191 protein-coding genes, 2 tRNA genes and 3 pseudogenes (1 of these 196 cut by a window edge) are annotated in these 230686 nt (G+C 48.1%); 86 read left to right on the top strand and 110 right to left on the bottom strand.

Going from position 1 to position 230686, the window contains the following annotated elements; all coding sequences use genetic code 11:
- Positions 1 to 67: 67 nt before the first annotated feature.
- Complete coding sequence (locus HER31_RS07540) at positions 68 to 529, top strand: YcgN family cysteine cluster protein (protein ID WP_168659998.1); 462 nt, start codon at positions 68 to 70, stop codon at positions 527 to 529.
- A gap of 39 nt (positions 530 to 568) precedes the next feature.
- Here the strand turns inward: HER31_RS07540 and dsbB are convergent, their stop codons facing one another.
- Positions 569 to 1093, bottom strand: a complete 525-nt coding sequence (gene dsbB, locus HER31_RS07535; protein ID WP_168659997.1) for a disulfide bond formation protein DsbB — start codon at positions 1091 to 1093, stop codon at positions 569 to 571.
- 279 nt (positions 1094 to 1372) lie between these two features.
- Entirely contained in the window at positions 1373 to 2959 is a 1587-nt protein-coding gene (gene nhaB / locus HER31_RS07530; RefSeq protein ID WP_168659996.1) for a sodium/proton antiporter NhaB, read from the bottom strand.
- Between the two features lie 286 nt (positions 2960 to 3245).
- Here nhaB and fadR point away from each other — a divergent pair, with 286 nt between their 5' ends.
- Positions 3246 to 3965, top strand: a complete 720-nt coding sequence (gene fadR, locus HER31_RS07525; protein WP_168659995.1) for a fatty acid metabolism transcriptional regulator FadR — start codon at positions 3246 to 3248, stop codon at positions 3963 to 3965.
- Here the strand turns inward: fadR and HER31_RS07520 are convergent.
- From HER31_RS07520 to sodB, 4 genes are all read right to left on the bottom strand, one after another.
- A complete protein-coding gene (locus HER31_RS07520) occupies positions 3946 to 5469 on the bottom strand; it encodes a SpoVR family protein (RefSeq protein WP_168659994.1) in 1524 nt (507 codons plus the stop codon). The two genes, fadR and HER31_RS07520, sit on opposite strands and share 20 nt — an antisense overlap.
- A 16-nt stretch (positions 5470 to 5485) precedes the next feature.
- Complete coding sequence (locus HER31_RS07515; protein ID WP_168659993.1) at positions 5486 to 6757, bottom strand: YeaH/YhbH family protein; 1272 nt, start codon at positions 6755 to 6757, stop codon at positions 5486 to 5488.
- A 14-nt stretch (positions 6758 to 6771) separates the two neighbouring features.
- The gene (locus HER31_RS07510; protein WP_168659992.1) at positions 6772 to 8706 is read right to left on the bottom strand and encodes a PrkA family serine protein kinase; all 1935 of its coding nucleotides are present in this window, start codon (positions 8704 to 8706) and stop codon (positions 6772 to 6774) included.
- A gap of 260 nt (positions 8707 to 8966) precedes the next feature.
- The gene (gene sodB / locus HER31_RS07505; RefSeq protein ID WP_168659991.1) at positions 8967 to 9548 is read right to left on the bottom strand and encodes a superoxide dismutase [Fe]; all 582 of its coding nucleotides are present in this window, start codon (positions 9546 to 9548) and stop codon (positions 8967 to 8969) included.
- Between the two features lie 197 nt (positions 9549 to 9745).
- Here sodB and grxD point away from each other — a divergent pair, with 197 nt between their 5' ends.
- The gene (gene grxD, locus HER31_RS07500; protein ID WP_168659990.1) at positions 9746 to 10081 is read left to right on the top strand and encodes a Grx4 family monothiol glutaredoxin; all 336 of its coding nucleotides are present in this window, start codon (positions 9746 to 9748) and stop codon (positions 10079 to 10081) included.
- A 194-nt stretch (positions 10082 to 10275) separates the two neighbouring features.
- Complete coding sequence (locus HER31_RS07495; protein WP_168659989.1) at positions 10276 to 11403, top strand: hypothetical protein; 1128 nt, start codon at positions 10276 to 10278, stop codon at positions 11401 to 11403.
- Here the strand turns inward: HER31_RS07495 and HER31_RS07490 are convergent.
- Positions 11400 to 11807: a nitrous oxide-stimulated promoter family protein gene (locus HER31_RS07490; RefSeq protein ID WP_168659988.1), complete on the bottom strand. Its 408-nt coding sequence runs from the start codon at positions 11805 to 11807 to the stop codon at positions 11400 to 11402. The two genes, HER31_RS07495 and HER31_RS07490, sit on opposite strands and share 4 nt — an antisense overlap.
- A gap of 242 nt (positions 11808 to 12049) precedes the next feature.
- Between HER31_RS07490 and HER31_RS07485 the strand changes: the two genes are divergently transcribed.
- Complete coding sequence (locus HER31_RS07485) at positions 12050 to 12484, top strand: VanZ family protein (protein WP_476702622.1); 435 nt, start codon at positions 12050 to 12052, stop codon at positions 12482 to 12484.
- 382 nt (positions 12485 to 12866) lie between these two features.
- On the opposite strand, the gene asnS is transcribed toward HER31_RS07485, so the two are convergent.
- From asnS to pabB, 8 genes are all read right to left on the bottom strand, one after another.
- Entirely contained in the window at positions 12867 to 14267 is a 1401-nt protein-coding gene (asnS, locus tag HER31_RS07480) for an asparagine--tRNA ligase (protein WP_168659987.1), read from the bottom strand.
- Between the two features lie 173 nt (positions 14268 to 14440).
- Positions 14441 to 15364 (bottom strand): FAD:protein FMN transferase, encoded by a 924-nt coding sequence (locus tag HER31_RS07475; RefSeq protein ID WP_238786905.1) that lies wholly within the window; start codon positions 15362 to 15364, stop codon positions 14441 to 14443.
- Between the two features lie 108 nt (positions 15365 to 15472).
- Entirely contained in the window at positions 15473 to 16264 is a 792-nt protein-coding gene (locus HER31_RS07470) for a Rossmann-like domain-containing protein (RefSeq protein WP_168659986.1), read from the bottom strand.
- A gap of 128 nt (positions 16265 to 16392) precedes the next feature.
- Positions 16393 to 17688 carry a DUF3570 domain-containing protein gene (locus tag HER31_RS07465; protein ID WP_168659985.1) on the bottom strand — a complete coding sequence of 432 codons (1296 nt, stop codon included), beginning with the start codon at positions 17686 to 17688 and terminating at the stop codon, positions 16393 to 16395.
- A complete protein-coding gene (locus tag HER31_RS07460) occupies positions 17679 to 17897 on the bottom strand; it encodes a DUF4266 domain-containing protein (RefSeq protein ID WP_168659984.1) in 219 nt (72 codons plus the stop codon). The genes HER31_RS07465 and HER31_RS07460 overlap by 10 nt, the downstream gene beginning before the upstream one ends.
- A 27-nt stretch (positions 17898 to 17924) precedes the next feature.
- The gene (locus HER31_RS07455; RefSeq protein WP_202983615.1) at positions 17925 to 18533 is read right to left on the bottom strand and encodes an NUDIX hydrolase; all 609 of its coding nucleotides are present in this window, start codon (positions 18531 to 18533) and stop codon (positions 17925 to 17927) included.
- Between the two features lie 25 nt (positions 18534 to 18558).
- The gene (locus HER31_RS07450) at positions 18559 to 19029 is read right to left on the bottom strand and encodes a TlpA family protein disulfide reductase (protein ID WP_168659983.1); all 471 of its coding nucleotides are present in this window, start codon (positions 19027 to 19029) and stop codon (positions 18559 to 18561) included.
- 83 nt (positions 19030 to 19112) lie between these two features.
- Complete coding sequence (gene pabB, locus HER31_RS07445) at positions 19113 to 20498, bottom strand: aminodeoxychorismate synthase component I (protein WP_168659982.1); 1386 nt, start codon at positions 20496 to 20498, stop codon at positions 19113 to 19115.
- A 278-nt stretch (positions 20499 to 20776) separates the two neighbouring features.
- Here pabB and HER31_RS07440 point away from each other — a divergent pair, with 278 nt between their 5' ends.
- Positions 20777 to 20986 carry a TOBE domain-containing protein gene (locus HER31_RS07440; RefSeq protein WP_168659981.1) on the top strand — a complete coding sequence of 70 codons (210 nt, stop codon included), beginning with the start codon at positions 20777 to 20779 and terminating at the stop codon, positions 20984 to 20986.
- Positions 20987 to 21220: 234 nt separating this feature from the next.
- Here HER31_RS07440 and HER31_RS07435 read toward each other — a convergent pair whose 3' ends face one another.
- Together HER31_RS07435 and HER31_RS07430 are read right to left on the bottom strand one after the other, a co-directional pair.
- Positions 21221 to 23002 carry an ABC transporter ATP-binding protein gene (locus tag HER31_RS07435; RefSeq protein ID WP_168659980.1) on the bottom strand — a complete coding sequence of 594 codons (1782 nt, stop codon included), beginning with the start codon at positions 23000 to 23002 and terminating at the stop codon, positions 21221 to 21223.
- Positions 22989 to 24722, bottom strand: coding sequence for an ABC transporter transmembrane domain-containing protein (locus HER31_RS07430; RefSeq protein ID WP_168659979.1), 1734 nt, complete (start codon positions 24720 to 24722; stop codon positions 22989 to 22991). Before HER31_RS07430 ends, HER31_RS07435 begins: the two co-directional genes overlap by 14 nt.
- A gap of 255 nt (positions 24723 to 24977) precedes the next feature.
- On the opposite strand from HER31_RS07430, the gene HER31_RS07425 reads away from it, so the two are divergent.
- Positions 24978 to 30113, top strand: coding sequence for a response regulator (locus HER31_RS07425; protein WP_168659978.1), 5136 nt, complete (start codon positions 24978 to 24980; stop codon positions 30111 to 30113).
- Between the two features lie 331 nt (positions 30114 to 30444).
- Here the strand turns inward: HER31_RS07425 and HER31_RS07420 are convergent, their stop codons facing one another.
- Positions 30445 to 31041, bottom strand: a complete 597-nt coding sequence (locus HER31_RS07420) for a DUF2238 domain-containing protein (RefSeq protein ID WP_168659977.1) — start codon at positions 31039 to 31041, stop codon at positions 30445 to 30447.
- Positions 31042 to 31243: 202 nt separating this feature from the next.
- On the opposite strand from HER31_RS07420, the gene HER31_RS07415 reads away from it, so the two are divergent.
- From HER31_RS07415 to HER31_RS07405, 3 genes are all read left to right on the top strand, one after another.
- Positions 31244 to 32239, top strand: a complete 996-nt coding sequence (locus HER31_RS07415; RefSeq protein ID WP_168659976.1) for a hypothetical protein — start codon at positions 31244 to 31246, stop codon at positions 32237 to 32239.
- 9 nt (positions 32240 to 32248) lie between these two features.
- On the top strand, positions 32249 to 33286 hold the full coding sequence (locus HER31_RS07410; RefSeq protein WP_168659975.1) for a Kelch repeat-containing protein: 1038 nt from the start codon (positions 32249 to 32251) through the stop codon (positions 33284 to 33286).
- A gap of 133 nt (positions 33287 to 33419) precedes the next feature.
- Positions 33420 to 34667 (top strand): methyl-accepting chemotaxis protein, encoded by a 1248-nt coding sequence (locus HER31_RS07405; protein WP_168659974.1) that lies wholly within the window; start codon positions 33420 to 33422, stop codon positions 34665 to 34667.
- A gap of 79 nt (positions 34668 to 34746) precedes the next feature.
- Here HER31_RS07405 and HER31_RS07400 read toward each other — a convergent pair whose 3' ends face one another.
- A complete protein-coding gene (locus tag HER31_RS07400) occupies positions 34747 to 35376 on the bottom strand; it encodes a deoxynucleoside kinase (protein WP_168659973.1) in 630 nt (209 codons plus the stop codon).
- A 277-nt stretch (positions 35377 to 35653) separates the two neighbouring features.
- Between HER31_RS07400 and HER31_RS07395 the strand changes: the two genes are divergently transcribed.
- From HER31_RS07395 to HER31_RS07380, 4 genes are all read left to right on the top strand, one after another.
- Entirely contained in the window at positions 35654 to 35956 is a 303-nt protein-coding gene (locus tag HER31_RS07395; protein WP_168659972.1) for a hypothetical protein, read from the top strand.
- 130 nt (positions 35957 to 36086) lie between these two features.
- Positions 36087 to 37139, top strand: coding sequence for a hypothetical protein (locus tag HER31_RS07390; protein ID WP_168659971.1), 1053 nt, complete (start codon positions 36087 to 36089; stop codon positions 37137 to 37139).
- A gap of 185 nt (positions 37140 to 37324) precedes the next feature.
- On the top strand, positions 37325 to 37906 hold the full coding sequence (locus tag HER31_RS07385; RefSeq protein ID WP_168659970.1) for a c-type cytochrome: 582 nt from the start codon (positions 37325 to 37327) through the stop codon (positions 37904 to 37906).
- 101 nt (positions 37907 to 38007) lie between these two features.
- Entirely contained in the window at positions 38008 to 38583 is a 576-nt protein-coding gene (locus HER31_RS07380; RefSeq protein ID WP_168659969.1) for a hypothetical protein, read from the top strand.
- Between the two features lie 64 nt (positions 38584 to 38647).
- Here the strand turns inward: HER31_RS07380 and HER31_RS07375 are convergent, their stop codons facing one another.
- Positions 38648 to 39319 (bottom strand): pyrimidine 5'-nucleotidase, encoded by a 672-nt coding sequence (locus tag HER31_RS07375; protein ID WP_168659968.1) that lies wholly within the window; start codon positions 39317 to 39319, stop codon positions 38648 to 38650.
- Positions 39320 to 39520: 201 nt separating this feature from the next.
- On the opposite strand from HER31_RS07375, the gene HER31_RS07370 reads away from it, so the two are divergent.
- Positions 39521 to 39679 carry a YoaH family protein gene (locus tag HER31_RS07370; RefSeq protein ID WP_168659967.1) on the top strand — a complete coding sequence of 53 codons (159 nt, stop codon included), beginning with the start codon at positions 39521 to 39523 and terminating at the stop codon, positions 39677 to 39679.
- 11 nt (positions 39680 to 39690) lie between these two features.
- Here HER31_RS07370 and idi read toward each other — a convergent pair whose 3' ends face one another.
- The 3 genes from idi to HER31_RS07355 all read right to left on the bottom strand — a co-directional run bounded on the left by idi (position 39691) and on the right by HER31_RS07355 (position 41807).
- Positions 39691 to 40227: an isopentenyl-diphosphate Delta-isomerase gene (idi, locus tag HER31_RS07365; RefSeq protein WP_168659966.1), complete on the bottom strand. Its 537-nt coding sequence runs from the start codon at positions 40225 to 40227 to the stop codon at positions 39691 to 39693.
- Positions 40228 to 40329: 102 nt separating this feature from the next.
- Positions 40330 to 40893: a GNAT family N-acetyltransferase gene (locus HER31_RS07360; RefSeq protein ID WP_168659965.1), complete on the bottom strand. Its 564-nt coding sequence runs from the start codon at positions 40891 to 40893 to the stop codon at positions 40330 to 40332.
- Between the two features lie 116 nt (positions 40894 to 41009).
- Entirely contained in the window at positions 41010 to 41807 is a 798-nt protein-coding gene (locus HER31_RS07355) for an SDR family NAD(P)-dependent oxidoreductase (RefSeq protein ID WP_168659964.1), read from the bottom strand.
- Between the two features lie 442 nt (positions 41808 to 42249).
- Between HER31_RS07355 and adhE the strand changes: the two genes are divergently transcribed.
- Positions 42250 to 44865: a bifunctional acetaldehyde-CoA/alcohol dehydrogenase gene (gene adhE, locus HER31_RS07350; RefSeq protein ID WP_275060710.1), complete on the top strand. Its 2616-nt coding sequence runs from the start codon at positions 42250 to 42252 to the stop codon at positions 44863 to 44865.
- A gap of 440 nt (positions 44866 to 45305) precedes the next feature.
- Complete coding sequence (locus HER31_RS07345) at positions 45306 to 46067, top strand: ribonuclease H family protein (protein ID WP_168659962.1); 762 nt, start codon at positions 45306 to 45308, stop codon at positions 46065 to 46067.
- 293 nt (positions 46068 to 46360) lie between these two features.
- Here the strand turns inward: HER31_RS07345 and HER31_RS07340 are convergent, their stop codons facing one another.
- The 3 genes from HER31_RS07340 to HER31_RS07330 form a co-directional block, all read right to left on the bottom strand.
- A complete protein-coding gene (locus tag HER31_RS07340; protein ID WP_168659961.1) occupies positions 46361 to 47107 on the bottom strand; it encodes a hypothetical protein in 747 nt (248 codons plus the stop codon).
- Positions 47108 to 47316: 209 nt separating this feature from the next.
- A complete protein-coding gene (gene hmgA / locus HER31_RS07335; RefSeq protein ID WP_168659960.1) occupies positions 47317 to 48618 on the bottom strand; it encodes a homogentisate 1,2-dioxygenase in 1302 nt (433 codons plus the stop codon).
- A gap of 193 nt (positions 48619 to 48811) precedes the next feature.
- Entirely contained in the window at positions 48812 to 51622 is a 2811-nt protein-coding gene (locus HER31_RS07330; RefSeq protein ID WP_168659959.1) for an FAD-binding and (Fe-S)-binding domain-containing protein, read from the bottom strand.
- Between the two features lie 254 nt (positions 51623 to 51876).
- Here HER31_RS07330 and folE point away from each other — a divergent pair, with 254 nt between their 5' ends.
- The 10 genes from folE (at position 51877) to HER31_RS07280 (ending at position 66096) form a co-directional block, all read left to right on the top strand.
- Positions 51877 to 52518 carry a GTP cyclohydrolase I FolE gene (gene folE, locus HER31_RS07325; RefSeq protein WP_168659958.1) on the top strand — a complete coding sequence of 214 codons (642 nt, stop codon included), beginning with the start codon at positions 51877 to 51879 and terminating at the stop codon, positions 52516 to 52518.
- A gap of 213 nt (positions 52519 to 52731) precedes the next feature.
- Positions 52732 to 56616, top strand: a complete 3885-nt coding sequence (gene hrpA, locus HER31_RS07320; protein ID WP_168659957.1) for an ATP-dependent RNA helicase HrpA — start codon at positions 52732 to 52734, stop codon at positions 56614 to 56616.
- A gap of 215 nt (positions 56617 to 56831) precedes the next feature.
- Positions 56832 to 58763, top strand: a complete 1932-nt coding sequence (locus HER31_RS07315) for a methyl-accepting chemotaxis protein (RefSeq protein ID WP_168659956.1) — start codon at positions 56832 to 56834, stop codon at positions 58761 to 58763.
- A 394-nt stretch (positions 58764 to 59157) separates the two neighbouring features.
- A complete protein-coding gene (locus HER31_RS07310) occupies positions 59158 to 61065 on the top strand; it encodes a methyl-accepting chemotaxis protein (RefSeq protein ID WP_168659955.1) in 1908 nt (635 codons plus the stop codon).
- A 429-nt stretch (positions 61066 to 61494) separates the two neighbouring features.
- A tRNA-Ser gene (locus tag HER31_RS07305) sits at positions 61495 to 61585 on the top strand.
- Between the two features lie 218 nt (positions 61586 to 61803).
- Positions 61804 to 62229 (top strand): tetratricopeptide repeat protein, encoded by a 426-nt coding sequence (locus tag HER31_RS07300; protein WP_168659954.1) that lies wholly within the window; start codon positions 61804 to 61806, stop codon positions 62227 to 62229.
- Between the two features lie 120 nt (positions 62230 to 62349).
- Positions 62350 to 62440, top strand: a tRNA-Ser gene (locus HER31_RS07295).
- 499 nt (positions 62441 to 62939) lie between these two features.
- Positions 62940 to 63866, top strand: a complete 927-nt coding sequence (locus HER31_RS07290; RefSeq protein ID WP_168659953.1) for a sigma-70 family RNA polymerase sigma factor — start codon at positions 62940 to 62942, stop codon at positions 63864 to 63866.
- Between the two features lie 192 nt (positions 63867 to 64058).
- A complete protein-coding gene (locus HER31_RS07285; RefSeq protein WP_168659952.1) occupies positions 64059 to 64535 on the top strand; it encodes a hypothetical protein in 477 nt (158 codons plus the stop codon).
- A 124-nt stretch (positions 64536 to 64659) separates the two neighbouring features.
- A complete protein-coding gene (locus HER31_RS07280) occupies positions 64660 to 66096 on the top strand; it encodes an FAD-dependent oxidoreductase (protein ID WP_168659951.1) in 1437 nt (478 codons plus the stop codon).
- A 51-nt stretch (positions 66097 to 66147) separates the two neighbouring features.
- On the opposite strand, the gene HER31_RS07275 is transcribed toward HER31_RS07280, so the two are convergent.
- Complete coding sequence (locus tag HER31_RS07275; RefSeq protein WP_168659950.1) at positions 66148 to 67434, bottom strand: metal-dependent hydrolase family protein; 1287 nt, start codon at positions 67432 to 67434, stop codon at positions 66148 to 66150.
- A gap of 257 nt (positions 67435 to 67691) precedes the next feature.
- On the opposite strand from HER31_RS07275, the gene HER31_RS07270 reads away from it, so the two are divergent.
- The 6 genes from HER31_RS07270 to HER31_RS07245 are packed head-to-tail and all read left to right on the top strand — an operon-like array spanning position 67692 to position 72464.
- On the top strand, positions 67692 to 68441 hold the full coding sequence (locus tag HER31_RS07270) for a DUF3450 domain-containing protein (protein WP_168659949.1): 750 nt from the start codon (positions 67692 to 67694) through the stop codon (positions 68439 to 68441).
- Positions 68441 to 69769: a MotA/TolQ/ExbB proton channel family protein gene (locus HER31_RS07265; RefSeq protein ID WP_168659948.1), complete on the top strand. Its 1329-nt coding sequence runs from the start codon at positions 68441 to 68443 to the stop codon at positions 69767 to 69769. The genes HER31_RS07270 and HER31_RS07265 overlap by 1 nt, the downstream gene beginning before the upstream one ends.
- On the top strand, positions 69766 to 70284 hold the full coding sequence (locus HER31_RS07260) for a MotA/TolQ/ExbB proton channel family protein (protein ID WP_168659947.1): 519 nt from the start codon (positions 69766 to 69768) through the stop codon (positions 70282 to 70284). Before HER31_RS07265 ends, HER31_RS07260 begins: the two co-directional genes overlap by 4 nt.
- A gap of 1 nt (position 70285) precedes the next feature.
- A complete protein-coding gene (locus tag HER31_RS07255; RefSeq protein ID WP_168659946.1) occupies positions 70286 to 70696 on the top strand; it encodes an ExbD/TolR family protein in 411 nt (136 codons plus the stop codon).
- Entirely contained in the window at positions 70693 to 71310 is a 618-nt protein-coding gene (locus HER31_RS07250) for an energy transducer TonB (protein ID WP_168659945.1), read from the top strand. Before HER31_RS07255 ends, HER31_RS07250 begins: the two co-directional genes overlap by 4 nt.
- Positions 71307 to 72464 carry a tetratricopeptide repeat protein gene (locus HER31_RS07245; protein ID WP_168659944.1) on the top strand — a complete coding sequence of 386 codons (1158 nt, stop codon included), beginning with the start codon at positions 71307 to 71309 and terminating at the stop codon, positions 72462 to 72464. The genes HER31_RS07250 and HER31_RS07245 overlap by 4 nt, the downstream gene beginning before the upstream one ends.
- 81 nt (positions 72465 to 72545) lie before the next feature.
- Here the strand turns inward: HER31_RS07245 and HER31_RS07240 are convergent, their stop codons facing one another.
- Complete coding sequence (locus HER31_RS07240) at positions 72546 to 73259, bottom strand: pseudouridine synthase (protein ID WP_168659943.1); 714 nt, start codon at positions 73257 to 73259, stop codon at positions 72546 to 72548.
- A gap of 135 nt (positions 73260 to 73394) precedes the next feature.
- Here HER31_RS07240 and HER31_RS07235 point away from each other — a divergent pair, with 135 nt between their 5' ends.
- Positions 73395 to 74105 carry a hypothetical protein gene (locus tag HER31_RS07235; RefSeq protein WP_168659942.1) on the top strand — a complete coding sequence of 237 codons (711 nt, stop codon included), beginning with the start codon at positions 73395 to 73397 and terminating at the stop codon, positions 74103 to 74105.
- A gap of 24 nt (positions 74106 to 74129) precedes the next feature.
- Here the strand turns inward: HER31_RS07235 and HER31_RS07230 are convergent, their stop codons facing one another.
- The 4 genes from HER31_RS07230 to gloA all read right to left on the bottom strand — a co-directional run bounded on the left by HER31_RS07230 (position 74130) and on the right by gloA (position 75931).
- The gene (locus HER31_RS07230) at positions 74130 to 74552 is read right to left on the bottom strand and encodes a hypothetical protein (protein ID WP_168659941.1); all 423 of its coding nucleotides are present in this window, start codon (positions 74550 to 74552) and stop codon (positions 74130 to 74132) included.
- A gap of 40 nt (positions 74553 to 74592) precedes the next feature.
- The gene (locus HER31_RS07225) at positions 74593 to 75084 is read right to left on the bottom strand and encodes a YgjV family protein (protein ID WP_238786903.1); all 492 of its coding nucleotides are present in this window, start codon (positions 75082 to 75084) and stop codon (positions 74593 to 74595) included.
- An 88-nt stretch (positions 75085 to 75172) separates the two neighbouring features.
- Entirely contained in the window at positions 75173 to 75481 is a 309-nt protein-coding gene (locus HER31_RS07220; protein ID WP_238786902.1) for a DUF1294 domain-containing protein, read from the bottom strand.
- 36 nt (positions 75482 to 75517) lie between these two features.
- A complete protein-coding gene (gene gloA, locus HER31_RS07215) occupies positions 75518 to 75931 on the bottom strand; it encodes a lactoylglutathione lyase (RefSeq protein ID WP_168659939.1) in 414 nt (137 codons plus the stop codon).
- Between the two features lie 64 nt (positions 75932 to 75995).
- Between gloA and HER31_RS07210 the strand changes: the two genes are divergently transcribed.
- Entirely contained in the window at positions 75996 to 76142 is a 147-nt protein-coding gene (locus tag HER31_RS07210) for a hypothetical protein (protein ID WP_168659938.1), read from the top strand.
- Positions 76143 to 76309: 167 nt separating this feature from the next.
- On the opposite strand, the gene HER31_RS07205 is transcribed toward HER31_RS07210, so the two are convergent.
- Together HER31_RS07205 and HER31_RS07200 are read right to left on the bottom strand one after the other, a co-directional pair.
- Positions 76310 to 76795: a type III secretion system chaperone family protein gene (locus HER31_RS07205; protein WP_168659937.1), complete on the bottom strand. Its 486-nt coding sequence runs from the start codon at positions 76793 to 76795 to the stop codon at positions 76310 to 76312.
- Between the two features lie 673 nt (positions 76796 to 77468).
- Positions 77469 to 78503 (bottom strand): Glu/Leu/Phe/Val dehydrogenase, encoded by a 1035-nt coding sequence (locus HER31_RS07200; protein WP_168659936.1) that lies wholly within the window; start codon positions 78501 to 78503, stop codon positions 77469 to 77471.
- Positions 78504 to 78700: 197 nt separating this feature from the next.
- Here HER31_RS07200 and HER31_RS07195 point away from each other — a divergent pair, with 197 nt between their 5' ends.
- Positions 78701 to 79129 carry a DUF4826 family protein gene (locus HER31_RS07195; RefSeq protein WP_168659935.1) on the top strand — a complete coding sequence of 143 codons (429 nt, stop codon included), beginning with the start codon at positions 78701 to 78703 and terminating at the stop codon, positions 79127 to 79129.
- Between the two features lie 70 nt (positions 79130 to 79199).
- Here the strand turns inward: HER31_RS07195 and HER31_RS07190 are convergent, their stop codons facing one another.
- From HER31_RS07190 to rluE, 5 genes are all read right to left on the bottom strand, one after another.
- Positions 79200 to 80330, bottom strand: coding sequence for a cupin domain-containing protein (locus HER31_RS07190; protein ID WP_168659934.1), 1131 nt, complete (start codon positions 80328 to 80330; stop codon positions 79200 to 79202).
- A 294-nt stretch (positions 80331 to 80624) separates the two neighbouring features.
- The gene (gene purB, locus HER31_RS07185) at positions 80625 to 81992 is read right to left on the bottom strand and encodes an adenylosuccinate lyase (protein ID WP_168659933.1); all 1368 of its coding nucleotides are present in this window, start codon (positions 81990 to 81992) and stop codon (positions 80625 to 80627) included.
- Between the two features lie 30 nt (positions 81993 to 82022).
- Positions 82023 to 82634, bottom strand: a complete 612-nt coding sequence (gene hflD / locus HER31_RS07180; protein ID WP_168659932.1) for a high frequency lysogenization protein HflD — start codon at positions 82632 to 82634, stop codon at positions 82023 to 82025.
- A 7-nt stretch (positions 82635 to 82641) separates the two neighbouring features.
- Positions 82642 to 83745, bottom strand: a complete 1104-nt coding sequence (gene mnmA / locus HER31_RS07175; protein WP_168659931.1) for a tRNA 2-thiouridine(34) synthase MnmA — start codon at positions 83743 to 83745, stop codon at positions 82642 to 82644.
- Between the two features lie 188 nt (positions 83746 to 83933).
- A complete protein-coding gene (gene rluE / locus HER31_RS07170) occupies positions 83934 to 84569 on the bottom strand; it encodes a 23S rRNA pseudouridine(2457) synthase RluE (RefSeq protein ID WP_168659930.1) in 636 nt (211 codons plus the stop codon).
- Between the two features lie 138 nt (positions 84570 to 84707).
- On the opposite strand from rluE, the gene icd reads away from it, so the two are divergent.
- Positions 84708 to 85961 (top strand): NADP-dependent isocitrate dehydrogenase, encoded by a 1254-nt coding sequence (icd, locus tag HER31_RS07165; RefSeq protein WP_168659929.1) that lies wholly within the window; start codon positions 84708 to 84710, stop codon positions 85959 to 85961.
- 293 nt (positions 85962 to 86254) lie between these two features.
- Here the strand turns inward: icd and cspD are convergent, their stop codons facing one another.
- A complete protein-coding gene (gene cspD / locus HER31_RS07160) occupies positions 86255 to 86464 on the bottom strand; it encodes a cold shock domain-containing protein CspD (RefSeq protein WP_168659928.1) in 210 nt (69 codons plus the stop codon).
- A 198-nt stretch (positions 86465 to 86662) separates the two neighbouring features.
- Between cspD and clpS the strand changes: the two genes are divergently transcribed.
- On the top strand, positions 86663 to 86977 hold the full coding sequence (gene clpS, locus HER31_RS07155; protein WP_168659927.1) for an ATP-dependent Clp protease adapter ClpS: 315 nt from the start codon (positions 86663 to 86665) through the stop codon (positions 86975 to 86977).
- Positions 86978 to 87004: 27 nt separating this feature from the next.
- Entirely contained in the window at positions 87005 to 89290 is a 2286-nt protein-coding gene (gene clpA, locus HER31_RS07150) for an ATP-dependent Clp protease ATP-binding subunit ClpA (protein ID WP_168659926.1), read from the top strand.
- A 391-nt stretch (positions 89291 to 89681) separates the two neighbouring features.
- On the opposite strand, the gene HER31_RS07145 is transcribed toward clpA, so the two are convergent.
- Genes HER31_RS07145 through HER31_RS07130 form a run of 4 tightly spaced genes read right to left on the bottom strand, consistent with a single transcriptional unit; the run spans position 89682 to position 94380 of the window.
- Complete coding sequence (locus HER31_RS07145) at positions 89682 to 91073, bottom strand: ABC transporter ATP-binding protein (protein WP_168659925.1); 1392 nt, start codon at positions 91071 to 91073, stop codon at positions 89682 to 89684.
- Positions 91057 to 91857, bottom strand: coding sequence for an ABC transporter permease (locus HER31_RS07140; RefSeq protein ID WP_168659924.1), 801 nt, complete (start codon positions 91855 to 91857; stop codon positions 91057 to 91059). The genes HER31_RS07145 and HER31_RS07140 overlap by 17 nt, the downstream gene beginning before the upstream one ends.
- The gene (locus tag HER31_RS07135; RefSeq protein ID WP_168659923.1) at positions 91850 to 92794 is read right to left on the bottom strand and encodes an ABC transporter permease; all 945 of its coding nucleotides are present in this window, start codon (positions 92792 to 92794) and stop codon (positions 91850 to 91852) included. The genes HER31_RS07140 and HER31_RS07135 overlap by 8 nt, the downstream gene beginning before the upstream one ends.
- Positions 92791 to 94380 (bottom strand): ABC transporter substrate-binding protein, encoded by a 1590-nt coding sequence (locus HER31_RS07130; protein WP_168659922.1) that lies wholly within the window; start codon positions 94378 to 94380, stop codon positions 92791 to 92793. The genes HER31_RS07135 and HER31_RS07130 overlap by 4 nt, the downstream gene beginning before the upstream one ends.
- 171 nt (positions 94381 to 94551) lie before the next feature.
- Between HER31_RS07130 and nikR the strand changes: the two genes are divergently transcribed.
- Positions 94552 to 94974, top strand: a complete 423-nt coding sequence (gene nikR, locus HER31_RS07125; protein ID WP_168659921.1) for a nickel-responsive transcriptional regulator NikR — start codon at positions 94552 to 94554, stop codon at positions 94972 to 94974.
- Between the two features lie 77 nt (positions 94975 to 95051).
- Here nikR and infA read toward each other — a convergent pair whose 3' ends face one another.
- The 3 genes from infA to aat all read right to left on the bottom strand — a co-directional run bounded on the left by infA (position 95052) and on the right by aat (position 96752).
- Positions 95052 to 95270 (bottom strand): translation initiation factor IF-1, encoded by a 219-nt coding sequence (infA, locus tag HER31_RS07120; RefSeq protein WP_028115266.1) that lies wholly within the window; start codon positions 95268 to 95270, stop codon positions 95052 to 95054.
- 74 nt (positions 95271 to 95344) lie between these two features.
- Positions 95345 to 96046, bottom strand: coding sequence for an arginyltransferase (locus HER31_RS07115; protein WP_168659920.1), 702 nt, complete (start codon positions 96044 to 96046; stop codon positions 95345 to 95347).
- A complete protein-coding gene (aat, locus tag HER31_RS07110) occupies positions 96039 to 96752 on the bottom strand; it encodes a leucyl/phenylalanyl-tRNA--protein transferase (RefSeq protein WP_168659919.1) in 714 nt (237 codons plus the stop codon). The genes HER31_RS07115 and aat overlap by 8 nt, the downstream gene beginning before the upstream one ends.
- Before the next feature lie 45 nt (positions 96753 to 96797).
- Here aat and HER31_RS07105 point away from each other — a divergent pair, with 45 nt between their 5' ends.
- Complete coding sequence (locus HER31_RS07105; RefSeq protein WP_168659918.1) at positions 96798 to 97271, top strand: outer membrane lipoprotein; 474 nt, start codon at positions 96798 to 96800, stop codon at positions 97269 to 97271.
- Between the two features lie 2 nt (positions 97272 to 97273).
- Here HER31_RS07105 and cydC read toward each other — a convergent pair whose 3' ends face one another.
- The 4 genes from cydC to ald form a co-directional block, all read right to left on the bottom strand.
- Positions 97274 to 98935 carry a heme ABC transporter ATP-binding protein/permease CydC gene (cydC, locus tag HER31_RS07100; protein ID WP_168659917.1) on the bottom strand — a complete coding sequence of 554 codons (1662 nt, stop codon included), beginning with the start codon at positions 98933 to 98935 and terminating at the stop codon, positions 97274 to 97276.
- 1 nt (position 98936) lies between these two features.
- On the bottom strand, positions 98937 to 100622 hold the full coding sequence (gene cydD, locus HER31_RS07095; RefSeq protein ID WP_168659916.1) for a heme ABC transporter permease/ATP-binding protein CydD: 1686 nt from the start codon (positions 100620 to 100622) through the stop codon (positions 98937 to 98939).
- 55 nt (positions 100623 to 100677) lie between these two features.
- Positions 100678 to 101637: a thioredoxin-disulfide reductase gene (trxB, locus tag HER31_RS07090; RefSeq protein WP_168659915.1), complete on the bottom strand. Its 960-nt coding sequence runs from the start codon at positions 101635 to 101637 to the stop codon at positions 100678 to 100680.
- Positions 101638 to 101746: 109 nt separating this feature from the next.
- Positions 101747 to 102865 (bottom strand): alanine dehydrogenase, encoded by a 1119-nt coding sequence (gene ald, locus HER31_RS07085; protein ID WP_168659914.1) that lies wholly within the window; start codon positions 102863 to 102865, stop codon positions 101747 to 101749.
- A 180-nt stretch (positions 102866 to 103045) separates the two neighbouring features.
- Between ald and lrp the strand changes: the two genes are divergently transcribed.
- The 6 genes from lrp (at position 103046) to serS (ending at position 110528) form a co-directional block, all read left to right on the top strand.
- The gene (lrp, locus tag HER31_RS07080) at positions 103046 to 103546 is read left to right on the top strand and encodes a leucine-responsive transcriptional regulator Lrp (RefSeq protein WP_168659913.1); all 501 of its coding nucleotides are present in this window, start codon (positions 103046 to 103048) and stop codon (positions 103544 to 103546) included.
- 186 nt (positions 103547 to 103732) lie between these two features.
- Positions 103733 to 106294: a DNA translocase FtsK gene (locus tag HER31_RS07075; RefSeq protein WP_168659912.1), complete on the top strand. Its 2562-nt coding sequence runs from the start codon at positions 103733 to 103735 to the stop codon at positions 106292 to 106294.
- On the top strand, positions 106287 to 106880 hold the full coding sequence (gene lolA, locus HER31_RS07070; RefSeq protein WP_168659911.1) for an outer membrane lipoprotein periplasmic chaperone LolA: 594 nt from the start codon (positions 106287 to 106289) through the stop codon (positions 106878 to 106880). Before HER31_RS07075 ends, lolA begins: the two co-directional genes overlap by 8 nt.
- Entirely contained in the window at positions 106880 to 108208 is a 1329-nt protein-coding gene (locus HER31_RS07065; protein ID WP_168659910.1) for a replication-associated recombination protein A, read from the top strand. The genes lolA and HER31_RS07065 overlap by 1 nt, the downstream gene beginning before the upstream one ends.
- Entirely contained in the window at positions 108201 to 108575 is a 375-nt protein-coding gene (gene crcB, locus HER31_RS07060) for a fluoride efflux transporter CrcB (RefSeq protein WP_168659909.1), read from the top strand. Before HER31_RS07065 ends, crcB begins: the two co-directional genes overlap by 8 nt.
- Before the next feature lie 663 nt (positions 108576 to 109238).
- Positions 109239 to 110528, top strand: a complete 1290-nt coding sequence (gene serS / locus HER31_RS07055; RefSeq protein WP_168659908.1) for a serine--tRNA ligase — start codon at positions 109239 to 109241, stop codon at positions 110526 to 110528.
- Positions 110529 to 110993: 465 nt separating this feature from the next.
- On the opposite strand, the gene pyk is transcribed toward serS, so the two are convergent.
- Together pyk and HER31_RS07045 are read right to left on the bottom strand one after the other, a co-directional pair.
- Positions 110994 to 112430: a pyruvate kinase gene (gene pyk, locus HER31_RS07050; RefSeq protein WP_168659907.1), complete on the bottom strand. Its 1437-nt coding sequence runs from the start codon at positions 112428 to 112430 to the stop codon at positions 110994 to 110996.
- 184 nt (positions 112431 to 112614) lie between these two features.
- Positions 112615 to 113469: a MurR/RpiR family transcriptional regulator gene (locus HER31_RS07045; RefSeq protein ID WP_168659906.1), complete on the bottom strand. Its 855-nt coding sequence runs from the start codon at positions 113467 to 113469 to the stop codon at positions 112615 to 112617.
- Positions 113470 to 113724: 255 nt separating this feature from the next.
- On the opposite strand from HER31_RS07045, the gene zwf reads away from it, so the two are divergent.
- From zwf to HER31_RS07025, 4 genes are read left to right on the top strand one after another with little or no spacing between them, the layout of a single operon-like run.
- Positions 113725 to 115188: a glucose-6-phosphate dehydrogenase gene (gene zwf / locus HER31_RS07040; protein ID WP_168663204.1), complete on the top strand. Its 1464-nt coding sequence runs from the start codon at positions 113725 to 113727 to the stop codon at positions 115186 to 115188.
- A gap of 17 nt (positions 115189 to 115205) precedes the next feature.
- On the top strand, positions 115206 to 115898 hold the full coding sequence (gene pgl / locus HER31_RS07035; protein WP_168663201.1) for a 6-phosphogluconolactonase: 693 nt from the start codon (positions 115206 to 115208) through the stop codon (positions 115896 to 115898).
- On the top strand, positions 115898 to 117706 hold the full coding sequence (edd, locus tag HER31_RS07030) for a phosphogluconate dehydratase (protein ID WP_168659905.1): 1809 nt from the start codon (positions 115898 to 115900) through the stop codon (positions 117704 to 117706). Before pgl ends, edd begins: the two co-directional genes overlap by 1 nt.
- 9 nt (positions 117707 to 117715) lie before the next feature.
- Positions 117716 to 118348, top strand: coding sequence for a bifunctional 4-hydroxy-2-oxoglutarate aldolase/2-dehydro-3-deoxy-phosphogluconate aldolase (locus tag HER31_RS07025; protein ID WP_168659904.1), 633 nt, complete (start codon positions 117716 to 117718; stop codon positions 118346 to 118348).
- A gap of 318 nt (positions 118349 to 118666) precedes the next feature.
- Here HER31_RS07025 and HER31_RS07020 read toward each other — a convergent pair whose 3' ends face one another.
- Both HER31_RS07020 and HER31_RS07015 read right to left on the bottom strand, forming a co-directional pair.
- A complete protein-coding gene (locus HER31_RS07020) occupies positions 118667 to 119197 on the bottom strand; it encodes a helix-turn-helix transcriptional regulator (protein WP_168659903.1) in 531 nt (176 codons plus the stop codon).
- 124 nt (positions 119198 to 119321) lie between these two features.
- The gene (locus tag HER31_RS07015) at positions 119322 to 121334 is read right to left on the bottom strand and encodes a hypothetical protein (protein ID WP_168659902.1); all 2013 of its coding nucleotides are present in this window, start codon (positions 121332 to 121334) and stop codon (positions 119322 to 119324) included.
- A 467-nt stretch (positions 121335 to 121801) separates the two neighbouring features.
- Between HER31_RS07015 and HER31_RS07010 the strand changes: the two genes are divergently transcribed.
- Positions 121802 to 122698: a LysR family transcriptional regulator gene (locus tag HER31_RS07010; protein ID WP_168659901.1), complete on the top strand. Its 897-nt coding sequence runs from the start codon at positions 121802 to 121804 to the stop codon at positions 122696 to 122698.
- A 298-nt stretch (positions 122699 to 122996) separates the two neighbouring features.
- Here HER31_RS07010 and HER31_RS07005 read toward each other — a convergent pair whose 3' ends face one another.
- Positions 122997 to 123908, bottom strand: coding sequence for a LysR family transcriptional regulator (locus HER31_RS07005; protein WP_168659900.1), 912 nt, complete (start codon positions 123906 to 123908; stop codon positions 122997 to 122999).
- A gap of 149 nt (positions 123909 to 124057) precedes the next feature.
- Here HER31_RS07005 and HER31_RS07000 point away from each other — a divergent pair, with 149 nt between their 5' ends.
- Complete coding sequence (locus HER31_RS07000) at positions 124058 to 125140, top strand: efflux RND transporter periplasmic adaptor subunit (protein WP_168659899.1); 1083 nt, start codon at positions 124058 to 124060, stop codon at positions 125138 to 125140.
- Between the two features lie 3 nt (positions 125141 to 125143).
- Positions 125144 to 128212 (top strand): efflux RND transporter permease subunit, encoded by a 3069-nt coding sequence (locus tag HER31_RS06995; protein ID WP_168659898.1) that lies wholly within the window; start codon positions 125144 to 125146, stop codon positions 128210 to 128212.
- A 102-nt stretch (positions 128213 to 128314) separates the two neighbouring features.
- Here HER31_RS06995 and HER31_RS06990 read toward each other — a convergent pair whose 3' ends face one another.
- On the bottom strand, positions 128315 to 128488 hold the full coding sequence (locus tag HER31_RS06990) for a hypothetical protein (RefSeq protein WP_168659897.1): 174 nt from the start codon (positions 128486 to 128488) through the stop codon (positions 128315 to 128317).
- 223 nt (positions 128489 to 128711) lie between these two features.
- Between HER31_RS06990 and HER31_RS06985 the strand changes: the two are divergent.
- Positions 128712 to 128990 (top strand): annotated as a pseudogene (locus HER31_RS06985) (transposase domain-containing protein); the annotation flags it as partial.
- A gap of 242 nt (positions 128991 to 129232) precedes the next feature.
- Here HER31_RS06985 and HER31_RS06980 read toward each other — a convergent pair.
- The 3 genes from HER31_RS06980 to HER31_RS06970 all read right to left on the bottom strand — a co-directional run bounded on the left by HER31_RS06980 (position 129233) and on the right by HER31_RS06970 (position 130538).
- The gene (locus HER31_RS06980; RefSeq protein WP_168659896.1) at positions 129233 to 129571 is read right to left on the bottom strand and encodes a cytosolic protein; all 339 of its coding nucleotides are present in this window, start codon (positions 129569 to 129571) and stop codon (positions 129233 to 129235) included.
- A 215-nt stretch (positions 129572 to 129786) separates the two neighbouring features.
- Entirely contained in the window at positions 129787 to 130284 is a 498-nt protein-coding gene (locus HER31_RS06975) for a tyrosine/phenylalanine carboxypeptidase domain-containing protein (RefSeq protein WP_168659895.1), read from the bottom strand.
- A 32-nt stretch (positions 130285 to 130316) separates the two neighbouring features.
- On the bottom strand, positions 130317 to 130538 hold the full coding sequence (locus HER31_RS06970; RefSeq protein ID WP_168659894.1) for a DUF1704 domain-containing protein: 222 nt from the start codon (positions 130536 to 130538) through the stop codon (positions 130317 to 130319).
- Between the two features lie 168 nt (positions 130539 to 130706).
- Here HER31_RS06970 and HER31_RS06965 point away from each other — a divergent pair, with 168 nt between their 5' ends.
- On the top strand, positions 130707 to 131582 hold the full coding sequence (locus HER31_RS06965; RefSeq protein ID WP_238786901.1) for a LysR family transcriptional regulator: 876 nt from the start codon (positions 130707 to 130709) through the stop codon (positions 131580 to 131582).
- On the opposite strand, the gene HER31_RS06960 is transcribed toward HER31_RS06965, so the two are convergent.
- The 3 genes from HER31_RS06960 to HER31_RS06950 form a co-directional block, all read right to left on the bottom strand.
- Entirely contained in the window at positions 131548 to 131847 is a 300-nt protein-coding gene (locus tag HER31_RS06960) for a CBU_0592 family membrane protein (RefSeq protein WP_168659892.1), read from the bottom strand. The two genes, HER31_RS06965 and HER31_RS06960, sit on opposite strands and share 35 nt — an antisense overlap.
- A 444-nt stretch (positions 131848 to 132291) precedes the next feature.
- Positions 132292 to 133299 carry a type I glyceraldehyde-3-phosphate dehydrogenase gene (gene gap, locus HER31_RS06955; RefSeq protein ID WP_168659891.1) on the bottom strand — a complete coding sequence of 336 codons (1008 nt, stop codon included), beginning with the start codon at positions 133297 to 133299 and terminating at the stop codon, positions 132292 to 132294.
- A gap of 208 nt (positions 133300 to 133507) precedes the next feature.
- Positions 133508 to 134299 carry a DUF2989 domain-containing protein gene (locus tag HER31_RS06950; RefSeq protein ID WP_168659890.1) on the bottom strand — a complete coding sequence of 264 codons (792 nt, stop codon included), beginning with the start codon at positions 134297 to 134299 and terminating at the stop codon, positions 133508 to 133510.
- A 222-nt stretch (positions 134300 to 134521) separates the two neighbouring features.
- Here HER31_RS06950 and HER31_RS06945 point away from each other — a divergent pair, with 222 nt between their 5' ends.
- The 3 genes from HER31_RS06945 to HER31_RS06935 all read left to right on the top strand — a co-directional run bounded on the left by HER31_RS06945 (position 134522) and on the right by HER31_RS06935 (position 136659).
- Positions 134522 to 135946: a glyceraldehyde-3-phosphate dehydrogenase gene (locus tag HER31_RS06945; protein WP_168659889.1), complete on the top strand. Its 1425-nt coding sequence runs from the start codon at positions 134522 to 134524 to the stop codon at positions 135944 to 135946.
- Between the two features lie 117 nt (positions 135947 to 136063).
- Positions 136064 to 136387 (top strand): SoxR reducing system RseC family protein, encoded by a 324-nt coding sequence (locus tag HER31_RS06940; protein ID WP_168659888.1) that lies wholly within the window; start codon positions 136064 to 136066, stop codon positions 136385 to 136387.
- A complete protein-coding gene (locus tag HER31_RS06935) occupies positions 136387 to 136659 on the top strand; it encodes a YeaC family protein (RefSeq protein ID WP_168659887.1) in 273 nt (90 codons plus the stop codon). The genes HER31_RS06940 and HER31_RS06935 overlap by 1 nt, the downstream gene beginning before the upstream one ends.
- 67 nt (positions 136660 to 136726) lie before the next feature.
- On the opposite strand, the gene ansA is transcribed toward HER31_RS06935, so the two are convergent.
- Positions 136727 to 137737 (bottom strand): asparaginase, encoded by a 1011-nt coding sequence (gene ansA, locus HER31_RS06930; RefSeq protein ID WP_168659886.1) that lies wholly within the window; start codon positions 137735 to 137737, stop codon positions 136727 to 136729.
- Between the two features lie 107 nt (positions 137738 to 137844).
- A complete protein-coding gene (gene sppA, locus HER31_RS06925) occupies positions 137845 to 139686 on the bottom strand; it encodes a signal peptide peptidase SppA (protein ID WP_168659885.1) in 1842 nt (613 codons plus the stop codon).
- A 152-nt stretch (positions 139687 to 139838) separates the two neighbouring features.
- On the opposite strand from sppA, the gene HER31_RS06920 reads away from it, so the two are divergent.
- Positions 139839 to 141863 (top strand): NADPH-dependent 2,4-dienoyl-CoA reductase, encoded by a 2025-nt coding sequence (locus HER31_RS06920; protein ID WP_168659884.1) that lies wholly within the window; start codon positions 139839 to 139841, stop codon positions 141861 to 141863.
- Positions 141864 to 142416: 553 nt separating this feature from the next.
- Positions 142417 to 142671: an acyl-CoA-binding protein gene (locus HER31_RS06915; RefSeq protein WP_168659883.1), complete on the top strand. Its 255-nt coding sequence runs from the start codon at positions 142417 to 142419 to the stop codon at positions 142669 to 142671.
- A gap of 102 nt (positions 142672 to 142773) precedes the next feature.
- Here HER31_RS06915 and HER31_RS06910 read toward each other — a convergent pair whose 3' ends face one another.
- The 6 genes from HER31_RS06910 to ubiG all read right to left on the bottom strand — a co-directional run bounded on the left by HER31_RS06910 (position 142774) and on the right by ubiG (position 149023).
- Positions 142774 to 143349: a C-GCAxxG-C-C family protein gene (locus tag HER31_RS06910; RefSeq protein ID WP_168659882.1), complete on the bottom strand. Its 576-nt coding sequence runs from the start codon at positions 143347 to 143349 to the stop codon at positions 142774 to 142776.
- A gap of 287 nt (positions 143350 to 143636) precedes the next feature.
- Positions 143637 to 143882: a 2Fe-2S iron-sulfur cluster-binding protein gene (locus HER31_RS06905; protein ID WP_168659881.1), complete on the bottom strand. Its 246-nt coding sequence runs from the start codon at positions 143880 to 143882 to the stop codon at positions 143637 to 143639.
- Positions 143879 to 145027 (bottom strand): class Ia ribonucleoside-diphosphate reductase subunit beta, encoded by a 1149-nt coding sequence (nrdB, locus tag HER31_RS06900; protein WP_420811009.1) that lies wholly within the window; start codon positions 145025 to 145027, stop codon positions 143879 to 143881. The genes HER31_RS06905 and nrdB overlap by 4 nt, the downstream gene beginning before the upstream one ends.
- Positions 145028 to 145039: 12 nt before the next feature.
- The gene (nrdA, locus tag HER31_RS06895) at positions 145040 to 147316 is read right to left on the bottom strand and encodes a class 1a ribonucleoside-diphosphate reductase subunit alpha (protein ID WP_168659880.1); all 2277 of its coding nucleotides are present in this window, start codon (positions 147314 to 147316) and stop codon (positions 145040 to 145042) included.
- A 328-nt stretch (positions 147317 to 147644) separates the two neighbouring features.
- Positions 147645 to 148313 (bottom strand): HAD family hydrolase, encoded by a 669-nt coding sequence (locus HER31_RS06890; RefSeq protein WP_168659879.1) that lies wholly within the window; start codon positions 148311 to 148313, stop codon positions 147645 to 147647.
- On the bottom strand, positions 148310 to 149023 hold the full coding sequence (gene ubiG / locus HER31_RS06885; protein WP_168659878.1) for a bifunctional 2-polyprenyl-6-hydroxyphenol methylase/3-demethylubiquinol 3-O-methyltransferase UbiG: 714 nt from the start codon (positions 149021 to 149023) through the stop codon (positions 148310 to 148312). The genes HER31_RS06890 and ubiG overlap by 4 nt, the downstream gene beginning before the upstream one ends.
- A 187-nt stretch (positions 149024 to 149210) precedes the next feature.
- On the opposite strand from ubiG, the gene gyrA reads away from it, so the two are divergent.
- From gyrA to HER31_RS06830, 11 genes are all read left to right on the top strand, one after another.
- Positions 149211 to 151907 carry a DNA topoisomerase (ATP-hydrolyzing) subunit A gene (gene gyrA / locus HER31_RS06880; protein ID WP_168659877.1) on the top strand — a complete coding sequence of 899 codons (2697 nt, stop codon included), beginning with the start codon at positions 149211 to 149213 and terminating at the stop codon, positions 151905 to 151907.
- A 56-nt stretch (positions 151908 to 151963) separates the two neighbouring features.
- Positions 151964 to 153031, top strand: a complete 1068-nt coding sequence (gene serC / locus HER31_RS06875; protein ID WP_168659876.1) for a 3-phosphoserine/phosphohydroxythreonine transaminase — start codon at positions 151964 to 151966, stop codon at positions 153029 to 153031.
- Positions 153032 to 153092: 61 nt separating this feature from the next.
- Positions 153093 to 154199 (top strand): histidinol-phosphate transaminase, encoded by a 1107-nt coding sequence (gene hisC / locus HER31_RS06870; RefSeq protein ID WP_238786900.1) that lies wholly within the window; start codon positions 153093 to 153095, stop codon positions 154197 to 154199.
- A 10-nt stretch (positions 154200 to 154209) separates the two neighbouring features.
- On the top strand, positions 154210 to 155493 hold the full coding sequence (aroA, locus tag HER31_RS06865; protein ID WP_168659874.1) for a 3-phosphoshikimate 1-carboxyvinyltransferase: 1284 nt from the start codon (positions 154210 to 154212) through the stop codon (positions 155491 to 155493).
- A gap of 128 nt (positions 155494 to 155621) precedes the next feature.
- Complete coding sequence (gene cmk / locus HER31_RS06860; RefSeq protein ID WP_168659873.1) at positions 155622 to 156314, top strand: (d)CMP kinase; 693 nt, start codon at positions 155622 to 155624, stop codon at positions 156312 to 156314.
- A gap of 94 nt (positions 156315 to 156408) precedes the next feature.
- A complete protein-coding gene (rpsA, locus tag HER31_RS06855) occupies positions 156409 to 158079 on the top strand; it encodes a 30S ribosomal protein S1 (protein ID WP_168659872.1) in 1671 nt (556 codons plus the stop codon).
- Between the two features lie 67 nt (positions 158080 to 158146).
- The gene (gene ihfB / locus HER31_RS06850; protein ID WP_168659871.1) at positions 158147 to 158428 is read left to right on the top strand and encodes an integration host factor subunit beta; all 282 of its coding nucleotides are present in this window, start codon (positions 158147 to 158149) and stop codon (positions 158426 to 158428) included.
- A gap of 367 nt (positions 158429 to 158795) precedes the next feature.
- Positions 158796 to 159059: a LapA family protein gene (locus tag HER31_RS06845; protein ID WP_168659870.1), complete on the top strand. Its 264-nt coding sequence runs from the start codon at positions 158796 to 158798 to the stop codon at positions 159057 to 159059.
- Positions 159059 to 160207, top strand: coding sequence for a lipopolysaccharide assembly protein LapB (gene lapB / locus HER31_RS06840; protein WP_168659869.1), 1149 nt, complete (start codon positions 159059 to 159061; stop codon positions 160205 to 160207). Before HER31_RS06845 ends, lapB begins: the two co-directional genes overlap by 1 nt.
- A gap of 18 nt (positions 160208 to 160225) precedes the next feature.
- Positions 160226 to 160921, top strand: a complete 696-nt coding sequence (gene pyrF, locus HER31_RS06835) for an orotidine-5'-phosphate decarboxylase (protein ID WP_168659868.1) — start codon at positions 160226 to 160228, stop codon at positions 160919 to 160921.
- A 487-nt stretch (positions 160922 to 161408) separates the two neighbouring features.
- Positions 161409 to 163169: an acyl-CoA dehydrogenase C-terminal domain-containing protein gene (locus HER31_RS06830; RefSeq protein WP_168659867.1), complete on the top strand. Its 1761-nt coding sequence runs from the start codon at positions 161409 to 161411 to the stop codon at positions 163167 to 163169.
- Here HER31_RS06830 and HER31_RS06825 read toward each other — a convergent pair.
- Together HER31_RS06825 and dacB are read right to left on the bottom strand one after the other, a co-directional pair.
- Positions 163166 to 163486: a hypothetical protein gene (locus HER31_RS06825; protein ID WP_168659866.1), complete on the bottom strand. Its 321-nt coding sequence runs from the start codon at positions 163484 to 163486 to the stop codon at positions 163166 to 163168. The genes HER31_RS06830 and HER31_RS06825 overlap by 4 nt on opposite strands.
- 147 nt (positions 163487 to 163633) lie before the next feature.
- Entirely contained in the window at positions 163634 to 165037 is a 1404-nt protein-coding gene (gene dacB / locus HER31_RS06820; protein WP_168659865.1) for a D-alanyl-D-alanine carboxypeptidase/D-alanyl-D-alanine endopeptidase, read from the bottom strand.
- Between the two features lie 409 nt (positions 165038 to 165446).
- Here dacB and pssA point away from each other — a divergent pair, with 409 nt between their 5' ends.
- The 6 genes from pssA to HER31_RS06790 all read left to right on the top strand — a co-directional run bounded on the left by pssA (position 165447) and on the right by HER31_RS06790 (position 173420).
- On the top strand, positions 165447 to 166802 hold the full coding sequence (pssA, locus tag HER31_RS06815; RefSeq protein ID WP_168659864.1) for a CDP-diacylglycerol--serine O-phosphatidyltransferase: 1356 nt from the start codon (positions 165447 to 165449) through the stop codon (positions 166800 to 166802).
- A 67-nt stretch (positions 166803 to 166869) separates the two neighbouring features.
- Positions 166870 to 168066, top strand: a complete 1197-nt coding sequence (locus tag HER31_RS06810) for a methyltransferase (RefSeq protein ID WP_168659863.1) — start codon at positions 166870 to 166872, stop codon at positions 168064 to 168066.
- A gap of 34 nt (positions 168067 to 168100) precedes the next feature.
- A complete protein-coding gene (locus HER31_RS06805) occupies positions 168101 to 168775 on the top strand; it encodes an ABC transporter ATP-binding protein (RefSeq protein ID WP_168659862.1) in 675 nt (224 codons plus the stop codon).
- The gene (locus HER31_RS06800; RefSeq protein WP_168659861.1) at positions 168768 to 171110 is read left to right on the top strand and encodes an FtsX-like permease family protein; all 2343 of its coding nucleotides are present in this window, start codon (positions 168768 to 168770) and stop codon (positions 171108 to 171110) included. Before HER31_RS06805 ends, HER31_RS06800 begins: the two co-directional genes overlap by 8 nt.
- Positions 171107 to 172171, top strand: a complete 1065-nt coding sequence (locus HER31_RS06795; RefSeq protein WP_168659860.1) for a lipocalin-like domain-containing protein — start codon at positions 171107 to 171109, stop codon at positions 172169 to 172171. Before HER31_RS06800 ends, HER31_RS06795 begins: the two co-directional genes overlap by 4 nt.
- Positions 172172 to 172229: 58 nt before the next feature.
- Positions 172230 to 173420, top strand: coding sequence for an amino acid aminotransferase (locus HER31_RS06790; protein ID WP_168659859.1), 1191 nt, complete (start codon positions 172230 to 172232; stop codon positions 173418 to 173420).
- 82 nt (positions 173421 to 173502) lie between these two features.
- On the opposite strand, the gene HER31_RS06785 is transcribed toward HER31_RS06790, so the two are convergent.
- From HER31_RS06785 to potA, 4 genes are read right to left on the bottom strand one after another with little or no spacing between them, the layout of a single operon-like run.
- Entirely contained in the window at positions 173503 to 174543 is a 1041-nt protein-coding gene (locus HER31_RS06785) for an extracellular solute-binding protein (RefSeq protein ID WP_168659858.1), read from the bottom strand.
- A 41-nt stretch (positions 174544 to 174584) separates the two neighbouring features.
- Positions 174585 to 175361, bottom strand: coding sequence for a spermidine/putrescine ABC transporter permease PotC (gene potC / locus HER31_RS06780; RefSeq protein WP_168659857.1), 777 nt, complete (start codon positions 175359 to 175361; stop codon positions 174585 to 174587).
- A complete protein-coding gene (gene potB / locus HER31_RS06775) occupies positions 175358 to 176209 on the bottom strand; it encodes a spermidine/putrescine ABC transporter permease PotB (protein ID WP_168659856.1) in 852 nt (283 codons plus the stop codon). Before potB ends, potC begins: the two co-directional genes overlap by 4 nt.
- The gene (gene potA / locus HER31_RS06770) at positions 176199 to 177305 is read right to left on the bottom strand and encodes a spermidine/putrescine ABC transporter ATP-binding protein PotA (RefSeq protein WP_168659855.1); all 1107 of its coding nucleotides are present in this window, start codon (positions 177303 to 177305) and stop codon (positions 176199 to 176201) included. The genes potB and potA overlap by 11 nt, the downstream gene beginning before the upstream one ends.
- A 335-nt stretch (positions 177306 to 177640) precedes the next feature.
- On the opposite strand from potA, the gene HER31_RS06765 reads away from it, so the two are divergent.
- Both HER31_RS06765 and HER31_RS06760 read left to right on the top strand, forming a co-directional pair.
- Entirely contained in the window at positions 177641 to 178363 is a 723-nt protein-coding gene (locus tag HER31_RS06765; RefSeq protein WP_168659854.1) for a hypothetical protein, read from the top strand.
- 6 nt (positions 178364 to 178369) lie between these two features.
- Positions 178370 to 179158, top strand: coding sequence for a glucosaminidase domain-containing protein (locus tag HER31_RS06760; protein ID WP_168659853.1), 789 nt, complete (start codon positions 178370 to 178372; stop codon positions 179156 to 179158).
- A gap of 300 nt (positions 179159 to 179458) precedes the next feature.
- On the opposite strand, the gene ttcA is transcribed toward HER31_RS06760, so the two are convergent.
- From ttcA to ccoN, 12 genes and pseudogenes are all read right to left on the bottom strand, one after another.
- Complete coding sequence (ttcA, locus tag HER31_RS06755) at positions 179459 to 180397, bottom strand: tRNA 2-thiocytidine(32) synthetase TtcA (RefSeq protein ID WP_168663197.1); 939 nt, start codon at positions 180395 to 180397, stop codon at positions 179459 to 179461.
- A gap of 112 nt (positions 180398 to 180509) precedes the next feature.
- Entirely contained in the window at positions 180510 to 181442 is a 933-nt protein-coding gene (gene uspE, locus HER31_RS06750) for a universal stress protein UspE (RefSeq protein WP_168659852.1), read from the bottom strand.
- Positions 181443 to 181551: 109 nt separating this feature from the next.
- A complete protein-coding gene (locus HER31_RS06745; RefSeq protein WP_168659851.1) occupies positions 181552 to 182337 on the bottom strand; it encodes an FNR family transcription factor in 786 nt (261 codons plus the stop codon).
- Positions 182338 to 182353: 16 nt separating this feature from the next.
- A complete protein-coding gene (locus HER31_RS06740) occupies positions 182354 to 183043 on the bottom strand; it encodes a sulfite exporter TauE/SafE family protein (protein WP_168659850.1) in 690 nt (229 codons plus the stop codon).
- Positions 183043 to 183198: a cbb3-type cytochrome oxidase assembly protein CcoS gene (gene ccoS / locus HER31_RS06735; RefSeq protein ID WP_168659849.1), complete on the bottom strand. Its 156-nt coding sequence runs from the start codon at positions 183196 to 183198 to the stop codon at positions 183043 to 183045. The genes HER31_RS06740 and ccoS overlap by 1 nt, the downstream gene beginning before the upstream one ends.
- A 2-nt stretch (positions 183199 to 183200) precedes the next feature.
- Entirely contained in the window at positions 183201 to 185564 is a 2364-nt protein-coding gene (locus tag HER31_RS06730; RefSeq protein WP_168659848.1) for a heavy metal translocating P-type ATPase, read from the bottom strand.
- Between the two features lie 9 nt (positions 185565 to 185573).
- Entirely contained in the window at positions 185574 to 186050 is a 477-nt protein-coding gene (locus HER31_RS06725; protein ID WP_168659847.1) for a FixH family protein, read from the bottom strand.
- 75 nt (positions 186051 to 186125) lie between these two features.
- A pseudogene (locus HER31_RS18970) lies at positions 186126 to 186365 on the bottom strand (c-type cytochrome); the annotation flags it as partial.
- A gap of 159 nt (positions 186366 to 186524) precedes the next feature.
- Positions 186525 to 187478, bottom strand: a pseudogene (ccoP, locus tag HER31_RS06720) (cytochrome-c oxidase, cbb3-type subunit III); the annotation flags it as partial.
- A gap of 6 nt (positions 187479 to 187484) precedes the next feature.
- Positions 187485 to 187646 carry a cbb3-type cytochrome oxidase subunit 3 gene (locus tag HER31_RS06715; RefSeq protein WP_338030618.1) on the bottom strand — a complete coding sequence of 54 codons (162 nt, stop codon included), beginning with the start codon at positions 187644 to 187646 and terminating at the stop codon, positions 187485 to 187487.
- A gap of 7 nt (positions 187647 to 187653) precedes the next feature.
- A complete protein-coding gene (gene ccoO / locus HER31_RS06710; protein WP_168659846.1) occupies positions 187654 to 188265 on the bottom strand; it encodes a cytochrome-c oxidase, cbb3-type subunit II in 612 nt (203 codons plus the stop codon).
- Positions 188266 to 188277: 12 nt separating this feature from the next.
- Complete coding sequence (gene ccoN / locus HER31_RS06705; RefSeq protein WP_168659845.1) at positions 188278 to 189702, bottom strand: cytochrome-c oxidase, cbb3-type subunit I; 1425 nt, start codon at positions 189700 to 189702, stop codon at positions 188278 to 188280.
- Between the two features lie 342 nt (positions 189703 to 190044).
- On the opposite strand from ccoN, the gene HER31_RS06700 reads away from it, so the two are divergent.
- Positions 190045 to 190470 carry a hypothetical protein gene (locus HER31_RS06700; RefSeq protein WP_168659844.1) on the top strand — a complete coding sequence of 142 codons (426 nt, stop codon included), beginning with the start codon at positions 190045 to 190047 and terminating at the stop codon, positions 190468 to 190470.
- A 9-nt stretch (positions 190471 to 190479) separates the two neighbouring features.
- On the opposite strand, the gene HER31_RS06695 is transcribed toward HER31_RS06700, so the two are convergent.
- The gene (locus tag HER31_RS06695; protein WP_168659843.1) at positions 190480 to 193761 is read right to left on the bottom strand and encodes a mechanosensitive ion channel domain-containing protein; all 3282 of its coding nucleotides are present in this window, start codon (positions 193759 to 193761) and stop codon (positions 190480 to 190482) included.
- Positions 193762 to 194568: 807 nt separating this feature from the next.
- Here HER31_RS06695 and HER31_RS06690 point away from each other — a divergent pair.
- Positions 194569 to 195603 (top strand): sensor domain-containing diguanylate cyclase, encoded by a 1035-nt coding sequence (locus tag HER31_RS06690; protein ID WP_168659842.1) that lies wholly within the window; start codon positions 194569 to 194571, stop codon positions 195601 to 195603.
- A gap of 809 nt (positions 195604 to 196412) precedes the next feature.
- On the opposite strand, the gene HER31_RS06685 is transcribed toward HER31_RS06690, so the two are convergent.
- Complete coding sequence (locus HER31_RS06685) at positions 196413 to 196601, bottom strand: hypothetical protein (RefSeq protein ID WP_168659841.1); 189 nt, start codon at positions 196599 to 196601, stop codon at positions 196413 to 196415.
- Between the two features lie 225 nt (positions 196602 to 196826).
- Between HER31_RS06685 and HER31_RS06680 the strand changes: the two genes are divergently transcribed.
- Together HER31_RS06680 and HER31_RS06675 are read left to right on the top strand one after the other, a co-directional pair.
- Entirely contained in the window at positions 196827 to 197222 is a 396-nt protein-coding gene (locus tag HER31_RS06680; RefSeq protein WP_168659840.1) for a hypothetical protein, read from the top strand.
- A gap of 122 nt (positions 197223 to 197344) precedes the next feature.
- Positions 197345 to 198394 (top strand): tyrosine-type recombinase/integrase, encoded by a 1050-nt coding sequence (locus tag HER31_RS06675; RefSeq protein WP_168659839.1) that lies wholly within the window; start codon positions 197345 to 197347, stop codon positions 198392 to 198394.
- On the opposite strand, the gene HER31_RS06670 is transcribed toward HER31_RS06675, so the two are convergent.
- Positions 198391 to 199671 (bottom strand): tyrosine-type recombinase/integrase, encoded by a 1281-nt coding sequence (locus tag HER31_RS06670; protein ID WP_168659838.1) that lies wholly within the window; start codon positions 199669 to 199671, stop codon positions 198391 to 198393. The two genes, HER31_RS06675 and HER31_RS06670, sit on opposite strands and share 4 nt — an antisense overlap.
- A gap of 131 nt (positions 199672 to 199802) precedes the next feature.
- Here HER31_RS06670 and HER31_RS06665 point away from each other — a divergent pair, with 131 nt between their 5' ends.
- Complete coding sequence (locus HER31_RS06665) at positions 199803 to 201533, top strand: S16 family serine protease (protein ID WP_168659837.1); 1731 nt, start codon at positions 199803 to 199805, stop codon at positions 201531 to 201533.
- 67 nt (positions 201534 to 201600) lie between these two features.
- Positions 201601 to 202140 carry a bifunctional 3-hydroxydecanoyl-ACP dehydratase/trans-2-decenoyl-ACP isomerase gene (fabA, locus tag HER31_RS06660; RefSeq protein ID WP_168659836.1) on the top strand — a complete coding sequence of 180 codons (540 nt, stop codon included), beginning with the start codon at positions 201601 to 201603 and terminating at the stop codon, positions 202138 to 202140.
- Here the strand turns inward: fabA and HER31_RS06655 are convergent.
- The 18 genes from HER31_RS06655 to proQ form a co-directional block, all read right to left on the bottom strand.
- Complete coding sequence (locus HER31_RS06655) at positions 202137 to 202619, bottom strand: glutathione peroxidase (protein WP_168659835.1); 483 nt, start codon at positions 202617 to 202619, stop codon at positions 202137 to 202139. The two genes, fabA and HER31_RS06655, sit on opposite strands and share 4 nt — an antisense overlap.
- Positions 202620 to 202695: 76 nt before the next feature.
- Positions 202696 to 202872 carry a ribosome modulation factor gene (rmf, locus tag HER31_RS06650; RefSeq protein WP_168659834.1) on the bottom strand — a complete coding sequence of 59 codons (177 nt, stop codon included), beginning with the start codon at positions 202870 to 202872 and terminating at the stop codon, positions 202696 to 202698.
- A gap of 200 nt (positions 202873 to 203072) precedes the next feature.
- Complete coding sequence (locus HER31_RS06645) at positions 203073 to 205103, bottom strand: DUF3466 family protein (RefSeq protein ID WP_168659833.1); 2031 nt, start codon at positions 205101 to 205103, stop codon at positions 203073 to 203075.
- Between the two features lie 16 nt (positions 205104 to 205119).
- On the bottom strand, positions 205120 to 207033 hold the full coding sequence (gene uup / locus HER31_RS06640) for an ATP-binding cassette ATPase Uup (RefSeq protein WP_168659832.1): 1914 nt from the start codon (positions 207031 to 207033) through the stop codon (positions 205120 to 205122).
- Positions 207034 to 207039: 6 nt separating this feature from the next.
- Entirely contained in the window at positions 207040 to 207264 is a 225-nt protein-coding gene (locus HER31_RS06635) for a glutaredoxin family protein (protein WP_168659831.1), read from the bottom strand.
- A complete protein-coding gene (gene rlmKL / locus HER31_RS06630) occupies positions 207257 to 209359 on the bottom strand; it encodes a bifunctional 23S rRNA (guanine(2069)-N(7))-methyltransferase RlmK/23S rRNA (guanine(2445)-N(2))-methyltransferase RlmL (protein ID WP_168659830.1) in 2103 nt (700 codons plus the stop codon). Before rlmKL ends, HER31_RS06635 begins: the two co-directional genes overlap by 8 nt.
- 136 nt (positions 209360 to 209495) lie before the next feature.
- Positions 209496 to 210035, bottom strand: coding sequence for a cell division protein ZapC domain-containing protein (locus tag HER31_RS06625; RefSeq protein ID WP_168659829.1), 540 nt, complete (start codon positions 210033 to 210035; stop codon positions 209496 to 209498).
- 153 nt (positions 210036 to 210188) lie between these two features.
- Positions 210189 to 211223: a quinone-dependent dihydroorotate dehydrogenase gene (gene pyrD, locus HER31_RS06620; protein ID WP_168659828.1), complete on the bottom strand. Its 1035-nt coding sequence runs from the start codon at positions 211221 to 211223 to the stop codon at positions 210189 to 210191.
- A 65-nt stretch (positions 211224 to 211288) separates the two neighbouring features.
- Complete coding sequence (locus HER31_RS06615; RefSeq protein ID WP_168659827.1) at positions 211289 to 216127, bottom strand: NAD-glutamate dehydrogenase; 4839 nt, start codon at positions 216125 to 216127, stop codon at positions 211289 to 211291.
- Between the two features lie 225 nt (positions 216128 to 216352).
- A complete protein-coding gene (locus tag HER31_RS06610) occupies positions 216353 to 218707 on the bottom strand; it encodes an efflux RND transporter permease subunit (protein WP_168659826.1) in 2355 nt (784 codons plus the stop codon).
- Positions 218708 to 218722: 15 nt separating this feature from the next.
- Positions 218723 to 219724: a WD40/YVTN/BNR-like repeat-containing protein gene (locus tag HER31_RS06605; protein ID WP_168659825.1), complete on the bottom strand. Its 1002-nt coding sequence runs from the start codon at positions 219722 to 219724 to the stop codon at positions 218723 to 218725.
- 47 nt (positions 219725 to 219771) lie between these two features.
- Positions 219772 to 221133 carry a DUF1329 domain-containing protein gene (locus HER31_RS06600; protein WP_168659824.1) on the bottom strand — a complete coding sequence of 454 codons (1362 nt, stop codon included), beginning with the start codon at positions 221131 to 221133 and terminating at the stop codon, positions 219772 to 219774.
- 12 nt (positions 221134 to 221145) lie between these two features.
- Entirely contained in the window at positions 221146 to 223224 is a 2079-nt protein-coding gene (locus tag HER31_RS06595) for a DUF1302 domain-containing protein (protein ID WP_168659823.1), read from the bottom strand.
- A gap of 314 nt (positions 223225 to 223538) precedes the next feature.
- Positions 223539 to 223760, bottom strand: a complete 222-nt coding sequence (locus tag HER31_RS06590; RefSeq protein WP_168659822.1) for a DUF2835 family protein — start codon at positions 223758 to 223760, stop codon at positions 223539 to 223541.
- A 14-nt stretch (positions 223761 to 223774) separates the two neighbouring features.
- Entirely contained in the window at positions 223775 to 226378 is a 2604-nt protein-coding gene (gene pepN, locus HER31_RS06585) for an aminopeptidase N (RefSeq protein WP_168659821.1), read from the bottom strand.
- Between the two features lie 166 nt (positions 226379 to 226544).
- Positions 226545 to 227918 carry a sodium-dependent transporter gene (locus HER31_RS06580; protein WP_168659820.1) on the bottom strand — a complete coding sequence of 458 codons (1374 nt, stop codon included), beginning with the start codon at positions 227916 to 227918 and terminating at the stop codon, positions 226545 to 226547.
- Positions 227919 to 228052: 134 nt separating this feature from the next.
- A complete protein-coding gene (gene prc, locus HER31_RS06575) occupies positions 228053 to 230095 on the bottom strand; it encodes a carboxy terminal-processing peptidase (protein WP_168659819.1) in 2043 nt (680 codons plus the stop codon).
- 32 nt (positions 230096 to 230127) lie between these two features.
- Positions 230128 to 230686, bottom strand: the 3' portion of a protein-coding gene (gene proQ, locus HER31_RS06570) for an RNA chaperone ProQ (protein WP_168659818.1). It continues 107 nt past the right edge of the window; 559 of the gene's 666 nt are visible here — the last part of the coding sequence; the start codon falls outside the window, past its right edge; the stop codon is at positions 230128 to 230130.

The following is a 230686-nucleotide window of genomic DNA, read 5'->3' as shown; positions in this document are numbered from 1 at the left end:
TAACGCTGAAGCGGCTTCCTATTTTGGCTATAATCGCCGCCCTTATGTACAACCACCAGAGATACCAATGACCGATACAAAGCCATTCTGGCGCAAACCACTGCAGGATATGTCCGAGCAGGAGTGGGAGTCACTCTGTGACGGTTGTGGTAAGTGTTGTCTTAACAAGTTGATCGATGACGATACCGAAGAGGTGTATTTCACCAACGTCGCCTGCAAATTGTTAAATCATAAGAGCTGTCAGTGTAAAAAGTATCCGCAGCGGTTTAAGTATGTGCCGGACTGCCACAAAGTTTCGATTGAGAACCTAGACGAATTGTACTGGTTTCCACCAAGCTGTGCTTATCGTCGTCTTCATGAAGGACGCGATTTGCCAAGCTGGCACCCGCTGATTACTGGCAATCAGTCAGCAATGCACGCGGCGGGAATGTCTATCCGTAACAAGGTGCTAAATGAAGATGATGTTGGCACTGAAAGTGACATCTTGATCGGTTGCATTGCTCATTGGCCAGCAGCCGATCTAGACTAATAGCAACAACAAAACGCCGACGAAATGTCGGCGTTTTTATTATCGGTTCCGAGCCAGCTGGGATATTGAAATCACAAGAGCGGCAATCAGGTAGACGCTAAATGCGATAACCATCCATTGCGCCATGGTAACTCCTAGCCATTGCCATGCTTCATCGCCGCATTGACCCCTTGGTTGAAACAACTCCGGCAGCCACTCATGTAACGGCATCCAATTTGGAAAGTTAGGTATGTAGTCGCAGGTGTTACCAAACAGAGTTGTTGGCGCTTGTCCGGATTGTTTCTCTACCAAAACAAATGACTGTTGTAATCCCCACAGCGCACTGACTATCCATATCGCGAGGCCAGTTAGTCTCAATGCACTTTGTTGTGGTGACACTACTCCCACGAGTGCGGCTAACAATATCCCTACCACTGCAACTCGGATATAGACACATAATAAGCATGGTTCGAGATGTTGGTAGTGTTGAAACCACAGGGCTGTGACAAACAGCGCAATAGCAGTAGCGGCGAGAAGTAACCAACTTATGCGTTGGTGGCTAAATCGAAACAACTTGTTGAGCATGGCAAATAAAATATGTAATCGAAACGTACATTTAGTGTAACAGCGTCAATCGGCCAACAGGCAAAAAAAGGCTGTGTAATAATTAAGTGTAGTTTCTTCTAATACGGTTAAAGCTCAGGTAAGGCGAGTTTTGATACAAGGGTAAAGCACAACCGCCGTTTATCTTTTGCCGCTTTGGACTGCGACCTAAGGCTTAAGACAAGCTTCAACAGCTAGCTACAATACAGCTAAAAAAAAGGCACCAATAGGTGCCTTTAAAGATACTTAACGTAACCGTTATTAATGGCCGCTGCTCATTCCTGGTGTTGCAGGAAGATGATCGGGTGTAATGATCAAACCAGCGTGATGCATCATGTGGGTAGCGTATTCTAGGAATCCAGATTGGATCATTACCAGACCAACCAGAGTCAGTACGATGGTGTAAGGCAGTGCCAGAATCACCATGCGGCCGTAAGACAGACGGATTAGCGGTGCCAATGCTGAAGTTAGCAAGAACAGGAACGCCGCTTGACCGTTTGGAGTAGCCACGGACGGTAGGTTAGTACCAGTATTAATCGCAACGGCTAAGGTTTCAAACTGCTCAACGGTGATCTTACCGGAAATCAACGCAGCCTTAACTTCGTTGATGTAAACAGTACCAACGAATACGTTATCCGATACCATCGACAGGACACCATTGGCGAGATAGAACATCACCGCCTGCATGTTACCTTCGAAGGTCAGTACCCAGTTAATTACTGGAGTAAACAAACCTTGATCGATGATCACACCGACAACAGCGAAGAACACTGCCAGTAACGCAGTGAATGGCAGTGCCTCTTCAAATGCCTTACCCAATGAGTGTTCATCAATGATGCCGTTGAATGCAGTACAAAGGATGATTACAGACAAGCCGATCAAACCAACGGATGCCAAGTGAAATGCCAAGCCGATAATCAACCAGATACCAACAAGTACCTGAATGATAAGCTGCATGTTCTCTCTGTTAGTGCGCTTGGCGTCTTCGTACTCAGAGTATTCAACTAAGATACGATGTACTGCGTCTGGCAGTTTAGCGCCATAACCGAAGATGCTGAACTTCTCAACGATGACACAGGTAGCTAAGCCAGCAACTAATACCGGGATAGTAACTGGTGCCATGCGCAGGAAGAATTCGCCAAAGCCCCAGTTTGCTTGTGCAGCAATGATAAGGTTTTGTGGCTCACCTACCATGGTACAAACACCACCAAGCGCGGTACCAACACCAGCGTGCATCATCAGATTACGTAAGAATGCACGGAAGTTTTCTAGGTCATCTGCACACAACTCGATAGCTTTATCGTTGCTGTGGTCGTGGCTTTGACTGAAGTCTTTGCCAGAGGCTACCTTGTGGTAAATAGAGTAGAAGCCGACTGCAACACTGATAACTACCGCAATTACGGTTAAGGCATCGAGGAACGCAGACAAGAATGCCGCTGCTGCACAGAAGGCCAGTGACAAGACTATCTTCGATTCAATCTTGGTGACTAGTTTAGTAAATACAAATAGAAGCAGTTGCTTCATAAAGTAGATACCGGCAACCATGAACACCAACAATAGGATAACCTCGAGATTATTCTGGATCTCGTGCAGCACCATGTCTGGTGAAGTCATTCCTATCGCTACGGCTTCAATGGCGAGCAATCCGCCCGGTTGCAAAGGGTAACACTTAAGCGCCATGGCTAGGGTAAAGATAAACTGAACAACCAACGCCCAACCTGCAATGAACGGGTCGATGTAGAATAGAAACGGGTTGATCAATAGAAAGCTTAAAATGGCTGCTTTATACCACTTTGGTGCATTGCCCAAAAAGTTGTGGATAAATGCCTGCGGTAAAGTTAATCCCATAACTCCCTCGGATATTATTTTTCTTACGTACAAATTAAGCCAGTAAGATTACCGTAACCACCACATAAATTTAACCGCCTCAGTCACAGTAGCGTGTGAATTGATGAGGATAACTGTTCTGTGTGGTGACAAAGTAGTCATAAATATTGATCTTTAGATTCATTTGCGTGTTGTTATCACGAAGGGGGGGTGTCGCTGGCGGGGGAAGATTACTATTTTGTTGTGCTCTGGTATGATCATCACACAACTATACAATTAACTATAACAATACACAGGCTGCTTAAAGATGATAATAAAAGCTCAAAGCCCAGCCGGTTTTGCTGAAGAGTACATTGTTAAGTCCATCTGGAATAACAAGTTTCCACCGGGAACCATTCTTCCTGCAGAGCGTGAACTGTCTGAACTTATTGGGGTAACTCGGACAACGTTGCGTGAAGTATTGCAACGATTAGCTCGCGATGGCTGGCTGACCATTCAACATGGTAAGCCGACTCGGGTAAATAATTTTTGGGAAACTTCTGGGCTCAATATCCTCGAAACCATTGCTAAATTAGATCAAGACGGTGTCCCAGATCTGATGGACCAGCTGCTGTCGGCTCGTACGAATATAAGCTCTATCTATATTCGTTCGGCAGTACGCAATAACCCTGATAAGGTCATTGAACTACTTAAAGAGATCAATGAATTGGACCCAACCGGTGAAGCCTTTGCTGATTTCGATTATCGCTTGAATCACTCATTAGCGTTTATCTCTGGTAATCCAATCTACACACTAATTCTTAATGGTTTCCGTAAGCTTTATAGCAGTGCAGGGGGCTATTATTTCAGCAGCGCCGAAGCGCGTGAGTTGGCATTGAAATACTATGCGATGCTTGCGACTGTTGCTGAACAGAAAAACCACGACGAGGTGCTGCCACTGGTGCGTCGTTACGGGATTGAGTCAGGGAAGGTATGGATGGGCATGCGCGATGACATGCCCACCGACATCATCGAGATGAGCGTTTAAGTTCATCCGGTTCAGGACAACGTGCTAAAACATCGATTTTGCCGTTGTCCTGTTCTTGCTCTAACACCACATCAAAACCCCACAACCGATGCAGGTGGAGTACTACTTCATTCATGCTTTTGGCTAATGGTATCCGATCCTGCGCTGTGTAACGTAACACCATGCTACGGTCGCCTCTTACCTTAACGTTATATACCTGAATGTTTGGCTCTAGGTTGCTTAGGTTGTATTGCTTAGCTAAGGCTGCTCGAACCTCACGATAGCCGGATTCATTGTGGATAGCGCCGACTTCGAGATAGTTGTGATGATCGTTGTCGCGGATCTGGAATAGATGAAATTCGCGGATCAGCTTTGGTGACAGATACTGAGCGATAAAGCTTTCATCTTTAAAATTTTCCATCGCGAAATGGACCGCATCCAGCCAGTTGGTGTCGACGAGGTTAGGAAACCACTCTCGGTCTTCGTCATCTGGCTGTTCACAGATCCGGCGGATATCCTGAAACATCGCAAAGCCCAGCGCATAAGGGTTAATACCATTGTAGTAGGGACTATTGTACGGGGGCTGAGTAACCACATTGGTGTGGTTATGGAGAAACTCCATCATAAATCTATCGGTGACTACACCGTCGTCATAGAGATGATTCAAAATGGTGTAGTGCCAAAAGGTTGCCCAACCTTCGTTCATCACCTGAGTTTGTTTTTGCGGATAGAAATACTGTGAAATCTTGCGCACGATGCGCACCAACTCTCGCTGCCACGGCTCTAACAGCGGCGCGTTTTTCTCGACGAAGTAAAGGATGTTTTCCTGCGGTTCACTGGGGAATCGTTGTTGCTGTTCTTGCTCTATCGGATCCTTAGATTGCGGCAGGGTGCGCCATAGATCGTTAACTTGGGTCTGCAGGTAGGCTTCGCGTTCCTGTTGACGCAATTTCTCCTCTCTAAGTGAGATCTCGCTTGGGCGTTTATATCTGTCGACGCCGAGGTTCATCAAGGCGTGGCAAGAGTCCAACACATCTTCCACCGCGTCTATGCCGTGTTGCAGTTCACATTCAGCAATGAAGTTTTTAGCAAACACAAGGTAATCGATGATGGAGTCTGCATCGGTCCAGGTGCGAAACAGGTAGTTACCCTTAAAAAAGCTGTTGTGGCCATAGCAGGCGTGCGCCATTACCAAGGCTTGCATGGTAATGGTGTTCTCCTCCATCAGATAGGAGATACAAGGGTTTGAGTTGATCACAATCTCGTAGGCCAAGCCCATTTGCCCGCGTTTATAATGTTGCTGGGTTTCGATAAACTTCTTACCGAAAGACCAGTGGGAATAACCAATTGGCATGCCTACGCTGGCGTAGGCATCCATCATCTGTTCAGCAGCGATCACTTCGATCTGATTGGGGTATGAGTCCAAACGGTAATGGGCGGCAACGGCGGCTATCTCCGTTTGGTATTGCTCCAACAAGGTGAAAGTCCAGTCAGGACCATCGGATAAAGGTTCACGTTTATGCATCGCCGACTCCTGTCATTTATGCCGCTTGTTGCTTACGAAACAGCTCTCTAAATACTGGGTAGATATCCTCAATGCTGCGGATGTGTTGCAGTGCAAAGTGGGGCGATGATTTGGCTAGTGATTCATATTCTCGCCACAGTGTTTGGTGCGCTCGGTTGGTGATTTCGATGTAGCTGTAGTAACGACACACCGGCAGAATCTTATTGGCCATCAACTCTTTACACTGGGGCGAATCGTCAGCCCAGTTATCACCATCTGATGCTTGTGCAGCGTAGATGTTCCATTCGTTGGCCGGGTAACGTTTCTGCTGAATTTCATGCATCAACTTGAGAGCACTGGATACAATGGTTCCGCCGGTTTCCTGGCTGTAGAAGAACTCGTGTTCGTCTACCTCTTTCGCTTGGGTATGGTGGCGAATAAACACCACATCCAGCGATTTGTAGGTCCGAGTCAGGAACAGATAAAGCAAAATATAGAAGCGTTTGGCCATATCTTTGGTGGCCTGATCCATTGAACCAGACACGTCCATCAAACAAAACATAACCGCCTTCGAGGTAGGTACTGGTCGCTTCACGAAAGCGTTGTAGCGTAGATCGAAGGTATCGATAAACGGCACTGCGGCGATACGCCGTTTCAGTGAGGTTATCTCTTCCTTAAGCTGTCTTATCTGTTCACTGCTTGAGCCTGGGGTGTCGATCAGTTCCCGTAATTGCAGTTCAATCTCAGCCAAACGCCGTTTCTTGCCGCCGGCCATGGCGATACGCCGTGCCAATGACTGTCGCAGTGATCGCACAATATGAATATTTGCAGGTACTCCGTCGGTGGTAACACCGGCACGGCAGGTTTTGAACTCCACCAATTTATCCAAAGTGGTTCGTTGCAGGTTTGGTAACTCGAGATCGTCAAACAGCATATCTAGATATTCGTCTTTAGAGATATCGAACTCAAAACTGTCCTGGCCTTCGCCGGAGTTAGAAGCACTGCCATCGCCGCTGCCACTGCCGCCACCTCCTGGTGGACGTTCAATCCGGTCACCGGTAGTGAACTGGTCATTACCAGGGTGTACACGTTCTCGATTGCCGCCGCTGCCGTGGTGAAAAATCGGCTCAGAAATATTCCGAGTTGGAATACTTATCTTCTCACCACTGTCGACGTCGGTGACACTGCGTTTGGTAATCGAGTCCGACACCGCCTTTTTAATCTGCTGTTTGTAGCGACGTAAAAAGCGCTGTCGGTTTACGGTGCTCTTACCTTTGGCATTTAATCGTCTATCGATAAAGTGCGCCATGAGCTACCCCTTAATCAGCTGGATTTACGTACACGCAGATACCATTCAGACAACAACCGAACTTGTTTGCGGGTGTAACCTTTTTCCATCATCCGTTCAACGAAGTCATCGTGTTTCTGCTGATCGTCAGTGGAGGTCTTGGTATTGAATGAGATAACTGGCAGCAGATCCTCGGTGTTGGAGAACATCTTCTTCTCGATAACAGCCCGCAGTTTCTCGTAGCTGGTCCACGTTGGATTTTTTCCACTGTGGTTGGCACGAGCCCGTAAGACAAAATTAACGATCTCGTTGCGGAAATCCTTAGGGTTGCTGATCCCGGCCGGTTTTTCGATCTTCTCCAACTCCGCATTAAGTGCTGCTCGGTCAAACAGTTGGCCGGTTTCTGGGTCACGATATTCTTGGTCTTGAATCCAGAAATCAGCATAAGTGACGTAACGGTCGAAGATGTTCTGGCCGTACTCAGAGTAGGACTCGAGATAGGCGGTTTGGATCTCTTTGCCGATAAACTCGACATATTTGGGAATGATGTAGCCTTTGAGGTGCTCTAAGTACTTCTCGGCCAATTCTGCTGGGAATTGCTCCCGCTCAATCTGCTTCTCAAGCACATAGAACAGGTGAACTGGGTTGGCAGCGACCTCGGTTTGATCGAAGTTAAATACGCGAGATAAGATCTTAAAGGCGAAACGGGTAGATAGCCCAGCCATGCCTTCATCAACACCAGCAAAGTCGCGGTACTCTTGATGGGATTTCGCTTTGGGGTCGGTGTCTTTGAGTGTTTCACCGTTGTAGACCCGCATCTTCGAGTAGATTGACGAGTTTTCTGGCTCGTTTAAACGGGAGAGCACACTAAACTGTGCCAGCAACTCCAACGTTCCCGGTGCGCATTGAGCATTGACCAAGGCGGAGTGAGCCAGCAGTTTTTCGTAGATCCGTTGCTCTTCAGACAAGCGTAAGCAGTAGGGCACCTTAACGATATAAACCCGGTCAAGGAATGCTTCGTTATTCTTGTTGTTGCGGAAGGTTTGCCACTCTGACTCATTTGAGTGTGCCAAAATCATGCCGGAGAACGGTAATGCTGATAACCCTTCGGTACCGTTGTAGTTACCCTCTTGGGTTGCGGTTAATAGTGGGTGCAGCACCTTAATTGGTGCTTTAAACATCTCCACAAACTCCATTATCCCTTGGTTTGCTTTACACAATGCGCCGGAATAGGAGTAGGCGTCAGCGTCGTCTTGGGAAAAGTGTTCTAACTGGCGAATATCGACCTTACCAACCAGCGAGGATATATCTTGGTTGTTTTCATCGCCGGGCTCTGTTTTGGCAACGGCGATTTGGTCTAACACCGATGGGAATACCTTGGCGACTCGGAAACGGGTAATGTCACCGCCAAACTCATGTAGACGCTTTGCTGCCCAAGGAGACATAACCGAACGGATATAACGTTTAGGAATGCCAAATTCGTTTTCAAGAATGTCTCCGTCCTCTTCAACGTCAAACAAACATAATGGTGAGTCGTTGACCGGGCTACGCACGCCATCGGCGGTTAACACGTAGATAGGCACCTTGGTAATCAGCTTCTTAAGTTTCTCAGCTAACGAGGATTTACCACCACCAACTGGACCGAGTAGATAAAGTATCTGTTTTGACTCTTCCAGACCTTGGGCAGCATGCTTAAGGTAAGCGACAATCTGTTCAATCGCTTCTTCCATCCCGTAGAACTCGGCGAATGCCGGATAACGGCTGATAATGCGGTTACTAAAGATTCGTGACAGTCTCGGATCTGTCGCGGTATCGACCTGTTCAGGATCACCGAAAGCGCTTAATAGGCGTTCAGCACTGGTTGCGTATGCACTTCTGTCGTCTTTACAGAAAGCGAGAAAATCTTGAAGACTGTAGTCTTCATCTCTGGTGTGTTCGTAACGGCGTTGATAATGATCGAAGATACTCATGTGCCACCCCCAAGGTTGTTACTGAGAGCCGCTTACTGGACCAATTGCAAACGGCTTTAACTGTAAGCGTAGACCCAAAAGCGCTTTTATATTGGCGCGTTAGCAAATTTGGCTGAGGAATTTAAAGCGGTTTTGGTCTATCTAAGATGCTATCTATATAGACCTCGTTTTACGGCAAAAAGTTACACGGGGTTCATTATTTCAGCAGAATAAGATCAAAAAAGGAGCCATTAGGCTCCTTTGTAGTGTTTGTAGTGGCCTTAGCTCTGGAAGTTATCGTTAACGAAATCCCAGTTAACCAGATTCCAAAACGCTGCCATGTAGTTAGGGCGAGCGTTACGGTAATCAATGTAGTAAGCGTGTTCCCACAAATCAACGGTAAGTAGGGCCGTATCGTCACCGGATACCGGAGTTGCCGCGTTGCTTGTATTCACAATCGCTAATGAACCGTCCGCTTTCTTCACTAGCCAAGTCCAGCTAGAACCGAAGTTGTTAACAGCGGAATCAGTAAATTTGGCTTTGAACTCTTCAAAAGAACCAAAGGTAGCGTTGATGGCTTCGGCAATTGCGCCGGTAGCTGCACCGCCGCCGTTTGGCGCCAAACAGTGCCAGTAAAAAGTGTGGTTCCAAATCTGAGCTGCATTGTTAAATACGCCACCTTCAGAGGTCTTGATGATCTCTTCTAAGGTTTTGCTTCCCAGATCGGTGCCTTCAATCAAACCGTTAAGTTTTACCACATAGGTGTTGTGGTGCTTGCCATGGTGATAATCTAAAGTCTCAGCGGAAATGTGTGGTTCCAGTGCATCTTTAGCGTAAGGCAGAGCCGGTAATTGAAAAGCCATTGCTAATCTCCTGATCAGATTGTGGTTATATCCTTTAATTGGACGTAATACTACCGGACAACAGTGTGATGCGCATCAACAAATGCACCCAAAATCTCGATTAGACAAATCGCCATTATTCTCTTGAGATATCTAGGTTATGGGAGGATTTTCCCTTAGAATGGGATGTAACTTACATCTTTAGAGTGACTGAAGTAATGGAAACCGTAGAAAAAATCAAAAGCCAGATTGAGCAAAATACCATCATTTTATACATGAAGGGCTCACCTAAATTGCCAAGCTGTGGTTTTTCGTCACAGGCTTCTCAAGCTTTGATGCAGTGCGGTCAGCAGTTTGCTTATGTTGATATTCTGCAAAATCCAGATATCCGTGCCGAGTTGCCAGCATTCGCCAACTGGCCGACTTTCCCGCAACTTTGGGTTGAAGGTGAACTGATTGGCGGTTGTGACATCATTATGGAGATGTTCCAAAAGGGGGAACTGCAGCAGTTGGTTTCTGAAGCCGCTGAGCGTAACCCTAGCGCCGAAGCATAATACTGCTAGTCTGGGTTGGCTGTTGATTTTATTAACATAGTGGCACTTCACAGCTGATTTACGGTTTGTAGATAGCAGCAAAAGAGACGGAGCTTAGGCTCCGTTTTTTGTTGCTAAAAGTTGCGTCGGTGGTTGGACAAGCTTGAATTTCCGTCATAAATTTAGATATGAGCGGCAATGAAGGCATCAGGTCTATGTTCAGATACCTCGGTTTATTGGTGTTAGCTGGCTGCGCCAGCTCTGGTAATGAGGTAACTCCACTCGTTGCAGCACCAACAGATGCATCTCCTCCGGCGCAAATCAGCCGCATTACCAGTGCGCTAAATCACAGTGATCTACCTTTACTGCAAGCTGCCTTTAACCCAGACCATCCATTGGAGTCGTTTGACCCAAGCCTTAACCATGACCGAAGCTGGAATTCGTTGTCGAAAGAGTGGATAGCGGATTTGGTTCGACACGGCAACGCTGGCGAATGGCAGCTGCGTTCGGTTGTCACGGCTGAAGGTCAAAGTCGCTATGAATATCGTTTGGTTCACGGTGACTACAGCGCCGAGTTTTTCTATTTGGTTGGTGCAGAGGGTGAAAACGGCATACGTATCTACGATATTGGTAATCGTCTCTATCACTACAGCCAAGTGACATTAATGTCGGAGCTGTACTATCGAGTAGCCGTTAATCCGAGCCAGATAAACCCTGCCTTTGAACGTTTCTTCGAACACTTAGCGCGATTTAACCAAGGCCAGATTGGCTCGTCTCACATATTGGCTGCCTACATGGAAGAAACGGCGGAGTTTCAACAAGACCGGTTGATCAAAGAGCTCATTCTTCGTGCTCTAATGGCTCGAGATGATGGCTGGATGTTGGCTATGCCAACTGCAGCACGGGCGACCCTTATTGGTGATGATTATCCGTTGGTTAATGCGGTGCTTTGTCTGCAAAATCAAGGCGACGATTGTCGTGCTGAGTACCAACAGCTACCAATGGATCTTCGCGGTGACGTTAGCCTAATCTCTGAGATAGGTATTAGGCTGCTTAATAGCGATTTACCGCTAACGGCTCAACCGTACGTTGAGTTATTGACAGAGCAGAAAAGTGAGTTTTTCCCAGCCTATTGGTTGCAGTTACAGATGGCTATTCTGCTCCAAGATCATCAGGCTACTGTGGATAGCTTAGATAAGTTATTACAGCGCTTTAATGATCTACCGATTGACCAAGAGCTGTTAACCCAGCTGTATCCTGAACTGGGCCAGCAATTTTTACAGTCTGCGTCGTTTAAAAACTGGGCTGAAAGCCACGCTGCGAGGGAGAGTAATGGAGGCTAGTTACTGCTGCTGTTGTTATTAGCGGCTTTACGCAGGGCATATTGACTCTTTCCCTGAGGAGGACGCGCTGGAATCGCTCGTTTTTTATCAATTAGGTGCTGTAGCGCCTCGATAGGGTGATGCCACAACATTTTTGGGCCGGCAAAACGCATTGCGACGCGGGCCTGTTGGCGCTGTTCCGGTTTGTAGCAGTGGATAGGGCAGCGGGCGCAATCTGGTTTAGTGTCGCCGTAGGGGCAACGGTCTAATTTTTGGGCGGCGTAGTCCGCGAGTTCAAGGCACTGGTCACATAAGCCGTTCAACGGCAGTTGATGCTGATGGTGGTGACGGCAGTAGATCTGAAGCATGTGGGTGATGGTTTTATGCTCTTTGGCTAATCGACCCGTTAATAGTTCAGAGCTCATAGTTATTCCTAGTTAGAGAACACGGCCTTAAAGCTACATATTATATGCGCCTTATCTAAATCTTAGTCACTTCCATCGGTATTCTCAATGCCATAGCCGTAGTCTTAGTGGCAACTGTGATCCGCCTCAATGATCGCTTGAACTGGATTTAGCTGGTTTACAGCAACGGCGCTAATAGCCCAGTTAACTTCTCCTAGCAGCAATGGTTACTTTTTAAATAAAACTGAAGTATTTTGCTGTTAGTGCAATTGTTTAGCGAACAAGGAGTGATTATCGAAAATCAGTGTAGGTGGCTCGGTAGTGTTATCGCGTTACTATTTTTTGGTTTTATTTTGTGGGTCATTTATTTAGCTAATACCGGTCAATCCAGTGTGTTTTTTGGCTTGGTTCGACAGGTTCCCTATGGCGATAAGGTTGGCCACTTTATGCTGTTTGGCCTGTTGACGCTGCTTGCTAACTGGGGCTTGCGGTTTAGAAAGGTTAATCTGGGTTCGATACCTATGTTGTTAGGTACGTTTCTGGTAGTGCTGTTTGTGCTTGTAGAAGAGATCAGTCAGGCATGGTTGCCTTCTCGTACCCTAGATTGGCGTGATCTGTTGGCTGATGCCGCTGGTATCGGTTTGTTTCATGGCCTATCGTGGTGGCTTGCTGCGAAGAAACAGAAAAATAGCCAATAAGGTTAGCTGTTAGAGATAGGAACTAGTTTTAGTTATTAATAAGGCTGTGTACCAACTAAGTGTTGTTTTTTCAATGCCGTTAAAGCACCGCCTAGGCATGTTCTGGTACAAGGGGAAAGCATTGCCGTCGCTGAAATCTTCTGCCGCATTTAAGCAGTCCAGCGAAGCTTTTTGGACGGCGACCTAAGGCAAAGGGGATTCCAAAGCGGCGGAACTCCCCCTAATGCATACAATAATGTGCCGTCGCCACCGTGACATCGTCCCCTAAAAGCGCCGAAATCGGTAGAGCCGAAGGCTTAAGATAAACTTCAACAGTTAACTACTACACGGCGTTAAAAAAACCCGCCAATGTTGGCGGGTTTTTGGTAACAGCTAAATTGATTTAGAAGTTACAGGTGCGTGGTGCACGTGGGAACGGGATCACATCACGGATATTGGATACGCCAGTCACGTAAGAGACCAAACGCTCGAAGCCCAAACCAAAACCTGCGTGCGGTACGGTACCGTAACGACGTAGGTCGCGGTACCAGTACATTTCATCCTTAGGCAGGCCCATCTCATCCATACGTTGGTCAAGAATGTCTAAACGCTCTTCGCGCTGAGAACCGCCAATCAATTCACCGATGCCTGGTGCCAATACGTCCATTGCGGCAACAGTTTTACCGTCGTCGTTCATGCGCATGTAGAAGGCTTTGATGTCTTTAGGGTAGTTCTTAACAACCACAGGGGCGTTGAAGTGCTCTTCAGCTAGGTAGCGCTCGTGCTCAGATGACATATCGATGCCCCATTCAACTGGGAATTCGAATTCGCGACCACACTCTTCAAGGATCTTAATGGCGTCGGTGTAATCAACCTGAGCAAAATCTGCTTCTACAAACGCTTGTAGACGAGAGATAACCTCTTTGTTTACGCGCTGTTCGAAGAACTTAAGGTCGTCCATACGTTCAGCCAGAACTGCCTTAAAGCAGTATTTCAGCATGCCTTCAGCAAGAGCGGCTGCGTCATCTAGATCGGCAAATGCTACTTCTGGTTCAACCATCCAAAACTCAGCCAAGTGGCGAGAGGTGTTTGAGTTCTCAGCACGGAAGGTCGGACCGAAGGTGTAAACCTTGCTCATAGAACAAGCGTAGGTTTCAGCGTTCAACTGACCTGATACGGTGAGGAAGGTTTCCTTGCCAAAGAAATCTTGGTCGTAATCAATCTCGCCAAGATCGGTTTTTGGGATGTTGTTCATGTCTAAAGTAGACACGCGGAACATCTCACCAGCGCCTTCACAGTCGGAAGCGGTCAGCAGCGGGGTAGATACCCAGATGAAGCCTTGCTCATGATAGAAGCGGTGGATCGCTTGGGACAGGCTGTTGCGAACGCGCATTACCGCACCGGTAATGTTGGTGCGTGGGCGCAAGTGGGCAACTTCGCGTAAGTACTCGATAGAGTGACGCTTTGCAGCCATTGGGTAGGTATCTGGATCTTCAACCATGCCAACAACGGTTACACCAGTAGCCTTCAACTCAAACTGCTGGCCTTTGCCAGGTGATTCTACAACTTCACCGGTTAGCTCTACTGAACAGCCTGCGGTGAGGCGCAGGATCTCATTCTCGTAATTTGGCAGCTCGTTAGGTACCACGCCCTGAATTGGATCAAAACAGGAGCCGTCGTACACGGCCAGGAAGGAAATGCCGGCTTTTGAATCACGGCGTGTGCGGACCCAACCGCGTACCGTAACTTCTGTGCCGACCGCGTGGTCGCCTTTTAGGACTTCAGCAATGGTTGCCACTGTCATACTCGAAATGCTCTCCAACGAGTCGAAATCTATTAAATGCCGGAATCACCGGCCTGTCTCAGGGAAATCTGAGAATCGCCCATCTTACCGTCATGGCGCAGTTTCTCAATAGCGAAGAGGGACAAACTGCTCAGATCGTTGCGACGAACAGCACAAGCATAGCGTTGATGGTGTTATTTGCTTTTTTTGTCGCCAGTTACGGTTGTTGATGTTAGCCAATAAGGTACATCTTGACTGGCGATATATGCTTCGGCTTGGTTGCCATGAAGAAGCGCCAGCGTACTTAACAATCCTGCTTGTAAACAAGTAGATGCCGCCACTGTCAGTTGTGCTGGCGCACCAACGGTGGCATAGCCTGTGAGTGGATTGATGATATGGCTGTAACGGACACCGTGCTTGAGTAAAAACCGCTCAGTATCGCCGCTGGTGGCAAGCCCACCGTGGTTAATTTTAACTCGTTGTCCTGCCGTGGTTGGATCCTCTACGGTGCTGATACCGACCCGCCATGGTGAACCGTCCGCCTTCGGCTGGGATACAGCAATGTCGCCACCAAAATTAACCAATATTGATAAGGTTGGTGCCACCGCTTTAAGCGTTTGCGCCACTTTATCGACGGCATACTCCTTACCAATACCGCCAAAATCGATCTCCATACCCGCTGGCATAATGAGTTGAGTAGGGCTGAACTCGACCTTAGGCCAACCGATTAACGGCATAAGTGAGTCAATCTGCTGCGCTGTTGGGATGTTGTCGCTGCCGTCAAATTGCCACACTTGACGTAGGATCCCTGAAGTGAGGTCGAACAGGCCGCCGCTTAGTTGATAACAGGTGTCGCCAAACTGTAATAAGCGGTGGGTTTCGGCATCAATGTTCACTGCGCTACCAGCGGCGTTATTGATGGCAAAGCATAGGTTGTCATGACGATAACGACTGTATTTACTTTCAATTTGCTGAGTTATCGAAGCGGCCAAAGCAAGCAACTTAGCGGCGACAGCGCGTGGGCATGGTTCAATCAATAGTTGGCACTGGCAGGCCATAGCATCAAAGTTACCTTGCCAATGAGTAGGGTGTTGGGTTAAGGAAGCTGTGGCAGGCATAGATTATGGTGTTTAATGATTACTCTTAGCGCCAACATAGCAGTGGAATTTGTGATTAGGGTATTAAGCACCAACATCAATCGCTTGCTGATGTTGGTACTATGTAGATTAAGCGTGATAATCGCTGTTACGCAGTGAGTAACGCGTGACCGAGTCTTGCCATTTTTCACCGCTTTGCCAGCGTTGTAGGAATCGTTCACTATCAACTACGGCACGTCCGCCGATGCGAGTAATACCGTGGGCAAACAGCACCTCCGGTAACAAGCCGACGCTCGGTCCAACCAATGCGATCTCTTTCGCATTGCGGCAGTGTTGCAATAAACCCTCTAAGGTGTGATTAATCACGCTGGTACCGGTGATCAACACTTTGTCGCACTGAGTCAGTTTGGATGGGTCGGTTGTTACCTCAAAATTATCACTGCTCATAACCAGATCCTGACGCAACTCAATAACCGTTAACGGTGTCATTTGCTCCCGCAGCTGGGCGATCAGCGGTGCAAAGTAGCCCACCATACCAACACGTTCGCCAGGTTGGATATCAAGCAACTCTAAACTATCTTCGGCATTATGGTAGTTGAAACCTCGCTGTTTCAGCACGTATTGGCTGATGGCATTAAGCGCCCCGGCACCAAGCACCTGTTGCCAATCCAAGTCGCTGAGACTGAGTTGGGCAAGCTCGATTACAGGCTTGCCAATAAATGGCTGATATAGCGAGCTATCTTGTAACTCAATGAAGGCGTTACCAAGTTTTACGTAGGTCAAACCGATGGTGCCGTCGCTCAGTTCAATAGCGCCAAATTTGGCACTGGGATTGTTCTGATCGGAGCACAGGTGAATGGCACCAATGGTCGGCAGATCGGCCGGTGCGCTGGCGAGTAGTTGCTGGTAGATTGAGTTCATTTAGGGTTCCGAGTGCAACAGGATAGTTTTTCCATATTATCTTTTTGTTTCAGTCGATTGTGTTAACTGGCTGGGGTTTTACCAACGTCGGTAAGGGGTAGGTGAAGCCTTACGTTTACAGCAGCGGGTCAATGATAGTGGTAGCTAAACTGCAGCGTTACCGCATTTACCTCCGGGGTGAGGTCAACATTAGCAAGTTGGCCTGGTTGGTTCTTGTTACCGCCATCCGGCGACTGTTGGTAGTACTCAATGCGCAGTGCCATCTCGTCGCCACCGGCTAACGGAATACCGTATTTAAAGCCGATGGTGTAGGTATCCATCTGCGCCAAGCGATAATCCGCCGAGACATAGGTTGGCAAAGACTCAGCGTCAGTAAGGTATGGCCGAAAGAATTCAGCGTCAGTCTGGGTGTAAAAACGCAGGTGGGGCTCGACGTAGTGGCCGTTGCTAAACAAATAGTTAACTCGCAGATCTGCGGTATGTGAATCAACTTGCCAGTCATCGCTCATAAAGCGGTAGCTGATATCAATGATCGGTGCGCCGAGATGGACCTTAGTTTGCCAGAAAAGTGCGTGTTTATTCCGGCTATTCGGTCGTGACTCATAGCGATTTTGTCGCACTGTACCGCTGCTGTCGACAATACTTACCAGTTTGAAAGGGTCGGTTAGATAGCCGTCACTGTTGGCATAACTGTAGTTAAACTGCATCAGCATGAAGCGATTGATAACTTGGGTTAATCCTACTGTCATCTCAGTAATGATTTTATGTTCATCATCAGCGGCACGGGTTGCGTCAAAGGCCAGATCGAATGCTTGGCCACTATCGTAGTCAGCAGCGAGCACCATGGCGGCGAGTGGCACTGGCATACCGCCTTCTGGTTCCAGCCGATCGTAAAACACACTAGCGCCGAAACGCACCGTGGTGTTCTTTTTATTGAAGTGGCGAGCAATGCCGCCGTTTAGGCCAATCGACAGGTAGTCATACTCTTTGCTCAAATGAGCACCAATGTCATATTGCCACTGTGAGTTTAGGGCTTCGGCCCAGCCGGCGTTAAGCTGTAACCGGGTGTCTTTAAAGGTGTCATCAAGGGGCGTTTCACCAGCGCCGACACGATAGCTTCCGTTACCAGAAGGACGGGTAAAACTTTGTGGCTGATTTTGTTCTACTGCACCGTTGGCAGAGGCTCCGGTAAGTGAATCAATGGTAACTCCAAGGGTAAGGGTTCGTTCGTCACCGTCAGTTCGGGTAGCGATAACGGCGCCTTCTAGTGCTTCGACTCGGTCGCCATCTTCGGCGTAGCTCATGATGGCGCTGTCGACCTGCCATTGATCATCCTCAAACCAACTGGCTTGGGCAGGAATAACCGCAGTGAGGCTGGCTGTCGCGAGAGCCTGACTCACTGATTTGAAGGGTGTTAATTGCATCCGCAACCACCTCCAGCACTACCACGGCCACCACTGCTGGCTTCTTTGGAGAAATAGATGTGATCGTCAAAACTCTTATCAATTACATTGGCTTCTAACGCCATCCGCGGATCGGCGAGCCGATCCCGTTGCCACGGCTCGACGCCGATAGAGCTGCAACCGCTTAGGAAAGTAAGCATTGTGGTGATAGCAAAGGCTGTGCGGAACATGCTAGGTCCTTTATGGTGGCTTGAGTACTAGCCAAACAGATTGAGTTGAGTTGCTGCTTTGCCGTAGCCCAAGTGGCGCACTAGCTGTTCCAGCATTGCTGCCGTTGCCCCCCAGACGTGATGGGGCATGAAGTAAACCGGCTGCATACCGTGTCGACGTGGCACCCGAATATAGCTGCGTTTATCTGCGTCCAAAAAATCGGTTAGTGGTGCTCGAAATAATCTAGCCACTTCGCGATTAGACAAATTTTCAACAAAAGGTCGAGCAACAATCGCGACTTGCGGTGACACTCGAAAGCGACTGATGGTATGAAACGGTGCTAATTCGCCTACGTGCTGCAGATGCGAAGCAGGCAAACCGATCTCCTCCCACGACTCGCGGGTGGCGGTATGCCAAGCATTGCTGTCACCATCGTCAACCTTGCCGCCGGGGAATGCGATTTCACCGGCATGGGTAGGCATGTCATTGGTGCGCTCCGTCAGCAATAGCTGTAACCCTTGTGAGCTAGGCTCTAGCGCAATCAGCACAGCGGCGTGACGTAATTTAGGGTTGTTAGCCATCACCGATTGCAGTGGATCTTCCAAAGCTGGCAATGGATTAAGGTTGAACCGAGTGAGGAACTCTTCCGTGGTCAAAGTATTACGTCCTGTAAACGATGAGCTAATCGGCAAGGTGTGCGGCAATCTCGTCAAACATCTGTTGTTGTTTGCTAGTGCGAAAGCCGACGTGTGTCATAACAATTTCACCGTTATGGATTAGGTAGCTTGATGGCATACCGCGCACTGCGAAAGCGGTGGCGATGTCGCCGTCGGGATCGTAGTGGATGGTAAAGTCAGCAGGGTGCTCTACTAAAAACGGTTTAGCGTCAGCAGGGTCAACATCAACATTAACCGCGATTACGGTAAGGCCCTTATCTCCCAACTCAGCCTTAAGTCGATTCATAAATGGGAAGCTATAGCGGCAGGGGCCACACCAACTGGCCCAAAAGTCAACGTAAACATAGCCCTGCTTAGACAGTGCATGAAGGGTGGTCGGTTGTTCTAATGTGAGCGGAAAGTCTGGTGCAGGTTTGGCATTAATTGCCCCAGCAAACAGCATAAATGACAACGCTACTAAGGTTCTTTTCAACACGTTACGCTCCATTGTATTCGTGAAAATGCGCTGTAATAACAGCCTATGATTCGATAGTAACCCAGACCGGCCAATAATGTGATCTACTTCAATAGCGGTAAGACCTTGCTGAGCTTATCAAACACTTCTTGATACTCAGCGTCACAGTCTGAATCGGCAACGATACCGCCACCAGCCCAGCAGTAGATGGTGTTGTTTTTTGCCACCAAAGAGCGAATGGTGATTGAGGTGTCGATTTTGCCATTTAGCGATAGGTAGCCAATGGAGCCGCAGTAGAGGCTGCGTCGATGCGGTTCCAGTTGCTCAATGATCTCCATCGCGCGGATCTTAGGCGCACCAGTAATTGATCCACCTGGGAAGGCTGACCGCAGTAGGTCGGTGCCTCGATATTGCGGGTCCAGTGAGGCGGTAATGGTACTGACCAAATGGTGTACCGCCGGAAAGCTCTCTATCTGGAATAGCTTGGGTACCCTTACTGAGCCAGGTGTTGCAACACGACCAATGTCGTTACGAAGCAGATCAACGATCATTAGGTTCTCTGCTCGGTCTTTACTGGCAGATTGCAACGCCTGCGCGCTGAGTTGGTCTTGCTCGGCGTTGCTGTCACGAGGGCGAGTGCCTTTGATGGGCTTTGTTTGAATAAGGTCACCATCGAGTTGTAAGAAGCGCTCTGGCGAAACCGATAACAGTGCACAATCTGGCAGTCGAATGAAGGCCGAAAAGGGGGCTTGATTGCCGGCACGAAGTTTTACATAGGCTTGCCACTCGTCGCCTTGATACTGCGCTTGGAAGCGTTGGGTTAGGTTGATTTGATAGCAATCACCGCTAAGCAGATATTGCTGAACCTGATCAAATTGCTGCTGATAGCGTTCACGAGTGATCTGATGTTGCCATTCGCCATGCAATAGAAACGGATTAAATACAGCCGCGTGTTGATTCTGTAGCCACTGCCAGCGCCGGTGCCAATCATCATTACTACCAAAAACAATCAACTCGACCGCCTGTTGCTCGTTGTCGATAATCAGTGCCCAATCGTAGATGCCAACGGCCATCTCCGGCAGCCCAATGTCATCAATAGCATCGCATGGCAGGCGCTCGAAACGGCGGCCGAGATCATAACTAAAGTAACCTAGGCACCCGCCAGTAAATGGCAGGTCGTTGCATTGGATTGGATCGCCAAGCAACTGCTGTTGCCACTGTTCGAGCAAATCGAATGGATCCTCGTTGCTAAAGGAGGAGAGCTTGTTTGCGGTGATTTCACTCACATTACCGTTGGTAACAATGGTCGCGACCGGCTCGGCTACAATCACATCGAAGCGTGCATCCGGGTGAGCATCTACTTGTTTCGTTGTAGCTGAATCGAGGAGCATTGCCCAAGGAAGGTGGGCGAGCGGTGCAAACAGGGCGACTGCGTTCACTTCAAGTGAGACTGGCGAGCGCTGAAGTGATTTCTGATTCGATTTGACCATGGTTTGAGACCAACAATTGTGGAGGCGAGAGATTACCAGTTGCGATTACGTTGTTGAAGCCTTGCTAGCCATTTGAATGTTATGGCGTTGGTGGAAGTGTGTTTAGGTTATGTGGTTGTCTAAGCGTCAATGTGTATTGTTACATTCACTGGTAAGTATTAAGTTCATTAGTATTGTGATGCGTGTCGGAATTTAATCTTTGTCATTAAAATTTAATTCTACTGATAACTTATGATGAAGTATGCTCGATATTCCCCGAACTTGTTGTAGGAAATATAATGAAAATTAGTGCACGTAATTCACTTATCGGCAAAGTTAAATCAATTAACGAAGGCGCAGTAAATAACGAAGTTGTTATTGAAATCGCAGCTGGAGTTGAGATCACCTCTGTAGTAACCAAAGCCTCGTGTGAAGCGCTAGGCCTGACTGTTGGCGCGGACGCTTACGCTGTTATTAAAGCAAGCGATGTTATGGTTGCAGTAGACTAAATATCTATATTTAATAAAAAGCCGCGACGGTTATCCGTTGCGGCTTTTTATTGCTAATGACAAATTATTTATATTAATAACTGTTTAGTAAATACGATTAATAGTATATTTTTTGGTAATTGCTTGCTTGAGTGAATTTAATAACTCACCATTTAATGCCAATAAATAACAATGGTTAGTAATTTGTCCATCGAGCGATGGACAAAATTACCCATTTTGACCGATTAGTACGACCTAGGCTGTCAACTCCGCTTGCTCAACTCGAGCAGCCTGCTGCTGTAACAGGTACATGGCGCGGTAGGTGCCTCCCTCACGCTGCATTAGCTGACTGTGGTCGCCCTGTTCGGTGATCATCCCCTGTTCCAACAAGACGATATTATCCGCATGGCTGATGGTACTTAAACGGTGTGCAACCGCGATAATGGTAATCTCACCACGCAGTTGATTTAGTGCTTGCTGTACCACCTGCTCAGTTTCGCTGTCGACGTTGGCTGTGGCTTCGTCAAGTAGCAATATCTTCGGTTTCGATGCTAAAGCACGGGCGATGACCAACTGTTGTCGTTGTCCGGTCGACAGGCGCATACCACCTTCACCAAGCTCAGTTTGATAGCCGTTGGTTAACGCTATAATGGTGTGGTGCAGATCGGCGGCAATCGCTGCTTGCTCAACCTGAGCCTGTGTTAAACCTCGTCCCATATCGATGTTAGCAAACACCGTTGATGCCAAAATAAATGGTTCTTGCGGGATCAAACCGATGCCATTGCGCAGCGCTTGTTGGCTCAGGTCATTGATATCGACATTACCTAACTTAAGCTGGTCTTTGGCGACGGGATAGAAGTCAAGAAGCAGGCTTAGTAGCGTACTTTTACCGGAGCCAGTGTGACCAACAATCGCATAGAAGCTACCGTCAGCAATATCTAGATTGATCTTTTTCAGTACCATATCGCCATTGTTGTAACCAAAGTTGAGCTCTTTTATTGAGATAGAGCCTGAACTGATTGACGATTGTTGTTCGCCATAATGTTGTTGTTGTTCATTCAACAGCGTCGATACTCGGTCGCCAGCAGTCATCGCCTGTTGATACAGGTTAAAACGTTGAGTGATCTCAGCCAGCGGTTCAGTGAATCGACCCATGTAGTTTAGAAAGGCGTAAAGCACTCCAATCTCCGCTACGCCAGTGACCACCTGTTCGCCAAAGACGTATAACAGAAAGACAGTGGTAAGTACGCTCAAAAACGAGATGGCAGGGCGCAATAGCGCGCCACTGGCTTTAATGGTTTTCAGTCTGGCAATGTAATAGCGTTGATTGAGTTGACTGAATTTATCAGCAAAGCGTTGCTGTTGATTCGTCGCTTGTAATACCGTCATACCGCCAATCGATTCCGCTAAGTTGGCGTTAATGTCTGAGCGTAAGGCGCGGCTTTCAGCAACCACCTTACCGCTGATCTTTTGATACAGATAGATGATCAGCAGTACCGCAGGAATCAACCCTAAAGCGATCAGCATCAGCTTAACGTTAAGGATGGCCATCGCTACTAGTATGCCAATTAGCAACATTACGTTACCCAGTACGTTGGATAAAAACTGTACGTACAGATCCTTAATGGCTTCGGTGTCGTTGGTAATGCGGCTAACTAACTGGCCTGTGCGGGCATGATCGAAGTAACTCATTGGCAAACGGACGACACGATCAAACACTCGTTTACGGATGTCCTGCACTGCAGCCAGTGCCATCTTGGTAAAACTGATGGCTTGCATATAGCGCAGTGCTGCAGAGCTCAGTTGCAGTACGATATAGAGCAACAACAAACTGATAAGTGGTGTAGCTTCAAGATTGCCGGCCAACAAGTAATCATCGATGTAAACTTTGGCAATGAGTGGCCCTGCGACATCACCCATGGTAGCAAGCACTAATAGAAAGAGTGACTTATACAGTAGTGGTTTATCGGCAAAGACATATCTGAACAACAGGTTAAAGGTGCTGCGCTGGCGGCCTTGGGGGTTAGTGGCTGACATGCAGTTGCTCCTCCATCTGTTGATATTTCCACATGCGGCTGTACCAGCCATCTTGTTTGATAAGTTGTTGATGACTGCCGCGTTCAGCAATATGACCCTGATTAAGTACAAGGATCTCATCGGCGTCCATCAGTGACGACAAGCGATGGCCAATAATAATGCGGCTTTGGCTACGGTTTTGCTGTTTGAGGTGATTCAATATCTCCTGCTCGGTGCTGGTATCAACCGCGGACAGGGCATCGTCTAACACCAGTATTGGTGCATCAATCAACAGCGCTCTAGCTATGGCAATCCGCTGTCGTTGACCGCCGGATAAAGTTACTCCTCGTTCACCTACCTCGGTTTGGTATCCCAGCGGAAAGCGCATTATGTCGTTATCAACGGCTGCTAATTTTGCTGCTTGTTTTACTTCTGCTGCGGTTGCATCCGGTTTACCCAAAGCGATGTTGTCGTGGATGCTGGCGGAAAACAGGAACGGATCTTGTGGTACTACTGAGTACAAGCTACGTAACTCCGCCAGTCGGTATGCAGTTAATGGCTGCTGGTCGAGGCTAATACCGTCGGTGTCAAATTGGCGCATTAGCAAACGCAACAGGGTGGTCTTGCCTGAACCGGTTGGCCCAGCGATAGCGAGGTTTTTTCCTAATGGCAGCTCAAAATTGATCTGCTCAATACTGGGCTTATCGTCATCTGGGTAGGTGAAGGAGAGTCGCGCTACGCTGATGTCGGCACCAGTGCGAGTGCTGCAACCATGATCTGAAACCGAGTCTGGCACACTCAATAGCTTAGTGAGACGTTGGTTAGCGGCGCTACCACGCTCGATGATGTTCAGTAGCCAGCCGAACGCAAACATCGGCCAGATAAGCTGGCCGAGGTACATTGAGAAGCTGGTCAGTTCACCGATAGTGAGCTGATCGTTAATGATTAACCAAGTACCGAACCCTAAGGTCAAGGCTGTTGCGCAACTCAAGCTAATGAATACGGCGGGATCATACATCGCTTCACTGCGGGCAACGAGGAAGTTGCTCTTGGCGGTATCGTCAGCGATTTTTTCAAACTGCTGGCTCTCAACTTGCTCGCGCCCCATTGCTTTCACCAAACGGACTCCTGCAATCGCTTGTTGACTGCGTTCATTGAGCCGGGAGAACTTGTCTAAAGAGTCTTTAAAATGCTTATGCAGGGTATTGGAGATACGGTAGAAGCTATAGCCCATAAACGGAAATGGGATAAGTGCGACAAGGGTTAAGCGCCAGTCAATCACACTGAGCATCATGATTAGGATCAACACAAAGGTCAGTAAACCGTCGAAGCCAGCAAGGATCCCTTCACCCGCAGCCATCTCAACTGCATCAACATCATTGGTAGCTTGAGCCATCAAATCGCCGGTGCTATGGCGGCTAAAGAACGCCTGTCCCTGTTTGGTTAAGCGGCCGAAAAAGTCGTTACGGATATGACTTCCTAGTCGGTAGGAAGCACTAAACAAAATAACCCGCCAACCGAACCGCAATGCATACAGCGCTAAGCCAATCGCGGCCAAAATATAGAGGTTGGTCATGTCCCAGTGTGACTGATCAGTTGCTAGTAGTAGATCGAGTGTTTGCCCAACGAGGTAGGGAACACTGAGCTCAAGTAGTGCCACCGTAATTAACATGGTTAAAGCTAATAGGTAGGTACGATAGTGTTTCCGAAAAAACCAGCCTAAGTGAAGAAACAGGGACATAAGACTCCAGTACGACGAACCAAGGGAGAGTGACTACAGTAAAACAGGTCAGCACAAAGATAACTTCAGCAGCTAGGCTCAGCTGAGAGCACTAAACGAGGCCAGCACAACGCTGCTGGTGGCTGGGGTTAGCGCTTAGTTAACGGTAGATCACTCAGAGCCAATGGTGTAGCTGAGCGGTCGCGCTGCTGCAACGGTAACGAACTATAGTAACGTATCGTTAGCTTTTATTTAATCTTAATTTTCAGGATGTTAATGCCTTACTACCGAGTTAATAGCGGCACTGAGCAAAGTAGCGAAACGGCGTTACTAGATCAGAAGAACGAGCTTTTGATTATTGTGCTGCAGTTTATTGCGATTGCTGGCGGTGGTTTGGCGTTGTTGCTTGGGTTGACGGTTATCTACGGTTGGCACAGCAACAATTCGACCTTAATTCAGATTAATGATGCCTTTGTGGCGATGCAGTACAACACGGCACTAGGGTTCATTTGTTGTGGTATTGGCTTGCTGGCGTGCAGTGTTAGCGAGTTAAAGCGTAGACCACAAACATCACCACGCCGACTCGAGCAAGGACTCAACCGACCGGCGAAGCTGCTACCTAAGCCAACTGTGGTGATGGTTGTTGCCGCTGCGACCGTACTGATTGGCGCGATGACGCTGAGCCAATACCTGTTTAATATCGACTTGCACATTGATCAGCTGTTTATGCAGCATTATATCGAGATCAACACCTCACATCCTGGTCGAATGGCCCCCAATACGGCTCTGTGTTTTAGCTTGATGGGCGTAGCGCTGTTGTTGGTTAGCGTTGGCAAAGCCCAAGCACCGTTACTAGCGTGGATCGCGCGCTTAGGGACGCTGGTATTTTCCATCGGTTTGGTGGCATTTAGTGGTTATGTAGTTGATCTTGAGAATGCCTATAGTCTGGGTTTGCCCACCCATATGGCGGTACACACCTCGGCCGGTTTTATGTTGTTGGGGGTGGGCATTTTCAGTTATGTGTTTTGTTGTCACTTCCATCGCGTTAGTGCCTTATTGCCCGACTGGTTGCATTGGCCGGTACTTATTGCTGGGATCACCATTACCACCAGTTTATGGCAAGCAGTGCGAGCCCACGAACGTTCCCTCGAAACCCTACTGGGGGAACGGGCCCACGGTTTTGCTGGGGTTAATCTGATAGTGTTTGGTGCGGTGGCGACCTTATCGTTACTGCTTTACGTTAAAAAACAAACCAACAGCGATGCAAAGGCGTGGGCGCCGGCTCGGCGCTTTGCTTCATGGTTAGTGATCATAATGGGGCTTGTTCTCTCGGTTGCATTGTTAGAGGTGCTGCATGGCAACTTGCGGGCGAATGTAAAGCAACGTTTTGAGCATGCAGCGGAATCCCACGGCAAGTCATTGCAACAGGGTTTTTTACCATACGTTGAAGCGCTGTATCACATCCGTACCGCTTATCACTCTTCCAGTTTTGTTACTCAGAATGAATTTAAGCTATTTACCGAACGGGATCTTGAGCGACTTCCCGGGGTGTTGTCATTGCAATGGGCGCCTTTGGTTGAACACCGAAGACGGAAGCAGTTTGAACAAATGGTAAATACTGAATTTGAACTTCGTTACGGTGAAGGAGTGATACCAAGCTTCGTCATAAACGAGCTTAATCCTAGCAGCGATGGCGCAAGAGTGATTCCGTCGCCTACGCGAACGCGTTATTTCCCAATTCGCTACTCAGAACCCTTTGACCTTAATATCGGCGCGCTAGGTTTTGATATCGCCACCAACCCTCCCGGTGAAACGGCTCTGCTTGATTCTGTTGGCCACGATCAATTAGTTGCCTCGGAGCGGCTTGAATTGGTGCAGACCAGTCAGCATAATGCCGGGGTGGTATTAACGCTGCCGGTGTATCAACCGGGCAGTGGAATCGATACCCCAGCGCAGCGGCTTGACGCTCTAGCTGGCTTCGCAGTAGCGGTATTTAACCTAGGTTCGATGGTGGAGGTGATCCTAAATCGCACCACAGAACCATCGGCGCTGCATCTACACTTTGAAGATGTTGATGCTCCTGCGGTTAACCGTTTACTTTATCGGCACACATCCCGCCTTGCTGATGGCCGCACACAGCCACTGGATCTTGATTACAACCAACGTCAGCCTGCCTATCAAGTAACCATTCCGCTCACCTTTGCTAATCGTCAATGGCAGATGATTGTGACCCCGGCATCCTCCAAAGCCTATCCAACGTGGTCGCTATCAGTGGTGTTTGTGCCTACGCTGATCTTGCTGATGTCATTGGGTTTGGCATTTTATCTGCGCCAATCCGATAGCCGTGATAAAGAGCGCAACAACCTGCTGAAAGAACTTGCCTCGCGTGAAAGCCATTTCAGTGCGCTGGTAAATACTATCCCGGGAACGGTTTACAGTTGCCTGCACGATCAGTACTGGACGATGCTGTTTATCAATCAAGAGGTTGAGAAGTTAACCGGCTATCAACCTGCGGACTTTACCGAGCGCGGGATCATCAACATGGCTGATCTTATTCACCCAGATGACGTTGATATGGTTGGAGCGACCGTAGACGATGCGATGCATGATGGATCCGATTACACCATTGAATATCGAATCTACGATCGTGATGGGGTCATCCACTGGGTACTTGAACGCGGTCAAGCGGTGTTAAATCGGTTCGGCCGTGCTGAGGTGTTGCACGGCACTATTCTCGACATCACCTACCGCAAACACAGTGAAGACCAGTTTCGAGGGCTGCTGGAGTCGGCGCCGGATGGCATGGTGATTATCAATGAAGATGGTTTGATTGTGCTGGTAAATGAGCAAACCGAGCGGTTGTTCCAATACAAGCGTGCTGAACTGCTTAATCAACCAGTGGAAAAGTTGCTACCGCAACGGTTTCAACATGCTCATCCAGTGCTGCGACAGGGGTATTTCGACTTACCTCGGGTAAGGCAAATGAGCGCGGGAGCTGCCCTTACCGCACGGCGTAAAGATGGCGTTGAAATTCCAGTTGAGATCAGTTTAAGTCCGATGCAGTCAGATCAAGGCACATTAGTATCGGCGGCGATCCGTGATATTAGTGCACGCAAGAAGATGGAAGAGGAGTTGTTGGCAGCCAAAGATAAGGCAGAGGAGGCAACCCGTGCCAAAAGCGACTTTCTCGCTAACATGTCCCATGAGATCCGTACTCCCATGAACGCCATTATTGGGATGTCACGGCTGGTGCTGGAAACCGAGCTAGAGGACCAACAACGAAACTACATTGATAAGGTCAACCGTTCTGCCGAACTGTTGTTGGGGATCATTAATGACATCCTGGATTTTTCCAAGATCGAAGCGGGTAAGTTGGAGCTCGAGCATGCTCCATTTCGCTTGGATTGGGTATTTGAAAACCTAGCCAATGTGATTGCGCTAAAGGCGCAAGATAAAGGGTTGGAGCTGCTGTTTGATATCAGCCCGGACGTGCCTAACTATTTAATTGGTGATGCTCTACGGCTGGGACAAATCTTGGTTAACTTAGGGAATAACGCCATTAAGTTTACCGGCAATGGTGAAGTGTTGTTGAAGGTACGTCAGCTGAACGTCGATTCGGACCATACCGAGTTAGCGTTCTCAGTGATCGATGATGGCATCGGCATGAGCGTTGAACAGCAACAGCAACTGTTTGAGTCGTTTACTCAGGCCGATAGCTCAATTACCCGAGAGTATGGCGGCACTGGGTTAGGGTTAGCTATTTCCAAAGAGTTAACGGAATTGATGCAGGGTAAAATCTCGGTTGAATCGGAGCTAGATAAAGGCTCCTGTTTCACCTTTACCGCGCGTTTTGGTATCGATGCGCAGCACCCTGTGGTCAACCTAGGCATTGAACAAAGCTTAGGCCCCATTCGCGTGTTAGTGGTTGACGATAACAAGACCTCAACCAAGATCATCTGCTCTATGCTTGGCGGTTTTGGTTTTGAGGTACACAGCTGTGCCGATGGCCTCGCAGCGATTGAACAGATCAGCAAAGTAGCAGATAGCGATCCTTATCAATTGCTGATTATGGATTGGAAGCTGGCAGGGATCGATGGCATAGAGACCATGCGGCGGTTACAAACCGGCAAAGCACAGTCGGTATTGCCAAGCTGCATTATGGTTACGGCTTCGTCGCGGGAGGAGGTCGTTAGCGCTGCCAGAGGAGTCGAAATCAAGCAGTTTTTGACCAAGCCACTTAATCCTTCCAGTTTGTTTGATGCAATCATGCATGCCTTGGGCAAAGAGGAGTGGATCCGAACTCGCAGCAAAGCCAAGCAACAAGATAGCGCCAATTTGGTAGGTAAGTTACGCGGTGCGAAGATATTACTGGTAGAGGACAACGAATTTAATCAGGAACTGGCGGTTGCTATCTTAAAGAATAATGGCATGGATGTGGTGGTCGCCAATCACGGTAAGGAAGCGCTGCAACTGATGTCAGGGCTAGAGTTCGATGGGGTGCTGATGGATTGTCAGATGCCTGTGATGGACGGCTATAGCGCGACTAAAAAGATCCGAGAGCAGCCTAAATTTGCGCGATTACCGATTTTAGCGCTTACTGCCAATGCTATGGCCGGCGATAAAGAAAAGGTGCTGGCGGCGGGTATGAACGATCATATCGCTAAACCGATTGAGCCCCATCAGATGCTTAAAACCATGGCGCACTGGATCCGTCCGAAACTGGTTACACCGCAGCCGGTTTTATCGTCCCCCGGATCAACATACTCGCCTCGAGAAGAGGCGTTGTTGAATGCCCTTGACGCATTGGCGCCAGAGGCGATGGTGGAGCAGGGATTGGCCCGGTGTGCGCAAAATGTTGAGCTATATAGCAGATTGCTAGGAGAGTTTTGGTCCCAAAACCGAGATTACCGTAGTGTGTTTGAGCGAGAGTTGGCTAGTGACGACAGTGAGGCCGCCAAACGCAGTGTCCATACCCTTAAAGGGGTGGCGGCCAACATGGGATTAGCCGCGTTAGCGGATGTAGTTAGCAGGTTGGAGTTGAGTTTCGATAGTGAGGGTTCGATTGGAGCAAATACCACCGAGTGCTTGGCTGAGTTGCAACAGCAGCTGCACCAACTCGCCCCCAAATTTGAACGTTTTGTAACGACAATTAATTCGATTCCCGCGTCAGAAAATATCCTTGAAAACATTAATGTGGTAGCAGTCGCTGAGGTGATCGAGTTACTCGCAAGCCAACTGCAACAATATGACATCGCAGCGGTTGAGCAACTGACGAAATTGCAGCAACAGCCGTCCTTGGCACCCTTTGATGACAAGTTACGACGAATAGAAAAGTCGCTAGCGCAATTTGATTTTGATGCAGCACTGGTAGTGCTGCATCAATTGCAAAGTGAATTGCCCACACAATATTGAGGCTAGATTAAAAAACAGTGTCACAGTTAACTGTTGAGGTTTATATCAAGCCTTCGGCTCTACCGGTTGCAGTACGCTTAAGGGGGTTGTGTCGCGGTGGCTACGGCACCCAAGCCCCTTTTGAAATCCCCGTTGCCTTAGCAGTCCTAAACGCTTCGCTGGACTGACCCAATGCAGCAGAAGATCTACGGCAATAGTGCTTTCCCCTGGTATCAAAACTCGCCTAGTCGGTGCTTTAACAGCATTGGAAAGAACAACACTTAGTTGGAAAACAACCATTAAAAAGGGCGACCCATGTAGAGGTCGCCCTGTTAGCAACAACTTAGCGTGGTTAGATCAACCGCTTTAATTGCTTGTCGTGGATGCGGTTTAATAACAGTAGCGCCAGAATTGAACCGATTAGAGCCAGCATCATGTCGGATTGGGTATCCCATACATAACCTTGAGTACCAAGGAATGCTTCTGCGTCTTCACCAGTAGCAGCGGCAACCCACCATTCAATCAGCTCATAAAAGGCACTGAAGCCTAAACAGAAACAGACGATAAGAAAGTTTCGCCATGCGGCGGTATTGACCACGTTATTGCGGATGAAGATTTCGCGGGCGATCATTGCTGGTATAAACCCTTGCGCTAGGTGGCCCACCTTATCGTAATTGTTGCGCTCAAACCCAAACCATTCTTTAAAGTAATCAAATAGTGGTACTTCAGCGTAAGTGTAGTGGCCGCCGATCATTAGAATGACGCAGTGGATCAAGATCAATAAATAGACCAGTGGCGTTAGCGGGTAATGCTTGATGGTAACCAACAGAATGATGGCACCAAGCATGGCTGGAAGAACCTCTAAAAACCAGGTGAATTGGTCCTTTGGTTGATAACCTGACCACACCATTACTACAGTGAAGATCGTAGCCCAGATAAATTTATTCATAGTTTGATTACTTAGTTTGACTCTGAATCGAATAGGGGAATAGTAACAAAGTCAGTTCGTTAAGGCTGACCAGCAATGACTAATAATACCAATCTGTAATGATTTCGCTCAATTAACTTGGATGCAGTGAGCTTGGACCACACCCGCAGCCCAAATCGTGATAGTTTTGCCACAGTTAATAAGTTTTGGATACCAATAAGCTATGTACAACGATGACGACCTTGATGCTGCAGTGAAGGCCGGTGCGATTTCACCGCAGTCAGTTACTGCATTTCGACAATTTATGAGCAAGCGGCAGGGCAGTGATGTCGACCAGGAGCACTTTCGTTTAGTTACCGGGTTTAATGACATCTTTGTCGTTATTGCTTGTTTATTACTGCTAGCGGGTATTGGTGACCTCGTTGACAGTTGGGTTGCTGGCATTGGCGGCTTTGTAGCCGCTGGTGCTTCGTGGTTACTAGCATTGTATTTTGTTTTGAAAAAACGGATGTCGCTCCCAGCAATTGTGTTGTTGGTTGTGTTCGTTTATGGGATTTTTAGTGGTGTTGAAACGTTGGCGACGATGTTCAGCCCAAGTAACCGCACCATACCAGCAGGCATCGCAGCAGCGCTGGCAGCGTACTTCCATTGGCGAACCTTTAAAGTGCCGATCACGATTGCGGCGGCGGCGGTATCATTGGTTGTCGGTTTTGCCACCAGTTTGATTGCCGCATTCCCCGAAGCATTGTTATGGCTTAACGTTATCTGCTTGGTCGCTGGTTTAGGATTGTTTGCATTGGCACTGAGATGGGATTTCTCTGATCGACAACGTACCAGTGGCCGCTCTGATGTGGCGTTTTGGCTGCACTTGGTTGCTTCACCACTAATCGTACACCCAATATTCTTTGCCACCGGAGCATTAGAAAATGACATCGGTATGGCTCAGTCGATTGCGATTTTGCTGTTGTATCTCGTGCTGGCGCTGGTTTCGGTAATTATCGATCGTCGCGCTATGATGGTCTCTGCATTGATTTATGTTATTTCCGCTTTCGCAAGCCTATTGGCGGATAATGGCTTTGTTACTCAAGGGGCAACCATTACCGGGGCGGTAGTTGGCTTGGGCCTCATCGCATTGTCTGTTGGTTGGCACCGAATTCGCGCGATGATTGTTAGCCAGTTGCCACAGCCGTTTCAAGCTCGTCTACCGGCGATAAAATAGGATAAGTTAATGAAAAGGATTTCGTTGGCAGCGTTGCTGCCTTTAGCTGCAACGGCGACAACGTTACCGCCCCTACCACAAGCGGTATCGAATAACGCCGTGGCCTCGGTGATAGTTGACGGCCAGCAGCACTTGTTGAGCTTCAATGGTATCGGCGCCGGTAAAACCGATAAAGACGTTCATGCTAATGGCTTTGGGCTTATCGTAGGGCAAAACGAGTGGCAAGCACTGCCGCCGTTGCCGGGATCACAGCAAGGTCGGTTAGCTTCGGTAGCCGTTGGCATTGGTGAGTTCGCCTATCTGTTCGGCGGTTATACGGTTGAGCCGGATCACAGTGAAGTCTCTCTGCCGGATGTATTTCGTTACCACCCCGGTATTGGTAAGTTTCAACGGTTGGCGTCGATGCCAGTACCGGTGGATGATGCCGTCGCTATCCCCTTTAGTAACCGCTATATCTACCTTATTTCCGGCTGGCACAACGACGGTAATGTCAATTTAGTGCAGCTATACGACACCGAAAACGACTCATGGCAACAAGCCAGTCCGTTTCCTGGGTTGCCTATATTTGGCGGTTCCGGGGCCATTATTGGTCAGAGCATGGTCGTTTGCGATGGCGTCAAAGTAGATTATCACCCGGAACGTCGTCGCAGCTTTAGTGATGAAGCAGCTTGTTATAAAGGGGTGATCAACGGCGATGACCCACGCCGAATTGATTGGCGTACCATTGCCCACCCCGATGGGGACTCTCATTATCGTATGGCGGCAATAGCCAGCCCCGACAACACCGAGCTGTGGTTTATTGGCGGTAGCGATAACCCATATAACTACAATGGCATAGGTTACAACAAGGTGCCGGCCCAACCATCGGCTCGAGTTGCCCGTTATCAACTCGACAACAACCAGTGGTTATTATCATCGTCCGCTGAGGCGGTGATGGATCTTCGCGGAGCCGTTGTTGTTAATCAGCAGGTTTATTTTTTAGGGGGCATGCTTGCTGACCAAATTGTCACTAATAGGGTGTCTAAGCTGTCGATTTTGGCAGAGTAATGGCTGTCACTGGATTGGGTCGAAAAGGTGCAATGGCTCATTAAATCGACCGTTAACGGGTAAACGACTTGTTAGTTCACGCCGTTCATACTCATAATCAGGTCAACGTAGTAGTTCGATAGGAATAAAATCGATGCGTGCAATTCCCTTTCGATGGATAGATAAGCTATTCATCAAGTTAACGGTAACCGAGAAGTTTGGACTGTTACTGGTACTCTTTTTAACTTCGTTGTTGCTCTGCGTAGGTGTGGTGTTATATGAAGCTCATACAATCGCGTTAGTCGGCGACCCTTCCGCTTCATTTTGGGCACCTGTATCGGATGTTGTTATGGCTACCGCAGCAGCAGTAATGGTGCTGTTGGTTATGAGTACTTATTATTTAATGAGTTTTGTTGGTGGCGCCATGTTCGTTATGAATCGCGCTCTAAATCATCTTGCCAACGGTGATCTGACTCAGCGTCTAAATTTTGTTGCAACTCGGGATGAGTTTAGTCAGATTGCCATGACTATCGATAAAGTCGCAGAACGGGAACAAATACTGGTTAAAGAGATGAAGTCCGGTGGGATGTTATTGAATGACATTAGTGACTTGTTGCGGGATATGAGCTCAGAGTCAGCAACCATGGCAAGTCATCAGGCCAACCGATTAACCAGCCTTGCCAGCGCGTCAGAAGAGATGGAGCACTCAATTCGCGACGTTGCTAACAACGCGACACAGAGTTCAGCGAGTACCGATGCTGCAGTGGCTGCTGGCCAAGAAGGTCAACGTAAACTTGAACAAACCCAACAGAGTTTGGCTGCGTTAGAGGTTGAGGTGACTGACGCTTCCGCTGCAGCATATCAATTAGAACAAAATATTATTCAGATTAATCAGGTGCTTGGTGGTATCAATGACATTTCAGAACAGACCAACCTATTGGCTCTGAATGCGGCGATCGAAGCAGCGCGGGCAGGGGAGCAGGGGCGTGGTTTTGCCGTGGTTGCTGATGAAGTAAGGACCTTGGCCGGACGTACACAACAAGCCACAGTGTCGATACAAGGAATGATGGATTCACTCCAAAAGGATCGTACTCAGCTTATTGATGTGATGGAGCGGACTGTCGAGCGAGCTAAAAACAGCGCCAACCTAATGGAGATGGTGCGAAATGAGATTGAGCAAGCGGGCAACCGTACCCAAACCATCGCCCAGAATAGTGGCGAAATAGCCGCAGCGACGGTACAACAAAGCAGCGTCGCGACTTCATTAGTTGAAAACATTGAAGTGCTGCGCCAAGAGGCGGCGCGGGTAACCGTGCTGATGGAGCAAAGCCAAGAGCACGTAGTTAAGTTGCAGCAGCAATCTGGCCAATTCCATTACTTGGTTAAGGATCTTCACTCATAATTGATATGAGCTGAATATCTCAAATTGCAGATAGCAAAAAACCGGCCTTAGCCGGTTTTTTTGATCGCACTGCAGCGGCTTACAAGCGATGCAGGATACGGCGAGCCAAACGCTCAGAGTCGCCGAAGTGATCCCACTGTTCAGTCAACAGCATGGTGCCTTTGCGTTCACATATGTGCGGTAGAAACGCATCGTGACAATCGGAAATCAGCTGAATGTAGCTCAGTGGGGTGCCATTCTCAGCATCACGGGCGCGGTTAAGCATGCGCTGGAATGCGATCTGTGGGTTTGAACGCAGGTACATGACCGAAGTTACCCGTGGGTAATCGTCCAGCTTGTCCCAGATGTCGTAGTAGTAGGTTAAATCGTCACCATCTGGGCGGCAGGCTTCTTGTAGGTTGGCTTGACAGAAAACCAAGTCAGAGTATAGCGAACGCTCTAGTACGTAGTTGTAGGCCGGATCAAGATCAGCACACAGTTCTGCACGGTGATTAGTAATAAAACGTTGGAAGTTGATACGTTTAGTCGGATCCTGAGTGAATTCAGCCAGCAGACGGCGGAACTCAGGGTTGGTATCAACGTCTTCTAAGATCATCTTCCAAGGACGTTCGTCCAGATTGTTGAGGTGAGCGACGAGCTTAGGCACAAGGGTAGACTTACCTACACCAATATTGCCTTCCACTGCGACTAATTCAAATTTTGGTTTCATTCTACTGCCTCAACAACTGCATGATGGATTTATGGACACGCTTCTTTCGAAGGCGGCAAATTCTAAAGAAATGTCTGGCCGGTTTCCATGAAAAAAAGCCACCGACGGGCACTTTTTTTTGAGAGTGGATAGTAAACAAACAGCTGCGTTGATAAATAATTTTTGCAAGCGAAATTGACCAGTTTGCGACAAAGAATTTTGCCGCTATCTAAGTTGTTGATAGCTTTTGTAGATAGGTTAAACTGCTTGAAACGCAACATATAGTGGTTGAAACAGGATGAACTCGAGATTTAAAGGGAAACAACCGGCGCCGTTTTCATTGATGCGTATCGATATCAGTTTTGAGCTCGAACAAGCTCTAGTAGAGCAAATTGAAATGGCATTGGGCGCTTATGTCGACCACCCAGATGTGGCAACGGAAATCGTTACCTGTGGCTACAATGATGGTCAGTTTGAGCTTGAGCTTTGTTATTTCTCTGCCGATGGTAGCTATAAAAACGAGCTCGTTTGGTTGCACAAAGCGGTGCAGTCCGTGGTTGTGCCAGTGCCGGTGTTTACCGTACAAATTAGGCAAGACTAAGTTAACAGGAATCGTTTACTACAAGCGCCACTTTTTCGATAACAACGGCATCCGCTACAACACCGGTAGTTACCATAGTTAGCACCGTTGTTAGATGCCTTAAAACATAGCTTTATTTTGGGGATTTACCTTGTCTTTGATGCGAACCTTGGTGTGTAGCCGTGGCCATGACAGCGCCTTGCGCACCGTGTCGATTCAAATCGCACTATTAATAGTCTTGCTGCTTGTCAGTGGTCTGTTTTATAACACCGGCATTGCGCAGGTCGCAGTTGCCATCGTGACGATACTGTTGCTCCCAATCGCATACCTTGCTGGGGTGCGACGGCTAAATCAAGCCAAGCGTCCGCTTATGCACGCATGGCTACTCGTAGCTGCTTGGACCATTGTTGCCGTAGCGCAGTTGCTGAGTAGTGTATATGGCTGGTGGAGCCTGATTGCCCCTATCGCAGCCACGGCGTACTTTGCTTGGCTGCCGGTGGTTAAAAAGTCCGGCCGTTCGTCGCTCGGCTATAGTGGCCCCGCCAATCAACAGCCGCATAATCGCCCAGGTCGAGTTGAGCCTTCGATGCACAATCAGCAGGCTAATGCTGCAGTCAGTGTCGACTGGGATCAACTACCTGCATCATCGTTCGAATTCTCTAAATTGGTTAGTTCAGCGGTACCTATATTGCAACGGCATTGGAAGTGGTTAGCTGGGGGAGCAGTCGTTACCATCATGATTGCGATGGTTAGTATTTGGGTTAAGCAGGTTTCAACTGAGTCACTGGAAAACCCTGAACCGGTTGCTGCTGTTGCTGAGCCCACCACTTCGGCGCCAGAGTTTGAGGCAAAGGTGGTACTGCCAGACAGTTTCCAGTTACTACTGCAAAACGACATGCTGATGATCAGCTGGCCTGGCGATGCAGCCCCCAAAGGAGAACTTTGGTCTTTGTTAAGCGCCGAGGGCGATCGCAGTTGTGCTGCAGCGACTTTTAATAACGGTGATAGTTTTAGACCGGTCAAAGTCGATGTATGGGTAGATGATATTTATTTCGCCTACTTTTCGCCGTTGGATACCGCTGATATTGTTTTTGATGTAGCGATGCGCGGTAGCTTCACGCTCTGCGGTTATGATTTCTCCTTGCAGGGCAGTATGAAGCCACTGAAGGCCAACCCTGCTTTTGCTTTGTATACGAAAAAATAACTGCCACTGTGTAGACATAGACAAATACATGTTAAGCAATCAATGCCGTCGAAAGACGGCATTTTTGTATCTAATCGGCGCTAATGTGTTGTTGTTATTAATCTAAGCTTTAATAACAGGTCGATGGCTGACGAGTTATGTTACTGCCACCGAAGTATCCCGGTTAGTAAGGAAGAGGTAAGTGAATGAAGACTGACAAAACCTGTTGGGAATTGATCGCCCCGGTGTTATTACTGGCGTGTGTAAGTGGCTGTTCTGAGCAGCCTAAAGCAGACCGCGATCAACCGACTATTACTGCGACAGCACAACAACAGTTAGACAAGGTGCAAAGTGTTGCCACAGAGGTCGAACAAGCCGCTAAAACCACGATGAAAACCGTTGAGGCTGAATTGGCTAATGGCGCTGCAAAGGTTGATGAGTTAGCACAACATGTCGAGGCTAACGTAACCGAAACGGTGGCTAGAGTTGAAGATGCCGCTGCATCCCCCAAATTAGATGGTAAAGCACTAGCACTTAGCAAAGGTTGCATTGCTTGTCATAAAGCGACTAGTGATGGCTTGATTGGCCCAGGTTGGGGGGGGCTAGCTGGCTCCGAACGTAGTTTTGTTGATGGCACCACTGCAATTGCTGACGACGCCTACCTTCGTGCCGCAATTACTAATCCAAACGCGCAGATTGTCGAGGGTTTTGTACCAAGTATGCCTGCAATGCCGCTGACAGACGCTGAAGTTGAAGCCTTGGTTGAGTATATTAATACCCTTAAATGATGTGGCCTCTGCCTTTCACCTTGCTGTGCTAATGGCTGTTTTATTAGCGGTTTTAACAAATTGAACCATACTTTGTTGACCCAATCTGCAGAGGTAGGACTATGAGTAATCCATTAACTCCTTGGCAAGTGCTGGAACTGCAGGTTCAAGCAAAGCGACGTTTTAATAGCCAGATGGTTTGGCTGACGAATGCGTTGGTAGCTACCACTTTACTGCTGGTGTTTAGCCTATTTTGGCATCTACGAGACAGTGCCGGTTATCAACCGTCGACACAGGTACTGTTACCAACGTCAGTTCACGGTTATAGCGGGGTCTACCTGCTAGTCGCAACGTTGTTGTTTATTGTTGGGCAGTGGTTATTCTATCGCAAGCCACTAATGTCACAGCTGGTGCTGATTGGAGCTGGGCTTAATGTCGTGCTGTTCATCAAAAGCCAAGGCAGTAATTTAAGTGACGTCGCCGGCGTTGATTTTATTCTTTGGCATTACGGCGTGATGGAGTTATTGCTAATGGTTGGCTTGCTGGCGTGGACGGCAGTATTACAGTCTTTCTGGCAGCAACGTCTAAGTGATGGGTATCACCGCATGGCGCTGTTACAGCGTTATTTTCTGGCTATGCTGATGCTTTGGCTATTGGTTGGCTTGATGGTGAATCTGCCGTTAGGTTACTACCAGTAGGGTAAAGTAACTTGGCTGGATAATTAAGCAGAAGCGATGCTGAAATCGTTTCTGCTTAATATTATTACGTTTTTTTGCTACTCGGCGTTGCTGTGCTGTTCAATGCATCAATAAAATTCGGTAGTTGTTCGGTGCGGTAACAGGCTGAGTGTTCATCCAGATCATTGCGATTCACTAATACCGTCCGCATTCCCATCTCTTTAGCCGTAGCTAGATTCGAAGGCTGATCGTCGAACATCACCGCTTGCTGCGGCTGAAAACTAAAATGGTTACAGATCCGTTCAAACGCAAATGGGTCTGGCTTCATTTGATAATCCGTCTGCTCGACGCTGAAGATACCATTAAAATAATTGCTCAGCCCCAAATGTTGCAGCACGCGTTCGGCATAGGGACGGGGTGAGTTGGTGAACACATAACGGGTCTTGCTGTTGTCACGCAACGCCTGTTGCAGTGCTGGTTGCTGCTGCACATTTTGCAGATCTACGTGGTGCGCTTCAAATGATATCGAGTTGAGGTCGAGCTCTGGGTGATGAAGCTGAATACCCCTGAGGGTGCCCCCATATAAGCGGTAGTACTCTTCACATAGGTCGTAAGCATGCTGTTTAGATACTTGCATCTGTTTGGCGACGGAATCACGCATACGTACAATGATCTGTTCAATCAGTTGTTCTTTTGGTTGGTACAGGGTGTTGTCTAAGTCAAACAAGTAGATGTCACGTTCTAACAGCGGGGTCACAAGCATACTCCTAAATTGCGGCCAGCAAGATTAGCAATCAATTGTCACTTGGGCAATGGGCCGGCTCAGAATGGTTGCAGTGGCCTTGGTTGCGCTAAAACATCGGTATTTGCTGCTGCGTAGATGAATAACTCTATTATCTGTTGTTGCTATTGGCATTAATTCTGTCGAGAATGCAGCAAAAATTGCAGGAGTAGAATAATGTCGAATCTATTAGGGCTAACCCATGAGCAGCAACAGCAAGCGGTTGAGCGTATTCAAGCGTTGATGGCTAAAGGCGTAAAGCCAGACGATGCGATTAAGCAAGTGGCGCAAGCGCTGCGTGATGAAGCAGCACAGAACGGCGACCGTTCATCTTGACGATTAACCGTTTAAGCTACCTGCTTGATTAACTTAAGCCAGTGTTGACGAACTTGTTGATACGAAAGTTTAAACCAAGCGGTGTAACGTTCAGGATATTGCTTCAGTTCAGCTTCAAGGCTGGTTAAATCAATATATCGATACTCACACACTTCCGCTGGGTTGGGCTTAGGAAGGGTGTCACTATAGCCAAATAACACCTGATCGAGCTCATGCTCGGTCATTCCGAGATCGAGTTTAGCGTGATAGATGAATTCAAATTTGTACTGAAGCGGGCAATCAAAGCCCATCTCTTCGACTAGGCGACGGTGAGCTGCGCTATCAGTGGTTTCATTGGGGCGAGGGTGGCTGCAACAGGTGTTGGTCCATAAGCCTCCAGAATGGTACTTATGCTGAGCTCGGCGCTGGAGCAGCATTTCATGGTTGCTATTAAAAACAAAAACCGAAAAGGCTGCATGGAGCAGACCTTTTTGATGAGCTGCCATCTTCTCTTCAGTGCCGATGCAGTTGCCGTGTTCATCAACAAGCACTACTAATTCGTTTGTCATTCCATCACCCAATACTGATAACCGCGGCAAAATAGCAAATTTGTTCAAATGGCGCTCAGCTTGTCAGCCAAAATGCGACATCGCTATGGTTTGTTGTTTGCTTTAACGCAGCTGAAACTGATTAGGATTGCTTTTAGTGGTGATCTGATGGTCTTCCAGCTTGCCATTTATCTCTAGGTAGTCGCGCTCTAGTCCTAACGACTGAAACCCTAATCGAGCCAGTAATTGGCCGCTGCGCAGGTTGCTTGGCATATAAGCTGCTGTGACGGTATGGATGTGCCGCTCGGAATAGATATAGTCGAGAGCACTGGTCACTATTTGCGTCATTAGGCCACTACCTTGGTAATATTGATCGATGGAATAGCCGAGAAAACAGCCATGGGGCAGGGTGGAATCTATCTGGGTAAAGTTGCAACTGGCTATCATCATCTGACTGTGATTATCGATAGCACCTAGATGAACTGCTTCGCCTAAATTGAACTGTTGCAGTCGCATTTGCAGTAGATTTTGCCAGTACGAGCCTGAGAAAAAACCATGCGGCCTGCTTGGTTCCCACGGGTTGAGGTGAACACTGTTGCTCAAATAGTAGTTGAGGGCAATGTCCGCTTCAGTAGGCTGTAACAAGCGGAGGGTGAATCGCTCTGCGCTGATAAGAGGCTGACGCATAGTATTTATTCTAAGGGCTCAGTACTGGCCATGATAACGCATTAGTGCCACGCCATGTTGTCATCCGAAATAGAAAAACCACCTAAATAGGTGGTTTTTGTGAAGCGATTGTCAGCTTAGATTGAGCGGACAATTCCGCCCTCGACCCGCAACGATTGACCATTCATAGCACGGTTGCTGGTTAGATAAACCGTCGATTCTGCTACTTCTTCCACCGACACGAATCGCTGCAATAACGAAGTTGGCTCATGCTCTGCAAAATAGTTAGCCATCAACTCTTGTGCAGGTTTACCTTCTTTTGCTGCAAGGGTGTCAAAATAGTTTGCAACGCCTTCGGTCCAGGTTGGCCCCGGCAGTACCGAGTTAACGGTAACGTTTTTGCCTTTGGTTAACTCAGCTAGGGCACGAGACAAGCTCAATAGTGCGGTTTTGGTAACGCTGTAATGCACCATTTGCCCCAACGGCTTAATAGCGCACTCGGACGAGATATTAACAATACGACCGTAGTCATTATCAAGCATGGTTGGCAACAGCGCACGTGACAGGCGAACTGCTGACATGATGTTGACATTGAAGTAGTGCATCCACTCTGCGTCATCGATATCTTCAAATGCCTTTACTTCGAAAATACCGGTGTTGTTGATAAGAATGTCGATGCCACCCTCAGCCTTCAGCTGCGCAACCAACGTATCTGTTTCGCTGCCGTTGGATAGATCAGCAACGGCAACCTTAACACGACCTTCCGCATTCAGTTCACTGGCCAATTCAGCCGCAGCGGCATCGCATCGAGTAGCATCACGGCCATTGATAAATACAGTGGCACCTTCTTTTAGATAGGCAGTAGCGATCGCACGGCCAATACCAGAGGTTGAGCCTGTAACGAGTACGTTTTTGTCACTGAGTTTAAGATCCATGATGGTTACCTGAAGCAAAAATATAATGGCCACAGTGTAGGCCGGTATTGAAATTAGCCATAATGATAATTGGTGATAATTTTAATAAGTTGACGTTATGAAGGTCGCTAACTCATTAACGCTCAATTGCATTAGGTGTTGCGCACGTAATGTTGCCTACATACTTAATTGTTGATAAATCTTCAAAATCATTTCCCAACCTAAACAAATAACTGCAACAGAGACTATTACTAACAGCAGCACTGAATATTTGTCTGCACGCATAGGGCACAATTTTGACACTTAGTCACACCGCAGTGAGTTACTTTTTTGTGTTGTGACACAACACCTTAGTTATGTTCTTTGGCTGTGTGATTTGTCACAACATGGTTTCGAGTTATCTACTAATTTCTATGTATAGAGAGTTTAGCCAAAGGCCATTTGGCTAAACTTTTTAAATTATATGGAGCATCATCAGATGGCTGTTACCAACGAAAAACAACTCGATCAACTAATGGAGCGGGTAGCCAAGGCTCAAGCGGAGTTTGCCAATTTCTCACAACAACAAGTTGATGAGATATTTCGAGCTGCGGCATTTGCGGCGGCGGATGCACGCATCAGTTTGGCTAAGCTGGCAGCGACTGAATCTCGAATGGGAGTGCTGGAAGACAAGGTGATCAAAAACCACTTTGCTTCTGAGTATATTTACAACAAATATAAAGATGAAAAAACCTGTGGAATATTGGAAGAGGATCCAACCTTCGGAACCATTACCATTGCCGAACCAGTCGGCATTATCTGCGGCATTGTTCCAACCACTAACCCAACCTCTACAGCGATTTTTAAAGCGCTTATCAGCCTAAAGACCCGTAATGGTATTGTGTTTTCACCACACCCGCGAGCGAAGGTCGCTACTACAACCGCCGCGAAACTGGTGCTTGATGCTGCGGTAGCCGCTGGTGCTCCTAAGGACATTATTGGCTGGATTGATGAACCCAGCGTCGCACTCTCAAATCAGTTAATGACCCACCAACACATCAATTTGATTCTCGCTACTGGGGGACCTGGTATGGTTAAGGCCGCATACTCCTCAGGTAAGCCTGCCATCGGTGTTGGAGCTGGTAACACCCCAATTGTTATTGATGAAAGCGCCGATCTAAAACGAGCGGTTAGTTCCATTTTGATGTCGAAAACCTTCGATAACGGGGTTGTCTGTGCATCAGAACAAGCAGTAATTGTGGTTGATGAGATTTACGCTGATGTGAAACAGCGATTTGCTAGTCATGGTGGTTACCTCCTTAACGCCAAGCAGAACAAGGCGCTGCAAAAGGTCATTCTCAAAGACGGTGGTTTGAACGCTGATATTGTGGGCCAATCTGCTGTTGATATCGCTGCAATGGCCAATATTGAGGTGCCTAAATCGACCAAGGTATTGATTGGCGAAGTCAGTGATTTGACTGAGCAAGAAGCGTTTGCCCATGAAAAATTGTCACCACTATTGGGCATGTATCGCGCTAAAGATTTTGAGGAGGCGATGGACAAAGCTGAAGCGCTGATCGCTTTAGGCGGTATTGGCCATACCTCAGGGCTCTACACCGATCAAGATACCCAAGAGGAACGGGTAAAGCAGTTTGGTTTTCGCATGAAAACGGCCCGAATTTTGATAAATACGCCAGCATCTCAAGGTGGTATTGGTGATCTCTATAACTTCAAATTAGCCCCTTCATTAACCCTAGGGTGCGGCTCTTGGGGTGGAAACTCCATCTCTGAAAACGTTGGCCCAAGCCACCTTATCAACAAGAAAACTGTGGCAAAGCGAGCCGAAAATATGTTGTGGCATAAACTTCCGTCATCCATCTACTTCCGTCGTGGCAGTCTACCGATCGCATTAGAGGAGTTGAGCAGCAATAAGCGTGCTCTGATTGTCACCGACAAATACCTGTTTAATAACGGTTACTGTGACGAGACCATTAAAATTCTTAAAGCGCAGGGGGTTGAGACCCAAGTGTTTTACGAAGTAGAGGCCGATCCAACCTTAGCGGTTGTAGAGGCGGGTACTAAGGTAGCGCACAGCTTTGCCCCTGATGTCATAATCGCTCTGGGTGGCGGTTCACCTATGGACGCCGCTAAGATCATGTGGGTTATGTATGAACACCCTGAGGTTCATTTTGCTGATCTTGCATTGCGATTTATGGATATTCGTAAGCGTATCTATAAATTTCCAAAACTTGGCGTTAAAGCAAAATTGGTGGCGATCCCAACGACCTCGGGCACCGGCTCAGAAGTAACTCCGTTTGCTGTGGTGACTGATGAAAAAACTGGCCAAAAATACCCATTGGCTGATTATGAACTTACCCCCAATATGGCGATTGTCGACGCCAACTTGGTGATGGATATGCCGAAGTCACTGACCGCATTTGGTGGGATTGACGCGGTGACTCATGCCCTTGAAGCGTATGTGAGTGTGATGGCCAACGAATACAGTGACGGCCAAGCACTGCAAGCGTTGCAGCTGTTGTTCCGCTATCTGCCAGAGTCTTATCAGCAAGGTGCTGCGGCACCGGTTGCAAGAGAAAAGGTCCATAACGGTGCCACCATAGCGGGCATTGCCTTTGCTAATGCCTTCCTAGGAATTTGTCACTCAATGGCACACAAGCTTGGCGCTGAATTCCATATTCCCCATGGCTTGGCAAATGCGCTGTTAATTACCAATGTGATTCGCTTTAACGCAACCGACCTACCAACCAAGCAAGCGGCGTTCAGCCAGTACGACCGTCCGCAAGCGTTGTGCCGCTATGCGGCTATTGCAAACCACCTAGGGTTGAAGGGTAAAACGGATCAACAGAAGGTCGACAGTCTGATTGTCGCAATCGACTCGCTCAAGCAAGCGATTGGAATCCCAATGTCGATTCAAGATGCAGGTGTTAATGAAGCCGATTTTTTAGCGAAGCTCGACGAGTTGGCGGAGGATGCCTTTGATGATCAATGCACTGGTGCGAACCCACGCTATCCGTTAATCGCCGAGCTGAAGCAAGTCTTGTTAGCTAGCTACTATGGCCGTCCGTATAGCGATGATTGAATTGGTTGACTGCGAACCTAATAAAAGGCTGTGTCGTAGTAAGCTGTTGAAGTTTATCTTAATCCTTCGGCTTCACCACTTTCGGTGCTTTTAAGGGCGGATGTCGCGGTGGCGACGGCACATTCTTGTATGCATTAGGGGGCGCTTCGCCCCCTTTGGAATCCCCCTTGCCTTAGGTCGCAGTCCAAAACGCTTCGCTGAACTGGTCCATTACGGCAGAAGATCAATAGCGGTAGTGCTTTATCCTTTGTATCGCGACTCGCCAGTACTTTAATAGCCTTAGAAAGAACAACACTTAATTGGTACACAGCTTAATATAAGGCCAATAAATGTTGGCCTTTTTGCTGTGGTAACAAGCGATAGAGGTGATACGGCTTGCTAATCACAAGTAAAACATTCACAGTCGCTCCGTTGACTAAATTGAGTAGCTAGGAGTGTGTGTGGCTAAGTTTTATGTGGTTTGGAAGGGACGAAAGTCTGGGATTTATACTGATTGGAATAGCTGCAAAGCGCAGGTAGATGGCTTTGCTGGAGCTAGGTATAAATCGTTCAAAACCGAAGCAGAAGCCAAAGCCGCTTTTGGAAGTGCCCCAACTTCTGCTGGAAAGGGAGCTACGGTTTCTTCAAAAGTAGTGAAAAAGCCCGCAAAGCTAAATGAAGCACAAATTAAGTGCCAGATGGTCGATGCACCGTTGGCGATATTCTGTGATGGAGCTTGCGACCCTAACCCCGGTAAAGCAGGAACGGGTATTGCTGTGTATCAGTTCGGTAAATTAACCGAGTGTTGGTACGGCCTATATAATCCTAATGGAACCAACAATACTGCGGAGTTGCTCGGGTTACATTATGCCTTAAAGATGGTTCAACTTGCCCAAGGTGACGAGCCAGCACTAATCTATTCAGATTCGAGCTATAGTATTAATGCAGTAACACAATGGGCTAAGGGCTGGAAAGCTAAAGGCTGGAAACGCGGTGGTAACGAACCGGTTAAAAACCTTGAGATTATTCAACCGCTCTATGAGCTCTACCTTGAAGTAGCAGATCGGGTGGTTATTCGCCATGTTGCAGGTCACGCCGGTATTGAGGGGAATGAATTGGCAGACCGAATGAGTGTTGTCGCTGTGACAGAGCGAGAGCCACAGTTAAAACAATACCAACATCCATTGGATATCGATGCGATCCTCGCGCTAGCCCGTGGTTAAGCGGTCAATCATTGCTAAGTATTAGCCGCGATTATGTTCGATATTCTCTCGATAACGTTTAATATCACGGCGAATTTTATAGCGGCGATAGAGCGGAAACAGCGCCGCTAAAACGAGGCATAATCCTGGGGACCAAATTATCAGGGTAAGTATATCGTCTAACATCGCCTCATAACCGCGTTAATTTACCATAACTAAACTGTAAGTTATTTTGCGGCGAAGCAACGCTGTTCTGCTCAGTAAATTTGATATTTGGGACAGTACTCATGAGTGCTGTTACCAACCACCTTGCATTATTCTCTATAGTCCAAAATGCGAACAGAGTGTTCTGTTTGTCTAAAGGCCTGTTGTGCTGTTTTATTCTTTGCGATCTTGTCGATCGACGGAATCTTAAGCACCATCGTTATTGGCTGATTGGAAAGTTTAAACTTGCGCCATGTGTTGTCTTTTTTTTCATAAATAGTGACGAAGGTTGTTAGTACAAGATCGTCTGGGTTGGCGTTTTTGTAATCGTGGCCAAGCCGTTGCACCGGGTAGTGACGCTTTGATTGTGCGTAGGCATTACCGGCAGGTATCCAAAATTGGTAGCGCAGATCCTCATTGCCACTTAGTTTGGTTGGCGACTCGATTATCAGTGGCTTGGCAAAAAACTGATTGTCTTTATCAATGAATGGGGCGGCCTCGATTTTTTTTGATGTGGTCGAACTGTTGCAGGTTGTTCGTTCGTAATAACGCTTGCTATAGCGGAATATCAAACAGGCTACTTCGCTACCGACCCGCCTGATCCCCTCGTAAAAATTTGGGTCGTAAACCATCTGCTGTACCTTCCATTGATACTCCGGACGGACTAAGTCTGTACTAAGCAGTCCAGCAACCAATGCACGCTGCTGAGCGGTAGGTAGATACCAATCCTCTTTAACTAGTGCTTGTTGATACGCTGGCATATGGTCAACGTTGTTATAGTATTTCGGGTAGCTGTTTTGTGCGTACGTTGTAGCAGTGACTGCTATCAACACGACACCTAATGCCCAAGATCTCATTGCGGTTCCCTCCGGTTGTTACAATTATGTAACTGATATGAAAGGGTATTGCAATTTACGGTGTGCCTAAATTACTCGCACTAAGGCAACTAAGTTACGCATATGTGCTGGCTTGGGCTGCTAACTGTTGTTTCTCGACTGGCTTGTTTAGTAAAGTCGTTATAGTCCACTACTTAACACCAAGGCTGAGGCCGATTCATGCCAAATCGTTATTGACTATCTTTGAATAGCTTTTCGATATTTTGCCAACAATTGGCGTAATTCAATTGACGCTCGGTGGCATGCAACGCTGTGGTGGTGGGTTTAATCACGTAGCGTGACTCGAACATAAATGCCATGGTGTCTTGATAACGTTGTGGCGCTAGATCCATCGTACTGGCCTTAGCAAAAACTTCTGCTTCGGGCCCGTGCGGGGTCATGCAATTATGAAGGCTCATTCCTCCAGGACTGAAGCCATGCTGCTTTGCATCGTAACTGCCCTCAATTAATCCCATAAACTCGCTCATTACATTACGATGGTACCAAGGAGGGCGAAAGCTGTTTTCAGCTACCATCCATCGAGGTGGAAATATAACAAAGTCGAGGTTGGCCCAACCGTTGGTTTCGCTCGGTGAGGTTAACACGGTAAAGATGGATGGATCTGGATGATCGAAGCTAACCGTATTGATGACGTTAAATCGCGCAAGATCGTATTTGTATGGTGCACTGTTACCGGTCCAAGCGACCACGTCAAAGGGTGAATAACTCAGCTTACTGTGGTAACAAAGGCCACAGAACTTGGTTATCAACTGGTGTTCGGATTCGACGTCTTCAAACCATGCAGTTGGGTATAGGAAATCACGATCATTGGCATAGCCGTTGGCACCAACTGGGCCTCGCTCTGGCAGCTCAAGCGCCGCGCCATAGTTTTCGCACAGGTAGCCACGTGCTTCGGCCCCAAGCAATTGCACACGGAACTTTATACCTCGTGGTATGACCGCAATCTCTCCCGCTGCTAACGACAACTGTCCTAATTCGGTATCGAGCTGCAATTCACCAAGTTGCGGTACCAACAATAGCTCACCATCAGCGCAGTTAAACAGCTGCGAGTTCATACTCCGGTTGGCACGATAATAATGTATCGCTAATCCATGTTGCGATTCGGCGCTGCCATTAACCGCAATTGTAACCAATCCCTCAATAAAGCTTGTTGCCTTAGTCGGCATGGGCAGTGGATCCCAACGCATTGGGTCCGGTGGCGTCGAAGTTGCGATAGGTGCCGTCTCGAGCAGCGGTAATGAAAGCGGCCGGTAGTTGGCCGCCTGAGCAACAGAGGGGCGAATGCGATAGGTCCAAGTACGCCGATTAGCCGAACGAGGGGCCGTAAATGCAGTGCTCGATAGCTGTTCTGCGTAGAGATCGTAAGGACAGCGTTGCGGGCTAAATTGACCTTGTGGCAAGGCACCGGGCAACGCTTCAGTTTGGTGTTCATTACCAAAACCGGTGAGGTAGTTAAATTGGTGGTGGCTCATCCAAGGATCTCTTGCGTAACTGCATTAGTTTACTGAACCTAATCCAGCCAAGCGGGCAGAGGCAAGAAGTCTTAGGGTAACGACCATCAAGCCACTGTAAATATTGTGTGACTGGTGAAGCTGAGCAGATCCTTGGCGTATTGCCACAGCAATGTTAACCAACGCTGTGGCAATACACGATTAAGCCGTACTCCTAACGGGTGCACTCCTCAACCAGATAGGCCAGGTGGCGATATGAAATGCCGCTATGACGGGTTAACCCCATCTCACACATGCGGTTGGCGTAGTAACCTTCATCAATTTCACTCGGCAACTTAGTCTTTAAGTGACGTAATGCCGACTCATTGATTTCTGGCTTGTATAGGCCTTTCTCGCCAGCGAAGCCACAGCAGATTATCCCTTCTGGTTTTACTATCTCATCACAGTAAGCTCGGACAATCGCCTCCATCATGCCGCCAGCATTCATGTGAGTTGCGGTACAACCAATGTGCAGAGCAACACTCGACTTCCGTTTCTTCGCTGGCAGTTTTGGCATCACTTGGTCGTGAATAAACTCAACTGCATCGAGCATTGTGAAGTCGATATCACTGTCCTGAAGGGTACGCTTAGTGCAAGACAAAGCGTCAATAATGACCGGATATTCACCGTTGTTGGTCATTTGAGCGAGTGCGTCAATCAGTTCATCGCGTTTCATGTCAGCATTTTTATAGTCACCCTTTGACTCCCACATCTGACCACAGCAAAGTTGTCGAGTTTTGTTAGGGATAACGACGTTAAAGCCGGCCCGCTCGAGTAGGGTGGTCATTACATCGGGGAGGGTTGTGCTATCTGGATCTTCAGGTGTAGGACCGAAGGTGCGGCCACCACAGGCCGCGAAATAAACCACGGTAGGCTGACCAGTTGTTGGCGTTGACGGCTTAGGTAGATTACCTCCGCGAGGGAAGCTTGGATCCCAGTAGGGCACTTCGCTACTAATTTTACGGCCTATATCCATCAACTTTTTGGTAACGGTGCTGCCGGTGATCTTGTGTACTCCATGCAAAACATCGAAACCGGTACTAAGCACTTGGTTAACAGCACCGAAATTATTGGCCTGAAAATCCAACACTTTTTGTGCAGTGCTGTCGATTTGTGGGCCACGAAGTTTACGTACCAACATGCCCATGTTGTTATCAACCGGACATGAAATAACACATAACTGGCAGGCAACACAGGTGTCGATCACGTCATATTGGGCCGCTTGGCGCAGTTCGGCTGCCTCGGCTGCTGCACCGCTGTCCTCTAAGCGTGCGATCTCGCGTAAGGTTGTGATCCGCTGCCGCGGCGACATGTTCAACGCAGAGGTGGGGCAAGTCTTTTCACAAAAGCCACACTCAATACAACGGTCGACCCAACCATCAACAACCGCCGCCTGTTTGATGTCTTTAATATGGATATCTTTATCATCGTTGATAACCACACCAGGGTTTAACAGGTTGGTTGGATCGAATGCTGCTTTGAGCTCCTTCATTAACTCGTAGGCTTGAACTCCCCATTCCATTTCAACAAAGGGAGCAACTGCTCGACCGGTACCGTGTTCCGCCTTCATTGAGCCGTCGTATTTGTCGATAACTAAGGTAGCTACGTCCGCCATAAAGCGTTCGAATTGGTCGATATCCGCTTGGCTGCGGAAGTGTGGGGTGATGATGAAATGAAAGTTACCGTCCTTTGCGTGACCGTAGATAACCCCTTCCGGGTAACCGTGCTTATGGAACAACTCAGTAAGATCGGCCGCGCCTGCGGCGAGGTCCTCAACCCTAAAGGCTACATCCTCAATGATCACAGAACTGCCGGCAGGGCGCTCGCCACCGATGATTGGGAATAAACCAGAACGCATCGCCCAGTATTTGCCATAGACGGAAGGATCGGTTGAAAACTCAATTGGGCGCTCAGTTTTGATATGAGCGATGGCTTGAGAGGCTTGCTTGGTGTACTTGGCTAAGGTGTCATCGTCGTTGGCACGACATTCAATAAGGAGAATCGCTGCCCCTTCCGGTAGTTGGTCGAGCCAGTTAGGCATGCCTTTTTTACCAGTAATGGCCTTAATTGAGGCCCAATCCAACAACTCTGCCGCGGCAACAGCTGGGATCTTTAGCGGTGGAATCGCGTTGGCGGCATCAACCATGTTGTAAAATACGGCCATTGCCGATGCCTTGTATCTGGCTTCTTCAACGGTGCGGTAGGTTACTTCTTCAACAAAGGCAAAGGTACCCTCGGAACCAACAACTAGATGATTGAGGACATCGAAGGGATCGTTGTAGTCGATCAGCGCATTAAGGCTGTAGCCGGTGGTGTTCTTTATCTCAAATTTCTGCTTGATGCGTTTGCTAAGCTCAACGTTTGCCTGCGTTTTAGCCGTTAACTCAGCAATGGTTTGCAATAGCTCAGGCCGTGCTTGTTTAAATGCCTGTTTCGACTCTTCACAACCGGTATTGAGGAAGGTTCCGTCGGCAAACAATAACTTAGCACTGTCGATGGTCTTATAGCTGTTCTCGGTCGTACCGCAACACATGCCGGATGCGTTGTTGTTGACGATTCCACCTACCATACAGGATGCCAACGTGGCTGGGTCGGGGCCAATCTTCTTATCCAACGGTTTTAACTTAGCGTTAGCGTCGGCACCGATAACGGCAGAACCTAAGGTGACATGTTGATGGTCGTCACTGATGTCGATATTACGAAAGCCGTCGTAACCGAGGCGTAAGAGAATCCCTTCACCGACCGCTTGCCCAGAGAGGCTAGTACCAGCGGCGCGAAAGGTAATAGGTACTTGATGATTACGCGCCACAGCTAAGGTCTGCTTTACTTGTTCGAGGCTGTTCGCGGTAACCACTAGTTCTGGAACAATGCGAAAATAACTGCCATCGGTAGACCAGGCGAAGCGGCGAACTGGATCGTCGGTCACAGCGTCCTCACCAATGACCTGCTTAAGCTGCTGATGAACCAGTTGGTAATCGATGGACATAGTTGGTTACTCCCTCAGAACTGAAATACGGGTTTCTAACTGTACAGCGTAGCTAGATTAGACTGGATTTGCCGAGTGCTGTATTGATTGATAAGCGATAATTGAGCCACAGTAGAGCTAAAATCGCTACAGTGGTTACACTATTGTGATGGATTTGTGATTTTGCTGCGAGGAATTGTTTTGGCGGTTTAGTTGAGTTAAATCAATTTTCGCTTCAAACTCTTTATTAACACTACATATCAAAGGTGAACGAGATGATCTCCGCAGAAGCGCAGTTGGTCAGAAGCGCGTTAGAGGCGCAGGGACTCGAAACGCCAATAATCGACAATGGCTTAAGCCGTGACGAAAAGTATCATCGCATCCAGATACTCGTTGGTGAGATGATGGATACCTTGGGCTTAGATCGTGACGACGATAGCCTCGAAAAGACACCACATCGGGTCGCGAAGATGTATGTCGACGAAGTATTTGGTGGCTTGGATTACGCTAACTTTCCCAAAATGTCAGTTATTGATAATAAGATGGGAGTTGATGAGATGATTACCGTCGCTGACATCAGCCTAACCAGCACCTGTGAGCATCATTTTGTCACCATTGATGGCTCAGCAAAGGTGTCGTATATCCCGAAGGAAAAGGTGATTGGTTTGTCCAAGATAAACCGTATTGTAAGGTTCTTTGCACAGCGCCCTCAGGTGCAGGAGCGACTCACTCGGCAGGTGTTGGTGTCGTTACAAACGCTGTTGGGCACCGACAACGTAGCGGTATCGATTAATGCCACCCATTATTGTGTTAAAGCGCGTGGCATTATGGACGCCAGCTCCCATACCACCACCACTGCGCTCGGTGGTAATTTCCGTAGTGATGGCCGCACTAGATCAGAGTTTCTGCGGCTATAGAGCGTTGGCCAATGGCGATTGTTGCAATAATTGTTGGAAACGAGCTCTCAGTAAGAGCTCGTTTTTTTAGTCCCAACTGCTTATCCGAATTAGAATTGATTAAAACTAGCTCAACAGGCATCGGCTTTTCTGGTTTAACTGCACTCTAGTAATGTTCTGGCGCTTCGCTTCTGCCATCGCCCCTGCTAGGATCAATCGGTTAACTGCGTCGTAATGGAAAAAGCCTTGAGTCAATCAAACCCGTTTGCCCCTGAACAACTTGCCCTGTGTCTTGCTAAGGACGCCGCTTCAGTGCGTCGTCGCTTAAGTGGGATGAAAAAGATAAAGGACACTGATAAGCGTCAGAAATTGCACAGTGACTTACAAACCTTGGTTGAACGTAGCCAAGAGCAGGTTGCAATCCGCACTTTGAATCTACCTAAGGTAAGTTATCCAGAACTGCCTGTCTCCGAGCGCCGTGATGAGATCGCGGCAGCAATTGCCAGTCACCAAGTGGTGATTGTGGCGGGTGAAACAGGATCTGGTAAAACCACTCAGCTGCCTAAGATCTGTATGGAGCTAGGACGTGGCACACGTGGCTTGATTGGTCATACCCAGCCGCGTCGTTTGGCGGCTCGAGCTGTCGCCACTCGGATAGCGCAAGAACTAGAATCGGAGCTCGGCCAGCACGTTGGTTTTAAGGTTCGTTTCGCTGATCAAACCAGTGATGAAAGTTACGTTAAGTTGATGACCGATGGTATTTTGCTGGCGGAGATCCAGCACGATCGTTGGCTCGACCAGTACGACACCATCATTATCGATGAAGCACACGAACGAAGCCTTAACATCGATTTTATCCTTGGTTATCTAAAACAACTGTTGCCAAAGCGTCCTGATCTGAAGGTGGTTATAACCTCGGCAACCATCGACGTTGATCGTTTTTCTGCCCACTTCAATGAAGCACCGGTGATAGAGGTATCTGGTCGAACCTTCCCAGTAGAACAGCGCTATATGCCGTTGGTGCGGGATGAAGGTCAAGATCTAGAGATGATGGAAGGCATTTTTGCTGCGGTTGATGAACTGTGCAGTGAAGGTCCCGGTGACATCCTTATCTTTATGAATGGTGAGCGTGAAATCCGTGACGCCGCCGATGCACTGAATCGACGGAATTTGCGTGACACGGAGATCCTTCCGTTGTATGCGCGCCTGTCTCACGTTGAGCAAGCACGGATTTTCGCCAACCATCGCGGTCGTCGTATCGTTCTTTCTACCAACGTAGCAGAAACCTCACTGACGGTACCAGGCATCAAGTATGTCATTGATCCTGGTACAGCGCGGATAAGTCGTTATAGCTACCGCACTAAGGTACAACGATTACCAATCGAGCCAATATCGCAAGCATCGGCTAACCAGCGAGCTGGTCGGTGTGGTCGTGTTTCGGAAGGGATCTGTATTCGTCTTTACAGCGAAGACGATTATCTATCGCGGCCGGAGTTTACCGATCCTGAAATCCTCCGCACTAACTTAGGTTCGGTTATCTTACAAATGCTTGCTCTTGGCCTGGGCGACGTCGCTGCATTCCCATTTATTCAGCCGCCTGATAGCCGCCACATCAACGATGGTATGACGCTGCTCCAAGAACTTAGCGCCATTACCGTTAAGCGTGGACTCCCAAGCATGACCAAACTTGGGCGCCAACTAGCGCGTTTGCCTATTGACCCTCGTTTGGCGCGCATGGTTTTGGAAGCAAAGCCTAATGGTTGTGTCCACGAAGTGATGGTGATCGCCTCAGCGTTATCGATTCAAGATCCCCGTGAACGACCAATCGATAGACAGCAAGCCAGCGATGAAAAGCACGCACGCTTTGCTGATAAAGAGTCGGACTTTATCTCATTCCTCAATATGTGGGAGTATTTGCGCGAACAACAAAAATCACTCTCCAGTGGTCAATTCAGACGTCAGTGTAAAAGTGACTATCTCAACTATTTACGTGTTCGAGAGTGGCAAGATCTCTATTCGCAACTGCGCCACAGTCTTACCGACCTCGATATCCGAATGACCATTGGTGAACGAGCGGATTACGAGCAGATCCACCGTTCATTGCTGGCGGGATTGCTGTCCCATATCGGGCATAAAGAGCCAGAAGGGCACTTCAAAGGTGCCCGTAATAGCAAGTTTTTTGTTTTTCCCGGCTCAAAACTCGCCAAGAAGCCGCCAAAGTGGATTATGGCAGCGGAATTGACCGAAACCAGCCGCCTGTTTGCTCGAACTGTAGCAAAGATCGATCCTGCTTGGATTGAGCCCTTAGCTGCGCACCTAATTAAGAAAAGTCACTCCGAACCACACTGGGAGAAAAAGCCCGGTTCGGTACTCGCCTTTGAACAGGTTGCTTTGTTTGGCTTAATTATCGTCTCAAAACGTAAAGTTCAGTTTGGCCCAATTCAACCGGTTGAGGCGCGCGAGATCTTCCTGCGCGAGGCCCTAGTTAATGGTGAACTCGGCCTTAACGAGAAGTTTATGCAACGCAATATGGCGTTATTGGACGAGGTTGAGTCGCTCGAGCACAAATCCCGTCGCCGCGACATTTTGGTTGATGAACAAACCTTGTTTGCATTTTATGACGACAAAGTCGGTGAGGGGATATTCACCCGTCAGTTGTTTCAAGGTTGGTGGGGTAAGGCTAAGCGCAAAGATGCAGATCTACTCGATTTCTCCAAAGCCGAGTTGATGAAGCACGATGCCGCTCATATTAGCGAGCAGCAATTTCCCGACTTTTGGACTCAAGCGGATCTAACCCTACCTATTAGCTATCAGTTTGAACCCACCGAAGTAGACGATGGTGTGTCATTGCATCTGCCGCTGGCGTTATTGAATCAGATTGAGCCAGAGGGTTTTGATTACTTAGTGCCAGGGCTGAGACTAGAGCTGTTAATTGCGTTGATTAAGACGTTACCTAAGCCCTTACGTCGTAATTTCGTACCTGCCCCTAATTATGCAGATGCTGCACTTGGGTCAATTACCCCGTTTGAAATGCCGTTGCTGGATGCGCTATGCAAACAATTGCTGCGCATGACTGGAACCGGTGTTACCCCTGACGATTTTGATTTAAGCCAGTTAGCCAACCACTTGCGATTCAACTTTAAGGTGGAAGACGATAATGGCAAGGTGCTTGACCAAGGTCGTGATCTCTATGCCCTTAAAGAGAAGTTGCAGGGGAAGGTTAAGCAAGTGATTGCTAAGGTGGCCGATAACGGCATTGAGAAAACCGGTTTAACCGAATGGACCTTAGGGGATCTGCCAACGAGTTTCCAACAAAAGCGCGGCAACTACGAGATCAAGGCGTTTCCTGCGTTGGTGGATGAAGGAGAAACCGTCGCGGTTAAGCTGTTTGACTCAAAAGAGAAGGCCGACAATGCCAACCGTGCAGGCCTTCGACGAATGCTGCTTATTAATGTGCCTAATCCAGTTAAATATCTACAAAAGAACCTGCCTAACAAATCGAAGTTGGCGATGTACTTCAATCCGTTTGGGCGGGTTGATCTACTTATTGCTGACTGTATCGATGCCGGCATTGATCAACTGTTGGTTACTGAAAAGCTCGTAGTTAATGACGAAGCCAGCTTTAACAATGCGCGTGAGGTTGTCCGTGCCGAACTTGGTGACACCGTTGTCGAGATCAGTAAGAAGGTTGAGCAGGTATTAACCACTTGGGGTAAAGTGAAAAAACGTCTTAAAGGGCGTATTAGTTTCGATATCGCCTTTGCTATGTCGGACATCCAAGCTCATTTGGATCGTTTGGTTTACAAGGGCTTTGTGGTTGATACCGGGTGGTCGCGTTTGGACGATATTGTTCGTTACCTTAAAGCGATTGAACGCCGCCTAGAAAAGTTACCAGCTGACCCTAACCGAGATCGTTTGCAGCTCCTCAAGATCCAGAAGGTTGAGCAAGCTTATAGCCAAGCGCTAACGAAGTTGCCGAAAGGTCAGGCCATTCCTGATGGTTTGGTTGAGGTGCGTTGGATGTTGGAGGAATATCGCGTCAGTTGTTTTGCCCAGAACTTGGGGACTAAATATCCAATTTCCGATAAACGAATTAGCAATGCATTAGAGGCGCTTTAGCAACTAGTATCGCCCTGGCGCCAGTAATTTATTTGGCGCTCGGGCGATTCTCGATGTTACATAGATCACGCCAATCAACCTTAGAACGTATATATCTTTTATTCATAAATTATTCCCTAGAATTATCAGTGAAATCCGATAGTGTATGTCGACATGTACAGTTGTAAGCGCATGCGTTCTAGTCGTAATGCATTAGTTAGAATATAAGGATAAGTATGCCGTCTATTGGTTTTAAAGGTTCGATTATCGCATCGGTTTTGGCGCTAATGATTGTCAGTTTGTCGATAAGCAATACCCTGTCTTACCAACAGTTAGAGCAAACAACGGTCGAGAGAATCGATGCCAGCTTGCTGTCCAATGCCAATTACGAAGCGACGGCACTGGAGGAATGGTTTGAACATCGTACCAACGGTATCGATGGTTTTGCCGCCAACTATATTGCCGACCAAGACGCTGAACAATATGTATTGCTGGCTAACCTTACTCAAATAAGTGCAGGCATTGATGAGGTAGTGGTATCCAACGATCAAGGCTACTCATTTTCAACCTACGAAGGTGATCTGTGGGATCAAGGCGTAGCGACCCCCGAGGTATTCGACGCGAGAACTCGTGATTGGTATGGCATGGCCAAGGCGTCGGGTCAGCTGGATGTCACCGATGTTTATATGGATGTAAATACCAATCTGCCGGTTATCTCAATGGTTAAGGCCGTTGCTGATGGCGTTATTCTTGGCGATATCTTTCTGGATGTATTAAATGACGCGGTGAAGTCAATCGACTTACCTGGTGGTGCTGCGGTTATTTTTGATGACAACGGTACCGTCCTTGCCTCGAGTGACAGTAATATTACTGTTGCTAAAACTCTAGTGCAGTCAGGTATGGCTGAGCAGTGGCAACTAATTAACAATACCAATACCAATGCCAATGCCAATGCCAATACCAAACGCTTTGAGTACAGTCGTAACGACAGCGAAATGTTGGCGTTGATCCAACCGATAGAGTTGGTTAATAACAAGCGCTGGTATCTGATGGTTGAGGTGGATAAAGCCGTCGCCTATGCGGATCTTGACGACGCAATTCAAAATGCGTTGGTGAGCTCAATCGTAATGGTGATCATCGGTAGCTTACTGTCTGTAGTCGTACTGAACCTAATGTTTAAGCCAATTGTACGGTTAAAAGATATGGTGCATGAACTCGCGCAAGGAGACTGTGATTTGACCCAGCGTTTGCCTATTACTAGCAGAGACGAAATCGGCGCAATCGGTAACTCTATTAATCAAGTCGTGGCTAATATTCAGCAGCTAATGCAAGGAGTGGTGGCCGCGTCTAACAACATCACTGCGAGTGTTGAACTTGTTCATCGCAATGCAATTGATACCAATGACAACTTGCAAGCTCACAGTAGCGAGACTCATCAGGTGGTTGCCGCTATCGAAGAGATGAACGCAACGGCACACGATGTTGCTCGCAACGCCGCTGAAGCCTCATCTTTCACCGACAAAACTAATAATCAAACGCATGCATCACAACAGATGGTCATCGACACGTCGTCGATGGTCAATCGGTTGGTCGATGAAGTTGAAAACACCTCCACTAGCATTACCACCATCAATGCCGATACCGTTGAGATTACTCATGTGTTGAAGGTTATTGGTGATATTGCCGAGCAAACCAACCTGTTGGCGCTCAATGCCGCGATTGAAGCTGCCCGCGCCGGTGAACAGGGCCGAGGTTTTGCGGTGGTAGCTGATGAAGTTCGTGCTCTGGCTGGCCGTACCCAACAAAGCACCGCTGAAGTTGAAGCAACATTAGCGAAATTACAGCAAGGGTCTGACAACAGCATTCAGGCTATGAATAAGGCAAAAACGACTTGTGAAACCACCTCGGTACAGACTGAGACGGTGGCAAGAGAGCTAAGTAGTATTGTCGAGTCGGTGGTGCAACTGAATGATCTGAACAGTCAAATTGCGACCGCAGCAGAACAACAAAGCTCAACTTCACTTGAACTGAGCAAGAATATGAATAGTATCCACGCGATTGTTGAACAACTGGCGAATAGCGGCAAACAAACTGCCGCAGAAGCAGTTAACTTAGCCAGCAGCAATGACCAACTAAAAGAGATGATTGGCCGTTTTAAGATCAATTAACCTCGATGTTCTAACTGGATCGCTATTGCTGAAACTAAAAGCCCACCATTATGGTGGGCTTTGTCGTATCGGTGTCGCAAATTTATCGCTGCTATTAGGTATTGGTGTAGCTAATAAACAAGTCAGTAATTCAATCGCGCTTTATATTCCATATTCAGTTTTGAGTATAAACCTCTGTATTAAATAAGTTTTTACTCAAGTGGTAGGCGGGAAGTTGTCATCAGAATAGCTTGCAAAGGAGATCTGGGTCACAACTAATGCAAGGGTGGCGTAAAAGTTGTGTAGAAATCGTAATTGGTGCCGATAAATGTAGCTACATATTATGAAAGCTGTTGCTGCGGCTGGTTGCACCGATCCGGTATAAGCGCACACTGTGAAATCGACAAGGTTAACCATGAAGTCTATTGGGTTTAAAGGGTCACTGATTGCCTCTGTATTGATGTTGCTGGCGTTAAGTTTAATCGTCAGCAACGCGTTATCTTATAAGCAGCTACGTGATACAACGATCGAAACCATCGATACGCGTTCGCTCACTAATGTAAATTATGAGGCTGAGATCCTGAGTCAATGGTTTGCCCGTCGCAGTAAAGCAATCGAGTCACTGGCAGTGAACTATCTAGCTGGCCACTCGGCCGAGCATTACGTCCTGTTGGCAGAGATCACTCAAGCTGGCGCTGGCATTGATGAGGTGATGTTCTCTAACGAAGACAACCAATCATTCTCTACCTATGAAGGTGACAACTGGGATAATGGCGTTGCCTATCCAGACCTTTTTGACGGAACTACAAGACCTTGGTACCAGCTGGGGAAAGCTTCCGGTGTGTTAGACGTAACTGAAGTCTATCTCGATGCCAATACCAACTTACCAGTTATCTCAGTGGTTAAGTCCGTTGAAGATGGGGTGATTCTAGGGGATATCTATTTAGGCGTGTTAGACGACGCGGTTAAGTCCATTGACTTCCCTGGCGCTATGGCGGTTATCTTTGATGACAGCGGTACCGTTCTGGCGACAGATGATCCTAACCTGACCGTGGGCGAAAAATTGTCCGAATTGGGGATGTCTACCCAGTGGAACCAGATACATAACGAAGGACAACAACGCCTCGAATACGTACAGCACGGTGTCGAGCGTCTGGCTTATGTAAAACCGGTCGAACTGGTAAATGACAAACGTTGGCACTTGATGGTCGAGGTAGATAAGCGCATCGCTTATGCCGAGCTAGATACTGCTTTAACCAGTGCAATTATTAGCTCACTGATTATGCTCGCGATTGGTTGTCTGTTGGTGTTGGTAGTGTTAAATCGTATGTTCCAACCAATCTTACGTTTGAAAGCGATGGTACAGGAGTTAGCGCAAGGGGAAGGGGACCTAACTAAACGTCTACCTATTAGCAGCAACGACGATATTGGTCAGATTAGCGAGTCGATTAACCAGGTGGTTGCTAACATGCAGCAACTAATGGCAGAAGTTGTGCAAGCCTCAGATCATATCACCGCCAGCATTGATCAGGTTAAGCGCCAAGCACTTGATACCAATGATGGTCTTCAGGCACATAGTGCCGAAACCCATCAGATTGTTGCCGCTATCGAAGAGATGAACGCAACAGCGCAAGACGTCGCTCGTAATGCTGCTGAAGCGTCTCAATTTACTGAGCGCACTAACCAGAAGACTCAAAATTCGCAGGCGATGATTATCGACACGGCTAAGACAGTTACTCGATTAGTCGGCGAAGTAGACAGCACGGCAAGTAGTATTGCTACCATTAATTCGGATACGGTAGAGATTACCCATGTGCTAAAAGTCATTGGTGATATAGCCGATCAAACCAACTTACTGGCGTTAAACGCTGCAATTGAAGCAGCCCGAGCAGGAGATCAAGGCCGCGGTTTCGCAGTGGTTGCTGATGAAGTACGAGCGTTGGCAGGGCGGACTCAAAAGAGTACGGCTGAAGTAGAGGCGACGTTAGCGAAGCTGCAACACGGCTCCGAGACTAGCATCAGCGCGATGGCGGTAGCCAAAGGAACCTGTGAAAATACTTCTGTTAGTACTGCAGCTGTCGTTGAAGAACTCGATAGTATAGTTGAGTCGGTGGTACAGCTAAATGATCTCAACAGTCAGATAGCAACCGCTGCGGAAGAGCAAAGCTCAGTAGCATTAGAGCTAAGTCGCAATATGAATAGCATCCAAGATATTGTTGCTAACCTTTCTCAAAATGGTCAGCAAGCTGCGACGGAAGCGACTAATCTGGCCGCCATTAACGACAAGTTAAAAGAGGTTATTGGCCGCTTTAAGTTGAGTTAAGTCGATTACTGTTAATGAGCCCTAGCTGGTGTTGGGGCATTATTTGGGCTGTGTGCCAACTAATGTTGTTCTTCTGCTGCGTTGGAGCAGTCCATCAAAGCGTTTTGGACTGCGACCTAAGGCAAAGGGCGATTCCAAAGGGGGAAAAGGTCTCCCCTAATGCATACAAGACTGTGCTTTCGCCACCGCGACATAACCCCTTAAGTGTGCTGCAATCGGTAGAGCCGAAGGTTTAAGACAAACCTCAACAGCTAACTACGACACCGCCAAGTGATGTGGTTAGGTTATTCAAAACAACCAATCAGGGTGTAGTTGATAACGAAGATGTGGCTGCGATTTATTCAACTTGCGCATTAGTGCGGCAGTTAACCCGTTTTTAGCAAGTTTTTCTTTATTACTTATCGGTCTCCAAGTAATATTCAAATCGCTGGAGGGATGGCAGAGTGGTCGAATGCACCGGTCTTGAAAACCGGCAGGGGTTTATAGCTCCTCTAGGGTTCAAATCCCTATCCCTCCGCCATACATAGACGAACCCGCGAACTTAGCAATAAGTTCGCGGGTTTTGTCGTTTTAGGGCGGCACGATTTAACGCTGTCTAAATAGTGCTCACTTTGGCTCTCGCTAGCACGGCAATGAGCTCGACCTTCGCAAACTTACGTAATGCCAACTCGGATTTGCATGGGCAGACGTAATACAATGGCTAAAGATTATTGTTAAGCACCTTAGGTAGAACGATTAATGAATACCAAAATTTATAAACATGTACTCGCTTTGGCAGGAGATTTAATGCTCTGTGTCCAACACAAAGACCAAAAAGGCTTTGATAGCTGCTACCTAGAGTTAAAGGGTGTCTGTGAACAGAACGAAGGAACCGACAAGGATCACCCAGTGCAATGGGAAACTCTGGCGGACTTTACTGATGATTACTCGTTAGCTATCGCGATCTACGACAAAGCCTTGCAGAAAGCGGCTGCAATCAACAACAAAGACTACCTTTCTTCGATCGGTTTCTCTCTTGCTTCTATGAAGGTTGAGACTGGCGATACTGAAGGGGCAATAGCGATTCTTAGCAAGGCCAAAACCGACAGCAACAAGATTGTTGATAAGGAATTGAAAGCTGAAATCCACGATTTGTTGGTGCAGCTTGAAGGCTGCCAAGCGTAACGTAGTTTCACGTAATTCATGCCGTTTGCAGGCAAACTAAACAGTTGCAGGATGGATGTTGCGCAGTCGGCTTTTTGGCTATTTACATCCATTATCTACAACGGTATAAATGCAGGCCTCGGAGGGATGGCAGAGTGGTCGAATGCACCGGTCTTGAAAACCGGCAGGGGTTTATAGCTCCTCTAGGGTTCAAATCCCTATCCCTCCGCCATATGCAGACGAACCCGCGAACTTAGCAATAAGTTCGCGGGTTTTGTCGTTTTAGCGACAAAAATTATGATTTGGCAGGCATAAGCATGAACTTATAAAGGTAATGCTCGCTAAAAAACAGAGCCCTTACCGCGTCCATAATGCACGTTGGTTGTTTATCACACGCGTTGTCAAATGAGATTGAATTGCTTCTGCCAGTCATCGCCCAAAAAATCCAAGCACTCAAATTAACAACGTATTGACGTTCCCCTTGTGACGGCATCAATCTCACGTGCCTGTTATCCACGCTGTACGTCTGAATTCAATTTTTGACATGGAAAGCGTAATTATTTACACCTAAATGGTAAAGTTGCTGTCACATTGCATTGTCATTGCTGTAACATCGTAATGAGTAAGTTGCTCCGCGTAACTAACTAATTGTTAACGTTGTTCTAGGGTGCTGACGTTAGGTGCTTAGTCTTCGAATTAACACGTCGCGTGAAGAGGCAGGGGTGAATATTATGAAAGACGCAGCAGGTGCTTCAACACCAAACCAAGATGACAGTGAAACCAAGTGTCAGCGAGATGTTAAAGATACAGCACTCGCTAGTACGACCAGTCAGCCAGCCAACGCGGATTCACTACAACTTTATTTAGCACAGCTAAATCGTTTTCCGTTACTTAAGCACGAACACGTTGTTGAATTATCTCGTAACGAGAAAACTGGTTGCAAATTGTCACGGCAACGATTGATTGAAAGTAATCTACGTTTGGTAGTGAAAATCGCCCGCTCATATCAAAACCGTGGTCTCGATATGTCCGATTTGATTGAAGAGGGCAATGTTGGCCTGATTCGAGCGGTCGAAAAATTCGATGCTGAACTTGGTTATCGTTTTTCTACATACGCGACCTGGTGGATCCGTGAAAGCATCGAACGGGGCATCATGAATACCGGACGAACCATTCGGCTGCCGGTCCATGTCATCAAAGAGATGAATGTATATATCCGTGAGGCCCGAAAACTGGCCCAAACCGAAGAGCATGAAGCGTCATCCGAAGAGATTGCGGTTAAGGTTGGCAAAACAGCCGCACACGTTGAGAGTATTCTTAACCTACGGGATAAAACCTTGTCGCTTGATAGCGCGCTATCGGCAGAGGGTGAAGGCTCGTTTGTTGATACCTTAGTCGACCAGATTGACTTCAATGAAACCCAAGAGGAAGAAAATGTTCACCGCTCCTTAAACGGTTTGGTTGCCGATCTTAACTCGCAAGAAAAAGAGGTTATTGTCCGTCGATTCGGGCTATTTCAATATGAACCGATGACACTGACTGAGGTGGGGAGGGACGTCGGTATTACCCGAGAGCGAGTGCGTAAGCTGCAGAACGAAGCGCTGAGAAAATTAAAGGACAGATTAACAATAGATCAACTAGCGCAATTTTATAGTTAGCAGACTAACATGCCTCATTCTCTCATGTTCTACCTAGTCGAGTGTTGACGTCGGTAGTAACCAAATTAATAGCGATATATGCTATTTATTGCGGTGGTTGGTAGCGATATATCTGTTAGCGCCAGCCGAGCCTACTAACGACTACTAACACCTGCTAAATTATTATTACTCGGTTACCACAAGGGATGTTGAATGCGAGTTTGGGCTTTACCGTTGTTAATGGTTACACTAACTGGTTGCGAACAGATCGATATTGCATTGGAGCGCTACAGTAATCCAGCGGGCTTATCCGGCTGCGCGCAACCAAACGATATTGTGTCGGTTGAAGCTATCGCTAACAACGCTAATTACGTCATCTATGAATTGGACTATTGTTACGACGGTTCATTTGGTGAGAACGTCCGAATAAATTTAGCCCCTGCTAACAAAGAGAACTTTCTGCCCCATGCGCCTATTCAAGCGATCGTTGGTCGCAATCAGGTAGCGATAACCCTAGTTTCTCAAAACTTCAAGGTCGATACTGCTTCTATTCCCCTAACTCACCTTGAGATCTCGCTCGATCTTATCGGTATTGATCAAGACCAAACACCATCGCGTAAGTTACTTTCTCAAGTTCTGCCGCTAACGGCGGAACTTCGCCATGCAACGGCTTCGACTAAGAGCTCTTAACCCTCTTGTCGCGTTGTTGCTGTAACCTTAATTGCTCAATATTCATTGTATTGGGGTCATCGTTTCGTGGCGGTGGTCTGGTAGAAGGATATTGTTTGAAAATTCATCGAGTTGAAATTAGTTGATGTGTAGCGAACCGCAAAAAAAATCAAAAAAACCGCGGGTTGGGATCATCGGTGGTGGCGTGGCCGGATCAACCATTGCAATGCAGTTGAGTCAAAATAACGATATTGACGTATTGCTGCTTGAACAAGGCCAAAGCTTAGTAAATGGCCCTCCGTTTTGTCACCTTCACGCCGGTGGCAACCTTTATCGAGAAATCGATGAACAGCAGTGCGTTCAGCTGTTGCAGGAGTCAATTGACACCTTAAAAATGTACCCGCATTGTGCCAATATTCGCCCTACCGTTATTGCTGTGCCGCAACGAGATCCCGGTGAGGTTGATGCGTTATTGCCCCGTTTACAGGTACTCACTGAATATTATCGCGGCTTAACTGAAACCGACGGCAGCAACAAACTGCTGGGTGAGCCTGATGATTATTTTCGATTGTACAGTCGTGCTCAAATGGAGCAGTTGAAACATCAAGTAGCAAGTGGCCGGCCGCGAAGTTGCGACCAGTGGATGATTCCGCTGGCTAAAGAACTCGACTTTGACAAGGTCAAGTGGCCGTTGGTGTTGGTCCAAGAATATGGCCTTAGCTTATTTCGCTTAGCGGCCAGTGCCGAACTTACGCTTCAGCAACGACCAGGTTGTCAGCTACTGGTTGATACCAAGGTGGTCAACGTTACAGCAGAGGCTAAAGGCTGGACGATCCAGCTTGATTGCGCTGATTCTAAAGATATTCACGTTGATTATTTGGTTAACGCCTGTGGTTATCGTAGCGGTGAGTTAGATGATCTACTTGAGATCGATAGCCCCCGCTTGGTTGAGTTTAAGGCGGCCTATGTCGCTAAGTGGTCCCAAGCGAGTCATTGGCCAGAAGTGATATTTCACGGCGAGCGTGGCACGCCAAATGGCATGGCTCAGCTCACTCCCTATGCTGATGGTTTATTTCAACTACACGGCATGACCGATAAAATCACCTTGTTTGAGCAGGGTTTGGTGGCGTCTTCAGCGCAAAGTGCACAACCGCAATTGCCATTGGTACTACGTCAAAAGTTACATGAGGGTTGGCCTCAAGCGATTGTTGAAGATCGCACCAATAAAGCCATCGCCCACCTAGCTTATTTTTTGCCGAAGTTTGCTGCTGCCGCGACCAGTGCGAAACCACTGTATGGCGCGCAACAGATCCCCGGTGATGACGCCAACTTACGTGCCGCCGATGTGGCTTTTTCTACCTGTCGTTATGCTCGAGCTGAGATTGTTAAAGCAACCTCGGCAATACCGGCAGCTCGGTTGATCCAGCAACAGTTGGTAGAAATTGGTCTGCTGTCGGCAAATCCAGCGCCTAACGTAGAAATCAGCGACGGATTAGATTACGCCGAAGTTGAACGTTACGCCCAGCAGATTGCATTACAACGCGATTACCCGCCCGCATTAGCTCGCCAGTTTGGTGAATAGCGAAGCAAGTGCCGAGGCCAACTAAGGTGGCCTCGACCAATGCTGGTACGATTAAAGCTGTTTGTAAATAGTGCCATCTTTCATTACAAAGCTGACACTTTCCATTAAGGTTATGTCCTCAAGCGGGTTGCCTTTAACCGCAACTAGATCAGCCAACTTACCGCTTTCAACTGAACCTAACTTATCGTCGATACGCAGCAACTTTGCGCCATTTATCGTGGCCGATTGAATCGCTTCCATCGGCGCCATTCCCGCTTCCACCATATAGCCAAATTCACGCCCATTTAAGCCGTGGGGAAACACACCAGCATCGGTACCAAACGCAATGTTTACCCCGGCCTCATACGCTTTAGTAAAGGTTTTTTGAATCTGTGGGCCGACAGCGCGGGCTTTGGGTTGGACAATAGTAGGGTATTGATCTACATGTGCTGCGACCCACTTACCAGCGCTGATTGTTGGTACATAGTAGGTACCATTTTTCTTCATCAGCTTGATGGTTTCTTTATCCATATAGGTGCCGTGTTCAACCGAATCGACACCAGCTCGGATGGCACGCTTCATCCCCTCAGCCCCGTGAGCGTGCACAGCCACTACGAAACCGTAATCCTTGGCGGTATCCATAATTCCTTTGAGCTCATCATCCATAAACTGCGGGTTATCGCCGCTTTTCGCCAAACTGAGAACACCGCCCGTTACCGTCAGTTTGATTACGTCAGAACCCTCTTTATAGCGTTGCCGAACGGCTTGACGTGCATCATCGTATCCATTAATTACGCCAGCTGTTGGTCCCGGTGCGCCTTCTAGCAAGCTCAAGTGGCGATTGATGCCGTTGGTTGGATCGGCGTGACCGCCAGTGGTCGCTATCGACTTACCTGCCGCATAGATCCTCGGACCGGCAATATGGCCTTGATTGATGGCATCGCGTAGATCTGTCGATACTGAGCCACCGAGGTTTCGTACCGTGGTAAAGCCAGCTTGAAGCGTATCGTTAACGTAGTTGGTGGCACGAAGCGCAAAGTAAGGTGGGTTCTTAAAAAAACCTTCGGTGTAGCCGTCTTTATTGAGCAGCATATCGACATGGGTATGCATATCCATCAGCCCGGGCATGACCGTCGAATCAGTAAGATCAACAACACGGCCGTTATCGTCGTTGATAAAGCCATCCTTGATTGCCGTAATGGTGTTGTCACTGACCACAATAGTGACGTTGCTACGAACATCATCGCTAACGCCATCAATCAAATTACCTGCATGAATGTAAAGCGCGTTGGCGTTCGCTACTGGAGTTGAAAAAGCAGTCGCAATTGCTAAAACCAGCGTAGACCTGTTGATATGCATAATCTTTCCTTGATTATTTGTTAACGTGATTAACTTATGCTGCCAGTATTTATGTGCATTACCTAGAAGGGAGTTGTAAGCGGTTGCGTTTGCAACCTGACATTTAGATTAACTAGCCAATTTACCAGAGTATGCGTTAGCTAAATAAACAAAGTATTAGCAATCATTCTCATTTATGTGATCTGAAAGGTGGAGCTATTCAACAGGGTTTGCGAAAATTCGCTACAGATTACGATTAACTGAATTGGATTTTTGCGTTGAGAAAATTGGCTTCCACGGCGCTGTTGCTTGCATGTACTCAAGTACAAGCAGCACAACCGTTAGATATGGCGCAGCAACAGCAGGCGCAATTGCAACAGGCGGGTCGTGATACCCAGCAACAAGTAAATCAGTTGGCGGAGCAGAAACTGCTCGAGCAAGCAGATCTAGAGCGTCTGCAAGAAGACTTCGACAACCTTACGGTGTATCACCAACACTTAAGTCAATTGGTTGCAGACCAAGAGCGCGAATTGACCGACTTAAATACCCAGCTTAACGGCATCGAGGCCACTCGAGCGGGACTAGTTCCGCTGATCTATCAGATGCTGGATCAATTAGAGCAACTGTTAGACAACGACATTCCAGTTAAAGAAGAACAGCGTCGTAATCGCTTGGCTGATTTGAAGCTGATGATGGGCCGTGCAGATGTTGCCGACGCGGAGAAATTTCGGCGTGTATTAGAAGCGTTCCAGATCGAGGTTGATACCGGACGCCGCTTAGGTTTGTATCGCGGTGCGGTAGTTGTGAATGACGGCAGTGAACGCGAAGTTGAGTTACTGCATGTTGGCCGTTTGAGCTTGCTGGCTCGTAGCCTTAACGGAACCCTTTACTGGCAGTGGCAAACGGATCACTGGCAGCCGGTTGAGTCGAATGACATCAGCGAGCTAGTTAAAGCCTATGAAATCGCAGCTGGTCAGCGTGCACCAGATCTTCTTACCATTCCAGTTACTGCAAAGGGTGCTAACTAATGGCTCGTCTAACCTTTTTGATGTTGAGCCTAGTGGCCACCATGTCGGTAGCTCAACCTTTGAACTCGCTGGCTGAAAAAAGCAGTGAAGCCCGTCAACAAGAACAAAAACACAACCACAATCGTTTAGCTACCGTTGGCGCGGAAGCTGACGATGTCAACGCTAAGCTCAAAGCACAACAACAAGCGTTGGCTGATCTGCAGCGTCAGGTTGACCAACTGTCAGATCAGTTTGCTGACAACGAACAGCTTTTGGCTGAGCGTTCAAAGCAGCTTACTCTGTCTACCGGTGCGTTGGGTGAAGTCTACGGAGTGGTACGTCAGGTTGGGGGTGAATTGGCTGGCGAACTTGAGCGTGGACCGTTGGCGTTGATTGCACCAGAGCGTCAACAGCAAGCGGCTGAACTCGCTAAGGCGAAGCGTCTGCCTGATATTGAGCAGCTACGTCAGTTACCAATGATCATGCTTGCTGACATCAACCAAGCCGCACAGGTTGGCCAAGTTTCATTGCCAGTTGCTGATACTGTTGGTCAGGTTAGCCCGCAAACACTATGGCACTTAGGCCCATTTAGCCTTGTCGGCGCCAGCGGCTTTGCTCAGATTGATAGCCAACGGGATTTAGCGCTGCTGTACCCACGTCAACCACAGTTTATGGTACCGACTGGAGCGGCCGTTGAAACCTTAGCGATTGATGCTGGCATGGGCGATTTGCTTGACATGTATCAGCTTACTCCAACGTTAAAGCAGCGCTTTGAAGCCGGTGGCGTGGTGGGCAAGGTGATTGTGGCGTTATTAGCTATTGGCTTGATTATCTCACTGATCCGTGGCGCGGTATTGATTAAAACCCAACTGGGTATTCAATCTCAGCTTAAGCTAGCCGACAGCGACAGCAATCATGGTAACAATCCAATGGGTCGTATCTTGGCGAGCTACCACAGCAACAAGGATCACCCACTAGACACCATCGAGCTAAAACTTACCGAAGCCATCGTAAATGAACAACAGGGCCTTGAGCGTGGGTTATCGATGCTGAAACTGCTGGCGGCGCTAGCGCCGATGCTTGGCTTGCTCGGTACGGTTACCGGCATGATCGAAACCTTCCAAGTAATTACGCAATACGGTAATGGCGACCCGAAAGTTATGGCCGGCGGTATATCCATGGCGTTGATCACCACCGTACTGGGTATGGTGGCGGCGATGCCACTGCTGTTAACTCATAACCTATTGAACAGCCGTGTTGTTGCTATTCGTAGCATCTTGGAAAAAGAGAGCCTTGCACTGATTGCCTTGCATGCTGAACAACACGAACAAGGTAAGCAAGCCGCATGATTCAATGGTGGAGCTGGATAAATCAGTTTATGGAGCGGGGAGGGCCGCTGCTGTGGGTATTAGCTGCAGTGGTTCTTCTTACCTGGATTCTGATGTTAGAACGCGTCCTGTTCCAGTGGCGCCGGTTCCCGTTGCAGTCTCAACAGTGGCAACAACAATGGCAGCAACGTGCTGAACGGACTAGCTGGTTTGCACTGATGCAGCGCGAAGGAATCCTTGGTCGCGCCGAGCGTTCGCTACAACGCTCAATGGCGCTGTCCAAATTGCTGATTACCGTATGTCCGATGATTGGTCTGGTGGGTACGGTAACCGGCATGATCACCGTGTTTGATGTGATGGCAGCACAGGGTACTGGTAACCCGAAATTGATGTCAGCAGGCATTGCCATGGCGACCTTACCAACTATGGCAGGCATGGTAGCGGCGTTAGCGGGACTGTTTGTTCATTCCCGCTTAGCGAAACGCAGCGATCGGTTACTGCACCACCTCGCCAACAATTTACCTCGAGAAGATTAACATGCGCTTTTTACGACCACAGACTCAGCAGCAGGATGAAGCTCAGGTTGATATGACACCGATGCTAGACATCGTTTTCATCATGCTGATTTTCTTTATTGTTACCACTTCGTTTGTACGAGAGTCTGGTATCGATGTCGACCGCCCTCAAGCCGCTCAGGCAAGCTCTAAAAGTGGTGCAGGTCTGTTTGTTGCAATCAACAACCGTAACCAGATTTTCATTGATCAGCGCCAAGTTGACGTTGAACGTGTTCAAGCAAACCTTGAGCGCTTAAAGGTCGACCAACCGGATGCATCGTTGGTGATCCAAGCGGACGAGCGTGCCTTTAATGGTACCGTTGTTAAGGTGCTAGATGCGGCCAAAGCGGCTGGTATTGCTGATATCGCGTTAGCCGCGGAGCCAGTGAAATGAAGGATTTGATTATCGCTGCTGTAGCAGCGATAGCGATCACCGCAGCGTTGTTTAGCGGTATGGCTTTAATGGTTAACGGCGGCATGGGAGCAGGACCTCAAGGACCGAGCAAAGCGCCGGTGTCGATTGTTATGGCTCAGCGTGATGAGCAAACTGAGCGCCGCAGTCGTGATATTCCGGAACCACCTCCGCCATTACCACAGATGCCAACGGCGGCCGTTGCCAATACGGATACCACCACGATGGTACCAACGACCATGCCGTTGCCTCAACTGAGCTTGGATGGTCCCGGTGACATCGGTGTACCACTGCCAGCTAAGGGAGATTTTGCCGCTCAAGATCGGCAAGCGATGCCAATCTATCGGGTTGAACCACAGTATCCTGCGCGGGCGTTGCGTAAAAAAACCGAAGGCTATGTGGTGATGAGCTTCACTATTAACGAACAAGGCCGACCTGAAGACATCAAGATTGAAAAGTCTGAGCCGGTTCGTATTTTCGATCGAGCGGCGATGAAAGCCTTGTCTCGGTGGAAGTATCAGCCGAAAGAGGTTGATGGCAATAAAGTGAGCCAATTTAACCAAACCGTCAAACTAGAGTTCCGAGTAAATCGATGAAAAAACTGATTCTAGCGCTGTTATTGCTAAGCTCTCCCGCCATGGCGTTGACCCCAAGGGTTGCAGCCAAGGTACAACAAGCTTATGAGCTCTATGAAGCGGAAATGGTTAGCGAAGCGATTGAATTGCTGGAGCCAATTAATCCGCGCAACAACGACGACAAAGCCTATGTTTCTCGTTTCCGAGGCTCGCTCTATTGGACTAATGGTCAGGTAGAAAAGGCAATTGAACAACTGCAGTTTGCGGTTGAAACAGAAGCGCTAGACGCCAGTACTAATGCCCAGACTCATCGAATGTTGGCGGATATTTTGCTTTCTCAACTGCGTTATGAGGATGCGCTAGAGCATTATCACTGGGTTGAAAACAGCAGCGCTGACAATCTTAAAACCGGCGACTTATACCTGCGTATCGCCCAAAGCTATTATCGATTGGAGAACTGGCAAGCGGTTATCGCGCCAGCCAAACGCTCTGCTGAGCTCGAGTTAACGGTAACACCGGTGCAGATGCAGTTGCAGGCCTATCAACAGCTTGAACAGTGGCCCAACGCGGTAACCATTACGCGGCAGTTGATTGCGATGGAGCCCAGCCAATTAGAGTGGTGGCGTCATTTAACCAGTTTACAGTTGCGTTTAAAGCAGCATGAACAGGCGCTGACTACGCTGGCGTTGGCTGAGCGTAATGGTGTGCTTGCTACCGAAAAAGATTACCTGTCGCTGGTGCAGTTGTTTGCTAATCGTCAGTTGCCAGAATTGGCGGCACGTCAACTACAGCAACAACTCGGTAAGACAATTGAAGATAATTTTGAGCACCGTCTGAAGTTAGCTCAGTACTGGCAGATAACTCAAAACTGGCAGCAAGCGGTATCAGCGTGGGATGCGGTGGCACAACTTGATGCGGATTATCGGCTTGAGCAGTTTGAACTATTGGTTATGCACGGCCAATTTGAACAGGCGGTTGCGTTAATGCCTCAGCTCAAACGAGCGATAAAAACACAGGACCGTAAATCACGTTTACACTTGCAAGCGACCCGTGCTTATTACCGTTTAGGGCAATACCCAAAGGCGCTTAAGCACGCTGAAAAGGCCGCTCGATTACCGAATAGCGAAGGTGCCGGTTCGAAATGGCGTGATTTTATTCAAGCTAAGATGGTGTAACTGTAGGCGAGAGTGATGCAGATTCAAAAGGGCGTGCCAATGGCACGCCCTTTTCGGTTGTAGTAAAGGCGGTTAACAAATTTAAATTTGCTCTAACCAGTTAAAGCGTTGGCATAAATTGCTAAAGGTGTCATCTAGTGGCGCGGTGACGGTTATCGGTGCGTTAGCCCCGGCTGGCGTAAAGCTGATTTTGTGGGCATGCAGTAACATGCGGTCGATGCCGAGTTCATCACGGAAGTAATGATAATGACGATTCTTGCCATAGCGGGTATCGCAAAGGATAGGGTGGCCGAGGTGTCGCAGGTGGCGGCGTAACTGGTGTTTTCGACCGGTCTTTGGAAAACACTCAACCATCGAGTAACGGGAAGTAGGGTACTTATCAATTTCTACTTGTAACTCGATTTGAGCCAGTGATCGTACCAAGGTTAATGCTGGTGATTCTGGTCCCGGCTGCCAGTTCGGGTTACTCCTATCCCGTGGTGCAGCCAATGGTAAGTCGACCTCGGCCTGAGCTGGCGCGTAGCCGCGGACCACCGCCAAATAGCGTTTTTCGACGCGGTGCCAGGCTTTGATGGTGTCACTTGCTGCTTGCGAGGACTTGGCGAGCAGTATCACCCCAGAAGTAGCTTTGTCGAGGCGATGCACTGGGTAAATATGTTGGCCAAGCTGGTCGCGCATGGTTTGCAGCACAAAGGTACGACCATGACTCAGCTTTTCGCCGCGGTGAACCAACATATTAGCAGGTTTGTTAACGGCGACTAGGTGTTCGTCTTGATAAAGGATCGGTAGCGTCATTACGAGAATTGATCTGAAATAAGGCTGCTAATGCTATCAAAGTGACAACACCACTGACCAGCGTGATCGACTTCCTGTTAATCGCCGTGCAGGTTAGCGATACTTGGGGTATCTACTAAATAATAAGAGAGCTCTATGGCTGGTTGGCTGAAACGGATCCTCGACAATGGCTTGATACAGGAAGCCAAACCGCTAATGGAACAGCATCAAGAAGTGGTGGATAACATCACCTCTGGTGGGCAAAACTTATTAAGGGACTACGGGGTGTTACCCGAGCCTGATGGCCACAATGATCCACTTGGTGCACTTGAGTACCGGTTACATCAATTGGTTCGTCACCTGTTTCAGCTTCCTAAAAGCGAAGCGTTCTTTCTTGTCAGCGAGCTTGTCGGTTTGCTACCAACGGTGTTGGCGATGCACCCCAAACTTCGTGGGTTAGCTGGGTTATCACAAGTGTTGGGCTGGCAAGGAAACACCACCAAAACCGGTAAGATCACCTCGATTGCCGGTGCATTAGGTGGCTCGCCATGGTTGGCTCGAGTTGCACAAGGGGGCCAAGGGGTTGTCAACGGCCAGCAGGCTTACCAGCAAGCTAAAGCCCGTGAACGTCGTTACGAGCAGTTGAATCGGTTACAACAACAGGTGGCGGATCTCAGCACAATGTTATTAGCGTTGTCGCGTCAATCACCAGTCGATAGCGTTAGCATCAATCAGGGTATTACTGAGCTTGAACGTCTACTGCAAACCGAATTTGTGCAGCTGGTTGATGGGTTAGACAGCGAACACGGCGCCGCTCTCAACAGCATTGCTTACGGGCCGTGGCAACGACTGCGTGCTGAGGGCTAGTGTTAGCGCCGTCTAAATTTGGAACTAGTCGAGGGAATTTGCAGCTTGGCACGCCTCTAACCACCCATTGGTTCGTTGCGCTCGTTTTTGCACCAAACGTTGTGCTTTAGTCGGATGGTGTTTAACCCAGTCTCTTAGGCCTTCAAAAGCAGGGCTTGTAAAGAATCCACCGCCACTAACCGACTCAGTAGGCGCGGTGCGCAGGGGTAAACCAAAGTGGGCTGCAAGCTCAAGCAGTTGTTGTTCGTTAAGTTCGGCAAGGGCAAGCGCTTGGTGTCGGCCAACCAACCGCCAGTTGGGGTCAATCGGATCGCCATAATGCAGTTCGGCCTCACCAATTGGCATACCGCCACCACCGCAGCGCTTGATGTGCGGCCCATCTTGGCTGATCATCCCTTCGAATCGAATACCGTCTAGATCAAGGTAGTAAAATCGCATGGACATCATTACCTCCCATGCTGTGTCCGCTATTCAGTGTAGAGCACTATCAAGGTATTGCCGGCTGTGGCGGAGGTGTTACTAGGCTTCGAATTAACATCCCACCGCTAACTAACTGATAGATAATGCCCGACCAAGAAAGCAAGTGAATAGATAATGTAATATTTAGACCAGCGCACAGCAAAAGGCCAAGTCTAAGTCTAAATCCGTGAGTAAAGAACAGCAAAAATGAGCTTACAACGGCTGCCGTGACTACCATCCACTCGCTCCAGTGGTTGGCTAGTAATAAGCCTTGGATGACAGCGAGGGCGGCAAATAATAGCGCGATAGATGCGTGGCGGTAGCGTTGGCACAGTGAGAAACGCGCTACGTTAACCAGTTGATTGCTCATGGCCAGCGGGCTGCCCATTAAACCAAAATGAACCGCTGTAAGCGCGGCGGCAATAGTATTTCCCTGAACCAGCCTTTTATCGCAGTGTTGGCTATTTGCCCACCATCCCATCGCCATGGCGATGAATCCAATAATTTGTGCAACAACCACGACAACAACACCTCTAAAATTCGAAGGCGTATTGTCTACAAATTGAACTCGATGTCTGTGATCTCAGTAGCAGTGATCGATTATGCTGCTAACTAAATTGCAGATAGCCCTGTTGTAGGAACTGGTAAGCAGTGAACAGCAGTAGGTGAAGCACGATAATCAGGTAGAGGATGGCAGTGAAGGGTTGTTTTACGGTTTTATGGCGAAACATCTGCCGCCCAGCCAGAGCACCTGGCCAACCAAACAGCAATGCAAACAAGTGCAGAGTTGACTCAGGGACTCGACGATGCTGTTTAATCGCCTTTTGTTTATCTAAGCCATACAACAGGAGTGTCAGTAGGCTGATTGCAATATATAGGAGCAGTAATTGCAGTGGCCCGAAAAGAACGAGCAACAAACACCATCCGAAAATCAGCAACCAGCCAAACACCGCTTATTTACCTAAACCGGCAGACGCCTGATCTCGTTGGATCAGTTCGATCTTATAACCGTCTGGATCGGTAACGAAGGCAATATGGGTTGAACCACCCAATACTGGCCCTGGCTCACGAGTTATATTGCCACCGGCAGCGCGGATCTTGTCGCAGGTTGCGTAGATATCATCAAAGCCTAAGGCAACATGGCCAAACGCCGTTCCGTGTTCATAGCTATCGACACCCCAGTTGTAGGTGAGTTCGATAACCGCATTGCCTTCAGTCTCGTCACCGTAGCCAACAAACACCAGTGAATACTCGTACTCTTCGTTGTTGTGTTTGCGTAACAGGTTCATTCCTAATACGTCAGTGTAAAATTCGATAGACGCATCCAAATCGGTTACACGTAGCATGGTGTGAAGTACTTGAGCCATGTTAAATCCTAATCCTTTCAGTAGATTGATAATTTTAGCAAAGATAGCTTGCAGGAGTCATGAAATGAATCAATTTTCGTTTGAGCTCGAAAACCTGCGTGATGATGATCACAGCTTGCCTCTGGTGATGTGTAAAATGGAAGAAATAGCCATATTCTTGCTGGTGGGGGGAGATACTAACGACTCTAAAGGATGGCTATATGTCGACTGATGTAAAGTACGCTTTGGGGATGACAGCGTTTGCCTTAGGCATCATTGTGATCTTCAGTACCTTTATCTTTTACTGATAGAGAGCGATAGTAACTTCCGAAAACGCCGGCGTAAGCCGGCGTTTTTTTATCTGTAATTTGGGCAGTTTATTGTCACCGGTGTTCGGTGTTAGTGCATCATTAGTCCGGTTGGTACCGTTTCGATCTGGATCTCTTCGACTGGCTCTTCATTAAAGTTAATATTGAGCTTACCTACCTCAGCGGCAACTTGATGCATCTGATCTATCCCATCTCTAACGAAGAACTCAAACTGCGCTTTGCTTATGCCAGGGATCAGCGCCAGGTTATGGCACATCAATAGTCGTGGTAAAGATTCATCGATCATCTCAACGAAGATCTTCAGCGTGGGGAACTCGCAATTAAGACGGCTTAGCTCGGCGTACGCTTGCATCAACCCAGTTGGACGTAGCTCAATTGAAGCGGTGAGGTATAGGAAGTCGCCTTCAATCTCTACCTTAGCGTCGTAAATTACAGGGTTGTCTTGCAAGATAGGCAGGTGCATCCCCTCACAATTGCCACAGTGGTAAAAGTCGATTTCAAATTGTTTCAACCAGCTTTGTAGTTCGCTGTGGTCTGGAATCGGCAAGGTGGCCATAGAGGGATCTCTTCATCTTCGAAAATATAACGGCGCTTACCTTAGCGTTTTTGTCGAAAAATTTCATCTTTAATGAATATTTATCGGTGCTAAAACCCTTGTCATTGGGCATTGGCAAGCAACGTTGCAAATCAGTGGAGGTTGATTTATCCCGTTTTACCAAGGCGATAAAAGAGTCTGTGTAGCAACGAAGTGTTGTTCTTTCCAAGGCCGTTAAAGCACTGGCTAGGCGAGTCGCGATACAAAGGATAAAGCAATACCGCTATTGATCTTCTGCCGCATTGGAGCAGTTCAGCGACGAGCTTTGGACTGCGACCTACGGCAAAGGGGGCGAAGCTCCCCTTTGGGTGCCGTCGCCACCGCGACATCCCCCCTTTCAAACGCCACAATCGGTAGAGCCGAAGACTTGATATAAACCTCAACACTTAACTGTGACCCAGCCCAATCGATGCGATAACTTGCTGAGACTTGTCTTAAGTCTTCGCTGCTAACAACGATTGTGATTTGCAGCAGTCATGTCGCCGACCCATTAACTGAAAGGAGTCAGCACTTGGTTGTTTGTGTTGCAATTCGCCGAGCTGGTGGCTCAGCAGTATTCGCTGCAATAACACCGACTTCACAACTGAAAAAAGAGCCCCAAAGGGCTCTTTCGTTATTAGTGATGCAATCGGCTTTAGCTACGATTAGCGGCAATGATCGCTCGGGCCATTTCGTCTGCAACTACACCGGTGGTTTGCCCGCTTTCATCGGCCTTGGCAAAGATATCAAGTAGTGTTTGATAGATCTTACGCACCTTGGCCTCGGCCGCGTCGGCATTGTAGTCACGCTCAAATGAAACATTGATGATGCCGCCGGCATTAATGACGTAATCCGGCGCGTACAAAATTCCTCGGTCGCGTAACTGCTCTCCATGGCGCAACTCCGCCAACTGATTATTAGCGCAACCGGCAACGATGGTTGCTTTAAGTTGCGGTAGGGTTATGTCGTTAATGGTGGCGCCTAATGCACAAGGGGCGTAAACATCGACCTCTTGACTATAGATCTCATCTAGGCCAACAACGGTAGCGTTGAGTTCGCGTTTAGCTCGTTCTAACTGGGTGTCGTTGAGATCGCAGACAATCAGTTCGGCGCCAGCTTGGTACAGGTGTTCACACAGGTAATAACCTACATGCCCTAGTCCCTGTACCGCCACCTTGATGCCAGTTAGGTCATCGACGCCACGTTGGTATTTTACTGCCGCCTTAATGCCGAGGAATGTGCCCAGCGCGGTGTAAGGGGATGGATCGCCACTCTTACCTTCAAGTCCCATCATGTAAGGGGTCTCTTGGTGGGCGGTCATGATGTCTGCGGTGGTGATCCCCACATCTTCAGCAGAGTAGTACACCCCCCCTAAGGCGTCGATAGCGCGACCAAAGGCACGAAACAGTTCGTCCGACTTATCGGTGCGATGATCACCAATGATCACTGACTTACCGCCACCGAATTGCAAACCCGCTAAGGCGTTTTTGTAGGTCATACCTCGAGATAGGCGCAACACATCAGTAATGGCCTCTTCATCACTGGCATATGGCCACATGCGACAGCCCCCAACCGCTGGCCCCATGGTGGTATCGTGAACGGCTACAATCGCCTTTAAGCCAGATGCTTCGTCCGATACAAACAACACTTTTTCGTGTTGGTCAAATGATGGATTTGAAAATATCGCCACCGTGCTTACTCCATGCCATTTATTAGTGGGCGTATTGCCCTTATGTTTTGATTACGGACGCACCTTACCAGTGAGCGATGTTGCAGCCAAAGCTGTAATGTCGCCCTATCGTTAACAACTGGAACGTAAGCTTGACATTAAGGTTAGCGTCATAGACATTGGGCGCTGGAAATGGGCAACAATATCAGGAAGGAAGCATGTCTGAACAGGCCAAAAAACAACAGCAAGAATCAGCCTGGGTTCGAGCTCAATTTCAGAAAGCCAACAAACATATGGCAGAGAAAGGAGTGTTACCGGGTAAAGTGATCCTGAAAGAATCACGAAATTTGCCGCCATTTGTAGCCATCTGGAAAATTGAAGATAGCACTCCACATAAGCGTCGTTTTTGGGTGTTAACCGGTGATTTACCAACCGACATGGTCTCGGAAAGCGCGGCACCAAACGCTCGCGAAGCGATTCATCACTTTTCACTGCTATGGCAGATGAAAGCAGAAAACTTACTTCGTAGCCGAGATAAGACGCAGGTTGAGTTAGCCAAAATGATGGTGTCCCGCTCGGAAAGTTTAAATAAAATGCACGCAGATCAACGTCTGTGGGGCGAGATGAAATCCAAGCTTGCTTCGTAACTCCGGCTGAGTAACAACAAAAACCGCCATACGGCGGTTTTTTTAATGCACAAGTGAATGATCTAACTACTTATTCATCATTAAATAGCCAATAACCCTGATTAATCAACTCATTTAACTGCATACTCAGCTGCGGGTCTTGGAACAGGGGGGCTAATTGAGCCCAATGTAGCTGTTTACTGGCACTAATGGCCACAGTTACATCTTTAAGTTCCGGTGGTAACAACCAAGATTGACCATCGAAGAACAAGCGATTGTGGTGATCCCCCTCAACCTGCAAGCATTTCAGTCCGAGTAGTCGATACAATGGCTCGCCTTGTTGTAAGCGCGCAGCAGTTTGAGCAACGGAGATTGGTTCAGATGGTGGCTCCAGCGCTAATTCAAATCGGTTCTGACTTAACAGCGTACCGAGCGCTTGGTGCCAGCCATCGTGTTGCAATGATGAACTCAGCATTGCCGCAAACCCTTGCTGTTGCGCTGTACCAATAAGGTTGGTGCGCTGGTTATCATCAGCTTGTTGGTAGCGCTCATTGCCTAAGTCGTTATCCACATAGGCATCAGCCAGTGCCGATAGCAACTCTTGCTGACTAGGAGCACGAAAGCCGACAGAGTAGGATAACGATGGCACGATTGAACGTCCGCAATGGGGAAAGCCGACGGGAATATAGAGCAGGTCGCCGGGCTCCATCACTTCATTAATGATGGGCTCGAAGTCTTCAACCAAGCTCATATTGCTGCCATCGTTACGGCTGGCATAGTTACCGCGAGGGCCGACTTGCCATTGCCGTTTTCCTTGGCCCTGAATGATGAACACATCGTAGTTATCAATATGTGGGCCTACGCCGCCACCTTCGACCGCAAACGAGGCCATTAGGTCATCAAATCGCCATTGCGGTAGGAAAGAAAATTGCTCAGCAAGCTGGTCGGCGTATTCGACGTAGTGGTTAATCGCCTGCACCAGCAGCTGCCAATTGTGTTCGCCCAGCGGTGAATAATCCTCGGGAATGTCACTGCTGCTGTGCCAATGGTCTTTTTGGGTATAAACCATACGGGCGGCAGTGGCGTCCTCTAGCGCTAAGCCTGCCAGTTCGTCGGGAGCGATGGGATCGGCAAACTGAGTAAAGGCGGCTTTTATTACAACTGGTTGTTGTTGCCAGTAGTTGGCTAAGAAGTCGGCGATGTTGAGATTGAGTTGATTCATTGTGGCTCCGAACCGTTGGTTGATTCGCTACGTCATTTAGACCGAGTAAAAAAACGCTGTGTACTAACTAAGTTTTGTCCTTTCCAATGCTTGTAAAGCACCGGCTAGGGGGAGTTTTGATACAAGGGTAAAGCACTACCGCCGTTGCTCTTCTACCCCTTTGGCGGCCGTTGCCACCGCGACATAACCCCTTAAAAGTACTGCAATTGGTAGAGCCGAAGTGTTGATATAAACCTCAACACTTAACTGTAACACCGCCAAAAAAAACGCCACCTTGCGGTGGCGTTAGGGAAGTTAGAACTGCTCGAGGAACTTACCGGCATAACCGGTGTAGTTCGCTGGGGTAAGCAGCTTAAGCTCCGCTTTTACTGAGTCAGGTAGCTCGAGACCATCAATAAACTCAGCCATAATCTGCTGGTTGACCCGTTTACCGCGAGTCAGCTCCTTTAGCTTCTCATAAGGCTTTTCGATTCCGTAGCGACGCATTACGGTTTGAATTGGTTCAGCCAAAAGCTCCCAGTTTGCATCAAGCTCAGCCGCTAGGCTGGCCTGGTTAACCTCAAGCTTGCTGATCCCTTTGAGGGTCGACTGGTAAGCGATAATGCTGTAACCCATACCAACACCAAGATTACGTAATACCGTCGAGTCGGTTAAGTCTCGCTGCCAGCGAGAAACTGGCAGTTTAGCCGCCAAATGTTGAAACAGGGCGTTAGCTAAACCCAAGTTGCCTTCGGAGTTTTCGAAATCAATTGGGTTCACTTTGTGCGGCATCGTTGAGGAACCGATCTCACCGGCGATGGTTCGCTGCTTGAAGTGACCCATAGCGATGTAGCCCCAGATGTCACGATCGAAGTCCAATAAGATGGTGTTGAAACGCGCCAACGCATCAAACAGTTCGGCGATGTAATCATGCGGTTCGATCTGAGTAGTCCACGGATTCCAAGTCAAGCCGAGGCTGGTGACAAAGCGATCCGCCAGCTGGTGCCAATCAACATCGGGGTAAGCAGACAGGTGTGCGTTGTAGTTACCAACGGCACCGTTGATTTTACCAAGTAGTTCAACACGCTCGATCTGTTCAACTTGGCGAGCCAAACGCATGGCAACGTTAGCCATCTCTTTGCCTAAGGTGGTCGGCGAGGCTGGTTGGCCGTGGGTGCGGGCCATCATTGGTACATTGGCGTTATCACGGGCCAAGGTTTTGATGGCATCAACGATACTGTGAAGGTTAGGTAAGATGACTTGCTCGCGGGCTTCAGTAAGCATCAAACCGTGGGACAGGTTGTTGATGTCTTCTGAAGTACAGGCGAAGTGAACAAATTCATTAATGGCGTGCAGCTCGGCATTGTTGGCAATCTGCTCTTTAATGAAGTATTCAACCGCTTTTACATCGTGGTTGGTGGTTCGTTCGATCTCTTTAACTCGTGCTGCATCAGCTTCACTGAATTGCTCGGTGATACTGTCTAGGTGCTTCAACGCGACTTCGCTGAAGCAGGGAACCTCTTCAATTTCTGGGCAAGCGGCTAACAGTTTTAGCCAAGAGATCTCCACTTGTACGCGATATTTAATTAAGCCAAATTCGCTAAAGATCCCACGAAGGTCCTTTGTCTTGCTTCCATATCGGCCATCAACCGGGGACACCGCGGTTAAAGCTGAAAGTTCCATGAGCACTCCTTGAGGTAAGATGTTTTTTTATTATTTTGCTTGCTGTGCAGTGGCGACGATCGCTTTGCGAGACAGTACCAGTTGACGACGTTTGCCGCCTAATTGACGCCACAAAACGGCCGAGCGGACTGCAGCTAACAGTAGGGTTCGGATTTTATATTGGTTTGTTTTTTGTTGCAGTTGCGCTGGCGTGCCAACGACTTGGATACGGTTGCCCAGAGGGCTGATTACATCGGAGTAGACCGAGGCCAGATTGGATAAAATCTGCTCCTCCATCACATCGTAATGATGTTGTTGGCGTTTCACCTGAGAGAGGCGCTCGGCCAACATTGACAGCGCCGCCGGCTTAGCACTGAGCTTGCGCTCCAGAGCTAACACACCAACTAGATAGCGAGTCAGATCGACATCTTTCTTGGCGCCATCACCAAGCTGTTCAACGATAACGTCATAGCCATTGCTTAAATCGGTGTCGCCAAATACATCTTGAGGACGGTCAGGATCGGTAACGATAATCGAGTTGATGCTGCCTCGAACGGCGTCATCATCGGCTTCAGCGCTGCCGTAACGGGCAATATTGCGAACCTGATCGATTGCTTGGCAGATGCCAGCAAACGCCATAGTGCGTAGTTCTAATGTTGTCATTAATGCCTCAGCGGATTAGACGCTCAATGATGCCGCCGCCTAAGCACACTTCACCATGGTAAAAAACTGCAGATTGACCTGGGGTTACTGAGCTAACTGGCTGATCGAAGATCACTTCCAATTCACCGCTGTCTAACGGGGCTACAGTACAAGGTACATCGTGCTGACGGTAACGGGTTTTAACCGTTAGGGTGGTGCGTTGCTGTGGACCCTTACGGTCAACCCAATCAAGCTGATTGGCAATCAAGCCTTTGGAGAACAAACGAGGGTGATCCGCACCTTGACCAACGATAAGTACATTGCGCAGCAGATCCTTCTCAACCACGTACCATGGCTCGCTGCCGGAATCTTTCATGCCACCGATACGCAGACCCTTGCGTTGACCTAAGGTGTGGTACATCAAACCTTCGTGTTGACCAACCACTTCACCTTCGGCCGTTTCTATATTGCCAGGTTGAGCCGGTAGGTATTTGCCCAAGAAGTCTTTGAACTTACGTTCGCCGATGAAACAGATACCTGTGGAGTCTTTCTTATTATGAGTGATTAGGCCTTGCTCTTCGGCAATGCGACGAACTTCAGGTTTCTCAATCTCGCCAACAGGGAACAAGGTTTGCCCTACGTGCTCTTCACCAAGGGTGTAGAGGAAGTAGCTCTGATCTTTGTTGTCATCAAGACCACGTAGCATCTCTACTGAACCGTCTGTATTAACACGACGGCGAACATAGTGACCGGTAGCGATGTAATCGGCACCTAATGCTTCAGCTGCAAACTCAAGGAAAGCCTTAAACTTGATCTCTTTATTGCACAGGATATCCGGATTTGGGGTACGGCCAGCTTTGTATTCCGCTAAGAAATACTCAAATACATTGTCCCAGTACTCGGCAGCAAAGTTAACGCTGTGCAGTTCGATCCCTAACTTGTCACATACTGCCTGGGCATCCGCTAGATCATCAGCGGCCGCGCAATATTCTTCTGAGTCATCCTCTTCCCAGTTTTTCATGAAAAGGCCTTCTACTTGATAGCCCTGCTGAAGTAACAGGTAAGCAGAAACGGAAGAATCGACGCCGCCGGACATACCGACGATCACCTTTTTATTGCGGTTTTCAGACATAAAAGTAATGGATGACAAATTAAGTTGGAAATTATGGGAAGGCATTCTACCACGGCTGTAACAGTGGGAGCCAACCTTGCGAAGAAGCAAAGGTTGGGGCGCTCTGGTTGGTTTTCAATACAACAAGCAAAACTTATCTCTAAGCCGCTATTTTTGTTGCTTAACATTTTTTGCACTCAGTTGTTTTTTTAGGCATCTGCTGGTCGGTATTTGCCCAGCTTTAGACCATCAAGGGTCCAGTTACCAATACGGTATCGAATCAGACGTAGGGTTGGATGGCCGATGTGGGCGGTCATACGCCGCACTTGCCGATTTCGGCCTTCGACAATGGTGATCTTTAACCAACTGGTGGGAATGTTGGCTCGCTCGCGGATTGGAGGGTTACGTGGCCACAGCCAATCAGGTGCACTCACCAATTCGATCTTAGCTGGCAGGGTAGGGCCGTCTTTGAGCTGCACGCCGTTAGCTAAGTCCCGTATTGATTCGTCTGTAGGAACGCCTTCAACCTGAGCGTAATAGGTTTTGCTGGTCTTTTTACCCGGTTGAGTCAATTTAGCTTGCAGCTTACCGTCGTTGGTTAACAGCACCAGCCCTTCGGAATCACGGTCGAGCCGCCCGGCCGGATAGATATCTTTAATGGGCACGAAGTCCGCGAGCGTTTGTCGCCCTTGGCCATCGGTAAATTGGGTTAGGACATCAAATGGTTTGTTAACCAATACCACCTGAGTCGGTCCGCTTGGACGGACAACCTTGGGTTTGCGATGTGGACGGGTTGCCCCGCGCGCGCTGTTGTTGGCGCGATTTGAATAAGATTTTTTGATCATAGCGCTATTGTATTCCCATCGAGTCAAACACAACTAGAAAAAAGTACGATTCCCCTAATAAGGTGATTGATCTATCATATGCGCGGAAAAAGGAGAGTTAGATCGGTTTAGCCGACTTACCATTACAAGGAGAATAAAATGGAATCTCATATCCAGCGCCCTGCTCAGGGAGAAGTCATCTCTGTTGATGCAAATGGGGCACTGAATGTTCCGAATCAACCAATCATTCCTTTCATTGAAGGCGATGGCATTGGTGTCGACGTTACTCCGCCGATGCGTAAAGTGCTTGACGCTGCCATTGCTAAAGCCTACGCAGGTGAACGTCAAATCCACTGGATGGAAATCTACTGTGGTGAAAAATCAACTCAAATCTACGGTGCCGACACCTGGTTGCCGCAGGAAACGTTAGACGCGGTACGTGAGTACAAGGTGTCTATTAAAGGGCCACTAACTACGCCCGTTGGTGGTGGGATTCGTTCACTTAACGTTGCTTTGCGCCAAGAGCTTGATCTGTACGTGTGCTTGCGTCCAGTGCGCTACTACGCAGGTACACCAAGCCCACTTAAACAACCTGAACTAACCGACATGGTTATCTTCCGTGAGAACTCTGAAGATATCTACGCTGGGGTTGAGTGGCAGGCGGGTACGCCGGAAGCGGATAAGGTTATCAACTTCCTAACCAAAGAGATGGGCGCAACCAAGATCCGTTTTGAAGATAATTGCGGCATAGGCATCAAGCCGATCTCGAAGCAAGGCACCGAGCGCCTCGTTCGTGCAGCAATTCAGTACACCATCGACAATGATCGTGATTCATTAACCTTGGTGCATAAAGGCAATATCATGAAGTTCACTGAAGGTGCCTTTAAGGACTTCGGTTATGAGTTGGCGCAGAACGAGTTTGGCGCCGAACTGCTCGATGGTGGCCCATGGTGTAAGTTTAACAACCCGAACACCGGCAAAGAGATCATCGTTAAAGACGTTATTGCTGATGCGTTCTTACAACAGATTTTATTACGCCCAGCGGAATACGATGTGATCGCCACCATGAATCTAAACGGTGATTACATCTCTGATGCATTGGCTGCACAAGTAGGTGGTATCGGGATCGCTCCAGGAGCCAACATCGGTGACGGTGTTGCGCTGTTTGAAGCTACTCACGGTACTGCACCGAAGTACGCAGGCCTAGACAAGGTTAATCCTGGTTCGTTGATCCTATCTGGTGAGATGATGTTGCGTCACATGGGCTGGACTGAAGCTGCGGATCTGATTGTTCAAGGAATGGAAGGCGCTATTGCAGCGAAAACCGTAACCTACGATTTTGACCGGTTGATGGATAACGCTACCTTGCTGAGTTGCTCTCAGTTTGGTGATGCAATTATTGACCACATGTAATTGTGACCATAGTTAAATAAAAAAGCTGTGTACCAATTAGGTGTTGTTCATTCCAATGCAGCGAAGTGTTTTGGACTGTGACATAGCCCCTTTCAAACGCCACAATCGGTAGAGCCGAAGGCTTGATTATAAACCTTCAACACTTAACGGTGACACAGCCAATAAAAACGCCGACAGCGATGTCGGCGTTTTTTTGGGTTTTGTCGTTTAGAAAATGTTCGTTTTTGCTAAACGACAAAAATAAAAAAGCAGACCAAAGCGATCTGCTTTTCTATTTTTGGGGTGCCACTTGGTTACATGTCTGAAGATTTGATATTAGAAGCGTGCATGCCCTTAGGGCCACGTTCCATCTCAAATTTTACCTCTTGACCTGCTTTGAGTGTGCGGTAGCCGTCCATATCAATGGTTGAATAGTGTGCAAACACATCTTCACCACCGTCCTCAGGGCAGATGAATCCAAACCCTTTGGCATTGTTGAACCACTTTACTGTTCCTTGAGCCATACCCTACATCCTTCTACTGAGTCGTTCCCGTGTATCTTGTAATCATCGCCTCGAGCCCATATAACAGAAAACGTGCCGATGGAGATGTCAGCGTTCAAGCGCTGTACACTATGAATTAACAAATGGATAACATCTGAGTCAAGAACTATTTGATTCCGTGTTCAATCCAGAAGCGTAAAGAGTGGCTAAGCTTTCAGTATGAGCAAGCAATTTGAGTTGGATGACGTTGTAGAAAAAGAAAAGTTAGAGCAAGAGCTCGAACCGCCTCGACTTTTCAAAGTAGTTTTGAACAACGATGACTACACTCCGATGGAGTTTGTTGTCGAAGTCCTAACCCGATTTTTCAATCTAGATGAAGAAAAAGCTACCGAAGTGATGCTTACCGTCCATTATAAAGGTAAGGGTGTTTGTGGCGTGTTCACTTTAGATATCGCTGAAACAAAGGTGGTTCAGGTGAATGACTACGCTCGAGAGAATCAACATCCTTTGCTGTGTTCGTCAGAGCCAGCTTGATTTAGCAACTATGGGGAGTTGGCGAACATGCTGAATAAAGATTTAGAAGTGACGTTGAACAATGCGTTCCAACAGGCTCGCCGTAATCGCCATGAGTTTATGACGGTTGAACACCTGCTGTTGGCACTGCTTGATAACCCATCCGCGCAGGAAGCGTTAACGGCATGCGGCGCTCAATTAGATTCGCTGAGAAAAGAAGTTGATGTCTTCATCGAACAAACTACGCCATTGATCCCTCAAGATGACGGTGACCGTGAAACTCAACCTACGCTTGGATTTCAGCGCGTGTTGCAGCGAGCCGTTTTTCATGTACAGAGCAGTGGTCGTAATGAAGTATCCGGTGCTAACGTGTTGGTCGCGATATTCTCAGAGCAGGAATCGCAAGCGGTCTACCTGTTAAGAAAGTCCGATGTAACCCGCCTCGATGTGGTTAATTACATTGCCCACGGCGTTTCCAAAAAGGAAGGCGATGATGACAGCGGTGCCGCTGATGAAATCGACAATGAATCACAAAACGTCGGCATGGAAAAAGAGGAGACTGGCGGCGACAAGTTAGAGAATTTCGCCACTAACCTCAATAAACAGGCGGAATCTGGCCAGATCGATCCACTGATTGGCCGCGAAGAGGAAGTTGAGCGCACTATTCAGGTGTTATGCCGCCGTCGTAAGAACAACCCGTTGTTGGTTGGTGAAGCCGGTGTCGGTAAAACCGCCATCGCTGAAGGCTTAGCGTATCGTATTGTTAATACAGATGTGCCAGAGGTTATTGCCGACTGCACCATCTACAGTTTGGATATGGGGGCCTTGCTTGCCGGTACCAAGTATCGTGGTGACTTCGAAAAGCGATTTAAATCGGTCTTAAAGCAGCTACAACGCAATCCAAAGGCGATCCTGTTCATTGATGAGATCCACACCATCGTTGGCGCAGGCGCAGCCTCAGGCGGTATGATGGATGCTTCTAACTTACTTAAGCCATTACTTTCGAGCGGAAAGTTACGTTGTGTCGGCTCAACCACCTATCAAGAATACCAAGGTATCTTTGAGAAGGATCGTGCTTTGGCCCGTCGATTCCAAAAAATCGATGTGCCAGAGCCTAGCATCGCCGAAACAACTCAGATCTTGATGGGCCTTAAGAGCCGCTATGAAGAGCACCATCAGGTTCGCTATACCCAATCAGCATTGAGCGCAGCGTCGATTCTGTCGGCGAAACACATCAACGAACGTCAATTGCCAGACAAAGCTATTGATGTAATCGACGAAGCGGGCGCCCGCATGGCGATGCTACCAGCCGCGAAGCGCAAGAAGACCATCTCGGTTGCCGATATTGAAAATATTGTCGCCAAGATCGCGCGGATCCCAGCCAAGTCGGTCTCTGCTACCGATAAAGAGGTGTTAGCTAACCTCGACCGCAACTTGAAGATGGTGGTATTTGGTCAAGACCCGGCCATCGATGCACTTACCTCTGCGATCCGTTTGTCACGCAGTGGCTTAGGCTCAGAAGGCAAACCGGTCGGTAATTTCCTTTTTGCTGGCCCAACCGGTGTCGGTAAAACTGAGGTTACCCAACAGCTGGCACGGCAGATGGGGGTTGAGCTGATCCGTTTTGATATGTCTGAGTACATGGAGCGCCATAGCGTCAGCCGCTTGGTTGGTGCACCTCCAGGTTACGTAGGTTACGATCAAGGTGGTCAGTTAACCGACGCGGTCTTAAAGCATCCACATTCAGTAGTATTGCTGGACGAGATTGAGAAAGCACACAGTGATGTTTATAACTTGCTGTTGCAGGTGATGGATCACGGTACGCTAACGGACAACAACGGTCGTAAGGCTGACTTCCGGAACGTAATCTTAGTGATGACCACCAACGCTGGTGTGCAGGAAACCATTCGTCAGTCGATCGGCTTTAAACAGCAAGATCATAGCTTCGATGCGCTTGGTGAAATCAACAAAGTGTTCTCGCCCGAGTTTCGTAACCGTCTTGACGGCATCATTTGGTTTAACCATTTAGATATTCAAGTGATTGCCAAGGTGGTTGATAAGTTCTTGGTAGAGCTTCAAGCCCAGCTTGATGGCCGCGGAGTGCAGATGGAAGTCTCTGCAGAAGCGCGGGTATGGCTGTCTGAAAAGGGCTACGACCGCAACATGGGCGCTCGCCCTATGTCGCGAGTAGTGCAAGAAGAGGTTAAGAAACCAATGGCTAACGAGATCTTGTTCGGTAAGTTACAAAAAGGTGGCGTGGTTAACATCGATCTTGCTGATGGTAAGTTGGTGTTTTCCTACGGTAAAGCCAAGGCGCCCGCAGTCACTTCTTAAAAGACTCGGTTCTATGTGTTAAGCGCATCAACAAAGCCAGTTACCATAAGTAACTGGCTTTTTTAGGGCTGTGTCGTAGTTAGTTGTTGAAGTTTATCTTAAGCCTTCGGCTTCACCGATTTCGGTGCTTTTAGGCGATTATGTCGCGGTGGCGACGGCACATTCTTTGATGCATTAGGGTGGAGCTTGGCCCTTTTGGAATTCCCCTTTGCCTTAGGTCGCCGTCCAAAACGCTTCGCTAAACTGCTCCAATGCGGCAGCAGATCAATAGCGGTAGTGCTTTAACCTTGTATAGCGATTCGCCTAGCCAGTGCTTTAACAGCCTTTGAAAGAGCAACACTTAATTAGTACACAGCCTTTTTAATGGCGCAAAGCACTGCCAGTTAATTAGCTAGCGGCTCTTGAGGCGTAGAGTCCGATCACAAACTTTTTCGATTAACATCGGATCGTGACTTACTAATACAACCGCACAGGCTTGCTCTCTGGCAACTTCGACCAATAGCCCAATAACCTCTTGCGCAGTAATGGGATCAAGGCGTGAGGTGGGCTCATCAGCAAACAGAAACACCGGTTTGAGCAACAGTGCCCGCAAAATGGCAAAGCGCTGAAGCTCACCGCCTGATACGTGGTTGCTTGGCCGTTTCAGGAGTTCAGGGCTAAGGTTCAAGCGGCTCATTAACGGCGCAACCTCGGCCTCGCTAATATCATGTAACTTGAGGATATCGTCGACTAGCGTGCCCAAATTTACACTGGTGGTAAAAGCAGCCGGTGGGTCTTGGTAGAGCTTCAGCCATTGGTGGGACTCGGTTGTATTACCAATCTTAGTAACTGAGCCAGCTAGAGGGGCGAGCAAGCCCAGTAAGGTATCACCTAGGGTACTTTTGCCACAGCCGCTGTCACCGACAACCCCCAGTATTTCTCCCTGATGCAAGGTGAAGTCGATGTCGCTGGCCAATAGATTGCCATTACGTCCAATCGCCAGTTTATTGATATCAAGCAGTGGCTTGCGCCGTGGAAGCGGGGGAGCGGTTACAGGCCAACACTTCGGTTGGGCCGCAATCAATGCTTTGGTGTAAGGGTGGGTTGGACTAGTGCATAGCTGTTCAATCGGGCCGCGTTCAACTACCTTACCCTGATTCATAACAATTGCATCACCGCCAAGCTTTAGTGCCACTTCAACGTCGTGGGTGATGGTTAGCAGCCCACCGTTAACTGCGGATTGCTGTAACAGGGCGATTACGTCGTCGCGGCGGCTTACATCCAACCCTTTGGTTGGTTCATCAGCGAGCAGCAGTTGGGCTCCACCGGCGGTTGCAACGGCCACGGCTAAACGCTGTGCCATCCCGCCAGACAATTGTTGTGGCAGCTTGTCGCCATGCTGATAGAGGTCGAAGCGGTGTAGGTCGTCGACTGCGCTATCGTAGGACGATTTGAATGACTTACCACCCACTAGTTGATGCACCTCGATTAGTTGTTGATAACAGGGCATCAATGGATCCAACGCGTTCCATGGTTCTTGCGGCAACATCACCATGTCACTGCCCCATAAGCCCTCTAACTGCTTTTGGCTACGCTGGCGCCCTTGGATTTCAACCGTTCCCGAAGAGCTAAGGCTAGCGGGTAGCAGCCCCATAATTGCTTGAGCCAAAAGACTCTTACCCGAGCCAGTTTGACCTAGAATGGTCAACGGCCGACCGTGGTATAGCGCTAATGACAATGGCGCCAATAGCGTAGCTTCCGACGAACGAATGGTGAGGTTATTAAGGTTAATCAGTGGTGTCATTACGCTGTCCTGCTAGTAAGTGGAAGCCTAGAACCAACAGGGCAATTCCGAGCAGCGGTTGGATTAATATCCAAGGCGCACTTTGGTAATGGGGAAACAGTTCGACCGCCATCAAACCAAGCTCTGCCATTGGTGGTTGTATACCAACGTAAACAAAGCCAAGGGCAGCCATGGTTAATATTGCGTTAGCGCCGCCAAACGCCGCTAAGGTGAATACTGGCTGTGCCAGTGATGGCCAGATATGGCGTTTGAATTGGTACCACTTGCCGAATCCCATCATGACTGAGCTTTGTCGTTCGGGGCTATTGATAACGGTACGGGTGATGGCAGCTACTACGCGGTAATATTCGACCCATTGGACTAATGAGATAGCTAAATAGATTGCCCAGAACGATCCTGGTGCGATAGCAGCAAACAGCAGCACCACAACCAATCCTGGCATCGCCAAAACGATGTTACTGACCGTATCGAATACACGTGTGAGCTTGCTACCTTGCCAGGCACTACTTACACCCAGCATCACGCCAATGCTGGCAGAGGTAAGCATGCACACGATGCCAAGGCTAAATGAAAGCAAGATAGCATCGGCCATACGTGCCATCATGCTACGACCATAATGATCGGTACCAAACCAATGAACGGCATTAGGCATCTGTAACGTTGCAGCTAAGTGCTGTTCCGCTGACGACCAAGGCAATAACCAGCTGACGAGCATTGAAGCGATAAGTAAGGTGCTTAACAGCAAGGCGCCACATTTTTGCGTTGGTTGAAGACGGTTAATCATTGCTGTTGCCTCCGCGAGGATCAATCCAGTAACACAACAGATCATTAGCGGTATTGAGCAATACAAACAGCAAGCCCATCATTAGCGCACTGCCTTGGATAACTGGTATGTCACGGGCAAAAATAGCGTGCGCAAGGCCGTGGCCGATCCCAGGCCACGAGAATAGCGACTCGATCATCACGATCCCTTCGATTACGGTAATCAGTTGAATCCCCATAAACGCCACCACAGGAACCGCGATGTTGCGCAGCCCGTGACGGCAGAAGGTACTGATTTGAGAGAGTCCCTTAACCCGTGAAAACTGATAAAACGGGGAGTTGATCACTCGCACGGTAGCATCGCGTACAACTCGATTTGAGACAGCCGCTAGACTAATACCTAATGTTAGCGCTGGCAGTACGAGGTAGTGCCATGATCCAAATCCAGCCACGGGAAAGCCACCTTCGCGCATCGCTAAGGCAAGGATCAGTACTAACCCTAAAACGAACACTGGTGTCGCGCGCAGTGCGGTCGAAATCCACAGCAGTAGTCGGTCACACCGGCCCCCTTCGAATGCTGCGAGGAACCCTAGTGGCAGGGCTACAGCAATCGATACCACGATTCCAGCGCCTGCGAGAAGCAATGAATGTCCTAATTGGTGTTCAATCATGTGGATTACCGGCTCGCCACTGACCAACGAGGTGCCAAAGTTGAACTGAAGAGTATCCAGTAGCCACTGGCCGTAGGCGGCCAATGGGTGTTGGTCTAAATTCAGTTCTTGCCGCACCAATTCAGCAGCGTGGCTATCGACGTTATCTTGGCCATAACGACCTGCTGCAACGCGGTAGGCCATGTCACCCGGCAACGAGCGCATAAGCACAAAAGTGAGGGTGCCGACGCCCCAAATGACAGTCAGCAGTTGGCACATTCGTTGATAAAGCAACGTTTGAACACTCATTGCTTAAGTAACTCCATCTCATTGATAAAATAGCTGCGTTCGAATGGATCGAATCGGAACCCTTTGACTCGTTGGTTAACCGCGGTGTGTTGGCTATAGGTGATGACTGGGATCACTGGACGCTGTTGGTATATCTGTGTGGCAATCTGTTGGCTCAAGGCAAAGTCTTCGTCGCTATTGGTTACCGATTCCAACTGCTGTAGTGCCTGCTGAACCAGCGGTGACGACCAATTCATCGCTCCCCAATCACCACCATCAGCGGCAAAGTCGCCACTGATGGCGGCGAGCGGATCGGCAATAAAGCTGTAATTACGAGCCATCAGAGCGACCTCCAACGAACCGTCTTGGTGACCAGCCGGGATCATGCTTGAATTGGTAACATCAACGGCCAACTCAATGCCAATTTCAGCCCACTGGGCTTGAATGGCTGTGGCAACCGCGGTCAGTTCTGGCCGATCAGCGTAGGTAATTAACCGAAGCGTGAAACGTTGTCCCTGCCGTGTGAGTACGCCGTCATGACCCAACCGCCAGCCGAGCTGAGTAAGAAGTTGTTTAGCCCGATGTTGGTTCTGCCCTTGAACCTTCGCGTCAGCAACATGCCATTGCGGTAAAATCGGCGGCAATAGTTGTTCTGTTTCGGTCCCCGGCGAATGCAATATATTTGCAGCAATACCTTGGCGGTCGAGCGCTAAGCTCAGCGCTTGTCTTGCGTTAACATCGTTAAGCAGCGGATGGCCGCTGTTAAGCTTTAGCGTCATGGTGCGTGGCAGCAATAGGGAGTGCACCGAAACGTTATCGCTGTCCTCAAGTTGCGGCAGGGTGGCCGGATCAACGGTAAATACGATATCAGCGTTACCAGACTTGGCTTGCAGTACTCGGCTTTCGGCGCGATGACCGGTCAGATAACTGGCGAAGGGAATGGTTGGTTTGTGGCCCCAGTAGTTATCGTACTTAGCAACGATAATCTTGTGCGGTGGTTCAAAGGAGAGTAACGAATAGGGACCAGTGCCAATAAGCTCAGTCACTTTACCTTGTTGATCGAACGCGGCTGGGGAGAGCACCACATTAGCGTAGTTGGCTAACAAGGCCCCCAGTAATCGATAAGGGCGTTTGAGTGTAATTGTGAGTTGTAGTTCCGATTGGGCTTCAATAGAGGCAATTGGCGCCCGTTTTAACGCACCGTGGTGGCTTAACGCCTTAGTTAAACTATTAATGACAGTTGCGGCAGTCAACGGTTGGCCGTCATGAAACAACACATCATTGCGCAACCAGAAGTGCCAACGAAGGCCATCATCGCTAACTTGCCACCGTTGCGCTAACCCAGAGGTTAAGTTGCCTTGCTCATCGACATTGAGCAGGGTTTCGATAACCTGCATACGCGTATATATGTAGCCGTGTTTGGATGGTTCGATACTGGTGAACTCCCACGGACCACTAATCGCCAAGGTATTGCTTGGGTTTTGTCCAGAGGGGTTGAGCGCCAGTAAGCTACTAACTAACCACAGTAGAAGGCTGACAACCATTACTGTACCGGTAACGAACAAAGCCTTTTTACGTTGTAATGAAGCGTATGAGGGGATAGTCATAATGTTGTTACGGGTCGTCCTTGACGCTTGTTGACCGGCGTGGGTTCAACACCAATCAAATAATTAGTGTGACGATTATTTCAGACTTCACACTAATAGGATGTGAGCAACTTCAATTGCAGTATGAATAATTTAAAAATATTATGATTGTCAATGAGCAGGGGGGGAGTTATGAGTACCGAACGTATCACCATGTCATTGGATAGCGACCTATTGGTTGAGCTTGACCGATTGGCCGCCGAGGATGGCTATAAAAACCGCAGTGAATTGTTTCGGGACATGATTCGTCATCAGATCCGTGAACGTATGCTGGCGGCTGAGCCAGCAACGGATTGCGTTGCTACGCTAAGCTACGTGTTTGACACCCGTAAACGAACGCTTGCTACACGGTTGATGGACAACCTCAATCAGTATCATCATCTGGTACGAGCTAATACATTAGTTTGCGTTGATGAGCACTTTCGGATGGAGTCGATAGCATTGCGTGGACGCGCCGATCAATTGCAGCACTTTGCCAACATTCAATTGAGTGAAAGTGGTGTGCTAAATGGCTGCTTGCACCTAGTGCCGTTTGTCGCCAATGAAACCTGTTAACGGGCAGTTATTCACGTTCAAATCGCAGCCACAAAAAAGCCCAGCATAAGCTGGGCTTTTTTGTGGGATGATCGCGATTAACGAGCACGGAATACGATGCGACCTTTGGTCAAATCGTATGGTGTAAGTGCTACAGTTACCTGATCGCCGGTCAAAATACGGATGTAGTGCTTACGCATTTTGCCAGAGATATGAGCGGTAACAACGTGTCCATTCTCCAGTTCCACTCGGAACATTGTGTTGGGCAGAGTCTCAAGGACAGTGCCCTGCATCTCGATACTATCTTCTTTTGCCATCGAGGAATTATCCCGTTATTTGTCTATGAAAAATCGGGCGTATCATGCCGCATATAAGGGCTTAAGTAAAGGTTTTAGCCCGAGAACGGCAACCAACGATCCTGCTTGTACAATTCAGCAGGGCCAAATTCAGTTTTATAGGCCATTTTACCGCACTCATCGATTTGATAACCAAGGTATAAATAGTGTTTCTTTATTGCTCTAGCGAGCTCGATTTGAGCGATAATTGCTCGTTTTCCTAGCGAGCGTTCATTGAGATCATCAGCATAGAAAGTATAGGTGGCGGATAAGCTATCAGGAAGTACATCGGTAACCGCTACAGCAACTAAACGATTATTAAGCCAACCCTCGAGAAAAAGAATGGAATGCTGGCTACTTAACAGAAACTGATCAAACTGTTTATCCGACGGTGGATACATCGAACCATCGCTATGACGGCCACTGATATAACTATGGTACAGCGGTCGATACTCGGGTTTGACGGTATCGCTGGTTTGCCAGCGAATGTCACGGTTCCTATTTATTACTCGACGTTGTGAGCGGCTTGGTACGTACTGTTCAACTAACACCCGAACAGATTTGCAGGCTTTGCAGTTACCGCAGTGGGGGCGATATATCTGATCGCCCGAGCGTCGAAAGCCGACTTGGAGCAGTTGCTCAAATTGGCTGGTGTTTACTGGGTCACAACACAGCAACAGGGTCTCGTTTCGATTGTCGATATAGCTGCATGGAAACGTTTGGCTTAAGCCAATTCTTATTTGGTGCAAGTTAGACATGAATCGCGGCCTTATGCTGACGCCAATGGTTCCATTCGATATTTTTGTTTTTTAACTCGTTCAGTTTAGTTAGAAATTGCGATCTGGTTAGAATTTTTGAACCGAGCGACTGTAGGTGAGGGTTATCGATTTGCGCGTCGATCAACTCAACTCCAAGTGTTTGACAATGTTGACCAAGCAGGTAAAGCGCTAGCTTCGATGCGCCAGTGGAGCGGTGGAACATCGATTCACCGCAAAAGGCAGCACCAACCGCAACACCGTAAATCCCACCGACTAACTGCTGTTCTTGCCATATCTCGATGGAGTGCGCCAGACCTTGATGATGGAGCTGCTGATAGGCTTGGATCATCGCTTCACTAATCCAAGTGCCCTGGTCATCACCACGGGGCTCCGCACAGGCGGCTATCACCTCACTAAAGGCGGTGTTAACACTAAAGTGATAATTGAACTTACGGCAAACTCGTTTGGTCGAACGGGATAGGTGGATCTCTGCGGGAATGAATACTGCTCGTTGTTGCGGTGACCACCATAGAATTGGGTCGCCAGGATTAAACCAAGGGAATATCCCTTTACGGTAAGCGTCCATTAAACGTTGCACCGATAAATCACCGCCAACCGCTAGCAACCCATCAGGGTCTTGCAGCGCGTAGGAATGGTTAGGAAAGCCGTAATTGTGATAATCAAGGTATTGGACTGCACTGAGCATGATAATCTATTTCACAGAGTCGTTTATCGCTTATCAGGAGATCTTATGACATATGTAATTCGCTCGATAGTATTAATTAGCGCATTGTTGAGCGGCTTTGTTAGTGCCGGTTATCAACGCAATCAAGCGGTGCCGGTTGAAAAGGTAAGTTACGGTGAAGTGGTATCGGTGCGGCAAATCACCACTCAAGAGCTACAGAACGACCAATACAGTGGCTGGAAAACCTTCGGCGGGGCATTGCTTGGTGGGCTCATCGGAAATCAATTTGGAGACGGATCCGGACGGGATGTAGCAACAGTATTAGGCGCAATTGCTGGTGGTGGTATGGCTCGAAACCGTAATCCTTCCAGTTATTACGTTGAACAGCAGCTGCTTGAGATGATGATCCGTCTTGAAGAGGACGGCAGTCAAGTTATGGTGGTACAGGACGTAGACCGTAACATGACTTTCCAAGCAGGTAGCACGGTCCGTGTGGTCTACCTGCGAGGTGGGTATGTGCGTGTTGATAAAGCGATGTAGTGCTAACTCACACTGAGTTTGCCGTTAGCCATGTACTGGATCTGATCCATATGAGCTAATGCGGCTGGTTTGTGAGTAACATAAAGCATGCTTCTGTCAGGGCGATGATTCATCAATTGATCGATAATGGCGACTTCAGTGTCGTCGTCGAGCCCCTCGGTCGGTTCGTCGAGTAACAACAACGGCGCCGGGTGGAGCATGGCTCTAGCCAAGCCTAAGCGTCGTTGTTCACCACCAGAGAGCAGCCGACCGCCATCACCAAGCCACTGTTGCAGACCATCACCACTTAATAGCTTATCCAGTTGCACCTGTTGCAGGGCCAGTATTAGCTCGTCATCGCTAGCATCTGGTGCCGCTAAGCGTAAGTTGTTGGCCAATGAATCGTTAAATACGTGGATCTGCTGACTAACAACGCAAATCATCTGCCTTAGGCCCGACTCACTGAAATCTTGCAACGGTGTACCGTTAACCGAAATGGTACCGCTTTCAGCGCTGAGTTCACGGGTAAGCAGCTGCAACAATGTTGATTTACCACAACCGGTTTGACCAACCAAGGCACATTTATTACCGGCGCCAATCACCAGTGATAAGTTGTCGAGCACTGGTTCAGGGTTGTTTCCATAGCGATAACTAACGGCTTCGACGGTCAGGTTTACTGACGTCGCTGCTGGTTGCGTGCCATAAGTGACTTCGCTTGGCTGTTGTAATATCTCGTTAAGGCGTTTGGCAGCGGTTTGTGTTTGCCCTAAATGCTGAAACGCACCAGCAACTGGTGCAATTGCTTCAAAGCTAGCCATTACTGCAAATACAATTAACGCTAACAACGGCCCAACAGCGTTATCCGCGGAAAAAACTTGATAGCTCAGCAACAACACGGCCAGCATAACCCAGCCAGTAAACAGCACGACCATCCCTTGGGACGCACCAGTTAAGTTGGCCATCGTTTGTTGTGACTCAATCAGAGCGCTTTCATGTTGCTTGATCTTGCTTTGCTGACTGCCTAGCGCATCAAATACCCGCAACTCGTTGTGGCCTTGCAGATACTCAAGCATATGCTGGCGTAGCATCATCTGCTCGTCACCAATCCGCTCCCCAGGAGTTTTACCAAGGCGATAGAACAGAAGCGGCAAAATCAGCATCAAAGCGGTCAATACTAACCCTAGGCTCAAGCCAACAATCGGCGCAAAATAGCCAACTAACAGTGATACCGCGATAATGGTGAAACTGCCGGCAACCAATGGTGTTATTAGACGTAGGTAGACATGATCGAGGCTGTCTATGTCAGCCACCATTCGATTAAGTAGGTCCGCTTGGCGCACGCCTTTTATCTGCTCAGTACGCAGTGGCCCTAGGCGCCGGAAAAACCAGCTGCGCAGTGTTGCAAGCAGGCGGAAGGTTGCATCGTGACTGATGACGCGATCGGCCCAGCGGAATACCGTTCGACCTAAGGACAGTCCACGAACCGCCCCAGCTGGCATAAGGTAGTTAAAGTCAGCACTTCGAGCGATAACCAGACCGGCGACAGCGCTGGCGCTAATAAACCAACCTGAAATCGACAATAGACCGATTGATGCCAGCAATGTGAGTACAGCAAAAACTAGGCCGAAAGCCAGTCGGCGCCATTGTCGGCGGTAGAGATGCAAAAATGGTTTTAACTCATCCATACTACGCATCCTCTCTTGGCGTCATGATTACCGTATTATCGGCTTGGGTTAATTGAGTCGCGCGGTGGCTGATGGTTATAACTGTTCGGCCTCGGCTAAAGTGAACTAAGCTCTGTGCCACTAGCTGCTCGCTGTGTTGATCAAGGCTGGCTGTTGGCTCGTCCATCAGTAATAGCGATGTTGGCTTCAGCATGGTGCGGGCTAATGCAATTCGTTGGATCTGACCAACCGAAAGGCCAGCACCATTGTCATCGAGTACGTAGTTCAGTTGCTGCGGTAATTCGCTTACAAACGGTGCGGCGTGTGAACGATTCAACGCCTGCCATAATTGCTCATCTGTCGCTTCTGGCGCGGCTAAGCGGAGGTTGTCGGCGATTGAGGCCGCGATCAGCAGCGGGCTTTGCCCTAACCAAGTGATCTCTTTCATAATCCAATGCGGATCAATGGCGTGAACTTCAGTGCCGTTGATGGTCAGGCTGCCGTCATAGGGTAAGACCCCCATAATGGCCTGCATTAATGAGGTTTTGCCACAGCCAGTTTGACCACCAATAGCAAGGGTGCTCTGGGCATCAACGCGAAACGACAGCGGATTGGTTAATGGAGTTTGGTCAAGCGCCTTAACCACGACATCATGAGCTTCAATAGTTATCTTGCCGTCAAACTCGGGTTGTAACAGCGACCTTTTATCCGGCTCAGCGGTTTGTAAAAACTGTTGAATGGAATCGGCAGCACCAACGGCTTCGGCCTTGGCATGGTAATAGGTGCCTAAGTCGCGGAATGGCTGGAAGAACTCTGGCGCTAAAAACAGCACCAACAAGCCGCTGAATAAACTAATACCACGATCATAGTGACCGAAGTCTAGTTCACCGAGGTAGCTAAAACCGAAGTAAACCGCAATCAGCGCAATCGATACTGAGGCGAAAAATTCGAGCACTGCCGAGGACATAAAGGCCATGCGCAGCACTTCCATGGTGCGCTGTCGAAATAGATCCGCAGCGTGGTCCATCTTTTCGCCTTCCGCTTCAAGGCGTTGGTATTGGCGCAGGGTTGCAATGCCCTTCAAGCGATCAAGAAAATGGCCTGATAAGCGCGACAACGCCACAAAGTTGCGTTTATTGGCATCGGCCGCCCCCATGCCTACTAGGGCCATAAACATTATGGTTAATGGTGCGGTGGTCACAAAGATTGCCACCGCGGCCCAGTTGGTCGGCAGGATCATCATAATGATGGTGATAGGGATGATCATCACCAGTCGCATCTGCACGATATAGCGGCTGTAATAATCGTTAACCTTCTCTACCTGCTCAAACATCATGCTGGTCCAGCTGCCTGCCGCGCGCTGTTGAATATAGGCTGGGCCAAGAGAGGCAAATTTTTGCAGCATCTGTTCCCGCAAGTGGCGACGGATCACGGCGCCGGCCTTAAAGCCAAGTCGCTCCTTGGCCCACACAGTGAGCGCGCGGGCAGGGGTGAGCAAAAATAACACTACAATATTCGTGGTGAAGTCGCTAAGCGGTTGTTGCTCGATAATAAGCCCATGAAGCAGGGCGGCGAGGAGCCACGCTTGCATCACAATAAATACCGCGTTTGCGGAACCCGCTATTACAGCGAGAAATAACCACCGCTGACCTAAATAGGCGTATTGGCGTAACCATCTAAGGTTACGTTGTTCAGAAGGTTTATCCATATCACTCAAACAAAAGCGGGGGCCGAAGCCCCCAAGAATAGAAATGCGAGTTAGATCACTGTTGTGCTAGCGCATCGAGGTATTTTTCAGCATCCAATGCGGCCATACAACCGGTTCCGGCTGAAGTAATTGCTTGACGGTAGATGTGATCCATCACATCACCAGCAGCGAAGATACCAGCAACCGAGGTTTGTGTTGCGTTGCCTTCCGAGCCGCTTTGTACCTTTAAGTAGCCATCTTTCATCTCGAGTTGGCCAGCAAAGATATCAGTATTTGGACTGTGGCCAATGGCGACGAATACACCGTCAACCGTTAACTCTTCCGTACCGCCTGAGTTGGTGTCTTTAATGCGTGCACCGGTAACACCCATCTGATCACCTAGCACTTCATCTAAGGTACGATCGGTATGAAGAACGATGTTACCGTTTTCAACCTTATCCATTAGCCGCTTAATAAGAATTTTTTCTGCACGAAAACTATCACGGCGATGAACCAAGTGGACCTCAGACGCGATGTTTGACAAGTACAGAGCCTCTTCAACAGCAGTGTTGCCGCCACCAATAACCGCTACTGGCTTGTTGCGGTAGAAGAACCCATCACAGGTTGCACAGGCGGATACGCCACGGCCCTTAAACGCTTCTTCTGACTCAAGACCAAGGTATTTAGCGCTGGCACCGGTACAGATGATTAATGCATCACAGGTGTACTCGGCACTGTCGCCCTTCAAACGAAATGGACGGGTTGAGGTGTCAACTTCATTAATGTGGTCGAATAAAATCTCAGTTTCAAAGCGCTCTGCGTGTTGCTGCATGCGCTCCATCAAAGCTGGGCCAGTAAGATCGGCGGCATCGCCAGGCCAATTTTCTACTTCGGTGGTGGTGGTTAACTGACCACCTTGTTGCATGCCAGTGATCAGTACCGGCTTAAGATTGGCACGGGCGGCGTAAACGGCAGCGGTATATCCCGCAGGGCCGGAGCCTAAAATAAGTAGTGGGCAGTGTTTTACGTCGCTCATGGGCAACTCCATGGTGTTCAATAAGGTCTGCAGGGATTGTAAGGAAAAGCCCTGATAAAAGAAACGGGAGCATGAGCTCCCGTTTTATCGATTTAAGCGATGAGCATAATCAGGCTTTTACTGCAGTCGCTGCATCGTGGTGTGGGTAACCCAGTGCCTCAGCAACTTCGATACAGGTGATTTTACCGTCGATAACGTTTAGACCGTTCATTAGATGTTGATCGTCAAGTAAGGCTTGTTTATAGCCTTTTTCAGCTAATGAGATGATGTAAGGCAACGTGGCGTTGTTAAGTGCGAATGTTGAGGTGCGAGGCACTGCCCCAGGCATGTTGGCAACACAGTAGTGCACTACGTCATCGACGATGTATACCGGATCTTGGTGAGTAGTAGCCTTTGAGGTTTCGGCACAACCGCCTTGATCGATGGCAACATCAACGATTGCCGCGCCAGCTTTCATTTTGCTGATGTGATCGCGGGTAATCAATTTTGGAGCTGCTGCGCCAGGAATAAGAACACCACCAATCACTAAGTCTGCCTCGATAATGTGCTTTTCCAGTGCTTCTGCAGTGGAATAGATTACCTTGGCACGGTTCTCAAACTGGGCGTTGAGAGAACGCAGTACGTTAACGTTGCGGTCGAGAATGGTCACATCCGCGCCCATTCCAACGGCCATTAACGCCGAGTTACGGCCAACCATGCCACCACCAATTACTACCACTTTTGCGGGTTCAACACCTGGAACACCGCCAAGTAGCATGCCGCGGCCTTGATTCGATTTTTCTAATGCTTGGGCGCCGGCTTGAATAGACATGCGACCTGCAACTTCAGACATTGGCGCCAAAAGTGGTAGACCACCGTGGTTATCGGTGACAGTTTCGTAGGCAATACAGATGGCGCCACTGGCAACTAAATCTTCGGTTTGCGGGGCGTCTGGAGCTAGGTGGAGGTAGGTAAATAGGATCTGGCCTTGGCGGAGCATGGCTCGCTCAACTGCTTGGGGCTCTTTTACCTTAACGATCATCTCTGCTTTTGCGAACACCGATGCGGCGTCTGCGTATATCTCAGCACCTGCATCTACATAATCTTTATCGGCAAAACCAATGCCGATACCGGCTTGAGATTGCACAATGACTTGATGGCCTCGCTGGGTCAATTCACGCACGCTGGCTGGTACCATGCCAACCCGGTATTCGTGGTTTTTGATCTCTTTTGGAACACCGACAATCATTTTGTATCCTTCCTTTAGACATTAGTTACATGAATGTGACTGTGAATCACAAATTATGTGATGTTTTACTTGGTGTTAGCAGCAAAATCAGTATAATCAGCTCATGGGAGTTTTTCTCCCACTAAATTTGCGTATAGATGGAACTTTATACTGCGTTTTTGAAGGCCTAAGGAAGTAAATATGGCATATAACAAGAAAAAGCCGTTGAAAGAACTTGATCGGATAGACCGTAACATCCTAAATGAACTGCAAAAGGATGGACGTATCTCTAACGTTGAACTCTCTAAGCGAGTTGGACTCAGTCCCACACCTTGTTTAGAACGTGTTAAACGATTGGAGCGTCAGGGGTTTATTCTTGGCTACACCGCTCAAGTAAACCCGCACTATCTCGGTGCTTCGTTGTTGGTTTATGTGGAAATTTCACTGAACCGCGATAACCCAGATGTATTCGATGAATTTAACCAAGCAGTAATGTTGCTCGAAGACGTTCAAGAGTGTCATTTGGTCTCTGGTGATTTCGACTATTTGCTAAAAACGCGTGTAAGCGACATGACCGCTTACCGTCGATTACTTTCCGAAACGCTTTTAAAGCTGCCTTCTGTCAAAGACACTCGGACTTACGTGGTGATGGAAGAGGTAAAGCAGACCAGTCGCGTTCAGATTGCATCACCAACTATCTAAACCACTGTTGCCACCTATACAAAAAGCGCCCAATTGGGCGCTTTTTTGTTAGTTCAGTTAGCGCGAAGAGGATAGGGCAATGCAAGCACTGAGTTGGTTTGATAAAGTAGGCTAATAATCAGTTTCAGTTACTTGTAAAACAGCAGCTTGAATACTCGCCAAGCCCCAACGGACTAGGAATACAGCTTGTCAGAATCTAAACTCAATCCGCTCAGCTGGATTCAACGGCTATGCCACGTCGGATTAATCACTACTACCTTTGTTTCCTGCTTTGTCCTATTTGCCTTGGCGACTTATTACCCAACCGATCCAGGTTGGAGCCAGGTCGCGTGGGGTACCACGACGTTGAATGCGATGGGGCTTGCTGGTGCTTGGGTTGCAGATGCATTGTTATTCACCTTCGGTTTAACCGCATTTGTTATTCCATTTGTGGTCGCAGCTATTGGTTGGCTTACGTTTCATCAAGCCCGTCATTTGGTTAGTCTCGATTATTTCTCCATCAGTTTACGGATCATTGGCTTTCTTATGATCGCCTGTAGTGTTGCTGCCTTGGCAGCTTTAAACGCTGATGATATCCACTACTTTTCTGCTGGTGGTTTGGTTGGAGACATCATTGCAGAAGCGATGCTGCCAATCTTCAATTTCATCGGCACCACGCTTATCCTACTGACCTTTATTGCTTCAGGCTTTACCTTGGTTACTGGCCTATCTTGGGTAACCGTTGCCGAGTGGATCGGTGCGTTATGTATTGGCGCCGCACTTTGGCTTTATCGCTTGCCGACCCACTTCGCGCAGGAAGCAGCAGATAGTGAAGATACCCAAGAGTTTTTAGAGGTGGTAGAGGAGTTCCAAGCGCCGACGAAGTCAAGCAAGGCGAGTAAGTTGCCCCCTAAGGCTGAACCATTGATGCCACAGCCAGTTAACGCTACTCCTGCCTCAGTCGTTGATATTGATAGCGATGATAGCCAAGATAAGTCAGAACTATCTGAGGAACCACTAAGCTCAACTGAGTTTGTGCCTCCGTGGGCACAGCAAGCTGAACAACATGAGCCATCTTTTAGCGCGATTGATGATGATGTCGATGTCGACAATAACAACACCATCAACATCGATGATGTCGAAATTGAGCCCGCTATCCAAGCCAATGCAACTATGACAGCGCACACTAATGAGCCTCAAATTGAGAGCTATTTAGCTGATGCCATCGCTAAACAGCAGCCAACAGTTGCTACACCAGTAGTACCAGTACCAACGACGCCAATGCCCACCCTCGAACTATTGGACCGACCAAATAAGAGCGAAAACCCAATCAGTCGAGAGGAGTTGGATGGCATCGCCCGTTTGGTCGAAGCGAAACTGCTCGACTTTAACATTGTTGCCACTGTAGTTGATGTTCACCCCGGGCCAGTGATCACGCGTTTTGAGCTCGATCTCGCTCCTGGTGTTAAGGTTTCCAAGATTACCAACCTTGCAAAGGATTTGGCTCGAGCGCTGTCGGCAGTATCAGTACGCGTGGTCGAGGTGATCCCTGGTAAATCGGTGATTGGTTTAGAGTTGCCGAATAAACATCGAGAAGTGGTGTACCTATGGGATGTAATTGGCTCGCCGCGCTTTGTTGATAATCAATCACCACTGACGATGGTGTTAGGTCAGGATATTTCTGGCCAAGCGGTGGTGGTAGATCTGGCTAAGATGCCGCACTTGTTGGTGGCCGGTACTACCGGCTCTGGTAAGTCAGTTGGTGTTAACGTGATGATTGTCAGCTTGTTGTACAAGTCGACACCTGAAGACGTTCGATTGATCATGATCGATCCAAAGATGCTTGAATTGTCGGTATATGAAGGCATTCCACATCTGTTGTGTGAAGTGGTTACCGATATGAAAGAAGCCTCTAATGCACTGCGCTGGTGTGTTGGTGAAATGGAACGTCGGTACAAGTTAATGTCAGCTTTAGGTGTACGAAACCTCAAAGGTTACAATGCCAAGGTACTTGGCGCTAAAGCAGCAGGTAATCCCATCAAGGACCCGTTTTGGAAACCGGAACAGTCGATGGAAACCGAAGCGCCAGATTTAGAAAAGTTACCTGCTATTGTGGTGGTAGTAGATGAATTTGCCGACATGATGATGATCGTGGGTAAAAAGGTTGAGGAGCTCATTGCTCGAATCGCGCAGAAGGCACGAGCGGCAGGTATTCACTTGATCCTCGCAACTCAGCGTCCATCAGTTGACGTAATTACCGGTTTGATTAAAGCCAACATTCCAACTCGAATCGCTTTTCAGGTATCCAGTCGTATCGATTCTCGAACTATTCTTGATCAACAAGGTGCAGAGCAGCTATTGGGGCAGGGTGACATGCTTTACTTGCCACCGGGTAATAGCGTGCCAACGCGGGTTCATGGCGCCTTTGTTGATGACCATGAAGTACATAAGGTCGTAGCAGACTGGAGTGCGCGCGCAAAGCCGGTTTACGTAGATGAGATCCTTAACGGTGAAAGTGGTGGAGAAACCGTGTTGTTGCCTGGCGAAAGTGCCGAAGCTGACTCTGAACAAGATCCGCTTTATGACGAGGCTGTGGGCTTTGTCATCGAAAGTCGACGTGCTTCAATCTCTAGTGTGCAGCGCAAACTAAAGGTTGGTTACAATCGTGCTGCACGTTTAGTTGAACAGATGGAAGTTGCTGGAATCGTAAGTAAACCTGCTCATAACGGTAACCGAGAAGTCTTGGTTCCAGGAAGAAGTAATGATTAAACATTTACCCTTGTTGGCCATGCTGCCAGCAGTAGCATTGGCAGATATTGGTGCAGAACAACTACAAGCTAAGTTGGCTGAGGTTCCTCAGTTTAGTGCCAGTTTTAGCCAACAAGCCTTCGATTTTGATAACCAACTAGTGCAGCAAAGTACTGGTTCGGTAGCGATGAAAGCGCCACTTAAATTTCACTGGCAACAACTTGATCCTGACGAACTGCTCTTAGTTTCTGACGGTGACTCGGTGTGGTATTTCGATCCATTCGTTGAACAAGTAACCATCAGCGCCATTGATGATGTTCTGCAGCAAACACCGCTGCCGTTGTTGTCCAGCCGTGACCCCGAATTATGGGCACAGTGGCAAGTGACCGCCCATGGTGACTGCTTCGAGCTAAGAAGTGCCGTTCAAGCTGGCATTGAGATGAAGGTTTGTTTTGCTGGTGATGCGATAGAAACAATGCAGTTAATTGACGGGCAGGGTAACCGTACCCTGATGACATTAACTGACTTCTCGAGTGAGATTAGCGAAGTGATTAATTTTGACTTCGTTACCCCCGATGGCACATTTATTGATGACCAGCGCCACTAATGAGCAGCATGAGTTTTGATTTTGCGCCGGATTTTCGGCCATTGGCTGCACGCATGCGTCCCCGAGATCTGGGTGAATACATCGGTCAAACTCACTTATTGCAAGAGGGAAAGCCGCTGCGCCGAGCACTCGAGGCGGGGCGACCGCACTCGATGTTACTTTGGGGACCTCCAGGAACTGGTAAAACTACATTGGCAGAGATTGTTGCCAGCAGCTGTAATGCACACGTTGAACGGATCTCCGCCGTGACCTCTGGGGTAAAAGAGATCCGCGCCGCGATTGACCAAGCCAAACAAGTGGCGTCGATGCATGGGCGGCGCACATTATTGTTTGTTGACGAAGTTCATCGGTTCAATAAATCGCAACAGGATGCATTTTTGCCGCATATCGAGGACGGCACCGTCATTTTTATCGGTGCAACAACAGAGAATCCTTCGTTTGAAGTGAATAATGCACTGTTGTCGAGGGCGCGGGTGCACCTAATCAAAAAGCTTACTGTTGATGAAATAGTCCAGATCATTAAGCAGGCGCTTGACGATAAACAACGCGGCTTAGGCAAGGAACAGCTGGTTGTTGGAGATGATGTAGCATTGGCATTAGCCAAGCATGTTGATGGCGATGCACGACGGGCGCTTAACCTGCTCGAGATGATGGCAGAACTAACTGACGACAAAACCTTAACCGTAGCGCAGCTTGCTGAAGTAGCCGGCGAGCCCGTGGCACGTTTCGATAACAAAGGCGATCACTACTACGACCTAATATCGGCGGTTCATAAATCGGTTCGTGGCAGTGACCCTGATGGTGCTCTGTATTGGTACGCCCGCATACTTGCCGGTGGCGGTGATCCTTTATATGTTGCTCGCCGGTTACTTGCGATCGCATCGGAGGATATTGGCAATGCAGATCCGCGCGCGATGGAGGTTGCCCTTAATGCGTGGGATTGCTTCCATCGTGTTGGCCCCGGTGAAGGCGAACGTGCGATCGCACAAGCGGTGATCTATTGTGCTTGTGCACCGAAAAGTAATGCCGTCTACACCGCCTTTGGTGCCGCCGTTCAACTGGCTAAAGATACCTCTGAGTTGGAGGTGCCGACCCACCTGCGTAATGCACCAACTAAGCTTCTCAAAGAAATGGGCCATGGTGAGGATTACCGCTATGCCCACCTGGAAGAGGGGGCCTACGCCGCTGGCGAAGTATATCTACCTGAGGCATTAGCTGGAGTAAAGTTATACCAACCAACCGATCGCGGCTTGGAAAAGAAGATCAGCGATAAGCTGGAGCGTCTGCAACAGTTAAATCAAACCAGCGAGCTAAAACGCTATGAATAATCTGATTGCGGTAGCATGCGGTGGCGCCATTGGAGCGAGCCTTCGCTACGGTGCTTCGCTATTGGCGCTACGCTTGTTCGGCACTACTTTTCCATACGGCACCTTGATTGTTAATTGCTTAGGTTCGTTGCTAATGGGCGCACTGTACGCGCTGTCGATGAGTACCGATTTACCCCCTAGCGTTAAAGCTTTTATTGGTGTCGGAATGCTCGGCGCACTAACCACCTTTTCAACCTTCGCCAACGAGTCACTATTGTTGTTTCAGGCGGGTGATTGGCTTAAAGCAGGGCTAAATATTGTCCTCAATGTTGCGATCTGTCTGGCTATGGTTGCACTGGGTCAGCACTTTATCGCTTCCAATACCTAGTAAGCGGCTTCAACTTTATCGCGCGGTTATTCTGTTGCTGGGCGTTAAGCGCAATGGCAACAATAACTTTCCCAGCTATTGGCGCCCATTTGTTAGGCTATTTACCCACTAAGTGTTGTTCTTCTGCGGCATTGAAGCAGTCCAGCGAAGCGTTTTGGAATGCGACCTAAGGCAAGGGGGGATTGCAAAGGGGGCGAAGCTCCCCGCTAATGCATACAAGAATCTGCGGTCGGCATCGCGACATCGAGCCTCTCAAACACCACAGCCAAAAGCTTGAGGTAAATCTCAACAGCTAACTACGACAAAGCCCAAGAATGTGCCGTCGCCACCGCGACATCGTCCCCAAAAACACCGAAATCGGTAGAGCCGAAGGCTTAATGTAAACCTCAACACTCAACTGCGATAGCGCCATTTGTTATCGTTGTTATTAGCGGGGCAGAGCCGATTGCAGTCGCTGTGATTGTCTCAATATTTATACTCGCGCAAATGCCATTGGCGATTGGATATATGTGAGGCGACGCACCGGTCGTCGTGATGTATGCATCATGCTTTCTGTGATAAAATCGCTTAACAATATGGAATTCCTGTTGAGGACTTTTATTTAGGTAGAGTGATTTACCTGAAGTTAAGTCTTACCAACCACATACAAAAGAAAATTCGAATATGTTAGATAGCAAACTTTTGCGTAATGACGTAGCGCAAATCGCTGAGCGATTAGCGAGCCGTGGCTTCATCCTTGATGTGACTCGCCTTAATGAATTAGAAGAGCGCCGTAAGTCGCTACAGGTTGAAACCGAACAGTTACAAGCTGATCGAAACAGTCGTTCTAAGTCGATTGGTCAGGCAAAAGCACGTGGGGAAGACATTGCCCCATTGTTGGCAGAAGTATCTAACATGGGCGAACAGCTGGATCAGAAAAAATCTGATTTGAACGCGTTAATGGCAGAAATTGATAGCGTTGCTGCTGCAATTCCAAACCTGCCAGCGGAAGATGTACCAGTTGGCGCAGATGAAGACGAAAATGTCGAAGTGTTGAAGTGGGGCACCCCAAAGCAATACGACTTTGAAGTTAAGGATCACGTTGATCTAGGCGAAGCACTGAATGGCTTAGATTTTGCCATGGGCGCAAAGCTATCCGGTGCTCGCTTTACTGTTATGCGTGGTCAAATTGCTCGCATGCACCGTGCCTTAGCTGCGTTTATGCTGGACTTACATACCACTGAGCACGGCTACACCGAAATGTACGTTCCGTATTTGGTAAACCCAGATAGCCTGTATGGTACTGGCCAGCTGCCTAAATTCGGTGAAGACCTGTTCCACACCGAAAAGCTGGGTGAAGACAACGACCGTCGTTTGTCGTTGATCCCAACCGCTGAAGTGCCACTGACTAACTTTGCGCGCAACGAGATCCTCGACGAATCGCAGTTACCAGTGAAGATGACTGCTCACACCCCGTGTTTCCGCTCAGAAGCAGGCAGTGCTGGTCGTGATACCCGTGGTCTTATCCGTCAGCATCAGTTTGATAAAGTTGAATTGGTTCAGCTGGTTAAGCCAGAAGATTCAATGGAAGCGCTAGAGCAACTGACTGGCCAAGCAGAAAAAGTTCTGCAGTTATTGGAACTGCCTTACCGTAAAGTGATTCTGTGTACTGGCGATATGGGCTTTGGCTCTGCCAAAACCTACGATTTGGAAGTGTGGGTACCTAGCCAAAACACCTACCGCGAGATCTCCTCATGCTCTAACATGATGGATTTTCAAGCTCGCCGTATGATGGCTCGTTTCCGTCGTCAAGGCAGCAAGAAGCCTGAACTATTACACACCTTAAACGGCTCTGGTTTGGCCGTAGGTCGTACCTTGGTAGCAGTGCTGGAAAACAACCAGCTTGAAGATGGTCGTATTGAAGTGCCGCAGGCATTACAAAGCTACATGGGTGGCTTAACGCACATCGGTTAATACCGGTTACAGAATTGAAGGGAGAAGCTTGTTAGCTTCTCCCTTTTTTATGGCTGTGTCACACAGTTAAGTGTTGAGGTTTATATCAAGCCTTCGGCTGTACCGATTGCAGTACTCTTAAGGGGCTATGTCGCGGAGACGACGGCACATTCTTGTATGCAAAAGGGGGAGCTTCGCCCCCTTTGCAATCCCCTTGCATTAGGTCGCTGTCCAAAACCCTTCGCTCGACTGCTCCAATGCGGCAGAAGATCAATAGCGGTAGTGCTTTCTTCTTTGTCTCGCGACTCGCCTAGCCAGTGCTTTAACTTTATTAGAAAGAACAACACTTAATTGGTACACAGCCTTTTATATATTTATTCGCATGAGTAGTGAAACTACCTTTATTTGTACCACTGCAGTTAACTTAAAGCATAAAAAAGCCCGCAGATGCGGGCTTTGTTAATTTGGAACAACTAACTCATTTACTTAGGCTACGGTAACAATTTTGCAAGTGTTGGTGCCGCCTACGGTTTCCATGCTGTCACCCATGGTCACGATAACCAAGTCGCCACTACCGATAATGCCGGTAGCCTTTACCGCTTCTAAAGCGGCGCTGGCGACGGCATCGCCAGAGTACTGAGTTGAATCAAAGTGTACTGGGCTAACACCACGAACCAGTGCCATGCAGTTAAGCGACTCTTGATGGCGGCTTAACGCAACGATTGGTAGATTCGAGGTAATGCGGCTCATCAATTTAGGAGTGGTACCAGATTCGGTCAATGCGACGATAGCTTTAACACCCGGTAGGTGGTTAGCGGCGTACATTGTCGCCATCGCTACTGTTTCTTCGGTACCGGAGAATGAATCATCAAGACGGTGTTTCGAAACGGTAACACTTGGGTGTTTCTCGGCGCCCAAACAAACCTTAGACATTGCCATTACCGTTTCTTCAGGGAAGTCACCGGCAGCGGTTTCAGCAGATAACATCACCGCATCAGTGCCATCAAGAACGGCGTTTGCCACATCCATAACTTCAGCGCGAGTTGGCATTGGCGAGCTGATCATCGACTCCATCATTTGGGTCGCAGTAATCACCACCTTGTTTAATTGACGAGAGCGGGAGATCAGTTTCTTTTGAACCCCGACCAACTCAGGATCACCAATCTCAACACCGAGATCGCCACGGGCTACCATTACCACGTCAGAGGCCTTAATTACATCGTCCATTGCAGCTTCATCAGCAACCGCTTCAGCACGTTCAACCTTTGAAACAATGCCAGCAAACAAACCTGCATCAGCAGCCAGCTTACGAGCATAATCAAGATCGGCTCCGGTACGTGGGAACGATACAGCTAAATAGTCAACTTGGATCTGAGCGGCGGTTAGAATGTCGGCTTTGTCTTTTTCAGTTAGCGCTGGAGCAGAAAGGCCTCCGCCAAGCTTGTTGATACCTTTGTTGTTAGACAGAGGGCCACCAACCGTAACCGAGGTGTAGACCTTGTTGCCGTCGACTCGTTCTACTCGCAGCTGAACTCGGCCATCGTCGAGCATCAAGATATCACCAGGTACAACATCTTTAGGTAACTCTTTGTAGTCCAGACCGACTTGATGTTGATCACCGACGCCTTTACCCAAATCCGAGTCGAGCAAAAACTTATCGCCAATAGCGAGTTGAATTTTACCATCTTTAAAGGTCGATACGCGGATCTTAGGACCCTGCAGATCCCCTAAGATAGCAACATGTTTGCCGTGTTTTTTTGCAAGTTCGCGCACGTCGTTAGCGCGGCTAATGTGATCTTCCGGACTGCCGTGTGAAAAGTTCATCCGAACGACGTTTGCACCTGCCAAAATGATCTTTTCGAGATTACCATCACGATCGGTTGCTGGACCTAAAGTAGTGACGATTTTGGTTCTTCTAAGCATCTTGCTCTCCGTTATACCGGTTCAACTGGACTAAAGTTGAAAGTAAAAGTCAATAATGTAAAAAACTTACGAAATGGTGACGTTAGACTGCGCTAGCTGCAATGCAGGTATCTTATTTTAATTAGTTTAGTTGGCAAATCTGATAGTGTGGCGGCAAGCGTACTTGCCGCTGTCATAGATGTGATTATAACGAGGTATTTTTGTCGAAACGTGATTCACGCAATGCTTCTTTAACTCGCTTGAGATTGTCACGGAAGCGCAACCCTCGACGTAGAGTAAAGCCGGTAGCCAGTACATCAATGGCTACCATTTGTGCCAGTCGCGATGCCATTGGCATATAAAGATCAGTATCTTCGGGCACATCCATAGTGATTGCTAACGTCGCTTCATGAGCTAGCGGACTATCCTTAGTGGTAAGTGCGATAACTTGGATATGGTTTTCCCGTGCCAGTTTAGCAATCTCCACCAGCGACTTGGTGCGGCCGGTATGTGAGATCAGCACAACTACGGTAGCTTCGCGGGCGTTGATGCAACTCATGCGCATCATTAGCGGGTCGTCAAAACAGGTAACCGGGACATTGAAACGGAAGAATTTGTTTTGTGCGTCTCGAGCAACAGCAGATGAAGCGCCAAGTCCAAAGAAGTAGATTTGTCCTGCCTGAGTAAGCAGGTCAACCGAACGATTTACTACGTGGGTGTCGATGGATTGCTTAGCTGAGTCTAACGCAGCCATCGACGACTCAAAGATTTTGGAAGTGTAGGATTCTGGGCTATCGGTAGATTCTACATGGCGTGAAACGTAAGGAGTTCCATTGGCCAAGCTTTGCGCTAAGTGCAGTTTAAAATCAGGAAAGCCTTTGGTGTCTAAACGACGGCAAAAACGGTTAACGGTAGGCTCACTAACGTCGGCCATTTTTGCCAACGTAGCGATACTTGATTGGATAGCGACTTGTGGTTCAGCAAGGATTACTTCTGCCACTTTTCGTTCAGACTTACTGAAGTTGGCGAGGTTCTTTTGAATCTTGTCGATTGTATTCATAGTTGTAGTGACTCACATTCAATATCATTCGCCAGAAGATGATTGTCGAGTCAGCGTTGAACTCAATAATCATAACCGACAACGATTTCCAACTGCTTGTTTAAGCTTAAGTTGTGGCTATCTTACAAACAAAGCTGAAAGTTTGCTAGTAATCCGTTGTATAAGGTCTTGCTTCCAACGCACTTTTTCATTTAAATGTAGTTAAATTACATCGGTAGCTGAAACATTCCGTTTAAGGAGAGGGCAGTGGCATCTATTTCCGATCTATCTAATAAACCTTGTGACTTTGTACTATTTGGTACTCGTGGTGATTTGGCCCGGCGGAAGTTGCTTCCGGCATTGTATCAACTGGATCGCGCAGGGCTGTTGCATGAGTCGACCCGTATTGTCGGCATTGCAAGGCAAAAGCTAGAGCAAGATGAATACCAAGTCATCGTTAAGGAAGCGTTAGAGACGTTCCTAAAGGAACCATTAGTCGAGGAAAGTTGGAACCAGTTCAGCGAACGACTATTTTATTATGGGACAGACTTTATCGATCCGGAAGGTTATGCCGAGTTGGCGAGCCATCTTAATGCCGATAACGTCATGGTTAACTACTTCGCAACTCCTCCTTCTATCTATGGTGACATCTGTCGTTGCCTTAAACACAATAACCTTATCAAAGACGATACTCGCGTTGTGTTAGAGAAACCTATCGGCAGCGACTTCAATTCTAGCCAGGTGATCAACAATCAAGTAGCTGAGTTTTTCAATGAGAACCAGATCTATCGTATTGATCACTACCTTGGTAAAGAAACAGTACAAAACTTGATTGCACTACGCTTTGCAAACTCGTTGTTTGCATCGAAGTGGGATAATCGAACCATCGATCATGTGCAGATTACCGTAGCCGAAGAGGTTGGTATTGAAGGGCGCTGGGGCTACTTCGACGAAGCAGGACAAATGCGGGATATGGTCCAAAACCATCTGCTGCAAGTGTTGTCTTTAGTGGCGATGGATCCGCCGGTTGACCTTAAAGCCGACTCAATTCGTGACGAGAAAGTGAAGGTATTAAAGTCGTTACGGCCAATTAACCAGGAAAATGTCTACGATACTACGGTTCGTGGCCAATACACCGGCGGTTATCTCCGAGGAGGTCAGGTTCCTGGCTATCTTGAAGAGCAAGACGCCAATTGTGGTTCCGGCACTGAAACCTTTGTAGCCATTCGGGTTGATATCGATAATTGGCGTTGGGCTGGCGTGCCGTTCTACCTTCGGACTGGTAAACGGATGCCAACCAAGCATTCCGAGATTGTGGTTCACTTTAAGAACCCGCCACATAACCTCTATCGCGAAAATTACCGTCAACTGCCACCGAATAAGCTGACCATTCGTCTGCAACCCCATGAAGGCGTTGAGATCCAGATGATGAATAAAATCCCCGGGCTTGATCAGACTACCCGCCTCCAAACAACTAAGTTGGATCTATCATTCAGTGATACCTTCAAGAATGAACGTATCGCTGATGCTTACGAGCGACTGTTGCTTGAGTGCATGATGGGCAATCAGGCGCTGTTTGTTCGCCGTGATGAGGTAGAAAATGCGTGGCGTTGGTGTGATTCGATCATTAATGCTTGGAGTAACGCCGGCGAACCGCCTAAAAATTATCCGGCAGGTACTTGGGGACCGGTTGCTTCGGTTGCATTAATAACCCGCGATGGACGCTCTTGGGAGGAGTAATCGTGACCACAATAGCGATGCCAGTATTTAAACCTTTTGAGTACAGCACTGATTTAGTCGATGTGCTGGCGAGTAAGATTGCCGCCGATCTGCAACGGGCTATTGATGCCCGTGGCCGAGCCTCGTTAGTGGTTAGTGGTGGCAGTACCCCACTGCCGTTGTTTCGTCGTTTGAGCAACATTGGCATTGAGTGGGCACAGGTATTTATTACCTTGGCAGATGAAAGGTGGTTACCGGCTGATGATCCAGAAAGTAATGAACGCTTAGTTCGCCAACACCTGTTGCAAGGTAAGGCGGCATCAGCGCACTTTAGTGGATTGGTCAGCAGTGACTCAACCCCAGAAGCTGGTATCGCACTGGTTGCTGAGAAGCTGTCACATTTCCCTAAGCCATTTGATGTGATTGTGTTGGGAATGGGTAACGATGGTCATACTGCCTCATTATTTCCCTGTTCAGAACAACTAACACTGGCGATGGCAACTGAGCAATTGCTGGTAGCTGTTCATCCAACCACCGCTCCGCACGCTCGATTGTCGCTGAGCCTGAGTGCTTTACTTAATGCTCGTCAGATCTACCTACATATTGCTGGAGAATCCAAGCAACAGGTTCTCGAGCAAGCTTTGGTTCACACCGATACAACTCAAATGCCGATAAGAGCGGTGCTCAATCAGCACAAAACGCCGGTCGACGTTTATTGGAGTCAAAAATAATGACGCACCCTACGATTGCGAAAATTACCGATCGAATCATTCAACGCAGTGTTGCGACCCGTGCTGACTACTTGGCTCGTATGGCGCAGCAGGAACAAGATGGGCCGCTGCGAGGCCAGCTGTCTTGCAGTAACTTAGCCCACGGTTTTGCCGGTTGCGTTGGTAGTGATAAGCAAGATCTGAAACAACTAAATAAATCTAATGTCGGCATTATCACCGCCTACAACGACATGCTATCTGCACACCAGCCCTATGCGACTTACCCTGAGTCCATTAAGGCTTCTTGCCGTCAAGTCGGCAGTGTCGCGCAAGTAGCTGCCGGTGTTCCGGCGATGTGCGACGGGGTTACTCAAGGCCAGCCGGGAATGGAGCTGAGCTTGATGAGCCGTGAAGTCATTGCCATGGCGACTGCCGTTGGCCTGTCGCACAACATGTTTGATGGCACGTTACTACTGGGGATCTGCGATAAGATTGTACCAGGGCTAACCATCGGTGCGCTCAGCTTTGGCCACCTGCCTACGTTATTTGTACCAGCTGGACCGATGTCCTCAGGTCTGCCTAATAAACAAAAAGCGGCGATTCGCCAGCAGTTTGCCAAAGGCGAGTTGGGCGAAGAGGCGTTACTTGAAGCAGAGTCTGCCTCATACCACAGCCCTGGTACCTGTACTTTCTACGGCACTGCTAACTCAAATCAGTTGGTGATTGAAGCGATGGGGCTGCAGCTGCCTGGTTCCTCCTTTGTTTCACCAAATGATCCCCTACGTGATGCCTTGACCGATGCCGCTGCAAAGCAAGTATGTCGTTTGGCGCAACAGGGTAAAGGTCGGATGGCTGATATCTATAGCGAAAAGTCGGTGGTAAACGGCATTGTCGCTCTGCTAGCAACCGGTGGTTCAACTAACCTGACCATGCACCTTGTCGCAATGGCACGCGCTGCTGGCATCATCGTTGACTGGCAAGATTTCGCCGAGCTGTCTGAAGTTACGCCATTACTGGCACGCATCTATCCTAACGGTCACGCCGACATCAACCACTTCCACCAAGCTGGTGGTATGGCGTTCTTGATGTCACAGCTACGTCAAGGTGGTTTAATTCACGATGATGTAATGACGTCCGTTGGTGAAGGCTTAGACCTCTACTGTAAAACCCCTGCGCTGGTGGAAGGTGAGCTTCAGTGGCTGCAAGGCCCAGCAACTTCCGGTGATGAAGAAGTCTTACGTCCAATAGACAACCCATTCCAAACAACTGGTGGTATGCAATTGCTGCAAGGTAATTTAGGTAGTGCGGTAATGAAGGTGTCTGCAGTTGAGCCGCAACACCGCGTTATTGAGGCACCAGCGGTTATCTTTGAAGATCAGTACGCGCTAGATGGCGCCTTTAAGGCCGGTGAACTTGATAAAGATTGCATTGTGGTTGTACGTTACCAAGGCCCACAGGCAAACGGAATGCCAGAGCTACACAAATTAACGCCACCATTGGCAGTATTGCAAGACCGAGGCTTTAAGGTGGCCTTGGTCACCGACGGCCGAATGTCTGGTGCATCCGGTAAGGTGCCTGCGGCCATCCATGTCAGCCCAGAAGCACTCAATGGCGGCTTACTGGCTAAGGTAGAGCAGGGCGATATCATTCGTGTCGATGCGGTTAGTGGTGACATTACCCTAATGGTTACCGACGACGTACTTGCCACTCGCCAGGTAACAACGCCAGACTTGTCGTCTAATGACTTCGGTACTGGACGAGATCTATTCGCGCAATTCCGCACCATGTTAGCTAGCCCGGGTATTGGTGCTTCGGCGCTGCTGAAATAAGGAACGACAATGAGTAATCAATGGCAACGTCAGCCTGCAGAGGTTTTTTCTCGTAGCAAAGTAGTCCCTGTAATGGTGATTAATAAGTTGGAGGACGCGGTTCCGCTAGCAAAGGCGTTAGTCGCCGGTGGAATTTCAATACTTGAAGTAACCTTACGTACCGATTGTGCAATTGAAGCGATTCGTGCCATCAGTAAAGCAGTTCCAGAGGCACTGATTGGCGCCGGTACGGTGTTAACCCCAGAGCAGTTGGATGCAGCTATTGAAGCCGGTGCGCAGTTTGCAATCAGCCCAGGAACAACACCAACGTTATTACAAGCAGCTAAACAGCGCAGTATTCCATTGGTTCCAGGTGTCGCTTCGGTATCAGATATGATGGTTGCACTAGAGAATGGTTACGACCACCTAAAGTTCTTTCCTGCAGAAGCAAACGGTGGGGTTAAGGCATTGACGTCGATGTCTGGACCAATGTTGCAGATAACATTCTGCCCAACTGGTGGTATTAACCTTGGCAACTATCAGGAGTACCTGGCGCTGAAAAACGTTAAGTGTGTCGGCGGCAGTTGGATTGCGCCGAACGATGCCATTGAGTCTGGAGATTGGCAACGGATTACGGCGTTGTCAAAAGAGGCGTTGGCCTAGTTATTCGTAACGACATCAATAATCAAAGGCCTGCAATAGCAGGCCTTTTGCTATTTGTTTTTTGTGGCTAGCGAATTGCCTTCGCGTCATTGGTCGCAAAACTACAACGGTAAAACAATTACTTACCATGAATTAACATTTCTGTAGTAACGTTTACAGCAGTGCTTCGGCATTAGTTGCCATGGATGGTGACGCCCAAACAAGTCAGAACAGTCAAGGCCACCGTTTTCGGTGGCCTTTTTTATTATAGGTTGGAGCGGTTGTCGTTAACATTGATGCAGCTACGTTGTGGTGCTCTGGGTAGGTGCTGAATTTTACTTAAATCCAACCATACTGATTGGCTTTGAACACTAGGTTGGCTTTATTGCTTGCGCCTAACTTTTGCTTAGCCTTATCTAAATGATATTCAACCCCGCGACAGGTTAGGTTGAGAACCGATGATATTTCACTGGTGTTTAAGCCTAGTGCCGTTAAGTTTACAATCACCTTGGTTTTATGGTCTTTCTTGGTCGACTTCGTTATAACACCATTCAGCTTGTGGCTGAGCTTGTCACCCGGCATGAATATTGTCTGTGGGCTCGTTGTCTCAGTTAGAATGACCAATAAGCCGTGCTGACCCTTGCCATCACTGAGCTGCAAAAATTGTCGCTGAAAGTGTTGATGTGTATGAAACACATTTTCGATTTTCTGTTTTGGATCGACCCGCTGGGTCCAGATAACAAGCATGCTGGCGAGGCTTCGTAATGATTCGTCTGAAGTGTGGTAGTCGACTAAGCGGCACTGTTCGAGCACATTGGTCGGAGCTTTGTCACCGATGATGGCACTATCAAACGCAAAATTTGACGACATCAATACAATCCAGCTTTGTTTTTTCATATTACCTTTGAAACCATTTTTGTTAGCGAGCATTCGCGCTGTAAGCGAAGCTAAGGGGCAGTCGATCTAAGCTGCCCCTATTTTGGCTAGTTAACCTTTATTTGTTTGGGTGGCAGGTCATGCATGAGTATGGGTCTGGGTACACTGGGTCAATAGTCCAGTCGCTGTTGCTTCGAACCTTCATATCGTCTTTATACAAACCGCTCATGTAAGCGAAGTTTTGGCCTTCAACTGGCGCTAGATTGTTAGTTAGGTAACCAACTTCCTTATCGGGGAAGTGGCTCTCACGAAGCATCTCTACCGCGTCCAGATCGGTTGATGGAATGTCGATAATCTCTTCTGCAAAGAAGGTTGCCCCAGCGGCGATAGCTTCATCATTAGTGATATTCCCACCTTCGTACATCTTATTGATTAAGCGGTTAGCTGAGCCGTGGTTTTTGAATTCGAACTCGTTGTCGTGACACCAGAAGCATTGGCCAATCTCGCCATGTCCTTTAGGCGCACCATTGCTGCCGTGGCATTGGGCACACTGATAAGGTGCAACTACACGGTTATCGGCATCTGACGGTTCGTACGGCATAACGCCGTCCATAACTGACACAGGTGTTGGATTTACGCCAAGGGTGCCGATATCGCCGTCGGAGTGAACGCTGGCTAGAGAGTGGCAGGTACCACAATCAGCAATGCCCCAACCAAAGTGCGCTTCAGACAACGGGCGGATGGCGTCGTCGATATCAGCGATTTCAAACTTGCCATCGCCTTCGAATCGGTTGGTATCGGCTGGAACAAAGCCCAGTTGTTTGTTTACCAGCATTGCATGGTCGATTGGGTATTGCATTGGCCAGACATCAGCGAAGGTGTGTTTGTTAATGGCGCCGTACCAATCGGAGATATCTATCTCGATGCCTTTCTCAGCGTAGTGACTAACACACTCGTCATCGATGATGCCATCGATTGGTGCGCCGGAAGCCTTACCATCAAAGCCGATACCGTCACAGAAGGTGCCGTCAAAGCCCTTGGCCATGATGCGACCAACGCCATACTTGAAGTTCCAGTCGGCCTTGTTGCGCTGCTCGAATGCATCAATGACATAGGCTAATCGTGCTTGGTTACGAACACCATTAACGGAGTTGATAACAAAGTGCTGAATATCGACGTCGGTAGATAGCTTGCCCCAGTATGAAAACTCAACATCAATTAGCCCTTGTTCATCCATGCTTAGGAAGACATCAGCCAAGGTGATCATTGCGTCCTTTTTATAGATGTCAGGGCGAAGGTTGTGGGAGCGGACCTCAACATCGGTAAAACTTATCGCTTCGCCACCAACGGGCTTAACCGTTACCATTGGCACAATGATACGGTTTTCGCCAACGGTAGCCTCGGCTTCGTTACGACGTTTGGTTTGGGTTTTTTGCATCTCTTCACGACGTTCTGTGTAGGCAGGGCTTAGTGAGCGCAACAAGATGCCAGAGTTAGACTGTAATACGGTTAGCTCCAAACGATGGGTCACGCTTTCGCCCCAGTTGTTGTAGTTAAACTCGCGTTTGAAATCGCCGGTATCAGATATCCAGTTAGCGTACCAGTTAGGGTCACCTTCACCAATAGGTTGGCCGTCAGCGTCATACTCAATAGGGCTGCCGTCTTCATTGCGCCATACGGTGTAGCGGAATGCACCAATGTCTTCGCCCCATTCATACTCAAGGTGAAAATCGTCTCGGGTTTCGGAAAGGTAAACTAGCACTTCAGCAAAGGTGATCTGGCCGTCATGAAACAGGTCGTCGCGCAATGGTTTAGGAACTACGCGGCGAACGTCTTCCGCATCAAAGGTAAAGCCATGCTCAAGATCGGAAAAACGTTCTTCGGTTTGCGCCACCCAGTCAGCGCGGCTCATTTTGTCAAAGTATACGGTGATTGGGCCTTCTAGTTGCCATTTGATGTCAGGTCCCCAGACGTTATCAAATACACCGGTACCGGTTTGCGGTGTTCCTACTTCTGGGATCTCACCGTTGATGGGATCCGCTGTCGATGAGTCAGAGTCCGAGCCACAGCCACTGAGGGCCAGTAGCGACGATAAGGCGATAGCAAGTGGTAGTTTTTTGAGAGACATCATTATTATCTTCTTAGGTTATCACTGTGGATTAAATCCTGCTTAGGCTATCCAAGTTAATTACTAAGAGCATTGCGATATCTGCCGCACGGTGATGCTAAATTGGAAGGGTAAAATGAGATGAAGGTCGACCTTATAGCTAAGGGTTGCGCTTAATCAAATTAGCTTGTGAGAGTAATGGTTTTCAAATATGCAAAATGTAAATCTGACTTAGCAACCTGTGACGGCGCTGTGATTATTCATTAATGGATAACGTTAGCCATGTCGATATCGGTATTGCTGCGTTAATGAAATAGGCTTACGCTAACACCAAATAGCGCCAAGTTGACCGTGAAAAATCATATTACCGCTTAAAGGTGCAATGTGAATACCCATTAAGTATGAACCCACAGTTGTATCTTCGTATTTGGTTGCGAATTAGAATTATAATTGGCTTTTAACTATTGAAGCGATGAGGTTGGTTACATTAAATGAACTTAGAGACGTTACGAATATTCTTGGTCGTTGCAGAAGTGAAAAGCATCGCCCGGGCGGCAGAGATCCTCGATATGAATGGGTCTTCGATAAGCCGTAAAATTAAAGGTCTCGAAGAGGAACTTAATACTGAGTTGTTTCATCGCGGCGGTAAGGAGTTCAACACGACCAGCCAAGGAACGCAGATCCTTAAGCAGGTCGGTACAGTTCTCGGTGAAGTCGATCAGATCCGCAACTTAGCCAACAATGATCAAGAGGTGAGTGGCCCTATCAGTTTGATAGTACCGCCCACCATTGGTAATGCTCTGGCAGAGCGTTTTTTGGTACCATTTATCAAACGCTATCCAAAAGTTAAGCTGAGAATTAAAGTCAATTCCGGCCGCCAAGTTGATACCCTTTATGACAATGACCTTGCCATTAGTCCTAATTTACCAAGTGACAGTTCGTTAATTGCCAAAAAAATCTTTAACGGTAAACAGCATTTTTACGCTGGGACGGGGTTGTTAGAGAAGTATGGTGTTCCTAGTCATCCCGCTGAGTTGGAAAACTATCCCTATTTGGTCCTATTGGACGATAAAAGTTACTCGCAGGATGTGCAAACTTGGAATAACGGCCAAGGGCTAAGCGGAAAATTTAACACTAACTCTGTTGCCTATTCCGATCATACCGAAATACTGGCTCGAATGGTTGCCGATAATGTCGGTGTTGCTTGTTTACCTAAAGGGGCTTTTTTAAATAACCCTACGCTCAACTTTGTTCGTTTGTTCGCTGACGAATACTACAACCAAAATTGTTTGTATGCGATTTACCCATCTCGCCAGTATCGCCCCCATCGTATCAATGTGCTGGCGGAAGAGTTAGAGCGATTTTTTAATACCAAGCATGCCCTCTAGTCTGCTTACATGTGTCAGCTATAGGTGTTAACAGCGGTTGCTTAAATTGATGTTAGAACGCTGCTCTTTCAGCGGTAATATGAAGCAGTTAACCGACAGGACTATGGGTTTACTCCAGCGCCAAACCGCCCTAGTGTTTGAAATTAGCTGTGCGACTCTCACTATGGGTTTGATACCGTAATCTATATAGGGTAGAGGGCAAGCAAGTACTTAGCTATTTGAATAGCCAGTTGACTCGGTAGTCCCCCATTAACTATTTGATGTTTAAATAAGAGTAGTACTTTTCGATTTGTACCATTTAGGCATACACGTCAGGACATTTCTTAGGATTTTGAATACGAGATTGATCGACGATATATTCGACTAGCTTAGTCGCGGTGTTAGAGAGTGACTTTTTGGTTGGGTAAACTAACCAGCTAAAACTGGTTAAAGGTAATTTTTCTGGCAATATTTCAACAAGTTCACCGCTACTCACAAGGTTAGCGACGAGATGTTTAGGATACATAATTAGACCTTTCCCTTTTACAGCTGCTTGAATTAAGTGCTCCGGGTGATTAACAGTAAGTCGACTTGGCGTGTTAAATCGAAGGTTACCCTGATAAAAATCGCGGGCTAACTTGCCATTAGGTAAACGCCATCGGATAACTTGCAGTTGCTCGAGATCTGCGACTTTGGTTGGCATAGGAATATTGGCGAGATAACTGGGGCTCGCATAGCAGCCGAAAATCACTTCATTTACTGGTCTTGCGATTAGCGTTGAATCTTCTAATTGCCGACCAATTCGAAGTGCTACATCAATGTGATTTTCGATCAAGTTGGATTCATGGGAGCTGGTGATGATCTCTACCGTTACCTTTGGGTGAAGTTCCATAAATTGGTGCACTAAATCGGTTAAGTTGAGCACTTCTGGTAATGGTAACACTTGGATTCTCAGATGGCCGCTGAGTTCATATTGGTTGTGGCTTAACCGTTCAAGTAACCCGTCTAGTTGACTCACCATTGCTTTGGTTTCTGAATAAAACAATTGACCCTTTTCGGTGAGCTTAAGCGCGCGGGCGCTGCGATGAAATAGGTGGGTATCGATCTCTTGTTCTAATGCCTTGATGCGTCTGCTGACGTTTGATTTGGGTAAATTAAGTAACTCCGCTGCACGTACGAGGCTGCTAGAATCGACGACGATATGGAACAGTTTGATGTCTTCAGTTTTCATTGAGTGTTCTCAATTTGATTTTGTTATCAAGTTGTTTGAGCACCTTTTGGGGTTCTAAATTGTAGAACATAAGGTTCCAAAAGGTTTCATTGAATAGAATTGTAATGGTTTTCATAATCTTGGCAACGAAAGTGTTTGTGAAGGTCACAATGAAAACGACAGATTTGAGCGCAGTAACTTTGGTTGCATTAGTAATGTTAACCGGCTGTGATGCCGCTGCTGTGCAGGAAGAACAACAAGCTTTACCCCGCCCTGTTAAATTGCATCAAGTACAGGTAGTACAACAACATCATAATCGACTTCCTGCAATAGTGGCTTCCCATAAACCTGCTGACTTGGCTTTTCGGGTTAGTGGTGTGTTAACTGAGCTTGCACTCATTGAAGGTCAACGTGTTGAGCAAGGTCAGCTGTTGGCGCAGCTGGATCAGCGTGATGCCAGTCAAGCGTTGCTGAATGCCCAAGCCAATTATGAATTGGCCGAATTGGATCATCAACGAAACCTGAAACTATTGTCTAAATCGCTTATATCAAAAGCCGAGGTAGACGTTTCAAAGGCTCAGTTAAAGTCTAGTCACGCGGCGTTAGAGATGGCTGAAAACCAGCTTGAATACACTGATATATTGGCGCCATTCTCAGGGGTTGTGGCGAAGGTCTTCACTGAAAACTTTCAAATGGTTCAAGCGACTCAGGTTATTTTGACCTTGCAGCGTGACAACCTTATTGAGCTAAAAGCGCAAATACCTGAGTCGTTGTTATTGCATGCCGATCCCGCGGTGTTGTCTGCACAGCTACGTGCTTCGGCTAGCTTCGACGCAGACCAGCGGCATCACCCACTTCGCTATCTAGAGCACAGTAGTGTAGTGACCTCCGGAAGTCAGAGTTTTGAGATGACTTTTGTGATGGAGCCACCACGTGATTTAAATGTGGTGGCTGGTATGAGCGCCGAGATTGAAGTGAATTTTGATGCGTTTAATGCAGCTACAAAGGCTACTGTTGTGGTGCCGCAAAACGCCGTCGAATTTAGCGATGGCGTTGCCCAATCGCAAGTTTGGGTATTTGACGCACATTCGCAGCAGGTATCGCCACGTCTAGTCACCATTGGTTCCTTATCCGATCAAGGGGTTGAAATCTTGTCGGGGTTGGCACCGGGTACGTTAATCGTTGAAACCGGTGTATCGATTCTTACTCCTGAGCAGCAGGTCAAACCTCTGGTTTGGCCTAGAGGGATTTAGGTGATGAACATTGCTGAATTTAGCATCAGAAATAAGGTAATTAGCTGGTTAGTAGTCGTTCTTTTGGCTGTTGGTGGTGCGCTATCGTTTACCAAGTTGGGCCAGTTGGAGATGCCAGAGTTCACCATCAAAAATGCATTGGTGATAACTCAATACCCTGGAGCGTCTGCGGATCAGGTAGAAGAAGAGGTGACGCTGGGGTTGGAAGATGCCATTCAGCAGATGCCCCAACTTAAGCACGTAACGTCGATTAACGCCGCTGGTGTATCGCAGATCGAAGTTCAGATGAAGGACTCGTTCGATAAAACTGAGCTGCCGCAAGTTTGGGACGAACTGCGTCGGCGGGTCAGTGATGCCTCGCAAGCGCTACCAGCTGGTGCATATGCCCCAATAGTTATTGATGATTTTTCTGACGTTTATGGCTATATGCTGACTTTAAGTGGCGATGGCTTTAGTAATCGGGAGCTGAGTAACCAAGCTGACTATTTGCGACGTGAGTTAGTGTTAATTCCTGGTATTAAAAAGATTGCGGTTGAAGGCAAAATTCAAGAACAAGTAATGGTGGAATTTAGCCAACAAAAGTTGGTTGCGATGGGGCTCAGCCCAGATTATCTCTATGGCTTATTGCAGACCCAAAATGGTGTGTCTAATGCCGGCAAGGCGTTATTGAACGGCAATCGTATTCGGTTGCACCCTACTGGCGAATTTACCGATATCAACGATTTACAACGGGTAATTGTTAGCCCTCCAGGCAGCACGGAGTTGGTTTATCTTGGTGATATTGCCAAGGTTTATAAAGCCGATACCGATACGCCTCAGACTATGTTCCATAGTCAAGGTAAGCCCGCTTTATCTATCGGCATCTCATTTATGAGTGGCGTTAACGTCGTGGAGGTATCACAAGCAATTACCACAAAAATAACGGAACTCAACCATTTTATGCCGGTTGGAATGGAGCTGACTTCGCTCTATAACCAAGGCGCAGTGGTAGACGTTGCGGTAAGTGGTTTCTTAGTTAACTTGGCTTGTTCGGTTGTTATCGTCATTGCAGTATTACTGTTAACTATGGGCCTGCGCTCTGGCGTATTAATGGGAGCGGTATTGTTGATCACAATACTAGGTACCTTTATTGGTATGCGGGTGTTGGGAATCCAACTGCAATCTATTTCACTTGGTGCATTGATCATTGCACTAGGGATGTTAGTTGATAACGCCATTGTGGTGACTGACGGCATTTTGGTAGGAATTCGCAAAGGCTTAACACGATTAGAAGCAGCTAAAACAATCGTCAATCAGACGCAGTGGCCGCTATTAGGCGCGACCGCGATTGCTATTATTGCTTTTGCTCCAATTGGGTTATCTGACGATGCATCTGGAGAGTTCTGCGGTTCGCTGTTTACGATCTTGCTATTGTCGCTCTCCATCAGTTGGTTGACCGCAATCAGTATTACGCCATTTTTCTGTCATATGTTATTTAAAAATCAGGAAAACGGTGCAGCTAGCGAACTATACCAAGGGGTTGGTTTTCGTTTATATCGCGGATTGTTGGATGCGGCGATCCACCATCGAGCGATAACGATTTTGGTCGTGATTGCGTTGATGGGGTCGGCTATGTTTGGAATGGGGAAAGTTAAAAAGGTCTTTTTCCCCCAGTCCGCTACGCCTATCTATATGGTCGATATTTGGATGCCAGAAGGCACTGATGTACTGCGAACTCAACAATTTGTTAATAACATCGAGCAGCATCTGCTAGACCGTGAAGCGCAACGCCCATCGGGTATGGTCAATTTAACTTCAGTAGTTGGTCAAGGGGCGCAACGTTTTGTGCTGGAGTATGTCCCAGAAAAAAGTTACGCCGCTTATGGGCAGCTGCTGGTTGAGATGGACTCCTTAGATAACATGGGCGCTCATATGGCAGCGGTTCAAGGTTGGCTAAGATCTGACTACCCCGAAGCTGAATACCGAGTTAAAACACTGCAAAACGGTCCAAGCCCTGCGGCGAAGATAGAAGCGCGCTTTTATGGCGATGACCCGCAAGTACTTCGAGCATTAGCGGCACAAGCTGAGCTGGTATTAGAGCATGAACCATTGGCCGATAATATTCGTCATAATTGGCGTAATCAGACCTTAATGGTGCGGCCTCAGTTGAATCTTAGCGACGCACGCAGTGCCGGGGTCAGTAAGCAAGATCTTGATGCTGCGCTATTGCGCAATTTCAGTGGACAAACCGTAGGAGTCTACCGAGATGGGTCTCACCAGTTACCTATTGTTGCACGTTCGCCGTTAGAGGAGCGTTTGGGACTCGACGGTATCGATAAGTTGCAGGTATGGAGCAGTTCGAATAACACTTATGTGCCGGTGCGCCAAGTGGTTTCAGCGTTTCAATCGGAGTGGGAAAACCCGATCATTATGCGACGTGATCGTCGACGAGTAATCACGGTGATGGCTGATCCTGCTCTGGAACAAGGTGCGACTTCCGATGCGTTGCTGGTCAAAATTCGCGATCAAATTGAAGCAATTGATCTACCCGCAGGATATCAGCTTGAGTGGGGTGGCGAGTACGAAATGTCGACCGAGGCAGATGCAGGCGTACAATCATCAGTACCGTTTGGCTTTTTAGCAATGTTTGTTATTACGGTGTTGTTGTTTAATTCCGTACGTCAAGCGGCTGCGATTTGGATTTGTGTGCCGTTATCTATGGTCGGCGTAGCAGCTGGTCTGTTGCTGTTTGATGCCGCTCTAAGTTTCATGGCTATTTTGGGAATTTTAAGCCTTAGCGGCATGGTAATTAAGAATGGCATTGTGCTTGTTGATCAAATCAATGTGGAACAAGGACTTGGCAAATCGCCATATCAAGCTGTCATCGATTCTGCCGTGAGCCGTGTGCGTCCGGTGGTGATGGCGGCGCTGACTACCATGTTAGGCATGCTGCCGTTGTTATCGGATGCGTTCTTCCAGTCGTTGTCAGTGGTTATCTTTTTTGGTTTGGGCTTTGCGACTTTACTTACGTTAGTCATTTTGCCGGTTTGCTACAGCCTATTTTTCAGAATTAAGGTGAAACCCGCATTGTAAATTACAGCGGTTAGTAGTCTTAGGCTTGATCATCAGCCGAAAGGTTTTGGCTTCGAATGGCTCATTTATTCGAAGCCTTTTTTGTTTCCAAAAGGCGGAGGTTTAGACATGCAGCTCTGGTTGACGCACAAACATGAAACCAACAGTGATGGGCGCTAGCTTAGCGACAAACTGTTGGATTGAGGCTTTGTACTCCACTTGTGTTTGAATCACGGCGTTGTCCAGATAGTTTTGGCGAGCCTTCGCTACGTAGGTGGTATTAATTTGTTGCTTCAATGAAAATAAAAAAGGCTGTGTCGTAGTCAGCTGTTGAAGTTTATCTTAAGCCTCGGCTACACCGATTTCGGTGCTTTAACAGCATTGGCAAGAACAACACTTAATTGCTTCACAGCCATAAAAAAAACGCTGGCTTCGGCCTAATGCTGATCAGTTAGCGATCGGTTGACCGATCCTCTGAGCGTGACAGAACCCGAGTTTCCCTAAGGAACTCGGATTTTTTATGCTTCTCAGCCAAGCCCTCGATATTCTCCACGACTTCGCCCCAGAAAACTTCACCTCACTGTCAGGGTTGCTCGAGCCTGAGTTAATCGATGAGTGTCTAAGAGACACTGGTGTAGTGACAATCCGTAAGCGTCGTCTGCCTATGGAGTTGATGATTTGGAGTGTGGTTGGTATGTCCCTGTTCCGTAATACCGCGATGTCCCAGGTCATCAACAACCTCGATATTGTGCTGCCAGGGAAGCGGCCATTTGTTGCTCCAAGTGCTCTTGTGCAAGCTAGTTAGCTTAACTGACTGGCATTATGGCTACGGCCAGCGTTTTTATACACAGTTGAAACGGTTAGAAGCTCAATGCTTACTTGGCGTTCATCAATACAACCGTGATATGTATGGGTGTACTACGGTTGGATGCTCAGCTCATGGGTGAAGGATCGTTTCGCGGCCAAGATTGGCGTTGACTCATTTCTGTCCCTATTTTGCTTAGGCTGCCAGTTCGCCGATTTCAACCTGTTAAATGATGTTCAGTCCATCTTGGTAATAAAGGTTTGCGCATCATCCACAAAAGCGACAAAGCCACTGTGATAGATAAACACCCGGCCGCGTCCCTCAACTAGGGCGGCAAGCTGTGGCTTTAAATCTTCTTGGTTAGCCTGACGTTGATAAGTGCCGGTATCGGTGATTACGCCCCTGAATCCAGGTAGATGTCCATAAGTTCGTTTGGCTTGATCAATCAGGTTCAATTCGCTGGTGGCAGAGAAGCAAGAGGGGATCGCACCGGCTTCTTCGATAAATAGAGCTTTCAGTTCTTCAAAAGCGGTAATCACTAGCCAGTCGATGCCGTTAACATGATGGATAAACATAGATTTTCTCGGTAATTCTGATGCGCAGATGGTATCACTATCAGAGGGTAACGTAGCAGCGGTTCAAGCTGCTAGAGGCGCTAATTCTGTAACTTCTCGGGATATTCACGAGATGATCTGAGCCTGCCACTCAAGCCCAAACGCAAAAACGCAGGCAAAGCCTGCGTTTTCTGTTTAGTCGCCTTCTCAAAGCAATGCGGTTAGCCCTAGTGAAGTTAGCGCACCAGGTAAGCTAATTCACCTTGTTTCTTGGTGTCAGGTTGCAAAGCCACCAGAGGCTTAGGCATCACAAATACCTCCCGCTCGACCAACTCGTTTAGAATATCAATGTGTTCAATGCCCGCTTTACCGACCAATAGGTTGTTTGGACAACGTTGTTGGCAGGCCCGTAACATCGCCACAAAGCCACTCAGATAGAGGTAATCCTTGGTAAAGCCACCACCTCGATAAGCCCGGGCGGTGATGCTAAACGCTTGTTGCTCGTCAATGCCATGCTGCTGCAACAGTTGGCAGGTATCGACAAAACTATGTCGGCGCACCAAGGCGTCCACTGCAAGAACACGCGCTGCCAGTTGTTTTAGCCGGCTAAGCCACATGCCTCCAGAGGTGAACTCAGCTAAAATGGCGAGCCCTTCTTGAGTAAAGGTCGCACCGGGCAGCCCTAGCCGGAGTAGCTTAAGAGGCTGCTGGCGGGCGTTTAACGTAGTCGCCACGTGAACTCCCAGCTCATGCTGAGCGAGGTTACTCAGCTCCCCTGACTAAAGTCGCTATACCGATTGAGTAGCAGTTTAGGGTTGTCATTCACCACCATCGCTCTGGCTGCCATCTGGCTACTGAGACCAATCTTGCACGGCAGTTGCCAGCGTTTGGCCTGTTCGGTAAGCCAGCGTTGTGCGCTTGATGCATCCACAGTGTCACCACGGGGCTCTTCCAACTCAGCTGCGTGCAGGATAAAACAGATGCGCATTTATTTTCTCGCAACAAAAAAGGGGAATTCTGTAGAGAGGGTTCTCTGAGGCGTATTTTATAGGCCAGTTTGGTCACTAAAGATAACGATTGATTTTTGTCGTCTCGACTGCATTTTTTGTTAACTTGCAGCCGGTTATAAAAATGAGGTTTGTGTATGGATGTCAAAGTGTTCCGTACATTTTTGGAAGTTGCCAAGGAGCGTCATTTCGGGCGCGCTGCGGAAAACTTGTACATCACCCAAGTGGCAGTCAGCGCACGCATCAAACAGCTTGAGGGTTTCTTTTCTACCCAGCTATTTCAGCGTGAGCGCAACAACATCAAGTTAACATCAGCCGGTGAGCGCTTAGTGCCTTATGCCGAGGTGATGGTGAATACTCTCGAGCAGGCCAAGCAGGATATCTCGCTGCAAAGTTACCAATCGATCCAGTTAACCTTGGCCGGTACGCCAAACCTGTGGGATGCCTACCTGCAACATGCGCTGAGCGTGATCACCGATGCCTTTGATGGGTATGCCTTTAATGCCGAGACACTGAGCCGGGAACAGATCCACCGTGGTCTGCTGGAACGCACCCTGGATATTGGTTTGGTGTTCGATGCGTTAAAAGCAGATGAACTGAAGTGTCAACAGGTCACCACCTTGTCACTACAACTGGTGTCGACTGAACAGCAATCGCTTACCGAGGCGCTGGAAAAACGTTACGTATATGTCGATTGGGGTACCCGCTTTGCCCAAGAGCATGCCGAACGACACCCACGGATCCCGCCGCCTTGGCTGCGGACCTCCAGTGGTCGCATCGCGCTGGATTTTATTCTGGAGAAAGGCGGCGCGGCATATTTACCGCAGCCGCTGGTGGAGCCCCTGACGGGAACCGGCCAACTGTATCTGGTTGAAGGGGCTTCTCGTTGGCCACGACCGGTTTATCTGTCGTTCCGAAAGGATGCGGCTGCGCTTGAGGCAATCCAGCGAGTTCAGAGTCTTATCGGCGATACCGAGCCATCAGGGGCATTCAGTTTGCAACAGTTGGGGAACCTGACGGGTTGATTTGACCAATCTCTTTGGCCAGTGCTCTGCGGGCCATGACACAATTCATCAGCCCGTAGAGGGAGATGGCTGCCCAGCAAATCTGGCCGAAGAACGACGGTGCGTTCCAGTTCACGGTCAACGAGATAAGCATGCAACAAGATGCAATCAGGTTCATTCCCATATAGGTAACGCTGTCAGCGCGGGTCTTTTTGAGACTCAGGAGTGCATAGGCAAACAGGTACAAACCGGTACCAATAGAACCAATGAAATTGAACAGATCCACTTACTTAAAACCGCATGCTGAAAAATGAGCGCACTTTATGAAGCCAAAACGACAAATTGAAAAACGATGGTTTTTTGTCGTATCGACAACGGATGCTTATCGTTCTGAACGACAGAGAAATCTGCTAGTTTACCCTGCGATCTTGAGAGTAAATCTGAGTACATTTACTGAGTAGCACAAAGGCGGCTGTCATGGTGATGTGTCGACAAGGAAGTGTCGGCTTAACGCTCCAAAGTAGACATGTGGCTACCACTACCTACTGGCCGTTATGCGTCATTGAGAAAATGTTCATCTTTTGTCTTGTAGGTACCCGGATGATGAAAACGCATAACCCGGTTTGGCCAAGGGCAGGGTACCGATTAGTCTGCGTTTGTTATTAAAGCCCAAACGCAAAAACGCAGGCCGAAGCCTGCGTTTTTAGATTCAGTCACTAAGACAAGGTGCTTACTTGGCGTTCATCAATACCACAGCGTTATCGAGCATGCGGTTAGAGAAACCCCACTCGTTGTCGTACCAAGCCATTACCTTAACTAAACGGCCATTAACACGGGTTTGGGTCGCGTCGAAGGTTGAGGACATTGGACTGTGGTTGAAGTCGATAGAAACCAGAGGCTCGTGGTTTACCGCCATTACTTCAGCCATTGCTCCAGTAGCGCAAGCTTTAGTAACGATCTCGTTTACTTCTTCGATGGTAGTATCGCGACCAGCAACGAAGGTTAAATCAACCAAAGAAACGTTTACGGTAGGAACACGTACTGCACCACCGTCAAATTTACCGGCCAGTTCCGGTACTACTAAGCCAACAGCAGCGGCTGCACCGGTGCGAGTTGGGATCATGTTTACTGCGGCAGCACGAGCACGACGCAAGTCGGTGTGGTATACATCAGAAAGACGTTGATCGTTGGTGTATGCATGGATAGTGGTCATCAAACCAGACTCAATACCTAGCGCATCGTTAAGTGGTTTAGCAAACGGTGCCAAACAGTTGGTGGTACAAGATGCGTTGGAGATAACGGTCATGTCTGCGGTAACGATGTCGTGGTTAACGCCATAGACCACGGTCGCATCGACTTCTTTACCTGGTGCAGAAATAATGACTTTCTTGGCGCCAGCTTGAATATGCTTGGATGCGGTCGCTTTTGTAGTAAAAATACCAGTACATTCCAATACCACGTCAACCTCAAGATCGGCCCAAGGCAGGGCTGAAGGGTCACGCTCAGAGAACGTTTGGATACGATCGCCATTAATCGTGATGGCGCCTTCTTCATGCTCAACCTTGGCATTGAAGCGGCCATGAACAGAATCGTACTTGGTTAAGTGGGCGTTGATTGCAGCGTCACCAAGGTCATTAATGGCAACAATCTGGATTGGGTAATCCTTTTCACTTTCATACAAAGCACGAACTACATTTCGACCAATGCGGCCGTAGCCGTTAATTGCGATCTTAATCATGGTGAACATTCCTATGGATAGTATCTATGTAGTAAAATTACAAGAAAATGGGGTATCGTCAAGACATTAACTACAAAACGTTGGTTTATATGACAAGCCTAGATCACACTAATCGAATTGTGTGCATTTGACGGGTTAAATTATGCGACAGTTTGGTCTGTCACTGTAGCTATCGTGCTGAAGCTCAATAAAATGTGATGAAATTGAGTTACAACTTCCAATGCTCTGCTTCGAAATTTCCTTTATTTAGTAATCTTCTTACTTTGTCTGCTTCTTGCTCAAATCGTGCTAACTCGGCGTCGGATACCTTGAAGTGACCACCGATCATGCCAACCGCAATCTGCGGTGAATTACCGATAATCATCATAACCAATGCCTCCTCTTGCAGATTATTTTTGAGGTAGCTAAGGGCACTAAGGTCGAGCAATTCCTTGTCGTTTTCCTGGTCTATTTCATAGTTGCTAAGCAATTGCATCACATAACCGTGAGCTTTAGCCGGCTCATTCTTGAGGAAGTACACTGCAGCTTGGTGTTTCGCTTTACGTTCAATTACCTTACCGGCAGATTCCGCAGCAAGGAACCGTTGTTTAGCGGCAGGATCCTTACTTCTAGCCCAGTGGTACAAGGAAAGCAGTGGATCTGGATCGGTCTCGGTTTGTTTTTGTAAATTCTCTAAGGTATCAATTGAGCGTAGGTACCATTGGGTACTATTACTGTTGCTATTGGTACCAGGCTTGGCAACCATGTCAGCGATAGTGGCCATGCAGTTTTGGTAGCTCTCGGTATCAATTAACAGTTGATAAGTATTGGTAGCAGAGGGCATTTGCTCGGCCATGTAACGGGTATGAACCAATTCTGAGCGTGGCCGGCGACACCAGCGTTTCTGATCAATGTCTGCACACAGCTGTGGATTGTCGGCACAGATCTGCTTCGAATTCAGTTGTGGTTGGCAAGCGGTTAAAACAACAACAGTTGCCAATGCAACGAATGAGTACTTCATGAAATAAAATTACCAAATAAACCTGAATCAACCGTTAAGGTGTTGTGTAGCAACAGTTTGTAGAATTTCTTCCGCTGGAAACTCTATCACTTTTTTCTGTAGAATGGCCGCGCTTTCTCCCGTATTTAGGCCGCGATCTAACTACGTGATTCAAAAATAATTACCCTATTTATCTTTGGCTCCAATTGAAAGCGTTGGGGTTTTTTCGTAGGAAACGAGTACATGACCGCTGATAAACATCTTCAAAGCTGGCAAGAACGATTCGAGCTAGCAGAAGCGATGCAACCACTGATTGGCAAGCTCTACCGCAACCAAGGCGTTGAGGTTCTTATCTATGGTCGGCCATTGCTTAACTCTTCAACTATCGAGATCACCAAAGCGCATCGATTAGTGAAGAAGTATGAAGGTGACAAACTTCGTTTACGTGAAAGCTTCCCATTTATTGAAGCGCTGAGCCGCTTGAACGTTAAGCACGCGAAAGTAGACATCGGTAAGCTGGCCATCAACTACTGGCGTAACCATTCAAGTGCTGAAGAGATTGATGCTTACATGAAGGAGCATTTAGCACCGGCAGTGGATAAAGACGTTGAGCAGCGCGATGTGGTTCTGTATGGCTTTGGCCGGATCGGACGGTTGTTAGCCCGCCTGTTGATTGAACGTACTGGCGTATCCAACACTATGCGTTTGCGTGCCATTGTAGTTCGAGGTGGTCGTGAAGGTGATCTAGAGAAGCGTGCTAGCTTATTACGTCGCGATTCTATCCATGGTCCATTCAATGGTTCGATTGAAGTTGACGAAGAAAACAACGCCTTGATAGCTAACGGCACCTACATTCAAGTGATCTACGCTAACTCTCCAGATCAGGTTGATTACACTCAGTACGGTATCGATAACGCTTTGGTTGTTGATAACACCGGTATTTGGAGTGACGAAGAGGGACTGGGTCAGCACCTTAAATCGAAAGGCGCGGCTAAGGTGCTACTGACTGCACCTGCGAAAGGCGATATCAAAAACGTGGTATACGGCGTTAACGACAGCGATGTACTTGATTCAGATCTCATTTTATCTGCCGCCTCTTGTACCACTAACGCCATTACTCCAGTACTGAAAGCCGTTTACGACGAATTTGGTATTAACAACGGTCACGTTGAAACCGTTCACTCGTACACTAACGATCAAAACTTGATTGACAACTACCACAAAGCGGACCGTCGTGGTCGCTCAGCACCATTGAATATGGTACTGACTTCTACCGGTGCAGCCAAAGCGGTTTCCAAGGCGTTTCCTGAGCTTAAGGGCAAACTGACTGGTAATGCTATTCGGGTACCGACACCAAACGTGTCGATGGCGATCATGAACTTAAACTTAGGTAAGCACACCACCCGCGAAGAGATGAATGAGTACTTGCGTAAAACCGCATTATTCTCAGATCTGCAAAATCAGATCGATTTCACCGCGTCTACTGAAGTAGTATCGACCGATTTGGTTGGTAGTCGTTTTGCTGGTGTTGTTGATTCACAGGCAACCATTGTTGAAGATGACCGAGCCGTTCTGTACGTATGGTACGACAACGAGTTTGGTTACAGTTGCCAGGTAGTTCAGGTAATGCAGAAGATGCTTAACGCCACCAGCGTTGTCCTGCCTTAACCAAGCACCTGTATCGGTTTTGTTAGCTCAAAAATCCAGCCGTTAGGCTGGATTTTTTTGTACCGTAACTTACGAAATCGTATAGTGCTTTGGCTAATAATAAACAAGGAAGATGCCATGGCTTTGATCCACTGCGCGGCCTGCAGTAAGAAAATCTCAAATCGTGCTGGAGTCTGTCCGCACTGCGGCTTTTCGATTTCAGACGATCCTGAGAAGCAGGAGCAAGCGGCACGGATCCGCGCTATTCACATGCAACAACAATTGATGAACCATAGCTTTGTCGCGTTACTGTTGTTTGTCGGTGGTTTTGCTATTTGGTGGTGGGGTGGTGAGCCAAGTGACGGCTGGCGTAAGACGGTCGGCATCGGTTCAATGGCATTAGGCTTTGGCATGTACTTGATTACTCGGATCCGGATTGTGTTAAACAAGCGAGGTAGATAATGGATTTTAACCACATGATTGACGGCCTGACGCCAGAGATCGTCGCTCGATTACAAACCGGAGTAGAAACCGGAAAATGGCCAGATGGCAGTTTGCTGACAGATCAACAGCGAGAAAGCGCAATGCAGGCGTTAATCGCTTGGCAAGCACGGTATGCTGATAATAAGGATCACCTTACGATTAACCGCGACGGCGAAATTAATCACCTCAGCAAGGCGCAACAGAAGCGTCAGTTTGATCCAAATGCGATTGAAACCAAAACCGCGGAATAGAAAAAACGGAGCTTAGCGCTCCGTTTTTTGTTGTGGGGCTATCTACTGTTCATTCCCTATCACAGCATTAGTGACTGAGTTCGCCTCGGAGCGGTTGCCCAATAAGCTGGCAACGTTCGCTAAAGCTTAACGATTGCGACAACAGATAGTGAAGTTTGGTTAGGGCCGCCTCCGTAGTCATGTCATAACCAGATAGCACCCCAACCTCAGACAGTGCATTGCCGGTGGCGTAGCCTGCCATATTAACCTTACCTTGCAAGCACTGAGTCAGATTGAGCACCATGATCTCGCGCTTATGAGCGTCATTGAGCAATTCGAGCAGATCGGCTCGCTCCGGTGCGTTACCTACGCCGAACGAGAGCAAGATAAGTGCTTTAACCGGCTGCTGCAGAATATTGGCGATGACCTCAGTGCTGATCCCTGGGTATAGGGTCACTACACCAACGGCCTGAGTGGTAATTGGTGACACCTTTAGCTTGGCATCAGCTGCGGGCACAAGCGCTGGCGTACCAGTGCGGATCTCGATGCCCGCATTCAGCAATGGTGCGATGTTAGGGCTGTCGAATGCTGCAAAGCCATCCGCATGAACCTTGGTGCTTCGATTGCCTCGTAACAACACATTATTGAAAAACAGACATACCTCGGCAATGGGGTAGTTGGCAGCGATAAATAACGAGTTAAGTAGGTTTGGTTGACCATCAGAGCGCAGCTCCGCCAGCGGGATTTGTGAGCCGGTTACGATAACCGGCTTAGCTAGACCTTCGAGCATAAACGACAGCGCTGAAGCGGTGAACGCCATAGTGTCGGTGCCGTGGAGGATCACAAAGCCATCGTAATCGTGGTAATTGTTGGCGATGTCATCGGCTATGCGTTGCCAATCGTCTGGAGAGGCATTGGATGAATCGATCAACTCATCGTATTCATGGATCTCAAACCGTGGCATCTCGGCACGATGGAATTCGGGGTTGGTCTTAACGCTTTCGGTAAGAAAGCCAGCAGCTGGAACGAAGCCTTTTTCAGTATGTTGCATACCGATTGTGCCGCCGGTATAGGCGACATAGATGCGTTTACGGTGCATGCGAAAGACCCAAATAAAGAGAATAGGGCGGGATTATAGCGCCCCTTTTTACAAAAGAAAGCCTAGCAAATTGCTAGGCTTAACGAAGTTCTTAAGTGCGATTAAATTTAGCGGATGTTGTCACACTCAACACACAGGTAGTACAGGTTATTGGGATCGTTGAGTCGCAGTTGAGCTTCAATCGGTTTGAGTAACCCTTTCAACTGCCACAGCAGCTTGGTGTCGGTACTTGGCTCGGGCATGTATACCGAAACAGAGTTTAGGATCTCGCGGATAAGCTCCTGTTCTGGAGTAAGTTCATGGCTAATTACCTTAGTGTCATAGCTGCCGATGGACGCTAAGTCTGCAGCGGCGGCAATCGCTTGATCAAGGCTACCTATCTCATCAACCAATCCCAATTCAAGCGCGTCGATACCGCTCCAAATTCGCCCTTGAGCGACTGAATCGACCGTCGCCAAATCCAAACCACGGGATTGTGAAACAAGGCTGATAAAATCGTGATAACCCTTGTCCATTAAGCGCTGTACAATTGGCCCGATCTTTTCGTTCAACGGCTCGATAAAGCTGATTTCTCGAATATCACTGGTTGCGACACCGTCTTGATGAACACCGACAAACTCAGCTGCCTTTTCAAAGGTTTGGAACATACTGATGATACCGATAGAGCCGGTGATGGTATCCTCTTGGGCAAAGATCCGATCGGCACTGGCAGAAATCCAATAACCACCTGACGCGGCCACAGAGCCCATTGAGGCCACAACTGGTTTACCAGCAGCTTGCAGCGCTAATACCTCTTGGCGCAGTTGCTCTGAGGCATAGGCACTGCCACCGCCGCTGTCTACTCGTAATACCACGGCTTTAACCTGCTCGTCGAAACGGGCTTCGCGCAGCAGCTTCGCAGTGGACACACCACCAATGGTACCTGGTGGCTGGTCGCCGTTAAGGATGGTGCCTTTTGCTACAACAATGGCAATCTTGTCTTCGATGAGCGGATTACTGCTGGTTGCCACTAAGCTGGCGTAATCACGGTAGCCGATAGCATTAAGCTGATGCTCGTCATCTTCATCAGCTCCGAAGGTTTGCATTAAACCAGCACGCATCTCAATATCCGTTGCCAGTTGATCAACCAAGCCAGTGCTCAGCGCCATCTTCGCGGTATCGTTATCGCTCTCTTCGAGCAGCTGTGAAACATTATCCAAACTCGGTGCTAACACTCGCGGGTCAATATCTCGATTGCTACTAACAGTATCAACGTAGCTGCCCCATAGGTCGTCTATTACAGCTTGTGAGGCTTCACGAGCAGGATCGGACATGTCGTTGCGAGTGTACGATTCAGCGAATGATTTATATTTACCTACACGGTATAGGTGCGTGGTGATCTGCAGCTTATCAAGCGCTTCTTTATAGTAGAGGCGACTCATGCCCAGACCTTCAATAGCAACTCCGCCACCACTGTTGATGGTGATGTTGTCAGCAAACGACGCCAAATAGTAATTGGTTTGTTCAATGCCACCACCGATAAATAGCAGTGGTTTGCCGCTCTCTTTGTATTCAGTTAGAGCGTGGCCAATGTCTTCCAACTTTGACAAACCGGCACCAAGATTGCCGGGCTTTAACACGATGCCGCCAATGCGGTCGTCTTTACCTGCCTGTTGAATGGTATGCAGCAGTTCCGACAACAATATCTCTTGCGGTTCCTCGCTGTTTTGCCCGAACAGCGCAGCGACGGGATCCACTTCGCTAAGCTCTTCAACCACAATGCCATTGAGTGGGATAACCAACGCAGCGCCGTTCTGTAGGCTAGGTGACTGACTATCTGAACCTAAGCTAACGATGATTGCAGCTAAGATCCCGAAGAACAAAACGTTGAGCACTAATCGGCGAAAGCCGTTGATTACCGAAAATATTAACCGAAAGAAACGTCCGATTAATGAAGGCCGTTTGGGCATGGAGGTAATTCCTTTATTTTGACATTACTGTAATGCTACCTGATTGGGTTCTAACTATGGAACGGCAATTGTAAGGTGTTATATCAAACGGGGGTTGAGTCGTTACTCTAGAGCTATTACTGTGTAACAAATAAGTAAAGAGGTGTTTAAGGATGAACAACAACTACCCCCATATGCTTGCTCCACTCGATCTTGGCTTTACTACCTTAAAAAACCGCGTGTTAATGGGATCGATGCACACGGGTTTGGAAGAGGAAAGAGGCGGCTACGACAAGCAAGCAGAGTTTTTCGCTGAGCGTGCTAGAGGAGGGGTCGGGTTGATTGTTACCGGTGGTATCGCTCCTAACTATGCCGGCCGAGTTCATTTCTTTGCTAGTCAACTGTCGTTCCCATGGCAGGTTAAGCACCATCGCAAGATCACCGACGCAGTGCACAAAGAAGATGGCAAAATCTGTATGCAGATCCTGCATGCAGGTCGGTATGCTTATCACCCTATATCGGTAGCGCCAAGTAAGATTAAGTCGCCGATTACTCCGTTTACGCCTTTTGCACTTAGCAGTCGCGGTATTAAAAAGACCATTAAGGACTACGCTAAGGCAGCAAGCTTAGCGCAGAAAGCGGGTTATGACGGCGTTGAGATAATGGGCTCAGAAGGTTACCTACTTAACCAATTCTTATGTAAACGTACCAACAAGCGTACCGATGAATACGGCGGCGAGATTGAAAATCGAGCTCGACTAGCGATGGATGTGGTCAAAGCTATTCGCGCCGCCGTTGGCAAAGAATTTATTATTATCTTCCGATTATCGATGCTGGACTTGGTTGAGGGAGGCAACAACTGGGACGAGGTTGTTAGCTTGGCAAAATGGCTTGAACAGGCCGGTGTAACCATTATTAACACCGGTATTGGTTGGCATGAAGCACGGGTTCCAACCATCGCCACCAGTGTACCGCGCGCGGCATTTGCCGAGGTGACCGAGCGGATGCGCAAAGAGGTATCCATCCCCCTTGTTGCCACCAATCGCATTAATACTCCGGAAATCGCCGAAGAGATTCTCGCTTCAAACCAAGCTGACATGGTTTCGATGGCGAGACCCTTCTTAGCCGACGCCCATTTCGTTAATAAAGCCGCGCAAGGCCAACGGCAGCAGATCAATATCTGCATTGGCTGTAACCAAGGCTGCCTTGACCACACCTTTAAGGGCAAACGCTCAACCTGTTTGGTAAATCCATTTGCGTGTTACGAAGGTGAGTTAAAGTTAGAGCCGGCACCAGTGACTAAAACGGTCGCCGTAGTCGGAGCTGGTCCTGCAGGTATGGCATCGGCTTGTTATGCAGCAGAACGCGGTTACCAAGTAACACTGTTTGAAGCGCAGGAGCAGCTTGGTGGTCAGTTTAACCTTGCGGCCCAGATCCCGGGAAAAGAGGAGTTTAACGAGACCTTGGTGTATTTCCGCCAGCGTTTAGCCGACCTGAAGGTAACCATCAAAACTGGCCATTACGCTTCGGCAGCAGATTTAGCAACCTTTGACGAGCGGATCCTCGCCACTGGCATCAAACCGCGTATGCCATCGATCCCAGGGGTTAATGGAGCCAATGTAGTTTCTTACCAGCAGGTGTTACGACAAGAAGTTGAAGTAGGCAAGCGGGTGGCATTGATTGGTGCCGGAGGTATCGGTTTCGATATGGCCGAATACCTATCTGAGGCACATGAATCAGCAACTTTAGACCGGGCTAAATGGTTAGCTCAATGGGGGATCGATGTTAACTACCAACAAGCGGGTGGGTTGACCAAACGTGATGACAGTGCCTTTGAGTCGGCACGAGAGATCTATTTGGTGCAACGCAAGAGTACACGCCCAGGAAAGGATTTAGGTAAAACGACCGGTTGGATCCACCGCACCGTTTTGAAGGACCGCGGCGTTAACTTTGTTATCGGTGCATCTTACGAAAAGATTGATTCTCAAGGGTTGCATATTAAACAGGAAGATAAAGCCTCAGTGCTTGAGGTGGATACAATCGTTTTGTGTGCCGGTCAAGAATCAAATCGCGATTTAGTTGCCGACCTTGATGGTCAGTCCCTTAACTACCATTTGGTTGGTGGTGCTGAACTCGCGGCAGAATTAGATGCAAAACGGGCTATCCGTCAGGCGGCTGAGGTGGTGGTCTCGCTTTAGCCAATCACGTGGTTGGTATATTCAGCATCAAGGCTGCCCAAAGGCGGCCTTTTTACTATGGTTTAGGTAGTGACTCCACCACACGGCGGTAAGATTAACTGATTGGCTGTGTCACCTCACCTTAGGTAGCAATGATTCTCCAAAAGCGGCAACATTTTTTGATAAGTTACCGTACGTTATCGGCGCGAAACGCTTTATGAAATAGTGCCAATTTATTGCATGGCTGGTCAGTGAAGCGTTTTGGACTGCGACCTAAGGTAAGTGGGATTCCAAAGGGGGCGGAGCTCCCCTGCATACAAGAATGTGCCGTCGCCACCGCGACATAACCCCTTAAGAGTACTGCAATCGGTAGAGCCGAAGGCTTAAGATAAACTTCAACAGCTAACTATTACACAGTCAAAGTGAACGGCAATTACCCATACTTTATTTATGGACAAAGTGTTTTCGTTTCTTTTCTTGAGCTAAATTCACTAATAATTTAGTGTTAATACTCTATTTACATAGAGGGCGCCGTATTGGATCGGCGTACCTAATCAAGGAATGGAACCACCATATGGATATTCACCAGCAGTTCGAACAGGCACAAGAGCAATTGAATACGTTAACCACTCGGCCGAATAACGATATGCTTTTGTCGCTATATAGCTTGTTCAAACAAGCATCCGAAGGGGATTGCACCGGTACTCGCCCGTCAGCATTTTCGATGGCTAAATTTGCTAAATTTACGGCATGGGAAAAACAAGCTGGTCGGAGCGCCGAAGAGTGTATGGAAGAGTACATTGATTTGGTTAAACGCTTGGTAAACTAAGTCGGTAACAGTCGTTATTTTGACTGTCACCATTAGCTATGTGAACAAGTTAGGGCGCGCTATCACTACCACGCCCTAATTGTTTTTGCGCCAGTATATTGCTCAACAGCCGCTGCACTCATCAATCGCTGTAGCTGCGGCTTGAGGGTGCGTAATGCCGTGTTCGAGTAGATCAATTACGTCTGCCGCTACTTCACCGGTAAAACGGATACATTGTTGTAGATGTTGCTCAGAACCAAATTCCATTTTGCTAATCAACTTGCGACAACAACTCACTTTATTACGACGTATAAAACGGTCATGTAACTCGGCAGATAACGGAAATATCTCATCGGACAGTTCCTCCCCAGCTTGTTCACGGCCATGTTTTAGCCCTAATGCCATTACCCCACCGGACAAAGCACCACATAAACATCCTGCCATACCGATGCCAACCGGAAACCCCGATGCCATTTTAACCATTGTGCTGTCCGCTGGTTGACCAAGATAGTTGTTAACCGTAGTAAAAACCGCCTCTGAGCAGAGAAATTTACCTTCGCGGTAGAGCGATTCAGCTTCGACACGCGTTTCAGTACTGCTGGGTGAATAGCTTCGAGCCCTTTCCGCTTTGCGGTTTTCTAAGCGCTGTTTTCTTACGGGAAGGTGAGCATTGGGTTCGGTACGTAGTGGTAATGGCATAGCTGTCCTCCACAGGAGTAATTATCCCTGTGTCACGTTAAATAGGTAACAAAAAAGGAGAGAAGTTCCGCTGCCAATATAGGTTAATTAATTGATATTCAGTTTGATCTATATCATCGGACATTGAGCGGTGATGGTCAGTTACGATGAATGTGGTATCTGTTGCGTGGGCTGCAGCTATCGATTTGTGATCGGCAGTAATTGACTACCAGTATTTTAGTGTTTGGCTGTACCAGGTAAAAATAAAGGAGCTAAAAGCTCCTATATTTCAATCTGTCGAGACCACATCAATACTCAACTTCAATATTGCTGGTTGGTGTACAGCAGCAAGGCAGCACCTCATCCGCTTGGATACGTGCCATCGGCTCAAACAGATAACGGACGCTGCCGCATTTCACCTTGGTCTTACAAGCGCCACAAAAGCCGTTTTGGCATTCGCTGTACAAGCCGTTCTCTTTAAGCAAAGCGAGTAAAGGTTCGCCCTCTTTATGTTCAGCTAAATCGCCGTTAGGCAAGGTGACTTGATGGATCATAGAGTAAAGTCCGCCAGATCTTGTTCTTCAATCTGGTTGTCAATCTGGTTGGTCAGGTATGAGCTTACCTCAACTTCTTGGGGCGCAACCTGGACTGCGTCAGACTCTAGCCATTTGCTCATCCACGGCAGTGGATTAGAGCGCTTCTCAAACAGCGGTGGTAAACCAATGGCTTCCATTCGTTGGTTGGTAATGAACTCGACGTAATCCTCAAGAATGGTTTTGTTCATGCCCAACATTGAACCGTCTTTAAACAGATACTCCGCCCACTCTTTCTCTTGCTGCGCTGCCTTACGGAAGATGTCGATGGCGTCCATATGACACTCCATGCCAATGGCAGCCATGTCTGGATCATCTTTACCGTCCAGCATCAGGTTGATCATGTGCTGGGTGCCTTGGAGGTGCAGCTGTTCGTCACGGGCGATAAGGCGAATGATCTTGGCGTTGCCTTCCATCTTTTCTTGCTCAGCAAAAGCGAAGGAGCAAGCAAAGGATACGTAGAAACGTACCGCTTCCAGTACGTTGACTGACATCAAACACAGATAGAGCTTTTTCTTGATATCACGTTTTCGGATGTTGATGGTTTCGCCGTTAAGTTGATGCTCACCTTCACCGAGTTGTTGATACTTTTGGCTGATATCGATCAGATCGTCGTAGTACTTTGAGATATCCCCTGCGCGTTTTAAGATCTCTTCATTAACTACGATATCGTCGAACACTTCGGCGGGGTTGCCGATAATATTACGGATGATGTGGGTGTACGAGCGAGAGTGGATGGTCTCGTAGAACGACCAGGTTTCAATCCACGTTTCGAGCTCTGGCAATGACACCAATGGCAGCAATGCCACGTTAGGACTACGGCCTTGAATGGAATCAAGCAGGGTTTGGTACTTCAAATTGGAGATGAAGATGTGCTGCTCGTGCGGTGCCAAGGCGTTGTAGTCGATCCGGTCTTTAGCTACATCAACCTCCTCTGGTCGCCAGAAAAAAGATAACTGCTTTTCAATCAGACGTTCGAAATGAGGGTGACGTTGTTGATCAAATCGGGCCACATTTACTGGATTACCTAAGAACATCGGCTCGGTTAGCGCATTATTGGCTACCCGAGAGAAGGTGCTGTATTTATGAGTCATTGCTTCGGTCATGTTAGTAGGCCCTTAAATCTTGCACGCGCCGCCGGCGCAATCATCATCACCGTCGGTATCGGCGGTTGCATCGGTTTGACCATCGCGGGTGTTCTGGTAGTACAGCGTCTTGAGGCCGTATTTATAAGCAAGCATCAGGTCGGTTAATAATGTCTTGATTGGCATACGACCCTCTGGGAATCGAGAGGGGTCGTAGTTGGTGTTGGCTGAGATCGCTTGGTCGACAAACTTCTGCATCACCCCAACCAACTGTAAGTAACCGTTGTTCGACGGGATATTCCAAAGCAGTTCATAGCTATCTGCTAAGGTCTCAATACCCGGAACTACCTGTTTCATTACGCCATCTTTCGATGCTTTAACCGACACCAATCCACGAGGCGGTTCGATGCCATTAGTAGCATTGGATATTTGCGATGAGGTCTCCGACGGCATTAACGCTGAGAGAGTTGAGTTACGTAAGCCGTGCTTAACAATATTGCTACGCAGTGTTTCCCAGTCAAGGTGCAGTGGTTCATCGACAATCTCATCCAAGCTGCGCTTGTAGGTGTCGATAGGGAGCACACCTTGGCTATACGTTGTTTCGTCAAACGCTGGGCAAGCTCCATGCTCTTGAGCCAATTCGTTTGAAGCCTTGAGTAAGTAGTATTGAATCGCTTCAAAGGTTTTGTGGGTCAGGCCGTTGCCGCTGCCATCACTGTAGCGTTTGCCATTCTTAGCGAGATAGTACGCAAAGTTGATGACACCAATGCCTAACGTACGGCGATTCATGGTACTAATCCGTGCTGCGTTAACGGGATAGTCTTGGTAATCCAAGAGGCTATCCAGAGCACGTACTGCTAACTGGGCCAGCTCTTCCAACTCGTCTAGTGAGTCGATGGCTCCGAGGTTAAAGGCGGATAGAGTGCACAGCGCGATCTCACCGTTTTCGTCGTTGAAATCTTGTAACGGCTTGGTCGGCAGAGCGATCTCTAAGCAGAGATTTGACTGCTTGATTGGTGCCACACTTGGATCAAATGGGCTGTGGGTATTGCAGTGATCAACGTGTTGGATGTAAATACGACCGGTAGAGGCGCGTTCTTGCATCAACAGTGAGAACAATTCGACCGCTTTAACGCTGCGCTTACGAATAGATGGATCCTGTTCATATTGGCAGTACAGCGCTTCAAATTTATCTTGATCGGCAAAGAATGCGTCATACAGGCCTGGTACGTCGGACGGCGAGAAGAGGGTAACGCTGGCACCATCAATCAAGCGTTGGTAAAGGGTTTTGTTGATCTGAACACCGTAATCCATATGACGGATACGGTTGGCTTCGGTACCGCGGTTGTTCTTGAGCACCAGCAGATCTTCTACCTCTAGATGCCACAACGGGTAGAACAGGGTAGCGGCACCACCACGAACACCGCCTTGCGAGCATGACTTCACCGCGGTCTGGAAGTGCTTAAAGAATGGCAGTAAACCGGTATGAAACGCTTCGCCGCCACGGATAGGGCTGCCCAATGCACGGATGTTACCGGCATTGATACCAATACCTGCTCGCTGGCTGACGTACTTAACGATTGAGGCCGAGGTGGCATTGATGGAATCTAAACTATCGCCACACTCAATCAGCACGCAGGAACTAAATTGGCGAGTGGGTGTGCGTACCCCGCTCATGATGGGGGTAGGCAGTGAGATCTTAAACTGCGACACCGCATCATAGAAGCGTTTGACGTAATCCAAACGGGTAGCGCGCGAGTAATTGGAGAACAAGCACGCCGATACCAACATATACAGAAACTGAGCGCTCTCGTAGATCTGGCCAGTTACTCGATTCTGGACCAAGTACTTGCCTTCAAGCTGCTTGACTGCGGCATAGGAGAAGTCCATATCACGCCAATGGTCAAGGTGCTCGTTTAGCTCGTTTAATTCATCACGGCTATAGTCTGCTAACAGGTGTTGGTCGTACAGTCCCGCTTCGGCCATCTTGGTAACGTGATCATAAAGATGCGGCGGCTCAAATTGGCCATAGGCCTTTTTACGCAAATGAAATACCGCTAATCGCGCTGCGAGATATTGGTAATCTGGGGTTTCTTCGCTGATAAGGTCTGCTGCGGCTTTAATGATGGTTTCGTGAATGGCTTCGGTCTCGATGCCATCAAAAAAGTGGATATGAGCGGCCAGTTCCACTTGGGAAACTGACACGTTGTGAAGATCCTTTGCAGCCCAAGTTATCACGCGATGGATCTTTTCCAGATCTATCGATTCTTTGGTGCCGTTGCGTTTGGTGACGAGTAGGTTGCCATTCATAGCGTGATTTTATTATCCGTGTGTGGTGGCCGAAGACAGTTCCTTGTCATGTGGCCATCGTCACTGATCCTGTGACGTAGGTAATTATAGTTATTACTTTTGCTTCGGGGCACAAGATATAGTGCCTCTATTGGATGGGGATACAAGATAGAGCGGTTGGGCGAAGGGATCAAGTGGGCTTACTGTGAACATGCTGTGCATAAAAGTGTGAACAATAGCGGGGTTAGTAGCACCTAACGCTGAAGCGCTTTACCCGTTTGGTTTTGGTCAATTTCAATCAAAAAAATGAACGATCGAAAAAATAATTTTTTCGATCGTTTGCTGAGATCTACTTGCTTTTGAGTAGAGAAAGTAGATCGTTAACCGTTCGGCAATCATGGCTAGCCAGCCATTGTTGCGGGTGGTCTTGTGGGCGAATATAGCCCCAGAGGGCGGCAACGGTATCCATGCCACTGCTTTTACCAGCCTCGACATCGCGCTGAGCATCACCAACATAGAGAATGTCTGACTCCGCTACGCCTATCTGCTGGGCTGCGAAGTGCATTGGTTTAGGATCGGGCTTGGCTACGCCACAGGTATCACCTGAGACGGTACAGCTGCGGTTACTAAACTGTGGAAAGTGCTTAAGTAGCGGGGTGGTGAGCCATGCAGGTTTGTTGGTGACAATACCCCAAGGGATTCCTTCTTCATCGAGCCATTCGATCAGCTCAGCCACGCCATCGTAAAGTGATGTACCGATACAGATGTTATCAGCGTATGAATCCAGCAGGGCGGTTCTTAACGGCATGATGTCAGTGCGATCATAATGTGCGCCTAGGCCTGCTCGTAACAACCCCGCTGCGCCATGAGAACTAACCTGCGATGCGGTAACTGCGCTGATCGGCGGAAAGCCATACTGCGCAAGTGCGACATTGGCTGCTAGGCCAAGATCGGGCGCTGTGTCGAGTAGGGTGCCATCGAGATCAAACAACACCCCTTGGTAGGCTGAGGCGCTCATGATTGTGGCTTCTGCGCGTGCAGGATGTAGTTAACCCGCAGTGACTTGTTCAGCGATACCGTTTTGGTTAGCGGGTTATAGAATAGACCACTGGCGTGCTGCATAAGCATCCCTTGCTGTTCACACCAGCGACTAAGCTGGGATGGGCGCAGGAACTTATTGAAGTCGTGAGTTCCTTTAGGTAACGCCTTGACCAGATGCTCGGCACCAACAATAGTGGTTAGGTACGCTTCTGGGGTCTTATTTATGGTCGACATAAACAAGTGGCCGCCGGGCCTCAGCATCTTGATACAGGCATTAATAACTGATTGTGGATCAGGCACGTGCTCAAGCATCTCGAGGCAACAAACAACATCGTATTTGCCTTGGAAGCCATCGGCGTGTTGCTCAGCGGTACTATTAAGGTAATCAACCTCAATACCCGTTTCTAGTGCGTGTAATCTTGCAACTTCCAGGGGCTCTTCGCCCATATCTAATCCGGTAACTTGGGCGCCGCATTTAGCAATGGCTTCACTGACTAAACCACCACCGCAACCAACGTCGGCAACCTTTTTGTCGAATAAACCACCACAGTGACGTTCAATAAATGACACCCGAACTGGGTTCATAGCGTGGAGTGGACCTGAGTGACCTTCTGGGTCCCACCATGTGGCTGCCAATTGCTCAAATTTTGCCACTTCCTGTGGATCTACGTTTGTATTGTTATTCATATTGTTAGCGCCAAGTCCTACATTATTTGGGAGCGTATTGATTATATCCGCGACAGATGAATGGGGGAATCGTTAGATCGCCCTACTAATGCTAAATCCTTGTGTTATTATCCAAATCCACTGTTTTATCCGGTAGCACCGGGGCGGGTTCCGTTGGGGAAGCCGCTGTGAGGGGATCGCGCATTTTATGACTGATCTGGCCAAAGAAATCACGCCAATTAACATCGAAGAAGAGATGAGAACCTCTTACCTCGATTACGCCATGAGCGTTATTGTTGGACGTGCTTTGCCTGATGTACGAGACGGACTGAAACCAGTACACCGTCGCGTGCTATTTGCAATGAACGAGTTGGGCAACGATTGGAACAAGCCCTACAAAAAATCAGCTCGTGTGGTTGGTGATGTAATTGGTAAATATCACCCACACGGCGACAGCGCCGTTTACGATACAATCGTTCGTATGGCGCAGCCTTTCTCGCTACGCTATACCTTGGTTGATGGCCAAGGTAACTTCGGTTCTGTTGATGGCGACTCCGCCGCAGCAATGCGTTACACCGAAGTGCGTATGGACAAGATCGCGCACCAGTTGCTGGCGGATCTAGACAAGGATACTGTCGACTATGTGCCGAACTATGATGGCACTGAGCACATTCCTGCAGTACTACCAACAAGAGTACCGAACCTTCTGGTAAACGGTGCCTCTGGTATTGCGGTAGGTATGGCAACTAACATCCCTCCGCATAACTTGACGGAAGTGGTAGATGGTTGTTTGACCGTAATCGATAATCCTGATGTTAGCATCGATGAATTGATTGAAGTTATCCCAGGTCCGGATTTCCCGACTGGCGGTATCATCAACGGTCGTAAAGGTATCTTTGATGCTTACCGTACTGGTCGTGGCAAAATCTACGTTCGTTCGGTAACTGAAGTTGAGACCGATAAGAATGGTCGTGAAGCGATCATCGTTAATGAACTTCCTTATCAGGTAAACAAAGCACGACTAATCGAAAAGATTGCCGAGCTGGTTAAAGATAAGAAGATTGAAGGCATTAGCGGCTTGCGTGATGAGTCCGATAAAGACGGCATGCGCATCGTTATCGAGTTGAAGCGTAACGAAGTGCCAGAAGTGGTGCTGAACAACCTGTTCTCTCAAACTCAGATGCAAACTGTGTTTGGTATCAATATGGTTGCGTTGACTAACGGTCAACCTAAGATTTTTAATCTTAAGGAAACCTTAGAAGCGTTCGTGCGTCACCGCCGTGAAGTTGTTACCCGTCGTACCGTGTATGAACTGCGTAAAGCTCGCGATCGTGCCCATATCCTTGAAGGCTTAGCCATTGCGCTTGCCAACATCGATCCGGTTATTGAACTGATCCGTAACGCTGCAACACCAGCAGAAGCGCGCCAAGCCCTACAAGATCAAGGTTGGGATTTAGGTAACGTTGCTTCGATGCTTGAAAAAGCAGGTGACGACGCTGCTCGCCCAGAGTGGTTGGAACCGCATTACGGTATTCGCGATGGTAAATATTACCTGACCGAAGAGCAGGCCAAAGCGATCTTGGATCTGCGCTTGCACAAGCTAACCGGCATGGAACACGAAAGTATCCTTGGCGAATACCGCGAATTGTTGCTTCAGATTGCTGAATTGCTACACATTTTGGCTAGCACCGAACGCTTGATGGAAGTGATTCGTGAAGAGCTGGAGGAGGTGAAAGCCAACTTCGGTGATGAACGTAAAACTGAAATCAGTGCCTCGTCAGCCGACATCAACATGGAAGACTTGATCACTCAAGAAGATGTTGTCGTCACGTTGTCGCATGAAGGTTACGTTAAGTACCAGCCGCTGAGCGATTACGAAGCACAGCGTCGCGGTGGTAAAGGTAAAGCAGCAACCCGAATGAAGGATGAAGACTTCATTGAGAGGCTGCTGGTTGCTAATACCCACGACACCATTTTGTGTTTCTCTAGTATCGGTAAAGTGTATTGGATGCGCGTATTCCAGTTGCCATTGGCATCCCGTACTGCACGAGGCCGGCCAATCGTTAACTTGTTGCCGTTAGGTGATGATGAACGTATTACCGCTATCTTGCCGGTTGACGAATATGATCCGAACAAGTTCATCATTTTCGCTACCGCCAAAGGTACGGTGAAGAAGACGGCTTTGAGCGCATACAGCCGCCCACTGTCTTCCGGTATCCGTGCAATTAACTTGAACGACGAAGATGAACTAATTGGCGTTGATATTACTGAAGGTGATAACGACGTAATGCTGTTCTCTGACGCCGGTAAGGTCGTCCGTTTCAACGAGATTCAGCGTGACTCTGAAACTGGTTTGCCTAAGCTTGATCCAGAAACTAACGAGCCACTGCAAGCATTGCGTGCCATGGGCCGCACTGCAGCGGGTGTTCGTGGTATCGCGTTGGAAGGCGATCAGAAAGTAGTATCGATGATTATCCCTCGTGGTGATGGTCATATTCTTACTGTGACCGAAAATGGTTACGGCAAGCGTACTGCTGAATCAGAATACCCAACCAAGAGCCGTGCAACCAAAGGGGTTATCTCCATCAAGGTAAGCGAGCGAAATGGAGCGGTAATTGGTGCAGTTCAGGTCAGCGAGAAAGATGAAATCATGATGATCACCAATGGTGGCACTCTGGTTCGAACTCGCGTATCTGAAGTGTCTGAGGTTGGTCGTAACACCCAAGGTGTGATTCTTATCCGTACCGGTGAGGAAGAGCAGGTTGTGGCGTTGCAACGAATTGATGAGATCGACGACGTTGAAAACGAGTTAGGCGAAGAGGGTGAGGTTGCAGAGCAAACCGACGCTCCAACTGCGGAAGTGCCGGCGGCAGATGATGCTGACCAAAGCGCTAACGAAGAGTAAGTCAAACTGAAACACGGGCGCCTATATGGCGCCCGTGTTGTATCTAGGGAATGATAATGACCACATTTAACTTTTGCGCTGGCCCTGCAATGTTGCCAACCGAGGTTATGCAACAAGCGCAAAGACAGCTTTGTGATTATAACGATCTGGGTGTTTCGGTAATGGAACTGTCACACCGCAGTGCAGAGTTTACTCAAGTCGCCGAAGAAGCTGAACAGAACCTGCGCGACCTAATGCGCATCCCTGACAACTACGCCGTGCTGTTTATGCATGGTGGTGCCCGCGGACAATTCTCTGCAATTCCACTAAATCTCTTAAAGACTGGTGGTAAGGCGCTCTACATTGAATCCGGTCAGTGGTCTGTGGCTGCGGCCAAAGAAGCGGCTAAATTTGGTGATGTTGATGTGCGCGATATTCGCATTGGCAAAGGCGACATCGATTTGAGTCTGTTTGGCGATACTAGTGGTTATGATTACGTTCACTATTGTCCTAACGAGACCGTAGATGGCGTTGCCATCTACGATATCCCAAGTTGCAATTCGCCATTAGTGGCAGATATGTCGTCCTGTATTCTTGGCCGTGATATTGACGTATCAAAGTTCGGACTAATCTATGCTGGTGCACAAAAGAACGTCGGCCCAGCCGGTTTGACCTTGGTTATTGTTCGTCGTGATTTAATCGGCCAACAGCACACAGCGACCCCGGCAATCCTCAACTATCAATTGGCTCAAGATAATGACTCCATGTACAACACACCGCCTACCTTCGCTTGGTATCTTGCTGGTGAAGTATTTAAGTGGGTCAAAGGATTAGGTGGTGTTGCGCAAATGGAACAGCGAAATCAGAGCAAAGCACAAGCGCTGTACCAATTTATTGACGACAGTAGCTTCTATCGAAATGAGGTTAACCCATCATTTCGTTCGGAAATGAATGTAACGTTCCAGTTGCATGATGCTGAGCTTAACCAACGTTTTCTCGCAGAAGCGGAAAGCCAAGGCTTGTTAGCTCTCAAGGGACACCGTATGGTCGGCGGTATGCGCGCCAGCATCTATAACGCCATGCCGATGGCAGGAATCGCTGCGCTTATCGACTTTATGGATAAATTCGCACAATCCCACCAATAAGCGCCAAGCCTGCCTTGCATTGTTGCCTGCGCAGGCTGGCAACAACAACGAGGAAATGGATTTGGCTTTAGATATCAAAGCACTCGCTAATGAAGGCGTTAACGGTTTACACCCGTATCAACCAGGCAAGCCGGTAGAAGAGCTGGAACGTGAACTTGGCATTAGCAACATCATCAAGTTAGCTTCCAACGAGAATCCTCTGGGATTAAGCCCGAAAGCCGCAGCGGCAATCGCTAAAGCGAGTGTTGAATTAGCGCGTTATCCAGACGCTAATGGCTTCTATCTCAAACAGAAATTAACCAACTACTGCGGCGTTGACGCTGACCAACTTACGTTAGGTAATGGCTCTAACGAAGTACTTGAAATTCTGTTTCGAACCTTTGTTAGCTCTGGCGACGAAGTGATCTTCGATAAGCACGCGTTTATCGTGTACGCCTTGCTTACTCAAAGTGCTGGCGCCACAAGCGTAGCAATTCCGTCGGTGGATTGGGGTCACGATCTTGATGCAATGTTAGCGGCAGTTACTGCAAAAACGCGGATGATCTGTATTGCGAATCCGAATAATCCAACCGGAACATTCCTAACCCCACTGCAGCTGCAGCAATTCCTAGCTAAAGTGCCTGAACAGGTCATTGTGGTGTTAGACGAAGCCTATTTTGAGTATGTGCCCGTAGCTGAGCGTGCTAATTCAATTGGCTGGATCAGTGATTATCCAAACCTAGTGGTTACCCGAACCTTCTCCAAAGCTTTTGGTCTGGCCGGTTTACGGGTTGGTTATTTGGTATCGACGCCAGAACTGGCCGATCTGCTCAATCGTGTTCGTGAGCCGTTTAACTGCAATATGCTGGCGCTGGCAGCCGCTGAAGCGGTTCTCGATGACAGCGATTACGTTAACCAAAGTGTGCTGTTGAATAGCCAAGAGATGGCGCGTTTAACTCAATGGTGTGATGATAATAAGATCGATTACATCCCTAGCTACGGTAACTTTCTTACCGTCCAGGTTGATGACGCGCAATCGGTCTACCGTAAACTACTCCAGCAGGGAGTTATCGTTCGCCCAATCGGTGGCTACGGTATGCCAAACCATCTACGAATCAGTATTGGTCTGGTGCAAGAAAATGACCGCCTGATGGCGGCGCTTAATGAAATATTAGCGACCAAAAAATAAAAGGAAGCGCATGAAACAAATTACCCTCGAACCGATTGCTAGTGTCAGTGGTGAGATCCGTCTGCCGGGCTCGAAGAGTATCTCTAATCGAGCCCTGTTATTGGCGGCGGTTGCCACTGGAACAACAGTGTTATCGAACCTACTTGACTCTGATGATGTCCGCCACATGCTGGCCGCCCTGACGTCGCTGCAGGTCAAATGGCGCTGGCTTAATCAAGCACAAGGTGAAATTGAGATTGAGGGTAATGGCGGTTTATTAGCGCAAGCTGAGCAACCTTTAGAGCTCTATCTTGGAAATGCTGGCACAGCGATGAGGCCATTGGCCGCAGCGTTAACGGTAGGGCAGGGCGAATACGTGCTCACTGGTGAAGAGCGGATGTCTGAGCGACCAATTGGTCACCAAATTGATGCCCTGCGTAAGCTTGGTGCACAGGTTGAGTATCTGCAGGATGATGGCTTCCCGCCATTGAAGATAAGCGGCGGGACATTGCATGGCGGCAGTGTTGATATTGATGGGTCAATCTCGTCGCAGTTCTTAACCGCATTGTTGATGACTGCGCCATTGATCAACCAAGACTTAGTGATCAACGTTATCGGCGATCTGGTGTCGAAGCCTTATATCGATATCACTATCGCCTTGATGGCGCGCTTTGGCGTTACTGTCGATAACAATGAATATCAGCAACTCATAGTTAAAGCAGGGCAACGCTATATCGCTCCGGGTCGGTTTCTGGTTGAGGGCGATGCCTCATCAGCCTCGTACTTTTTAGCGGCCGGAGCACTTGGCCATGGGCCAGTTGCTGTCCATGGTGTTGGGCGGTTAAGTCTGCAAGGGGATAAGTATTTTGCTGATGTACTCGCAGCGATGGGCGCAACTATCGATTGGCACGATGATTACATTGTCGCGACCGGAGCGCCATTGAAAGGCATTGATATGGATATGAACCATATTCCTGATGCGGCGATGACCATCGCTACGGTTGCGTTATTTGCCGAAGGTACCACTACCATCCGTAATATTTACAATTGGCGAGTAAAGGAAACCGATCGGTTAGCAGCGATGGCAACTGAGTTGCGTAAAGTGGGAGCTACGGTGGATGAAGGTCAAGATTACATCAGTGTTACGCCAGCACCACTACAACACGCGGCAATCGACACCTATAATGACCACCGCATGGCGATGTGCTTTTCGATGCTCGCCGTTGGCGGCCAGCAAGTAACCATTAACGATCCGGATTGTACCGCTAAAACCTTCCCTGATTACTTTGACCAATTACATCGGATCAGCAATTAGTCATTATTAGCAATAAGCTCTTATTTTAATTCTGATACGAAAAGATATTAAGTGTGTATAATATCGGTCGCATTTTCATCGAGCGCTGCGTTAACAACGTAGTGCTCAAAACTTTTTGGAGGATAACTATGCCTGAACAGGCACCGGTTATTACCATTGACGGCCCAAGCGGCGCAGGTAAAGGTACTATTTGCCAAGTGCTTGCCGATCGTTTGGGTTGGCATTTGCTGGACTCTGGCGCGACATTTCGCGTGCTGGCGCTAGCGGCATTGCATCATAATGTTGACTTGGGCAACGAAGACGCGCTTGCGTTGTTGGCTGCTCATCTTGACGTGCAGTTCGTACCACATGACGAAGGCGTTCGCGTGATCTTAGAGGGGGAAGACGTTTCCACCGAGATCCGCAGCCAAGAGTGTGCCGACGCAGCTTCGAAAGTTGCGGTGTTCCCCCGCGTTCGTGAGGCGCTACTGCGTCGACAACGAGCATTTCGTCAGAGTCCCGGCTTGATTGCTGACGGCCGCGATATGGGAACTGTGGTGTTTACTGACGCTGAAGCTAAGATTTTTTTAACCGCAAGCGCAGAAGAACGTGCGAAACGTCGTTACGCTCAGTTGAAGGATAAAGGCTATGATGTTAGCATTGACCGCCTTTTGACAGAGATCCAAGATCGGGACTACCGTGATGCTAACCGTAAGGTTGCTCCACTTAAGCCTGCTGAGGATGCACTGGAAATTGACACTACGTCGTTGAACATCGACCAAGTGGTTGATGTGGTCATCAATTACGTAGTAACCAAAGTGGATTGCGTTAAATCGGCGTAATCCAATTAGCGTCTACTTCAAGGATGAAATAGGCAAAGGACAACAACCCCGCGTCCAGGATGGCCGTGGATGACCTAAATTTAAAAGAATATTCATGACTGAATCATTTGCTCAACTGTTTGAAGAGTCGTTGCAACAACTGGAAACTCGTCCAGGTGCAATCGTTAAAGGTACTGTAATTGCAATCGAGAACGGTATCGTTCTGGTTGACGCTGGCCTGAAATCCGAGTCCCCAATCCCTGCTGAACAGTTCAAGAACGCTAAAGGCGAACTTGAAATTGAAGTTGGTTCTGAAGTAGACGTTGCTCTAGACGCTATCGAAGATGGCTTCGGTGAGACTCAACTGTCTCGCGAGAAAGCTAAGCGCCACGAAGCTTGGGTACGCTTGGAGAAAGCTTACGAAGAGCAAGAGACTGTTATCGGTGTTATCAACGGCAAAGTTAAAGGTGGCTTTACTGTTGAATTAGACGGCATCCGTGCATTCTTGCCTGGTTCTTTGGTTGACGTTCGTCCAGTGCGTGACACTCTGCACTTGGAAGGCAAAGACTTAGAATTCAAAGTAATCAAGCTTGACCAGAAGCGTAACAACGTTGTTGTTTCTCGTCGTGCAGTTATCGAATCTGAAAACTCTGTTGAGCGTGAGCAGCTGCTAGAAAACTTGGCTGAAGGCCAAGAAGTTAAAGGTATCGTTAAGAACCTGACCGACTACGGCGCGTTCGTAGATCTGGGCGGTGTTGACGGCCTGCTGCACATCACTGATATGGCTTGGAAGCGCGTTAAGCATCCTTCTGAAATCGTTAACGTTGGTGACGAAATCAACGTTAAGGTTCTGAAGTTTGACCGTGAGCGTACCCGTGTATCTCTGGGTCTGAAGCAACTGGGTGAAGATCCATGGGTTTCTATCGCTAACCGTTACCCAGAAGGCGCACGCCTGACTGGTCGCGTTACCAACCTGACTGACTACGGTTGCTTCGTTGAAATCGAAGAAGGCGTTGAAGGTCTGGTACACGTTTCTGAAATGGATTGGACCAACAAGAACATCCACCCATCTAAGGTTGTTAACCTGGGTGATTCTGTGGAAGTTATGGTTCTGGACATCGATGAAGAGCGTCGTCGCATCTCCTTGGGTCTGAAACAGTGTAAGTCTAACCCATGGGAAGACTTCTCTCAGAACTTCGCTAAAGGCGACAAGGTTACCGGTAAGATCAAGTCTATCACTGACTTCGGTATCTTCATCGGCTTGGACGGCGGCATCGACGGTCTGGTTCACCTGTCTGATATCTCTTGGGCTGCTAACAGCGATGAAGCTGTTCGTGACTTCAAGAAGGGCGACGAAATCAACGCAGTTGTACTGTCTGTTGATCCTGAGCGCGAGCGTATCTCTCTGGGTGTTAAGCAGATCGAAGAAGATCCGTTCAACAAGTACCTAGCAGACAACAAAAAAGGTACTATCGTTATTGGTACCATCACTGCAGTTGACGCTAAAGGCGCAACCGTTGAGTTGGGCGAGAACGCTGAAGGTTACATCCGTGTAGCTGACATTTCTCGTGACCGTATCGAAGACGCGAGCACCGTTCTGAACGCTGGTGAGCAAGTTGAAGCGAAGATTATGGGCGTAGACCGTAAGAACCGCACTATCTCCTTGTCTATCCGTGCGAAAGACGAAGCTGAAGAAAAAGAAGCTATCGAAACTTTGAACCAGAAAGAAGAAACTGTGTTCTCTAGCGCGATGGCTGAAGCTTTCAAAGCTGCACGCAACGACTAATCGCCTGCAAAATGGGAGGTATAGCCTCCCATAGGCGACTGTATTTTGGCTATTCAGGAGAGCGAGGATGACAAAATCCGAACTTATTGAACGACTTGCCAGCAAGCAGTCGCACCTTTCCTGTAAGGATGTGGAAGGTGCCATTAAAGAGATGATCGAGCAGATGGCGGGCGCACTGGAGAACGGTGATCGCATCGAAATCCGTGGGTTCGGTAGCTTCTCATTGCACTATCGTGCCCCTCGTGTTGGGCGTAATCCTAAGACTGGGCAATCGGTAGAACTTAACGGCAAGTATGTTCCACATTTCAAACCGGGCAAGGAATTGCGCGAGCGCGTGAATAACGCCTAAGTTTGTTGTTAAAAAACCCCGCGATTTTCGCGGGGTTTTTTTATGCCTTTTTGTTAGCTGTATTAATTGTTTACGCCGTTATCTAAATTCAAAGTAACTACTGCCAAACAATTGCTAGACCGTTAATTAGTTCGAAAGTCAGATTGATCAACAGCGTAAGTATCAGCTTGGATGCGGTCCTTAAAGCCTGCTGTTATCATGATTTGGTCTGCGGAGAGTTCGCGTTATCCCTACGGGTGTGTGCCTACATGCGGCCTTTGTGCGCGTATCTGATGAGATCAACTATTTAATCTACTTGGTAATAGTGGCTTGAAAACGTTTTTTGTTGGATAATTCGGTTAATTTCCTTTGGGTTAAAGGCAAGATCGTGAAAGCATTTTTAGTTACGGCAGTGATCGCTGTACTGTTCATCGTTACCATGGCGTTTGGCGCCCGTAATAATCAGTTGGTTGAGGTTAACTACTTCATCGCTCAGGGAGAGTTTGCCCTTTCTTGGATCGTTGGAGCAATGTTCTTAGCCGGTTTCACCATCAGTTGGCTGATGGCATTTGCTATCATCGTACGTCAGAAGGTGACCATTCGTGGTATGAAGGCGCGTTTAGCAAAGCAAACGTCAGAAACCACTAGCTGATGCTTGAACTGCTTTTTTTGCTTCTGCCGATAGCAGCAGCCTACGGCTGGTATATGGGCAAAAGAAGCAACCGTATTACTCAGCAACGCAGCAGCGACAACCTGACTAAGAATTACTTTGAAGGGTTAAACTTTTTACTGTCTGATCAGCCAGATAAAGCGGTAGATCGGTTTATCGAACTGCTTCAAGTTGACTCTCATACCTTTGATACCCACTTATCGCTAGGAAACCTTTTCCGCAAACGCGGTGAGGTGGATCGCTCCATCCGCTTACATCAAAACTTGATTGCTCGCCCAAGCCTGTCGCTAGAACAAAAAGATATGGCGATGATGGAGCTAGCTAAGGACTATTTGGCTGCCGGTTTGTTTGACCGTGCTGAAGAGATCTTAGTGCAATTGATAAAGGAGCCAGATCACAGTGATGAAGCTGAGAAGCAACTGTTATCAGTATATCAAGCCACTAAGGAGTGGTGGAAAGCGATCAATCTAGTTAAACGCTTTAAACGCGCGAACCGCAAACAGCTTCAGCCTCAACTCGCCCATTTTTATTGTCAGTTAGCCGATGAAAGCAAAGACGACAAAGAGCGTTTTGGCTACTGGCAGCAAGCGATAAAACTTGATCAGCGCTGTGGTCGTGCCTATATCGCGCAGTTTAAGGCGTATTGTGAGCAACAGCAGTTCGATCGCGCCATTAATGTACTCAGCATGATTACCACTCATTGTCCTGAATGGTTTGCAGAGACGTTGCCTCAAGCGATACAACCGTTTCAACAGCAAAATTTAGAGCCTGAATACCAGCAAATGCTGCATAGTGTGCTCGATAAACATCAGTCCGCAACGGTGACGCTGGCACTGGCTGATACGATGCCTGCGGAGGATGCGCAAGCAATGATCCTAGCGCAGCTAAAACGCCAGCCAACCATGAAAGGCTTTCACCACTTGATGAAGCTTCATGCGGACGCAATGGCTTCAGACTCGAGCCGAGACAGCCTATTGCTGCTAAGCGACTTGGTAGAAAAACAGATTAGATTAAGACCCAAATATCGTTGTCTTCAATGTGGGTTTCCTGGCCATAGCCTTCACTGGCATTGCCCCTCGTGTAAGTCATGGGGGCAAATTCAACGGATCCAGGGCCTCGACGGCGATTAACCCCTACGGAGTAAAATAATGAGTAACGATCCAAAAGTTTTAGTAGCGCTAGATTTTGATAATTATGACCAGGTTATGGCGCTGGTAGAACAACTCGATCCGAGTAAATGTCGACTTAAAGTTGGCAAAGAGCTGTTTACTTTGTTCGGGCCGCAGATCGTTAAAGCGTTAGTAGCCAAAGATTTTCAAATCTTCCTCGATCTTAAGTTCCACGACATTCCAAATACTGTCGCCAAGGCGGTTACTGCGGCGGCAGAATTGGGAGTTTGGATGGTAAACGTTCACGCTAGTGGTGGCGCGAAGATGATGTCTGCGGCCGCAGAAGCATTAAAACCATATGGTGACAAAGCACCGCTACTTATTGGTGTAACCATGCTAACTAGCATGGTCGAAGAGGAACTAAGCCAGCTGAATGTCAGCAAAAGTGCCAATGAACATGTGCTGTCGTTAGCTACTTTGGCGAAAGAGTCTGGCCTTGACGGTGTGGTCTGTTCAGCTAAAGAAGCGGTAATGCTTAAACAAGCCCTTGGTCATGAGTTCCTGTTGGTTACCCCTGGGATCCGTCCTGCTGGTACCGACCGCGGTGATCAGCAGCGGGTCATGACACCTGCAGAAGCAGTAACGGCGGGCAGCGACTATCTAGTTATAGGACGCCCTATCACTCAAAGTGAGCAACCAATTGCTGTGCTCGATGCCATTAACCAAACGATTTAAGTTATTGCGTTGAAATAAAGGAGGCTCGGCCTCCTTTTTTTATGGCTGTTTCACAGTTAAGTGTTGAGGTTTATATCGAGCCTTCGGCTCTAGCAATTGCGGTGCTTTAGGCGAGGATGTCGCGGCGGCGACCTAAGGCAGGATCTCAATGACGGCAGTGTCTCACCCTTGTATCAAAACTTGCCTAGCCGGTGCTTTAATAGCATTGGTAAGAACAACACTTAGTTGGTACACCCCGTTTTTTATTGGTTAGAATCGATCTATATGCCTGTTGGTTGCTATCACAGCCGACGTTTTGGCGGCTTTTCCCCTTCAATAAACGTTACTTCGCTGTTTGTTCGCTACATTTCGCTCAAATCAGGCGTAGTTTCCCGTTTGGTAACTTTTCCAATAAAATTGGTCTCAATGACTTGATTTAGCCTCGGCTCAGATTAGAATCAAACGACCGTTTAAAAAATCGTTTAAACCAGTTAGAGAAGGGATACCCATGACTTACCAAGCTCCGCTTCAAGATATGCAATTTGTATTGATGGACGTATTTGGAGCGGCTGAGCAGTGGCAGTCGATGCCTGCGTTAGCTGACAACATCGATGCAGACACCGCTTTAGCCATTTTGGATGAAGGCGCCAAGATCACCTCTGAATTGCTTGCCCCAATTAACCGTAATGGTGACGAGCAGGGCGTTAAGTTGGTTGACGGCGTTGTCATTACCCCAGACGGGTTTAAGGAAGCCTATAACACCTACGCCGAATCCGGTTGGGCAGGTTTCGGCGGCGATCCTGAATTTGGTGGCATGGGTATGCCAAAGAGTCTTGGGGTGCTGTTCGAAGAGATGTGTTACAGCGCCAATAACTCATTTACCCTTTATGGTGCACTGAGTGCCGGCGCAGCGTTGTGTATTCATCGTCATGGAACCGAAGCACAAAAAAAGCTGTATTTACCAAAATTGTACAGCGGCGAATGGGCTGGAGCTATGGACATGACTGAACCACAGTCCGGTTCTGACCTTGGTGGGGTACGTACTAAAGCCAGTCCGCAAGAGGACGGTAGCTATAAAGTCTCGGGCACCAAAATTTTTATCACCGGTGGTGATCAAGACCTAACCGAAAATGTCGTTCATTTAGTACTGGCACGTTTACCAGATGCGCCTGCAGGGTCCCGCGGTTTGTCGCTATTTATTGTTCCGAAGTTTATCGCCAATGACGATGGCTCCATTGGTGCGCGCAATGGTGTTAACGTCGGTGCGTTGGAACATAAAATGGGCATTAAGGCCTCGGCCACCTGTGTTATGCATTTTGAAGAGGCGACTGGCTATTTGATTGGCAAAGCCAACCGTGGCCTTATCGCCATGTTTACCATGATGAATTACGAACGCTTGTCGATAAGCTTACAAGGCATTGGCTGTGCTGAGATGGGTTATCAGATGGCTGCAGAATACGCTAAGGACCGAAATCAGGGTAAAGGTGGCGTCCACAAGACTGACGCTACTGCTGATCCTATTGTGGTTCATGGTGATGTTCGGCGGATGTTGTTAACCATTGCAGCGATGACGGAGCCTAGCCGAGCATTAGCTGTTATGGCGGGTATGGAGCTTGATAAATCGAAGTATGCCACTGCCGGTACTAAAGAAGCGGAGCAGATGGTGAATCTGCTAGTGCCACTATGTAAGTCGTTTTTCACTGACTTAGGCCTTGATAGCACCATCCATGCCCAGCAAGTATTTGGCGGCCATGGTTTTATCCGTGAAACCGGAGTAGAACAATTGGTTCGTGATGTTCGTATTGCCCAAATCTATGAAGGCACTAACGGCATTCAAGCACTTGATCTATTAGCACGGAAGGTGATTCCTCATGAGGGTGCGGCGTTAAAGGCGCTACAAGTTCAAGTTAGTGAGGTTACTGCAGCGGTAGCGCCGGAGTATAAGGGGTGGGCTGATAGCGTTGATAGCGCCTTTGGGCGGTTATTGGATGCAGCGCAGACAATTAAGAATGCCGATAATGCAACAGACAGCGTCAATGCCGCTGCCGTCGACTACTTGCATGCAATGGGGTACGCAACCTACGGTTACCTATGGTTGAAAATGCTTAATGCTTTACCTACATCTTCTCAAAGTCAGCAGTTCAAGCAACGTAAAGTTGCTATCGCTGAGTTTTATTTCGGGCGTTTAATGCCACGCTTTGATGCCCATTTAGCCAGCGCACTTGCGCCAACCGACGTAACGATGAAGTTAGCAAACGAGCTATTTTAACGTCCACTTCGGCTTAGTTTTTGCTTTTCGAGGCTATGAATATTGGAACTTGGTTGTGGAGCATAACGATCTGCAACCTCTTTCCAATGGTGCTTCGGTAAATAAAACAGGAAGTAACGCTCTTTCAGGTTATTGGTTACAAACCCCATGCCGTGGCGACAGACTTCAGCATGAACATCAGCAATAAAATCTTGGCGAATAGTCTGACGACCAGACAGTTCGCGAATGTCCGCGCGGTCGAGATACACCCCTTCTGCTTGATTACCAAACCGGTCGATCATCCAAACAGCAAACTCTTTAGCACTTTTCATTGACATATATGTCTCCCACAAGAGCAAGAAAACTTCTAATTCAATACTTTAGGTATAGTCAAATTCTACAAAAACATCGCGAATTATTTATTCCCCAAACAACGAATGGTTATCACTTTGTGATAAATAGCGGCAAAAGTGTACCTAATTGCATTAATTGTCGCTGAAGCAACGATGATGGATACATTGTAATAAGGCTTGTTCAAACTCACTGACCTGAGCCTTAGCGTCGGCACTATTGCCATTGATGCCGTTAACGAACTGAACAACAACCAGTTGTTGATCATCCTTGGTGGTAATTATACCTGCAAGGTTGGCGACTTGTTTAAACGTGCCAGTTTTCGCTTTAAGTTTGCCGTTGAGTTTTGCGGTACTCTTGCGGTAACGCAGCGTTCCGGTTTGACCTGCTATCGGTAGCATATCGTTGAGTGGCTGTAAGCGTGGGTCCTGCTGCCAAGAACTGAGCAAAGTAGCCAATGTGCGCGGGCTAATAAGATTGTAGCGGGACAAGCCAGAGCCGTCATAGAGATCACTGCTACCAAGATCCATATCCAAATTGATTTTAAGACTGTCGCGCATGGCGCTGATGCCAGCTTGGAAGCTACCAACATTGTACTTTCGTGCACCTAGGGTACGGAGGATACTGTCACTGACTAAGTTATCTGAATTGCTCAACACCAGAGTGAGTAATTTGGGCAGCGTTGCCGAACGATGCAAACCAACTTGGCTGGTTACGGCTTGCTGTTGGTCTGGATCTCCCTCAAGTGAGATATTGAGCTGTTGTAATTGCTGATATATCACCTTGCGCACGTAATCTTCAGGCTCGTCTAACGCCAACGCTAAGTTAGTCTTTTTATTAGTGCAGCCACTGAGTCGATACACCTGATGGTCAACATTAAGCTCAAGCGGGCAGAACGAGCTCATCGGCTCATAGCGGACATTAGATTCGATGTTAAGCGGGATATGAGCTGATTTATTGACGGCGATATGGCCAGCTTTAGGTTCAAGTGCGACGTGAACGCAGTTGCCATCGAGCATAACTGCTGACGCAGGGGCTGAGAAACAAACACCAAGATCATCCCACGGCCATCCTTTAGCTCGATCGTAACCATAAAACAGTTGGTCGTCGAAGATCAGCTGACCCTTGATGGTATGGATGCCTTGCAGCTGAACCTGCTTGAGCAGTTGGTAGAGATCGGCGCGGCTGAACGTTGGATCACCACTCATTTGAATAATCAGGTCGCCTTCAGCTACGCCATTATTGACTTCGCCGGTAAATACTCGCGTGTGGTAACGAAAGTCTGGCCCAAGCTCGAGCCACGCCGCCGTCGCAGTTACCAGCTTTAGTGTTGAAGCCGGAAGCATCATGTTGTCGGCGTTATGTTCCGCCAAAACCGTGCCAGCGGTATTGGTAAGAATGAACCCCATTTCACTGCCTTGCGGCAGTAAGGTGCCGAAATCTGCATAATTAGCGCGAGCGGATACAGCTGGAACGGTTAATAGGACACTCAAAATCAGTGACTTTAAGCTAGATTTAGTAGTGATTTTAATGCTCATCTATTAATCGTATCTGGAGGCAGGCTGAACCGCTTGCGAAAAATTATGAATCAAGACCTTCGTTATGCCTTGTACGCAACAGTCGCCATTATGGCATCAATTGTCGCTTTGTCTGTAGTCGCTATCACTACTTCCTGAATTTCGGTTGTTTTATCGATAGTGACTGGTCTTGCAATGGTGTGAACTGACTCACGTTCTGATTGTTGCTAAAGCAAGTTCTACAATAGTGATCCATTAAGGGCTATTAGATGCTTGCTACTGTGCTAATCCTCTGTTTAACATAGCGGCGTTAAAGCTGTGTTTTTCGCTAAACCCCTTGAGAGAGGCTGTTTTTTGTTCTCCGGGATTAACGAATGGCGCTTACAATGTTTTTACTCGAGGCCTTTGGTCGTCGCTAATTAAGAAAAGTATGCATCTAGCAACTCAATCAATTCATCCATGGTTAGACCAACTTGATGGTGTAACCGTATCTCCAACCGAATTCGAAGTACTCACGTCGACACAGGAGTATCGCGAACGGTTGATTGAACTGATCCGTACCGCAACTAAGCGAATCTATCTGGCGGCGTTGTATCTGCAAGATGACGAGGCTGGTCGAGCTATTCTGACTGAGCTTTATCAGGCCAAGCAGCGTGAGCCCCAATTAGACATTCAAGTTTTGGTCGACTTTCATCGTGCCCAGCGCGGCTTGATCGGCAAAGGCCCACAGGTCGGTAACGATAAGTTTTACCGCGACTGGGCTGAAAAATTTGCTCCTGCTGAGATTGGCGTTCACGGTGTGCCGGTTAAAAGTCGAGAGTGGAGTGGAGTACTGCACCTAAAAGGATTCGTTATAGATGACACCCTATTGTATAGCGGTGCCAGCATTAACGATGTTTACCTTGGTTGGAATGAACGCTACCGCTACGATCGCTACCACGTAATTAGCAATCAAGCACTGACCGATTCGATGGTTGCCTTTATGGCCAACGAACTGATCAACGACGATGCAGTAGTGTCGCTCTTGGAGCTTCCGATCCCGACAGCCAAAGAGATGCGGCGCGAGATCCGCAAATTCAAGCTGAAGCTAGCCCGTACCCGTTATCGATTTAATGATAAGGTCGAGTGCAATGATGGCATTAACATCTACCCACTGTTGGGCTTAGGCCGAACCAGCAACCAGCTAAACCAAACAATCGTCAAGGCACTAAAAAGCGCGCAAAAGCGTGTGTTTGTCTGTACACCTTACTTCAACTTCCCGGCACCGGTAATGTCTGCTATTGGCAAGTTAATGAAGCAAGGCGTAGAAGTAACCGTAGTGGTTGGTGACAAAACGGCGAACGACTTCTTTACGCCGCCTGACGAACCGTTTTCCGCGGTTTCAGCATTGCCTTACCTGTACGAACAAAACCTAAAGCGCTTTGCTTATCGTTATCAGCGTTACATCGATAATGGCAAACTCAATATCCAATTGTGGAAGTGTGACAATCACAGCTACCACTTAAAGGGATTGCAGATAGACGACAGCATCTATGTGTTAACTGGTAATAACCTTAATCCACGAGCGTGGAATTTGGATCTTGAAAACGGCCTGTTGGTTCATGATAAACAAGGGACACTAACCTCCCAGTTTGCCAATGAACGCCAATGTATTCTGCGCAATACAGACCGGGTAAGTCACTTTAGGGATATCGAACACAACAGTGTCTACCCACCTAAGGTGGCTAAGTTGTTAAAGCGAATCCATCGCGTCAAAGCGGATTTGCTGCTTAAGCGAATCCTGTAACAGAAAGGCAGCTTAGGCTGCTTTTTTTGTTTTTGTTTTTGTTTCGTGTTGAGTAAGGAGTAACCCTTTGGTCTCTCAATGGCAGCAGAGAATAACCCAGCTGGTTCACTACCTTGGCAGCTACCGAAGTCTGTGGCATGAAAGTGTGTTCAATCAACCGCAGCCGTTGTGGTTGCAACAACACCCACAACTTGCAGATTGGCTGTTGGCGCTGCCAGAGCAGCAGGTAATCGAGTACGACTTGAACCAAGCTGCATTAATTACTGACGCTAGCGTCTATTTAAATGATCTTTATGACCTTGCTAAGCTCTCCCAATTTGACTTGGTAGAGGTAGCGTTACCGAAGCCGATTAACCCTCGCCAGTTCGCTCATATCCCCGGTAGGAAGTTGGAACAGATCCAATCTTTTGTAGCGGCATTACCTCCATACGACGGTAAATTATTGGAGTGGTGTTCAGGCAAAGGCCACCTCGGCCGCTTGTTCGCTCAGCAGCACGGCAATAGTGTTGTGAGCTTGGAATACGATAAAGCGCTGTGTGACAGTGGCACTGAGTTGGCAGCGCGGGCGCAACTACCACAACGATTCATTTGCCAAGATGCATTAGCCACTGAAGCAGCAGATGTTGTCCAATCACGTCAGCGCGCAGTTGCCTTACATGCCTGTGGCGATCTTCACCGGCAGCTGTTGCACCACGGAGTCAACAACAAAACGGAACAGTTAGCCATAAGTCCTTGCTGTTACCATCTAACTACCGAAGAACTCTATCAGCCGCTGTCTAACCTTGCTCTCGAGTTATCGTTACCCTTGGATCGCAGTCATCTACGTTTAGCGGTCTTGCAGACCAAAACGGCACCGGAGCGGGTTCGGCGTTTAAGGGCAACAGAAGTTAGCTATCGACTTGGCTTTAAGCGTTTGTTGGCGAGCATTAATGTACTGCAACAACCACTACCGTCTTGTGGTAAAGCGATATTCTCTCAAGGGTTTGAGTCATTTTGCCGCTGGGCGTGTGCCGAACTGCGGATTGAGTTGAATACAACACCCTGCTGGGATGAGCTTGAGCTGCAAGGTCAGGCTGATTGGCAACGGCAACGGCGGCTTGATCTCGCTCGGCAACTGTTTCGACCTGCATTGGAAAGCTATCTGGTGCTAGATCGTGCCCTATATTTGGCTGAAAACGGTTATCAAGTAAGTATATCTAGGTTCTGTCAGGACCAGATCACCCCTAGAAACATACTGATTTTCGCAAAACGTCATTCAGAGTGATCCTAGTAACTGATTTGTAGCGTAAAGTTTAAATATGATTAAACTCGAAAACGTTACATTCAGCCGTGCTGACGGCCAACGAAGCCGTAAAATTGTCGACCAACTAAGCCACCAGATCGAACAGGGCAGTCAGATCGCTCTGCTTGGCGATAGTGGCGCAGGCAAAACTACGCTTTTGCGGCTGATTGGTGCGTTAGAACCGCTGCAACAAGGTAAGTTGTGGGTCAACGGAACCGAGCTATCCCAATTAGATGCGACAGATCGAGCACTGCATCGGCGTAAGCAAGGTGTGGTGTTTCAAGACTGCCAACTGTTGTCTACCTTATCCGTTCGCGACAACATTTTGCTCACGTACCGTCTCGCTGACGGCCACGGCTCGCCGCCCCTATTTGAGCCACTGGTAGAACAACTGGGGATATCATCTTTGCTCGACCGAATGCCACAACAACTGTCTGGTGGCGAACAGCAACGGGTTGCCATTGCCCGAGCGCTAATTCATCAACCTAAATTAGTGCTAGCGGATGAGCCGACCGGTAACCTTGATCAAACTAACTCCACTGTGGTGTGCCAACTACTGCAGTCGCTTGCTCGTCAGCAGGGGGCAACACTGTTAATGGTGACCCACAGTCAACGCTTAGCGCAGCAATTTCGTCAAAATTTGATACTCGCCAATGGCAAGCTAACGGCTGCGAGTAACAGTAATGAGTAGCATGTGGCTGCGGTTATTGCTGGGCGAATGGCGTCAACATGCGCTGCTGTACCTATGGCTAGTGGTTGGGTTAGTACTAGCTGCTGGTTTACTCAGCGGTGTTGAGGTGTTGAATCGCGCCGCCAAAAGCAGTTTTAGCCAAGCGGAAGGCAGTGGCGACCAACAACCATCTTACCGATTGTACTCACTCAATCCCGGCTATCAGATCCCGCACAGCTTTTGGCTTAAACTGAGGCTAAAAGGCATTGAGGCGCAACCGGTGTTGATCGGGCGGATTAAACTCGCCGATTTAACCTGGTTGCCGTTACGGGGGTTGTCGCTGCCAACAGTAGACGGTCGTCCGCATTGGCAAACCCTCGTTTCTCCTCAAACTGCATCAAGGCTAGGCTGGAGTAACGACACGGTAGCCTCCGATCATACTGGCCAAATGTTACCGCGGTCGCAGGTTGTTGCTGGGCTAGGAAGTTGGCTTTGGATGGATCTGGCCCCAGCTGCACGGCTGTTAGGCAGCGAAGATAAAGTCTCGTTTCTGGATATTGCCAGCCTAACGAGCACACAGCATCAATGGTTAACTGCTCAGCTAGATGACGATTGGCGTTTGGCGTTGCAATCAGACAAGGCGCAGCAACAACAACCGCTGCTAAGTGCATTTAGCATGAACCTCACCGCCTTGGCGGTGTTGAGTTTTTTAGTTGGGCTACTTCTGGCATATCACGCTTTATCCAGTTTGGTTCGCCATCGGCAATATCGCTATCAGGTTTTGACTCAGCTTGGGGTTGCTCCGAAACAGCTGGCAACTGCAACCGCAGTTGAACTAATGTTACTCAGCTTGGTTACAGGGGTTGGTGGCAGTGTGGTTGGGGTAACTATTGCTCAATGGTTGAGTCCAGGGGTAGAACTCACCTTAACAGCACTTTATCAAGCCGATTCGGTATTTGAGATTCACTGGCGTTGGCAATATGGCCTGTATTGCTGTTTGTTGATGGTACTGACTTTGTCGTTGTTATTGGCGGCAAAGTTAGCGCCATGGCACAAACTCCAATCCTTTGGTCGTTGGTTATTACTGCCACTAGTTACCGCCGTGATATGGCTAACACTTTATGCCGCAACACAAGCGCAGGCATTAATATTATCCGGTCTCACCTTGCTACTAGCAATGGCAGCGATCCCGCTGCTATTGGCTAAGTCCATCGGTCTACTGGCCAATTACACTAGCCGATTACCAGTCAATCTGAATTGGGCACTAGCCGATCTAAAGCAAAGCCGTGTCAGTCTTACTATGGCGTTGGTGGCGATAAGTCTGGCGTTAGCAACCGCGATTGCCACGCGCATACTTACTGGTTCGTTCGCCATCGCCCTAGATCAGCATCTATCGCAACGGCTGTTTGCAGTTGCCTATATTCGTGCACCAACCGAACAGCTTGAGATGTGGCTGCCAAAGCTTGAACAACTCGATGGCATCACCGACGTAAAATCGTTAAGTCAGCGCGAGGGTGAGGTTGTCGGCAGGGCAACTAATATCAAAGTGGTTTCGTCAAAGCAGGTACCAGTGGACACCTTTCACTTTAAGCAAGCTGACGAGCACTGGTGGTTGGCCGCTGCAAATGGTGCTTGTTTAATCAACGAGCCGATGGCTCTGCAGCAAGGGTTAACTGTGGGTCAACAGATAGAGGTAAGTAGTGGTCATGCCCAATTTAGCTGTAACGTCGCTGGGATCTATTACGACTATGGCAATCCCAATTGGGAAATCACCGTAGAACGATCTTTTGCGATTACTGAGATGCGGAGCTTGCCGTTGCTCGGGCTCGGCCTAAAAACGGAGTCGATGAGCTATAGCGATTCATTGGCCCAACAACTTGAATCCGATCTTGGTATTCCCGCAGCAGCGGTATTCTGGCAACAAGATGTTCTCGCTACTGCTCAGAGTTTGTTTAAGCGCACGTTTGCGATAACCGATGCCTTGGCATGGCTCACCTTGGGAGTGGCGTTAATATCGTGGTTGGCGAGCCTGATGGCGCAGCGAAAGCTGTGGTCGCCTACTAACGACTTGTTGTCGACGTTAGGTATGACCCCAGCGCAGCTATTTGGTGCGCGTATTGGTCAGCTTGGGCTGCTGCTTAGCTTGGCGCTGACTTTTTCTGCTGCATTGGGGGTTCTACTTGGCTGGCAGTTATTGGCTCGGGTTAACCCGCTTTCGTTCGGTTGGAGCATGCCGATATACCCTATGGCCGGTCAATGGTGGGTGTGGATAGGTATTGTTATGGCATTGTCGCTGCTGTTGGCACTGCTGCCAGCAAAGCAGGCTCACATTCACGCGGTTGGGGAGCGCTTATGACTAGGGTGTTAGTAGTATTGCTGTTTGCCATCGCAATCGGTGGCTGTTCTGAGCAGCCAACTAACGAGGGCATTAACGATACCAGCAATTCTCGTGGTGCCAAGGTTGTTGCCGGTAAACCGATAAGCTTCCCTAAAGATCACGGCCCTCATAACGATTATGGTCTTGAATGGTGGTATCTCACCGCCAACGTAACTGATCAAAATGGGCTTCATCATGGTATCCAATACACTCTGTTTCGTTTTCTAGGGCCAACCGCAGATCAAGGCGAGTGGTGGGATGGTCAATGGTACATGGGCCATTTGATGTGGGAGCACCAAGGGCAGCATCTGGCCTGGGAGCGGTTTGGTCGCGGTGTAGGGCAGGCTGGCGTGGTTGCGATGCCATTTGCTGCTTGGGTTGATGATTGGCGCCTGCAAAGTGTCGGGGATGATTATTTACCACTGGCACTTACTGCGACCACAGCTGAGTTAACACTTGATTTGGTGTTAGCCGACTCACCGTTGGTATTACATGGCGACCAAGGCTTTAGCGATAAAAGTGGCGATGGTAGTTTAGCTTCATATTATTATAGTTTGCCACGATTACAGGTAAGCGGATCCATCAGCGCTGACGGCGAACCATTTCAGGTTAATGGCACCGCGTGGCTCGACCGGGAGTGGTCATCAGCACTGTTAGATGACCGTTTTAGTGGCTGGGATTGGTTAGCTCTCAATTTTGACGACGGTGACAACATGATGTTGTTTTGCTTACGTGGTGATGGTCATGCCAGCAATTGCGAAGCAACGTGGATCGATGCCAACGGCACGGTTAGTACCTTTGGTGGCGACCGATTCTCATTGGCTCCAAGCAATTTTGTTGAGGTTGATGGCGGCGATTATCCACTTGAATGGCGAGTGGTTGTTCCGCACAAAGAGATCGACGTAATGGTGCGCAGTAGAAGCAATGACCAACTAAATAGATTGTCTACCACTTATTGGGAAGGCCCGACAATAATCAGTGGTAGCAATTCCGGTTATGGTTTTATCGAAATGACTGGTCGGGGCGAGGATTTTCGTTAACAGCCAGTCGCCGCAAATGGTAAAGTGATATTGTCATTCCACTTATAGTCGTAGACCCATGTTTGAAAAGATAAAACAAGCTCCAGCCGATCCTATTCTTGGTTTAAACGAAGCCTTTAAAGCCGACAGCCGAAGTAACAAAATCAATCTTGGTGTTGGCGTATATAAAGATGACGCCGGTCGTACTCCAATTCTTGGTTGTGTAAAAGCCGCAGAAGCACTGATTTTAGAGCGCGAGCAGACCAAAAGTTACCTTGGAATTGATGGCCACATCGCCTACCGTCAGCAAATAAAAGGGCTGTTGTTTGGTTGCGACCATCCGGTGGTCAATGCGGATAGAGTTCGAGCCGCTCAAGCGCCAGGCGGTACCGGTGCTCTTCGTATCGCAGGCGACTTTATCAAATCAAACTTGGGTGACAAAACCATCTGGATCTCTAATCCGAGTTGGGCCAACCATAAACAGATCTTCACTACCGCGGGTTTAACCGTAAATCAGTATCGCTACTATGATGCAGAACGCCGTAGTTTAGATTTTGATGGTTTGATGGCCGATCTTGATACCCTTAGCGATAACGACGTTGTGGTATTACACGGCTGTTGTCACAACCCTAGCGGTATTGATCCAACCCTAGCGCAATGGCAACAGATGGCCGCTAGCGCCAAACGCAACGGCTGGTTACCGTTGTTTGATTTTGCCTACCAAGGTTTCGCCACCGGGGTTGATGAAGACGCTGCTGGTTTGCGTTACTTTGCCGCTGAGCTTGAAGAGCTGTTAATTGCCAATTCATTCTCAAAGAACTTCGGTTTATACAACGAGCGCATTGGTGCGGTTTCAGTGGTCGCTAAAGATACTGACGCAGCCGAGCGGTCGCTATCGCAGATCAAACGTGTAATCCGTGCAAACTACTCAAATCCACCAAGTCATGGTGCTGAAGTGGTCGCAACCGTCCTGGCCGAGCCCGCATTACGCAGCCAATGGCTAGACGAATTGGAACAGATGCGCAGCCGTATTAAACTGATGCGCGGCGCATTTGTAAAAGGGTTAGCGGATGCAGGTGTTGCAGGCGATTTTAGCTTTATTGAGTACCAGAACGGCATGTTTAGCTTTTCCGGCTTAACCCCAGCACAAGTAGGGCAGCTAAAAGAGGAGTTCGCTATCTACATCGTAGGTTCTGGTCGTATAAACGTCGCCGGCATCACCAATGATAACCTGCCACACTTAATTGCAGCGATTAAAGCGGTTTCATAATGTAACCGCTGTTTATCCATAGCAATAAAAAAGGAGCCTAAGGCTCCTTTTTTGTGGCTATGGCACGATAAACTCGCAACGATTACATACCGGCGCGCAGTTTATCCCAATAGTCGCTGTACAGCTGAACGGCATCACCTACATCTGATTGGAACTCACCTGCTTCGATAACTTCGGCTGATGGGAACACCAGTGGGTTGCCAGCGAAATCTGGATCCATTAACGCTTTAGCGCTCTTGTTAGCGGTTGGGTAACCGATCTCTTCGCTCACACGTGCAGCAATTTCTGGACGCAGTAGGAAGTTGATCATCTTGTGCGCTGCTTCAACGTTCTCAGCACCAACCGGGATAGACATGTTATCCATCCAAAATACTGCGCCTTCAGTTGGGTAGATCATGCTGATGGCAGGATCTTCCTTTTGTGCTTCATAGGTAGAACCGTTCCAGATCATTCCCAACGACACGTCGCCAGCAACGTATGGTGCGCCTGGGTTGTCACTGTTGAAGGTTAATGCGTTCGGCATTAACTTACGCAGCAGCTCATAAGCCTCTTTGATCTGCGCCGGATCTTGACTGTTAGTTGAGTAACCTAATATCCGCAGTGCCATATGGAATACTTCACGTGGGTCATTCATCAGCATCAGCTGACCTTCCCATTTAGGGTCCCACAGATCCTTCCACGAGGTGATGGTGGTAGGATCGATCTCATCGGTGTAGATACCAATTCCGGTTGATCCCCAGATGTATGGTATTGAGTAGGTATTGTTTGGATCGTACTCTTTATCGAGCATGGCGGTATCAAGGTGCTTAAAGTTGCTTAGCTTGGTTTTATCAACCGCTTGCAGCAAACCTGCGTCAGCCATCTTCTTAACGTAATAGGTACTCGGCACCACGATGTCATAACCCTTACCCTTAAGCTGATCTACCTTAGCGAACATCATCTCATTAGAGTCATAGGTGGTGTAGATAACTTTAATGCCAGTTTCCTGTTCGAACTCCTGCAACAACTCTTCTGGCATGTATTCAGACCAGTTATAGAAATACAGTACGTTGTCTTTGGCGTTTGCAGCGGTAGCTGTAACCGCCAGCAATGCGGTAATCAGCAACGCTTTAATTTTATTCATCGTAAATAACTCCCCTTGGTTGGAATGCGCTTAACTGGGTATTAGGCGCTGGGTTTTTGTTTAAGTAAAAATTGCGAGATGGCGACCATTATCAGCGATAACAGCAGCATAACTGCAGCAAGTGCGTTGACTGACGGTTTAACGCCAACCTTAACCATCGAAAATACTTTCAATGGCAAAATTTCGAAACTTGGTCCAGTTACAAACGAACTGATGATCACGTCATCAAGCGATAAGGTGAAGCTGAGAAGCCAACCGGCAGCAACAGCAGGGAAGGCCATTGGCACAATGATTTTAATAAATGTGCGCCATTGACTGGCTCCAAGATCTCGGGCAGCTTCAATAAGGAACGGATCGAAACCTGACAAGCGGCTATAAACACTGACGACCACAAAGGGTAAGCAGAAGGTGATGTGTGCGATCAGTAATGACCAGAAGCCAAGCTGGACACCAATGGTGACAAACAAAGCAAGCAGTGACACCGCCATTACGATGTCTGGCGATGCCATAACAACAAACAGCATGCCATTTAGCGCTCCCTTACCGCGGAAACGGTAGCGGTGCAGTGCCACTGCGGCAAGGGTACCAATGACGGTGGCTGCGGTCGCTGCTACCGTCGCCACTAACAATGAGTTCATAGCAGCGTCCATCAAGCCACTGTTGTTCCACATAGCGCTATACCACTTAGTGGTGAACTCCCCCCATCGGATCCCGCTTTTGGTGCTATTGAATGAGTTGACTACCAGCACCACAATAGGCAGATATAGGTAGATAAATAGCAGCGATATAAATCCCCACTTACCGATACGACCGATCATGCTTTGGCCTCTTTAACGCTGGTATTTGCACGGTGATACGCCCACATCAATAGACCCATAATGGCGATTAAGCTAACACTGAGCGCAGCCCCAAAAGGCCAGTTCCGTGCAACCAAAATTTGATCTCGAATGATATTACCAATCAATAAGTTACCAGCACCGCCTAATAGATCTGCGATGTAGAACATGCCAAGGGCCGGGAGGAATACCAATAAACAACCAGAGATAACCCCAGGTAGGGTTAACGGCCAAACCACCGTCCGGAACGTATTCAATTTGGTCGAGCCAAGATCTCGGGCCGCTTCAAGGTAGGTATTAGGCATCTTTTCGATAGCACTGAATAACGGCAGAATCATGAACGGCAGCAAAATGTAGACCAAGGCGATGATTACCGCCGTTTCGGTATACATCATCCGTATTGGGCTATCGATAATGCCCAACTCCATTAACCCCTTGTTGATAATGCCGCGGTTACCCAAAATTACCTTCATTGCGTAGGTACGGATCAATGAGTTGGTCCAAAAAGGCACGACAATAAGGAACAGCAGTAATCCTTGCACTCGTTTTGAGCAGGTGCTGATCAACCACGCAGCGGGGTACCCCACTAATAGGCAGATGATGGTTGTCACGCCCGCCAGATAGATTGAATGCAGCAATACCTTAGCGTAAAGCGGATCAATCAACTTGGCATAGCTATCGAGGCTAAACTCGGGGCGGATCATCTCTTTGACGTCGGATGTCAAAAAGGAGACTGCAACCACCATCAGGTTAGGGAAGAGCACGAACAGTACCAACCAGGTGGTTAACAGCCCAAGACTGACCCATTTGAACTGATCTCTAGCCTTCATAAGGCAATACCACTTCCCAACTCGCTACCCAGGTAATTGCGACTTGTTGACCTAAGCTGTGGTCAAAATCTGGGTCGTCTTCGTCGAAGAATTCCGAGATCTGCATCTGTTTACCGCTTTCCAGTTCGATCACCGAATCAAGGGTCATGCCTTTATAGTTGCGCTCGAGAACCTTACCAATTAAGCCCTGTTGCTCTGCGCCATTAGCGATCTCAACCAGCCGCATATCTTCCGGGCGCAACAATACATGCACCCGTTGCTGGGGCTGCAATGGTAATTCGCTATGGATCGTAAACTGGCGTTGTTCAATCTCTACCTGGTATTCATCTTGGGCTGTTGCTTGCAATACTAATGCATCGAAGATATTCGACTCACCAATGAATTGAGCAACGAATAGGTTCGCTGGGTTTTCGTAAATCTCTCGTGGTGAACCTTGTTGTTCAATCGTGCCGTTGTTCATAACGACGATACGATCAGACATTGATAATGCCTCTTCCTGATCGTGAGTAACAAAAACAAAGGTAATGCCCAATTGACGTTGCAGTCGTTTCAACTCGTTTTGCATCTGCTTTCGCAGTTTGTAATCGAGCGCACTCAGGCTTTCGTCGAGTAATAGCAGCCGAGGCTTATTGACCACAGCGCGAGCAATGGCGACCCGCTGCTGCTGACCACCGCTTAATTCACTCGGCATACGTGCGTGAAAATCATTAAGCTGCACAGCTGCCAATGCTTCATTTACGCGCTGGCGGATCTCGGCTTCGGCAACTTTTTGGGTACGCAAGCCAAAGGCGATATTTTCATATACCGTCATGTGTGGAAACAGCGCATAGCTTTGGAAAACGGTATTAATGTGGCGCTTTTCAGCGGGAACGCGAGTGATATCTTCGTTACCAAGATAGATCGCGCCGCCATCGAGTGGCTCTAATCCGGCGATAATACGCAACACCGTGGTTTTGCCGCAGCCTGAAGGGCCGAGTAGAGTAACAAACTCACCGTCATAGATGGTCAAGTCAAAGTCACTTAGGATAGATTTGTCACGATATGCTTTATTGGCAGCATTAAGTTGGAGGACTGCCGAAGGTTTGTCTTTGCTCATCAATTCTATCACGCGGCACATTAGCCGCCTCAGGTCGGGTGAAAAATCGAAGGTCGGATATTACGCGCATGCGGTTCTTAGCTAAAGATTTTTTTCCAAAAATTCATAATTATTTGTGACCCATTGCACTGTTTTCCTGTTGCTGGCTGAACCGAGTTGCCAATGTTGATACTTGGTTAATTTTAGTTCGGTTTAGCGAGGGTGAAGTGGAATAATTTAGCATCGCTGAACGTCACCTTAATTGATTTAAACCGCTCTTTGGTGCGGGGATTTTGTCTGGCGCCGTTGGCAGGTATACTTAGCTTCCTGCTTGTAACCAATATGTAATCAACTGAATGTTCAAAATTGATGTCTTGTCCCATACCCTTAAAACTGCTTTTGCTACAGCTCGGCACAGTATCCAGCCAATGCTTGGGGCTGCAGCCCTTGTGCTAGCAATACTATTTGCTGTTGCGCTAGTCGGATTTCAGCTTATTGTTGAATTTAATGGCATTGACCCAAGCTCTGAGGAAGCGATTGCTGAAGCGTCATTGCCGCTTCAGTTGGTTATCTTGATTATCGCGGCACCGTTCGAGGCCGGCTTGGCTTATATGGCTTGGTTAAAGGTAAATAATTTACCGGTGACGATGAAGCAACTGTTTCAACCATGGGCAATGGCAACACCGCTGATAGCGATAGCGATTTTGTCGAGTGTTGCAGGTAACGTTGGCTTAGCTGCTTTTGTGATCCCCGGTTTATATCTTATCGCTGTGCTGAGTTTTGCTAATATTTATTACCTGTTCCGACGAGGCTCACCGCTTAAAGCGATGTGGGAGTCGGCGCAGGTTGTCCATAAAAATCTATTTCTTATTGTTATGTTTCATATGGCAATGGGCACAGTGATTATGTTGTCGGCCATTCCATTCGGTTTGGGCTTGGTGTTTACTGTGCCAATGTATTTTTATGGTAAGGCGCTGTTGTTTAATGAACTTTTCCCGCAGTTCATCCCTAATCAACAACAACCAGCTCCTACTGAAACCACTGATTCGCCAAGCGAGTCGAGTAGCTTTGAGGCCTGATCGCAGATGAAATCTGGAAGAATAAAAAAAGTAACGCTAGGGCTCGCTGCCGTTGGCTTCGGTTTGATTATCATCGCCAGCCAATTTCCGAGCCAGAAACTCAGTATCGACACGCTGCCATTAACTAAGAATGAGCGCAGCAGCGACGCGCCCGATTTTGCCAGCATTAACGATATCGCAGCGAAAAAAGTGACCTTCTTTGATTACCTGCGGCCGAAGGTCGAACAGCAAAATCGTGTAGTTGCTCGAGAACGTGAGTTTTTGCTGTCGATTAAGCAAAGCGTTAAGGACCAACGTGCTTTAACGGAACTTGAGCGTGAGCAGCTAACCACCATTGCTCATAACTATCGCTTTGAAGCGCGAAAATTAGATGAAGAGTCAATTAAGGGCTTGTTAGAGCGTGTTGACGTGTTGCCAACGGAGATGGTGCTTGTTCAGGCGGCCAATGAGTCCGGTTGGGGCAGCAGTCGCTTCGCTGTTGAAGGCAATAACTACTTTGGCCAATGGTGTTTTTCTAAGGGCTGTGGTTTGGTTCCGAATGCGCGCAGCAGCGGCTTAAATCATGAAGTGGCTCGGTTCAAAGATGTTGACGCTTCGGTTGCGTCTTACCTTAATAACGTCAATACCAATCCAGCTTATCAAGAGTTGCGCAAGGTTCGGAGTTGGCTCCGCGCTGCTGAGCAGCCGGTTGAAGCAAAGGACTTAATTCCTTCGTTAACGGCGTACTCGGAACGAAAGCAAGATTACGTCGATGAACTGCTAGATATGCTGGTTCATAACCGCCGCTTGCTGTAGCAGTAAGGCTGCTGATTGGATCAAAAAGGGCTGTGTACCGATTAAGTGTTGCTCTTTTCAATGCTGTTAAAGCACTGGTTAGGCAAGTCGCGATACAAGGGTAAAGCACTACCGCTATTGTTCTTCTGCCGCATTGGAGCAGTTCAGCGAAGCGTTTTGGACTGCGACCTAAGGCAAGGGGGATTGCATTAGGGCGAAGCTCCCCCCTAATGCATACAAGAATGTGCCGTCGCCACCGCGACACAGCACTAAAAAGCCCGCTTATCTAGCGGGCTTTTTAGTGAACTCACATAATTGCAGTTAAGGTTTAAATACCTGCACCACATCAATTGATTCGGCAGACCTCTTATCAAGGTTAATGTTGCCAGAATTGTCGATATCGAGAAAGTCGAAGGCTGGCAGATCTGCTTCCGCTACCTGACCTTCAAATTTGGCATCTGGATCCTGCTTCAAACTGACAAAATCAAACTGGTTGCGATCAACTAGCTGCGATGGTGCCGTGTTTTGCATGGCAGTAAAAATGGTTTCGATACGTCCAGGGAACTGAGTATCCCAATCGATAAGCATCTGTTTAACCTGTTTCCGCTTCAGGTTTTCTTGGCTACCACACAAATTACAAGGGATGATTGGAAACTGCTTCAGTTCGGCATACTCGGCGATGTCATTTTCGCGGCTGTAGGCCATCGGACGGATAACCACGTTGGCGCCGTCGTCGGAAAGTAGCTTCGGTGGCATTGCCTTCAGCTTGCCGGCAAAAAACATGTTAAGAAACATGGTTTCGATGATGTCATCGCGATGGTGACCGAGAGCAATTTTGGTTGCACCAATCTTTTGTGCAAATCCATATAAGGTGCCACGGCGAAGGCGCGAACATAACGAGCAGGTCGTCTTACCTTCTGGGATTTTATCTTTAACGATGGAATAGGTATCTTTTTCCAGGATGTGATAGGTCACGCCGGTACTCTTGAGGTAGTTCGGCAGTACATCTTCTGGGAAACCAGGCTGCTTCTGATCAAGGTTAACCGCAACCAGTTTAAAGTTTACCGGCGCTCGCTGTTGCAGGTTCTGCAGGATATCGAGCATGGTATAGCTGTCTTTGCCACCAGATAGGCACACCATAACCACATCACCTTCCTCGACCATGTTGTAGTCTTGGATAGCGCTGCCCATTTCATGGCGCAGTCGTTTTTGCAATTTGGCTAAGCGTGTTTTCTGTGTTTGGCTGAGCTCTTCCACCAGCAACCCTCTCGTTGATTAAGATAAGGGCGGGCATTTTACAGCATGAAGGGGCAGGGTAAAGACCCGAAGGCAAAACTCTTCGGGTCTTGATATCAGCGTTACATCAATAAGGTTAGTTGTTAGCAACGGGACTAACGAAGCTTGCTGGTTTTTCGGTGAGTAGATCGCAGTCAATTTGGTCAATTACGTGTTCGGCGGTGTTGCCAATTAATGCCGCGGATAAACCACTTCGACCAATGGTTCCGATAATCACTATTGACGCATTCATCTCTTTCGCTAAGTCTGGGATCACATCCTCAGGCATCCCTTCGAGCACGTGGCACCGATCTTTACCTAACTGATAATGTGCACCTAACTCATAGATGCGCTCTTCATGGTGAGTACGGAGCGAATTGTTATAAGCGTGGGCGTCGAAGTCGGGCAGTTCAATAGCGATATTAACGGGCGTACCCGGATAACCATTAACCAAATGGATTGGCGCATCATTAAATTGAACTAGAGATTGGGCCCGTTTGATCAGTTTATCGTTGAGGGAGCGATGATCTTCATCTTCCGCAGCAACATTTACAGCAACCAGAATGGCGCCTTGCGATGACCAGTCGTGTTCCTTAACCAGCAATACCGGCATTGGGGCTTTGCGCATCAATGACCAATCGGTTGGGGTAAAGATAACAGACTTAAGTTTGGCGTGGACGTGGGTGCTTTTGACTATCATGTCGCATTTGGCAGTTAACGCGTGCTGAATGATGCTTTCAAAGGGGCGGTTGTGCCAACAGAGCTTAGTTAGCACGTTGAGGCCTTTTTCCCGAAGCGGCGCCGCGAGTTGTTCCAGCCAACGTTGACGTTGGTCGATAATGCCGTCGCGCAGGGTTTCTCGATCTTCGGCGGAGAGCATCGATGTCATCTCATAAGAGAAGTCGAAGATACTCATAAAAAGGGTAAGTTGTCCGTTGCAACGCTGCGCCATCAACTGAGCACGATTAAGCGCGCCTTGCTCCTCTTTGCTTGGATCTATGACAACAAGAATGTGCTGATAATTGCTCATATTAGTACCTCACCATTTCATCCGTTACTTAGATGTTGGCATGAAACTATGGAATTATCTTGTTCTAGATCAGTTTTGTTTCCGAAATAACAGCGCGCATGAATGGCATTCAGCTGCCTTGATTGCCTTGTTGACCAGAGGCCTTGGTTAACACAGCCATATCAAGGATCTTAATGTACTTACCTTGGACATCAATCCAACCCGATTTTTGGAAGCGGCCTAACAAACGGCTAATGGTTTCGACCGTAAGACCAAGGTAGTTACCGATATCACCGCGGGTCATGGTCAAGCGGTATTCCTTGCTCGAAAAACCACGACTGCCAAAACGGTTAGCTAGGTTACTCAGAAATGCAGCGAGGCGCTGTTCGGCATTCTTTTTAGACAGAAGCAGAATCATCTCTTGATCGCTAACAATTTCGTGACTCATCAAACGCATCATTTGATGGCGTAGTGCCGGTGATTCTGCCGAGAGTGCATCGAGAGTATCGTATGGGATTTCGCACACCATTGCGGTTTCAAGCGCCTGAGCAAAACTTTGGTGACAGTCTTTATGGATCCCGTCAAAACCAATCACGTCGCCAGCTAAATGAAACGCGGTTATCTGTTCTTCACCTGACTCGGTGATGGTGTAGGACTTTATTGAGCCAGAACGGATAGCGTAAAGTGACTTGAGTGGCTGACCCGATTGGAACAGCAAGTCGCCTTTATGGATAGGACGTTTACGCTCGATAATGGAGTCGAGATCGTCTATATCATTGAGGTTAAGCGAGAATGGAATACACAGCGATTTCATGCTGCAATTGTGGCAATGGATCTCATTACAGAGTCCAACTTTATTGTCTTCACTGCTTTTAGAGGACAATTGATCTCTAAAGTTAGTACGCTCGAACGTCATCCATTACACCCGTCGATTAAACAAATTGATTTAGCGCAATATATGCCATTTGCGCACCATAAGCAATTAAGACTAAACCACTAATTATTCGTAGTTTTTTCTTCCGCAAGAGGTTGTAAATTAGGGTTGAAGCCGCACCCATTGTGATCAGCGCGGGTAAGGTTCCCAATCCAAATCCAAGCATAATCTGAGCACCGCTAATAGCGCTACCAGATGCCAGTGCCCAAGTCAGGGTTGAGTACACTAAACCACAGGGGAGCCAGCCCCATACCATACCGGCAGCGTATGCCTTTGATGGCGAGTCAATGACGTTTAATGCTTGTCGGACGGGAGTCAATGCCTGCCAAAGTGGCTTGCCTAATTGCTCGACAAACGCCAGCCATTTAAGCCACTGAGCAACATATAGGCCCATTAATACTAGCATGATTCCGGCTAACGCCTGTAAAACGCTAATTACGTGGTCAGTTGAACTGATAGTGACCAGAGCACTGCTGCTTAAGCCAACAACAGCCCCAGCAATCACATAGCTGCTTATCCGGCCGAGATTATAGGATAGGGTATAGGTGATTCGATGCTGCAAACTTAGCCGATGGGCCGGTGCAAGCGCCTGACTGAATGCACCAACAACCCCTCCGCACATACCAAAACAATGGCCAGCACCGAGCAGACCGACAATCAATGCCGCGAAAAAATCATATTGCTGCATTATTTAGGCTTGTGTTGGTCTTCATCAAACAAAATTGATGAACCGGCCCGATCGAGATCGTCGTATTGTTTAGAACGCACGGCCCAAAAGAATACTGCCACCGCGATGCCGACAAACAACATTGCTATAGGGATCAACAGGTAGATGATTTCCATTTCTAATCCTTAAGAAGCCGCAAACTGTTGGCTAATACCACTAATGAACTAAGTGACATACCCGCTGCTGCTACATAGGGCGCCACCAAACCAGACACTGCCAATGGCACGATAAGGCTGTTGTAACACAGCGACAGCAACAAATTCTGCTTAATCACTCTATTGGTTCGTTTAGCTACCTTAATACCGTCAATAATCGGCTGTAATTTGTCTCCCAGTAGGATCAAATCCGCATGGCACTTGGCCAAATCGGTACCATGACCCATTGCAACCGATACGTCCGCACCAGCTAAAACCGGACCATCGTTAATGCCGTCGCCAAACATGGCAACGGTTTGCCCCTGTTGACGACAGCGCTTGAGATAATCAAGTTTTTGCTCCGGTGAGCAATTATGCTTGGCACTATCGAGATTCAGTTCGTTGGCAACCGTTAGTGAACTCGGGTTGGGATCGCCCGAGAGCATTTGGCAGTTTAACTTACGCAGGCGAAGTTCAGTAATGGTTGAGGCTGCGTCGTTGCGGATACTATCGCTGACAAGGAACCGTGCTAGTGCACCACTGTTATTCGCAAGGTAGATATAGTTGTCGTCAGTGCCATCGGCAAAAGAGGCACGGCCGATTCGATATTCAACACCATCAACCACCCCAATCAAACCTTGGCCAATGACATTGCGATTGGTATTGGCGACAACGCTCGCGGTTTGAAATGGCGCAAACGCGGAAGCATATGGGTGAGAACTATGGCTTTCCAGCGCTGCAGCTATTGCGACAATACGTTGTTGGTCGACATCGGATTGCAATAGCTCAGTGTGTTGTAGTGAAAACTTGCCGTAGGTAAGCGTACCGGTTTTATCAAACAGCAACGTAGTAAGTTTAGGTAAGGTTTCAAGAACTCGAGCACTTCGGACTAACAGGCCGTGTTTCATCATGCGGTTGGTACCACAGGTTAGTGCTGCTGGTGTTGCTAGGGCAAGTGCACATGGGCAGGTCGCCACTAATACCGACAGCGTTATCCAAAAGGCATCAGCCGGTTTAACGAAATGCCAATAACCATAGGTAAGCGCGGCAATAACGAGCAACGCTGGTACAAAATAAGCTGCTATCTCATCAGCACGTTGTGCAATAGCAGGTTTATCGATTGCCGCTTGTTCCTGCAGACGAACCAAGGTGTTGATTCTAAGCTCAGCACCGATGGCGGTGACCTGATAATCAAACGGCTGGCCAAGGTTAACGGTACCGGCGAATACCGTATCACCGATAGATTTGGCGACTGGGCGTTCTTCGCCAGTTAACATCGCTTCATTAATCTCTGTGCTACCGCTAGAGATCACCCCATCCGCTGGCAGGCTTTCTCCCGGTAGGATGCGCACGGTATTGCTGACCTGAACGCTTTTCGCCACAACCTGCATCACGCCGTCAGCGGTAACAATGGAGGCGGTAACTGGGATCAGCTTTTGGCGGTTACTGGCGTGCTCAGATGCTTTACGTCGTGCCCTTTGTTCCGCTAAGCGCCCAAGTAATAAAAAGAAGGTGAACATCGCCACTGATTCGAAGTAGACCTCGCCTCTGCCGGAGACCGTTGCTGCGACGGAGGCACCGTAGGCCAAAACGATGGCGAGCGACACCGGCACGTCCATATTCACTTTTAGGCTGAATAGTGCTCGCAGGGCACTGAAATAAAATGGCTGGGCTGAATACAACACTACTGGGGTGGCAAACACCAAGCTGACCCACCGAAAATAGTTGCGGTATTCAACTTCGAGATCGTAGAAATATCCAGTATACAGCGCCACGGCAAGCATCATCACCTGCATTGCTGCAAGTCCCGCTAGGCCAACCCGTAATAGCAATGTTTGACTTTGCTTGGCGTTCTCTTGCTCTTGCTGGTCGAGTTGAAACGGCGCGGCGCGGTAGCCAATAGTGGCGACTTCAGTTAATACCTGAGAGAGAGAAATCAGATTGTTATCCCACACCAATACTGCTCGTTGTGTGGTGGTATTAACGTCGATCCGACTAATGCCATCAATCCGATGTAGGTGCTTTTCGATTAGCCAAGCGCAGGCAGCACAGCTGATCCCATCGAGGCTTAGCAACACTTCACTAAAATTTCCGTTTTGAGCAACAAACTCTTGTTGAACTTCAGCCAGATCGTAGGCTGCAAGTGTCGCTAACTCCGCCGGCACGTTTTGGCGCTGGCCGGCATCGGTGCGGTATCGATAATAATCGGTAAGGCCAGCGGCCATAATAGCATCGGCTACGGCGGCACAGCCGGGGCAACACATGGCTTCATCAGTGCCATTGATATCGCTAGAAAAGTGCGTGTTAGCCGGGATCGGCTCGGCGCAGTGAAAACAGCTTTGCGACACAGAAGAGCCTTAATTTAACCAGTGAGAGTCTGACAACGGCAGCGTTATTTTTGTTTTTAGCTGCCACGATGAATCGTAGCTTTCAATCTGAACCCGCCATTTTCCGGTCACTGGTGTATCAGTAACAATGCGGTAGTGGCCGTCACCGTCGGCGGTAACAACCTGTTCAAAGTCGTTGGCGGCAATGGTTGCGTGGTGGAAGCGAATAGTGAGAGCGGTACCTATCTCATCACCTCCGTGTTGGCTTAGTGCAATGGTATTGCCAGTTTGATCGATTCGAAACACCAACCCTAATGATTTAGCGGCACGAAGACGACTTAAATCTTGATTGATGCCTTTACCTTTCTTGTAGTAATCCTCAGATACGAGTGAGAACTGGGAAGTATTAGCAAGATAGAAGGTGTAAAGCGAAGCACTGACTGCACACAATGGTAAGACAATCAGAAACCAAGGCCAAAACTGCTGGTACCATGGTTGTACTTTCATTCGGGAGTCCTTTGATTAAATGGATGTATAGCTAAGCTAAAAAAGCCCCGCGATTGCGGGGCTTAGCTTCTGTTATCAGTTGCTTAGACTGTAAACATAGGAGCTAAGAACGTGGACTTTGTCCTCGCCCAACACCTTATCCCACGCCGGCATATTACCAGCAGCACCGGTACGACCGTGCATGATAGTGGTTTTGATGTCAGCGGTGGTGCCACCATAGATCCATTCGGAATCGGTTAGATTAGGGAAAGCCCCCATACCTTGACCTTCTGAACCATGACAGACAGTACAGTTGGCAGCAAACAACGTCTTACCGGCTGCCTGAGCATCGACATCAGTAGCAAGCTCTTCCATTGGACGGCTGGCTAACGCAGCGAAATCAGTGCTTGTGTCGTCATTGCTCGAGCTAGCAGGTGCGCCAGGTCGCGCTTTAACTGGCGCGATGTTAGCGTTAACCTCGGCAGTTTTACCAACTGAGAGGCTGTATACGTAAGCGGTGATAAGGTGAACCTTATCTTCGCCTAGTACCTTGTCCCATGCTGGCATTTTGCCAGAACGACCATTGACGATGGAGTGGGTAATGTCAGCACGACCGCTACCATATAGCCATACGGTGTCATTTAACGCTGGGGCGCCAAGCGCTTGGTTACCTTCACCGGCCATACCATGACAGGCAAAACAGCCCTTTTGGTATGAAGCGAGTCCTTCCGATGCCATCAATTTGTCGTGAGGAGTCCCAGAAAGGCTACGCACATACTCAACCAACGCCGGTACTTCCGCGTCGTCAATTGGTAAGCCACCTTTGGGCGGCATCATGCCGTTTCGACCATGCAGCAATGACGCTTTGATGGTTTCAGGGCTACCGCCATACAGCCAATCGGCGTCAGTTAAGTTAGGAAAACCGCGTGAGCCACGGGCGTCGGAGCCATGACAAAGGGCACAGTTTTGTAAAAACAGGCGCTGACCAACCTTGGTGGCATCCGGATCTGCGGCAAGCGCTTCAATTGGCTTAGCTGCAAACGCAGCGAAGATAGGACCAAACTTATCATCTGCCTGTGCTACTTCTCGGTCGTATTGCACCATAACCTGAGTGCCTTCAGCTTTAGCTACTGCAGCAGCCTCTTCTGATTCAGCTAAGCTCAACACCGCTTGGTTAGATGAACTCCAGTTCAGGACCCCGGCGAAGTTACCAAAACCAGGGAACAACACCAAGTAACCTACCGAGTAGATAATGGTGATAAAGAACATCACCGACCACCATTTAGGTAGCGGGTTATTCATCTCCTCGATGCCATCAAAGGAGTGTCCCATGGACTCACCTTCTTTAACATCGGTGTTGTTCTTCAAACAGTGACGAAGCAAAAAGAAACAGCCAACCAACACCACAGTGGTGCAGAACATGACCATTAGGCTTAAAAATGTATTCATTTAGTGCTACTCCTTATCAGTCCGTTCGGACTCATCGGCAAACACCAAATCAGCTGCTTCATCGAAGCTACTGCGGTTTCGCTTAGAGTAGGCCCAACCAATAATGCCGATCATGATTACGAACAGCGTCAGGGTGTAATAAGCTTGAAACGTTCCGATAGTCATCATCAATTCCTTATTTGAGACCAGTACCGAGAACCTGTAAGTAGGCAATCAGTGCGTCCATTTCAGTCTTATCAGCCAAGGTTGCTGCATCCTGTTCCAACTCTTCGTCACTGCCGTATGGTACGCCAAAGTTATCGCGGAACAGTTTCAACTTGGCAACGGTGTCGGAGCTATCAACTCGGTTTTCCTCTAACCAAGGGAAACCGGGCATGTTGGACTCTGGTACAACGGCACGGGGATCGATAAGGTGAACTCGGTGCCAATCATCGGAGTAACGACCGCCAACACGAGCCAAGTCAGGACCGGTACGCTTAGAACCCCAAAGGAACGGGTGTTCCCAAACGCTTTCACCGGCAACGCTGTAGTGACCGTATCGCTCAGTTTCAGCGCGGAACGGACGGATCATCTGGCTGTGGCAGCCTACACACCCTTCGCGGATGTAGATGTCACGGCCTTCCATCTGTAGCGCGGTATATGGCATCAAGCCTTCAACCGGCTTAGTGGTTTGGTCCTGAAAAATAAGTGGAACGATCTGGGCAATACCACCGAAACTGATGGCAATGACAATCATGATTGCCATCCAGCCAACGTTCTTTTCAATAATTTCGTGATTGAATTTCATTGGTGATTATCCTTAAGCCACTGCTACGTTTGGCTCGATGGAGCCTTGTGGAGCACGTACGGTTTTGAAGACGTTGTAGGCCATCAAGAACATGCCAGACAAGAAGAACACACCGCCGACGAAACGAACGAAGTAGAACGGTTCGGAGGCCTTCAATGCTTCGACGAAGCTGTAGGTAAGGGTGCCGTCAGCGTTAACTGCGCGCCACATCAAACCTTGCATCACACCAGAGATCCACATCGCAACGATATAAAGTACGGTACCGATGGTCGCTAACCAGAAGTGGATGTTGATCAGGCGTACCGAGAACATCTGTGGCTGGTTAAACAAGATAGGAATCAAGTGGTAGATTGCACCAATGGAGATCATTGCAACCCAGCCCAGCGCGCCGGAATGTACGTGACCAATGGTCCAATCGGTGTAGTGGGAAAGCGCGTTAACGGTCTTAATCGCCATCATCGGCCCTTCAAAGGTAGACATGCCGTAGAACGACAATGACACGATTAAGAAGCGCAGGATTGGGTCGGTACGGAGCTTATGCCAGGCACCAGATAAGGTCATAATACCGTTGATCATGCCACCCCAAGATGGTGCAAACAGCACCAATGACATCACCATTCCTAACGACTGAGCCCAGTCAGGCAGAGCAGTGTAATGCAGGTGGTGTGGACCAGCCCAAATGTATAGCGCGATCAAAGCCCAGAAATGAACAATAGATAGGCGGTAGGAGTAAACTGGCCGTCCCGCTTGCTTAGGAACAAAGTAGTACATCATTCCGAGGAAGCCAGCGGTCAGCAGGAACCCAACGGCATTGTGGCCGTACCACCACTGCACCATCGCATCAACAGCTCCGGCATAGACCGAGTACGACTTCATCCCGGAAACCGGAATTGCCATTGAGTTAACAACGTGCAAGACCGCTACGGTAATAATGAAGGCACCAAAGAACCAGTTGGCTACATAGATGTGGCTAGTTCGACGCTTTATCAAGGTACCGAAGAAAACAATGGCATAACACACCCAAACTAATGTAATCGCCAAGTCGATTGGCCATTCTAGCTCAGCGTATTCTTTGCTGGTTGTTAACCCCATAGGCAGCGTGATCGCTGCGGCAACGATAATCGCTTGCCACCCCCAAAAGGTAAATGCCGCCAGTTTGTCGGCGAACAACCGGGTTTGACAGGTTCGCTGCACCACGTAGTAGGACGTTGCAAACAATGCACTGGTACCAAAGGCAAAGATAACGGCGTTAGTGTGCAAAGGGCGAAGGCGGCTATAGGTTAGCCACGGAGTATTAAAGTTGAGTTCTGGCCAAATTAGTTGGGCAGCGATAAACACGCCCACAGCCATGCCAACGATACCCCAAATAACGGTCATGATGGCAAACTGTCGTACAACCGTATAGTTGTACTCGGTTTGCGGTAAAGTCTGGTTCATATTAATGCTTCCACTGCAAAATCTGCATCTGAGACAAGCGATGATGCCGGGCAAAACTTCAGGATGAAGCCCACTCCAAATGCGCCACTTCATGTGACTTCCATCAAGGCACGGCCATAATACTTGAGCTTGGTCAAAAAACCCAGCGGGGAGAGGGAACAAAAATATGATCTGAATCAAATTTAATCGCAGGTTGACTACAAAAACGTTCATTTTTAGTGGCACCAATGGAAATGTTATGATTTCAATGCGTTAAACTTATTATCGATGGATAATAAATTCATTACATTGAGTTAATGATTGATGTCCGCATGACACAAATAAGGCAATTAGAGAACGATAATGAACGGTGTATTTTTTTCTATAGTGGTGATTTACGCATCAATGCTATTAAGCGGTTGTGGCTTCGATAAGCCAACAGAGCAGGGTGACCAGCCGCAACTGATCGATCCAACGTTATGCCAATTTTCCCAAGGCAGCTGTCGCCAAGCAAACGCGAGCTTAGCGATAACCCCGGTTAATGCCCCAAGTGAGCAACCGCTGCTGCTACAGATTTATCTTCCAGATGGTTATGAAGTGGTTGATGCGCGCATTGAGGGAAGGGATATGTTTATGGGGGTAATTCCCATTCAATTTGCTGGCAACCAAGCTACTGCAACTTACGGAAGTTGTTCGAGCGATTACATGGTGTGGCGCTTGTTCTATACCGCGGCCAACCAGAACGGCGAACAGATCTCAGGAGTATTTGACTGGCTGGCGGATAATTAGTGCGGTTATTCAACCGTTCGAATTATCGACGTTGGAGTCATTTGGTAGGGCTTTAACCCTGATATCCAGTTGTGGCAAAGCAATCTCAATTCCCTGTTGTCGAAACCGTTGCTCTACTGCGGTATTGAGTTGGTCACGAACGGTTGCTAGCTTATCGAGGTGATCTAAAAAGGCACGTAGTTCAAACTCTAAGCTACTTGAGCCAAAGCCGTTAAACAGAGCAATGGGCTTTGGCTCAAGTAATAATTCACTGTTTTCAGAAGCCACCTCAACCAAGTGCCGTTTGACCGCTAAGACGTCACTACCGTATGCCACGCCAACGGGTATCACAATGCGGGTTATCCCATCAGACAATGACCAATTTATCAATTGGTCGGTTATCAACGCCTTATTCGGCACTACAATTTCCTTACGATCCCAATCCTGAATTGTGGTTGCACGCGTATTAATCTTAGTCACGGTGCCGGTAAGGTTATTGATTGTAATGGTATCGCCAACACGAACCGGACGCTCAAACAGAAGTATTAATCCGGACACCAAATTAGCGAAAATTTCTTGCAAACCGAAGCCTAAACCAACACCAAGCGCAGCTACCAGCCACTGCAACTTGGACCAATGTAAACCCAGGGTCGACAGGCCGACCACTAACCCAACTAAGATGACCAAATAACGCAGTAGTTGGGTGGTTGCGTAAGCAGCGCCCTTCGATAGGTTAAGATGTTGCAGCACAAGTAGCTCAAGCACTCCAGGCAAGTTACGAGCGGCAAACAAACACACGACAAACAATAGTAATGAAGACAGTGCTTCTTTTAAGGTAACCGGGTCGACTGAGTCGATACTACCGGACGTTGCCAAAACCTCCCATACCACCACGCTGTCCATCCATTGGAACGCAAGCTCGGTGTTGGCCCATACTGCTGACAGCAATCCTAAAACAATAACGAGGCAAACAACGTTAAGCACTAGCACCGATTGCTCACTAACCTCATCAACGTCAAGTTCATGCTCCTCGATATCCAATTCGTGTTGGTTATTTAACTCTTCACGACGGGCCTTTGCTCGTTGATAGGCAAGTCGACGTTGCTCAATACGAAGCCAACGAAAGCCGTAATGTTGAATAAACAGACCCGTTAACAGGGCTAACAAGATTGCTTGTTGATAGTAGGTAGTTATCCATGCCGCATAAAAATACCCGAACGCGGTTAGCGCTATTGCACTTAGGTAGGGCAGAACCAATGCAGCCAACACGATGGCAATGCCGACGGAGCTATTTAAATTTAACGGCAACCCTTGGCGAATGGTGGGCGAGCGGACAAACTCCACACTAAATAGCGCTAACCAGCTTGCTAGTAACATGTAGCTTAGCCGGACCGCAGTACTTTCAGCTTCCTCAGCGAACAGTTCGGCGAGCGCCATAAGCAACATTAGTAGATACAAAATCCAACGATACTTTTGTAACAGTCGTCGAAGCGAAGTTACACTTTCATAGCGCCACTGAAAGTGAGTAATGAATACGCCATTCTCACGGCTAAATCGAATCACCAATTCCCACGCTGCCATCGCAAGCAATAATGCCATTGAGATGTGGTAGAGATCATCGGCATCAATAAGAAGATTGTTTGCCGTTGCATATTTGAACGGAAAATATAGCCAACTAATGGCACAAATGGCGTAGCCAAGTCCAAGTAAGATAAGCGTTGAAGTGAATCGAAACCGGTCTTTAACGACATTACCGATGCTCTCAGCGTAAATTGCACTTAACTTTCTATCGGTCTGTTTAAGCCGATGTGCCAGTAGGCCAATAAGCAGTGATAATATACAGAAAGATATAACAACGTTTGACTTGGACTTTACCGAGCTAAAGACCTGCTCAAGCCGGGCCCGAAAATCGTTGGTGCCGAATAGCGCTGGAATCGATTCAGGCCACGCACTCCAAAGTGGCGAACGCCCCTGCAAAAATATCTGCTTTTCTCGCAAATATGACTTTTCCGCGGCAATTTCATCGATAACCTGCTCGCGTAACGCTTCTAGTCGGGTTAACTCAGCGATGTATTGATCGTTGTCGCTCACTAGAGTGTCAAGCAAATCGGCTCGCATCTCCAAAACCTGCGTTAATGCTGCCGCTTGTTTTTTGTCGAGCTGGTATTGCGCAATAAGATTGGTAGCGATCACATTTGGATCACTTAATGACGACAGTCGGGTCGCCATATTGAAACGTTGCATATGGGCTGCAACAACAAGATCCGTTTCCGGAGAGGTGTCAATTATCGGTAATTGCCGCAATTGAAACCGAATTGCGTCGCTAAAGGCCGGGCTTAGTTTTAGCCATTCAATGTGCTCTTTTATAAGCGCTAGCGTTTGTGTCGTTTGCTGGCGGATTGACTCTAATTGCTGCCGTTCCTGTCTTACCTTAACGGTATTGATACTCAGCGCATCATATTGGCTTGCTAATAATTCTACCGCATCGGCGTGCATTAACACCTGCTCCGGTAGGTTAATCAAATCATTGGCCAGCTGTTTTGCGCGCTTTATCATCCTCTGACCAGATTTTTCTGAAGCGCTTAACAACGCTTGTTGTAGTGATTCGATAATCAGATCGTTGTGTTTTAGTTCCCTTTCATTGAGCTGTATCGCCAGCTTGGTTACCTCTAGACGCTGCACCATTGAGTCCTGCTGCAAGGTGTAGAGCGACAACTTTGCCTTTTTTTCATCATCGATTGAATCGCTGTACCAACGATCGATCACTGAATCTTTGGCGAGGCTAAACGTGAATTCTCGGTGTGCTTTCAACTCCTCTGTGGTTTTAACAATTCGTTCTGGTAGCTCCATTTGTGCTATCAGCAGTGCTTGACGCTGAGCACTAAGTGCCGACAATTTCTCTACAATTTCAGTGTTTTGTGCCTTGGCGTTAGCCAGTTCAACATCAATAGCAGCGATGCTTTTCTTTTTGGGAATAGGCGACACTTCGATAGTTTGCAGCTGCGTCAGTCGTTGTTGCATCGTTTCATTTTGCGACGCGTAGGTTGCCAGTGTGCTTTGCAAAGTCTCAATTTGTCGTTGCCAATCGGTGAGGTTATTTACCGCATCTAGGGTCAGTTCTAGCTTCGAAACTGCGGACTCATCGATTACCGGAGCGGCTTGTAACTGAGCTAATTTTTCTTGTATTTCGCTCAAATCGTAATTGTCGGCAGCAAACGCCGGAACCGTCAAACAGACGGCGAAGAGGAGAAATAGAAAGAGGTTACCTGGGGCCATTCGCAATGGGTAATTGAACCTAAGTTGCTGCTGCATTACTTAAGTTTAGTGGCAACTTCTGAAACTAGCAGAAACAGCAGATAGAACGCTAATTATAACCTAGTTATTAAACCAAGCTTTACAGCGCCAAGCATTACAATAACTAATGCAATAAGGGTAATAAACTCAGTTGAACCAAAGGTTAGAGCCGTACAAAATACATACAAATCAACAGCAGTGCAAAGGAGTTAGTTATGACTAATTGGTTAATCACACTTCGGCATCACGCACGCCGGTTATTATGTGTTTGCTTCGGCAGAACAGATAGTAATGAACATTATGCTGTTTCAGACTTACCGGACCACGTCTTAAGAGACGTAGGGCTGCAGTGCGAAGGCCGCTGTCCTCCAGGTGAACATGTCCGTTAGCAATCGCAATTGAGCCTACCGTAACTGGTGGGCTTAGGTCGAGTTGCAACTGTTGTAAAACGTTGCAAAGCACTGAAATTCATCGCCGGCCATTCGGCCGTTCTCAATATCGACCACCGGCACAGCCACTTACTCCAACTTCTTGGTATCGAAAACGGTGCATGTACCTGTTTAGACCTAAGTTAATTCAAATTTTGGCCAGCCCAATGAGCGATAACTAGCTCTCGTGATGTGATCGCTATCACAAATTGCAAATATTCTGCTGAATATTGCGCACTTCTAAACAATTTTTGCGGACAAATAAAGTTATCAACACTAGTTTTAAATTATATCAGGAAGATATTGCAGCTCGTTTCTGCACCATTATATGTAAATGAAGAGATGGAACCTCAAGCAGATCTTTGCCTAATCACTCCATCGGCAGAGGGTAGGGTAGATGAACAACAGCGGGCGTTGGCCCGAAATATCAGATAGTACATTGGAAGTATGGTTGCACCTGCTCGATTCGATGTCATGGCTGCTGCCGGCCCCAATCATTGCTATTAATCGGAGCTGTGGTAGCCACCTGTTGGTGCTCGGAACAAACGCGTCTGCTAAACCCTACATTAGCAAAGGTAGTGAATTGCCATTACTACACACCTATTGCGCTCAAACCTTGCAAGATGGTGTAAAAACAGTTGTTCCCGATGGCCGTGCAACCAAGCGATGGCAAAACTCAATACCGGTAAAAAATGGTTTCATTGCTTATATTGGCTTGCCAATATTTTGGCCTGATGGTGAACCATTTGGTACTCTCTGCGCACTCGATACCAAACCACACACTTGGCCATTTTCGTCAGAAAAACTAATCGAAACCGTCGCTGCCATCCTGACAGCACAGCTAATGTTAATGACCCAATTGCAGCAGCTAGAATATCGCAACCAACAGGTTCATGCGCTCGCAATTACCGACTCCCTTACTGGCATATTTAACCGTGCCCACTTTTTCGACCTCGCTGAACAGGAGCTGGTTCGTGCACTGAGAACAAAGCGACCAATGTCTGTAATAATGCTAGATGTAGATCTATTTAAGCAGATAAATGACACCTATGGTCATGATTGCGGCGACAGAGTGCTACATCAACTCGCTCAAGTGTGCCAACGTGCGTTACGCTCAATTGATATCGTTGGACGTTATGGTGGCGAAGAGTTTGTTTTTTTATTACCGGAAACTTCATTACCTGATGCGGTCGCGCTTGCCAAGCGACTCAAAGGATTGATTGCTGCAATTACAGTGGAACATAACGGTGAATTAGTAACCATGACCGCAAGCTTAGGTGTAGCGGCGCTACAACCACATGTTGATACCATCAAAGAATTAATCAATCAGGCTGATATTGCACTGTATCGTGCTAAAAGAAATGGCCGTAACCTAGTTTGCTACCATGAACAAACGTCAGCGGTCAGCACTGATGGAGTAGGGCATAGTTAGCTTACTAACCTTGTTTGAAGATTAACAATAACCCAACATTCTCAGTCCTCCACGATATACAACGCTGCTGCATAACAAACAGTTTGCCAATTAATCAAGCCAACTTACTCCGGACTCCGTCACAACCAAAATTCTTTTGCGTTAGTGCCAAAGGCAAGCGAGGGATAACTGCAGATCAATGGTATGTAGATTATGGCCAATAAATTCTATTGAAGTCGATGAGTACAATTCATTGGCAATGATGGCAGGTATTTTAATTTTGCGCAGATTTGAAACGCGGCTTGAAGGCCAAGCATTTAGTACAGCTCAATTTAGTAGCCAAAGAGATGTAACGGGATAAGTGAACCTAACGATTAGCACCAGTTCAACAACGGTTGCGGTGTTACATTTCAACTAGCGATAAAAGTTGGCTGTGTCAGTTAAGTGCTTAGGTTTATATCAAGCCTTCGGAACTACCGATTGCAGTATTCTTTAGGGTTATGTCGCAGTGGCGACGGCATCGGGAACTATGAGATTAGTTGCAGCTGCGTTGAGTATTGACTAGAGCATACTCCAAGTGAACATTAAAATGCATTATGCACATGGCCAGAGATCAAGCAGAGTGTTGTGTTTAAATGGTAAAACCGAGCTAATTGTAGTGAGGAATCGGCTTGCAAGGCATTCATTACAGTCAATTTAACATAATATAGATTGTGCGCAGTTATGTATTGGGTGTAAATGAAGGTAAGCCTGGTGCAGATAATAATGCCGATAAATAGGATTATCGGCATTAACGGACAAAACCATCAATGTGCATTAGCTAAATCTGTTCACATCTGAATATGCTCTAGTTGTTCCAACATCGTCAACAACTCATGTTGGTCTAGTTGCTTCTGATCGTCTATCCAATGACTAGCGCTATTAAGCGCATACAAATCGTATCTATCTTCGGATGATTGCTTTACACCAAAACCTAAACTCGCAGCACGCGCGGCAACCAAATTAAACTCGAGTCCCATACAACCTCCTAACACTTACTCGCATGGTGCTATGTCAACCATAGGCGCTTTTGGCATGATCAACAAAGTTTGTCTGCTGCTGAGTTACGATCGGCGCCGATAATGCCAGTCACTATTAATTGTGAAACCGCACTCAGCTATCACATGTGATAGCTGAGTTTATAGTACAACCTAGCGCCAATGATGCTAGTATTTCGCCATTATTACCGCTATCACATGTGACCAATGCGCCCATTAGATACTCAGTTTGTCGAATTTTTGCTTACTCGTTCTGAACCTTTCCTTAGTCGTTATGCCAGCCTTACTGACGTTGGCCAATGGCGCCTTCGTGTTAAACAACAGCAGTTACCACAGTGGCAACAACGACAACGGCAAAATGACTCGAGTCTACATAATGATATTGAAGCCTTTATTACGCTTACGTTCGGCCAATCACGATTACCAATGTTGCGTCGCCGCTACAACAGTTACCTCCATAGGCAGCGCAAACAAACTAAAGCAATTGATTTAGACCTCATTGCAGTTCAATCGCTTGAGCAGATAATCAGTAACTACGGCTTGAATAGCTATTCTGAGGCAATAGTCTGGATGGCTCGGGAGATAAACACCCCGCTCGAGTAACCGCAAATATCGATCTAATCACATTATAACGATCATATTAGATCAACTAATTGCCGTTAGTTGATCTAAAGGTTGAACCTCAGTACCATGCAGGTAACTTAATGTTATATATGTAATTTCTTGTGTTTCCTGCAGAATTAGAAGCCCTCTCAAATCAACGTGACCTGCCAAGTTTTACTGCAACGATCACTGAAGACGATCTTAACCGTTTAGCCCAGATCCATCGTTCACGAGTTGCAGAGAAAACTTGGCAAGCTCGCGCATCGGACTTACGTCAATTTAAAATTTGGTGTCAGGCTCATCAGGTAAACCCTAATATTCCGACCAGCGCCGATTTATGTTTATGGTTAAGCCATATGGCAACTGATAACAGTTTGAATCGATTGCGCTATGACGTTAGCACTGGTGAATCGACGCTCTATCGTGGTAATGCGCTCGCGGTACGCAGCATTCGCCGCCGTCACTCAAGCATTAAATGGTTTTTCGACCAGCAAACAACTGGTAAAAATCCAGCCACGGACGCGCTGGTACATGGTCAACTGGCAGGCATTAGTCGTCTATTGCCTAGCAAACCTAAACGTGCAGCCGCGATACGAACAGAATGGTTAGCGCCGATTGTGGCTGATATTGAAACTGATGGGTTCGTAGGACTGAGGGATCAGTTAATTGTCACACTCGGATTTGCCGGCGCAATGCGCGTAAGTGATTTAGCAGCACTGCAAATAGAACACGTTCGCTTATTTCCTAACGGCGCTATCTTAGGTTTTGAACAACGAAAACGGCGCAACGAATATAGCCAGATCCATATCGTTGCCGGCCAAAACCCAAATAGCTGCCCTATTCTTCTATTACAACGGTACTTATCTGTTATCGGGCGGCAACATGGAGCTTTGCTGGTTCGTGCTAACCGTAACGGTGCTCCAGCCAAACTGGCACTGCATCCAAGTTCAATTGCGCGCATCATCAAAAAACGCAGTAATGTCGTTGCACCTCCTTTCGCCCATATCAGTGGGCACTCGTTGCGTCGAGGCTTTATCGATTCCGCGCTAGCTAAAGGTGCGCCTATTAGTGAGGTGATGAAAGTGAGCGGTCATAAGGATCCGAAGACCCTTATGCTTTATCTTGATGATTGCGGTATGTTTGCCAATCATGCCGGCAGCGGATTGTACTAATTGAGGTGATCGAGCGGCTTCGACTTGGCCGTTTGGTGGCGTTCAACTCGAGACGTGTGCAGGTATTTACTGGTGGTATCGATACTGTCATGACCAGCATCGGCTTGAACGTGAGACAGCGGTCGCCGTTGCAGGTTAATGTCGTGAGAGATCCCAGTATGGCGTAGACTGTGCGCGGACAACTGGCGCATCTCACGTGCATCTTGATCAAAACCATCAGTCATCGCTAGATCTGCGCCACCACTGATCACCGCATCGACCAAATCGCGCAACTGCCGAACTCCCAAATTCGCATGACGAACGCCCTGCTCTCGCCCGCGTCCTGCGGCCTTGTGGCGGACAAATAGCGGTGTAGAGTCGCGTGGAGCAGGTAACTCGGGTAAGCCTAGCTCAGTTCGATACTGCTTTAGTGCGTCAAGCATCTCATCCGATAATGCAACCGTTCGGCTTTTTCCCCCTTTACTTAACGGTACAAAAAATCCCCATACACCGGTCTTACTATCACGACGAAACTGGCCCATTACCGGACTGAATCCAGGCCGAGCAGCGACTTCAGATATCCGAAGATAGCAACTGTATAGCAGCGTAACCAAAAAACGGCTGCGGGCAAAATCGGCAATATTTTGTGCAGCACTTTGCTGCGCATACTGCATCACGTAGGACCACTGTAGATCGGTAAACGACTTCATCTGTTCGTCGTCTTCAGGCACACCACTATGTCGAGCGTTGCCTTTAAAGCGTCCGCTACGTAATAAGCTGGCTGCTGGATTGCGCTCACTGTAATCCATCTCGATAAGATAATTAAAAAACGCTGATAACAACGCTAACTTAGTCTTTATTGCTGAGGCCGATAGCCTATATGGTTGTGGAATCCCGTTATCAGTTTTGCCGAGAAATGGCCGCCAATCTCGATTAGGTAACCGCTCCTCTTTGCCTTTGAACTGCGCTACATTTCGATAGGCAATCCATTCTGGCGGTGGTGATTGGCAAAAATCGAGATAACGAGTGAGTAGACGCCGGTCTACTTGTTCTACTTTTAGCTGTTCGACATGCCAGCACCAGATTAAAAAAGTGGTTAGTTCACTGCGGTGGGTTTTAAAATTATTCTCACTGTGTTTTTGCTCTAATAACCAATCAATCGCCAGTTCGTACAATAAGCCTGCATCATCGACCCCTTCTAAGGTGATTGCCGTAATGCGCTGATTAATATCGCTGTTTGTTTGTTCGAAATGTTTGATTGTATCGAATAATGGGGATGGTTCTAATCGGGAAGTCATGAAAAACACCGCTACTGTATATTCATACAGTATAGCGTAAATTGGTGAGTTTTTCATGCGTTGTACGAATGGTGGCGTAACTCACTATGGTATAATGCCTGCTATTTCTCACTATGTTGGAGCATCATCCATTGCATCCTTTGCGCCTTACGCCTGAACTTCTTCAACCGAACTTCTCCATCCGTTTACCTCAAACTGACAGTCAAAGCTCTCCTTGGTTACTTGGTCAACAGCGTTGTATTTCGGCTTGGCAACTATTCCAACGGTGCAAAGGCCAACATCTTTACCTTTCAAACTTTGTTGGTTTTGATGCGGAGAAACTGGTCGCCGAGTTAGACGCTCGATTCCCCTTGGTAGAATGTGCAGGTTCGCTAGTAGCAATCGAAGGCGATGATGGTCAGCAGTTAGCAAAGTATTCGGCAACTGAGATGGCTAACGCCAAAGACAACAATAAGATTGTCGAATTACAGCCGCTTCAACGAGTAAAGTTTATTGATCAGCCAGTATCAAAAAAAACCTTAATCGGCACCATTGATAAACAGGGCCACTACTTTCCTGGCTTATTGGCCAGTTGCGAGGTGCTGGTTTTACCGGCGGAAGGTTTAGCTGACAAGCCAAGTCGCTGGGGTATAGTCAAAGAGGCGTTAAAGCGCGGTTATTTAGCCTTCAGTGGCAGTTCAATAAAGGTGCCAGTCACCTGTAAGGTTGTTGTTGTTGGTGATGCCATTACCTACGACGCACTGCATGGCTACGATCCAGAGTTCGCTGATCACATCAGTTTGCTGGCAGAGATCCAACCGGAGTGGTTTGTCGATGACGAACAGGACCCAGATCTATGGGCGGCAGCGGCAAACGCGATTTGTCGTCAGTACAGTGGCAAATCACTTAGCGATTGCGGTTTAAAAGCCTTAACCGTCCACGCGAGTCGGATCTGCGAACACCAAAAACGATTATCGCTAGCGTGGCACCAATTAGGTCAATTACTAGCACAGACATCCGGAGATGAGTCTGTAACAGCCGCCGCAATCGAAACCGCGCTGTCGTCCATGCGTCATCGTCACAACAGCATTCAGATCTATTCGCAACGAAATATCGAAGAGGCCACGGTTCGGGTTGATACCTCAGGCGAGCGTATCGGGCAAATCAACGGCCTTACGGTGGTTGAGTACCTCGGTCATAGCTACGGTGAACCTGCTCGAATCACAGTTTCGGTTCATTATGGTGATGGTGAGGTTGCGGATATTGAACGCAAATCTGAGCTCGGTGGCAACATTCATGCTAAAGGGATGATGATCCTATCCGCCTGCCTGTACCGGATCTTTGGGCAAGATGAACCATTACACCTAAGTGCCAATATCGTTTTTGAACAGTCTTATCAAACCATCGACGGTGACAGTGCATCGCTGGCCGAATACTGCTGCTTAATCTCAACCATCGCCGATGTGCCTGTAAAACAATCACTAGCACTTACCGGTGCAGTCGATCAGTTTGGCAATGTACAAGCTATTGGGGGCATCAATGAAAAGATTGAAGGCTTCTTCCACCTATGCCGTTATCGCGGCTTAACCGGTGAACAGGGTGTTATTGTCCCTACAGCTAACCTGTGCCAGTTAAACCTTCATACGGATGTGATTGCCGCTATTGAAGATGGTCAATTCCATCTTTATCAAGCAGATAACGTTGAAGATGCGTTAGCGTTACTAACCGGCGAGGAGGTTGGCGAAGCCAATGATGACAACCGTTTCGATGGTAAAACTCTTTATGGTAAAGTCCAAAACCGATTGGACCTTATGGCTGGAGGCAGTGATGCTCCGCCTAGTTTATTAACTCGGTTAGCAGCTAAAATTTTTAGTCGCAGCTGATCGGAGTTGTTGAGCGTACATCTGTACGCTAATCTGTATTTTTTTTTAGCCAGAGTAGAAAAACAAAATGGGCATAGCCGAAGAAGTAGTGCAGCAAGATACTGCGCAGTTTAGCAAGGAAGACTTAGTAAAAAGTGGCCATGGCAATCTTTTCACTCAAGATTCACCTCGCCTACCAAAAGATAATATGTTGATGATCGATCGCATTGTCCACGTCAGCACCAAAGGCGGTAAGTACGGTAAGGGCGAATTGATTGCTGAGTTTGATATTAATCCGGACCTTTGGTTTTTTGATTGTCACTTTGAAACTGATCCGGTAATGCCGGGTTGTTTGGGCCTAGATGCGATGTGGCAATTGGTTGGTTTCTTCTTGGCGTGGCAAGGAGCCAAAGGTAAAGGACGTGCTTTGGGTGTCGGTGAAGTTAAATTTACCGGGCAGGTATTACCAACGGCTAAAAAAGTAACATACCATTTAAATTTCAAACGATTAATCAATCGTAAGTTGGTGATGGGAATGGCCGATGCGACCATGTCTGTTGACGGCCGCGAAATTTATGCCGCGACCGATCTAAAAGTTGGTGTCTTTCAGGACACTTCAGCTTTCTAACTAAGCTGTGCTGTTATGTCACCAGCAATCTGCTCCGGCTTGGTTGTTGGTGCGTAACGACGAACCACTTTACCATCAGCTGATACTAAGAATTTAGTGAAGTTCCACTTAATCCGATCCCCAAGCAAGCCCCCTTTCTGTTTCTTCAGCCAACCATATAATGGCAACTCGTCTGATCCATTGACATCGATCTTCTTAAACAGCGGAAAGCTGATATTAAAATTGAGATCGCAAAAATTGCGTACCTCTTCGTCACTGCCCTTTTCTTGCTTACCAAATTGATTACAAGGAAACGCCAATACGGTAAATCCCTGTTCCGAGAATTGTTGCTGAAGTTTCTCTAAACCTTGGTATTGCGGTGTAAAACCACAAGCACTGGCGGTATTAACCACCAACATGACGTTACCACGCCATTTTTCCAGCGACGTTAGCTCACCATTGTTGAGCTCTGCTTCAAACTGGTAAATGTTATTGCTCATCCCTATGCTCCGGTTTGGATTGCCACTTCCTGGCAATTAAAAGCCCTCTGATTGAGGGCTATGTGGTGGTGGATTACTATTTGTTAAACAGTCCGGTTATTTTGCCATCTATGGCTTCTCGCCAGCCGCCTAGCCATTGCATCTTAACGTCGACCGATTGATAGGGACAAAGTTCTTTTGAACGTCCAGTCAATCCTGCTTGGTAACCACGAGCAAACGCTCGTTCCATCTTGTCCCGTTTCTGTCGCTTCATTGGCATTCCACCCTTTGCTTCAGTGATGTAATTTTAACGTTAGGTATTGCTACCTTTTATAAATTTACCGTTATTGGCGCCAAGATCAATAGTGCTAAAGCATATAAACAGCATATCAACGTTAACTCTATGAGAAAGTTAGGTTACTTTTTCATAAAAAAAGAGGGCCTAAGCCCTCTTTTCGGTGTTGCCGCGATAGATTAACTACGACGGCGACGAAGCCATGCTACTGGCGCCAACGCCAGCAACCAGCCCCAACCAAATGAAGCGCCTTGGCGTTCATTTTTCTCAGGGTTTAAACCTGAGATAACTTCAACAGGACAAGCGGTAGCATCGCTACGACGTAAAATGACGGCACGCGGCACCTGATCGGTAGCAATCTCACCGTCGGCTGTACGCTCAACCACTGGGCGGCCATTATCACCAACAACAATCACTTCGTAATCACCTTGGTAATCGCCGTCTTCGTCGTAAAGCTCTACTTCTTCGGTTTTGATCCGAGGCAAGGTAACGAGCGCCGTAGCTGCAATGAATTCACCATCAGCTGAGATCTGATTAGCATCAACCACTGATACCGCAGTGTCGTACGTTACCTCTTCAGCGAAGGATGTAGTATCGGTAACGGTATAAGCTGCGTAATTACCATCTCCCTGATCTTCTAATCCACGGGAGCGACAGGTCAACAGCTCGTTGATGTTATTGAACTCATCGTTATCGATGTTATATAAGAAGCCGTGGACTCGACGCGGCAATTGATCTTGCAGATCGACCTCAATGTAACCAACGATCTGGTTAGCGTCGTTAATATCCCGTGCCCGTGAAGATAGATCCGTTTGCGTGTCGGAGAAATCATTCGGCTCGATAAACTGCAGTTCACGATTCTCATCAGCTGGTTGGGTAATATCAACGTAAGCAAATTTCTGACGTTGGTCACCATCGATATACTGACGTAACGTACCAACGGCGATGCCCTGTTCATTAACGTCTTCTAAAATCGACTCACTGTATTCATCTTTATCATCAACAGTCGGGCCAACGAAGTAGATCTCATTATCTGGAGTCCAGAAGGTAGCCCACAAGTCGCCATCAATGAGATCTGGTTTTTCATCGAGACCATCTTCGCTGCGATAGCCACGTCCGACAACGTAACCAGCACTGTTTACCCCAAGACCTTGAGAGACGTAAACATCATCAATGTCATCGGGTACAAAGCCTAAAGGTAACGCTTCGCTCGCCGTTACTTCCATATCAGCTAGGTTAACCGTCCAGCGAAACGCTCGATTTTGGTAGTTAACAAAACCGCCATTCTGGAGGTTCTGTACACAAGCTTCGATCGGCTCTGGCACGTCATCGGTAAGATCATCAACACAGTCTTGCAGATCATCGATGGTGTTTTCGGTAATCGCAATGCTAGCGTAACCGGCCACATAGGCGTTACTACCATCAATATCTTCCGACACCTTAGATGCAACACTGTAACCGCCCACCTTTACCGGATCGGTAAAGGTAGAGTCTTCATCCGGTGTATAGAAATCACTGCTATCGCTTGGTGGTAATAGGACGTAGTCGATACCTTCTTGCGGATCAGCAACGTTGCCCTTCTGGATAAAACCGCGGGTTTCGAAATCTCGATAGTAATACACTGGTGTATTGCTGGTTGAGGTTCCGCCGTCGTAAAACGGGTTTTCAACGGTTTGTTGTAATGCCGAGATGATACCTAAACGGGCTCCAAACTTCTCGTTACCTGCTGAGTAGTAGTAGGCGTCTGTCTTAGGCGTATTCTCAACCAAGTCGAGATCGTCTTCATACGGATCAATGGTTGGGTTAATGATAGGTTGTTTGTTCTCAAGCAGCGGCACGTACTCCGCTACCGAGCCATCGACGCCACCGAGCTCAAACAAGAAGTTATTGCCTGAGAATGGACGAACGATTGAGTTGGCGGCGTTACCTTGAACAGGCAAAATCGCATCAATAACGTCGTCGACCACGTTGTCGTCAAACGAAGTGGAATCGTTGACACCTTTGGCAGTTCCCAACATCACTTGATCGCCTGGAACAAAACCAATGCCGTAACCATTTTGAGTGTTATCTAAGGTACCGTTTACTGTAAAACCGGTTACCTCATCAATATTCAGTATTTCGTAAGTGTCCGCCGCTGACGCAGTTCCCATTGCTAAAGCAGACGATACTGCTAAAGCAACTTTTTGGGCACGGTAAAACTTTTGGCTCATTGTTTCCCCTTGTAGCCTAACCCTTAAGCGCTTCTAACTCTTCCCAGCGCTCAAGGCTCCGCTCTAATTCTTGTTCTTTGTCTGCCAACTGTTTCAACGTCTCGTTAACCTCTTTTTGGTCACGACTGAAGAAACTTGGATCAGCGGTTAATAATTGTAACGATTCTATCTCGGCTTCTAAGGCCTCTAATTTGGCTGGCATTGATTCCAGCTCGCGTTCGAGCTTGTATGTTAGCTTCTTAGGTTTACTAACAGAAGTGCTCTTTGCAGGTTTTTGTGGCTCTTCAACCAGTGCTGGTTCGGCGATTTTAGTTTCGTTTTCAGGACGATAAAACTTAGCGCCCATACCAACAGCATCCTGATAACCGCCTACGAATTCACTCCACTGGCCGTTGGCACCATACCACCATGTTGAGGTGACGGTGTTATCGATAAACTCACGATCGTGCGATACCACCAACAAGGTGCCATCGAACTCAGTAAGCTTGGCCTCAAGTAGTTCAAGCGTTTCGACATCGAGATCGTTAGTCGGTTCATCCATAACCAATAAATTGGCAGGCTTAAGGAACAATCGCGCAAGAAGCAGGCGATTCTTTTCTCCACCAGAAAGAGATGACACCGGACTGCGTGCTCGTTGCGGCGCAAATAGGAAGTCTTGTAGATAACCCAATACGTGACGATCTTTGCCGTTAACAAAAACCGTGTCCTTACCATCGGCCACGTTGTCCTGTACCGTTTTGGTTGGATCGAGCTCTAATCGGTGTTGGTCAAAATAGGCAACATCCAGCTTGGTACCCTGTTTAATCGTGCCTTCTTGCGGCGCAATCTTGTCTAACAACAACTTAATAAGGGTGGACTTACCGCAACCATTTGGACCAATCATTGCGATACGATCACCGCGCATTACCGAGGTAGTGAAATTCTTGGCAATGGTTTGGTGCTCGTAACGGAAACTCATGTTTTCAACGTCAAACACCAATTTGCCCGACTTTTCTGACTGGTTCATGCTCATATTGGCATTACCCAAGCGGCCGATCCGTTCGCTGCGTTGATTACGCAACGCCTTAAGCGCGCGCACACGGCCCTCATTACGAGTACGACGGGCTTTAACGCCCTGACGGATCCAGGTTTCCTCTTTGGCGAGCTTTTTATCAAACTCAGCGGCTTTCGCTTCTTCAACTCGAAGCGCTTCCTCTTTACCGTCCAGATAGGTTTGGTAGTTACCAGGGAAGCTTAAGATCTGGCCGCGATCGAGATCAACAATCCGGGTAGCCATATTACGAATAAAACCACGATCGTGACTGATAAAGATAATCGAGCCATCAAAACCTTTGAGCAAGCCTTCGAGCCATTCAATGGCGTCAATGTCGAGATGGTTAGTTGGTTCGTCAAGCAACAAAACGTCCGGTGCCTGAACTAAAGCGCGAGCTAGGGCTGCACGACGCTGCCAGCCACCACTTAACTCAGACATTGGTTGATCACCGTTAAGCTCGAGGTGGCTTAAAGTTTGTTCAATGCGGGTCTCAAACTGCCAACCGTTGTAGTGATCCATCCCCTCTTGCGCGGTGGCCATCTTCATCAAATTGGCTTCGCTGGGGTCGAGTTCGACCGCTTTCGCTGTTGCTTCGTATGCTTCAATGATTTCGCCTACTTTGGCTAAACCTTGTGCTACATAATGAAAAATCGTACCAGACTCAGTACGAGGTGGGTCCTGCGGAAGATAAGCGACGTTAACGCCACTGTTGATACCCAAAGCACCGTCATCGAGCAATTGGATCCCAGCAAGCACCTTCATCAGACTTGATTTGCCGGCGCCATTACGACCAACCAAACACACGCGCTCATTGGGTTCGAGGACGAAGTCGGCATTATCAAGCAGTGGGGTGTGGCCAAAGGCAAGTTGCGCCTTATTCAGGCGGATAAGACTCATGACGCTTTACGCTCCGGTAAACTGTTGCAGATCGGCTGAATCGAATGGCCAGCCAAGTTCGTTGCCATGATGGAAGACAACGGGAATACGAATGCCGTATCGCTCAACAAGTTCAGGATCGGTGATGATATCCACCGTCTGAAAAGCGATATTAGCCTGTTGTAATAACGCTGCCGCCTGTTCGCACAGGTGGCAGCCGTCAGTGTGAAACAAGATAACGCTATCAGCCATTGTGGCAGATCAACCACGCATTATGGATGTGCTTGTTACGGGCGAAATCCTGCGAGCGGGTTTTATCGCTGATGTTAGTAGCCAATAAACCCAACTCAGCAACGCCGTCTAAATCCATCTTGAATCCACGCTTATTGTTGGAGAACAAGATTTGTCCGCCGGGGCGCAGAATGCGTTTAAGTTGTTCCATCAACCACAGATGATCACGCTCTACATCGAACGATTTTTCCATCCGCTTCGAGTTAGAGAAGGTTGGCGGATCGATGAAAATAAAGTCGTACTGGCCGGTGCACTGTTCCAGCCACGCTAAGCAATCTGCGTGTTCGAATCGGTGTTGGCGACCGCGGATCTTATTTTCCTTGAAGTTGGTTTCAGCCCAGCGCAGATAAGTCTTGGACATATCTACGGTAGTCGTCGATTTTGCGCCACCAATGGCAGCGTGCACGGAAGCAGTGCCGGTGTAGGCAAACAGGTTAAGGAAGTCCTTACCGTTGCTATTTTCTTGAATAAACCGACGCGCTAAACGGTGATCAATAAACAGGCCCGTATCAAGGTAATCAGTCAGATTTACTACGAACTTAGCGCCATACTCATTGACGACCATCTCGTTACGTTGCTCGCCCATGCGCTGATATTGTTCTTTACCCTTTTGCTGTTGGCGGGTTTTAAGAACAATCTTTGCCGGATCAACATCAAGTACAGATGGCAGATTAAGCAGCACATCGATCAAGCGCTGTTGCGCTTTCTTAGCATCAATAGTCTTTGGCGGCGCATACTCTTGCAACACTACCCAATCGTGGTAGCGATCGATAGCCACGTTGTAGTCTGGTAGATCGGCATCATAAACGCGGTAGCACTCAAGTTCTTCTTTCTTGAGCCATTTAGACAATTGCTTTTGATTTTTACGCAATCGGTTTGCAAAATCTTCGCCGAATACACGGCCACTGCCACCTTCACCGATTTGGTAGTTGGCAAGCAATACTTCCAAGGCACCATTGAACAGCTTGTACTGTTTGTCGGCTTTAAGGCGCATCGCTGACATCAGCATCGGCTCGCTGCACAGCAAGCTAACTTTCCAGCCTTGCCACTGGTTCTTCAACTGCGCACCAAGTGAAGCATAAAGGTGTAATAGTTCTGGCAGCTGACCCAAACGCTCACCATATGGTGGGTTGGTAACTACGTAACCTGCAGTAGCTGGTGGCGGTGGCATATCAGTGGCGTCGCCACCTTCAATCTGAATAAATTCGGCCATACCTGCGGCAGCGGCATTATCTTTAGCAACCGAAAGCACACGGCGGTAGTTGTCTCGACCAATAAAGCGCGTCTTACAGTTAGCAATACCACGGTTAGAGCGAACCTGTGCTTCCGCCAACACTTCCTGCCAAATCTGACCCTGATGACCAGCCCAATCTTCAAAGCCCCACCCTTTACGGTGCAGATGCGGTGCCGTGTCGGTTGCCATCAAAGCGGCTTCGATTAGGATGGTGCCGGAGCCACAGAAAGGGTCAATAACTGGCTTATCCATCTCGTTGTTCCAACCAGAACGCATCAAGATAGCAGCGGCCAAGTTTTCACGCATCGGTGCGCGGCCTGTATCGGTACGGTAACCGCGTTGGTGCATTGGTGCACCAGAGAAGTTAATACCAATCAGCAGTTTGTCCGCGCGTAAGGCGCAATCGATCTTAACGTCTGGATCGGTCTTACTTACTGAAGGGCGTACACCACTGTGTTCCATAAACGCATCAACAATGGCGTCTTTAACTTTCAACGCACCGAATTGGCTATTGCGAATGTCACGGTTACCACCATGAAAATCAACCAAGAATTGCGCGTGATTGCTGAATACGGCGGGCCAATACAGGCTCTTTACACCGTCGTACATCTGTTCAGCCGTTTTCGCTGGCACTTCAGCCAAGACATGAACAATACGACTTGCTAGACGGCTCCACAAACAGATGCGGTAGGCAGTAGCCAATTCCGCATGGAAATGCACAACGGCTTGTCCTTCATGAACCTCTTCAGCGCCTAAGGCTTTCAGTTCATCAACTAGGAGGTATTCGAGCCCTTTGGGCACGGCGGCGTAATAACGCTTCATCTGTTCTCGCACTTCTAACCAGCAAAACGCACATTATACGGGTTTTCAGCAGATATATCCTCGCTAGTTAGCGTATATCTGATGCAAAAAGTAGAGGAGTGATGAGGCGAACTGAAGATAGATCAGCAAATGTTGTTTACGCAGCGGCGATCTGCATCGTTCGGTTTTGACGGGCGGGCATAATCCGATCGTTCATCACCTTAATCAAGCCGAATTGTTGCAGTGATTTGTGTTCGGTAAGTGCGCAATGTTGGTCAAGCAACATCAATAACGACGACTGCTCGTTGCTGTCGATAACGGCAAATTGCGAGCGTTCTACCTGAGTTTGTAACGAAACGGTTTTACCCGCTCGAGCGTAAACAATGGTGTCGCTGGTATCAAAGTACCAACTTTTCGGCATCATCGGGATCGAGAAGAATCGGGCAATTACCATGTTCAATGCGGTTTGGATGCGCACGCCATCGCTACACTCCAATTGCTGGGCGAGCGAATCAACGCAGTCACTATAGAACTTAGCATGTTGACTGGTAAAGGGCTGTTGATAGCGACAGTCTGGATTGATCTGTTTCCCCTGAAACGCAGACATAAAGATAAGCTCTGGCCCTAAAGCTAAAGCAAGTCGTTGATTTCCTTCATCATAAAACCAATACCATGATTGGTCAGGGGCTAATAACATCGTCGCAAATCCATATTGCAGATAAAGCAATTAAAGCTAATTAAGGAACCATTTGCAATAGAATAAATTAAAATTGACTAAACAAAAAGGATCCTTCTGTGATCAAAAGGATCCTTTTAGGGCGATGTAAATAATCAGCTTTGGATGCTTATTTTATTTATTACGCATTGCCCTTTTGTAGGCCACGGTAATTGCTTTAATTAGCTGTGGGCCTTCATAGATAAAGCCGGTATAAATTTGCACCATTTTGGCACCAACGTTAACTTTATCCATCGCATCTTGGGGTGATGCGATACCACCTACTCCAAGAATCGGCAGTTCTTCACCTAGGTGTTGGTACAACTTTGCAATTATTTCAGTTGAAAGCTGTGTCAACGGCGCACCGGAAAGCCCCCCTGCCTCTGAGTGTTCAGTTAGGTGCTCAACCCCTTCGCGGCTCAAGGTGGTATTAGTTGCGATTACCCCATCGAGCTTATTACGAAGCAACGCATCGCATACTTCTTTTAACTCTTCGTCACTAAGATCTGGGGCAATTTTAAGCGCCACTGGCACATAACGGCCATACTTTTTCGCTAACTCGGCCTGGCGCTGTTTCAATGAGGACAGTAGATCGTCTAACATCTCGCCGTATTGAAGTTGGCGCAAACCTGGAGTGTTCGGCGATGAGATATTCACCGCAATATAACCGGCGACTTCGTAGACTTTATCCATGCAGATCAGGTAATCGTTTTTACCCTCTTCCAATGGCGTATCTTTGTTCTTGCCAATATTAACGCCAATAACGCACTTACCAGGATTAGACGCTTTAATATTAGCGACCAGATTATCAACGCCCTTATTATTGAAACCCATACGGTTAATAATTGCGCGGGCTGGTTTCAGTCGAAACGCTCGGGGCTGCTCGTTACCCGGTTGTGGCCGTGGGGTTACAGTACCAACCTCAACGTGGCCGAAGCCCATTGCAGCAAAGCCATCGATGCATTCACCGTCTTTGTCCATTCCTGCAGCCAAGCCAACTGGGTTTGGGAAGGTAACTCCCATAAACTCAACCGGCGCAGCAGGAACGTGTTGGCGGTAAAAACAGGACAGTGGTGTACCTGTGGTTAGGCGGATCCCATTGATAGCAAGATTGTGTGCCGTTTCTGCTTGGGTTTTAAACAGAACTTTTTGGGCTAGACGGTAAAACACGGTTATCTCCTGTTGTAAAAAAGCCCCGGTGTTACCGAGGCTTCCTATTTATTATTCTATGACGCTTAAGCGACATTATCGCAGCGTACAATGAGTAGACTCAACTCCCTTAATGCCACAGAGAACTTGGCAAACTCATGATTTTTAGAAGTCCTAAATTCGGCCATCATGTGTAACCAACGATCAAGCGACTGAGCGTTTTCAGCTACCCATTGATCGATTATCGATTCAGCACTACAGCTGCCAACACAGTTTCGCAGAACTGTCAGCGTTAGTTGTCGCTGCAGGATATCTAACTCTTCGCGGAAACCGGCTCGAGCAAGTGCTTGCCAATGGTTAGCCACTGGTTGTTCATTGATCTGAGTTAAGAACCAGTGCATATCAATGCGTGAGCCTAATCGATAATAGGTCTCTGCCACCAGTAACACCGGCTTGTTATCTAACTCAGCGATCTCAGCCAAGTCCAGCGCTGAGAACAATGTACTTGAACGAACAACCCGTTGCGCCAATTGTTGTGGTACATGACGTTCTATCAGCTTATCCGCCAGCTCTTGAATGAAATCAGCTTCTTCAGCCGCTAACAATGAATCGAAATTATCAGCAAGCTGGTGAACAACCGGGCGGAACAAGCCAACGTTCGCTGCAACATCGGTGCTACCGCTGCGATGGCGTAGGAACCACCGTGTTGCACGTCGCACCGTGCGTTGCATCTGATACATCATTTTGTACTGTTGGGCGCTGGCAACAACACCATCGCATGCAATGATTTCGTCTTTAACTGAATCAAAATCAAATATCTGCGATGCAATAGTATAACTGATTGCGATTTCAGATACTGATGCGCTGGTCTCATCCTGCATTCGTTGAATGAAGTTAAAGCCCATATTATTGATGATATCGTTGGCCAAACTGGTGGCAATGATCTCGCCCCGCAATGGGTGATCCTGCATCCAATCGGCAAAGCGCTTCTGTAAACCTTGTGGGAAGTAACGGATTAAGCGCTGTGCAATGGCATCGTTATTGGTTACAACGGGATCGACTAACTGCTCTTTTAAGACCATCTTGGCATAGGCAACCAACACTGAGATCTCAGGTCGGGTTAACCCTTGTCCCGCTGCTACTCGCTCAGACAACTCTTCATCGGTTGGTAAGAACTCAAGGCTACGATCGAGTCGGCCCATCTTCTCTAAGTAATGAATGAAGCGGATCTGCTCTTTGATCTGGTCTGCGTCTCGCAATTCGGTAATGGAAATTGATAGCGTTTGATCGCGACAATCTGCCAATACAATATCCGAGACCTCTTCGGTCATCTCAACCAACAGTTTATTGCGTTGTTTAACTGTCAACTCACCTTCCGCAACCAAACGGTTGAGCAAGATTTTGATATTAACTTCGTTATCGGAACAATCAACGCCACCCACGTTATCAACGAAATCGGTATTAATACGTCCGCCAGTTTGCGCGTATTCAATACGTCCTAATTGAGTAAGACCTAAGTTACCGCCCTCACCTACAATCTTAGCCTTAAGCTGATTACCGTTAATACGTACCGCGTCATTAGCGCGATCGCCAACATCAAGATGGGTTTCGCTAGTCGCCTTAACGTAGGTGCCGATCCCGCCATTCCAAAGTAAGTCGACGTCCATCTGCAACAGATTATGAATCAGCTCATTTGGCGTCATTTTCGCCTGTTGCGTCTGCAGCATCTTCTTGATTTCTGGTGTCAGTTTTATCGATTTGGCGCTGCGTAAGAAGATCCCGCCGCCTTTCGAGATCAACTTGTCATCGTAGTCGGTCCAACTGGAACGTGGCAGTTCAAACAGGCGTTGACGCTCAACGTAGCTCACTGCGGCATCAGGGTTAGGGTCGATAAAGATGTGCATGTGGTTAAACGCGACCTGCAACCGGGTATGTTTTGATAACAACATGCCGTTACCAAAGACGTCGCCGGCCATATCGCCTACCGCTAAACAGGTAAAGTCGCTATTTTGGCAGTCGATGTCGATTTCACGGAAGTGGCGCATAACCGATTCCCACGCTCCCCGTGCGGTAATGCCCATTTTCTTATGGTCATAACCAAACTGGCCTCCGGAGGCAAATGCATCGCCCAGCCAAAAGTTATACTCCTCGGAAATTGAGTTAGCGATATCTGAGAAGGTCGCCGTGCCTTTGTCGGCAGCGACAACCAAATAAGAATCGTCTTCGTCATGACGAACCACATCAATAGGTGGCGTTAACTCACCTTGCACAATGTTGTCGGTGATATCCAACAAACCACGGATAAAGGTGCGGTAACAGGACTTTCCTTCGGTCAGCATCGCATCCCGCTCGAGCGGCAGTTGCTTGCAGACAAAGCCACCTTTCGCGCCAGATGGCACAATAACGGTATTCTTAACTTGCTGGGCTTTAACGAGTCCAAGTACTTCAGTACGGAAATCTTCCCGGCGGTCGGACCAGCGCAAGCCACCACGGGCAACCTTAGCGCCACGCAGGTGTACCCCCTCAACCTTACTTGAGTATACGAACACCTCAAATTTAGGCACTGGTAGCGGGATCTCAGGGATCAACTCTGGCTGGAATTTGATCGACAAATAGGATTTCGGTTGACCGTCGGCCGCTTGCTGATAGAAATTGGTGCGCAATGAAGCCTGAATCAATTCAGCAAAACGACGGATGATTCGATCATCATCAAGGTTGGCAACATCGTCCAATTGAGCCACAATCGCTTGCTGCAAAGCCTCAATGCAATGGCCATCGCTGTTACTTGGATTAAAGCGCTGGCGGAACATTTGCATTAACAGTTGGGTGATCTGGGGGTATTGTTCCAACGTCTGAGCAATATATTGCTGCGAGAAGGTCACCCCAATCTGTTGCATATAGCGGGCGTACGCTCGCAGTACGGTTACTTCAACACCAGTAAGCCCCGCACTGAGCACCAACGAGTTAAAGGCATCATCTTCAAAGCGACCACGCCAGGTTTCCGCTAGAGCCTGTTCAAAACGTTTTTGATAACTAGTGATTGGCTCGTCGATAACGCGCTTAAACATCATCGAAAAATCGAGGATCCAGTACTCATTGCCGTCGGCAGCGATAACCTTGTAAGGGCGCTCACCAATCACCCGTAAACCAAAGTTCTCCAACATCGGCAAGATGTCAGACAGCGGGATTGGCTCATCCTTATGGAACAGCTTCAGTGACACCATTCCCTTAGCGGAACTGACTTCCTGTGGCTGATAGAACAGCATTCCCAGTTTATTGTCTTCGCTTAATTGGGTTAGGTTATCGATGTCACCAAGGGCTACCGAAGGAATTACATCCTCTTTGTAGCTACGTGGGAACGCATGAACAAATTGGTTAGATAAGGTTTTTCCCTTAGCTTCACCGCGGCTTTCAACTAAGGCACTGTCCAGTTTGTCATCCCAGGTACGGGCGAGCTCGATCAGGTTATTTTCAAGCTCGTTAAGATCGACGTCCATATCGTTATTAGCCACTTTTACTTGGTAGTGAGTTCGTGCCAAGCGAGATTCCGAAAAATACGTTGTGAACTCCACGGGATCTTTACTGTGAAACGAGTCCGCCAGCAGTTTTTGGGTCCGGATCCGCAGTTCGGTGTTGTAGCGGTCCTTGGTGGTATACACCAACGCCGATACAAATCGCCCAAACACATCTTTACGGATAAACAACTTAACCTTGTCACGCTCCTGCATCTGCAAGATCCCAACTGCGGTGTCATAAAGTTGCTTTTCATTAGCTTGGATCAACTCATCTCGAGGGTAAGTCTCAAGAATGTTTGCCAATGCTTTATAATCGTGGCTGTACGGTGCCATACCAGACAGTGCCATTACGTTGTGCAGCTTTTGCTTAAGCAATGGGATCTGATCGGTACTCTTGTTATACATCGTTGATGCATACAGACCGATGAAACGGTGTTCGCCAATTACTTGGCCCGAATCGTTAAACCGCTTAATGCCAACGTAATCGACATAGGCTGGGCGATGAACACGGCTCTTAGCGTTGGTTTTGGTTAACACCAAATAGTTTGGTTGCAGCGCGTCTTTGCGGGCTGCCTCTGGTAGCTCGGAAAGTAAGATGCTGCGATGTTGGGATGGACGAATTCGTAAGGTTCCAAGACTCGAGTCATGGTCAGCAACCAAGGCCAAATCCCCTTCAACCTTCTCTAAATCGTAATAGCGATAACCAAGAAAGGTGAAATGATGATTGGCTAAGAACCCCAGAAAGTCGAGCGCGTGGTCACGTTCGGTTTGCGCTGTCACCAATGGACTTTCATCAATCTGCTTAACTACTTCAGTCAACTTGGCTTGCATCTTCTGCCAGTCTTCTACCGACGCGTTAATGTCCTCAAGTATTGAGGTCAGCTCTTTCGACAACGCGTTACGCTTTTCATCTAGTTGTAGGTTCTCTACTTCAACTAAAAATACCGACACCCGCTCATGTGATTTAGAGGCATCAAGGATAGAACACACCTCTGTAATGGCACCGGACTCATCCCGAGCAATCGCAATAGGCGCATGAATGGTCAGATGGGAGGCGATATTGAAACGTTGTAATGCCATCGTGACTGAATCAACCAGGAAAGGCATATCCGGCTGAACCATCTCTACAATGGTATGTGCACTCTGCCAACCGTGAGTGCTTTGAACCGGATTATAGACGCGGTTAAATGACTGCCCTGATGGGGTGCTATTGAGATTTTGCCACAAACTTAACGTGGCGCCGTAAAGCTCACTGTCATTACGTTGGTTAAGATCGTCATGAGACAATGTACCAAAAAGGATTCGTGCCAGTTTTTCCAATAACTGGGCTTGCTGCTCTTCGTTTTTCTGATGGATCAGAGCGATAACGTTATCGAGCATTACCGAAGGACGGGTTTGCATTCTTGCCATGGTGGTGTTCCTTTCACACAGCGATTGATTATATTTTTTAGCTACCGTTTCAAACGCCATTTATGGTGTTTTCAGCGAAGCATATCACCAAATGTGACACTGTGTGAGCCATATCTCATCGGTTTAATTAACTAGCAACATCGAAAACCCTAACGGTTGAAAACTCAGGCAGTTATTGCTGTTGTTTATGCAAAAAAGGCCACCTTTCGGTGACCTTTATTCAGATTAACTTGCTTGTGGTTTGTCTCGCCAGAGGAGTCTGACCAGTGCCGGCAGCAACAGAATTGCTGCAAGCATATTAACCAAGAACATAAAGGTAAGTAGGATCCCCATGTCCATCTGGAACTTCAAATCCGAGAAAACCCAGGTACTTACGCCAACTGCCAAGGTAATACCAGTAAACACCACCGCATTACCACGCTCGCATAGCGCTTGCTTGTATGCCTCAGGTACCGGCACCCCTTGTCGTAGCAATGGCGCCATCGTCGATAGAATGTAGATACCGTAATCGACACCAATACCAACGCCCAACGCGATAACCGGTAAGGTGCTAACGGTTAAGCCGATCTCGAGATAGGTCATTAACGCTTGCGCCAAAACCGATACCAAGTAAAGCGGTACTACCACAGCGATGGTTGCCAACAGCGAACGGAAACTGATTAGACACAGTACAAATACTGCACCGTAGACATAAATCATCATCGGCGTTTGCGCTTCAGCTACCGCTTCGTTGGTCGCAGCCATAACACCCGCTGGGCCAGACGCCAGTTTAAATGTCAGTTTATCGCTATTGAACTGCTCCGCTTCAAGTTTAACTGCATCAATCACTCGGCTCATGGTCTCGGCTTTATGATCGGTAAGGAACAGATAAACCGGCATTACCGAACAGTTGCCATCAAGTAAACCAGAATTGGTTGGAATTTGGCTTACTGCTTGCACTAACGTGGGCGTGGTACGCGGCAACACACGCCATTTAGGGTTACCTTCGTTAAAGCCGCCATTTACTTTCTTGGCTACAGAAGGCAGTGAAATCGTCGACTGAACCCCTTCAATGTTTTCAATACGCCATTGAAAATCATCAATCTGAGCCATGGTCTCATGGTAGGTACAGGCTTCTGGGTAGGCCTCAACCAATACCGTAAGTACGTCAGTGGTAATACTGAAGTTATCAGTAATGAAGAAGGTATCTTGGTTATATACCGACTCCTCTTTTAGTGCCGGTGCACCGGCATGTAAATCACCGATTTTCATGGTTTGGGCTTGTTGCCATCCCAAAACAAACAACACCGCAGCCACTGCAACAACCACAAAGGCACGTTTACCGTCGGCAAACTTAGCCATCCAATCCCATACTGGGGTCGCTTTACCGTGAGACGAGCGGATCTTATTTAGGTAGGAATCGCTGAATTTAGCGTAAGACAGCAGAATCGGTAACAACATTAGGTTAGTTAGAATGATGATTGCCACACCTAACGACGCTGTAATCGCTAACTCACGAATGATACCGATATCAATTGACAGCAGCGTAAGGAAACCAACGGTATCAGACAGTAGCGCTACCATACCGGGTACCATAAGGCTGCGGAACGCCGACTGAGCCGCCGCCTTCGCTTTGGCTCCATCTGCCACGCGGTGTCCTACCGCGTTAATCATCTGAACCCCGTGACTGACACCAATCGCAAATACCAAGAACGGCACCAAAATGGACATTGGGTCAAGTCCAAAGCCAAGGATGGTCAAGCCACCCATTTGCCAGACTACCGCGACTAGACTGCACGCCAGTGGGAAGAATGTGAGTAACAAACTACGCGAGAACACAAACACCATTACTGCGGTAATAGCGATGGCAATCATGAAGAACAGCACCACGCTCTTGGCGCCTTCGGCTACATCGCCGGACATCTTAGCGAAGCCAATGATATGCACTTTTATTTGATCGGTTTGAAACTCTTGGCGAATCTCTCGTTCAAGCTTTTCAGCAAATGCGAGCACGTTCATCGGTTCGGTGGTTGGGCCACCAGCGACCTGCTCTTCCGCCGGGACCGGCTGCCAGTCAAGTAGCTGAGCGGTAACCATTGCCGCACTGTAGTTGTCGGCAACCATGCGGCCGACAATACCTGCCCGCTCAACGTTACCGCGTACTTGGCTAACGCTCTCTTGACTACCATCGAAATCAGCAGGGATCACCGGACCACCGCGGAAGCCATCTTCAACCACTTCAGTGAAACGAGTTGATGGACTAAACAGTGATTTGACCTGAGTACGGTCGATCCCCGGAATGAAAAACAGCTGGTCGTGGATCTTACGCAGTGCTTCGAAAAATACCGGGTTGTAGATATCGCCGGAAGTGTCTTCTACCGCCACCATAATACTATTAGCACCACCAAACTGGTCGCGATGCTTCATGTATGTCTGCATGTATGGGTGGTTAAGCGGAATATTCTTGGTGAACGCTGCGTCCATGCGCAGATGAGATGCTGAGTAACCTAGTGCGATTGTCAGTAACGCAAAAATCAACAGCACGGCGGCTCTATGTCGAAACAGCAACGTTTCGATGGTATTAGTCCATTTATCTAACATACTTCTTCCTTGGTACTACAGCCCGATTGAACGCACACCGGCGCTACCTGCTATTAATATGTTGCCGTCCCGTTGCTGCGCCACGCTAACGAGGTCTTCACCCTTAGCGACAATGTCAGTAACGAAGGAGCGACCATCGTCTTTGCTGATTAGCATGTAGCCACTATTCGCCACCATGACAATCTCGCCACTTTTAAGCTGGACGACACTGTTGATGGTGGTAGTGACATCGGTTTCAATCTGTTCCCAGTTTTGACCGGCGTCAGTACTGCGGAAAATATTGCCACGCAAACCGGTTGCGATAAGGGTGCCCTTCTTGGTTTCGACCAAGTCAAACAGCGAGCCTTCATAAAAGGATTCTTCAGTTAGCCAGGTTTTGCCAGCATCCACAGATTTGGCAACCAACCCCATCTCACCAACAATGATCAGATCGCCGTTTCGTAGCGGCACGATACGATTAAAGTGCGGCAACATAGCGCTGCGTTCATCGAGGTAAAGTGCTTCGTCCTCTTCCTTGAGTTCATTGAGGTATTCGATATCTTCTTCATAAAGAAGTGACTCAAAAAAGTCTTGAGTCCATGTTGCGCCGCCGTCATGGCTACGGAATGTCAAACCGTATGCCCCAATGGCAATAATATTGTCTTGCGATAGCGCAATTACATCTAGTAGCGGCTTATCTAGTTCCGGTAGCGTCTGCGCTACTGCCCAGGTAAAGCCACCGTCTTCGGTAACTAGGATGGTGGCGTCATGGCCGACGGCCCACCCCTTCTTACCGACAAAGGTAACTGCAGTTAGAAGTGCTTGGCTTGGTGTAGCCAACTGTTGCCATTTTCCATCGATAAGCGCTAACAAGTGGCCACGGTCACCTACGGCAACCATCTTACTACCGTTGTAGGCCATATCGAGGATCGGCGCATTAATCGCCTTTGTAGCAATATAGGAAGGGGTGTCAGCAGCAAATGAGGGTGCCAAACACAGAGAAGAGAGCAAAATTGAAGTTATTATTTTAGCTTGCATATGTCCCACCAACAGGGCGCCCGAAGGCGCCCTTAGAAACGACCCAATTAACGACGACCGGAACGACGCAGAGCCTGAGGAGTAAATTTTTTCTTAGTAAGTTTTACATCGAAGTCGACAACATCACCTTGGTTATCCAAGCCCATCGCTAAGTAACGACGAGAGTTAAGATCGTAGAAGGTTTCCAGCGTTGACCAAACCAGAGGTTTTTCGTAGTAGTTAATCGCGTGTGCCATGCCCACCCGATAAAGCTCATCGCGGTTGTCATACATATCAGTCAACGCGACCTGCCAGCTGTCTTCATCAAGATAGAAGTTACGAGTTTTATAGGTGTGACGAACGCCATCCTTCAGTGTTGCTTCCACTTCCCAAACACGGTGCTTCTCCCAACGAACCAAATCCATATTGATATGACCTGGTTTTAGGATCTGATCGTAAGACAACTTGTCGCTATGAAGCTCATAATCGTTGTAAGGGATGTAAATCTCTTTCTTACCCTTCAGCTCCCAGTTGTACCGCTCTGGAGAACCGTTATACAGATCAAAATCATCAGTGGTCCGCAAACCATCGGAAACAGTTCCCGGGGTATCAAAGGCAACGTTTGGTGCTCGACGCACACGACGCTGACCGGTGTTGTAGGTCCATGCCTGACGTGGCTGCTTGTTTTGATCCATGGTTTCATGAACCAGCAACGCGGTACCAGCCAAGCGAGATGGCGAGGTCACAACCTGCTTAAAGTAGATAATCATGTTCTTTTCGGCCATCTCCTCTGCAGAGATAGATGGATCACCGTAAACGAAAATGATGGTCTCTTCGGTTTCTACTAGGGTGTACTTACCAGTTGGTGTTGGCGCCGCTTGGTTTCGTTGTAACGACGCGGCTTCACCACGATAGCGAAGAATGTGGTTCCAGATAGCCTCAACGCCACTTTGTGGAATTGGGAAAGGCGTACCAGCGGAAGCACCTTTAATGCCGTTACCACCCTCAACCAACTCTGCATTAATGGCATTTTTCTTTACTTCATCGTAAATAAACTCAGGGTAGGAAGCACTTCGGCGAGTTGGATACAACTTCAGTTTAAAGGTGTCTGGGTACTGCTCCAGCATCGCTTTCACGCCTGGAGTTAAATACTCACTGTGCTCAGCCATATTGGCCGAAGTAATCGTTGCCAACACCTCATCAGCAGCAAATGGATTAGGGTGAAACTGGCCCTTTTCATAACCCGCAGGCGTTGCGGTAATACCGCCATCCCATGCAGGAATAGAACCATCTTCGTTGCCCGCTACCTCAGCACCAACCGGCGTGAGCTCGGTACCCAATTTAGCGGCTTCTTGTTCTGATACCTTAGCCTGAGCAGCGGCGGTAAATACCAATACTAACGCTGAAGCAATTACAGTTAATTTCTTCATTGGTTAAACCCCTTAAATAGCGAATTTCAGGTTAAAGGAAACAAAGTCTTTGTCTTCAACTGCATTGGTAGAACCTTTGCCGTCAAAGAACATGTTGTAGCTCAAGTCCCACGACCAGGTAGACAAGTAATCCGCTGACAAGGTAAATGCCGCTGACTTCTTATCTTCGGTAAACAGGAACAATGGATCAGGTGTTGTGCCCTTCACGTCATGGCTAAATACCACTCGAGGTGACAGGTTCCAACCAAACGCAGCATTGGCGTAATCGGCCTTAGCTACCACTCGGTAACCCCAAGCAAAATCATCAGGGAAGGCATCTTCTTCAGCACCGGCATGCAAGTATTCCAGTGCATCGAGGTTATCTTCACGGCCTTGACTGCCGGCTCGTTCGGTACCGGGCCCATTCAAACGCAATTCGCTGTGGCTCGGCATATCGTGGATCCACACACCACCAACCTCAGCAAGCATAACGAAGTTGTTAGCGCCAAAAGTTGGACCAAAGATATGGGTAAAGGTGGTTTGTACTTGAGTAGTATCAACCAGAATATGACCAGGCGCTGTTTCACCCGGCATCAAGCGGGTGCCATCAGGCTTAACGTATTGAGACAGGTCGGTAAACAGATCAGCTCGACCTGCATTAGCCAACTGCTCCGGCATACCAGCGAACAACAACTCAACATCATCAATCTGCAATGGTTCATCTTGACGGTGAGCAATTTCACCGGCTACTGAAGTCTCGCCGATAGTGGTGTTAAATGAGGCACCATACAGCTTGATATCTTCTTGGTAGGTTAACTGAGCGTGGGTAAACGTTTGCAGTGCTAACAGGTCTTCGCGGTTAACGTCACGCCCGGCAGCAGCAACACTACCAAGGTAAGCTAAGTCCGAAGCTATCGCTTCATCACTAAAGTTAGACGCCTTACCCGCACTAATTGGACGACGGCTATGGTAATTCATGAAGTACAGACCAAACTCAGTCTCATTCAACTCTGGTGCAAAATAACCCAGTTTAATACCGTATTGGCCTTGGTCACTTGGTTTGTCAGCGTGATCTACCAACGCAACCTTGGTGGCGTATGGAATGGCTAATGCACCGAGTGCTGAAGGGTCGCCACCGGCACCAGCAATTGTGGCTACGCTAGTCGCCAGTTTATTGTACTCACGCAGTACTTGGTCGATGGTGATATCAGGGTTACTGGCAAAACCAAGCTGGGCCTGGTTGGCATAACCACCGGCACCGGCGAAATCATTTGAAGCAAAGTAGGTTCCAGCAGCAGGCAGACGTGTCTCTTCCCAACGATACTGATAGAACGCATCAATATTTAGATTTTCTGTCACGCCCAAGCTTGCCCAGGCCATGCCAACCGGAATAAAGGCTTCCTTAAGCTCTGCACCAGGCGCCTGTAAGCGTGCCAGATCGACAGGGTTAACTTGGTTAATACCGTGGGCAATAAGGGTACTTTCACCCCAGCTTACTACTTGGTCACCAAGACGGAACGAAAACGGCATCTCTCCAATATCGGTGTCGATAAAGAAGAAATAGTCGAGCATACGAATATCAGAACAGGCGTACTCGGACGCTTTATCGTCGTCACATACCTTGTACTCATCGCCAGTCAGCGAATTTTTGTAGCTGAAGTTATCGTTCTCTAAGGCATTATCGTAAAAGTACATGCCACGAGCAAAGAAGCCCATGTTGTCGTAAACCAACTCTAATTCGTGGGTACCCTTAAACGTTTCACTAAAGGTATCGCCTTTATCATATAGCTGATTAGACAAATCACCGTTGGCAGAGAAACTACCACGGTTCTTAAAAAAGTCGGCTGGATTAGGTCGGTCATTAAAACCGTTAACTAAGCCATTAGCGTCTTGGGTAAAACCAAACCCCGGCCATGTTACTAAGTTGCCCTTAGCAATTTTGTCTAAGTCCCTTTCCTCTACACGCCATGCCGCACCTGCAGTCCATGTGGAGTCAAAACGACCTTCGATATCTCCCCATTGGAACGAAACTGCTTGTGCGGGAGTAGCCAGAACTGTACCGACCATTACCGCAAGAGCCGTTTTGTGAAAGCGTAATGAATTTGATGTCATTTTCGCTTCTCTCCCTTCCCTGATTATTGTGATTGTTAAATTCCCTATGCAGGAAATTAAAACCATTGTTAACGCATCGCAACCCCCGCTGCAACATCTTTGCAGCATTAAAAGGCTTAAATTTTAACGCGTTAACGTAATTTTCAAACAACCATTTAAATCTTCCGTTTTTACGCACTAAAAACAGAACTGGCGTCATTCGTCCCTTCTAAATATAACCCATTGATAAATAGCAACTTAACTGCAAACCACAGATCAAAAAAGGCCTCTAACTGAGGCCTTGTATCGTTTTAAGTTTTTACTCTAGCCGCCAATTAAATTTTAATTAGCTGGTTCACTTCACCTGCACGGTTGAGCGTGAGCGTAAACCGCCCGAACACCCCATTGCGGTCTAAAAACGGTCTAAAATGTCTTGCATGAATATGCAAGACTTTGCCATCTTCAGTCTGACACACAACCATTTTGGCTGTGCCACCGTAGTATCGTTGGAACTCGCTCCAATCGATGTTTACGTTAAAGGTAAATGTAGTAGCCATTGCCAGTAATAATCTTAAGCTAGAGACTTGGTTACTTTTTCATACAAGTCACGGCTCAAATCAGGCAGATCAGCGAGACGCTGTAGCTGCGCCTTAATTAATGCCTGACGTTCACCATCCAACTCTTTCCAGCCCAGTAATGGCGTAATAATGCGTGCTGCACACTGTGGATTAATGGTGTTCAACTTAACCAAATTATCAGTTAAGAAGCGGTAGCCACTACCATCTAATGCGTGAAATTGGTTACGGTTGCCACTGGCAAAGGCACCGATAAGTGCGCGCACTCGGTTCGGGTTTGCTATATCAAACATTGGGTGTGCCATCGCCTTTTCGATGTCCGCAAGGACGTTAGCATTGGGCGCCATAGCAACCTGACTAAACCACTTATCCATCACCAATGCATCTTGGTGCCATTGTGATTCGAAGGTAGCCAAAGCGTCCTTAACAATTGGCAATTGCGCTTGGTTCATTGCATTTAGTGCTGCTAGGCGGTCGGTCATATTGTCCGCCTGCGCGAACTGTTGACCACACAACTCTTGCGTAGTTGCTTTACCGGCAATGGCTAACAAGAACAAACACGCATTCTTTAAGGCTCGACGACCAACCGCAGCAGCGTCTTGCTGATAACTGCTAGCGATGCACTCACGGTAACGTGCCAGCAACTCGTCCTCTAACTCCAAACCGATCTGTGCTAACACCGCGCGGCGAGTTAGGTGAATAGTTTCAACATCAATATCGTTACGATCTTGCGCTAATGCCGATTCTGCCGGTAGCGACAGCATCAATGCAACCAAAGCCGGATCACGAGTTGGATCGAGCAACACCTTACGCAGTGCGTTAATTAAGGTGTCTGAGGCGCGCTCAGCCTCAGCGTCTGCAATGGCAAAGATTTCAGAGGTAAACAGACGTTGACCAGCATCGTAACGAGAAAAGTCGCTGCTAGAATTAGCAACAATCAGTGCCAGTTGCTGCGATGAAATGTTCTGTTCCAACTTGATAGGTGCGGAGAAATTCTCAAACAAAGATGCCACAACCGGCCCAGATACCTGATCAAATACCCAGCTCTGTTCGGCTTCAACGAAATTAAGGATGTTCGCTACCACCTTGCCATCGCGCTTAAGCTCAATGCCCTTCCCTTCGCTATCAAGTAGTTCAATCGCGACCGGAATATGCAGTGGCTGTTTCTCAGTTTGGTCAGGCGTTGCTGGCGTGTTTTGAGTGAGGGTCAGCGTGTATTGCTGTTTGTCGGCATCATAACTCTCAATTGCCTTAACTACAGGGGTACCAGACTGACTGTACCAAAGACGGAATTGAGTTAGATCAACTCCAGAAGCGTCTTCCATTGCAGCAACAAAATCATCGCAGGTTACCGCTTGACCATCGTGACGTTCGAAATACAGCGCCATCCCCTGCTGGAAGCGGGCTTCACCCAATAAGGTGTGCATCATCCGAATCACTTCAGAGCCTTTATCGTATACCGTCACCGTGTAGAAGTTATTCATCTCTAACACTTGCTCAGGGCGGATAGGGTGTGCCATTGGGCCAGCGTCTTCAGCAAACTGATGAGTTCGCATCACGTTGACTGCGTCGATGCGGTTAACCACAGGCGAACCCAGATCAGAGGAGAACTCCTGATCACGGAATACCGTTAAGCCTTCTTTGAGCGAGAGTTGGAACCAATCACGGCAAGTAACACGGTTACCGGTCCAGTTGTGGAAATACTCATGGCCAATAATCGACTCGATACGATGGTATTCGTCGTCGGTTGCCGTTTGTGGATCGGCCAATACCGCCTTAGAGTTAAAGACGTTGAGTCCTTTGTTCTCCATCGCCCCCATGTTAAAGAAATCCACAGCAACGATCATGTAGATATCAAGGTCGTACTCAAGATTGAAGCGTTCTTCGTCCCACTTCATCGCACGCTTTAACGACGCCATCGCGTGTTCGCCGCGATGCAGGTTACCGCGATCAACAAATAGCTCTAGCGCAACTTTGCGGCCACTGCGGGTAATAAAGGTATCATCAAGCAGATCAAAGTCACCGGCTACTAAAGCAAACAGGTAGCTAGGCTTCGGGAATGGGTCTTGCCAAACCGCGAAGTGACGGCCACCATCAAGATCGCCTGAGTCAATCTTGTTGCCGTTCGACAGTAGGTATGGGTATTGGGCTTTATCAGCTTCAACGCGAGTGGTGTATTTAGCCAACACGTCAGGGCGGTCGAGGAAAAAGGTAATGCGGCGGAAGCCTTGAGCTTCACACTGAGTACAAAATGCACCACCGGACTTATATAACCCTTCCAAAGCGGTATTGTTGGCAGGATCAATCTCAGTAATTACCGTTAGCTCAAATGACGCTAAATCAACGTCTATGATCAGTTGATTGTCGATAACCCGGTAGCGGCTCTGCGCTAAAACTTCGCCATCAATAGCGACTGACAGCAGCTTCATGTGCTCACCGTCTAAAACCAATTGTGGGGTTGCAGCCACAAGCTGTTTTACTTGTGAAACAGCAGTGACGATGGTGGCATGCTCATCCAACTTAAAATCGAGGTGCAGCTGTTCAATGGTGTATTGCGGTGATTGGTAATCAGTACGCAGTTGTGCTTGCATGGCCGACATTGGCGCAGTCTCCTTACTGTAGAAATCGTGGTAAACCTACTCTAATGGCCGAGTATACCAATCAATGTCACGTTTTCGTCCGCTACATCCACCAAAGAGTAAAACCACAGCTTGATTGACCAAAAAACCGGCCGCGTGGCCGGTTTTTTGGTGGTAACAGTGCTGCTTAAAAGCTAACAATCCCGGACAGTTGCAAAAACACTAATACAATTGCAATTGGCGCGACATAACGAACGCATAGCCACCACAACCTGTAGATTGCCGCAGTGCTGTCGATAGCTCGTTTGCTGATTTCCGTATTCACTACGTAGCCAACAAATACCGCTGTCATAAGCCCGCCCAGTGGCAGCATCACATTCGAGGTGGTGAAGTCGAGAATATCAAACAGCGACATGTCGGTAGCAAACAGCGTTACCACGGTCCACGATTCACCGCTGATTGAGAACACCGTGAGCAAACTCAGTAGCCAGATAGAGAAACCGCTAACCACCGCCGCCTGCATACGTTTAAAGCCACGATTCTCAACCAACCATGCGACTGACGATTCAATCAATGCTAACGCCGAGGTCAATGCTGCAACAACCAACATCAAGAAAAATAGACCACCAAAAAACTGGCCGCCGGGCATACTGCCAAAGGCAATAGGCAAGGTTTGAAAGATGAGTCCTGGTCCTGCGCCAGGCTCTAAACCATTGGCAAATACGATGGGATAGATTGCAATCCCCGCTAACAAGGCGACTACAGTATCCATAATCGCAATCCACAACGATGTTTTAACCAGCGAGGTTTTTTCTGGCAGGTAAGCGCCGTACATGGTCATGATTCCTGACGCGAGCGATAGGGTAAAGAACGAATGACCCAACGCAACCAGTACACCATTCCAGCTTAGCTTGCTGAAATCGGCATTGAACATAAAGCTCATAGCCGAGCCCATATCGCCGGTGCTAGCGGCGTAACCTACCATCACTAACAGAAGTACAAACAGCGCCGGCATCATCCAGTTAACTGCCCGTTCCAGACCTGCCTTTACCCCAAGGCCAACGATCACCGTCGTGGCAAAGATTATCACTCCACTCCAGGCCATCAACTGCCCGCCAGACTGGTTCAGTGTACTGAAAATATTGCCAATCTGTGCTGGCGACTTATCGGTAAAATCGCCACTAAAACCGTAAAAAGTGTAGGCTAGCGCCCAGCCAGCAATCACCACGTAAAACGACAAGATAAGAAAACCTGCCACCGAGCCAAACCAACCGACAACTGACCAGTGTTTGCTGCCGCCAGACTGTGCTGCCACCAACCGTGCCGAACGTGCCGGAGCCTGTCGACCGACCTTACCGATCAGTACCTCAGACATCATTACCGGGATCCCAATCAGTAAAATACAGCCAAGATAAACCAAGACAAAGGCGCCACCACCGTTCTCTCCCATGATGTATGGAAACTTCCAGATATTACCTAAGCCCACTGCTGCCCCAGTCGCAGCGAGCATATAGGTCAGGCGACTCGACCATTGTTCGTGTTTTATGTTGTGGTTACTCATGACTTCCCCGTCGATGTTATTTTTTTGTTATTGCAAGGAAATTTGTAACGCGTATAGCTTGTTACGGCAAGTTTTTCAGACAATAAAAAACGCCGCTCAGGGAGCGGCGTTTGGTTAATTACGCGGAATTGGGGCTACGATGCGTTTTTTAGTCGCGCCGTTAATCCATAGTCAATCACATCAACTGTAATCGCAGCCGCTTCATCTAATTGATAATCTGGCAATTCAATATCTTCAGCATCAGCAAGATCGGTAACTGGCTCTAACCCTTGTTGCTTCAAGCGTTCGTTCATGCGAGCCAAAGCGCGATCGTCATCGGCTTGTTGTTCCGCTTCACGTTCTGCTTTAACCAAGCTGACCCACTTCTTATCTTTGTCTAAGCGATAACGAGCGATATCTTCACGCAACAGTGAAAACTCATATTCATCACCAATTCGAGCTTGATGACGACTATCTAAGTAATTCAGCATCTCAGCGTCGATATCGCCAAAGGTGCGGTAACGCGCGCTTGGTACTGAATCCCACGGTAACGCATTGTCTTCCTGAGACTCGCCGTATTCCCCTTCTTTAACAAAGCTAGGGAAGCTTAGATCAGGAATGACACCTTTAAGCTGAGTCGAACCGCCATTAATGCGATAAAACTTCGAAATGGTGTAGGTAACATTACCCAGCGGCTTATCGTACATATCGTAGATGCGACCTAATGGCCGATGCTGTTGGACTGTGCCTTTACCAAAGGTTTGTTCACCAATAACCACCGCTCGACCATAATCTTGCAGCGCAGCGGCAAAAATTTCAGAAGCTGAGGCACTGTAACGGTTAACCAATACAGTTAGTTCGCCGTCGTAAGCAACCCGTGCATCGCGGTCGCCATTTTCGGTGATCTTGTTACGCTGGTCGCGGATCTGCACCACCGGGCCTTGTGGAATGAATAATCCAGTTAACAAGCTGGCTTCAGACAACGAGCCACCGCCGTTATTACGCAGGTCAACAACGATGCCTTCAACGTTCTGCTCAGTTAGCTTGGCGATCTCTTTAGCTACGTCTCCGCTAACGTCCATGTAGAAGCTCGGGATATCGATGACACCAATGGTACGAGTACCAGCTGATGACGGTACTTCACGAACCTCAGACTTAACGGCACGATCTTCAAGACGAACCTCATCTCGAACAATCTCAATCTCTTTTGGTAGGCCATTATTGCCATCTTTGGCTGCCAAAATTTGCAGAGTAACTGTCGAGTCTTTCTTACCTTTGATAAGTTCAACCACGTCATCTAGACGCCAGCCGATAACATCGACCACCTTTTCGCCCTCTTGCGCGACGCCAATGATCTTATCGTCTGGTTTCAGTTCGCCCTGCTTATCTGCAGGACCACCAGTAACCAACTCTCGAACAACCGTATAATCGTCTGTCATCATCAACACCGCACCAATCCCCTCAAGGGAGAGGTTCATTTCGGTCTTGAAACGCTCGGCGTTACGCGGCGATAAATAACGAGTGTGGGGTTCCAGCGTGTAAGCAAAGGCGTTCATTACCGATTGGAATACGTCTTCACTTTGGGTCTGACTCAAACGTTTAATGGCATTGTTGTAGCGCTTAGTTAGCATTTCGCTAATCTCAGGCCACTCCTTGCCCGTCATGGCCAGGCTCAGCGCGTCATTCTTAACCCGTTGACGCCAAATCTCATCAAGTTGAGCCGTTGTCGTCGCCCAAGACTGTTCAGTACGATCGTAATCGTAGCGATCCCCTTCGACATCAAACTTCATCGGCTCATCAAGCAGCGATAAAGCATACTCTAGACGCTGATAACGACGACTGATGGAGAGCTCATATAGGTCGTAAGCTTGTGACAGTTTGCCAGCTTGGATCTCCCGCAACAGGCCCGCTTCTAAGCCCTTAAAGCCGTCGATATCCGACTGCAGTAGGTTAGAGCGGTTCATATCAAGCTGTTTTAGGTAGCGTTGATATACCTGTCCGGCAAATTCCGCGTTTAATTCGACCTTACGGTAGTGTGAGCGAGTGAAAAGATCATTAACCCGTTTGCTGCCAATCATATGTTGAGCTTCTTGGCTGAGCTCCGGCATATCCTGCAGTGGAATAGCAGGAGAAACCGCTACGGCTTGGGCACTGAGTACCAAACCAGCCAGCAACATGGTTATCTTATTCTTTATCATCTACTCGCAACTCCTTATGCCGAATCGCGCACTTATACGCGAATGTGGTCGGCTTTTACTTTAACGGTTAGGCCGGATTCCAGGCGAACCATAACATCGCCTTTGTTCACGTCAGTCACGGTACCTTTGGCAGGGGTTTTACCCAAGGTAACCAAAACTTGCATGTTTACTACCAGCTTATCTGCTGAGACTTTCTCAAGCGGCTTAGAGTTCCGCTGTTCAGTCTCTTTTTTCAGTTTAGATGGTTTTGCTTTAGCTGCTTGCTCAGCGCGAGCAGGACGAGGCTTTTTAGCTGGGCGCTTAGCTTTGCGTTCAGCAGCGGCTTTTTCTTGGCGAACTTCTTTAGCGCGCTCTTGACTCTCTTTGAGAGTTTTTTCAGCGTGCTCAATGTGTTCTTGCTCTAATGCACCACAATCGTTGCCATCAAGATCAACACGAACTGCACCGGCTTTTGAACCGCGCAGGTAGCGCCAACTGTTAGTGTAACGGCGGATTGCTTGACGCAGTTGAGTCTTGCTCACTTTGTCGTCGCCGTCCAAACGTTCTGCTAATTCTTGAAACAGACCAATTTTTAACGGCTGCGCGTCACCT

It is taken from the genome of Ferrimonas lipolytica, assembly GCF_012295575.1.
Lineage (GTDB): Bacteria > Pseudomonadota > Gammaproteobacteria > Enterobacterales > Shewanellaceae > Ferrimonas > Ferrimonas lipolytica.
This window is presented reverse-complemented; position numbering and strand designations above follow the sequence as displayed.

Coding starts and splice junctions, on each gene's coding strand:
- HER31_RS07540 (WP_168659998.1), top strand. CDS start 68: ATGACCGATACAAAGCCATTCTGGCGCAAACCACTGCAGGATATGTCC.
- dsbB (WP_168659997.1), bottom strand. CDS start 1,093: ATGCTCAACAAGTTGTTTCGATTTAGCCACCAACGCATAAGTTGGTTA.
- nhaB (WP_168659996.1), bottom strand. CDS start 2,959: ATGGGATTAACTTTACCGCAGGCATTTATCCACAACTTTTTGGGCAAT.
- fadR (WP_168659995.1), top strand. CDS start 3,246: ATGATAATAAAAGCTCAAAGCCCAGCCGGTTTTGCTGAAGAGTACATT.
- HER31_RS07520 (WP_168659994.1), bottom strand. CDS start 5,469: ATGCATAAACGTGAACCTTTATCCGATGGTCCTGACTGGACTTTCACC.
- HER31_RS07515 (WP_168659993.1), bottom strand. CDS start 6,757: ATGGCGCACTTTATCGATAGACGATTAAATGCCAAAGGTAAGAGCACC.
- HER31_RS07510 (WP_168659992.1), bottom strand. CDS start 8,706: ATGAGTATCTTCGATCATTATCAACGCCGTTACGAACACACCAGAGAT.
- sodB (WP_168659991.1), bottom strand. CDS start 9,548: ATGGCTTTTCAATTACCGGCTCTGCCTTACGCTAAAGATGCACTGGAA.
- grxD (WP_168659990.1), top strand. CDS start 9,746: ATGGAAACCGTAGAAAAAATCAAAAGCCAGATTGAGCAAAATACCATC.
- HER31_RS07495 (WP_168659989.1), top strand. CDS start 10,276: ATGTTCAGATACCTCGGTTTATTGGTGTTAGCTGGCTGCGCCAGCTCT.
- HER31_RS07490 (WP_168659988.1), bottom strand. CDS start 11,807: ATGAGCTCTGAACTATTAACGGGTCGATTAGCCAAAGAGCATAAAACC.
- asnS (WP_168659987.1), bottom strand. CDS start 14,267: ATGACAGTGGCAACCATTGCTGAAGTCCTAAAAGGCGACCACGCGGTC.
- HER31_RS07475 (WP_238786905.1), bottom strand. CDS start 15,364: ATGCCTGCCACAGCTTCCTTAACCCAACACCCTACTCATTGGCAAGGT.
- HER31_RS07470 (WP_168659986.1), bottom strand. CDS start 16,264: ATGAACTCAATCTACCAGCAACTACTCGCCAGCGCACCGGCCGATCTG.
- HER31_RS07465 (WP_168659985.1), bottom strand. CDS start 17,688: ATGCAATTAACACCCTTCAAATCAGTGAGTCAGGCTCTCGCGACAGCC.
- HER31_RS07460 (WP_168659984.1), bottom strand. CDS start 17,897: ATGTTCCGCACAGCCTTTGCTATCACCACAATGCTTACTTTCCTAAGC.
- pabB (WP_168659982.1), bottom strand. CDS start 20,498: ATGGTCAAATCGAATCAGAAATCACTTCAGCGCTCGCCAGTCTCACTT.
- HER31_RS07440 (WP_168659981.1), top strand. CDS start 20,777: ATGAAAATTAGTGCACGTAATTCACTTATCGGCAAAGTTAAATCAATT.
- HER31_RS07435 (WP_168659980.1), bottom strand. CDS start 23,002: ATGTCAGCCACTAACCCCCAAGGCCGCCAGCGCAGCACCTTTAACCTG.
- HER31_RS07430 (WP_168659979.1), bottom strand. CDS start 24,722: ATGTCCCTGTTTCTTCACTTAGGCTGGTTTTTTCGGAAACACTATCGT.
- HER31_RS07425 (WP_168659978.1), top strand. CDS start 24,978: ATGCCTTACTACCGAGTTAATAGCGGCACTGAGCAAAGTAGCGAAACG.
- HER31_RS07420 (WP_168659977.1), bottom strand. CDS start 31,041: ATGAATAAATTTATCTGGGCTACGATCTTCACTGTAGTAATGGTGTGG.
- HER31_RS07415 (WP_168659976.1), top strand. CDS start 31,244: ATGTACAACGATGACGACCTTGATGCTGCAGTGAAGGCCGGTGCGATT.
- HER31_RS07410 (WP_168659975.1), top strand. CDS start 32,249: ATGAAAAGGATTTCGTTGGCAGCGTTGCTGCCTTTAGCTGCAACGGCG.
- HER31_RS07405 (WP_168659974.1), top strand. CDS start 33,420: ATGCGTGCAATTCCCTTTCGATGGATAGATAAGCTATTCATCAAGTTA.
- HER31_RS07400 (WP_168659973.1), bottom strand. CDS start 35,376: ATGAAACCAAAATTTGAATTAGTCGCAGTGGAAGGCAATATTGGTGTA.
- HER31_RS07395 (WP_168659972.1), top strand. CDS start 35,654: ATGAACTCGAGATTTAAAGGGAAACAACCGGCGCCGTTTTCATTGATG.
- HER31_RS07385 (WP_168659970.1), top strand. CDS start 37,325: ATGAAGACTGACAAAACCTGTTGGGAATTGATCGCCCCGGTGTTATTA.
- HER31_RS07380 (WP_168659969.1), top strand. CDS start 38,008: ATGAGTAATCCATTAACTCCTTGGCAAGTGCTGGAACTGCAGGTTCAA.
- HER31_RS07370 (WP_168659967.1), top strand. CDS start 39,521: ATGTCGAATCTATTAGGGCTAACCCATGAGCAGCAACAGCAAGCGGTT.
- idi (WP_168659966.1), bottom strand. CDS start 40,227: ATGACAAACGAATTAGTAGTGCTTGTTGATGAACACGGCAACTGCATC.
- HER31_RS07360 (WP_168659965.1), bottom strand. CDS start 40,893: ATGCGTCAGCCTCTTATCAGCGCAGAGCGATTCACCCTCCGCTTGTTA.
- HER31_RS07355 (WP_168659964.1), bottom strand. CDS start 41,807: ATGGATCTTAAACTCAGTGACAAAAACGTACTCGTTACAGGCTCAACC.
- adhE (WP_275060710.1), top strand. CDS start 42,250: ATGGAGCATCATCAGATGGCTGTTACCAACGAAAAACAACTCGATCAA.
- HER31_RS07340 (WP_168659961.1), bottom strand. CDS start 47,107: ATGAGATCTTGGGCATTAGGTGTCGTGTTGATAGCAGTCACTGCTACA.
- hmgA (WP_168659960.1), bottom strand. CDS start 48,618: ATGAGCCACCACCAATTTAACTACCTCACCGGTTTTGGTAATGAACAC.
- HER31_RS07330 (WP_168659959.1), bottom strand. CDS start 51,622: ATGTCCATCGATTACCAACTGGTTCATCAGCAGCTTAAGCAGGTCATT.
- folE (WP_168659958.1), top strand. CDS start 51,877: ATGATCTCCGCAGAAGCGCAGTTGGTCAGAAGCGCGTTAGAGGCGCAG.
- hrpA (WP_168659957.1), top strand. CDS start 52,732: ATGGAAAAAGCCTTGAGTCAATCAAACCCGTTTGCCCCTGAACAACTT.
- HER31_RS07315 (WP_168659956.1), top strand. CDS start 56,832: ATGCCGTCTATTGGTTTTAAAGGTTCGATTATCGCATCGGTTTTGGCG.
- HER31_RS07310 (WP_168659955.1), top strand. CDS start 59,158: ATGAAGTCTATTGGGTTTAAAGGGTCACTGATTGCCTCTGTATTGATG.
- HER31_RS07300 (WP_168659954.1), top strand. CDS start 61,804: ATGAATACCAAAATTTATAAACATGTACTCGCTTTGGCAGGAGATTTA.
- HER31_RS07290 (WP_168659953.1), top strand. CDS start 62,940: ATGAAAGACGCAGCAGGTGCTTCAACACCAAACCAAGATGACAGTGAA.
- HER31_RS07285 (WP_168659952.1), top strand. CDS start 64,059: ATGCGAGTTTGGGCTTTACCGTTGTTAATGGTTACACTAACTGGTTGC.
- HER31_RS07280 (WP_168659951.1), top strand. CDS start 64,660: ATGTGTAGCGAACCGCAAAAAAAATCAAAAAAACCGCGGGTTGGGATC.
- HER31_RS07275 (WP_168659950.1), bottom strand. CDS start 67,434: ATGCATATCAACAGGTCTACGCTGGTTTTAGCAATTGCGACTGCTTTT.
- HER31_RS07265 (WP_168659948.1), top strand. CDS start 68,441: ATGGCTCGTCTAACCTTTTTGATGTTGAGCCTAGTGGCCACCATGTCG.
- HER31_RS07260 (WP_168659947.1), top strand. CDS start 69,766: ATGATTCAATGGTGGAGCTGGATAAATCAGTTTATGGAGCGGGGAGGG.
- HER31_RS07255 (WP_168659946.1), top strand. CDS start 70,286: ATGCGCTTTTTACGACCACAGACTCAGCAGCAGGATGAAGCTCAGGTT.
- HER31_RS07250 (WP_168659945.1), top strand. CDS start 70,693: ATGAAGGATTTGATTATCGCTGCTGTAGCAGCGATAGCGATCACCGCA.
- HER31_RS07245 (WP_168659944.1), top strand. CDS start 71,307: ATGAAAAAACTGATTCTAGCGCTGTTATTGCTAAGCTCTCCCGCCATG.
- HER31_RS07240 (WP_168659943.1), bottom strand. CDS start 73,259: ATGACGCTACCGATCCTTTATCAAGACGAACACCTAGTCGCCGTTAAC.
- HER31_RS07235 (WP_168659942.1), top strand. CDS start 73,395: ATGGCTGGTTGGCTGAAACGGATCCTCGACAATGGCTTGATACAGGAA.
- HER31_RS07230 (WP_168659941.1), bottom strand. CDS start 74,552: ATGATGTCCATGCGATTTTACTACCTTGATCTAGACGGTATTCGATTC.
- gloA (WP_168659939.1), bottom strand. CDS start 75,931: ATGGCTCAAGTACTTCACACCATGCTACGTGTAACCGATTTGGATGCG.
- HER31_RS07210 (WP_168659938.1), top strand. CDS start 75,996: ATGAATCAATTTTCGTTTGAGCTCGAAAACCTGCGTGATGATGATCAC.
- HER31_RS07205 (WP_168659937.1), bottom strand. CDS start 76,795: ATGGCCACCTTGCCGATTCCAGACCACAGCGAACTACAAAGCTGGTTG.
- HER31_RS07195 (WP_168659935.1), top strand. CDS start 78,701: ATGTCTGAACAGGCCAAAAAACAACAGCAAGAATCAGCCTGGGTTCGA.
- HER31_RS07190 (WP_168659934.1), bottom strand. CDS start 80,330: ATGAATCAACTCAATCTCAACATCGCCGACTTCTTAGCCAACTACTGG.
- purB (WP_168659933.1), bottom strand. CDS start 81,992: ATGGAACTTTCAGCTTTAACCGCGGTGTCCCCGGTTGATGGCCGATAT.
- hflD (WP_168659932.1), bottom strand. CDS start 82,634: ATGACAACATTAGAACTACGCACTATGGCGTTTGCTGGCATCTGCCAA.
- mnmA (WP_168659931.1), bottom strand. CDS start 83,745: ATGTCTGAAAACCGCAATAAAAAGGTGATCGTCGGTATGTCCGGCGGC.
- rluE (WP_168659930.1), bottom strand. CDS start 84,569: ATGATCAAAAAATCTTATTCAAATCGCGCCAACAACAGCGCGCGCGGG.
- icd (WP_168659929.1), top strand. CDS start 84,708: ATGGAATCTCATATCCAGCGCCCTGCTCAGGGAGAAGTCATCTCTGTT.
- cspD (WP_168659928.1), bottom strand. CDS start 86,464: ATGGCTCAAGGAACAGTAAAGTGGTTCAACAATGCCAAAGGGTTTGGA.
- clpS (WP_168659927.1), top strand. CDS start 86,663: ATGAGCAAGCAATTTGAGTTGGATGACGTTGTAGAAAAAGAAAAGTTA.
- clpA (WP_168659926.1), top strand. CDS start 87,005: ATGCTGAATAAAGATTTAGAAGTGACGTTGAACAATGCGTTCCAACAG.
- HER31_RS07145 (WP_168659925.1), bottom strand. CDS start 91,073: ATGACACCACTGATTAACCTTAATAACCTCACCATTCGTTCGTCGGAA.
- HER31_RS07140 (WP_168659924.1), bottom strand. CDS start 91,857: ATGATTAACCGTCTTCAACCAACGCAAAAATGTGGCGCCTTGCTGTTA.
- HER31_RS07135 (WP_168659923.1), bottom strand. CDS start 92,794: ATGAGTGTTCAAACGTTGCTTTATCAACGAATGTGCCAACTGCTGACT.
- HER31_RS07130 (WP_168659922.1), bottom strand. CDS start 94,380: ATGACTATCCCCTCATACGCTTCATTACAACGTAAAAAGGCTTTGTTC.
- nikR (WP_168659921.1), top strand. CDS start 94,552: ATGAGTACCGAACGTATCACCATGTCATTGGATAGCGACCTATTGGTT.
- infA (WP_028115266.1), bottom strand. CDS start 95,270: ATGGCAAAAGAAGATAGTATCGAGATGCAGGGCACTGTCCTTGAGACT.
- HER31_RS07115 (WP_168659920.1), bottom strand. CDS start 96,046: ATGTCTAACTTGCACCAAATAAGAATTGGCTTAAGCCAAACGTTTCCA.
- aat (WP_168659919.1), bottom strand. CDS start 96,752: ATGCTCAGTGCAGTCCAATACCTTGATTATCACAATTACGGCTTTCCT.
- HER31_RS07105 (WP_168659918.1), top strand. CDS start 96,798: ATGACATATGTAATTCGCTCGATAGTATTAATTAGCGCATTGTTGAGC.
- cydC (WP_168659917.1), bottom strand. CDS start 98,935: ATGGATGAGTTAAAACCATTTTTGCATCTCTACCGCCGACAATGGCGC.
- cydD (WP_168659916.1), bottom strand. CDS start 100,622: ATGGATAAACCTTCTGAACAACGTAACCTTAGATGGTTACGCCAATAC.
- trxB (WP_168659915.1), bottom strand. CDS start 101,637: ATGAGCGACGTAAAACACTGCCCACTACTTATTTTAGGCTCCGGCCCT.
- ald (WP_168659914.1), bottom strand. CDS start 102,865: ATGATTGTCGGTGTTCCAAAAGAGATCAAAAACCACGAATACCGGGTT.
- lrp (WP_168659913.1), top strand. CDS start 103,046: ATGGCATATAACAAGAAAAAGCCGTTGAAAGAACTTGATCGGATAGAC.
- lolA (WP_168659911.1), top strand. CDS start 106,287: ATGATTAAACATTTACCCTTGTTGGCCATGCTGCCAGCAGTAGCATTG.
- HER31_RS07065 (WP_168659910.1), top strand. CDS start 106,880: ATGAGCAGCATGAGTTTTGATTTTGCGCCGGATTTTCGGCCATTGGCT.
- crcB (WP_168659909.1), top strand. CDS start 108,201: ATGAATAATCTGATTGCGGTAGCATGCGGTGGCGCCATTGGAGCGAGC.
- serS (WP_168659908.1), top strand. CDS start 109,239: ATGTTAGATAGCAAACTTTTGCGTAATGACGTAGCGCAAATCGCTGAG.
- pyk (WP_168659907.1), bottom strand. CDS start 112,430: ATGCTTAGAAGAACCAAAATCGTCACTACTTTAGGTCCAGCAACCGAT.
- HER31_RS07045 (WP_168659906.1), bottom strand. CDS start 113,469: ATGAATACAATCGACAAGATTCAAAAGAACCTCGCCAACTTCAGTAAG.
- pgl (WP_168663201.1), top strand. CDS start 115,206: ATGCCAGTATTTAAACCTTTTGAGTACAGCACTGATTTAGTCGATGTG.
- edd (WP_168659905.1), top strand. CDS start 115,898: ATGACGCACCCTACGATTGCGAAAATTACCGATCGAATCATTCAACGC.
- HER31_RS07025 (WP_168659904.1), top strand. CDS start 117,716: ATGAGTAATCAATGGCAACGTCAGCCTGCAGAGGTTTTTTCTCGTAGC.
- HER31_RS07020 (WP_168659903.1), bottom strand. CDS start 119,197: ATGTCGTCAAATTTTGCGTTTGATAGTGCCATCATCGGTGACAAAGCT.
- HER31_RS07015 (WP_168659902.1), bottom strand. CDS start 121,334: ATGATGTCTCTCAAAAAACTACCACTTGCTATCGCCTTATCGTCGCTA.
- HER31_RS07010 (WP_168659901.1), top strand. CDS start 121,802: ATGAACTTAGAGACGTTACGAATATTCTTGGTCGTTGCAGAAGTGAAA.
- HER31_RS07005 (WP_168659900.1), bottom strand. CDS start 123,908: ATGAAAACTGAAGACATCAAACTGTTCCATATCGTCGTCGATTCTAGC.
- HER31_RS07000 (WP_168659899.1), top strand. CDS start 124,058: ATGAAAACGACAGATTTGAGCGCAGTAACTTTGGTTGCATTAGTAATG.
- HER31_RS06995 (WP_168659898.1), top strand. CDS start 125,144: ATGAACATTGCTGAATTTAGCATCAGAAATAAGGTAATTAGCTGGTTA.
- HER31_RS06980 (WP_168659896.1), bottom strand. CDS start 129,571: ATGTTTATCCATCATGTTAACGGCATCGACTGGCTAGTGATTACCGCT.
- HER31_RS06970 (WP_168659894.1), bottom strand. CDS start 130,538: ATGCGCATCTGTTTTATCCTGCACGCAGCTGAGTTGGAAGAGCCCCGT.
- gap (WP_168659891.1), bottom strand. CDS start 133,299: ATGATTAAGATCGCAATTAACGGCTACGGCCGCATTGGTCGAAATGTA.
- HER31_RS06950 (WP_168659890.1), bottom strand. CDS start 134,299: ATGAAGTACTCATTCGTTGCATTGGCAACTGTTGTTGTTTTAACCGCT.
- HER31_RS06945 (WP_168659889.1), top strand. CDS start 134,522: ATGACCGCTGATAAACATCTTCAAAGCTGGCAAGAACGATTCGAGCTA.
- HER31_RS06940 (WP_168659888.1), top strand. CDS start 136,064: ATGGCTTTGATCCACTGCGCGGCCTGCAGTAAGAAAATCTCAAATCGT.
- HER31_RS06935 (WP_168659887.1), top strand. CDS start 136,387: ATGGATTTTAACCACATGATTGACGGCCTGACGCCAGAGATCGTCGCT.
- ansA (WP_168659886.1), bottom strand. CDS start 137,737: ATGCACCGTAAACGCATCTATGTCGCCTATACCGGCGGCACAATCGGT.
- sppA (WP_168659885.1), bottom strand. CDS start 139,686: ATGCCCAAACGGCCTTCATTAATCGGACGTTTCTTTCGGTTAATATTT.
- HER31_RS06920 (WP_168659884.1), top strand. CDS start 139,839: ATGAACAACAACTACCCCCATATGCTTGCTCCACTCGATCTTGGCTTT.
- HER31_RS06915 (WP_168659883.1), top strand. CDS start 142,417: ATGGATATTCACCAGCAGTTCGAACAGGCACAAGAGCAATTGAATACG.
- HER31_RS06910 (WP_168659882.1), bottom strand. CDS start 143,349: ATGCCATTACCACTACGTACCGAACCCAATGCTCACCTTCCCGTAAGA.
- HER31_RS06905 (WP_168659881.1), bottom strand. CDS start 143,882: ATGATCCATCAAGTCACCTTGCCTAACGGCGATTTAGCTGAACATAAA.
- nrdB (WP_420811009.1), bottom strand. CDS start 145,027: ATGACCGAAGCAATGACTCATAAATACAGCACCTTCTCTCGGGTAGCC.
- nrdA (WP_168659880.1), bottom strand. CDS start 147,316: ATGAATGGCAACCTACTCGTCACCAAACGCAACGGCACCAAAGAATCG.
- HER31_RS06890 (WP_168659879.1), bottom strand. CDS start 148,313: ATGAGCGCCTCAGCCTACCAAGGGGTGTTGTTTGATCTCGATGGCACC.
- ubiG (WP_168659878.1), bottom strand. CDS start 149,023: ATGAATAACAATACAAACGTAGATCCACAGGAAGTGGCAAAATTTGAG.
- gyrA (WP_168659877.1), top strand. CDS start 149,211: ATGACTGATCTGGCCAAAGAAATCACGCCAATTAACATCGAAGAAGAG.
- serC (WP_168659876.1), top strand. CDS start 151,964: ATGACCACATTTAACTTTTGCGCTGGCCCTGCAATGTTGCCAACCGAG.
- aroA (WP_168659874.1), top strand. CDS start 154,210: ATGAAACAAATTACCCTCGAACCGATTGCTAGTGTCAGTGGTGAGATC.
- cmk (WP_168659873.1), top strand. CDS start 155,622: ATGCCTGAACAGGCACCGGTTATTACCATTGACGGCCCAAGCGGCGCA.
- rpsA (WP_168659872.1), top strand. CDS start 156,409: ATGACTGAATCATTTGCTCAACTGTTTGAAGAGTCGTTGCAACAACTG.
- ihfB (WP_168659871.1), top strand. CDS start 158,147: ATGACAAAATCCGAACTTATTGAACGACTTGCCAGCAAGCAGTCGCAC.
- lapB (WP_168659869.1), top strand. CDS start 159,059: ATGCTTGAACTGCTTTTTTTGCTTCTGCCGATAGCAGCAGCCTACGGC.
- pyrF (WP_168659868.1), top strand. CDS start 160,226: ATGAGTAACGATCCAAAAGTTTTAGTAGCGCTAGATTTTGATAATTAT.
- HER31_RS06830 (WP_168659867.1), top strand. CDS start 161,409: ATGACTTACCAAGCTCCGCTTCAAGATATGCAATTTGTATTGATGGAC.
- HER31_RS06825 (WP_168659866.1), bottom strand. CDS start 163,486: ATGTCAATGAAAAGTGCTAAAGAGTTTGCTGTTTGGATGATCGACCGG.
- dacB (WP_168659865.1), bottom strand. CDS start 165,037: ATGAGCATTAAAATCACTACTAAATCTAGCTTAAAGTCACTGATTTTG.
- pssA (WP_168659864.1), top strand. CDS start 165,447: ATGCATCTAGCAACTCAATCAATTCATCCATGGTTAGACCAACTTGAT.
- HER31_RS06805 (WP_168659862.1), top strand. CDS start 168,101: ATGATTAAACTCGAAAACGTTACATTCAGCCGTGCTGACGGCCAACGA.
- HER31_RS06800 (WP_168659861.1), top strand. CDS start 168,768: ATGAGTAGCATGTGGCTGCGGTTATTGCTGGGCGAATGGCGTCAACAT.
- HER31_RS06795 (WP_168659860.1), top strand. CDS start 171,107: ATGACTAGGGTGTTAGTAGTATTGCTGTTTGCCATCGCAATCGGTGGC.
- HER31_RS06790 (WP_168659859.1), top strand. CDS start 172,230: ATGTTTGAAAAGATAAAACAAGCTCCAGCCGATCCTATTCTTGGTTTA.
- HER31_RS06785 (WP_168659858.1), bottom strand. CDS start 174,543: ATGAATAAAATTAAAGCGTTGCTGATTACCGCATTGCTGGCGGTTACA.
- potC (WP_168659857.1), bottom strand. CDS start 175,361: ATGATCGGTCGTATCGGTAAGTGGGGATTTATATCGCTGCTATTTATC.
- potB (WP_168659856.1), bottom strand. CDS start 176,209: ATGAAGGCTAGAGATCAGTTCAAATGGGTCAGTCTTGGGCTGTTAACC.
- potA (WP_168659855.1), bottom strand. CDS start 177,305: ATGAGCAAAGACAAACCTTCGGCAGTCCTCCAACTTAATGCTGCCAAT.
- HER31_RS06765 (WP_168659854.1), top strand. CDS start 177,641: ATGTTCAAAATTGATGTCTTGTCCCATACCCTTAAAACTGCTTTTGCT.
- HER31_RS06760 (WP_168659853.1), top strand. CDS start 178,370: ATGAAATCTGGAAGAATAAAAAAAGTAACGCTAGGGCTCGCTGCCGTT.
- uspE (WP_168659852.1), bottom strand. CDS start 181,442: ATGAGCAATTATCAGCACATTCTTGTTGTCATAGATCCAAGCAAAGAG.
- HER31_RS06745 (WP_168659851.1), bottom strand. CDS start 182,337: ATGACGTTCGAGCGTACTAACTTTAGAGATCAATTGTCCTCTAAAAGC.
- HER31_RS06740 (WP_168659850.1), bottom strand. CDS start 183,043: ATGCAGCAATATGATTTTTTCGCGGCATTGATTGTCGGTCTGCTCGGT.
- ccoS (WP_168659849.1), bottom strand. CDS start 183,198: ATGGAAATCATCTACCTGTTGATCCCTATAGCAATGTTGTTTGTCGGC.
- HER31_RS06725 (WP_168659847.1), bottom strand. CDS start 186,050: ATGAAAGTACAACCATGGTACCAGCAGTTTTGGCCTTGGTTTCTGATT.
- HER31_RS06715 (WP_338030618.1), bottom strand. CDS start 187,646: ATGATGACTATCGGAACGTTTCAAGCTTATTACACCCTGACGCTGTTC.
- ccoO (WP_168659846.1), bottom strand. CDS start 188,265: ATGAAATTCAATCACGAAATTATTGAAAAGAACGTTGGCTGGATGGCA.
- ccoN (WP_168659845.1), bottom strand. CDS start 189,702: ATGAACCAGACTTTACCGCAAACCGAGTACAACTATACGGTTGTACGA.
- HER31_RS06700 (WP_168659844.1), top strand. CDS start 190,045: ATGAACGGTGTATTTTTTTCTATAGTGGTGATTTACGCATCAATGCTA.
- HER31_RS06695 (WP_168659843.1), bottom strand. CDS start 193,761: ATGCAGCAGCAACTTAGGTTCAATTACCCATTGCGAATGGCCCCAGGT.
- HER31_RS06690 (WP_168659842.1), top strand. CDS start 194,569: ATGAACAACAGCGGGCGTTGGCCCGAAATATCAGATAGTACATTGGAA.
- HER31_RS06685 (WP_168659841.1), bottom strand. CDS start 196,601: ATGGGACTCGAGTTTAATTTGGTTGCCGCGCGTGCTGCGAGTTTAGGT.
- HER31_RS06680 (WP_168659840.1), top strand. CDS start 196,827: ATGCGCCCATTAGATACTCAGTTTGTCGAATTTTTGCTTACTCGTTCT.
- HER31_RS06670 (WP_168659838.1), bottom strand. CDS start 199,671: ATGACTTCCCGATTAGAACCATCCCCATTATTCGATACAATCAAACAT.
- fabA (WP_168659836.1), top strand. CDS start 201,601: ATGGGCATAGCCGAAGAAGTAGTGCAGCAAGATACTGCGCAGTTTAGC.
- HER31_RS06655 (WP_168659835.1), bottom strand. CDS start 202,619: ATGAGCAATAACATTTACCAGTTTGAAGCAGAGCTCAACAATGGTGAG.
- rmf (WP_168659834.1), bottom strand. CDS start 202,872: ATGAAGCGACAGAAACGGGACAAGATGGAACGAGCGTTTGCTCGTGGT.
- HER31_RS06645 (WP_168659833.1), bottom strand. CDS start 205,103: ATGAGCCAAAAGTTTTACCGTGCCCAAAAAGTTGCTTTAGCAGTATCG.
- uup (WP_168659832.1), bottom strand. CDS start 207,033: ATGAGTCTTATCCGCCTGAATAAGGCGCAACTTGCCTTTGGCCACACC.
- HER31_RS06635 (WP_168659831.1), bottom strand. CDS start 207,264: ATGGCTGATAGCGTTATCTTGTTTCACACTGACGGCTGCCACCTGTGC.
- rlmKL (WP_168659830.1), bottom strand. CDS start 209,359: ATGAAGCGTTATTACGCCGCCGTGCCCAAAGGGCTCGAATACCTCCTA.
- HER31_RS06625 (WP_168659829.1), bottom strand. CDS start 210,035: ATGTTATTAGCCCCTGACCAATCATGGTATTGGTTTTATGATGAAGGA.
- HER31_RS06615 (WP_168659827.1), bottom strand. CDS start 216,127: ATGGCAAGAATGCAAACCCGTCCTTCGGTAATGCTCGATAACGTTATC.
- HER31_RS06610 (WP_168659826.1), bottom strand. CDS start 218,707: ATGTTAGATAAATGGACTAATACCATCGAAACGTTGCTGTTTCGACAT.
- HER31_RS06605 (WP_168659825.1), bottom strand. CDS start 219,724: ATGCAAGCTAAAATAATAACTTCAATTTTGCTCTCTTCTCTGTGTTTG.
- HER31_RS06600 (WP_168659824.1), bottom strand. CDS start 221,133: ATGAAGAAATTAACTGTAATTGCTTCAGCGTTAGTATTGGTATTTACC.
- HER31_RS06595 (WP_168659823.1), bottom strand. CDS start 223,224: ATGACATCAAATTCATTACGCTTTCACAAAACGGCTCTTGCGGTAATG.
- HER31_RS06590 (WP_168659822.1), bottom strand. CDS start 223,760: ATGGCTACTACATTTACCTTTAACGTAAACATCGATTGGAGCGAGTTC.
- pepN (WP_168659821.1), bottom strand. CDS start 226,378: ATGTCGGCCATGCAAGCACAACTGCGTACTGATTACCAATCACCGCAA.
- HER31_RS06580 (WP_168659820.1), bottom strand. CDS start 227,918: ATGAGTAACCACAACATAAAACACGAACAATGGTCGAGTCGCCTGACC.
- prc (WP_168659819.1), bottom strand. CDS start 230,095: ATGATAAAGAATAAGATAACCATGTTGCTGGCTGGTTTGGTACTCAGT.